Annotated in this window: 203 protein-coding genes, 4 tRNA genes and 2 pseudogenes (1 of these 209 running past the window's edge); 55 read left to right on the top strand and 154 right to left on the bottom strand. The window is 50.5% G+C overall.

Going from position 1 to position 230,686, the window contains the following annotated elements; genetic code table 11:
• Nucleotides 1-326: 326 nt before the first annotated feature.
• Nucleotides 327-1,643, top strand: coding sequence for an O-acetylhomoserine/O-acetylserine sulfhydrylase (locus tag CFREI_RS02355; protein WP_027012790.1), 1,317 nt, complete (start codon nucleotides 327-329; stop codon nucleotides 1,641-1,643).
• 136 nt (nucleotides 1,644-1,779) lie between these two features.
• Here CFREI_RS02355 and CFREI_RS02350 read toward each other — a convergent pair whose 3' ends face one another.
• The 5 genes from CFREI_RS02350 to CFREI_RS02330 form a co-directional block, all read right to left on the bottom strand.
• Complete coding sequence (locus CFREI_RS02350) at nucleotides 1,780-2,892, bottom strand: HtaA domain-containing protein (RefSeq protein ID WP_027012789.1); 1,113 nt, start codon at nucleotides 2,890-2,892, stop codon at nucleotides 1,780-1,782.
• Nucleotides 2,893-3,005: 113 nt separating this feature from the next.
• On the bottom strand, nucleotides 3,006-3,833 hold the full coding sequence (locus CFREI_RS02345; RefSeq protein WP_027012788.1) for a heme ABC transporter ATP-binding protein: 828 nt from the start codon (nucleotides 3,831-3,833) through the stop codon (nucleotides 3,006-3,008).
• Nucleotides 3,830-4,852 (bottom strand): FecCD family ABC transporter permease, encoded by a 1,023-nt coding sequence (locus CFREI_RS02340; protein WP_027012787.1) that lies wholly within the window; start codon nucleotides 4,850-4,852, stop codon nucleotides 3,830-3,832. The genes CFREI_RS02345 and CFREI_RS02340 overlap by 4 nt, the downstream gene beginning before the upstream one ends.
• A 59-nt stretch (nucleotides 4,853-4,911) precedes the next feature.
• Nucleotides 4,912-5,973, bottom strand: a complete 1,062-nt coding sequence (locus CFREI_RS02335) for a heme/hemin ABC transporter substrate-binding protein (protein WP_027012786.1) — start codon at nucleotides 5,971-5,973, stop codon at nucleotides 4,912-4,914.
• Nucleotides 5,974-6,060: 87 nt separating this feature from the next.
• Complete coding sequence (locus CFREI_RS02330) at nucleotides 6,061-8,037, bottom strand: HtaA domain-containing protein (RefSeq protein WP_027012785.1); 1,977 nt, start codon at nucleotides 8,035-8,037, stop codon at nucleotides 6,061-6,063.
• 186 nt (nucleotides 8,038-8,223) lie between these two features.
• Between CFREI_RS02330 and CFREI_RS02325 the strand changes: the two genes are divergently transcribed.
• Complete coding sequence (locus CFREI_RS02325; protein WP_027012784.1) at nucleotides 8,224-8,691, top strand: hypothetical protein; 468 nt, start codon at nucleotides 8,224-8,226, stop codon at nucleotides 8,689-8,691.
• A 785-nt stretch (nucleotides 8,692-9,476) separates the two neighbouring features.
• Nucleotides 9,477-10,559: a homoserine O-acetyltransferase MetX gene (gene metX / locus CFREI_RS02320; protein ID WP_051255953.1), complete on the top strand. Its 1,083-nt coding sequence runs from the start codon at nucleotides 9,477-9,479 to the stop codon at nucleotides 10,557-10,559.
• Here the strand turns inward: metX and CFREI_RS02315 are convergent.
• Genes CFREI_RS02315 through CFREI_RS02305 form a run of 3 tightly spaced genes read right to left on the bottom strand, consistent with a single transcriptional unit; the run spans nucleotide 10,556 to nucleotide 13,365 of the window.
• Complete coding sequence (locus tag CFREI_RS02315; RefSeq protein ID WP_027012782.1) at nucleotides 10,556-10,867, bottom strand: DUF3017 domain-containing protein; 312 nt, start codon at nucleotides 10,865-10,867, stop codon at nucleotides 10,556-10,558. The genes metX and CFREI_RS02315 overlap by 4 nt on opposite strands.
• Complete coding sequence (locus CFREI_RS02310) at nucleotides 10,864-11,718, bottom strand: bifunctional methylenetetrahydrofolate dehydrogenase/methenyltetrahydrofolate cyclohydrolase (RefSeq protein WP_027012781.1); 855 nt, start codon at nucleotides 11,716-11,718, stop codon at nucleotides 10,864-10,866. Before CFREI_RS02310 ends, CFREI_RS02315 begins: the two co-directional genes overlap by 4 nt.
• A gap of 45 nt (nucleotides 11,719-11,763) precedes the next feature.
• Nucleotides 11,764-13,365, bottom strand: coding sequence for a cation:proton antiporter family protein (locus CFREI_RS02305; protein WP_051255952.1), 1,602 nt, complete (start codon nucleotides 13,363-13,365; stop codon nucleotides 11,764-11,766).
• Nucleotides 13,366-13,458: 93 nt separating this feature from the next.
• Between CFREI_RS02305 and CFREI_RS02300 the strand changes: the two genes are divergently transcribed.
• The gene (locus tag CFREI_RS02300; protein WP_027012780.1) at nucleotides 13,459-13,947 is read left to right on the top strand and encodes a tRNA (cytidine(34)-2'-O)-methyltransferase; all 489 of its coding nucleotides are present in this window, start codon (nucleotides 13,459-13,461) and stop codon (nucleotides 13,945-13,947) included.
• Nucleotides 13,948-13,959: 12 nt separating this feature from the next.
• On the opposite strand, the gene CFREI_RS02295 is transcribed toward CFREI_RS02300, so the two are convergent.
• From CFREI_RS02295 to CFREI_RS02260, 8 genes are all read right to left on the bottom strand, one after another.
• The gene (locus CFREI_RS02295; RefSeq protein WP_051255951.1) at nucleotides 13,960-14,628 is read right to left on the bottom strand and encodes a metal-dependent transcriptional regulator; all 669 of its coding nucleotides are present in this window, start codon (nucleotides 14,626-14,628) and stop codon (nucleotides 13,960-13,962) included.
• Nucleotides 14,552-15,469, bottom strand: a complete 918-nt coding sequence (locus CFREI_RS02290) for a metal ABC transporter permease (RefSeq protein WP_084170745.1) — start codon at nucleotides 15,467-15,469, stop codon at nucleotides 14,552-14,554. Before CFREI_RS02290 ends, CFREI_RS02295 begins: the two co-directional genes overlap by 77 nt.
• Nucleotides 15,466-16,296, bottom strand: a complete 831-nt coding sequence (locus CFREI_RS02285; RefSeq protein WP_027012778.1) for a metal ABC transporter permease — start codon at nucleotides 16,294-16,296, stop codon at nucleotides 15,466-15,468. The genes CFREI_RS02290 and CFREI_RS02285 overlap by 4 nt, the downstream gene beginning before the upstream one ends.
• Nucleotides 16,297-16,321: 25 nt before the next feature.
• Nucleotides 16,322-17,005, bottom strand: coding sequence for a metal ABC transporter ATP-binding protein (locus tag CFREI_RS02280; RefSeq protein WP_027012777.1), 684 nt, complete (start codon nucleotides 17,003-17,005; stop codon nucleotides 16,322-16,324).
• Entirely contained in the window at nucleotides 17,002-18,141 is a 1,140-nt protein-coding gene (locus CFREI_RS02275) for a metal ABC transporter substrate-binding protein (RefSeq protein WP_051255950.1), read from the bottom strand. The genes CFREI_RS02280 and CFREI_RS02275 overlap by 4 nt, the downstream gene beginning before the upstream one ends.
• Nucleotides 18,142-18,232: 91 nt before the next feature.
• A complete protein-coding gene (locus CFREI_RS02270) occupies nucleotides 18,233-19,072 on the bottom strand; it encodes a CPBP family intramembrane glutamic endopeptidase (RefSeq protein WP_084170744.1) in 840 nt (279 codons plus the stop codon).
• Nucleotides 19,073-19,105: 33 nt separating this feature from the next.
• Nucleotides 19,106-20,461, bottom strand: coding sequence for a PH domain-containing protein (locus CFREI_RS02265; protein ID WP_027012774.1), 1,356 nt, complete (start codon nucleotides 20,459-20,461; stop codon nucleotides 19,106-19,108).
• Complete coding sequence (locus CFREI_RS02260) at nucleotides 20,458-20,919, bottom strand: PH domain-containing protein (RefSeq protein WP_027012773.1); 462 nt, start codon at nucleotides 20,917-20,919, stop codon at nucleotides 20,458-20,460. Before CFREI_RS02260 ends, CFREI_RS02265 begins: the two co-directional genes overlap by 4 nt.
• A 318-nt stretch (nucleotides 20,920-21,237) precedes the next feature.
• Here CFREI_RS02260 and CFREI_RS02255 point away from each other — a divergent pair, with 318 nt between their 5' ends.
• Both CFREI_RS02255 and CFREI_RS02250 read left to right on the top strand, forming a co-directional pair.
• Nucleotides 21,238-22,164: an ABC transporter ATP-binding protein gene (locus CFREI_RS02255; protein WP_027012772.1), complete on the top strand. Its 927-nt coding sequence runs from the start codon at nucleotides 21,238-21,240 to the stop codon at nucleotides 22,162-22,164.
• Nucleotides 22,161-22,838: an ABC transporter permease gene (locus CFREI_RS02250; RefSeq protein ID WP_027012771.1), complete on the top strand. Its 678-nt coding sequence runs from the start codon at nucleotides 22,161-22,163 to the stop codon at nucleotides 22,836-22,838. Before CFREI_RS02255 ends, CFREI_RS02250 begins: the two co-directional genes overlap by 4 nt.
• 4 nt (nucleotides 22,839-22,842) lie before the next feature.
• On the opposite strand, the gene CFREI_RS02245 is transcribed toward CFREI_RS02250, so the two are convergent.
• Nucleotides 22,843-25,944, bottom strand: a complete 3,102-nt coding sequence (locus CFREI_RS02245) for an error-prone DNA polymerase (protein ID WP_027012770.1) — start codon at nucleotides 25,942-25,944, stop codon at nucleotides 22,843-22,845.
• An 18-nt stretch (nucleotides 25,945-25,962) separates the two neighbouring features.
• The gene (locus tag CFREI_RS02240; RefSeq protein WP_027012769.1) at nucleotides 25,963-26,277 is read right to left on the bottom strand and encodes a hypothetical protein; all 315 of its coding nucleotides are present in this window, start codon (nucleotides 26,275-26,277) and stop codon (nucleotides 25,963-25,965) included.
• A 418-nt stretch (nucleotides 26,278-26,695) separates the two neighbouring features.
• Between CFREI_RS02240 and CFREI_RS02235 the strand changes: the two genes are divergently transcribed.
• The gene (locus tag CFREI_RS02235) at nucleotides 26,696-26,926 is read left to right on the top strand and encodes a hypothetical protein (RefSeq protein WP_027012768.1); all 231 of its coding nucleotides are present in this window, start codon (nucleotides 26,696-26,698) and stop codon (nucleotides 26,924-26,926) included.
• Here the strand turns inward: CFREI_RS02235 and CFREI_RS02230 are convergent.
• Nucleotides 26,923-28,425, bottom strand: coding sequence for an ABC transporter substrate-binding protein (locus CFREI_RS02230; RefSeq protein ID WP_027012767.1), 1,503 nt, complete (start codon nucleotides 28,423-28,425; stop codon nucleotides 26,923-26,925). The genes CFREI_RS02235 and CFREI_RS02230 overlap by 4 nt on opposite strands.
• Nucleotides 28,426-29,363: 938 nt before the next feature.
• Between CFREI_RS02230 and CFREI_RS02225 the strand changes: the two genes are divergently transcribed.
• The 3 genes from CFREI_RS02225 to CFREI_RS02215 all read left to right on the top strand — a co-directional run bounded on the left by CFREI_RS02225 (nucleotide 29,364) and on the right by CFREI_RS02215 (nucleotide 32,033).
• Entirely contained in the window at nucleotides 29,364-30,227 is an 864-nt protein-coding gene (locus tag CFREI_RS02225; protein ID WP_027012765.1) for a MetQ/NlpA family ABC transporter substrate-binding protein, read from the top strand.
• 82 nt (nucleotides 30,228-30,309) lie between these two features.
• Complete coding sequence (locus CFREI_RS02220; RefSeq protein ID WP_027012764.1) at nucleotides 30,310-31,341, top strand: methionine ABC transporter ATP-binding protein; 1,032 nt, start codon at nucleotides 30,310-30,312, stop codon at nucleotides 31,339-31,341.
• Complete coding sequence (locus CFREI_RS02215; RefSeq protein ID WP_027012763.1) at nucleotides 31,338-32,033, top strand: methionine ABC transporter permease; 696 nt, start codon at nucleotides 31,338-31,340, stop codon at nucleotides 32,031-32,033. Before CFREI_RS02220 ends, CFREI_RS02215 begins: the two co-directional genes overlap by 4 nt.
• Nucleotides 32,034-32,170: 137 nt before the next feature.
• Here the strand turns inward: CFREI_RS02215 and CFREI_RS02210 are convergent, their stop codons facing one another.
• Entirely contained in the window at nucleotides 32,171-32,335 is a 165-nt protein-coding gene (locus CFREI_RS02210) for a hypothetical protein (protein ID WP_156907758.1), read from the bottom strand.
• A gap of 220 nt (nucleotides 32,336-32,555) precedes the next feature.
• On the opposite strand from CFREI_RS02210, the gene CFREI_RS02205 reads away from it, so the two are divergent.
• The 3 genes from CFREI_RS02205 to CFREI_RS02195 all read left to right on the top strand — a co-directional run bounded on the left by CFREI_RS02205 (nucleotide 32,556) and on the right by CFREI_RS02195 (nucleotide 35,431).
• A complete protein-coding gene (locus CFREI_RS02205; RefSeq protein ID WP_027012761.1) occupies nucleotides 32,556-33,209 on the top strand; it encodes a hypothetical protein in 654 nt (217 codons plus the stop codon).
• On the top strand, nucleotides 33,206-34,066 hold the full coding sequence (locus CFREI_RS02200; protein ID WP_051255949.1) for a PrsW family intramembrane metalloprotease: 861 nt from the start codon (nucleotides 33,206-33,208) through the stop codon (nucleotides 34,064-34,066). Before CFREI_RS02205 ends, CFREI_RS02200 begins: the two co-directional genes overlap by 4 nt.
• A gap of 90 nt (nucleotides 34,067-34,156) precedes the next feature.
• Nucleotides 34,157-35,431: a methyltransferase domain-containing protein gene (locus CFREI_RS02195; RefSeq protein ID WP_084170743.1), complete on the top strand. Its 1,275-nt coding sequence runs from the start codon at nucleotides 34,157-34,159 to the stop codon at nucleotides 35,429-35,431.
• Here the strand turns inward: CFREI_RS02195 and CFREI_RS02190 are convergent.
• Nucleotides 35,417-36,295: a ferredoxin family protein gene (locus CFREI_RS02190; RefSeq protein WP_027012760.1), complete on the bottom strand. Its 879-nt coding sequence runs from the start codon at nucleotides 36,293-36,295 to the stop codon at nucleotides 35,417-35,419. The two genes, CFREI_RS02195 and CFREI_RS02190, sit on opposite strands and share 15 nt — an antisense overlap.
• Nucleotides 36,296-36,391: 96 nt before the next feature.
• On the opposite strand from CFREI_RS02190, the gene CFREI_RS02185 reads away from it, so the two are divergent.
• Nucleotides 36,392-37,051, top strand: coding sequence for an AMIN-like domain-containing (lipo)protein (locus CFREI_RS02185; protein ID WP_205618461.1), 660 nt, complete (start codon nucleotides 36,392-36,394; stop codon nucleotides 37,049-37,051).
• 53 nt (nucleotides 37,052-37,104) lie between these two features.
• Here the strand turns inward: CFREI_RS02185 and CFREI_RS02180 are convergent, their stop codons facing one another.
• Both CFREI_RS02180 and imuA' read right to left on the bottom strand, forming a co-directional pair.
• A complete protein-coding gene (locus tag CFREI_RS02180) occupies nucleotides 37,105-38,583 on the bottom strand; it encodes a DNA polymerase Y family protein (RefSeq protein ID WP_027012758.1) in 1,479 nt (492 codons plus the stop codon).
• Nucleotides 38,584-38,597: 14 nt separating this feature from the next.
• Entirely contained in the window at nucleotides 38,598-39,317 is a 720-nt protein-coding gene (imuA', locus tag CFREI_RS02175; protein WP_027012757.1) for a DnaE2-dependent mutagenesis accessory factor ImuA', read from the bottom strand.
• An 871-nt stretch (nucleotides 39,318-40,188) separates the two neighbouring features.
• Between imuA' and CFREI_RS02170 the strand changes: the two genes are divergently transcribed.
• On the top strand, nucleotides 40,189-40,419 hold the full coding sequence (locus tag CFREI_RS02170; RefSeq protein WP_035112043.1) for a hypothetical protein: 231 nt from the start codon (nucleotides 40,189-40,191) through the stop codon (nucleotides 40,417-40,419).
• A 31-nt stretch (nucleotides 40,420-40,450) separates the two neighbouring features.
• Here CFREI_RS02170 and CFREI_RS02165 read toward each other — a convergent pair whose 3' ends face one another.
• Together CFREI_RS02165 and CFREI_RS02160 are read right to left on the bottom strand one after the other, a co-directional pair.
• Complete coding sequence (locus tag CFREI_RS02165) at nucleotides 40,451-41,140, bottom strand: LuxR C-terminal-related transcriptional regulator (RefSeq protein ID WP_027012756.1); 690 nt, start codon at nucleotides 41,138-41,140, stop codon at nucleotides 40,451-40,453.
• Between the two features lie 9 nt (nucleotides 41,141-41,149).
• Nucleotides 41,150-42,370: a PspC domain-containing protein gene (locus tag CFREI_RS02160; RefSeq protein WP_084170742.1), complete on the bottom strand. Its 1,221-nt coding sequence runs from the start codon at nucleotides 42,368-42,370 to the stop codon at nucleotides 41,150-41,152.
• Nucleotides 42,371-42,624: 254 nt separating this feature from the next.
• Here CFREI_RS02160 and CFREI_RS02155 point away from each other — a divergent pair, with 254 nt between their 5' ends.
• Nucleotides 42,625-43,980 (top strand): Na+/H+ antiporter family protein, encoded by a 1,356-nt coding sequence (locus CFREI_RS02155; RefSeq protein ID WP_027012755.1) that lies wholly within the window; start codon nucleotides 42,625-42,627, stop codon nucleotides 43,978-43,980.
• Nucleotides 43,981-44,007: 27 nt separating this feature from the next.
• Here the strand turns inward: CFREI_RS02155 and guaA are convergent, their stop codons facing one another.
• The 3 genes from guaA to CFREI_RS02140 form a co-directional block, all read right to left on the bottom strand.
• Nucleotides 44,008-45,576 (bottom strand): glutamine-hydrolyzing GMP synthase, encoded by a 1,569-nt coding sequence (guaA, locus tag CFREI_RS02150; protein ID WP_035112040.1) that lies wholly within the window; start codon nucleotides 45,574-45,576, stop codon nucleotides 44,008-44,010.
• A gap of 26 nt (nucleotides 45,577-45,602) precedes the next feature.
• The gene (locus tag CFREI_RS02145) at nucleotides 45,603-46,202 is read right to left on the bottom strand and encodes a hypothetical protein (RefSeq protein ID WP_156907757.1); all 600 of its coding nucleotides are present in this window, start codon (nucleotides 46,200-46,202) and stop codon (nucleotides 45,603-45,605) included.
• Between the two features lie 267 nt (nucleotides 46,203-46,469).
• Nucleotides 46,470-46,994, bottom strand: a complete 525-nt coding sequence (locus tag CFREI_RS02140) for a hypothetical protein (RefSeq protein WP_027012751.1) — start codon at nucleotides 46,992-46,994, stop codon at nucleotides 46,470-46,472.
• Between the two features lie 317 nt (nucleotides 46,995-47,311).
• Here CFREI_RS02140 and CFREI_RS02135 point away from each other — a divergent pair, with 317 nt between their 5' ends.
• Nucleotides 47,312-48,370 carry an SgcJ/EcaC family oxidoreductase gene (locus CFREI_RS02135; protein ID WP_205618460.1) on the top strand — a complete coding sequence of 353 codons (1,059 nt, stop codon included), beginning with the start codon at nucleotides 47,312-47,314 and terminating at the stop codon, nucleotides 48,368-48,370.
• Nucleotides 48,371-48,828: 458 nt separating this feature from the next.
• On the opposite strand, the gene CFREI_RS02130 is transcribed toward CFREI_RS02135, so the two are convergent.
• Both CFREI_RS02130 and guaB read right to left on the bottom strand, forming a co-directional pair.
• The gene (locus CFREI_RS02130) at nucleotides 48,829-49,989 is read right to left on the bottom strand and encodes a GuaB3 family IMP dehydrogenase-related protein (protein ID WP_027012749.1); all 1,161 of its coding nucleotides are present in this window, start codon (nucleotides 49,987-49,989) and stop codon (nucleotides 48,829-48,831) included.
• Between the two features lie 11 nt (nucleotides 49,990-50,000).
• Nucleotides 50,001-51,527, bottom strand: a complete 1,527-nt coding sequence (guaB, locus tag CFREI_RS02125) for an IMP dehydrogenase (RefSeq protein ID WP_027012748.1) — start codon at nucleotides 51,525-51,527, stop codon at nucleotides 50,001-50,003.
• 216 nt (nucleotides 51,528-51,743) lie between these two features.
• Between guaB and CFREI_RS02120 the strand changes: the two genes are divergently transcribed.
• On the top strand, nucleotides 51,744-52,127 hold the full coding sequence (locus tag CFREI_RS02120; protein ID WP_027012747.1) for a DUF5319 domain-containing protein: 384 nt from the start codon (nucleotides 51,744-51,746) through the stop codon (nucleotides 52,125-52,127).
• A 52-nt stretch (nucleotides 52,128-52,179) separates the two neighbouring features.
• Here CFREI_RS02120 and CFREI_RS02115 read toward each other — a convergent pair whose 3' ends face one another.
• The 4 genes from CFREI_RS02115 to groES form a co-directional block, all read right to left on the bottom strand.
• Entirely contained in the window at nucleotides 52,180-53,082 is a 903-nt protein-coding gene (locus CFREI_RS02115) for a hypothetical protein (protein WP_051255948.1), read from the bottom strand.
• Complete coding sequence (locus CFREI_RS02110; RefSeq protein ID WP_027012746.1) at nucleotides 53,079-53,648, bottom strand: sigma-70 family RNA polymerase sigma factor; 570 nt, start codon at nucleotides 53,646-53,648, stop codon at nucleotides 53,079-53,081. The genes CFREI_RS02115 and CFREI_RS02110 overlap by 4 nt, the downstream gene beginning before the upstream one ends.
• A gap of 250 nt (nucleotides 53,649-53,898) precedes the next feature.
• On the bottom strand, nucleotides 53,899-55,518 hold the full coding sequence (groL, locus tag CFREI_RS02105) for a chaperonin GroEL (RefSeq protein WP_027012745.1): 1,620 nt from the start codon (nucleotides 55,516-55,518) through the stop codon (nucleotides 53,899-53,901).
• Nucleotides 55,519-55,520: 2 nt separating this feature from the next.
• On the bottom strand, nucleotides 55,521-55,820 hold the full coding sequence (gene groES, locus CFREI_RS02100) for a co-chaperone GroES (protein ID WP_027012744.1): 300 nt from the start codon (nucleotides 55,818-55,820) through the stop codon (nucleotides 55,521-55,523).
• A 670-nt stretch (nucleotides 55,821-56,490) separates the two neighbouring features.
• Here groES and CFREI_RS02095 point away from each other — a divergent pair.
• The 3 genes from CFREI_RS02095 (at nucleotide 56,491) to CFREI_RS02085 (ending at nucleotide 58,979) form a co-directional block, all read left to right on the top strand.
• Nucleotides 56,491-57,237 carry a DUF1963 domain-containing protein gene (locus tag CFREI_RS02095; RefSeq protein WP_169719153.1) on the top strand — a complete coding sequence of 249 codons (747 nt, stop codon included), beginning with the start codon at nucleotides 56,491-56,493 and terminating at the stop codon, nucleotides 57,235-57,237.
• 90 nt (nucleotides 57,238-57,327) lie between these two features.
• On the top strand, nucleotides 57,328-58,134 hold the full coding sequence (locus CFREI_RS02090; RefSeq protein WP_027012742.1) for a YwqG family protein: 807 nt from the start codon (nucleotides 57,328-57,330) through the stop codon (nucleotides 58,132-58,134).
• Nucleotides 58,119-58,979: a YwqG family protein gene (locus tag CFREI_RS02085; RefSeq protein ID WP_156907756.1), complete on the top strand. Its 861-nt coding sequence runs from the start codon at nucleotides 58,119-58,121 to the stop codon at nucleotides 58,977-58,979. Before CFREI_RS02090 ends, CFREI_RS02085 begins: the two co-directional genes overlap by 16 nt.
• Nucleotides 58,980-59,094: 115 nt before the next feature.
• On the opposite strand, the gene CFREI_RS02080 is transcribed toward CFREI_RS02085, so the two are convergent.
• Entirely contained in the window at nucleotides 59,095-59,679 is a 585-nt protein-coding gene (locus CFREI_RS02080; protein WP_156907755.1) for a type IV toxin-antitoxin system AbiEi family antitoxin domain-containing protein, read from the bottom strand.
• Nucleotides 59,680-59,798: 119 nt separating this feature from the next.
• Here CFREI_RS02080 and CFREI_RS02075 point away from each other — a divergent pair, with 119 nt between their 5' ends.
• The gene (locus CFREI_RS02075) at nucleotides 59,799-60,599 is read left to right on the top strand and encodes a YwqG family protein (protein WP_051255945.1); all 801 of its coding nucleotides are present in this window, start codon (nucleotides 59,799-59,801) and stop codon (nucleotides 60,597-60,599) included.
• Nucleotides 60,600-60,858: 259 nt separating this feature from the next.
• On the opposite strand, the gene tsaD is transcribed toward CFREI_RS02075, so the two are convergent.
• From tsaD to CFREI_RS02045, 6 genes are all read right to left on the bottom strand, one after another.
• Nucleotides 60,859-61,908 (bottom strand): tRNA (adenosine(37)-N6)-threonylcarbamoyltransferase complex transferase subunit TsaD, encoded by a 1,050-nt coding sequence (gene tsaD, locus CFREI_RS02070; RefSeq protein WP_027012740.1) that lies wholly within the window; start codon nucleotides 61,906-61,908, stop codon nucleotides 60,859-60,861.
• The gene (gene rimI, locus CFREI_RS02065) at nucleotides 61,901-62,356 is read right to left on the bottom strand and encodes a ribosomal protein S18-alanine N-acetyltransferase (protein ID WP_027012739.1); all 456 of its coding nucleotides are present in this window, start codon (nucleotides 62,354-62,356) and stop codon (nucleotides 61,901-61,903) included. Before rimI ends, tsaD begins: the two co-directional genes overlap by 8 nt.
• Nucleotides 62,356-63,003: a tRNA (adenosine(37)-N6)-threonylcarbamoyltransferase complex dimerization subunit type 1 TsaB gene (gene tsaB / locus CFREI_RS02060; RefSeq protein WP_027012738.1), complete on the bottom strand. Its 648-nt coding sequence runs from the start codon at nucleotides 63,001-63,003 to the stop codon at nucleotides 62,356-62,358. Before tsaB ends, rimI begins: the two co-directional genes overlap by 1 nt.
• 52 nt (nucleotides 63,004-63,055) lie before the next feature.
• Entirely contained in the window at nucleotides 63,056-63,535 is a 480-nt protein-coding gene (tsaE, locus tag CFREI_RS02055) for a tRNA (adenosine(37)-N6)-threonylcarbamoyltransferase complex ATPase subunit type 1 TsaE (protein ID WP_027012737.1), read from the bottom strand.
• Nucleotides 63,532-64,629, bottom strand: a complete 1,098-nt coding sequence (gene alr / locus CFREI_RS02050; RefSeq protein WP_027012736.1) for an alanine racemase — start codon at nucleotides 64,627-64,629, stop codon at nucleotides 63,532-63,534. Before alr ends, tsaE begins: the two co-directional genes overlap by 4 nt.
• A gap of 220 nt (nucleotides 64,630-64,849) precedes the next feature.
• On the bottom strand, nucleotides 64,850-66,271 hold the full coding sequence (locus tag CFREI_RS02045) for a bifunctional ADP-dependent NAD(P)H-hydrate dehydratase/NAD(P)H-hydrate epimerase (RefSeq protein WP_051255944.1): 1,422 nt from the start codon (nucleotides 66,269-66,271) through the stop codon (nucleotides 64,850-64,852).
• Between the two features lie 120 nt (nucleotides 66,272-66,391).
• On the opposite strand from CFREI_RS02045, the gene CFREI_RS02040 reads away from it, so the two are divergent.
• The 5 genes from CFREI_RS02040 (at nucleotide 66,392) to CFREI_RS02020 (ending at nucleotide 72,134) form a co-directional block, all read left to right on the top strand.
• A complete protein-coding gene (locus CFREI_RS02040) occupies nucleotides 66,392-67,243 on the top strand; it encodes an ABC transporter ATP-binding protein (protein ID WP_051255943.1) in 852 nt (283 codons plus the stop codon).
• Nucleotides 67,240-68,865: an ABC transporter permease gene (locus tag CFREI_RS02035; protein ID WP_027012734.1), complete on the top strand. Its 1,626-nt coding sequence runs from the start codon at nucleotides 67,240-67,242 to the stop codon at nucleotides 68,863-68,865. Before CFREI_RS02040 ends, CFREI_RS02035 begins: the two co-directional genes overlap by 4 nt.
• Before the next feature lie 43 nt (nucleotides 68,866-68,908).
• A complete protein-coding gene (locus tag CFREI_RS02030; RefSeq protein WP_027012733.1) occupies nucleotides 68,909-69,679 on the top strand; it encodes a MerR family transcriptional regulator in 771 nt (256 codons plus the stop codon).
• A gap of 33 nt (nucleotides 69,680-69,712) precedes the next feature.
• Nucleotides 69,713-71,260, top strand: a complete 1,548-nt coding sequence (locus tag CFREI_RS02025; protein ID WP_027012732.1) for an efflux permease Rv1217c-related protein — start codon at nucleotides 69,713-69,715, stop codon at nucleotides 71,258-71,260.
• 64 nt (nucleotides 71,261-71,324) lie between these two features.
• Entirely contained in the window at nucleotides 71,325-72,134 is an 810-nt protein-coding gene (locus CFREI_RS02020) for a MerR family transcriptional regulator (protein ID WP_051255942.1), read from the top strand.
• A 20-nt stretch (nucleotides 72,135-72,154) separates the two neighbouring features.
• On the opposite strand, the gene CFREI_RS02015 is transcribed toward CFREI_RS02020, so the two are convergent.
• Both CFREI_RS02015 and CFREI_RS02010 read right to left on the bottom strand, forming a co-directional pair.
• Nucleotides 72,155-72,655, bottom strand: coding sequence for a hypothetical protein (locus tag CFREI_RS02015; RefSeq protein ID WP_156907754.1), 501 nt, complete (start codon nucleotides 72,653-72,655; stop codon nucleotides 72,155-72,157).
• A 183-nt stretch (nucleotides 72,656-72,838) separates the two neighbouring features.
• Nucleotides 72,839-74,098, bottom strand: a complete 1,260-nt coding sequence (locus CFREI_RS02010; RefSeq protein ID WP_027012730.1) for a hypothetical protein — start codon at nucleotides 74,096-74,098, stop codon at nucleotides 72,839-72,841.
• 418 nt (nucleotides 74,099-74,516) lie between these two features.
• Here CFREI_RS02010 and CFREI_RS02005 point away from each other — a divergent pair, with 418 nt between their 5' ends.
• Complete coding sequence (locus CFREI_RS02005) at nucleotides 74,517-75,104, top strand: DUF4274 domain-containing protein (protein WP_027012729.1); 588 nt, start codon at nucleotides 74,517-74,519, stop codon at nucleotides 75,102-75,104.
• Between the two features lie 925 nt (nucleotides 75,105-76,029).
• On the opposite strand, the gene CFREI_RS02000 is transcribed toward CFREI_RS02005, so the two are convergent.
• From CFREI_RS02000 to glmS, 3 genes are all read right to left on the bottom strand, one after another.
• Entirely contained in the window at nucleotides 76,030-76,692 is a 663-nt protein-coding gene (locus CFREI_RS02000) for an NUDIX hydrolase (RefSeq protein WP_240483207.1), read from the bottom strand.
• A 62-nt stretch (nucleotides 76,693-76,754) separates the two neighbouring features.
• Nucleotides 76,755-77,528 (bottom strand): DUF4261 domain-containing protein, encoded by a 774-nt coding sequence (locus CFREI_RS01995; protein WP_027012726.1) that lies wholly within the window; start codon nucleotides 77,526-77,528, stop codon nucleotides 76,755-76,757.
• Between the two features lie 378 nt (nucleotides 77,529-77,906).
• Complete coding sequence (gene glmS / locus CFREI_RS01990; protein ID WP_027012725.1) at nucleotides 77,907-79,772, bottom strand: glutamine--fructose-6-phosphate transaminase (isomerizing); 1,866 nt, start codon at nucleotides 79,770-79,772, stop codon at nucleotides 77,907-77,909.
• Between the two features lie 145 nt (nucleotides 79,773-79,917).
• Between glmS and CFREI_RS01985 the strand changes: the two genes are divergently transcribed.
• Complete coding sequence (locus tag CFREI_RS01985) at nucleotides 79,918-80,751, top strand: poly(ethylene terephthalate) hydrolase family protein (protein ID WP_027012724.1); 834 nt, start codon at nucleotides 79,918-79,920, stop codon at nucleotides 80,749-80,751.
• Between the two features lie 204 nt (nucleotides 80,752-80,955).
• Here CFREI_RS01985 and CFREI_RS01980 read toward each other — a convergent pair whose 3' ends face one another.
• The 14 genes from CFREI_RS01980 to eccCa form a co-directional block, all read right to left on the bottom strand.
• On the bottom strand, nucleotides 80,956-81,813 hold the full coding sequence (locus CFREI_RS01980; RefSeq protein WP_027012722.1) for an SPOR domain-containing protein: 858 nt from the start codon (nucleotides 81,811-81,813) through the stop codon (nucleotides 80,956-80,958).
• Entirely contained in the window at nucleotides 81,810-82,109 is a 300-nt protein-coding gene (locus tag CFREI_RS01975; RefSeq protein WP_035112035.1) for a hypothetical protein, read from the bottom strand. Before CFREI_RS01975 ends, CFREI_RS01980 begins: the two co-directional genes overlap by 4 nt.
• 729 nt (nucleotides 82,110-82,838) lie before the next feature.
• Nucleotides 82,839-84,182: a phosphoglucosamine mutase gene (gene glmM, locus CFREI_RS01970; RefSeq protein ID WP_027012721.1), complete on the bottom strand. Its 1,344-nt coding sequence runs from the start codon at nucleotides 84,180-84,182 to the stop codon at nucleotides 82,839-82,841.
• Nucleotides 84,183-84,305: 123 nt separating this feature from the next.
• Nucleotides 84,306-88,151 (bottom strand): DUF5979 domain-containing protein, encoded by a 3,846-nt coding sequence (locus tag CFREI_RS01965; protein WP_156907753.1) that lies wholly within the window; start codon nucleotides 88,149-88,151, stop codon nucleotides 84,306-84,308.
• Nucleotides 88,152-88,712: 561 nt separating this feature from the next.
• The gene (locus CFREI_RS01960) at nucleotides 88,713-91,070 is read right to left on the bottom strand and encodes an acyltransferase family protein (protein ID WP_051255941.1); all 2,358 of its coding nucleotides are present in this window, start codon (nucleotides 91,068-91,070) and stop codon (nucleotides 88,713-88,715) included.
• 518 nt (nucleotides 91,071-91,588) lie between these two features.
• Nucleotides 91,589-92,566, bottom strand: a complete 978-nt coding sequence (locus CFREI_RS01955; RefSeq protein ID WP_290246112.1) for a putative glycoside hydrolase — start codon at nucleotides 92,564-92,566, stop codon at nucleotides 91,589-91,591.
• A 43-nt stretch (nucleotides 92,567-92,609) separates the two neighbouring features.
• Nucleotides 92,610-94,307 carry a GT4 family glycosyltransferase PelF gene (pelF, locus tag CFREI_RS01950; protein WP_051255939.1) on the bottom strand — a complete coding sequence of 566 codons (1,698 nt, stop codon included), beginning with the start codon at nucleotides 94,305-94,307 and terminating at the stop codon, nucleotides 92,610-92,612.
• Nucleotides 94,304-95,437 (bottom strand): hypothetical protein, encoded by a 1,134-nt coding sequence (locus tag CFREI_RS01945; protein ID WP_156907752.1) that lies wholly within the window; start codon nucleotides 95,435-95,437, stop codon nucleotides 94,304-94,306. Before CFREI_RS01945 ends, pelF begins: the two co-directional genes overlap by 4 nt.
• A 1,549-nt stretch (nucleotides 95,438-96,986) precedes the next feature.
• Nucleotides 96,987-97,523 carry a 30S ribosomal protein S9 gene (gene rpsI / locus CFREI_RS01940; RefSeq protein ID WP_027012718.1) on the bottom strand — a complete coding sequence of 179 codons (537 nt, stop codon included), beginning with the start codon at nucleotides 97,521-97,523 and terminating at the stop codon, nucleotides 96,987-96,989.
• A complete protein-coding gene (gene rplM, locus CFREI_RS01935) occupies nucleotides 97,520-97,963 on the bottom strand; it encodes a 50S ribosomal protein L13 (RefSeq protein WP_027012717.1) in 444 nt (147 codons plus the stop codon). Before rplM ends, rpsI begins: the two co-directional genes overlap by 4 nt.
• A gap of 306 nt (nucleotides 97,964-98,269) precedes the next feature.
• The gene (locus CFREI_RS01930) at nucleotides 98,270-98,566 is read right to left on the bottom strand and encodes a WXG100 family type VII secretion target (protein ID WP_027012716.1); all 297 of its coding nucleotides are present in this window, start codon (nucleotides 98,564-98,566) and stop codon (nucleotides 98,270-98,272) included.
• A gap of 19 nt (nucleotides 98,567-98,585) precedes the next feature.
• Nucleotides 98,586-98,903 carry a WXG100 family type VII secretion target gene (locus tag CFREI_RS01925; RefSeq protein ID WP_027012715.1) on the bottom strand — a complete coding sequence of 106 codons (318 nt, stop codon included), beginning with the start codon at nucleotides 98,901-98,903 and terminating at the stop codon, nucleotides 98,586-98,588.
• 44 nt (nucleotides 98,904-98,947) lie between these two features.
• Nucleotides 98,948-99,907, bottom strand: coding sequence for a type VII secretion-associated protein (locus CFREI_RS01920; RefSeq protein ID WP_027012714.1), 960 nt, complete (start codon nucleotides 99,905-99,907; stop codon nucleotides 98,948-98,950).
• Complete coding sequence (eccCa, locus tag CFREI_RS01915) at nucleotides 99,904-103,500, bottom strand: type VII secretion protein EccCa (RefSeq protein WP_051255967.1); 3,597 nt, start codon at nucleotides 103,498-103,500, stop codon at nucleotides 99,904-99,906. The genes CFREI_RS01920 and eccCa overlap by 4 nt, the downstream gene beginning before the upstream one ends.
• Before the next feature lie 1,319 nt (nucleotides 103,501-104,819).
• Between eccCa and eccD the strand changes: the two genes are divergently transcribed.
• Together eccD and mycP are read left to right on the top strand one after the other, a co-directional pair.
• A complete protein-coding gene (gene eccD / locus CFREI_RS01910) occupies nucleotides 104,820-106,154 on the top strand; it encodes a type VII secretion integral membrane protein EccD (protein ID WP_027012711.1) in 1,335 nt (444 codons plus the stop codon).
• On the top strand, nucleotides 106,151-107,341 hold the full coding sequence (mycP, locus tag CFREI_RS01905; protein WP_051255938.1) for a type VII secretion-associated serine protease mycosin: 1,191 nt from the start codon (nucleotides 106,151-106,153) through the stop codon (nucleotides 107,339-107,341). The genes eccD and mycP overlap by 4 nt, the downstream gene beginning before the upstream one ends.
• A gap of 12 nt (nucleotides 107,342-107,353) precedes the next feature.
• On the opposite strand, the gene eccB is transcribed toward mycP, so the two are convergent.
• From eccB to CFREI_RS01715, 38 genes are all read right to left on the bottom strand, one after another.
• Complete coding sequence (gene eccB, locus CFREI_RS01900) at nucleotides 107,354-108,595, bottom strand: type VII secretion protein EccB (RefSeq protein WP_027012710.1); 1,242 nt, start codon at nucleotides 108,593-108,595, stop codon at nucleotides 107,354-107,356.
• 537 nt (nucleotides 108,596-109,132) lie between these two features.
• Complete coding sequence (locus tag CFREI_RS01895) at nucleotides 109,133-111,412, bottom strand: DUF6541 family protein (RefSeq protein WP_051255936.1); 2,280 nt, start codon at nucleotides 111,410-111,412, stop codon at nucleotides 109,133-109,135.
• A 63-nt stretch (nucleotides 111,413-111,475) separates the two neighbouring features.
• Nucleotides 111,476-112,330 carry a tRNA pseudouridine synthase A gene (locus tag CFREI_RS01890; RefSeq protein WP_084170757.1) on the bottom strand — a complete coding sequence of 285 codons (855 nt, stop codon included), beginning with the start codon at nucleotides 112,328-112,330 and terminating at the stop codon, nucleotides 111,476-111,478.
• A 544-nt stretch (nucleotides 112,331-112,874) separates the two neighbouring features.
• The gene (gene rplQ / locus CFREI_RS01885) at nucleotides 112,875-113,357 is read right to left on the bottom strand and encodes a 50S ribosomal protein L17 (RefSeq protein ID WP_027012708.1); all 483 of its coding nucleotides are present in this window, start codon (nucleotides 113,355-113,357) and stop codon (nucleotides 112,875-112,877) included.
• Between the two features lie 65 nt (nucleotides 113,358-113,422).
• On the bottom strand, nucleotides 113,423-114,439 hold the full coding sequence (locus CFREI_RS01880; protein ID WP_027012707.1) for a DNA-directed RNA polymerase subunit alpha: 1,017 nt from the start codon (nucleotides 114,437-114,439) through the stop codon (nucleotides 113,423-113,425).
• Between the two features lie 87 nt (nucleotides 114,440-114,526).
• Entirely contained in the window at nucleotides 114,527-115,132 is a 606-nt protein-coding gene (gene rpsD, locus CFREI_RS01875; RefSeq protein ID WP_027012706.1) for a 30S ribosomal protein S4, read from the bottom strand.
• 24 nt (nucleotides 115,133-115,156) lie between these two features.
• Complete coding sequence (gene rpsK / locus CFREI_RS01870) at nucleotides 115,157-115,561, bottom strand: 30S ribosomal protein S11 (RefSeq protein WP_027012705.1); 405 nt, start codon at nucleotides 115,559-115,561, stop codon at nucleotides 115,157-115,159.
• A 3-nt stretch (nucleotides 115,562-115,564) separates the two neighbouring features.
• A complete protein-coding gene (gene rpsM, locus CFREI_RS01865; RefSeq protein WP_027012704.1) occupies nucleotides 115,565-115,933 on the bottom strand; it encodes a 30S ribosomal protein S13 in 369 nt (122 codons plus the stop codon).
• A gap of 190 nt (nucleotides 115,934-116,123) precedes the next feature.
• Complete coding sequence (gene infA / locus CFREI_RS01860; protein ID WP_027012703.1) at nucleotides 116,124-116,345, bottom strand: translation initiation factor IF-1; 222 nt, start codon at nucleotides 116,343-116,345, stop codon at nucleotides 116,124-116,126.
• 258 nt (nucleotides 116,346-116,603) lie between these two features.
• Nucleotides 116,604-117,389, bottom strand: coding sequence for a hypothetical protein (locus tag CFREI_RS01855; RefSeq protein WP_027012702.1), 786 nt, complete (start codon nucleotides 117,387-117,389; stop codon nucleotides 116,604-116,606).
• Nucleotides 117,390-117,601: 212 nt separating this feature from the next.
• Nucleotides 117,602-118,303 carry a L,D-transpeptidase gene (locus CFREI_RS01850; protein WP_027012701.1) on the bottom strand — a complete coding sequence of 234 codons (702 nt, stop codon included), beginning with the start codon at nucleotides 118,301-118,303 and terminating at the stop codon, nucleotides 117,602-117,604.
• Between the two features lie 62 nt (nucleotides 118,304-118,365).
• The gene (gene map / locus CFREI_RS01845; RefSeq protein WP_027012700.1) at nucleotides 118,366-119,160 is read right to left on the bottom strand and encodes a type I methionyl aminopeptidase; all 795 of its coding nucleotides are present in this window, start codon (nucleotides 119,158-119,160) and stop codon (nucleotides 118,366-118,368) included.
• A 106-nt stretch (nucleotides 119,161-119,266) separates the two neighbouring features.
• On the bottom strand, nucleotides 119,267-119,812 hold the full coding sequence (locus CFREI_RS01840) for an adenylate kinase (protein ID WP_027012699.1): 546 nt from the start codon (nucleotides 119,810-119,812) through the stop codon (nucleotides 119,267-119,269).
• Nucleotides 119,809-121,131: a preprotein translocase subunit SecY gene (secY, locus tag CFREI_RS01835; RefSeq protein ID WP_027012698.1), complete on the bottom strand. Its 1,323-nt coding sequence runs from the start codon at nucleotides 121,129-121,131 to the stop codon at nucleotides 119,809-119,811. Before secY ends, CFREI_RS01840 begins: the two co-directional genes overlap by 4 nt.
• An 885-nt stretch (nucleotides 121,132-122,016) precedes the next feature.
• Nucleotides 122,017-122,463 (bottom strand): 50S ribosomal protein L15, encoded by a 447-nt coding sequence (gene rplO / locus CFREI_RS01830; protein ID WP_027012697.1) that lies wholly within the window; start codon nucleotides 122,461-122,463, stop codon nucleotides 122,017-122,019.
• 7 nt (nucleotides 122,464-122,470) lie between these two features.
• Complete coding sequence (rpmD, locus tag CFREI_RS01825; protein WP_027012696.1) at nucleotides 122,471-122,656, bottom strand: 50S ribosomal protein L30; 186 nt, start codon at nucleotides 122,654-122,656, stop codon at nucleotides 122,471-122,473.
• Nucleotides 122,657-122,659: 3 nt separating this feature from the next.
• Entirely contained in the window at nucleotides 122,660-123,289 is a 630-nt protein-coding gene (gene rpsE, locus CFREI_RS01820; RefSeq protein WP_027012695.1) for a 30S ribosomal protein S5, read from the bottom strand.
• A 37-nt stretch (nucleotides 123,290-123,326) separates the two neighbouring features.
• On the bottom strand, nucleotides 123,327-123,728 hold the full coding sequence (rplR, locus tag CFREI_RS01815; protein ID WP_027012694.1) for a 50S ribosomal protein L18: 402 nt from the start codon (nucleotides 123,726-123,728) through the stop codon (nucleotides 123,327-123,329).
• The gene (gene rplF / locus CFREI_RS01810; RefSeq protein WP_027012693.1) at nucleotides 123,728-124,264 is read right to left on the bottom strand and encodes a 50S ribosomal protein L6; all 537 of its coding nucleotides are present in this window, start codon (nucleotides 124,262-124,264) and stop codon (nucleotides 123,728-123,730) included. The genes rplR and rplF overlap by 1 nt, the downstream gene beginning before the upstream one ends.
• Nucleotides 124,265-124,281: 17 nt before the next feature.
• On the bottom strand, nucleotides 124,282-124,680 hold the full coding sequence (gene rpsH / locus CFREI_RS01805) for a 30S ribosomal protein S8 (RefSeq protein ID WP_027012692.1): 399 nt from the start codon (nucleotides 124,678-124,680) through the stop codon (nucleotides 124,282-124,284).
• 247 nt (nucleotides 124,681-124,927) lie between these two features.
• Nucleotides 124,928-126,469, bottom strand: coding sequence for a PTS ascorbate transporter subunit IIC (gene ulaA, locus CFREI_RS01800; protein ID WP_027012691.1), 1,542 nt, complete (start codon nucleotides 126,467-126,469; stop codon nucleotides 124,928-124,930).
• Between the two features lie 9 nt (nucleotides 126,470-126,478).
• Entirely contained in the window at nucleotides 126,479-127,267 is a 789-nt protein-coding gene (locus CFREI_RS01795) for a PTS sugar transporter subunit IIAB (RefSeq protein ID WP_027012690.1), read from the bottom strand.
• Between the two features lie 94 nt (nucleotides 127,268-127,361).
• The gene (locus CFREI_RS01790) at nucleotides 127,362-128,129 is read right to left on the bottom strand and encodes an ATP-binding cassette domain-containing protein (protein ID WP_027012689.1); all 768 of its coding nucleotides are present in this window, start codon (nucleotides 128,127-128,129) and stop codon (nucleotides 127,362-127,364) included.
• Nucleotides 128,126-129,151 carry an ABC transporter permease gene (locus CFREI_RS01785; protein ID WP_027012688.1) on the bottom strand — a complete coding sequence of 342 codons (1,026 nt, stop codon included), beginning with the start codon at nucleotides 129,149-129,151 and terminating at the stop codon, nucleotides 128,126-128,128. Before CFREI_RS01785 ends, CFREI_RS01790 begins: the two co-directional genes overlap by 4 nt.
• A complete protein-coding gene (locus tag CFREI_RS01780; protein ID WP_051255934.1) occupies nucleotides 129,148-130,164 on the bottom strand; it encodes a substrate-binding domain-containing protein in 1,017 nt (338 codons plus the stop codon). Before CFREI_RS01780 ends, CFREI_RS01785 begins: the two co-directional genes overlap by 4 nt.
• Nucleotides 130,165-130,315: 151 nt before the next feature.
• Entirely contained in the window at nucleotides 130,316-130,675 is a 360-nt protein-coding gene (locus CFREI_RS01775; protein WP_051255933.1) for a DCC1-like thiol-disulfide oxidoreductase family protein, read from the bottom strand.
• 18 nt (nucleotides 130,676-130,693) lie between these two features.
• Nucleotides 130,694-131,167 carry a GyrI-like domain-containing protein gene (locus tag CFREI_RS01770; protein ID WP_051255932.1) on the bottom strand — a complete coding sequence of 158 codons (474 nt, stop codon included), beginning with the start codon at nucleotides 131,165-131,167 and terminating at the stop codon, nucleotides 130,694-130,696.
• An 85-nt stretch (nucleotides 131,168-131,252) separates the two neighbouring features.
• The gene (gene rplE, locus CFREI_RS01765; RefSeq protein ID WP_027012686.1) at nucleotides 131,253-131,828 is read right to left on the bottom strand and encodes a 50S ribosomal protein L5; all 576 of its coding nucleotides are present in this window, start codon (nucleotides 131,826-131,828) and stop codon (nucleotides 131,253-131,255) included.
• Between the two features lies 1 nt (nucleotide 131,829).
• Entirely contained in the window at nucleotides 131,830-132,144 is a 315-nt protein-coding gene (gene rplX / locus CFREI_RS01760) for a 50S ribosomal protein L24 (RefSeq protein WP_027012685.1), read from the bottom strand.
• Entirely contained in the window at nucleotides 132,145-132,513 is a 369-nt protein-coding gene (gene rplN, locus CFREI_RS01755; RefSeq protein WP_027012684.1) for a 50S ribosomal protein L14, read from the bottom strand.
• Between the two features lie 539 nt (nucleotides 132,514-133,052).
• Entirely contained in the window at nucleotides 133,053-133,892 is an 840-nt protein-coding gene (locus tag CFREI_RS01750) for an RCC1 domain-containing protein (protein WP_027012683.1), read from the bottom strand.
• Between the two features lie 116 nt (nucleotides 133,893-134,008).
• Nucleotides 134,009-134,236 (bottom strand): hypothetical protein, encoded by a 228-nt coding sequence (locus CFREI_RS01745; protein WP_156907751.1) that lies wholly within the window; start codon nucleotides 134,234-134,236, stop codon nucleotides 134,009-134,011.
• Nucleotides 134,237-134,349: 113 nt separating this feature from the next.
• Nucleotides 134,350-135,366, bottom strand: coding sequence for a DUF3039 domain-containing protein (locus CFREI_RS01740; protein ID WP_051255931.1), 1,017 nt, complete (start codon nucleotides 135,364-135,366; stop codon nucleotides 134,350-134,352).
• A 10-nt stretch (nucleotides 135,367-135,376) separates the two neighbouring features.
• A complete protein-coding gene (locus tag CFREI_RS01735) occupies nucleotides 135,377-135,775 on the bottom strand; it encodes a helix-turn-helix domain-containing protein (protein WP_027012681.1) in 399 nt (132 codons plus the stop codon).
• 463 nt (nucleotides 135,776-136,238) lie between these two features.
• Nucleotides 136,239-138,149, bottom strand: a complete 1,911-nt coding sequence (locus CFREI_RS01730) for a vWA domain-containing protein (protein WP_027012680.1) — start codon at nucleotides 138,147-138,149, stop codon at nucleotides 136,239-136,241.
• A gap of 167 nt (nucleotides 138,150-138,316) precedes the next feature.
• A complete protein-coding gene (locus CFREI_RS01725; RefSeq protein WP_027012679.1) occupies nucleotides 138,317-139,300 on the bottom strand; it encodes an AAA family ATPase in 984 nt (327 codons plus the stop codon).
• A complete protein-coding gene (pnuC, locus tag CFREI_RS01720; protein ID WP_035112028.1) occupies nucleotides 139,288-139,983 on the bottom strand; it encodes a nicotinamide riboside transporter PnuC in 696 nt (231 codons plus the stop codon). Before pnuC ends, CFREI_RS01725 begins: the two co-directional genes overlap by 13 nt.
• 115 nt (nucleotides 139,984-140,098) lie before the next feature.
• Nucleotides 140,099-141,118 carry an NlpC/P60 family protein gene (locus tag CFREI_RS01715; RefSeq protein WP_156907750.1) on the bottom strand — a complete coding sequence of 340 codons (1,020 nt, stop codon included), beginning with the start codon at nucleotides 141,116-141,118 and terminating at the stop codon, nucleotides 140,099-140,101.
• Nucleotides 141,119-142,146: 1,028 nt separating this feature from the next.
• On the opposite strand from CFREI_RS01715, the gene CFREI_RS01710 reads away from it, so the two are divergent.
• Nucleotides 142,147-143,010, top strand: coding sequence for an EamA family transporter (locus tag CFREI_RS01710; protein WP_035112024.1), 864 nt, complete (start codon nucleotides 142,147-142,149; stop codon nucleotides 143,008-143,010).
• A 35-nt stretch (nucleotides 143,011-143,045) separates the two neighbouring features.
• Complete coding sequence (locus tag CFREI_RS01705) at nucleotides 143,046-143,891, top strand: SDR family oxidoreductase (protein WP_027012677.1); 846 nt, start codon at nucleotides 143,046-143,048, stop codon at nucleotides 143,889-143,891.
• 57 nt (nucleotides 143,892-143,948) lie between these two features.
• On the opposite strand, the gene CFREI_RS01700 is transcribed toward CFREI_RS01705, so the two are convergent.
• Complete coding sequence (locus tag CFREI_RS01700) at nucleotides 143,949-145,646, bottom strand: amino acid ABC transporter ATP-binding/permease protein (RefSeq protein WP_051255929.1); 1,698 nt, start codon at nucleotides 145,644-145,646, stop codon at nucleotides 143,949-143,951.
• The gene (locus CFREI_RS01695) at nucleotides 145,643-147,346 is read right to left on the bottom strand and encodes an ABC transporter ATP-binding protein/permease (RefSeq protein ID WP_240483206.1); all 1,704 of its coding nucleotides are present in this window, start codon (nucleotides 147,344-147,346) and stop codon (nucleotides 145,643-145,645) included. The genes CFREI_RS01700 and CFREI_RS01695 overlap by 4 nt, the downstream gene beginning before the upstream one ends.
• Before the next feature lie 572 nt (nucleotides 147,347-147,918).
• On the opposite strand from CFREI_RS01695, the gene CFREI_RS01690 reads away from it, so the two are divergent.
• From CFREI_RS01690 to CFREI_RS01670, 5 genes are all read left to right on the top strand, one after another.
• Entirely contained in the window at nucleotides 147,919-148,272 is a 354-nt protein-coding gene (locus CFREI_RS01690; RefSeq protein WP_290246110.1) for an ArsR/SmtB family transcription factor, read from the top strand.
• Nucleotides 148,265-148,699 (top strand): SRPBCC family protein, encoded by a 435-nt coding sequence (locus CFREI_RS01685; RefSeq protein WP_027012674.1) that lies wholly within the window; start codon nucleotides 148,265-148,267, stop codon nucleotides 148,697-148,699. The genes CFREI_RS01690 and CFREI_RS01685 overlap by 8 nt, the downstream gene beginning before the upstream one ends.
• Nucleotides 148,700-148,733: 34 nt before the next feature.
• Nucleotides 148,734-149,093, top strand: a complete 360-nt coding sequence (locus tag CFREI_RS01680; RefSeq protein WP_027012673.1) for a nuclear transport factor 2 family protein — start codon at nucleotides 148,734-148,736, stop codon at nucleotides 149,091-149,093.
• A 1,131-nt stretch (nucleotides 149,094-150,224) separates the two neighbouring features.
• A complete protein-coding gene (locus tag CFREI_RS01675) occupies nucleotides 150,225-150,662 on the top strand; it encodes a hypothetical protein (protein WP_027012671.1) in 438 nt (145 codons plus the stop codon).
• A gap of 10 nt (nucleotides 150,663-150,672) precedes the next feature.
• Complete coding sequence (locus CFREI_RS01670; protein ID WP_205618459.1) at nucleotides 150,673-151,002, top strand: winged helix-turn-helix domain-containing protein; 330 nt, start codon at nucleotides 150,673-150,675, stop codon at nucleotides 151,000-151,002.
• 19 nt (nucleotides 151,003-151,021) lie between these two features.
• On the opposite strand, the gene CFREI_RS01665 is transcribed toward CFREI_RS01670, so the two are convergent.
• Genes CFREI_RS01665 through rpsJ form a run of 13 tightly spaced genes read right to left on the bottom strand, consistent with a single transcriptional unit; the run spans nucleotide 151,022 to nucleotide 158,031 of the window.
• Nucleotides 151,022-151,804, bottom strand: coding sequence for a phosphotransferase (locus tag CFREI_RS01665; protein WP_035112022.1), 783 nt, complete (start codon nucleotides 151,802-151,804; stop codon nucleotides 151,022-151,024).
• Between the two features lie 27 nt (nucleotides 151,805-151,831).
• Nucleotides 151,832-152,872 carry a flagellar basal body-associated FliL family protein gene (locus CFREI_RS01660; RefSeq protein WP_035112021.1) on the bottom strand — a complete coding sequence of 347 codons (1,041 nt, stop codon included), beginning with the start codon at nucleotides 152,870-152,872 and terminating at the stop codon, nucleotides 151,832-151,834.
• 1 nt (nucleotide 152,873) lies between these two features.
• A complete protein-coding gene (rpsQ, locus tag CFREI_RS01655) occupies nucleotides 152,874-153,152 on the bottom strand; it encodes a 30S ribosomal protein S17 (protein WP_027012667.1) in 279 nt (92 codons plus the stop codon).
• Between the two features lie 2 nt (nucleotides 153,153-153,154).
• Nucleotides 153,155-153,385, bottom strand: a complete 231-nt coding sequence (gene rpmC / locus CFREI_RS01650) for a 50S ribosomal protein L29 (protein ID WP_027012666.1) — start codon at nucleotides 153,383-153,385, stop codon at nucleotides 153,155-153,157.
• A complete protein-coding gene (gene rplP / locus CFREI_RS01645) occupies nucleotides 153,385-153,801 on the bottom strand; it encodes a 50S ribosomal protein L16 (RefSeq protein ID WP_027012665.1) in 417 nt (138 codons plus the stop codon). The genes rpmC and rplP overlap by 1 nt, the downstream gene beginning before the upstream one ends.
• A gap of 5 nt (nucleotides 153,802-153,806) precedes the next feature.
• Nucleotides 153,807-154,556: a 30S ribosomal protein S3 gene (gene rpsC / locus CFREI_RS01640; protein WP_027012664.1), complete on the bottom strand. Its 750-nt coding sequence runs from the start codon at nucleotides 154,554-154,556 to the stop codon at nucleotides 153,807-153,809.
• Nucleotides 154,556-154,918, bottom strand: coding sequence for a 50S ribosomal protein L22 (gene rplV / locus CFREI_RS01635; protein WP_027012663.1), 363 nt, complete (start codon nucleotides 154,916-154,918; stop codon nucleotides 154,556-154,558). The genes rpsC and rplV overlap by 1 nt, the downstream gene beginning before the upstream one ends.
• A gap of 3 nt (nucleotides 154,919-154,921) precedes the next feature.
• A complete protein-coding gene (rpsS, locus tag CFREI_RS01630; RefSeq protein WP_027012662.1) occupies nucleotides 154,922-155,200 on the bottom strand; it encodes a 30S ribosomal protein S19 in 279 nt (92 codons plus the stop codon).
• A gap of 16 nt (nucleotides 155,201-155,216) precedes the next feature.
• On the bottom strand, nucleotides 155,217-156,059 hold the full coding sequence (gene rplB / locus CFREI_RS01625) for a 50S ribosomal protein L2 (protein WP_027012661.1): 843 nt from the start codon (nucleotides 156,057-156,059) through the stop codon (nucleotides 155,217-155,219).
• A gap of 30 nt (nucleotides 156,060-156,089) precedes the next feature.
• Nucleotides 156,090-156,389: a 50S ribosomal protein L23 gene (gene rplW, locus CFREI_RS01620; protein WP_027012660.1), complete on the bottom strand. Its 300-nt coding sequence runs from the start codon at nucleotides 156,387-156,389 to the stop codon at nucleotides 156,090-156,092.
• Nucleotides 156,389-157,042, bottom strand: coding sequence for a 50S ribosomal protein L4 (gene rplD / locus CFREI_RS01615; RefSeq protein WP_027012659.1), 654 nt, complete (start codon nucleotides 157,040-157,042; stop codon nucleotides 156,389-156,391). The genes rplW and rplD overlap by 1 nt, the downstream gene beginning before the upstream one ends.
• Entirely contained in the window at nucleotides 157,039-157,695 is a 657-nt protein-coding gene (gene rplC / locus CFREI_RS01610; RefSeq protein WP_027012658.1) for a 50S ribosomal protein L3, read from the bottom strand. The genes rplD and rplC overlap by 4 nt, the downstream gene beginning before the upstream one ends.
• Before the next feature lie 30 nt (nucleotides 157,696-157,725).
• On the bottom strand, nucleotides 157,726-158,031 hold the full coding sequence (gene rpsJ / locus CFREI_RS01605; RefSeq protein ID WP_027012657.1) for a 30S ribosomal protein S10: 306 nt from the start codon (nucleotides 158,029-158,031) through the stop codon (nucleotides 157,726-157,728).
• Between the two features lie 1,269 nt (nucleotides 158,032-159,300).
• Here rpsJ and CFREI_RS01600 point away from each other — a divergent pair.
• Nucleotides 159,301-159,489 (top strand): hypothetical protein, encoded by a 189-nt coding sequence (locus tag CFREI_RS01600; RefSeq protein ID WP_027012655.1) that lies wholly within the window; start codon nucleotides 159,301-159,303, stop codon nucleotides 159,487-159,489.
• 108 nt (nucleotides 159,490-159,597) lie between these two features.
• Nucleotides 159,598-160,104, top strand: a complete 507-nt coding sequence (locus tag CFREI_RS01595; protein WP_027012654.1) for a gluconokinase — start codon at nucleotides 159,598-159,600, stop codon at nucleotides 160,102-160,104.
• Here the strand turns inward: CFREI_RS01595 and CFREI_RS01590 are convergent.
• The 14 genes and pseudogenes from CFREI_RS01590 to CFREI_RS01525 form a co-directional block, all read right to left on the bottom strand.
• Entirely contained in the window at nucleotides 160,101-161,501 is a 1,401-nt protein-coding gene (locus CFREI_RS01590; protein WP_027012653.1) for a GntP family permease, read from the bottom strand. The genes CFREI_RS01595 and CFREI_RS01590 overlap by 4 nt on opposite strands.
• A 486-nt stretch (nucleotides 161,502-161,987) precedes the next feature.
• Nucleotides 161,988-162,068, bottom strand: a pseudogene (locus tag CFREI_RS01585) (EF-Tu C-terminal domain-related protein); the annotation flags it as partial.
• Nucleotides 162,069-162,376: 308 nt separating this feature from the next.
• Nucleotides 162,377-163,330, bottom strand: coding sequence for an Abi family protein (locus CFREI_RS01580; RefSeq protein WP_035112018.1), 954 nt, complete (start codon nucleotides 163,328-163,330; stop codon nucleotides 162,377-162,379).
• Nucleotides 163,331-163,636: 306 nt separating this feature from the next.
• Nucleotides 163,637-164,827 carry an elongation factor Tu gene (gene tuf / locus CFREI_RS01575; protein WP_027012651.1) on the bottom strand — a complete coding sequence of 397 codons (1,191 nt, stop codon included), beginning with the start codon at nucleotides 164,825-164,827 and terminating at the stop codon, nucleotides 163,637-163,639.
• Nucleotides 164,828-165,160: 333 nt separating this feature from the next.
• Complete coding sequence (gene fusA / locus CFREI_RS01570) at nucleotides 165,161-167,287, bottom strand: elongation factor G (protein WP_027012650.1); 2,127 nt, start codon at nucleotides 167,285-167,287, stop codon at nucleotides 165,161-165,163.
• Nucleotides 167,288-167,426: 139 nt separating this feature from the next.
• Nucleotides 167,427-167,894 carry a 30S ribosomal protein S7 gene (gene rpsG / locus CFREI_RS01565; RefSeq protein WP_027012649.1) on the bottom strand — a complete coding sequence of 156 codons (468 nt, stop codon included), beginning with the start codon at nucleotides 167,892-167,894 and terminating at the stop codon, nucleotides 167,427-167,429.
• 3 nt (nucleotides 167,895-167,897) lie between these two features.
• The gene (gene rpsL / locus CFREI_RS01560; RefSeq protein ID WP_027012648.1) at nucleotides 167,898-168,269 is read right to left on the bottom strand and encodes a 30S ribosomal protein S12; all 372 of its coding nucleotides are present in this window, start codon (nucleotides 168,267-168,269) and stop codon (nucleotides 167,898-167,900) included.
• A 281-nt stretch (nucleotides 168,270-168,550) separates the two neighbouring features.
• Nucleotides 168,551-170,032, bottom strand: coding sequence for a PAS domain-containing protein (locus CFREI_RS01555; protein ID WP_051255928.1), 1,482 nt, complete (start codon nucleotides 170,030-170,032; stop codon nucleotides 168,551-168,553).
• Nucleotides 170,033-171,770: 1,738 nt separating this feature from the next.
• Nucleotides 171,771-175,775 carry a DNA-directed RNA polymerase subunit beta' gene (locus CFREI_RS01550; RefSeq protein WP_027012646.1) on the bottom strand — a complete coding sequence of 1,335 codons (4,005 nt, stop codon included), beginning with the start codon at nucleotides 175,773-175,775 and terminating at the stop codon, nucleotides 171,771-171,773.
• A 132-nt stretch (nucleotides 175,776-175,907) separates the two neighbouring features.
• A complete protein-coding gene (gene rpoB, locus CFREI_RS01545; protein WP_051255927.1) occupies nucleotides 175,908-179,408 on the bottom strand; it encodes a DNA-directed RNA polymerase subunit beta in 3,501 nt (1,166 codons plus the stop codon).
• 259 nt (nucleotides 179,409-179,667) lie between these two features.
• Complete coding sequence (gene pgfA, locus CFREI_RS01540) at nucleotides 179,668-180,630, bottom strand: cell envelope lipid trafficking protein PgfA (RefSeq protein ID WP_169719151.1); 963 nt, start codon at nucleotides 180,628-180,630, stop codon at nucleotides 179,668-179,670.
• A gap of 573 nt (nucleotides 180,631-181,203) precedes the next feature.
• On the bottom strand, nucleotides 181,204-181,587 hold the full coding sequence (gene rplL / locus CFREI_RS01535; RefSeq protein WP_027012644.1) for a 50S ribosomal protein L7/L12: 384 nt from the start codon (nucleotides 181,585-181,587) through the stop codon (nucleotides 181,204-181,206).
• A 109-nt stretch (nucleotides 181,588-181,696) separates the two neighbouring features.
• Nucleotides 181,697-182,215, bottom strand: a complete 519-nt coding sequence (gene rplJ / locus CFREI_RS01530) for a 50S ribosomal protein L10 (protein WP_027012643.1) — start codon at nucleotides 182,213-182,215, stop codon at nucleotides 181,697-181,699.
• Nucleotides 182,215-182,403, bottom strand: coding sequence for a hypothetical protein (locus CFREI_RS01525; RefSeq protein WP_027012642.1), 189 nt, complete (start codon nucleotides 182,401-182,403; stop codon nucleotides 182,215-182,217). Before CFREI_RS01525 ends, rplJ begins: the two co-directional genes overlap by 1 nt.
• 180 nt (nucleotides 182,404-182,583) lie before the next feature.
• Between CFREI_RS01525 and CFREI_RS01520 the strand changes: the two genes are divergently transcribed.
• The gene (locus CFREI_RS01520; protein WP_027012641.1) at nucleotides 182,584-185,250 is read left to right on the top strand and encodes a GNAT family N-acetyltransferase; all 2,667 of its coding nucleotides are present in this window, start codon (nucleotides 182,584-182,586) and stop codon (nucleotides 185,248-185,250) included.
• Nucleotides 185,247-186,389 carry an acetoin utilization protein AcuC gene (locus CFREI_RS01515; protein ID WP_027012640.1) on the top strand — a complete coding sequence of 381 codons (1,143 nt, stop codon included), beginning with the start codon at nucleotides 185,247-185,249 and terminating at the stop codon, nucleotides 186,387-186,389. Before CFREI_RS01520 ends, CFREI_RS01515 begins: the two co-directional genes overlap by 4 nt.
• Here CFREI_RS01515 and CFREI_RS01510 read toward each other — a convergent pair.
• Nucleotides 186,386-187,138 carry an SDR family NAD(P)-dependent oxidoreductase gene (locus tag CFREI_RS01510; RefSeq protein WP_027012639.1) on the bottom strand — a complete coding sequence of 251 codons (753 nt, stop codon included), beginning with the start codon at nucleotides 187,136-187,138 and terminating at the stop codon, nucleotides 186,386-186,388. The two genes, CFREI_RS01515 and CFREI_RS01510, sit on opposite strands and share 4 nt — an antisense overlap.
• 9 nt (nucleotides 187,139-187,147) lie before the next feature.
• A complete protein-coding gene (locus CFREI_RS01505) occupies nucleotides 187,148-188,341 on the bottom strand; it encodes an acyl-CoA dehydrogenase family protein (RefSeq protein WP_027012638.1) in 1,194 nt (397 codons plus the stop codon).
• Between the two features lie 148 nt (nucleotides 188,342-188,489).
• Between CFREI_RS01505 and CFREI_RS01500 the strand changes: the two genes are divergently transcribed.
• Nucleotides 188,490-189,056, top strand: coding sequence for a TetR/AcrR family transcriptional regulator (locus CFREI_RS01500; protein WP_027012637.1), 567 nt, complete (start codon nucleotides 188,490-188,492; stop codon nucleotides 189,054-189,056).
• 862 nt (nucleotides 189,057-189,918) lie between these two features.
• Nucleotides 189,919-191,658 (top strand): AMP-binding protein, encoded by a 1,740-nt coding sequence (locus CFREI_RS01495; protein WP_027012635.1) that lies wholly within the window; start codon nucleotides 189,919-189,921, stop codon nucleotides 191,656-191,658.
• A gap of 74 nt (nucleotides 191,659-191,732) precedes the next feature.
• On the opposite strand, the gene CFREI_RS01490 is transcribed toward CFREI_RS01495, so the two are convergent.
• From CFREI_RS01490 to CFREI_RS01440, 11 genes are all read right to left on the bottom strand, one after another.
• Complete coding sequence (locus CFREI_RS01490) at nucleotides 191,733-192,506, bottom strand: enoyl-CoA hydratase (RefSeq protein ID WP_027012634.1); 774 nt, start codon at nucleotides 192,504-192,506, stop codon at nucleotides 191,733-191,735.
• Between the two features lie 8 nt (nucleotides 192,507-192,514).
• On the bottom strand, nucleotides 192,515-193,687 hold the full coding sequence (locus CFREI_RS01485) for an acetyl-CoA C-acyltransferase (protein WP_035112118.1): 1,173 nt from the start codon (nucleotides 193,685-193,687) through the stop codon (nucleotides 192,515-192,517).
• A gap of 499 nt (nucleotides 193,688-194,186) precedes the next feature.
• Nucleotides 194,187-200,723, bottom strand: a complete 6,537-nt coding sequence (locus CFREI_RS01480) for a DUF5979 domain-containing protein (protein WP_156907749.1) — start codon at nucleotides 200,721-200,723, stop codon at nucleotides 194,187-194,189.
• 421 nt (nucleotides 200,724-201,144) lie between these two features.
• A complete protein-coding gene (locus tag CFREI_RS01475) occupies nucleotides 201,145-205,437 on the bottom strand; it encodes a DUF5979 domain-containing protein (protein ID WP_027012631.1) in 4,293 nt (1,430 codons plus the stop codon).
• Nucleotides 205,438-205,900: 463 nt separating this feature from the next.
• Nucleotides 205,901-206,605, bottom strand: coding sequence for a 50S ribosomal protein L1 (gene rplA / locus CFREI_RS01470; RefSeq protein ID WP_027012630.1), 705 nt, complete (start codon nucleotides 206,603-206,605; stop codon nucleotides 205,901-205,903).
• A gap of 65 nt (nucleotides 206,606-206,670) precedes the next feature.
• Complete coding sequence (rplK, locus tag CFREI_RS01465; RefSeq protein ID WP_027012629.1) at nucleotides 206,671-207,102, bottom strand: 50S ribosomal protein L11; 432 nt, start codon at nucleotides 207,100-207,102, stop codon at nucleotides 206,671-206,673.
• A 511-nt stretch (nucleotides 207,103-207,613) separates the two neighbouring features.
• Entirely contained in the window at nucleotides 207,614-208,423 is an 810-nt protein-coding gene (gene nusG / locus CFREI_RS01460) for a transcription termination/antitermination protein NusG (RefSeq protein ID WP_027012628.1), read from the bottom strand.
• Between the two features lie 155 nt (nucleotides 208,424-208,578).
• The gene (gene secE / locus CFREI_RS01455) at nucleotides 208,579-208,908 is read right to left on the bottom strand and encodes a preprotein translocase subunit SecE (protein WP_027012627.1); all 330 of its coding nucleotides are present in this window, start codon (nucleotides 208,906-208,908) and stop codon (nucleotides 208,579-208,581) included.
• A 33-nt stretch (nucleotides 208,909-208,941) separates the two neighbouring features.
• Nucleotides 208,942-209,014 (bottom strand) — tRNA-Trp (locus CFREI_RS01450).
• Nucleotides 209,015-209,125: 111 nt separating this feature from the next.
• Nucleotides 209,126-209,197 (bottom strand) — tRNA-Met (locus CFREI_RS01445).
• A gap of 43 nt (nucleotides 209,198-209,240) precedes the next feature.
• A tRNA-Thr gene (locus CFREI_RS01440) sits at nucleotides 209,241-209,313 on the bottom strand.
• A 201-nt stretch (nucleotides 209,314-209,514) separates the two neighbouring features.
• Here CFREI_RS01440 and CFREI_RS01435 point away from each other — a divergent pair.
• The gene (locus CFREI_RS01435) at nucleotides 209,515-210,399 is read left to right on the top strand and encodes a hypothetical protein (RefSeq protein ID WP_051255925.1); all 885 of its coding nucleotides are present in this window, start codon (nucleotides 209,515-209,517) and stop codon (nucleotides 210,397-210,399) included.
• A 34-nt stretch (nucleotides 210,400-210,433) separates the two neighbouring features.
• Here CFREI_RS01435 and CFREI_RS01430 read toward each other — a convergent pair whose 3' ends face one another.
• The 3 genes from CFREI_RS01430 to CFREI_RS01420 all read right to left on the bottom strand — a co-directional run bounded on the left by CFREI_RS01430 (nucleotide 210,434) and on the right by CFREI_RS01420 (nucleotide 212,481).
• Entirely contained in the window at nucleotides 210,434-211,156 is a 723-nt protein-coding gene (locus tag CFREI_RS01430; RefSeq protein WP_051255924.1) for a CDP-alcohol phosphatidyltransferase family protein, read from the bottom strand.
• A 106-nt stretch (nucleotides 211,157-211,262) separates the two neighbouring features.
• Nucleotides 211,263-211,345: transfer RNA gene (locus CFREI_RS01425), tRNA-Tyr, on the bottom strand.
• A gap of 98 nt (nucleotides 211,346-211,443) precedes the next feature.
• Nucleotides 211,444-212,481, bottom strand: coding sequence for a polyprenyl synthetase family protein (locus tag CFREI_RS01420; protein ID WP_027012625.1), 1,038 nt, complete (start codon nucleotides 212,479-212,481; stop codon nucleotides 211,444-211,446).
• Between the two features lie 155 nt (nucleotides 212,482-212,636).
• Here CFREI_RS01420 and CFREI_RS01415 point away from each other — a divergent pair, with 155 nt between their 5' ends.
• Nucleotides 212,637-213,863: a geranylgeranyl reductase family protein gene (locus CFREI_RS01415; RefSeq protein WP_027012624.1), complete on the top strand. Its 1,227-nt coding sequence runs from the start codon at nucleotides 212,637-212,639 to the stop codon at nucleotides 213,861-213,863.
• A 386-nt stretch (nucleotides 213,864-214,249) separates the two neighbouring features.
• Here CFREI_RS01415 and CFREI_RS01410 read toward each other — a convergent pair whose 3' ends face one another.
• The 4 genes from CFREI_RS01410 to menD are packed head-to-tail and all read right to left on the bottom strand — an operon-like array spanning nucleotide 214,250 to nucleotide 218,072.
• Nucleotides 214,250-214,942 (bottom strand): demethylmenaquinone methyltransferase, encoded by a 693-nt coding sequence (locus tag CFREI_RS01410; protein WP_027012623.1) that lies wholly within the window; start codon nucleotides 214,940-214,942, stop codon nucleotides 214,250-214,252.
• A gap of 33 nt (nucleotides 214,943-214,975) precedes the next feature.
• On the bottom strand, nucleotides 214,976-216,079 hold the full coding sequence (locus tag CFREI_RS01405; protein ID WP_035112111.1) for a glycosyltransferase family 4 protein: 1,104 nt from the start codon (nucleotides 216,077-216,079) through the stop codon (nucleotides 214,976-214,978).
• Nucleotides 216,076-216,492, bottom strand: a complete 417-nt coding sequence (locus CFREI_RS01400; protein WP_027012622.1) for a DUF3592 domain-containing protein — start codon at nucleotides 216,490-216,492, stop codon at nucleotides 216,076-216,078. Before CFREI_RS01400 ends, CFREI_RS01405 begins: the two co-directional genes overlap by 4 nt.
• Nucleotides 216,489-218,072: a 2-succinyl-5-enolpyruvyl-6-hydroxy-3-cyclohexene-1-carboxylic-acid synthase gene (menD, locus tag CFREI_RS01395; protein WP_027012621.1), complete on the bottom strand. Its 1,584-nt coding sequence runs from the start codon at nucleotides 218,070-218,072 to the stop codon at nucleotides 216,489-216,491. The genes CFREI_RS01400 and menD overlap by 4 nt, the downstream gene beginning before the upstream one ends.
• Nucleotides 218,073-218,833: 761 nt before the next feature.
• Here menD and CFREI_RS01390 point away from each other — a divergent pair.
• Both CFREI_RS01390 and CFREI_RS01385 read left to right on the top strand, forming a co-directional pair.
• Nucleotides 218,834-219,064, top strand: coding sequence for a hypothetical protein (locus tag CFREI_RS01390; protein ID WP_027012619.1), 231 nt, complete (start codon nucleotides 218,834-218,836; stop codon nucleotides 219,062-219,064).
• A gap of 303 nt (nucleotides 219,065-219,367) precedes the next feature.
• Entirely contained in the window at nucleotides 219,368-220,225 is an 858-nt protein-coding gene (locus CFREI_RS01385; protein ID WP_156907748.1) for a trypsin-like serine protease, read from the top strand.
• Between the two features lie 55 nt (nucleotides 220,226-220,280).
• On the opposite strand, the gene CFREI_RS01380 is transcribed toward CFREI_RS01385, so the two are convergent.
• The 3 genes from CFREI_RS01380 to CFREI_RS01370 form a co-directional block, all read right to left on the bottom strand.
• Nucleotides 220,281-221,345, bottom strand: coding sequence for an alpha/beta fold hydrolase (locus CFREI_RS01380; RefSeq protein ID WP_051255922.1), 1,065 nt, complete (start codon nucleotides 221,343-221,345; stop codon nucleotides 220,281-220,283).
• Complete coding sequence (locus CFREI_RS01375; protein WP_035112008.1) at nucleotides 221,329-221,556, bottom strand: AbrB/MazE/SpoVT family DNA-binding domain-containing protein; 228 nt, start codon at nucleotides 221,554-221,556, stop codon at nucleotides 221,329-221,331. The genes CFREI_RS01380 and CFREI_RS01375 overlap by 17 nt, the downstream gene beginning before the upstream one ends.
• A 69-nt stretch (nucleotides 221,557-221,625) precedes the next feature.
• Entirely contained in the window at nucleotides 221,626-222,525 is a 900-nt protein-coding gene (locus CFREI_RS01370; RefSeq protein ID WP_027012618.1) for an AEC family transporter, read from the bottom strand.
• Between the two features lie 113 nt (nucleotides 222,526-222,638).
• On the opposite strand from CFREI_RS01370, the pseudogene CFREI_RS01365 reads away from it, so the two are divergent.
• Nucleotides 222,639-223,217 (top strand): annotated as a pseudogene (locus CFREI_RS01365) (transposase).
• On the opposite strand, the gene CFREI_RS01360 reads toward CFREI_RS01365, so the two are convergent.
• Nucleotides 223,106-223,375 (bottom strand): AEC family transporter, encoded by a 270-nt coding sequence (locus tag CFREI_RS01360; protein WP_169719146.1) that lies wholly within the window; start codon nucleotides 223,373-223,375, stop codon nucleotides 223,106-223,108. The pseudogene CFREI_RS01365 and the gene CFREI_RS01360 overlap by 112 nt on opposite strands.
• A 338-nt stretch (nucleotides 223,376-223,713) precedes the next feature.
• On the opposite strand from CFREI_RS01360, the gene CFREI_RS01355 reads away from it, so the two are divergent.
• The gene (locus CFREI_RS01355) at nucleotides 223,714-224,289 is read left to right on the top strand and encodes a hypothetical protein (RefSeq protein ID WP_205618458.1); all 576 of its coding nucleotides are present in this window, start codon (nucleotides 223,714-223,716) and stop codon (nucleotides 224,287-224,289) included.
• 388 nt (nucleotides 224,290-224,677) lie between these two features.
• Nucleotides 224,678-225,139 (top strand): hypothetical protein, encoded by a 462-nt coding sequence (locus CFREI_RS01350; RefSeq protein WP_027012615.1) that lies wholly within the window; start codon nucleotides 224,678-224,680, stop codon nucleotides 225,137-225,139.
• 247 nt (nucleotides 225,140-225,386) lie between these two features.
• Here the strand turns inward: CFREI_RS01350 and CFREI_RS01345 are convergent, their stop codons facing one another.
• Complete coding sequence (locus tag CFREI_RS01345) at nucleotides 225,387-226,313, bottom strand: o-succinylbenzoate synthase (RefSeq protein ID WP_035112005.1); 927 nt, start codon at nucleotides 226,311-226,313, stop codon at nucleotides 225,387-225,389.
• Nucleotides 226,314-226,331: 18 nt separating this feature from the next.
• Between CFREI_RS01345 and CFREI_RS01340 the strand changes: the two genes are divergently transcribed.
• The 3 genes from CFREI_RS01340 to CFREI_RS01330 all read left to right on the top strand — a co-directional run bounded on the left by CFREI_RS01340 (nucleotide 226,332) and on the right by CFREI_RS01330 (nucleotide 228,749).
• Complete coding sequence (locus CFREI_RS01340) at nucleotides 226,332-227,252, top strand: 1,4-dihydroxy-2-naphthoyl-CoA synthase (protein WP_035112002.1); 921 nt, start codon at nucleotides 226,332-226,334, stop codon at nucleotides 227,250-227,252.
• A gap of 11 nt (nucleotides 227,253-227,263) precedes the next feature.
• Nucleotides 227,264-228,391: an o-succinylbenzoate--CoA ligase gene (gene menE, locus CFREI_RS01335; RefSeq protein WP_035112000.1), complete on the top strand. Its 1,128-nt coding sequence runs from the start codon at nucleotides 227,264-227,266 to the stop codon at nucleotides 228,389-228,391.
• A 103-nt stretch (nucleotides 228,392-228,494) separates the two neighbouring features.
• Nucleotides 228,495-228,749 (top strand): hypothetical protein, encoded by a 255-nt coding sequence (locus tag CFREI_RS01330; RefSeq protein ID WP_027012611.1) that lies wholly within the window; start codon nucleotides 228,495-228,497, stop codon nucleotides 228,747-228,749.
• A 106-nt stretch (nucleotides 228,750-228,855) separates the two neighbouring features.
• On the opposite strand, the gene CFREI_RS01325 is transcribed toward CFREI_RS01330, so the two are convergent.
• Complete coding sequence (locus CFREI_RS01325) at nucleotides 228,856-229,707, bottom strand: hypothetical protein (RefSeq protein ID WP_027012610.1); 852 nt, start codon at nucleotides 229,705-229,707, stop codon at nucleotides 228,856-228,858.
• Nucleotides 229,708-229,769: 62 nt separating this feature from the next.
• On the opposite strand from CFREI_RS01325, the gene CFREI_RS01320 reads away from it, so the two are divergent.
• Nucleotides 229,770-230,627 (top strand): 1,4-dihydroxy-2-naphthoate polyprenyltransferase, encoded by an 858-nt coding sequence (locus CFREI_RS01320; RefSeq protein ID WP_240483205.1) that lies wholly within the window; start codon nucleotides 229,770-229,772, stop codon nucleotides 230,625-230,627.
• Here the strand turns inward: CFREI_RS01320 and CFREI_RS01315 are convergent.
• On the bottom strand, nucleotides 230,613-230,686 hold the final stretch of the coding sequence (locus CFREI_RS01315) for a DUF4229 domain-containing protein (RefSeq protein ID WP_027012608.1). It continues 235 nt past the right edge of the window; 74 of the gene's 309 nt are visible here — the last part of the coding sequence; its start codon lies off the right edge, out of view; it ends in the stop codon at nucleotides 230,613-230,615. The genes CFREI_RS01320 and CFREI_RS01315 overlap by 15 nt on opposite strands.

Below are 230,686 nucleotides of genomic sequence, written 5' to 3'. Positions count from 1 at the left end.
ACCTAGATTCTTCTTATTGAATCTGTAGGCCGTATTGGCCCCAATTGACTAGGATAGCGAACTAGAAAATCCTTGGTACCTGCAAAAATACATGGCACACGATATATTTTCATATTGCTTTCATCTGGTGAGGTCATGCGCAATTCTTGTGATACTTCATTAGTAACCACACTCCCCCGAGGGGGTAGCAGATTTCTAATTTACACCCCCATAAGCTATCCCGCCCAAAGGCAAGACTAAGCAGTCTACCCCCGCAGCACCCATCACTAATTGATCTAGACCAAGCTGTCCATTATCTTGGTTCAAAACCATTGAAAGGACGTGCCATGGCCAAATATGACAATAGCGATACAAGCTCCTGGAAATTCGAAACAAAGGCAATCCACGCAGGACAACCGGTAGATAGCGATAATGGGGCCCGAAATCTCCCTATCTACCTCACTTCTTCGTATGTTTTTAATTCTGCTGAACATGCCAAACAACGTTTCGCTCTTGAAGATGCAGGCCCCGTCTACACTCGCCTCACAAACCCAACGGTCGCGGCCGTCGAAAATCGCCTTGCCGACCTAGAAGGCGGTGTCCATGCTGTACTCTTTGCTTCCGGCCAAGCTGCCGAAACCGCCGCCATCCTCAACCTTGCGCGCGCAGGTTCACATATAGTGGCATCCTCCCGGCTCTACGGTGGCACCACCACGCTCTTTGAAGTAACGCTCAAACGCCTAGGCATTGACACAACATTTATCGACGCCCCGGACGACCCCTCAGCATGGCAGGCCGCCGTCCAAGACAACACCGTCGCATTCTTCGGCGAAACCTTTGCAAACCCACAAGCAGATATCCTAGACATTCCTACAATCGCCGAAGTAGCGCACAACAATAATGTCCCGCTTATTGTGGATAACACTGCCGCAACCGCAGCTCTGGTTCGCCCCCTCGAACTTGGTGCAGATATCGTTGTAGCCTCCCTTACCAAATTCTATACCGGCAATGGGTCCGCACTCGGCGGCGTACTTATCGACGGCGGAACCTTCGACTGGACCGTCGAACGCAATGGACAGCCAATCTTTCCAGACTTTATAACCCCAGACCCCGCCTACCACGGCCTAAAATACGTAGACCTTGGTGCAGCCGCATTCGGACTCAAAGCCCGCGTAGGCTTACTCCGCGACACCGGTGCAGCGATATCCCCCATCAACGCCTGGATCACTGCCCAAGGACTGGACACCCTCTCATTGCGTATTCAACGCCACAATGAAAACGCCTACCAAGTGGCTACCTACCTGGCACAACACCCAAAGGTGGCTAATGTAAACTACGCCGGACTAGAAAGCTCCCCCTGGTACAAACTAAAAGAAAAACTCAACCTCACTCATACCGGTTCCGTCCTATCCTTCGATATTATTGGCGGCCAAGAACAAGCTTGGGCATTTATCGACGCCCTGAAACTCCACTCTAATGTGGCAAATATCGGCGACGTACGATCATTGGTTGTGCATCCCGCCACTACCACACACTCCCAATCCACAACAGAATCCCAAGCTCGAGCCGGCGTAACCCCCACAACTATTCGACTTTCTGTGGGCATTGAAAACATCGAAGACATTCTTGCTGACCTCGAACAAGGATTTGCGGCAATCCCGTAACCGAATCCGAAACCTATACCTAAACACAAAACCGCGCCCCTACACTCGAACTTTTGAAATAACAGTTCTTGTGTCAGAAGGGCGCGGGATTAGAACCCAAGTAATTCCTTGCGAAGAATCACCTCTGGTTGGTTGATTACCGCTTAAACAGGTTCAAAAGGTTAGGACCAATACCTGTAAGGATAGCAATCAAACCGCCAATAGAAACAAGGCTCAGGATCGCGGCTACAGGATTACCCTTGAACTCATTCAACAGCTCACGCAGATTCTTAAAACCTGGCTGACGCGGAGGAAGCGGATGCTCAGGCTTTGGATCAGCGGTAGGTGCAGTGGTAGGCACGGTGTGTGCTGGTGGCTTTGGATCTGCGGTAGGTGCAGTGGTAGGCACGGTGTGTGCTGGTGGCTTCGGCTCCGCCGTTGGAGCAGTAGTTGGCACTACGTGTGCTGGTGGCTTTGGATCAGCGGTAGGCGCAGTCGTTGGAGCGCTGGTCTTTGGCTCTTCTGGCTTCGGGTTCTTTGGCTCTTCTGGCTTCGGGTTCTTTGGCTCTTCTGGCTTAGGAGCAGGGGCCTGAGGCTTCGGCTCTACGAATGCCGTGCAACGCAATGCGCCAGAAACCGGATCCATTGGGGTTCCTACATCATACTGCTCAAGGAAAAGCTTATGAGCACCTTCAGCTACCGCTGGCGTTCCAGAAAGATCAAGAGCACCAGCAGTGAAGTTAGCTGGGGCAGCAAGAGTGTACTTGCCGAGCTCTGCATTCGCACGTGTGACAGTATTTTTTGGTGCGTTTTTGTCGAACTCTGCAACTTCATTGGTGGTGTAGTTCGCAATGATCTTTACTTCTTTGCCATCGATATCGAGACGGATATCCTCGATTAGCATGTTCAAAACGTCATGGTGACCAGTGAAGCGAATTTCACCTTTTAGCGGGATTATAGCGGAATCCTGATCGATAACTCCTGGAGCATCAGGTGTGAATTTAAAAGCAAATTTGGGATCACTGGCATCTGCACCAGTAGCACCTGTGGTGTAAGTTACTTTACCTTGGGCAATTTTGCCGGTGACATACTTGCGGAATCGCGCTAACACACCCCAGTCATAGGTGCCTTCATAGGACTTGCAGTAGCGTGGCTCATTTGCTGCGCCAGGCGCCTCTTGCGCAGCTGCTACAGCTGGCACAAAAGACGTAATCAGGGTGGCCGCTAGGGCCGCACTCGTGAGACGTGCGCTATTGGAGATGTTCTTCACATTAGCTCCTGTGTTTGATTTACAACAGAACGCCTCACTGATCATGGGTCCGTAAGGCACCCCTAACCCTAAAGTTTCGCCAAGCCTTCGTCAATCTTTTTCTTAGGGTTCACTTAGATAAACGTTGGTGTGAGAATTTTTAGAGCGCTGACCTGGTTTGACCTTGCCGCCCCCGATTGTGGCACCACCCGAATTGCACCCCCATCTGGGGATGGCACCACTTGTATGGGCCACTCGTACACCGATGAGAGCAAATGATCGATATAGACTTCTTTAACGGAACCACTAGCAGCAACTTTGCCACCCGCCAAGCAGATTATTCGATCACAATACTGCGCCGCGGCATTAAGATCATGTAGCACTACCACCACAGCAGCCCCACCCCGCGCCATGCCTCGAATAAGCCCCAAAGCCTGTTCTTGGTGCCCAATATCCAGCGCGGCTGTTGGCTCATCCAGTAGAACCACGGGGGTCTGCTGGGCCAGAACACGCGAAAGCGCCACTCTCGAACGCTCACCGCCTGAGAGGGTCATAATATCTCTCTCAGACAAATGTGATACTTCAGTCGCTTGAAGGGCGGCTTCAATAATTGCTTCTTCATCGCCAATATATTTGGTACGCGACCACGGCCTACGCCCCATTGCCACCACATCATGAACCAGAAATGCAAAGGAGACGGAAACATCTTGCAGCATAACGGAGCGGCGCCGAGCCAAATCCAATGCAGATGCATGTTGAGGATCCAAGCCACAAATACTTACACTGCCTGAGGCTGGCACCAGGTCACCACTGAGCACAGAGAGCAGAGTTGATTTTCCAGCACCGTTGGGCCCGATAAGCCCCAGTACCTCTCCTGCATGTGCTTCCATTGAGACATCGTCAAGCAGCTTCCGCCCGCCAATTGAAACTGTGATATTGCGGGCTTGCAGCAATGAGTTCATCGACGTTGTCCCTTCATCAACATACGACGTAAGAGAATAAAGAAGGTTGGTCCACCAACTAAGGCGGTGAAAATGCCTATTGGTAAATCAGCGAATGGAATAATCGTCCTTGCTGCAATATCTGCAAGCCCAATGAGCACCGCACCTGTCAATGCTGAAGCCGGAAGTAGCACTTTATTCGCTGGCCCCGTAATCGTGCGTAATAAATGAGGAACGATCAGCCCCACAAATCCAATGAGTCCGGCGTAAGCAACCGCACCCGCAGTTAATAATGTGGATGCACCGATCGCAATAATCCGTAATCTCGATACATTAATACCGATATGGCCGGCTGCTTTATCCCCTAGTGCCAGAATGTCAAGCTGTGCACCCAATGTCATTGAAATTGCTATGCCGATAATCACAACAAACAGTACAACGGACACATGTTTCCACTGAGCACCATTGAGCGAGCCCATTTGCCAGAAAATAATCTGCTCTCGGTTTGTTGTGGGCGCAAGGTACACCATGATCGAAATAATTGCGCCAGCTACTGCATTGATTGCAATGCCAGTCAAAATCAGATTGATCACGTGCACTTTTCCATCATGACGGGCAAGTTGATAGACAATAAGTGTGGTCAGCACGGCAGTTATAAATGCTGCCAGCGGAACTGTTGAAGCCCCAAAGAGGGTGATATTAAAAACAATTGCCACTGCGGCACCGACACCAGCGCCCGCCGTAACCCCAATAACACTTGGTTCGGCGAGGGGGTTAGCAAATACTGCTTGCATCAACGCACCACTCACACCGAGTGCTGCACCGACAAGAAGTCCTAATACTAGACGCGGTAGGCGGATTCGCCACACCACAGATTCAGTTAAATCTGCGCTCTGGGGCCCTGCTGCAAGGATGCTAGGAATATCACGCAAAGGCACATTAAACTGACCTACGGCAATACTTACCATCACCGTGGCAAACAGCAGGAAGGTTAAGCACACAAATAGTGCTATACGACGCCGCGTCCGCGCGGCAATAATTGAACCAGCTTCAGCAGAGTGTTCAGTTACTGAAGCTGGTTTCGTTACAGCAGGTGCACTCACTGATTTTGCTCCGGGTTATACAAAGCCTGCGCAGTGCGCAAAAGCACCTCGCCAGTTTGTGGGCCAAAGGAAAGTGAAGACCCATCAGGTACCGTAACCACGCGTTTGTTTTGGCCAGCTTTTGTTTGGGCTACACCTGGTCGCTCCAAAAGGCCTTCAATTCCACCTGTAGATTCCAGCCCCTCTTCCATCATAATAAAAACATCAGGATCGATTTTTGCCAGTGCTTCAGCATTCGCGGGAGAAGTTTCAGCTAATCCGTTTTCTACGGCCACATCAATGCCTCCGACCCCCTCAATAAGGTCTTTTGCACCACTACCATCACCGAGAATAAAGAACACTCCACCATTCCCACGTGCATATAAGAATGCCATTCGTAGCGGTTCTTTTGGCACCATTTTCTTAATTGCCTCGCGGTCTTGGTTGGCATCTTCAACACTGCGTTCAGCTAGTTTTTTAGCTTCATCTGAAAGACCTACTACCCCACCAAGATCAATAATATCCTGGCCAATCGAGTCGATGGTTCGCGCTGGGTCCATCACCACAGTAGTCACACCGGCGTCTCGGATTTGGTCAATTGCTTCACGAGGACCAATCGAGTGATCCACAATAAGCAGCGTAGTACGTAATTCTAGGACAGCTTCAACGTTAATATTGTGGCCGCCTTGAGTGACCACAGGAAGGTCCTTCAAACGCTCCTCTGTTGAAGAAACAGTACGTCCAACAATATTGTCAGCTAACCCAAGCCCAGTCAGTGTTTTGGTGGAGGTGCCGTAAAGATCGAGCGCCAAAATCCGTGAAACATCATCAACAACAACGTCATAGCCATCAGCATCAGTGAGCTCTACCGGTAGATTTGGTTCTACTTTTTCTGCTACCGGTACCACGTCGCCCAGTGCCCCGACCGCACTAACGCCGGTAAATGATCGAGGATCTTTCAGCGAACCTGCGTCTGGCAGCGAATCACGAAGGTTACTCGACTCACTTTGTGGCGCTTCATCCCATGATGCACAACCCGAAAGAGTCAGCGCTAGGGCAGTTCCTACTGCTGCGAAAATTTGTCCGAAACGGTACTTCCGTTTCGTTAGTTGTGGGTAAGTCAAAGCACACCTTTCGATTGATACGGGTTCATCCACTCAGGGGAATTACCGTGAAGCCGGATGGCGAAGAACTAACTGCGACAAACTACCGCCAGCTACCACAAAAGCTGCAAGAATCAGCAGTACAGAGGTGGTAAACGATGGTTTTTCAAAGCCAGAATCGTTCGCATTCTTTATTTTGAAACTACCGTTATTAGCGTAGCCTTCGCTATCCCCTTCGCCACCTTCGCCCGCCAATCGGGCTGCAACTCCTGGTCCGGAAGTCTTTTTCTCCGCATTGCCCTTTTTCGCATTTTCGGCTTTCTTTGCTGCAGCGCCCGCTGCCCCCGCACCGCCACCGGAGGCAGCGCCTGCTGCGCCTCCTGATGCACCCGCACCTTGACCCGCTACGCATGTTGCGGAGCCGCCCAACGTTGCAGTGAAGCTCACTGGATCGAGTTCAGTTCCCTCTGGGTAGAAGTCTGCAAACGCTTTAGAACCAGCCTGAGTCAAAAATGCAGATGCAGTTCCACTAGCGGAAGATTCGCTTGCGTTCACGGCACCAAAGTCCAGACTAGCCAAAGCTACTCGGCCGTAATCGCTGTGATTACCTTCCATATCGCTGGAACTGACCTGTGCAATAAGTGAACCTGAGCCACCGTTCCATTGAATTTCAAGTTCAGAAATCTTCAAGTTTAAGAGGCCATCGTGTCCAGTAAAGTGCATCGATCCAGGAAAATACACGGTACCCGTACCTTTACCTGGGTCAACAGCGCCTGAATTACCAGCGAAATGAAATTGTCCATTTCCATGATCAACGCCACTAAGTGTCCAAGAGCCCTTAGCGATAGATCCAGTGATGTAGGACTGGAACGACTGCTTTACACCCCACTGTGCTTGGGCATCAACCACGCCGACTGATCCATCCGATGTACACACATCCGATCCCCCAGCCCCAGCCGCGGTCGCAGCACCACCGGCTGCTGGGGCCCCACCAGCTGCTGCCGGGCCGCCAGCGCCACCACCTGTGCCGCCTCCACCCCCACCGGCACCTCGGGTTGTTCCACCAGTTCCACCCCCACCTCCGGTTCCTCCACCGGTGCCTCCGCCCCCACCAGTTCCGCCTCCTGAAGGCTTGCTGTTACCTGTTACGCGATCAGTTAGTTTCTCGGAGTTCGTAATAAGCTTATCTGCATTTGTGAGCAGTTCGTTCATGGCTTTGAAGTAATCATTTGCTTCTTTGATTACACCCAAAGCACCGCCATTGTTATTACTTTTCGATCCTCCCGAGCTGCTAGACCCGCCAGAACTGGAACCTTCAGCAGCAAAGGCGTTACTGAAACCGCTCGTTACATTCGTTCTACCACCAGACGCACCACAGCCAATCTCTCCCGAGACTGCGTCCATGTTCGTGCCAGATTCGTACTGACCCAAAAATAGCTTTACCCCACCGGGAGTTATCCCAACATCGCTAGTATCCAGCGAAACCTTACTAGCCCCAAAATTGAAATCTTCTGCCAGTTGAAATTCTGCAATAACTACGTTTTCACGTGTCACGTGATTCGCAGGTGCTCCGGCAACAAACTCGTCAACCTCATTTGTTTCATAATCAACAACAATCTGAGCCCTGCTTCCTTCGATTTCTAACCTGAAGTGAAACAGTGACATGTCAAGCACATTATGATGTCCGGTAAAGTGAACCCGCCCTACGAATGGAATCACTCCATGGTTAGCGCTTTTTAAGTTTATTTGATCCACTACTGGGTCAAATTTAATTGTAAAATTCGGGTCCGAGGGTTCACCATCACTTTCTACTTCATTGGAAACTTCAATATTTCCCTTCGCTATTTTGCCGGTTACGTATTTGCGAAATCTTGCGATAGTCCCCCAGTTAAATGTCCCTCCAAAGTCCTGGCATACCGCCACCTGAGCACTTGCAACAGGTGTGCTAATTGCTGGCGGAACAACCGTTAAACAGGCCGCTGCAGCAACGGCAGCAGCTGAGAAAGTGCGCCGCGCAATGTGTGGAGAGCGGTTGGTCATAGCTGCGTAAACTCCTCAAACATTGCTAGAAGCTGAGAGCATCCTTTTCATTTAGACGGTTGCCTTAGCCTAGCCTTATAATTAATCTTCGAACTAGAATAACCTAACCTAAGAACGCTCCTTCGAAAACCCCCTAGGAAAAGGCACCTCCATTTGAGGTATGACCTTTGAATAAAACTCAAACCTATGAATGAACACCTTTCACTTCTCTACCCCGATATAGATCCGCAACGCCCAGTCCCGCCCACATATAGCGAACGGTTTGCACTAGTGCTCGCGGCGTCGATACTCGCCTTCGGTGCAGCTGCCGGTGACCTTATTGTGATGGCGGCAGGTTTATTACTTACGCTATTGGCGGCAATAGCACCGAATTTAAAAACACCACGCCGGATTCGCAATGAAGCTCGATCACGCTTTCCATACGCAAACTGGGCAGAAGACAGGCCACCACTCATCCCCCTAGCAGTCTCATACCCAATTACGTGGATGTTTATTATTGCCGTCGTTGGTGGTGCATTGTGGTTTGTGCCGGAGAAATATACCCTTTGGGGCGCGGCAGGCGCGGCTGCAATTACAGCGATTGTAGTGTGGTTTATGCCTGGGCTGTCCCCCATTTGGTCTCGGCCCCCAGAGCAACCCACCGACAAAATCTAAAATTTGCCTGGCGAGAGTTGACCCGAAGACTAGGTGGCACAAAATCCGCCCAGCAAACAGGTCTTTTAAGCCACCAAAAAGCACTGGTTGTAGCCACCTTGCTTAACCACTTCCGGGGGTGCCGGCAACCAGGCTTCCTAGGCTCTTTAATAGGCGCAAGCTATTGGGCTCGCTATGTTTTTGTATGTTGCGTTACAAAATCTATTACTTAAGGTGTGGGAAAACTAGATCCGTAACAGACGCCAGGTCAAGGGCCATTTTCGGCCTATTTTATGGTCACAAAACACTGGAAAATCAGGGGTGAAAATCAGGGTGGAAAATGGGTTCTGTGACAACGCAATCATATTAGCCACAATAACCCCACCAGCCCCAAGAAATGGAAACTCAAACCAACCCGCAAAACCCTGATGTCGCCAAAAACACCATCTTGTGTGCAATTGGTGTAAAAAGCGTCACCGAACGCCCTCTGGGACCATAATTTTGTCGCCAAACACACCAATTGTGCACAAGATGGTGTATTAAACGACAAACCCCAGGTAACCAATCGCCCACAACCTAAAGCGTGTAGCCCACAGCCCACAGCCCACAGCCCACAACCTAAACCCACCAGACAAGGGACTCCCGACCCACCACTCAGCGAAGTGCGGTGAGTCAAGTTCGGAATTGTTGCGGTTGTCAGGCAGTTTCGGCAACATGAAATGCGTCAGCCAAGCACGCAATGGACTAGACAGAGCTGTACGTCTACAATCAAGGAAATCGTTTTCCTTAGTGGAAGGTAGAGCACGATGGAGTTTCCTGTTCCTGCTGGTGAAGTGGCTTTTCAACCCATTGGTGATTACTATACCGAGGCCGGTGCCACCATTCGCGATATTACTGTTGCATACCAACGCTGGGGAGAACCTACCGCCGATGGCAGCAATATCATTCTTATCGAACACGCCCTTACCGGTGATTCAAACGCCGCCGAATGGTGGTCTGGGGTTATTGGCCCAGGAAAAGCACTGGATACTCAACGTTTTTGCGTTTTATGCGCCAATGTTATCGGTGGTTGTCAAGGCACCACGGGCCCGTCATCCCCGCACCCAGACGGAGGTTTTTGGGGGTCAAGGTTCCCGGCGGTTTCCATCCGAGACCAGGTCACTGTAGAAAAAATGCTTCTCGACGCCCTGTCCATCCCTAAGGTATTCGCAGTAATCGGCGGTTCCATGGGTGGTGCTCGAGCTCTGGAATGGACACTTATGTATCCAGATATCGTGCAATCCGCGCTAGTGCTCGCAGTTTCTGCGCGGGCAAGTGCATGGCAGATTGGTATTCAAGCCGCCCAGATTTCCAGTATTGAAAACGATCCAGCCTGGCAAAATGGTGACTTCCATGGCACTGGTCAAAGCCCTTACGATGGGATGGCAACGGCCCGAAGGATCGCACACCTCACTTATCGAGGTGAATTAGAAATAGATGAAAGATTCGCCGCCGATGCACAACAAGGCGAAAATCCTCGCGGACCATTCCGTGACCCATCACAGCGTTTTGCCGTGGTAAGTTACCTTGATTACCAGGCAAAGCGGCTTGAGGAGCGTTTCTGCCCAGGCTCCTATGTAACACTAACGGAAGCGTTAAATAGGCACGATATTGGTAGGGGCCGCGGCGGACTCAATAAAGCACTGGCTTCTTCAACGGTTCCGACCATGATTGTGGGAGTGGATACAGATATTTTGTATCCTTACCACCAACAAGAGCATCTTTCCCGAAACCTCGGCAATCTCCTTGGTATGGCTAAGATTGCCTCCCCGGTAGGCCACGATGCGTTTTTAACAGAAACACGCCAGCTCGATCACATTATGCGGCGATTTATTTCTTTGGCATCCTAGCTTCCAAGCGAATCAACGGTACCAGCCAAAAACATCATTGCCCCACCTATTGCGGAGCAGAAAACGGCATCGAAGCGTTGGGAGCGTACTGCAAGGACACCCAACGTTTCGCTATCACATGAAAGCCGTAAACCGGCCAGCCATAGTAAACAACAACCCAGCGTAAATGTGGAACGCCGCCAGTGTTCGGTGGCTAGAAAACCGCATGCTGCAATCAGCCCTGCCACGAAAATAGCCAACCCCACACGTTGAAACCTTAGGGGCAATGAGGAAGGCTGATTCCCCGAATCATGCGGGTTTACGCTCACAGTCCGGCCAACTTCTCCGCGCGTTCAACTACGTTCTGCACAAGGAAAGCCCTGGTCAATGGGCCAACACCACCCGGGTTAGGGGAAACGTATCCGGCAATATTCCAAACATCTGGGTGGACATCACCCAATAATTTGCCGTTGTGGCGCGAAACCCCAACGTCAAGTACTGCTGCACCGGGCTTCACCATATCTGCAGTCAATATATGCGGCTGGCCAGCGGCCGCGATAATAATGTCCGCATTTCGGGTTTCCGCAGCAAGATCTTTTGTGCCTGTGTGGCATAAGGTTACGGTGGCGTTTTCACTGCGGCGCGTCAACATTAAACCAATCGGTCGCCCAACTGTCACACCACGACCAATCACTACAACTTTTGTGCCCTGAAGTTCTACTTGGAAGCGTCTCAGTAAATGGATTGCACCATTTGGGGTACATGGGAGGGGAGCTGGTTCATTTAATACCAATTTGCCGAGGTTTACTGGGTGCAAACCGTCAGCATCTTTTTGTGGATCGATGCGCTCTAAGACTTTGTTTTCATCAAGGTGTTTTGGCAGTGGCAATTGCACAATATAACCAGTGCATTCTGGGTCGGCATTGAGCTCATCAATGACGCGATGGAGTTCTTCCTGAGAAATATCTGCAGGTAAATCTTTACGAATCGAACGGATTCCAATCTGCTCACAATCGCGATGCTTCATTTTTACATACGAATGGCTTGCTGGATCATCCCCAACGAGAACGGTGGCTAGTCCTGGGATTATGCCACGATCCCGTAATGTAGAAACGCGAGAAGCAAGATCCGCAAAGATCTCATCACGGTACAGGTTTCCATCCAAAGTTTTTGCAGTCACGCCCGTCATTATTCCAGAAGCGCACAGCAAACAACATGTTACTTATCAGCTTTCTGTACTGACCCCTTTACCATGCTCACTAAACGCCCTGAACGCGACGTCGGCAAGCTCAACACCAGCGCCATCATAAAGATTCAATGTGGCATTTGCCCCGTGCAACAATAATTCCTCCGCGGCGGAACCGTACTTGCCAATCGCCACAATAACCAACGGCACATCCAATTGTTCCAGCACTCGTAATGCATCAACATTGGCACTATGCTCAGGCATTGCTAAAACAATTAATTCGGGGTGACGCTCCCGTGCTCGAATCCGAAGCCATAATTCTGGATCTGTAGCATCCCCTTGGAACACCAAAAACCCGCGGTCCCGCAATGATTCAATACGATCTTGGCTAAACTCCACCCCGGCGACATTCATCCCATATTTTTGCGAAAGCCGGGTATACGCACCAGCGCCTACCCTGCCCATACCTAGTACTAATGCGTCAAGCCCTTCAACATCAATTGGGCCTTCACCTGCGGCAAGGCGGTCGCTAGGAAGTTCCGGCACCCAAGGAACAATACGTTCCATAAGCCAAGCAACTCGCAATCGCGCCAGCGAACAAATAACGAAACTTCCGGCCACGGCCAACGCCATAATCTGCAACCAAGAACCTGGCAATAAATGCGCTTGCACCGCAATTGCTGTAACAATGAGTCCGAATTCCGAATAGTTACTTAAAACCCCAGCCGATAATGTGGAAGTCCGGTGCGACATTCCCATGCGGTACAACATGCCCACAAACACCAATGACTTTAAAGGCAGCAGTAGCAGCAATAAACCAGCGGCTAAAAATCCCTGAGCTGCTGGCACACCACCCAAACCAATATCGATAAAGAAACCTACGAGTAGCAATTCCCGAACACTGGTCAATGCCTCGAACATACGGTCAGAGATCGGGTGCCCAGATATAATTAAGCCTGCTAACAAAGAGCCTAAGGAGCCACTCAACCCAGCTAATTCAAAGAGCGCATAGGATGCAACTGCTAAAGTCACGCCAGCAAGCACCAATAAATCTGTGCGATAAATATGGTCTGGGAATTTTCGAATAAGCGGCCGTAATAACGGTAAAAGCAAAAATGCCAACGCCCACGGTTCCGGCATCCGGCCAGAAGCACCTACCAAAAAAGCCACTGCAATAATGTCTTGAAGTACTAACACCCCAATTGCAATAATGCCCACTACAGAACGAGTCCGGCCCGTTTCATCCAGCACAGCCATAACGAACACTGTTGAAGAAAACGAACACGCCAAACCCAATAGAAAAAATGATCCCCACCCGGTATCAGCAATTATTGAAACCTGCGCTGCCACGGCAAGAGCACACGCAAAGGCGATAGTAGTAAACGCAGCATGACCTATCGTTGTCCCAATAATCCGAACACGAGCAATCATTTTCGGGTCTAGGTGTAAGCCGATAGTGAACAACAACACTGTCACACCAAGGTCCGCAACATGATTGATACCTGGAAGCTCAGTAACACCCACCGCATGTAATGCAAACCCAGCGGCTAAAAATCCTACAAGTGGTGGCAATCGTAATGCAGAAGCCCCCAACCCACCGACAATGGCAAATATTGAAGCGACAAGTAACTCTGGCGGCATGACTTCAGATTTTACGTGGTTTCGTGCCCAATGAATATAGATTACAAAGGCCTAAACTCTAGCGGCATTTCGGACTTTGAGAAGATAATCACTATGCGCGAACATTTGCAAGGCTGCCCCGTCCACATTATCTTTGACCAGCCATGCATTCCTCCAAATACTGGCAATGCAATTCGCATGTGTGCAGGCACCGGGGCGCACCTGCACCTTGCAGGTCCAATGGGTTTTAACCTGGAAGAAAAGAACCTACGCCGAGCCGGCCTTGACTACCACGACCTCGCTACCGTCACTGTGCATAAGAATCTGCAGGCTTGTCTCGATTCGCTTCCCGACGCCCGGGTCTTTGCGTTTACTACGAAAGCTTCCGCATTTCATACCGAGATTCAATGGCAACCGGGCGATGCTCTACTCTTTGGCGCCGAACCCACAGGTTTGGACCAAACTGCACTATCTCACCCTCGGATTACTCAGCAAGTTCGAATCCCTATGCTGCCTGCTCGCCGTTCTTTGAATCTTTCCAATGCAGCGGCTATCGCTACTTTTGAAGCGTGGCGACAACTCGGTTTTACCGACGCACAATAATACAAAGCGTGGTTATGATTCCTCCACCACATTGACAACCCATAAGCTCGATTCCGCGAGCGGTACTTCTTTATCCCCGACCTGAAATAATCGAATTCCTGGGTAGGGCGTATCTGCCCCAGTAATACGTACACCGGGCCGAATATTATGCTCGGCCAAATAACGTAGTAATTGGGGATATCGATCGTGAATTCGGTCAACAATCGCGGATTCACCAACCGCCAAATGGCCAATATGACGCAACCCCATAACCTCCACAACACCATCTCCATCAGGAATAGGATCACCATGAGGGTCCCGTGTTGGATGCCCCAATAACGCATCAATGCGGCTTACAAAAGTATCCGAAACTGCGTGTTCAAGTTTATCGGCTTCATCATGTACTTCATCCCAGCTATAGCCCAGTGTGGAATGCAAAAAAGTTTCAATAAGCCGATGGCGACGAACCATAATCATTGCCACGGCACGCCCTTTTTCCGTAAGCACAATATCACCGTATTTAGGATGGTCCAATAGACCGCGTTCGGTTAAGCGTTTAATCGCCTCAGAGGCAGTGGGAGGTTTCTGCCCCATTTGTTCAGCAATTTCCCCTAGCGTGGCCGCCTTACCCGTGCGTTCGCACAGGTCCCATACTGTTTTGAGGTAATCCTGAGTTTTCTCCGGAAGCTGGCTGACATCCATGCGTTTTAGTGTAATGCAAACCTACGCCTAATGATTGCGCACTTAGACAAATAATATAAAATACGCCGGCGACAATTGCGATCATTCCTCCCGCTGAAAGATCAAACGTTACGGCTAGAAAAAGCCCCACCACACTTATTATTGACCCTGAAATTACTGCAGCAATAAGGAAATTCCATGTCCGCGAAAACCAGGGCTTCATTGCAGCGGCAGGAGCGGCTATTAATGCAATAGAAACTATTGTGCCTACCGCAGGAATAACAACCACAATACATGCCACAATCAACGTCAGTATCAGGGTTTCTGCTATAGCAAGGGAATGCCCGGCAGCGCGAAAACCAGCGTGATCAAAACACACAAATACTAGACGATCACCATATAACACCACCACCGCAATGGCTATTGCAAGTACACCGGCAGCCGCCCAAATATCAGCGGCGCGAACAGTGAGGATTGATCCAGTAAGAAAGCCCTCGATTTTTATAGGTAGAGGCGCAAACCATTTGGCTAAAAAATAACCTAATGCAAAACCAAGAGTAATAATGATTCCCGCCGCCGCCTGCGAAGATTGCCCCGGTACACGCGCCAATGCGTACATGAGTACGGCTAGTGGAACACATAGTAGGGCGGCGCCAAGAAATAATGCTGCGGAAAGATTCCAACCAAACGCCCCGGCAATTACCACGCCCAGTACCGCACCTGGAAACGCCCCATGCGTCACGGCTTCCGCAAAAAACACTCGATGCCGAAGCACCGCCAACGCACCTACAAGTCCGCATAGTGCACCAATAATTATGGCTTCTAACAGTGGCAATCGTACGATTTCCCATAATGACGTCATTGTGACATCACCCCCACTCCTCGCAAAGCTTGGCGGAGAACAAGCGCTAAACCATACAAAACGCACATTGCGAGTGCAACGGTTGCTTGTGGCGAAATCGGGCCAGGAATATGCAATGCCAGCAGCCCTATATATCCTGCAGTAACCCCAAAAAACATCGCCAACGGAACCATAGTTCGAATATTTGTGGCAAGTAGGCGTGCGGCTGCTCCGGGAACCACAAGATAACCAATCACCAACAGCACACCAATCGCTGACGACGCCGCAACCACTACCGCAGCAATGGCCGCGTTCATCCACACATCCATCGCAAACACATTCACTCCGGCTGCTCGGGCCCCGTGATGATCAAATGCTAAAAACACTTGGCGCTTCCACGTTAATGCCAATGTCACTAACGCAATACAGCAAACAAGGACCGCGTCCCTAAGGCGCGGTTCCGTAACTTCCAATAGCCGACCAAACATCAAGGCTTCTAATTGCCCGGATCGGTCGCCAAAACGCAGTGACAGCACCACACCCAAAGCAAAAAAGGTCGCTAAAACAATCGCGGTTCCTGCTTCGGATGCCGCCCGCACTCCCACTAATGCAAACGTTACGAATACTGCCGCTAGCGCGGCACCAGGAATAATCCAATCCACACCACCAAAAACTGCACCTGCCACTACTCCCGGAAACACGGAGTGCACCATTGCTTCCGCAGAAAATTCCAGGCAACGCAGATTGACCAATACGCCAACAATTCCTGCCGTAATACCCAAGATCAGCAAAAGAACAAATGGCCGAAACACAAACGTGGCATCGGAAACTGGAGCGAGAAATGGGATAGAGAGGCAAAGTTGACGTAGTGTCTCAAGCACGCCACCCACCCCCGTATGCTCGTTCAATATTTACATCCGATAGCACTTCTTCTAGAGGTCCAAAAGCAATTTGCTCACCTGCAAGCAATGCGACTTTTTCACAAGTTTCCTCGGCTAACCGGAGATCGTGCGTAGAGGCAACCACCGCCACCCCCTGCTGCTTTGCATGCTCAATAGTTTCCAGCAGCGCTACCCGATTAGGCTCATCCAACCCATTCATCGGTTCATCCAACAAAATAAGATTGGGTTCGCATACAAGCGCCCTGGCAAGCAAAACTCGTTGACGCTGGCCACCAGAGAGATCCCCAAAGCGTTTCGACGCCGCAGCCAGTAAGCCAACGCGGTCAAGGGCGGCGTCGACACGCACGCGCCGTTGTGAACGGCGCACTCCAAGTAGCCCCAGCTCTACAACTTGCCGCACTGAAATTGGAAACGTTAAGTCTAAATCTGCAGATTGTGGGACATATCCTAATCGACCAGGCGTCCGATGCATCGTACCGTCGATCAGGCGGACTTCACCGAGGATCCCCCGCAATAATGTTGTCTTTCCCGCGCCATTCGGCCCAATGAGCGCCAACGCCTCACCTGGGAACACACGGCCGGTGACGCCGAAAAGCACGGGAGTTTTCGCATACGCAAAAGACGCATGTTGAAACTCCAATGTTGGCTGGCTCATGAAAGTTCTTTCGGAAGCTCCGCAGGTTTACCGTCCCAAGCTTTCACTAATGTGTTCACATTATGCACGATCGAACCAATATAGGTTTCGCCATCGGAATCTGCTGGCCCGAGAGAGTCACCATAGAGGGCATCGTCACCAATAACAGCTTTAACTCCAGCGGCTTTTGCGATCGCTTCAATAGACTTGGAATTATTTGAATTCTCCGCAAATAATGCCACAGCACCCGATTGTTTTACCTGTTCAGAGGCTTTACGGATATGCTCTGCAGTTGCGTCTTGTTGCTCATTAAAATCGGAAAGCGCGGCACCAACAAACTCAATGTCATAGGCGTTGGAAAGGTATCCAAAGGCATCATGAGAAGTAAATAGCACGCGGTGCTTTTGATCTACAGATTGGAAGGATTCCTTGGACCAAGTATCCAGCGCGGCAAGTTTCGCTTGGTAATCTTTGACCTGCTTTTCAAAGATCTTTTCAGCATCTGGGGCGGTATTTGAAAGTACATGTCCAATATTGGCTACCTGGATGGAAGCAAACTTTGGATTAGTCCAAACGTGTGGATCATAACGGAATTCCGCTTCTTCGCCTGGCTCCGGAGCGAATGGCCACTCCTCAACGGCGACTTGCTGCTCACCGCGATTCACGGTGTATGGCAAATCTTTTTCTTTCTCCTCCTGAGCAGCCAAATCATCTTTATCGGCAGCGGAAAGCACACCCGTGGTCACCCCAAGAGTTCCATGAAAGCCCGATGATGAGATTGCATCATCTAGGAAATGTTCAAGGTCCACACCATTGACAAACAACACATCGGCATCAGCCAATGCACTCATTTGTTCACGGGTCATTTCATGATCATGAGCGGATGCGTTCGGCGCCAATAAGCACGTCAATTTCAATTGCTGAGGCGCAGATTCGTTCTCTTTTGTGGTCTTACCTGCTGCGTCAGTTTTGGTAAAACCAAGTTCACCTCCCGAAGCAATCTGGGTTACGTAATCACAAATCTGGGTGGTTGAGGCAACGACCTTGACCGCATTTCCGGAATCCCCAGCCACTGGTTCCGCAACTTCAGCGGTTCCACAAGAAGCGAGTAGTAATGACGCTATTGGCAGTGACAGAAGTAAATGTTTCCTGTTCATCTGGGCATGACCTCACGAAAGACAAACGTTCAAATAATGCAAACTGATAAGTTCAACTCGAGTCTAGCCAAGTCTGCCACGGATTGAAAATTTATTTTTCAATGGGTTGAACTTTATGGTTCAACGGTTCTTGGGCATCAAGACGTGGACCACGAAACACCGCCACCAGCAGGGCTAATAGAACTAATGCCAATGCCGCAGGCCATAAATTCGCAGGCTCACCTACGGTCATCAATCCCCAATTCACCCCATTGTGCGCAATGATCGCAGTTAGAATATTGCCCTGTTCGCGATTAGCCAGCCAGCAAAGCACTACGGAAAGCGCCACCACCAAAACAAAATATGATGCCAAGTGCGAGATTCCCAACCCGTCTGAATCCCAATCTTCAACAAAAAACAATGGAGTGTGCCAGAAGCAATGCACAATGCCCAGAAAGAACGCCGCAGTGAGTGGATGCCAACGTTGCTGCATTAGAGGTAACGCGACGCCTCGCCAACCAGGCTCCTCTTGAAGCGGTCCACCAATAAAAAACAAAACATATAGCGGAACGAAAACAATAAAAGGCCCCGCTAAAACATCTATTCCAGAAGTGAAAATATATGCACAAATAATCGCCACAGGGACACCAATAAGTGCCGTCAAATATGACAGTGGATACGCTTTCCAATGAAAAGTTTGCCGCCAAAGTTCGCGGACTCCTTGCCTACCTTGAAGCCAAAACCGCACTAGAAATCCTGCTAAAAAAGGGCCGGCGAAAAGACCGGCCTGATTCCACAATGCAATTTCACCAAAGGTGAGTTTAAAGGACAAAACCCCCAAACCGTTTTCAGATAGCCACATCGGGCTCCACATCACCCAAGATCCAATGTATGTAATAGCGATAAACACGACCAAGGGATGCGAAAAGCACCAGCTACGAATTCTAGTCATGTCACACAGTTTAGTGAACGTGTTCACCTAAAATCATCGCATAATCGGCAGCTTTCGGCCTCGGAGTTCACGCATAAGCAACTCGGAATCCGCTGGGTCTAAATCATGAGCAGTCATTCGAACCGGGCCACTCACAAGATCGAGCCGCACTGAATCAAGCTGGAGTAGTCGTTGAATGGGACCCCGCACGCGGCTTAACTCTTGAATATGGGATGGGTGAATTATCTTTACACAACGGCTCAACCGCCCTTGGTGAAGTATTACCGCATGCCCCAACAGTGTTACTGCTTGTCGGGAAAAATCAATCGGGGAAATCCAACGTGCCCGTACAGGACTTAGGAAATCAGGTTTACAAAAGCCTTCTGGTGCCGCATACTCTTCCAATTCCGCATAATCAAGCGGGGAAATGATTGAAACTAGTTCAAGCGCCTGGGCTTTCGTCCCAACCGGAAGCAATCTAGTGGTCCCAGCGCGCTTATCTTTCACTGCATAGCCCGCAATAGAAACATCAACACGCCACCACCCGCACAAACGCCATAATAGTGGTTGGCGTATTTGCACAGCATGAATTCTACCGAGCGGAATAGATTGCTTGCGTTTATCTGCTAGCCCATAACTTACGTGTAAAACATCATCATCCAGGGTGGCAGTGAAATTCCAGCTGCGATCAATAACGTCCCAAAGCTGCTGCACTAGGGCGACTAATGCCGGAAGAAGAATCGCGGGGCCACCAACCACACCGGCCGTCACTGCGATAATGGTAGTGGGCCCAGTGAGTAATACTGCGGCAGCAATACTTCGTTGGATTGGAATTGGGGCAATAATCTCTTGGCTTTCCGTATAGCGTGATTCGTCCCCATTGCCTGTATTGTTGTCGGGTTTTTGCATATATTCTTTTTGATGCTCACCTCGGCGGGCCTGTAAGATTTCATCCCGCACATCCCGAGCAACCTGTGCATTTAAATACGCAATTTTAATAACAGAATCATTACCGCCCGCCGTTTCCACTCGAATAGCGGCAACTCTAAAAATGCGAGAAATAACGTTTTCAACAACATCAACCGCTTGGATTCTGTCATACCGAGCAGTGCGCAGTTTCGTATTCAACACACCACTTTTTACCGATATTTCTTCACCGTCCAGCGAATACCCATATGCTCTCCACCAAATATAGGAAACCCCCCACACAAGCGCACAGATTAGCAGGAAGGCAACAATACTTACGGCGATAGCACCCCAGGAAAACCCACTTACATTGTGAATATATAGCCAAATCTCGCGCAACGTTTGCCCATTAAGGTTCACAACCACTATCGCAATTGCCGCGAGAATAATCTGCCAAAACATTAAAAGTGGTGTGAGTTTATGCACCTTCCGGTATGTTTTCACAGCCCACGCATCCTCTCCCGAGCCTGGACGGCTAAGCGGTCGCGCAGGGCGTCGGCAATGTCCGCCTCAAGCCCAACAATCTCTGAATCTGAGCTTGATGACGCCGTGTGCAGCTCCACCGTTTTCAATCCAAAAAGTTTTGCTATTGGCCCCGCCGTAACATCCACAAACTGAATACGTCCATATGGCACGACCGTATAGGTGTGCCAAAATTTCCCCTTAGTAATAAGCAATTCATCGGGGGTTTCCAGCCATCCCATATTTCGAACCTGTACAGGAATGAGCCATACCAGCCAGATCAGCCACGTCACAAAGAATCCAACTGCAATGTACAACCAGGGAGTCAACCACCATGCGCCTATAAGTGCTGCAATAACGAACACCATGACCCACGGCAGACGCGAAAGGTACCTTGCTTTAACTAGCGAGGACGAAACCGGATTCATCGACTCATTCATACCCAAAGTATGCCATCAATAATCTCCAAAGCTTTTGCAGATATTGCCCAGAAATCACGGAACGCTTGGTAGATAATGAACTATAAAGTAGCATATAGTCTACTATTTTGGTCGGGGTCCCTCATAAGTTCTAGCTCCTTTTGGTTGGAGTGTAAACATTCCACCCAAAAGGCTTATTCTCTATGCAATGGTTTTCGATTCAAACATCGAAGCGATGCTTCTACCAATAAGAAATCCGCAGGATGCGACTTGCTAGTGCCCCCGTCATTCACCCTCACCTGTCTGCACCCTTCATAATTGCTATGGAAAGGAATCTCGATGCCGATAGTTCTCTGCAAGAATGTCACGCGCCAATTTGGTGACACGCTGGCATTACAGAACGTTTCCTTCCAAATCGAGGAAGGTGAAATACTCGGCATTCTTGGACCTATCGGGGCAGGTAAAACCACTCTTTTGCGCTGCATTATTGGCTTGGATAGTCCGACAAAAGGAACAATCGAAGTCTTTGGAAAACACCCCATTGCAGATCATCATTCCATCGCTCCGCGCATTGGAATACAGACTCAAACACCTGCTTTAATTCCACGCCTTACCGTGGCAGAACATATGAGGTTTTTCTCCACCCTATATAACAGGGTAGTTCCTTGGAATGATCTTCTAACCTCACTGAATTTAGACACCGTAAAACGAACACCCGTTCACCGACTTACGGCACCAGAACAACAAAAACTCTCTATTGGACTTTCGTTTTTGCACCAGCCGGAACTTTTAGTACTCGACGAACTCACGCACTCCCTATCCACCGAAGAGCACGAAGACATCTGGGAAGCCATTAACCTTATGTGCGATTATGGCACCTCCGTTTTGCTTGCCACCCGCGATCTTGACGAGGCAGAACATCGGTGCGATCGAGTGGGCATTATTGACCATGGAAAATGCCTTGCGTTTGGGTCGGCTCCTAGCCTTATTCGTGGTTGCGTAGGTGAATCAGCTGCGTTCCTCTCTCTAGATCAGCCACTTGGTCAGGGGCCAAACATTCAAGAACTGGCTGGCGTTACCAGAATTGTTCAAGAAGGACTTTCACTGACAGTGTACGGCCAAGGTGGTTTTGTACACCGAATATTAGCGCACCTCGCCGCCTATGGCATTCAGGTAACAGATTTAGAAATCACAGAACCTAAATTCTCCGACGTTTTTTATAATCTGACTGGCCGCCGCATTCATGAGGAACAAAAAGCCTCATGACCTATCTACGTGTAATCTCTATTTTCCTTCGATGCCGGCTCCGCCACCCGGCAAGTATATTCGCATTATTGTTTACACCTTGTTTATTTGCAGTAATGAGCCATTTCTTTCCGGAGCAAACTGTATTTTACGCCTACCCCGCTATCGCATTGTCCATATGGGGCACCTTCTTAATTCCTCAAAATATTATTGCATTGCGGGAAGACGGGGTATTTGATCGACTACGAATCACTACATTACGCTCCCGCACTATTATTTCCGCATTACTTATTGTCGATCTACTAGTTCTTCTTTGCAGTATAGTAGGCACATTGGCACTTGGATGGTTTGTATTTAATGCACCTCCACAAGGAGCATTGCCACCAATTATTGGCGGTGTACTACTAGCATTACTCGCTTTTCAATCGCTAGGAATATTGCTTTCATCGATCTTCCCAAATAACAAAACCGCAAATATTGCTGGCAATCTATTAATGATCGTATTGATGCTTACCTCTGGGGTTATTACACTTCCAAAACAATATGCGCAGTACTCGCCCACTTGGCAAACAACTTCAATGTTGACTGGATTATGGGAAGGCGCCGCCCTTCAAGAAGTAGCAGTATCGTTTTATATCCTTCTTGCCATTGCAATCACCGCAGCTGCCTTGGCTTTTAAAAAATTCCGGTGGTAATAAACTAGCGGAAATCACGAGATCCTCGGTGAAGGAATTCTGCAGGTTCAAGTGCCTCGAGTTTATCCGCAATAATTGTTGCCGCCCCTGAGGCATTTTGCACAATTCCTCGAACTATCAGGGCTTTTGAGGTGCGCGCAAGTCTTCGTTGGCGGTGCCAAAGTCCGGGGCTAATCATAATATTTATCAGCCCCGTTTCGTCTTCCATTCCTAAAAATGTGACATTGCCTGCGGTTTGTGGCCGCTGCCTATGTGTAACCACACCGGCAACTGTAATGCGGCGGCCATCTTCAATCTGCAACAACTCGCTGGCGCGTCGGATGCCTTGGGCGTCGAGACATTCTCGCAATAGAGAGATTGGTTGAGCGTGTGGTGTAATCCCTGTAGCTGCAATATCTGCCGCCATGAGTTCGAATGCAGACATCCCCGGTAAAGCTGGAGGTGTTATTTGCGAAAGCCCTGGAAGCATTCCCTCATGCTCGGTGGCGGCAATGCCCGCAGCCCATTGCGCCTGTCTGCGCGAAATGCCAAAACAGTCGAGGGCACCAGCACGTGCTAATGCTTCAACTTCACTAACTTTAAGTTTGGCACGCCTGGCCAGGTCCGCAATATCGGAAAACGGAGCAGCTTGCACGATACGTTCGGCGTCACCTAGGCCTGCAATTGAATTTAGCCCTAAACGGATGCGCCCATTATTGCAACTTGCTTCGACGCCGGAATGTTGGATACAAACAGGGTCAATGCCCACGCCGTGTCTGCGGGCGTCGGCAATTAAAGATTGTGGTGAATAGAATCCCATTGGTTGGGCCCGTAATAGTCCCACACAAAATTCTGCCGGATAATAGCGTTTAAACCAGGCAGAAAAGTACACTAAAGCTGCAAATGATTGTGAATGTGACTCGGGGAAACCATATGCGGCAAATGCCAGCATTTTATTCCATAAGTTTTCTGCAATTTCGCCATCAATGCGGTGAGTTTCCAGTAGCCCCTGTAAAAACCGTGCCTTTAATGCCGACATTTTGTCCGGGGATCGTTTAGATCCCATTGCTCGCCGTAAACTATCTGCTTCCGCCCCAGTAAAGCCTGCCGCATCACGGGCGATCTGCATTAGTTGTTCTTGAAAAAGTGGTATACCCAGTGTTTTTGCAAGTGCGGGTTTTAGGCATGGGTGGTCAAATGTAACGGGTTCATGACCATTTCGCCGCCGAATATATGGGTGTACCGAGCCACCTTGAATTGGGCCGGGTCGTATCAGGGCCACCTCCACCACAAGGTCAAAGAATTCTTTTGGCTGTACACGTGGCAGAGTGGCTAGTTGGGCGCGGGATTCCACCTGAAATACGCCAACGGCGTCACCACGCGAAAGCATGGCATAGATTTCCGGATCTGCAAGATCGAGTTCCCAGAGGTTTATTGTTTTCCCATGTTGTTCAAACACCAGGTCAATCATGTGGTGGAGTGCTTCAAGCATGCCTAATCCGAGTAGATCGAATTTTACTAGCCCAGCGGCGGCACAATCATCTTTATCCCATTGCACTACCGAACGATCTTTCATACGCGCCCACTCCACCGGGACCACGCTTGCTATTGGCCGATCACAAATAACCATCCCGCCGGAGTGTATTCCCAGGTGGCGCGGCTGACCAAGGAATTTCTGCGCCAATTGGGTTACGCGATCCGGCGGCGTATCGACGCCGCGCGACCAACCATCAATGGTTCCTTGAGGATACCCACACGCCCTGGCAGCATCCCGAAGTGCACCTTTCCAGCGGTAGCTTATTACATTGGCCACTTGTGCTGCATTATCCCGACCATACTTTTGATACACATATTGAATTACTTCTTCCCGTCTCCCAGATTCAATATCAATATCAATATCGGGCGGCCCGTCTCGCTCCGGGGAAAGAAAACGTTCAAAAAGTAACCCGGCTTGAATAGGTTCAACATTTGTTATGCCAAGTGCAAAACACACTGCTGAATTTGCGGAGGATCCGCGCCCCTGTGCAAGGATTCCTTGTGCATTACAAAAGTCCATAATGTCACTAACAATCAGGAAATATCCCGGGAAGGTAAGCTCGGCAATTACTTCTAATTCATAGTCAATTTGTTGTTCAGCTCGGACACGAATATCTTCAGGGCGGGTCGCGTACCGTTTTTTAGCGCGGTCTCGGGTAAGTTCCGCCAGCCATGTCGCCTCGGTATAGGATTCCGGGATTGGGTGTGGCGGCAAATTTGGGGCCACAAGAGCCAAGGGAAATGCGCATTCATGAGCTATTGCAAGCGTGGTCTCAAGATGGGTTCGCATTGTTGGGCAAGCACGTGCAAGTGTGTCACCATTGCGTAACCACATGCCGCCAGTGGGGTGAAGTTCATGCCGTTTGCCACCGCGTAATACGTGTTTTGCTGCGGCAAGCGGGGCGTCGGCACGCGTTGCGGCGACAGGATTACCAGTAATAATGCGGCGTAAATCTGGAATTGCATCCAATATTTCATAGTGATCGGCGTCGATTGGGGTGCCGGTGACTTGGTATTCCAATGCGACTTGGTCTGCACCAAAGTGCTCTACCAGATGGTGAATATTCGGTGCCCATGTATGGTCTGCGAGTATTTGCCAGTGCTTCCCAGCGCGAGCAGCAAGCTCTGCAAGCGGTGGGTATTGCATACTATCTTTATCCCCACCCAGCATTTTAGCTTCCGTAATCACTTGCGAAAGTCGCCGATATCCTTCAGGTCCACGAACCAATACTGCCAATACTCCTTCTGGCAATGAAAGTTCCGCCCCGAATACTGTAGGTAGATCATATTGAGCTGCTGCTTCCGCAAACTTCACCGCTCCATATAGTCCGTCACGGTCAATAAGTGCTAATGCCGCTAACCCTAGTTCTACAGCGGAAGCAACCATCATTTCTGGGTTACTAGCGCCTCGCAGAAAGTTATAGCTACTATTTGCATGAAGTTCGGCAAACGCAATGGTGCTTTTGCCACGCTCTACCGGTCGCGCATCCACGCTTAGATGATTAACGGGCGTGAGTGAACCCACAGGCTTTCCGGAAAGAATGCGCTCTAATTTTGACCAGCTCAGCGGCCGCGCATTCATCCACTCCATGCGAACAAATGTACGCTTTTAGACCGGTATCACAAAGTGACTTCCCGCCTCCAAAGTATATTCATCACTATCAACAAGCTGGAAAACTTCTTCCGCCGCCTTCTTGCTAATGCGACCAGCTTCATTTACGGAATCAAGTTCGATATCAAAAATAATGTAAAGTCGCCCCGCTCGGCGAGCACCTGCCACCTCTGCTTTAAGGAATTGATGCTCACCTTCAGCTTGCTGCATCTCTTCGATCGCACTTTGCAATGCTTGCATGGCCGCCTCCCCATATTCCGCCGGTGAAACGGTAACGAGCATCCGAGAACGGACCAGCATTTGGCGCCTCATAAAAAGACCCCTTCCTGTACATAGGCTTAAAATTAGCTAAACGCTGACAACTGTAGCAGCGCGCAAACCTGCTATAACGCTACTAAATTTCGCACTTTAGTGACACGACAACACCCCCGGTTAACCCCGCTCAGATAGGGTAGAATACCCTCTACAACCTCGCCGAATCGCACAAAAATGATCCATTGTGGACAAAGATTTTTCCGATTGCACACCATCCACTAACTAAGAAAAATAATGAGAAGTGCGACTCCAATCACACAGGTTTGCTTTCCCCGACTTGTCGATAGGGCACGAATCAACATCAATCCAATATCGAATGATCCCCGCCTCTTTACTTTAGTTTTGCGCTCAACTTTGATGAAGGATAGGGGCCTTGTATCCCCGTTTCTTATTACTTCAAATTCAAGGATGAACCATGCTCAAAAATCTTTCATCACTGGAAGCCACCGAACTCGACGCCTGGCTTGCGATTGTGATCATGATCGCCACCCTTACAGCAATTCCACTCATCGATGGCGACCCCTTCGCCTCCTGGATGCTAATACCCCTAGTGATCTGCACTTTCGCAGCCGCAAGGATTATCTATGCCCGGCGCGGCAAGAAGAGCCCGCCTATCGACTGGGGTGACGAAAAACTCGTCACCTAAGAAACCGCATTCACGATAGGTATTCCCAAGTGCATATGCACATTGGGGATACCTTTTGCGCGTGCATGGTGGGACTTTCTCACCCCCCAAAGTACAAATGCTCCCTTATCCGCGAAGGTGCTTGCAAGCTGCTCAATCATATCTTCACGCTCGATATCAGTATCATTGCTGGCGAATTCCGCAAGTTCCGTCGGCCAATCCCCCTCTTGCCCCCAGCCAGAAAGATTGAACATACTTTCGGGTCCACCATAGAGCGCAATTGCAGTTTCTAATTTCAAATTCGGCAAACTTGCGGCAAGGACTTGCTGGGTTTGCTTCGGACCAAAATCACTGAGATACGTGCTTACATCGTGCTCCTCTACCGTAAGTTCTACGCCAACTTCCTGAAACTGGTCCACTAGAAGAAACGCCGCATCATTCATTCCTGGACACAATTCCGCAGTGGTAATTGTGAGTTTCTGTACGGACGCGGCGTCGAAAATCTTCTTTGCCTCATCCTTATCGCGCTTCTTGCGCAACCCCCGCGGAAAACCTTGCAATTCCTGCCCCGGAAGATCATTGCCAGGTTTGCCATAGCCATCAAAAATCACCCCAGCGAGTTTCTCCCGATCAATGGCGAGTTTAAAAGCTTCTCGCGCATCCTGGGAATCAAACGGACTAGAAGCCGTGTGCAAAAAGAACCCCAGGTTACGAGTATCATGCGCCCCAGCATTCCAAATTTCCGCATCCCCCATTAATAGTTGCTCCGCATTTGCGGATACATCAATCGCAAGATCAATATCGCCGGCATTTAATGCACGGATTCGTTTATCCGCATCATTGATCGTATGGATTTCCAGCCCATTTGAAAGCCGCCAAGCGGGTGGGTAATGCTGGTTCGCTTTAAATTTCCAACCAGATTCCGCGTTGCCACCATCCAATACATACGGACCCGAGCCCACCTGGGAAGTTGGATCACCGTTTTTAAACACCGGACTAATTACAGCTAGTACGGTCTCAATAAAATCAAAACGCGGTTCATGCAGCCGCAATACTGCTGTGGTTTCATCAAAGGATTTGCTCTTTGCCAAATCTAGGCATTCCAACAACCCGGCAAATGGTGCTTTTCCTGCAAGATATTTATACGACCGAATAACATCTAAAGCACTTACAGCACTACCATCCGAATATGTAGCTTGATCCCGCAGGTAGATAGTCCAAAGCGTAGCGTCTTCATTGTGCTCAATGCGTTTTGCCAATTGGAACACTGGGCCATCCGGACCAGTAATCACCAGGGATTCAAAAATCGCATAGATTGCGGCCCAGGTGGCGGGACCGCTTGCGGTTGCAGGATCGATTGTGTCTTTTAAGTTCCCCAGTGCTCCAATCCGCAACTGACCAGCTTTTGAAGGAGCCGGCGCTGTAAACGCCTCATAGCTCGCTATTTCCATTCCGCAGCCTGCGAGGACGCTTCCAGCTGCCCCAAGTGTTGCTGATTTCAGAAACTGCCGACGATCCATAACTCAACTCTTCCTCACTGTGGGTCACCACGAGGCTAGCCCAAGCATGCAGGAGGTTCGTGGCAACACCCCCGGAAAACTGAGCCTACCCCCAAAAGTTGGACTGGCTTATTGTCCTATGGTGTTTAGGGGTGCGTCGGGAGCTCTGAGGTTTGGGCTGTGAGTTAGGGCTGTGAGTTTGGGAGGCCCGGGACTGATGTGGAAGGGTCTGGGCAGGCAGATTTGTGTTGTGGGCTCTTGGTTTGAGGGTGGGGGGTGTCAGATCTGCCTGATTTTCGGGGCGGGTTGGCTGGTTTTCCAGTGGTTTGGCTGGCTTTCCGAGCCTTCGAGCCGCTTTCCCGGGTGTTTAATAGGCACACCCTATCAAACTAGTGATGTTTTCATTCCTACTGTCGCAGATTCCATAAAATCGCCTGAAAAAATGGAATCTGTGACAGCAACCAACATTGCACACAATCGTTGACCTGGGGTTTGTCGCAGATTCCATAAAAACAGCGAAAAAAATGGAATCTGTGACAGGTTCCCTACCTATCGTGTCGCAGATTCCATAAAAACAGCCGAAAAAATGGAATCTGTGACAACACACCCAACCAGCCTCAAAAAGACCGACCAGCACTAAGCAAATCCCAGGTCACCGGACGCACACAACCAAACCACCGGCCAAAAACCAAACCACAACCCCTACCGGCCACCTGCCAAAACCACCCCATAAACAAGCCAAAACCAGCCCCTCGCCAGACCAACCGAGCGAAATACGTGGCGTTAAAGCCCCACGGCCCACCCTGCACAAAAGTTAGTCAAAGAATTCAACAAATGGGAAGTAGTCCAAAACCCGCCGCAACCACCAAAAATAGACCGAGCTGTACAGATTGACTCCCACCTGTTAGAGTACTCAGGCAAACCAGAAAGCTCTGTCTATTTTTAAAGGACCTAAGAAAATGTCGTTTCGTCGTTTTACTTCTCTAGCGGCAGCTGCCATTATTGCCGCTTCTAGCCTCGTAGCCTGTGGAAGTGGTTCAGGCTCTGATGAGGTTGTGCGTATTGGTACCACCGATGGCAGCAAAAAAGCTTGGCAAGTATTTGAAAAGAAAGCCAATGATGCCGGGATTCAACTGGAGATCGTAAATTTTGGCGATTACAACACTCCAAACCGCGCACTCAGCGAAGACCAACTTGATGTAAACCTTTTCCAGCATTTACTTTTCCTCGCGGAATATAACGTTGGTTCCAATGATGATCTCACCCCCGTTGGGGCGACTGAAGTTGTGCCACTAGCACTGTTTTGGAAAGACCACGACAGTTTAGATGGTATCGAAGGCCAAAGCATTTCTATCCCTAAAGATTCTTCCAACCAGGGCCGTGCCATTAATGTGCTTGCAGACGCCGGGTTGCTAACCCTTAAGCAAGAAGGAATTATCACGCCTTCCCCTGCTGATATTGACGAAGGCAAATCAAAAGTCAAGGTCACGCCTGTCGACGCCGCCCAAACCACCACTGCATATGGTGAAGGCACCCCCGCCATTATTAATAACTCCTTCCTCGACCGCGCTGGTATCGACCCCAATTCCGCTATCTACCAAGATGATCCATCCTCCCCTTCGGCGGAACCGTTTATCAATGTTTTCGTTACCAAAGCCAAGGATAAAGACGATCCTAAGGTCGCTAAACTCGCTGAATTGTGGCACGATCAAGAAGTTCTCGATGCTGTAGCAGAAGATTCCGGCGGCACTTCCGTTCCAGTCAAGCGTTCCCCAGAAGAACTGCAGAAAATCCTGGACCGCATTGAGGAATCACTCAAATAATGCTGTTGCTTTTCGACGCCCCGCGCGCCACCTGCCCGGGGCGTCGAAACGTTTACACCACCAAAGGAAATGAGGAAGAAACGTGTCCGAGCCCCGAGGCACCCGCATTGAATTCCGAAATCTCAATAAAACCTTCCGGAATTCCAAACAAGAAACCAAAGCCCTTGACGACGTAACCTTCACCGTTGAACCCGGAGAAATTCTCGGCGTCATTGGTTATTCCGGAGCTGGCAAATCAACACTTGTCCGAATGATTAATAGGTTGGACACCCCAACCTCGGGGCAGATCCTGCTTGATGGAGTGGATATTGTTTCCCTGCCTGAACGCGAAGTGCGAAAACTCCGCAGCAAAATCGGCATGATCTTTCAACAATTCAATCTATTCTCCTCAAGGACAGCCGCCGGAAACGTTGCCTACCCTCTGAAACTTGCGGGCGTCGAAAAGTCCCAACGTGAAAGCCGCGTCGCCGAACTCCTTGCCTTTGTTGGACTCGCCGACAAAGGCAATAACTACCCCGAACAACTCTCCGGCGGCCAAAAACAACGCGTAGGCATCGCCCGTGCCCTGGCCAATAACCCCTCACTTCTCCTTGCCGACGAAGCCACCTCCGCCCTCGACCCTGAAACCACACACGAAGTACTCAAACTACTCCGAAAAGTAAACAAAGAACTCGGAATCACCATCGTGGTAATCACCCACGAAATGGACGTAGTACGCTCCATTGCTGACCGTGTAGCCGTTATGGAAAATGGCCGCGTTGTTGAACACGGCACTGTCTACGAAGTGTTCTCCAATCCACAAACCGCCGTAGCCCAACGATTCGTCTCCACCTCCCTGCGAAACACCCCTGACCAGGTAGAATCCGACGATCTCCTTGCCCACCAGGGCAGACTCTTTACCATCACCCTCACCGAAGAGTCCGGATTCTTTGCGGCCAGCGCCAAAGCTACCCAAGCCGGGGTTGGAGTCAGCATCGTCCACGGCGGCATGACCACCCTACAAAAACACTCCTTTGGCAAAGTCACCGTCCGACTCACCGGACCCGAAGAAGCCGTCGAAGAGTTTTACCAATCAGTATCCGCCACCACCGAAGTCCAGGAGATCCAACGATGAACACCGTCACACTCGCAGCTGACGTGACACTCGCTGCCGACTGGTCACGCCTCAGCGACCGCTTCCAAGACGCTATCTGGACCACACTTTATATGGTGAGCATCACCATGGTGGCAGGCGGCATTATCGGTCTAGCCCTTGGAATCCTCCTCTATACCACCCGGCCCCAAGGCGTATTAAGCAATAAACCGATCTTCACGGTGCTCAATATCCTAGTGAACCTAGTTCGCCCAATCCCCTTTATTATCCTGGTCACCGCCATTGGCCCTGTAACCCGCGCTTTCGTTGGCACGACCATTGGCACCGATGCAGCAGTCTTTGTTATGTCTATTGCCGCATCCTTCGGCGTCGCCCGCATCGTAGAACAAAACCTTGTGGCCATCGACCCAGGAGTTATTGAAGCAGCACGCGCAATGGGAGCCTCACCCTGGAAAATCATTACCAGCGTAATTATCCCCGAAGCACTCGGCCCATTAATCCTTGGCTACACCTTTATCTTTATCGCAGTAGTAGATATGTCTGCAATGGCTGGATATATCGGTGGCGGCGGCCTCGGCGACTTCGCCATCACCTACGGCTACCAAGCCTTCGACTGGGAAGTCACCCTAGTAGCCACAATCGTCATTATTATCATCGTGCAAATTGCCCAATTCCTGGGCAACTGGGTCAGCGCAAAAATCATGCGCCGATAAAAGGGCATTTGATATCGGGGGGTGGGCTCCTTTCTTGGTGTTACTGCGCCAACCCTTTGATGTCACTGCTCCAAAGCTATTGGACTAGCTGTGTTTTTATCTTCGTTGTTGCAAGATCTGCCGGTTCGTCCGATAGCCTATGTAACAGGTTGAGCTCCCTTAACCTCAGCAGCCCCGTCAGCCACAACGTCAGCCATAACGTCAGCCATAAGAGATCTGCGCGCATTCCCCATTCCAACCTGGAGATCTAGGGGTGTCGCCAAATACACCATATTGTGTCCAATTGGTGTAAAAAGCGTCACCGAACAGCCTCTAGAGCCATGGTTTTGTCGCCAAACACACCAATTGTGCACAACATGGTGTATTAAACGACAACCCCCAGGTAACCGGCAGTCCACAACCGAAGCGATCCACATCATCGCTGCGGTCTGGATCCTCGCCAAATTTTCATACTGATTATCTCCACCCAGCATAAAAGCCTTCAGCTAACCAAGTCTTTTAGCTCTCGGCTAAGCTTGCTGCATGGATTATCGTCTCAAACCTGATGCAAAGGGTAAGCAAGTCGCAGTAATTTCTTTGGTATTTGTGCTCCTTGCTGCTTTGCCTGGCATTTTGAATTTGATAATCCCAGAGCCTGAATCTTCTGTCCGGCTTTCAAAGATTGAGCTCTCAGGCCCTTTGTTGGATTGGAAAGTCCCTATTCATAATGGCGATGATTCAGAAATTCTGTGTGAAACTGTGATCGACAGTCCATTTGCACTTACATGGGATTGTAGTGGCACAGTTGTAACTTCTTTTGTTGTGGAATCAGACGAAAATATGGAGAAGTTAACCCGCCGTATGTTACGGCAATCAACATTTAGTAATTCTGGCCTTGAAGCTCAAGTAATTGAGAAATCTAATGTCTACCGGGCCGGAATCCATAATAAAATCATCCAGGCAAGTGTTATTACCATGGAAGGATCCGGCGACTATAAAAACCAAGTCTTAGTTGCTGTGGTTCAAGGCAACAACTACGAGATTATGGCTGATTTAATTTGGAAGCGCCTCTCTAATAGTGATGAGTTACCACAGTTCCGGCCTGATCCTTCTGGAAATAATGCTGATACTCCACCTCGTTTACCTCCCCTTCCTATTTCCCCACACGGCGCTGAAGAACTCGGAGATGCGGCATGAGTAAGTTTATTAAAAGTCTCCTTAGTGTTTTATTGCTCCTCTCCGTTCCACTTTCCTTTTTAATTTCATTGTCGGTGTTAATTGTAGATCTCACCGCAACCGGGGCGAATTTGCTTTTTATGATAATTCACACCGCATTAGTGTTGATGGTTTTGCGGTTCACGCCCTTTTGGCCAAAGAATTGTCATTTCCTTTGGGCGCCCGCCTGTTTAGCATGGGGCGCATTCGGATCTATTGGTTTGGCCACTTTCATTGCGCCACCCATCGTGGACTTGGTCGCCAAACTTTCTTTGGATGATTTTTTGGCTTCATTCGCAGGTGGTTATCCCGAAGAAATTGCTAAAGCCATTGGGATTCTTCTTATTCTGTATAGTTTCCGTGGATTGAATCGACCTTGGCATGGCCTGGCCACCGGCATGCTGGTGGGAACAGGTTTTGATGTTTATGAGAATTTTAGTTATGCATCAGAAGGTGCCTTATTAAATCCAAGTTCTGATTTACTTGGGGTTACATTAATGTGGATCGGCCGGACCATTTTTGGGCCTGGACTTCATCTTATGTTTGCTGGTTTTACCGGATTTGGCATTGGGTTAGCATTATTTGCTTTGGGGCGTTCCACCCTATGGCGCGTGTCCGTGGCATCATTCTGGTTCCTCTTTGCATTTGCGGTTCATTTCCTTTGGAATTATGTAGTTACTACACCAGTTTACGTGCTTGTAATTACTGGGATTTTGATTTACTCAGCACTCATTGCAGTAGTTATTTGGAACTTTATCCAGGCTGCAAAGGATTCCGGTTATCTTACGGTTGAGTTGTCTAAAGCAATGGAAAGTAAGGCTTTGCTGCCTGCTCGCTAACCCCATACACAAAACATGCATTTCTCATGCATGTTTTCCGGGTACAATTAGAATCATTGTTTATTCCCTCCCACTACCAGGATGTTTACAATGACCACACCGGACAACACACCCCAAGACAACACGCCTGACTCCAACACACCCCAAGACAACACGCCTGACTCCAACACACCCCAAGACAACACGCCTGACTCCAACACACCCCAAGACAACACTTCCGCTCGTCCGGATCAGCACGATCATAAGAATGAGGCAAAGTCCGGCGCAAAGCATTTGCAGGGCCATTGGGTTCTTGCTCGTTTGGGTAAGCGGGTTTTACGGCCTGGTGGCCGCAAACTGACTTCATGGATGGTAGATACTGCGAATCCGACTGGAAAACGGGTTGTAGAGTTGGCTCCTGGTTTGGGGTTGACTGCGGGTGAGATTTTTGAGCGTCGGCCCGCTTCCTATGTGGGTGTTGATGCAGATGCTCAGGCGGTTGCGGCGACTGAGTTGGCTATTGCCCACCAGGGAAAGGTTGTTCAGGCTCCTGCGGATAGCACTGGGTTGGACGCGAATTCCGCTGATCTTGTGATTGGCGAGGCCATGTTGACTATGCAGGGTGAGCGGGGTAAGGCTGCGATTATTTCAGAGGCCTGGCGGATTTTGGAGCCGGGTGGTTTGTATGCCATTCATGAGTTGGCTTTGGTGCCAGATGATTTTCCCAAGGAGGCTGCGGATGATCTGCGGAAGGCTTTGGCCCGGAGTATTAAGGTGAATGCGAGGCCTTTGACGGTAGCGGAGTGGTCTGAGCTATTGGAGGCTCAGGGGTTCCGTGTGGTTGCGGCGCGAACGGCTCCCATGGGGTTATTGGATCCAAAGCAGATGATTGCGGATGAGGGCCCGCGGGTGGGCAAGATTATGTTGAATCTGCTGCGGGATGCGGAGGCTAGGGCTCGGGTGCTGGAGATGAGGCGCACGTTTACGCAGCATAAAGAGCATTTGGCCGCGGTGTCATTGGTGTGCGAAAAGGTTGATATTCATATGGGTGCGCCCGCGGATCAACGTGCTGCTGAGGCCAATGTATTTAATGTGCTTATCGACGCCCCATCCGCCACCGATGGTGATTCCCCTGCGGTGCAACGGTTGCTTAGCGCGGAGGGTGTCAATTTGATTGCCATGAGGTTTAAGGCCGGGCAGTCACTGGAAGATCATCGAAGTGCACATCCGATTACGGTGCAGTGTTTAGAAGGTGAAGTGGTCTTTAGCATTGGAGAGCGCCAAGAGGTTTTGACCCCCGGAAAGATTCTGCATTTACCTGCGCAGGTAACGCATCGTGTTGACGCAAAGCAAGATAGCGTGTTCTTGCTCTCAATGTTGACGTAGTTGCTCGATACCAACTGCCACCCAGGATGACCCGGGTTTCGGGTCATCTCCGCATGAGGCAATGATTTCTTCGATGTGCTGTTTTTCTAGCATCACTCGCCATTTGCGGCCATCGGGGTGTCCGACGATTCGTGCGAACTCCCCATCCGCAACAACCATAAGCGTGCCTGGGGACAGAGGCTCCGAGGCGTCGAGAAGCAATTTGGCTACGGCAAGCTCCGCAACTTGGCCGGGGGCATCGAATACGCCTCGCCCACGATTGCCTGGGAGAAACATTTCACCGAGCGTGGCGTGCTTAAGCATATCAATGGCGGCTGGCGCATTAAGACGACCATATGAATATCCCCAGGGGAACAGTAACATTGACGGGGCAAAACGATGCCCCTTGGTATGAGAAGATTCCCAGATTTCATTACCGAAAAAACATGTTTGCATTGCGGCAGCCACTGGTCTGCCTTTTAATGCACAACACATATCTCGTTTTCCATGAGTACATACCAATGCAATTGGGTGTTCGACTAGCTCAGCGCGATTACGTCCAGGGCCAGTAAGATCAAGCCGTAAAATTGCCGCTGGGCTTTCTACAAGCAATGTTTCAATAACCCCTAATTCGCAAAACACTATATACAAGCGTCTATGCAGTTGATGGCCCGCAGATCTCCCCGGTTTCCGAATTAACTGAAGCTGCGAATCCGTTTTCTTTAAATGCGCTTTAATATCTGCCGTAAGGTCTGAACCAAAAGCATCACCGTCTAAAACATCCCTCCCCCAACCGTGCAAGTGTTCTAGCAGCACAAATACCCCACCGGTCTTCGCTGTACCCGGAAGCGATTCATGAGTAGTTGCTGAACAACGAGTATTGATGCTCATAAGTCACTACAATAGCGAGGTTTTACAACAATTCGTTTACAATCGGCCCGGCAAGCTAGATTGTTCGCAATTTGTAGATACGCTAACAATATGTCTGCTCGATCCCCCCTCGGCGTGCCCCGAGGTTTTCTTGCTTGTACGTTCAGTGCCTGCATTATGGCCGGGCTACTTGGAGCCTGCGCCCCAGAAATACCAACAAATACCAATAATTCCACCAGCTTTTCCAGCACCACAGAAAATACCAATTCAACCAGCCATTCGAGCAACCCTTCCACCACGGCAACCAGTCATGCCGGACTATCCCCACTTGGAGAAGCCTCCCTCGAACCGCGCACCCATGCACCAGAAGCACCAGGCAATATAGTTATTACTTCAGTTCGAGCGGCAAGTCATAATGGCTTCGACCGAATCGTCTTTGAAGCCACCGGCTCCGGGACCCCGGGATGGATAGTGGATTACTCGGATAAACCTACCCAACACACCACCGGAGACCCCATTGACGTCCCCGGCGAAACCGCACTAGAAGTCCATATCACCGGTACTACCTACCCCTTTGAACTTGGTATCCCAAACCCAGAAATCGGCCGAGTAGAACTCAATACCACTATGGTCACCGATATTGTGGACGCTGGAACCTTTGAAGGGCAATCACAATTTATTGTGGGAATTAAAGGCAAACGCCAACCATACTCAGTGCAAATACTGGAAAACCCCACGCGAGTGGTTGTAGATATCCTGCATAACTCATAGCTGAAAACCCCGAAACCGTACCCAGTGGCCTCAAAAACTATGGTAGCCACCTACTAGGTGTAACTAGCCTCAAGATGCCACTGGCCATCCTGTTCCCAACGCAATACATACGCATAAGAATCCGCCACAACCTGCATGCGTGCACAGCTCCCCGCTAACCACGGCCCAGCCCAAGCCGTAATATGCAGATTTATTGCCGCAAATCGAAGACTAGCCGGGGGCGCACTCAATAAAGATTCTTTATCCAAATAAATAGCATTCCCAGCCTCATCAAAAAGATACGCAATCCCAGTGACTAAACACCCCGGATGGGGAGACAATAATGCCCCATTCCACACAGGTTGTTCCACTGTAGGCTCGCCATAACTCACAAACTTCACGCACTGTGTCAACCCCAATCCACCCGCGTAATACGGTTGTAAAACCTTATCCGATCCCAAAGTAGACTGCACCCGCTCAATCACTCGTTGCACATGCTCATCAGTGCAATCATCTCCCCACAAAGCACGATGCTCAGGCAGTGAAACTTCCACAGGATCAAGCGTTAACGCCACAATGCCACCTTCTTCAGCGGCCACATTTAACGCACGGTTGGTCAGCCAACCATCCAATTGCCATCTCACCCGATCTGCCATACCGGATTCCGAAAGAGCTTTCCGAGTACGCCAAGTACGCTCCACAATATCTCCATTAGCAAACTCAGCTTGAATACATAGCCGCTGGCACACCACACCATAATGTTGCAACTTCATATGAAGTTCACTGGCTAATTGCCTGGCAACAAAAGCAGCAGTATCCACACGAACAATAGGATCATCGGGAATATATGTGGTATGGAATGTTACTTCCTCCAACTTCGGAGCTATACAACGTTGTGTATCCGCTACCGCAATTTGAAAAATATGCATACCGTGCGCACCAAATCGAGCAGCTATATCACGCGCCCCAAGGTGTGCAATATCCCCCAATGTGCGGATACCAAGATTTTGTAATACCTGCACAGTAGCAATATCAACGCCCAATGCTTCTTCAGCAAGAAGAACACTGACTGGCTGTTGAGATAGAAATTCTTGGGAATACTGAATAGGCACAATCGCAGATACCCGAGACGCAATAACAGCAGTGGTGATCTCATCGGCAGCCCCCACAAAACAATCAACGCCGCACATTGCCGCGGCGTCGATAAGCAACTCTATGAGGGAATCCTCAGCGCCGTAATATCGTGCAGCCCCCAAAATATCGACCACTACCAATCCGGGGCGCATAACCTCTACACCAGCAACGACCGCATCCAAACTATGAACTACCTGCTCAAATACCTGCGCATCCCGAGAAATATCCTCCGAAACCACTTGCAATTGTGGACAAAGCGCTTGAGCCTGCCGCACCCTCATCCCACGCCGAACCTCAAACCCACGCGCAGCGTGACTACACACGCGAATTTCCCCAGCCCGTTCGATTGCCACCAAAGCCCCAGGTTTCCCTAAAGCCTGCACCGGCCAATCAGGAAACCATAATGCTGCAAAACGCATTTTCCCATACTCCCCTACACTGCCCGCAATATTGGTTGCGGATCCACCGCAAGAGGCGCCCCGATATACACTGCGGTGCTACGCATTGGTGCCCCTTTGGAATACACATCTACCTTTATTTTTATAGTTCGAATACGACCCGTTCCTTGGCCAACACCATAAAAACCCGCCAACGTAGCATGCACTCTAGCCGCAGGTGATATACATTCTGCCCCCAGAAGAACAACAGCGGCTTTCCCATGGCGCAACTTTGCCAATAATGGACGCGCACGCGAAGGCGTGACCTCTACATTAGGTAAATAACAGAACACTAGATCTAATCCCTCCGCCAATGTTGCAGCAATGGCGAGCGGCTCCAAACCCGGATCTGGCACTAGAACCAACCTGGAAAATGCATCCCGATATTCGCTCACATGAGCGAAACAAAGGTTGGGCCAGCCAATAACCCCTACATGCCCACCATGAGAAGTAACATCCCCAATAATCTCTAACACCAACATTGGGCACGTTGCCATAATAGTAATTGCGCGCCTTGCCAACCCACCCCCAGGCATAATTTCTCCCAGTTCAGAATGCAATTTTACGGCATTATCACCATGCTTGGAAACCGTGTCTACATGCTCCACATTTAATGCTGGTGCACTTATGGCCTCCATGCAGGCACGCAAGGCATGAATACGCTCAGCTTGAGATATTCCCGAAAGGTCATCTAATCGAACATTTGTTCCCAACATATAGCTTAGTATCCTTTGTCGAACGGATGTACGCAAGGATGAAGGGTAGGACATCCGCCTAACAGAACTACCCCCACAGGGGTTTTGGGGGTTTGCGCTGGCCTTGGTGTTGGGGTTTGTGGGTTGCTTTTGATTAGGCCTGGTTGGGCGCTGGCCGGCCCTTCTTGGGCGCTGGTTGGGCGCTAGTTGGTCCTTCCCGGGGCGCTGGTTGGGCATGTTGTCACAGATTCCATTTTTTCGGCGGATTTTATGGAATCTGCGACACGATAGGTAGGGAACCTGTCACAGATTCCATTTTTTTCGCTGTTTTGATGGAATCTGCGACAAACCCCAGGTCAACAGTTGTGTGCAATGTTGGTTGCTGTCACAAATTCCATTTTTAAAGGCGATTTTATGGAATCTGCGACACTCGACATGAAAACGTCACTAGTTTGATAGGGTGCGTCTATCAAACACCCAGGAAAGCGGCCCGAAGGCTCGGAAAGCCAGCCAAACCACTGGAAAACCAGCCAACCCGCCCCGAAATCAGGCAGATCTGACACCCCACCACCCCGAAATCAGGCAGATTTCACATCACCCACAACCCACCACCGCATTTCCCCAGCTCACACCCCCAAACCGAAAGCCCACAACACAAATCTGCCTTTCCCAGGCCTGGCTAGGCCTTCCCAGACACATTCCAGACTTTCCCGAGCAAGTTCACAGCTACTCCAAAAGGCCTAATATTCCACCGATTACCACTCCGACTAGGTTTGGTAACACTTCAAACAAAATTACAAATGCCTATAGCAACTCCGCTGTTCAGCGGTATATTATCGCACCTGTAAGTGATCACCGCCTGCAAATTTTAGCAGGAAAAGGAGTTTACCTTATGAGGTTTCTCAGACGAATACTTCATGTATTCTTTGGCGCGATCCTTGCCTCCATAGGTTTACTATGGTTCCTCCAGGGCATGCACCTAATAGAAACACAACCATTACTATGCATTGACACCTGTCAAAAAGTGGCCAGTTCATCGCTGGTTTGGACCATTATTGGTGCTTTTACACTAGCGTTAGGGTGCGGTTTTCTTTCCTCAGCAATTCCACAACAACCAAATTAACACACCCAACTATATTTACATCACGTTTCCATTAATCCAACGAATGTGATTGCGCCCAACGTGTTAACGCATGCCGGTTTGATTGCTGCGTCTTTCGCAGTACATTCGAAGCGTGCGTCTCCACAGTTTTCACAGAGATAAATAATTGCTTGCCTATTTCTTTATATGTGTAGCCACGGGCTAGAAGCCGCAGCACTTCTAATTCCCGTCGGGTCAGGGCGTCGATTACGGGATCGGCATTATTACTCTTCTGCCCGCTTTCGGTTGCTTGATCTGTTTCAGGAGCATCAACCACCCCTGTACCAGCATCTCGGTCGGGCGCACAGAATGCATCAAGCACAAAGCCCGCAAGCCGAGGCGAAAATACTGCGTCACCAGCATGGACTCTATGTACAGCGTCAATCAGTTGCGGTCCAGAAATTGTTTTTGTTACATAACCACGTGCTCCAGCACGTATTACAGAAATCACATCTTCAGCGGCATCAGAAACACTAAGCGCTAAAAATTTAGCTTGCGTATCTACACCCCGAATCACGGCTTGACCACCGCCTTCAGGCATATGAACATCAAGGAGCACTACATCTGGTTTTGTATTCGCAATGCCAGTTATAGCTTGCTCTACCGTGCCTGCTTCTCCAACAATATCTAACTCTCCCGAAATTTCGGCACGCACGCCAGAGCGGAAAACTGAGTGATCATCAACCAGAAAAACTGTGCACATACAGCAATATTACGATACTAAGCCTTCATTGCGACCGTGTGTGAATGATCCTGCGGGAAAATTCAGTACCGTTGATTCAGTTTTTTCTTCCCCTTTAGGCACATGAATATGCACTTCAGTGCCCTCATTATTTGAGTGAATAACCACTTCACCCCCTACTCGCTGCACTCTACCAATAATCGAATCCCTTACCCCATGTCGATCCTGAGGAATCTCTTCCATTACAAACCCTGGGCCCCGATCTCGAATATAAATATCTACCTCATCAAAACATTCTGCATACACATCTACGGAGTTCACATTCGCATGCTTTGCTGCATTGACCATAGATTCCCGTGCCGCCAATACTGCCGATCGAGTCTCATCTGTTAATGGCACATCTGTCCCTACAGTCACCGGGACAATACGTAATCCAAATAAATCTTCAACTTCAGCACAGGCCCTTCCCAATGCAGTAAATGTTGTTTTGGGTTCAGTGTTTTCTGAGCCAAAAAGCCACTGCCGCAATTGACGCTCTTGGGAACGCGCTAACCGAATAACCTTCTGCGGATCATCAGCTTGTTTTTGGATCAGCGCCAATGTTTGCAGTACAGAATCATGCAAGCGTGAGGCAATCTCGGCACGTTCGGCTTCGGCTCGGGCTTCTGCCCGGGATTCCAAAAGCGCATCCCATAGCCGTAGCCAAATTGGTATTCCGAGGACCAGTACCCCTGCTAGCGTAAGTACTACGGACACGATTGATGCCATAAATACAGCAGAACTATCCCAGTTTAAAAGCGCTAGCACCACACCTGAGCCCAAGAGCAACACTCCGGCCAAAATAGTCAGCACACCGCGTGAAGAACCGAAAGCTTCTACACCTTGGTCCATTGCTTGCCAGGCCAGCACAGCCCCTAAGCCCAACGCAATAAATGCTAAAAGAATGCTGCCTTGAAGCCCTGTGAACAGTGAAAATGACCCAATTGCCCCTAAGGCGCCTACAAATAGAAGTACAACAGATCCAAATCTCCGTTGGCCTCCTTGGAAGCTTGTTGGTGCATCTTCAAGTTTTGTGGAAATCCATACAAGCGCATAAAACAATGCGCCGATTCCGCCAAAAAGCATTGTGAAAATCAAAACCAAACGCACCGCGAGTATATCTACGTTGAGGTGGCCAGCAAGACCATTCGCCACACCAGCGACGACTCGCCCCTGACGATAGCGCGTAAACGTAGGATATGGAGATTGCATAATTCCGATCGTTCCACGCAAAGAAAAACCCAACAACCCCAAAGCAAGACTTCCAGGGTTTTCTCAGGGAAAACCCTGAAGGATAATGGCACTTAATTTCTCAAGGTATCTTTGCCAGTAATACGTTTTGCACTACCCGGACTACAGCCAAAATACATAGCCCCCAAAGGAAAAATTCACACTCAACCGAATAATATACCCCCTCACCCCCTTGAAATTATGAGGTGAGGCGGTTTACACATAAGTTAATATGCATGAATGCTGTATTGCTCGCCGTAATTGTCATGCTTGCACTTGCGCTTGCGCGTGTGCATGTTGTGTTGGCGCTTTTTATTGGCGCACTCGTTGGTGGCCTGGTCGGTGGCCTAGGACTCGATGGCACAATGGTGGCGTTCCAGGAAGGCTTGTCTGGCGGCGCAATGATCGCATTGAGTTATGCACTTTTAGGTGCTTTTGCCATGGCCGTGGCGGCTTCCGGGCTACCAAACCTGCTTGCTGATTGGCTTATTGCCAAAATTGGTTCCACAAATGAAAGCCTCAATGCCAAAGCACACGCCGCCACGAAATGGGGGCTCGTCTTAGGCATTATGGCAATGGCCATTATGAGCCAAAACTTGATCCCCGTCCATATTGCATTTATTCCTTTGTTAATTCCACCGCTGCTTACCGTATTTAATAAGCTTCAATTGGATCGTCGAGCGGTCGCATGCGTTATGACCTTTGGTCTTGTGACCACATATATGTTCTTGCCGCTCGGCTTCGGTAGCATCTTCCTTAACGATATTTTGCTGGGCAATATTGCTGATGCTGGCATGGATGTTTCAAATATCAATGTTATGACTGCAATGGGAATCCCCGCATTCGGCATGATTATCGGTGTGCTGCTCGCCGTTTTTGTTACGTATCGACGCCCCCGCACCTATGAAGACATTCCAATTACGGCTGGAAGTGCTACTGCACCGAATGAAATTTCAAAATACAAAATCCTCGTAGCATTATTTGCCATTGTTGCTACATTTACCATCCAGGTTGTTATGCAATCTATGGATCTTCAAGCGAATTCTCTTCTGGTTGGCGCGCTTGTAGGTCTCAGTATCTTTATGGTTACGGGTGCTGTAAATTGGCGCGAGGCTGACGATGTATTCACCTCCGGCATGAAAATGATGGCACTCATCGGCTTTATTATGATCTCCGCACAGGGTTTTGCTTCCGTTATGAATGCCACCGGAGAAATCACTCCGCTTGTAGATGCCTCCGCATCACTGTTCGCAGGTAGTAAAGCCGCAGCAGCAATGGCAATGCTTATTGTGGGGTTAATTGTCACGATGGGAATCGGATCCTCGTTTTCCACCCTTCCAATTATTGCCGCAATTTACGTGCCGCTATGCACTTCACTGGGGTTTTCACCGCTCGCGACCGTCGCTATTATTGGTACCGCTGGCGCCCTTGGAGATGCTGGATCCCCAGCATCCGATTCCACCCTCGGCCCCACCGCAGGCCTGAATGCCGACGGCCAACACGACCATATTACGGGGTCCGTTATCCCAACCTTCCTCCACTTTAATATTCCCCTACTGATCGCAGGTTGGACCGCCGCAATGGTGCTATAACAGCACCATTACTGAGGTACGTTCAGCTTATTCCCACTCAATAGTTCCTGGAGGTTTGGATGTGCAATCGAGTACCACTCGGTTCACATCTGGAACTTCATTTGTAATGCGGGTAGAGATTTTTTCCAGTACATCATAAGGCAGCCGCGTCCAGTCTGCAGTCATTGCATCCTCGGAGGACACCGGCCGCAATACAATCGGGTGTCCATATGTACGGCCATCGCCCTGAACCCCTACAGAGCGAATATCTGCAAGAAGAACCACCGGGCATTGCCAAATTTCGGCATCGAGCCCAGCATTCGTGAGTTCGGTCCGGGCAATCAGGTCCGCAGCACGCAAGGTCTCCAGACGCTGCTCGGTAACTTCACCAATAATACGAATACCTAGCCCCGGCCCAGGGAATGGCTGCCGGTTTACTATTTCTTCTGGCAACCCAAGTTCCTTGCCGACGGCGCGCACCTCATCTTTAAAGAGCAGGCGCAATGGCTCCACAAGTTGGAACTCTACGTCATCTGGCAAACCACCAACATTGTGGTGGCTTTTAATATTTGCGGTTCCTGAGCCACCACCAGATTCAACAACATCAGGGTACAAAGTACCCTGAACGAGGAAGTCCACACTGGAGCCTTCCGGGGCGTCGGCAAGCACTCCGGCAACCGCACGCTCAAACGAGCGAATGAATTCCGCCCCAATAGCCTTTCGCTTTGCCTCCGGATCTGTCACGCCCGCAAGCTTTGCCAAAAAAGCCTCACGCTCATCAACTGTAACAAGTTTCGCCCCTGTGGCAGCCACAAAATCCTGCTGCACTTGCTCCCGCTCACCAGCTCGCAACAAACCATGATCCACAAACACGCATGTGAGCCGGTCACCAATTGCGCGCTGCACCAATGCCGCCGCAACAGCAGAATCAACACCACCAGACAAACCACAAATAGCCCGGCCATGCTCCCCTACCTTTTCGCGCACTGCCTCAATAAGCTCTTCGGCAATATTTGCGGGTGTCCAATCCTGTTTTAAACCTGCAACTTCTGTAAGGAACCGAACCAAAACTTCCTGGCCATGAGGTGAATGCAATACTTCGGGATGATATTGCACACCAGCCATTCGTCGCTCTTGACATTCGAATGCAGCAACAGGAGCACCCTCCGATTGCGCGGTTACAACAAACCCGTCTGGCGCTACAGACACCGCATCACCATGACTCATCCAAACCTTGTGAGTCTGCTCAAACCCCTTATGCAGCACACCCCCAGATACATAAAGATCTGTTCGACCATACTCTCGGTTACCAGTATGCGAGACAGTTCCCCCTAAAGCATGAGTCATCGCCTGGAACCCATAACAGATACCAAATACCGGCAACCCTAGATTTAGAATTTCTGGATCTAGAGCTGGCGCCCCTTCCGCATATACAGAAGAAGGACCGCCCGAAAGTACAAGCGCAACCGGATTCTTCGCTTGTATTTCCGAAACAGTCGCAGTGTGAGGGATCACCTCAGAATACATGCGCGCCTCACGCACACGACGGGCAATAAGCTGGGCGTATTGAGCCCCGAAATCTACAACAAGCACAGGGCGATGGATCTGCTGAGTCACGCTAATGTATTCTACTGCATTGCATACTACTGATTAACTCCGATTGCACCCTGATGCGTCTCGATATTCAGCGTTAATGTCCCACCAGTGGCACCAGGATTATAAGTTTCGGGGCTACACTCCGCAGTGCCATTACCTGCATTGCATACCACACGTACCGGAACAATAGATGGAAGCGCAACCTTTACATCGCCTTCATGCACAAAGATATTTACCGTCCGGTCTTCCGCAAGCGGCTGTAAGCCACTGAGATCAAATTCAGCAGCACCACCTGTCGATGCATAGTTTTCTTCTAACTGATCGATGCTGTGGGCAGTGACTTTATAGGCGCCACCGTAGATTTTTCCGGTTCCCAGCGGATCAAAACCCTCAGGTGATTGAATCTCAGCACCAAAACCTTCAAATGCTTTGGCAGCTTCACCAACAGCAGCTGTAGCTTCATTGGCTACTGACGAAGCCTCCGACATCATGGAATTAGCCTGCGATTCAGCACTTGACATTACGCTCGATTGGGCGCTAGAAGCCGAAGACAAGGCAGACTCCACCTCACTTGCAGTATTGCTGCACGCTACCAATAAAGCTGCAGCAGCAATAATCGAGCCTGTAGTTGAAGTCTTCTTTAGCATTCAGATCCCTTTCCCTGCGCAAGCGCTATAGAAGTATCGCCTTCCTCAAGCTACAGAAATTCCACTACATGCCCGCAAGTTTCTTCAGATACCCTTAGGTTGAGTCCCACTATTTGGGGGCAGACTCACAGAATTACTCATAAAACCGCAGTTCAAAATGCCCCAGCCCTCGTTCACGCTAAGCAAAAAATGACAAATATCCAATAACGAACTTGCAACGATTTAGGCAGTGTGCCATAAATCCATTTTGAATCCTTTTCGACGCCCCTAATGCTGCAGCTCCGCCACCTCCACAGGCCCATCCTTAGAATCGAGCACCAAAGTCAATGTCTTACCCTCGCCCCCTTCATGAAAACTTTGATCTTTGCAGCCGTGCTCTCCACTCGCCTCTGCGCACTGAATCTTCACCGGAACACCATTTGGCACAATCACACTAACCCCTCCCTGCTGGACAAACACATCCACCTTAAGATCATCCTCGAGCGGCTGTAAATCACCCAAATCAAAGTACGCAGTCCCTTTTATAGATGCATACTGTGGACGCAAATCACTGCCTTGAGCCGCGGTCACTGAGTAGCTCCCCTCATATACTTTCCCAGTCCCTAAAGGATCAAAACCTTCAGGAGCATCTACTTCTTCCCCAGTGCCAATAAAGCTACGGTCAGGATTAGACGCGGCTACCGAACTTTCTTCCACAGTGGATTGGGATCCCGAAGTCTCTTGTACGCTACTGCAGGCTGTAGCCCCAAAAGAAACAAGAAGTAAACCGATAATCAGCGCCTTTTTGCACATATATATCCCCAAAGTGTGTGATACAAAACTTTTTCAATATTGCTGCTACAAAGCTACAGAACAACCCCAGGCGTGGCACACCACTCCCTCCATCGAGGGCGGAGCATAGTTGCGCCCTCGCGCAATCAAACGAATTTCACTGAAATCGAACAAATTATTGAATTTTTCTTTAGGGCTCCCACGATTTCAGCGCATTTTCATCATAAGCTTAAGTTTCTAAAACAAACATTGTATACGATAAACGTGCACCACAAAAGATTTGAGAGACCTATCACGTTTACAACCTTTTGCCACAGAAAATGAAAGCATAGTACGTAATGGGTTTTCGACAACCCGAGTTTAGTCGAATTTTTATTCGATATTTTGTGGCTATTTCACGGAAAGGAAAGTGGCACAGTCATGAGGAAATCACTCGCTTTGGGAGGCATCACCCTTACAGCACTATTGCTGGCATCCTGCAGCAGCGACACTTCCACCACTCCCAATGCGCAAGACACTTCCGCGCAAAAACCACAGTGACTGCTGAGGCTTCATCCGACGACACCTGTAAAAGCACTACCGAAACTGAAATCAGCGCGCTTTTTGACCGTTGGAACGATGACCTCAAGAGTGGAGACCCCGCCAAGGTCGCAGAAAACTATGCTTCCGATTCAGTCCTACTCCCCACAGTCTCAAACAAAGTTCGGTTAACCGATGCTGAAAAACAAGATTATTTCGAGCATTGGCTCGAGAAAAAGCCTGACGGCCAAGTAAACGAACGCTGGATTGAACTGGACTGTAATCGAGCAATCGACGCAGGTACCTACACCTTCACCTACGCAGATGGGTCCAAGGTTGCCGCACGATACACATTCGTCTACGAACTTGAAAACGATGAATGGAAGATCAAGAGCCACCACTCCTCGGCCATGCCCGAGGCTGACGCAAATACCGAACTACCTGCTGCAACGGGAACAACCGGTTCACCAGAAGCAATCATAGATATGAAGATGTGCGCAGCAAATGAATCCGATGAGGAGATCGCCGCCCCCTTTGACCGCTGGAACGAATCATTAGCAACCGGAGACCCAGCAAAAGTAGTGGAAAACTATGCCCCAGACTCCGTATTGCTCCCCACAGTATCCAATAAAGTTCGATTCTCCCCCGCAGAAAAGGAAGATTATTTTGCCCACTTCCTTGAAAAGAAGCCCGTGGGCACAATCGACGATCGCTGGATCGAAGCGGATTGCAATACGGCGACGGATTCAGGCCTCTACACCTTTAAATACGAAGACGGCACAGAGACCAAAGCTCGCTATACATTCACCTACCGTTGGGATGGCACGCAATGGTTGATTACCAGCCATCACTCCTCGGCTATGCCCGAAAAGGTCTAAAACATCGAGGAGTTGTAATTGCCAAGGATCTGCCTTCGAAAGCACAGCGGAGGCAGACCCTTAACCCATTGACCAGATCCAGAACGCACGATCTGGAGGTAGAAGCACTGGACTTCTCGAACAAAACTAATGCTTCTATATTGCACAGTGTTTTCAAGGAGTCTTGGCTGTCAGAGTGCCCCGGACCACAAGTGATACAAAAAGGGCAACTTTTTTAAAAACCCCTCTATTTTGTACCAGTCGCTATTTTCTGACCTGGGGTTTTGCAGAGGTCAATGACACAAAAAGGGCAACTTTTTAAAAAACCCCTCCATTTTGTATCACCTGCTCCTGCGACCAGCAGAAACAACGCACCGCACACAAGCGGGGCACCCAATGTAATCCAGAATATGGGCCTTCAATGCCCCGCTCACACCGCGACTTTTAAAGGAGGCACGACTCTTAAAGGAGGCGCGCCTCTAAAAGGAGTAGATAACATTAAGTTCCACTTTTTGGAAGTTCTTAATGTTCGTGTAACCGCTTTTTGCCATGGCACGGCGTAATCCGCCAACGATATCTTGCAGTCCGAACGGGTCGGTAGAGGGACCTTTTAAGATTTTAGCCAAAGGGATTGGCGTGGCTTTGTCATCGTAGTTGTACGCCGACCATTCGATGGTTCCTCTAGGGAATCGTGGGTGTGCCGCTGTTGAAGGCCAGTACATACCTCCACCTGTGGCTTCGGTCGCTGCTGAAAGCGGCGCACCGAGCATAACGGCGTCGGCACCACAAGCAATGGCTTTGGCAACATCACCGGACGTGGTAATTTCCCCGTCGGCGATGATGTGTACATATCGGCCTTCAGTTTCGTCAAGATAGTCTCGGCGAGCAGCCGCAGCATCTGCTAGTGCGGTTGCCATTGGTAGGTCCATGCCGAGGGTTTCGGAGTTGGTATTCGTTCCGCCGCCAACGATTACACCGACCGCCCCGGAGCGCATAAGGTGGAGTGCGGTGTTGTAGTCAACAACCCCGCCGACAATTACAGGAATGTCTAGGGTGCCTATAAATTCTTTGAGGTTGAGCGGTTCCCCGCCTTCGGCGACATGTTCAGCGGAGATTAATGTGCCTTGGATTATTAGGATTTCGGCACCAGCTTTGATTACCACTGGGGCGATTTCGCGTGCACGCTGGGGGGATACTCGTACGGCTACAGTAACGCCCGCATCCCTGATTTGCGCGATGCGCTCGGTAAGAAGGGCTTCATTAATAGGTGCCGCATACAGTTCTTGGAGTTTCTCCGTGGCAGAGGTCGCACCGTAGGTGTGGTGTCCATCCTCGTCGATAGCGGCTTCATGAGCTTGTGCGAAGGCGGCCTCGGTGTCGGCGTATCGTCCCCATAGCCCTTCGGCGTTCAATACGCCAAGTCCTCCGAGCTGCCCCATTTCGATCACAAATTCCGGGGATGAGAGCACGTCGGCCGGGTGCGAGATTACCGGGAATTCAAATGAGTATGCGTCAATATTCCAGGTTGTGTCTACGTCTTTTGAAGAACGTGTTCGCCGGTTCGGCACGATTGAAATGTCGTTGAGCCGGAAGCTCACGCGTGCTTCCCGGCCTTTGCCGATTTCAACGGTATTTCGCATTGAGGTGGTCCTTAGCGCTGGTAGTAGTTCGGGGCTTCGACGGTCATTTGGATATCATGCGGATGGGATTCACGCAGCCCAGCAGCCGTAATTTGAACGAACTTTGCACGGTGCAGGTCGCTTACGGTTGCCGATCCTGTATAACCCATGGCGGCGCGTAGGCCACCTACGAGCTGGTGTGTAATGGCGTCGATAGACCCGCGGAATGGGACGCGCCCCTCGATACCTTCTGGCACGAGTTTTTCTTCGCTTCGCACATCTGATTGGAAATAGCGGTCCTTAGAGAAGGAGCGTTTTTCCCCAGAGAGACCACGACCTTGCATGGCGCCTAGCGAGCCCATACCACGGTACATCTTATATTGCTTTCCATTAACAGTAACTGTGTCTCCGGGCGCCTCGGCGGTGCCTGCCAGAAGCGATCCCAACATAACTGTCGACGCCCCCGCCGCCAAGGCTTTTGCAATATCGCCAGAAAATTGCATACCGCCATCGGCAATAATCGGGATTCCTGCGGCGTGAGCTGCCACTGCGGCTTCCATAATCGCGGTGATCTGCGGTGCACCAACACCTGCTACTACCCGGGTTGTGCAAATCGAACCTGGCCCAATACCAACCTTAATGGCGTCGGCCCCAGCTTCGATCATGGCTTTAGCTGCACTACGGGTGGCTAGGTTACCTCCAATAACGTCGATTCGGTCACCGAATTCCTTCTTTACCCGAGACACCATTTCCAGAACACCACGCGAGTGCGCGTGAGCCGAGTCCACCACCAGGACGTCGACGCCCGCATCAACAAGGGCCCCAGCACGCTGCCAGGATTCCTCGCCGGTGCCAATACCCGCACCAACCAACAGCCTACCTGCGGCATCCTTGGAAGCATTCGGATACTGCTCAGTTTTTACAAAGTCCTTCACCGTAATAAGGCCTACGAGTTTGCCCTCGTTATCAACAATCGGCAGCTTTTCCACCTTATTGGCACTCAGCAAATTCAAGGCATCTTCCTTAGACACGCCTTGCTTAGCTACAACCAACGGCATTGGGGTCATAACTTCCGCAACTTTGCGCTGGAAGTCTGCCTCAAAACGCATATCACGGTTGGTACAAATGCCAACTAGTTTGCCTTGATCATCAACGACCGGGAGGCCCGAAATCCGATACCGCGCACACAATGCATCTACCTCACCAATGGTCATATTTGGCGAACACACAACAGGGTCAGAAACCATGCCAGATTCCGAACGCTTAACCAGCTCTACCTGTTCAGCTTGATCCTCTACCGAAAGGTTACGGTGTAAAACACCCATACCACCTTGCCGGGACATGGCAATCGCCATTCGGGCCTCAGTGACCGTATCCATTGCAGCGGAAATCAAAGGAATATTAAGTCGAATATTCCTGGTAAGTTGACTGGAAGTATCTACCTCACTGGGGATTACATCTGATGCGTCTGGCAAAAGCAATACATCATCAAATGTCAGTCCTACTAGAGCAACCTTGTTTGGGTCGTCACCGCCGGTAGATACCCGCACTTCAGTCATTGAAACCGTCCTCCTAGATGCAATGAAAAATCATGACTTCACCTGTGCTTTTTATCAGACAGCAGGCAAGTTAAGTTGCATCAAGCCTAGTCCTTTTCGGCCCCAGAAGGTAACTTTTCAAATCAAAGACATAAAAGCCCATTAACCTCGGGGTTTTCTGGGGTTACACGGGCCCGATAGTTGCCGGAGAAATGTCTTGACCAATAGTGTGGCAGTGTGGACTTTAATGACCGTATGCCCCCAGACCCATTCGCCAACGACCCAAACGACCCTGCCTCTTTTTTAGATAATGAAGAAGAATTCCCGCCCCTTACCCCGGAAGAACAATTGCAGGTTGAATTAGATCTGCATCTGCTCTACAAATTCCGCCAAGCACTTGAACCCCGCGGAATCAAAGGCATCTTATTTTTCTGTGAAGAATGTGAAGAAAACCACTACTACGATTGGGATATTATGGCCGCAAATATGCAGGCCATTTTAAATAATGAACTAGCCGCGGTACACGAGCCAAGCGCCGAACCAAGTGTTTTATGGTATGTACCTTGGGACTATTGCATTGGCTATCTGGATGGCCTAGCTGCCAGTACTTCAGACTCCTAACTACACTTTAGACACATCGAGGGGAATACCACACTGCGGGGCAGCGAATAAATTACCCCCCTGAATTGTCACCTGGAGGGGCTGGATCGACTGGGGAAGGTTGAGCAGGTTCAACTGGGCTGGGGTTTGGGTTATCAGATCCAGTTGGCTGCGAGGGTTGCGGCTGCGGGGATGACGGCGCAGGCTGCGGCACGATTGTTACAGTAGTCGTCACAGTAACCGGAGGTGGGGCTGGTGCGGGGGCTGGCTCTTCCGGCATCTCCGTCGAAGTTGAGTGGGTAGATGTCGGTTGCTGAGTCACGGTCACAGTTGTGGCAGCTGATGCATTCTCACTATTACGCTTTGCCTGCATATCAGCGGCCATCGTGCGTGCTTCGTCCAATAATTCGAGTGCGCGTTCAACCTCACCACGGGCACGTAGATCATCTGCTTGTTCGAGTGTGGATGCAAGTTCAACTACTGCAGCATGATCATTAAATAGTGCGACGTGAGCTGGCCAGAGGGGCGATTCTGGACCCGCATTGTAAATAACAATGCCAGAACCAGCAATTGCAAGTGTTGCTGCAGCAGCCCCCAAAACCCCATGTATAAAGGCTTGCCTAAAGCTACGCTTTTTACGCCGTGAAGAAAGATCAATAACTTCCGCTACTTCCTCAGAGTTTTCAGAGTCTTCAAACTCTAGTTCGGTAGTCGGTGCAGGCGGATTTTCGCGATCTAAAACCACATCCCTTAATGGTGGCATCATTGTTGTAGGCGCATCGGAAAGTACCGGTGCAGGCGGCATTGGCGCGTCTACCTCGGCCTTTAAACCCAGGAGAAGCCCTGCCAGCTCATCACTGCCGTCTGACGGGTCCAATCCACGAGCCAAGTCATCCAAGAACGCGTCATCTGCGAGCACCAGTTCGTCTTGATACTCTTCCGCGCCTGAGTCTTCGACACCGCGAAGATTGTTCATCTACGCTCTCCCACGTTTTCCAATTGCTTTCGGAGCGAAGCGAGCGCACGATGTTGTGCAACACGAACCGCACCAGGGGTACTTCCAACAATATCTGCAGTTTCTTCTGCAGATAATCCGACAAATACACGCAAAATAATAATGTCGCGAGACTTGTCACTTAAATCATCGAGAAGTTGCCGTACTCTGTTACTTCCATCGCTGACCATTGCATATTCTTCAGGTGTGTCGTGCTCAACTGATTGCTCAGGGAGCTCTTCAGTCGGGTTAGACAAATCCCTATGAAAACTTCGGTGTGCATCGGCAACTTTATTGGAAGCGATCCCATAGACAAAGGCCATAAAAGGTCGACCACGATCTACGTAGGAACCCACAGAAGTGGACACCGCAAGACATATCTCTTGTGCTACATCCTCCGGGGTAGGATGACGACCGCCGCCTAAGCGTGCGCGAGCGTATCGGAGCACCTGAGGGTGGATAATTTGCATAATGCGTTGCAGGGCCCTCCGGTCACCCTCAGCAGCAAGTGGCACAAGCTCAGCAAGCTCAGCCTCAGACTCACTCACCGGCGAACCCCTTCCTTCAGGTATGCGACGTTTTAAAACATGACAAGGCCCAATCGTACCGCGAAATGAAACCCGCGGTGTCTCAGGTTCCCTTTAAGTGTAAAGCCCCTGCATCTAAAGTATAAGTAGTGCACAACCCCATTTTCTGACGTCATCGCAATAGTGCTACAAAGTGCAAAAACTCGCTACTTTGGTACACCTCATTAAAGTGAGGTTTGCAAAAGTAGCGAGCTTTCGGAGTGAAAATCAATTAGTGATGGTGATGTCCATGTCCCCCAGTTGCGGGTGCTGGTTCCTCTGGCTTGTCCACAATGGAAGCTTCGGTTGTCAGTACCATGCGGGCCACAGAGGTCGCATTTACAACTGCTGAGTGAGTCACCTTTACGGGGTCGATAATGCCCTGTTCAATAAGATTGCCGTATTCCAGGTTTGCGGCATTAAAGCCTTCACCATTGGGCAATTCAGCGGTCCGTGCGACTACTACGGCGCCATCGATGCCAGCATTATCAGCAATCCAGTAGCAAGGCTTTGCTAATGCGCGGGCAAGAGCAAGTACACCAATACGCTCATCTCCATCGAACCGATCAGCGAACTTAGTGATCTCTTGGGCGATTTGAACCAAGGCCGAACCGCCGCCAGCAATCACACCTTCCTGGGCAGCAGCCTTTGCGGCATTAATAGCATCCTCCACACGGAGTTTGCGCTCCCCAACTTCGGTTTCTGTAGCAGCGCCCACTTTAATTACGGCAATGCCACCCGAAAGTTTTGCCAGGCGTTCTTCGGCCTTTTCCTTATCCCAGGAAGAGTCCGTCTTTTCAATTTCACGCCGGATTTGGTTACGCCTATGCTCAAGTGCTTCAGCGGTGCCAGCGCCGTCGACAATCACAGTACGGTCTTTGGTCACCGTAATACGGCGAGCCGCGCCAAACGCATCCATGCCGACCTCATGAAGATTGACGCCAACCTCAGGGTCAACAACGGTAGCTGCGGTAACCACAGCAAGGTCATCCATAAATGCTTTACGACGATCCCCGAAGTAAGGCGACTTTACCGCCACAACTTTCAGCGTCTTACGGATCGAATTAACCACCAGCATTTGCAGCGGTTCACCCTCGATATCTTCCGCAATAATCAGCACTTGCTTGCCGGATTCCACAATTTTCTCAAGCACCGGCAAAAAGTCTGGCAATGAAGAAATCTTATTACGGACAAGCAGGACGAGGGCGTCGTCAAGCACTGCCTTTTGAGCATCAATATCAGTAATAAAATACGGCGACAAGAAACCCTTATCAAAGGAAACACCCTCGGTAATATCAAGGGTAGTCTCCAGCGACTGCGACTCCTCAACCGTAACGACGCCGTCCTTGCCAACCTTCTCCATAGCTGCTGCGACCATATCGCCGATCTCCGGATCGCGTGACGACACAGTAGCCACATTGGCAATATCACGAGCACTAGAAACCTCAGTCGCCCGCTCTAACAGCAGCTCAACTGTGCGCTCAGCACCCGCCTCAATTCCCTTATTCAGCGCCACCGGATTCGCACCAGCAGCAACATTGCGCAGCCCCTCATGAATCAAAGCCTGCGCAAGTAGCGTCGCGGTAGTGGTGCCATCGCCAGCAATATCATTGGTCTTTACGGCAACAGACTTCACCAACTGCGCGCCAAGGTTCTCAAAAGGATCCTCAACATCAATATCGCGGGCGATAGTGACACCATCATTTGTGACAGTAGGACCCCCAAACGGCTTGTCCAACACAACATAACGACCTCGAGGGCCAAGCGTCACCTTCACTGCATCAGCCAGCGTATCCACACCAGCCTGAATGCCCTTCCGGGCTTCCTCATTAAAAGCAATAAGTTTTGCCATAGTTACTTCTCAATAACAGCAAGCACGTCACGCTGAGAAAGAATCAAGTACTCCTCACCCTCGTACTTAATCTCGGTGCCACCGTACTTGGAGAAAATAACAACGTCCCCTTCTTTAACATCCATAGGGACCCGGTCGCCATCTTCGTCAAAACGACCAGCACCCACGGCAATAACAGTCGCTTCCTGCGGCTTCTCCTTCGCAGAATCCGGAAGATGCAGACCAGACGCAGTAACCGTCTCAGCCTCGATAATCTGGACGAGGATCTTATCCTCAAGCGGCTTAATGTTGACTTTCGCCACGATGAATTCCTCCATTGTGAAAGCAGTTGAATATGTGCCGGTTGCAACTCCCAGCACAGCCGTCGTCGCGGGTGAACAACTGTGTGTCAGACAACCTCACTGGCACTCTACCCTCGAGAGTGCCAGCCTTCAAGGTACGCAGCATAAACGCCGCCGATTGCTAGGCCGCCCACTAGGTCGCGTGGCTTGATTTATGGTCGGGCGGGCGCGTGGGTGGTCCGGGCAGCTGGGGCAGGTGGGACGGATGGGGCGGGCGGGACGGGCGAAAAGGCAGATTTACATTTCGAGCTTTGGTTCCGGGGGTGTGAGCTGGGAAAACAGGGCTGCAGATTGTAGGCGACGCGAAATCTGCCTTATCGGCTGCTGGGGCGTGTAAAATCTGCCTGAATTTCGAGGGATTTGGAAGCACAAGTTCTGCCGATCTAAACCACCAAAGACACTTTTCAAAGTCACGCCGAAACAAAGTATATATAGTTTCATATCGACCATGTGGGCGAAACAGCTACAAAGACAGAACGACACCCTGGGGGTAAAACATCCACAACAAAACCCTGCCCTAAGTACCGTAGTCCACATGAAAGCACACCCCCTACTGAGCACACCCCTTACAGATAGCATGGCAAAGCACCGAAGCTTTCTAAAAAACTACATATTGCGACCAGTTGGACTCATGACCCGTGGTGTACCGATCCACATGCTGAACCATATTCCACGGCAAATTACAGCAAATCCAACGGGTAGCCGGATTGGAGGAGCAGCATTCATTACCCCCGAGAACCCTTGGCCTCGTGACCGGCATGGGAAAAGAATGCAATTTGTTGCACAGATAAATCTTTCGGAAATACCACCACGCCCCTATTACAAAAAGGACGGACTGCTCCAGTTTTTTATCGCAGACCACGGCTATTACGGAATCGATGACGATGACTTTCTACCGCCAACTAACTATGCGAACCCCCACAACCGGGAAGTTCGGTACATTCCGGCCAGCGAATACGAGAATGGAAGACTTGAAGGTGGTTTACGAACCCAGGCAAAAAGCATTCAGAATGGTTACTTTCGAGTCGCCCCTGTTATCTACGAACAATACCCAAGTCCATCCGACATAACGTTCTATAATGACTTAGTCCAACACGGCCTGTTGTTTGAAGACGCACTTACTTCCGATTTAGACGAGCGTGTCCACGCTGGCCCAAAGGCAATTTTCGGCGGCGGATGGGCAAAGTTTGCCCAAGAAGATCAAGCTCAGCTGAGTTTTTATAACCACACCTTACTCACGTTGCTACCCATTCGAGAACGCACTACTAATGTGAAGATGGCATGGGGCGATTCCGGAATTGCGAACTTCCTGATGCCACTCGAAGACCTGCAAGCCTGGAATTTTAAAAATGTTCTGTATTACTGGGATTCTTATTAATGTCCAACAGAGTCGAGCAAATAAAGAAGATAGTAAACATGTTCTAAACTGCCAGAGTGTGATTAAAGCTCTGGCTGTAACATGCACGGCATGACGTTTACTTCAACTTTTCAAGCGGAAATCCCGCAAAAGTTCGAACCGTACCGCGCTTTTCTTGAATCAAATACACGCAGGACTACACTGCTGCATCTTTCTCCTGTGGTGGTTGACGATAGAGACTCAGTTCCTACCAAAGCAAAGGCTAATCCGACTGGTTCACGCATCGGTGGGCCAGCAGTCGTAACGGATAACCATCCTTGGCCGCTGGACACAAGAGACAAAGCTATGATGCATTTGGCGCAGATTAATCTCGCTGAAATGCCCATTCGGGAAGGTTATCCGACAGACGGATTATTGCAGTTTTTCCACGCTGACGATGAAGCTTTTGGCATTGACCACGGCGGGAATCTGGTCCGCTATCTCCCAGCAACTGAATTAGAAAACAGTCGATTAGAAGGCACCCTAGAAAATCAAAGTGATGCGATTTATGGGGATGGATACTTTGAAGTAGAAGGGCAACTTTTTGATCAGTTCCCACTGCCGTCAGATTATCAATTTCCGGAAAAAGGTTTCCCGGAAGATAGCCAAAGCTTGGAGTACGGTATCTGGGACTTAAATCAACCAAATAATATTTTTGGTGGTGGTTGGGCATATTTCACACAGGAAGACCCCAGATATGACAGCAATCTAGCGAAATCTGGGTTGGAATTGCTCTTGCAAATTGACTCGACTCTCGAAGCTGATCAACCAATTGAAATTATGTTTGGCGACGCAGGAGTCGCGAATTTCTTTATCCACCCGAATGACCTTGCAAAACTTGATTTTTCCCAGGTGTTTTACACTTGGGATTGCTGTTAAATCCTGAACAGAAAAGCGAATCCATGACAGAAATACTGAAATTCCCGCTGCCAGAGAGCATTACAAAGTACCAAGATTTTTTGGAGACTCATATACGGCAGACCACCGCACTGATATTAACGCCAGTCGAAGTAAAGCCGGGGTCAAAAATTTCCGCTTCGCCCAGTGGTTCACGTATCGGAGGCCCAGCTTTTGTAAGTGATAGCTGGCCCTGGCCAATCGCGCCTAACGGAAAACCCTTCCTGCATCTGGCTCAAATAAATCTCGCAGAAGTTCCCGAACGAGAAGGCTACCCAACAGAGGGATTACTACAGTTCTTTATTGCAAATGATGGTGATTACGGAATGAACTGGGATGACTATCCAGAGAACCTGGATTCACCAAAACATCGTAAGGTTCGATACATTCCTGCGACCGACCTTCAAGCATTGGACTCGAATGTCCGTGCTGAAGGTGGGATAGAAACACAAGCCGATTGTATTGATGGCGGGTATTTTGAAGTCAATGCAAAACGCTTTGACCAATACATGACGATTGTGGACGCTGAAGCCGAAAAAATTGCGGAACAACACGGCGTCGATTTTTTCGATGATATTTGGGAAGAATACGAAGAGCTCGAAGTGCCCAAACATATTTTTGGTAAAGGCTGGGCATTCTTTACGCAAAACGACTTACGAAAAGACCCCGCAAAGTATGAACTCTTGCTTCAGATAGACAGCACTTATTCCAGCGATTCGGTTTCAATCATGTGGGGAGATATGGGGGTAGCTAACTTTTTTATTACCGCCGATGACCTCGCAGAATTAAATTTTGAGAACGTGCTATATACCTGGGATTGCTACTAACCCGGCGACAGGCTGAGGCAAAACACTTCGCTCAAGGTTGCGGACGTGGGCGTCGTAAATCTTATTTTTGTTAGTGAATGCACCCAACTTAGTCTCCCTAAGCTCAGAATGGCGGCTATATAGATTCTATTTCTGAAATCGCCGGTATTAGCTTCCATTCCACGCCGGGGAGATGCTGAGCTAGCGTGCGCAACTCATCCAGGGAATTATCCCTTTCCTCCGACCAAGCGCGAAGTGCCTGCATGGCGGTCTCTTCGCCCAGAATATGCAATAGGCGGAAGCAATCGAGAAGCGTACGCTGCGGATCATATACCGCGAATTGCAAATCACCTTCAGCACTATGCATTTCGCGCCCAAAATCATAGGTGGAACGATCAAAACTATGCCAATCCACAGTTTGAAAACCAGCAGGAAAACGCATCCCGCGCGGGACGGAAATATGATGCCGTTCAGGGGTTTTATCCAATAAACCGTGAAATGCTAAGGCACTTTGCAAACATAAAGTTGCCTCCGGGCGAACCAAACTTACCCCTATTGGAATTGAGGTTTCACTAGGTAAAACCCCATCTTGCTCGTAAACTCCACGCCCAATACGATGAATAACGCCCATGGACACGAGTTCATAAACCTCATCTTTACGTAATCCGGAAGTACGGGCATCTTCCAGCGTAAATACATACGGCACTTGCAATCTAGCCAACACCAACTCCTAAATGTTCACACGGTAACTTTAGCAGCAAGTTTGCGTGGTGTTTCTAGTCCCCACACGATTGCACCCAATACGAGAGCACACTAGAGCTTAAGGGAATAAAATTAAAAATGCACCCTCAACCGCTACGAGATAAAATCCCGAAACACTTACAACACCACGCATCGTTTTTTAAAACTCAATTTCGATTAACCACGGCACTTCAGCTTACGCCGCGGATAGCTATGCCGGAAAAGATGTGCCAAGCAGTAAAAACTACCCCGCAAAATTCGAGATTAGGTGGGGCTGCGTTAATATCAAAAAATTTTCCATGGCCAACGGACCAATGCGAACGACCGCTGATTCATCTTGCGCAACTAAATCTTGCCCAACTACCCGAACGAACAAACTTTCCAAATTCTGGCTTACTGCAATTTTTCGTTGGCGACGACAGTGTCTTTGGACTTGACACAAGCGCCAATCAGAAATCCAAAGGCTCAGTAGTTCGGTTGATGCCTGAGCAGGAATATGCGAATGCCAAACTTGCCTACCACCATGCAGAAATCGCCACCCCTATCCGAAATGGCTATTTCGAAGTAACCGGAAAACCATACGAACAGCTTCCCTCAGTTAATGATGAGCAGTTTATATTGGCCGCCGAAAAAGCAGGGATTTCAGAAGCTGAAATTTGGGACAGCATGACCCATGAAGGGCGTCACATTTACGCAGGAGGCTGGCCTCTCTTTATACAGGATGATCCGCGAAACGACCCATCATTAGAGCTCCTGCTACAAATTGATAGCGAAGATACCCCCGATTCCCAGGTAAAAATCAGTTGGGGCGACGCTGGTGTTGGGCACTTCTTTATTTCATCACCGGATTTGGAGCGAAAGGATTTTAGTCACGTGTTTTATTCCTGGCAATGTTTTTAGTAGGTTGCCCTAGGCCAAAGGCTTAAATAAAAGTTTTGCATTGTGTACATTTGTTACAAAATATACAACTTTTTTAAAAACCCCTCCATTTTGTACCATTCGCTATTTTCTGACCTGGGGTTTTACAGAGGTCAATGATACAAAAAGGGCAACTTTTTAAAAAAGATGGCAATTTTATATCACCCACCACCCCAAACCCGAGGTTGATAGGCTGATCAGCCCTCAACACCTAAGGGGCTCAGTTTAAGAAACTGACTGTTCAAGCATTAATTTGTTGGGTTTCTACTTCAAGGGAAGGGTCGCAACCGATGGTAAGGGGTGATGGCTTTGCTCCACTAGCTAGGAGTTGGGCACCGAAAGTTGCGATCATTACCCCATTGTCAGTGCAAAGTTTTGGTGATGGGACCCTCAGCTCGATGTTTTCCTTGGCGCAGCGTTCTGCGGCAAGTTCACGGAGTCGGGAGTTTGCAGCGACACCGCCACCAAGGAGCAAGACTTTGGCACCAGTGTCTTTGCAAGCGCGGATTGCTTTGAACGTAAGTACGTCGCAGACGGCTTCTTGGAAGGAAGCGCACACGTCTTCTACGGAGATTACTTCGCCTTTGCGTTCGGCGGCTTCGATGTAGCGGGCTACTGCTGTTTTTACGCCAGAGAATGAGAAGTCATAACGGGAGTCGGTTTTTTTGGCTAGGCCGCGCGGGAAATCGATTGTTGGGTTACCGCGATGGGCAAGCGTATCCACGATCGGCCCGCCTGGATATCCTAAACGCAGCAAACGTGCCACTTTGTCGTAGGCCTCGCCCGCGGCGTCGTCAAGCGTGGAGCCAAGCTCTCGCATGTCAGTGCCATTTAATTCAAGCAATTGGGTGTGCCCACCGGAGACTAATAACGCAATAGCGTGAGGCAATGGTTCACCTTCAAGATTCGCCACAGCAACGTGTCCGCCTAAATGGTTGATTCCGTAAAAAGGTACATTCCAGGCAGCAGCGTATCCTTTGGCAGCGCTCGCACCTACGAGTAACGCGCCAGCGAGACCCGGGCCAACAGTTGCAGCAACAACATCGGGTTTCTCTACGCCAGCTTCAGCGAGTGCTGCGCGCATTACGGGGACAATTTGCTCAAGATGGGCTCGTGAGGCGATTTCAGGGATAACACCACCAAAACGAGCATGTTGATCCATGGAGCTAGCCACCACATCAGCCAGGATTTCAAACGTGGGGTCGGAAGTATCATCCCAGCTCACACGTACGATCCCCACGCCTGTTTCATCGCAGGAAGATTCCACGCCAAGGACGATTGCGCTATTCATTACGGCCTTCTCGTTTCATGCTAAATGCATCTGCCCCGGAGGGCTGATAGTAGTGTTTTCGGGTGCCAGTAATGGTAAACCCATAGCTTTTATATAAGCCAATAGCGGGTTCATTATCTGTTCGGACTTCCAAGTAAATCGGGCCACCATAGTTATCGGCTGCGGCGATTAATTGGTCCATAAGAAGTCTTCCCAAGCCTTCGCCTTGACGTTCTGGGGTTACTCCAATGGTATGAATTTCAAATTCAGGATTACTTGAAGGACCTAGCATTGCAAGCCCCGCATAGCCTATGAGTTCGGGGTCAAATAATCCGATATAAAAATTGAACGGACTGCGGAACTCTGCTTCGAAAGCGTTGGCGGGCCAGGGGGAATCTTCGGGGAAAAGAATTAGTTCTAGGTCGCCGCAAGCAGGTGCATCATGTGCGGCTAAACGGCGCATCTCCATTAGCGTAGCTCCACATCAGGAACCGCAGGGCTCTTGGGTTTTGGCTTGGGTTCTTTCACATCGGGGCGACGAAGATATAAAGCCTTTAAAGGCTCCGCTGGAGATTGGAAATCCGCACATGCAATAAGCGCCGCAGGTGTGGGGTGAAGATATGTTCGGCGTCCTTGCGCTGGGATTAAATCGGAAAGGTGTTCGGGCACATTCACTACGTCTGCATTTTCAGTAAGGCTTTGTGGTGCTGCAACTTCGGGACCTTGGGTACGAGTCCCTTCGGTATATCGAGCCCAAAACACCTCGCGGCGCCTGGCGTCTATGGTGACCAGGGCTGTCGGGGCGTCGATACGCTGGGCAATGGCGTCGAGGGAACAAACACCGTGTACGGGAATATGGAGGGCATCCCCCAGAGCGGCGGCAGTAGCCATGCCAACGCGTAAGCCAGTAAACAAGCCGGGGCCACACCCAACAACAACCGCATCAAGATCAGCGAACGTAAGGTTTGCCTCCTGCAATACTTCCTGAATGCGCGGGATAAGTTCCTCATTGTGCAGACCAGAATCCACAAGGATCCGCTCTGCAAGTGTAGAACCATCGCGCACTACACCAGTAACAATGGTTGAAGTGGATGTATCAATTGCAAGAACTAGCACGAGATACAGCCTAACCCCCCAACGTAGCCACTCCCAAGAGATCAAGCCGGACCTAAGACAACCACTCCCAAGAAATCAGGCGTGCTTCCGAATTGGGGTCTTCCAGTACGGCAGTTTCTCGGTCGAACGACACTTTTAAGCAACGTGCGGCGATCTGTTCGACAATCCCACCACCCCATTCCGCCACTACTACTGCATGTGTGAGATCAGTATCTAAATCTAAGGAATCTAATGCGCCTAAGGGGTCTGTGGTGCCGGTTGCGTCTTCGTCGAGGAGTCGGTAAAGGTCTACGTGAATAAGTGTTGGGCCGCCTACCAGGGACCGGTGCTCTCGGGCAATCACAAATGTTGGGGAGGTTACTCGGCCTTTTACTTGTAGGCCCCGCGCGAGTCCTTGTGTAAAGGTGGTTTTTCCGGCACCAAGAGGGCCATCGAGAATAACCAGGTCGCCCGCAGTTAAAGTGCGGCCGATTTCCTCGCCTAATGCTTGGGTATCAGCGGCGGTTTCCAGGCGCCGAGTTATTGCGTTCATAAGGCACCTCCAATATAGGTTCGATTTGTTCGCCCGCGGGGGCTGCAAACTACCTCGTAGTTAATTGTGCCCAATGCGGTGGCAATGGTATCTGCGGTCATTTCTCCGTTATGCCCAGGGCCGAATAGTATGGCTTGCGCTCCTTGTGGAACAGTATCCTTATCCAACCACACAACGATTTGGTCCATACATACCCTGCCTACCTGAGGGTATGGGCGCCCATTGATTACTACTGTGATTTTCTCTTGTAATGCCCTGGGCAAACCATCGGCATAACCGCAGGGGACAATCGCCACAAAACCGTCTTCGGGGGCATGCCAGGAAAGACCGTAACTTACGCCCTCACCAGCGCGGAGCTTTTTGACCACTGTCACTCGCGCTATCCAGGACATTGCTGGCCGAAGATCAAATTGTTGGCCAGCAATGGGACTTAATCCATAAAGGGCGATCCCGGGACGCACCAATTGGAAATGGGAATCAGGATGCATAAGTAGCCCAGCGGAATTCGCCATATGGTTTATCGGGACTTCCAGGCCGAACTCACGGGCACGCCGAATCGCCTTACGGAAGCGTTCGATTTGTAGGTTATTGTGGGGGTTTTCCACTTCGTCGGCGCACGCAAAGTGCGTAAATAAGCCGGTGAGGGTAAGGTTTGGGGCGTCGCGAAGCAATGTGAAGGCTTTGCCCCAATCATCCTCAACTAAACCTGAACGGCCCAACCCCGTATCTAATTTCAGGGATACTCGCGCAGGCCGCCCTAGTGCGCATACCCGTTCAACATGGGCAATACTGGGAAGGCCTAATTCAATGCCGGCATCGAGCACAGGGTTGAGGTCTGCAGCTGCATCCCAAATCCACGCCAAAATCGGCTTATCGACGCCCCCACCGCGCAACGCCAATGCCTCCCCCAATGTAGCCACTCCAAACTGATCAGCCCCGGCACCAGCCATAACTCGTGCTACTTCGAGTGCGCCGTGATTATACCCATCTGCTTTTAATACACCCATAAGCTGCGCACTACCAGCATGCCGTTTTAGCAGGCGAGTATTGTGCGCGATGGCATCAAGATCAATAACCGAGGTGAGCAAATCCATATCTACGTATTCTGCCACGAGCATGAGCACACGCCATGCTTAGTAACCCCCGATTGCGGCAACACAATGCTAGTCAAAAACTCCTGCAAGCACGTATGATGGAGGTGTCATCAAACTCGAAACGGGGTGAGAGTAATGTTAAAGATCGGCGTAGCAGAACTACTAGCATTTGCACAAATACTCTTCTTTTGCACATTCTTAGGGTTTGCGGCCTTCGCCTTTATCCAGCGAAACCACATACCCGAGCAGTAGCCGGGCGAATCGCATCCAAAATCAAGGATGCTGACGTCGGCGCATACCCATATGCAGTGCGGGCCGCCATCTCTGCGGCCTGCCCATGAATCATTGCCGCAAGCGTAATCAACTTAACCGACCCAAATTCAGCAAGATACGGCGTAGCCAACCACGCCCCCGCCAGCCCAGACAACACATCCCCAGATCCTGGCGTTGCCGCCCATGAACTCCCCAAATCAACAATATTCGTGGGATCTTGTGCATTTGTAATCACAGTGCGCCGCCCCTTTAATAGCACTGTCGTCCCCGTATGTGCAGCAAGCTGCTCCGCCGAAACCACCCAATTTTCCAGATTTACCGGCAACTTAAACCCTTCCACCAACTGCACAAATTCCCCCACATGAGGAGTAAGCACTGTAGCAGCCTGACGCTGCTTTAACTGCTCCCGCAACTCTGGGTTTTTGGCAAGCACAGTCAAACCTGTGGCATCGATTAATAATGGTTCTGGGCGCCCCAATAGCTCCGCCAATTCATCAGCATCTCCCCGTCCTGGACCATACACCCAAGCCTGCACCCGGCCAGCCTCCCAAACCGAGGGGTGCGGCACAATCTCCGGCATTGGAACAGAGGTTCCAATGAATCGAACCATGCTTGGAGTGGCATGCACAGCAGCCGAAGCACACAATACACCAGCACCAGGATATTGCTCACTACCAGCACAAATGCCAACGACTCCACCGCTATACTTATCATCTGATTCCCGGGGCTCCAGCTGCAGCGGAATACTATCTTGCAGCGCGTTCCATAAAAACGCCTTCGCTGGCGGAAAATCCAAACCAATATCCGCTACTTGCACCTCCCCGCACGCAGACGAAAACGCATGCGCATAGCGCAAACCACTAAAGGTAATAGTGCGCTGCGCCCGCACATGAGCACCATGCGTAGCGCCAGTATCAGCATCCACACCAGAAGGAATGTCAACCGATAAAATCGGCGCATCCACCTCAGCCAAAATTCCGGCTGCCCAATCACGCAATGCCCCAGTGCCCCCAATCCCCGTAATACCATCAATCACCAGGGAATACTCCCCTAGCGGCTTTTCCACAACGACTCCACCGGCTGCTTCAAAAGCGGCTAATGCAGGCTGATGCACACGACCCCCCATCAATACAGCCTCCAATGAAGCTACCTTTAACTCCGTAGCTGCATAGAGTGCATCGCCACCATTACCCCCAGAACCAGCCAATACTAAAATCCGGCCAAACGTACCACCAAGCATCTGCCGCGCAGCAAGCGCAACCTGATGGGCGGCTTTACGCATCAGCTCGTCTGGAGTTTCCTGAGCCGCCAGTAACGGAGCTTCAGCTTCACGAACCTGTTGGACTGTATAAAGCGGGCGCATACTCATAAGGTTAGGCGCACACCCTAGCGAAGTGACTACGACTTGCTGCAAACAAGCAAGATTTATTGTGCACAATTGAAAGAGCCTCTTGACTAGGACGTAACGTCACAGGTTTCAATCAAAACTATGAACACTCAACCGATTGAAATCGTGGGACTAACCAAGCGATACGGTACGGTCGCGGCCGTCGATACACTTAATTTAGAAGTGAGAACAGGAACCGTGCATGGATTTCTAGGCCCCAATGGTGCCGGAAAATCCACAACAATTCGAGCACTGCTTGGATTAATACGGCCAGATGCTGGGTCGATCAAATTACTGGGGCAAGATCCTGTACGCAATCCAGCCGTGGCAACGCGTCGTGTCGCGTATATACCCGGCGATGTCGCATTATGGCCACATCTGACTGGCGGGCAGGCACTCACAACACTGGCACGGTTACGGGATCGGACCCATGGAGATAACCCAAAACGACGGGCTGAACTAATTGAGCGGTTCGCTTTCGACCCCACCAAACGAATACGCGCATATTCCAAAGGCAACCGGCAAAAAATCATGATTATTGCGGCACTCGCGGCGGACGTGGATGTGCTTGTACTCGACGAACCAACCTCTGGGCTTGACCCCCTTATGGAACGTGAATTTGCAAGCTGTATTCGCGAACGCGTGAACGAGGGAGCATCCGTACTGCTATCTAGCCATATCCTCTCCGAAGTCCAAGAACTGGCAGATGACATCACAATTATCCGAAATGGCAAGGTGGTAGAAACCGGGCAACTCCAACAACTAACCCACCTACACGGATCCCGAATCACCGCAACACTTCCCAATGGGTCACACTATGATGCCATTCATAGTGGAGACGATATTCCCACCCAACTCCAAACATTGCTTCATGCCCAGGCAACACATATCACCTGCACCCCAGCTGGCCTTGAAGATATTTTTATGGATTACTACCACAAGGCAACGTCATGAATACACTTATTCGAGTTAACCTTCGTACCCGAATTGGGTTTCTGCTGGCCTGGATTATTCCCCTGGCAGCATTGCTTGGAGCTTCCCCGATTTCCTATAAAGAAACCTATCCCAACCTGGATGAACTCACACTCCTAGCGGACACCCTTAGATCAAACCTAGGCACACGAGTACTGTATGGTGTAACGCCGGACCCACTTAATTACGCCACTTGGACTATGTGGGAACTATGGACCTGGCTTGTCATTCTAGGTGGCGTAATGGCAATCCTCCTGGTTGTACGACTCACCCGCGCAGCAGAAGAAGATGGAATCACAGAACTCATTCGAGTCACCGGTATAAGCCAGCGCACCCCGCTATGTGCCGCCCTATATACATTAGGGATTACATGCCTTGCATTCGGTATCGTATGCACACTGGTTTTATATGCACAATCAGCGTTTTTAGAAGGTTTTGACTGGCTACCAAGCCTGCTTTCGGGGTGCAGTTTCGCGCTGGCCATTGGCGCTTTTGGCACATTCGCACTGATCGCCGCCCAAATAGCACCAACGGCACGTGGTGCACGTGGTATGAGTTTGGCATTTTTAGGCATTATGTTTGTGATTCGAATAATTGCTGATGTATTCGATCTAGGTTGGCTGCGCTGGGCAACTCCTTTCGGATGGAAAGACATTATCCAGCCGTTTATAGAAAACAATATTTGGCCGTTATTTGTATTTGCGGCAATTATTTTTGCCTTTATTGCACCACTGCTTATAAAACAACGAGACATCCAGGAACACTGGAATATCCCGTTATTCCACAAGTTTTTCCAAAAAATACCAAAACCAAATCCGCGCGGTATGAGTTTAGTGCAATTGCGCCTATATAATCAACGTTCCCCAATAGTGTGGTGGATTATCGCTATTACCTCAACCGGTACCTTATTTCTCTCAATTCTCGGAGAAATGAATAAGCTCTTAGAGGTATCCCCTGAAACCGCAATAATGTTAGAGCAAATGCTGGGTTCCACAGACATCAGCACAATATATATTCAAATGATGAGCACAATCATAGCTATCTTGCTTTGTTGTGCTGTCATTCAACTGTGTTGCGCTACATCCCGGGATGAACACAAAGGTTTTCTCAATACAGTATTTACTACCGGAAAATCACACTATGTGGTCCCAGTAATCGACTGGCTTATCGCATGTGCTGCTGGCTGTTGCGCTGTTGCAATTTCGGCCCCATTGGGCGCTTGGGCCGCCTATTGGAGTGTGAAATCCGTTGGGAATGCGGCTTCTGCATCACCCCAAGACGTATTTGATTCTGCTTTATGGTCCACTGTTGATCAGATTCCGCCAATGATTGCACTCGCTGGTTTCGCCATTCTTTGTATTGGTATCTCTAGTAGGTTGACATGGCTGTCATGGATACCGCTAGCGTATTCGGGTGTAATCACATACTTTGGGGAACTCTTTCAAGCTCCGGATTGGATGATGGACACTTCCCTATTCGCCTGGGCAGCACATAAAAACATTCAGCAGCCAGATTGGGATGGCGCCTTGATATTGTGCGCTGGTGGTGTAATTGCCTTGGTCATCGGAGCTTACTTATTTCAACGCCGGGACCTTCGATGTTAGCGAGGCTTGACTCGAACGTTACGTAACACTTCACAATAAAGGTATGAGGATTTCGGATCTCGCGGAGATTGCAGGCGTCTCGGTCCGCACAATCCGCCACTATCATAATGTCGGCATACTTCCTCTCCCGGCGCGGCGGGGAGCTTGGCGGAACTATGGGATCGACGATTTAGAACGCCTCCTAGTTATTCGAACATTGGCTGAGGCTGGCGTTCCATTATCGGAGATCCCCCACGATACCCACGAAAGCACCGCTATTGAGCAGGCAATTTCGCATGTCGACGCCCAGATCGCAACGCTTTTAGAGCACCGCCACCGCTTGGAATCCATCCGCAGGTACTCAAATACAACATCCAATTCCCTTATGAGCGCAGAAATGCTCAGCTTCTATGAGCGTGCCGAATCGGCAATACGAGCTACTGGCTCACGGGAAGCGCTACGCTTTTTGTATCTAAAGAAACGCCTGGTGGAATTGGGTATTCGCCTGGGATTTTTCCACCCCGACTTCGCATTGTTTTTTAGGCAAATCGACCAGCAAGAAATCTCCGACCTTTATCTTAGCTTCGCACAGCTTGGAACTGACTCATGGACCGAGGAACAGTGCTATGCACTTGCGGAGCGTGCCGTAGACATTGTTCGTCGTTGCGGTCCTCCGCCGGCTGCTGCCATTCCGACACTACGAAGAATCTGGCGCAGCCGCACATCTCGATTACTTGTTCGCGCAGCCTACCCAGCGCCAGGGCATCAGCGTTACTCCGAGATTGTTTTTTCCATGATTAATGACTACCTCAAGGAACTCGAAACGAAGCCTTGACTGCTACGCCACGTCACACCAGACAATGAGCCCATGTGGACATTACTTCGGACAAACCTCCAGGCCAAACTTGGTTTTCTAACCGCATGGCTGATCCCACTCATAGCGCTCTGCATAGCGGTTCCTCATGCGTATCGTAAAACCTACCCAAATGCATTTGAGCTTGATCGACTCGCGGAATCGATGCGTCCGAATTTAGGCCTTCGAGTACTGTATGGGCACATTCCAGATCCGCTCACAATACCGGCGTTTACTATATGGGAAGTTGGAATGTGGGTGATCTTGCTTGGTAGCGTCATGGCTATTCTCCTGGGTGTTTCACTCACTAGAGGCATTGAAGAAGACGGCATTACCGAACTTGTGCTTGCACAAGGAATAGATCGCCGATCCCCGATACTTGCGGCACTATGTACGACGTTAATAAGCACATGCGTTCTAGGACTTGGCGTGGCAGCAGCCTTAATGCTACAACCCGAATCCACTGTGTATCAGTGCATTATTGCAGGTAAATGCATTACCCTCAGCACGATGGCAAGCGGCATCATCGGCATACTTTGTGGAAACTTTTGCGGAACGGCCCGCAACGCACGAATCGCCGCATTTCATTGCCTGGCCATTATGGTTATAGCGCGAGTGTGTTCGGACATTTGGGATATCGCATGGCTGCGATGGTGGACCCCAATTGCTTGGCGCGACCTCGTACAGCCGTTTGAATCGAATATAGTATGGCCACTATGGATATTCGTCGGCGTTCTCGCAATCGCTATCACGATAAGCCTTAGCATTCGACGCGATCTTGATCAAACATGGTTTCAATTACCACAATTACATAGGACAACGATCAGCACACCATTTAACCCAATTACACTCCGGGTCCGACATTGTTCTCAATTATATTTTGCTTGGTCAACAGCCCTCACGGTAATCACAATATGCTTTTTTGGAGTCACTGGTGAAATGAACTCCCTGCTAGAGAAATCCCCAAATACCGCCAATTTGGTCCATGCTCTCACCGGAGAAACTGCTCAAGCGGAAATATATGCAAAGTTTATTGCTATTGTAATTGGCATTCTCTTGAGCTGTGCTGCGGTTTTAGCCTCATTAAGCTATGCGCGAAATGAAACAAACGGAACACTAGTTCCAGAAATAACTACTGGGCAATCCCGCATCCAACCATTGCTAATTGATTGGTGTCTATCCACCGTTTTTGCGGTATTCGCGACTTTCGGATGCGCGTTTATTGCCGCCATGACTGCCGAAATAAGCGGTGGTAAAGATCTTTTCCAACCTACGTTTCTGGCGATTATTGATTATCTGCCTGGCATTTTTCTTCTGAGTTGTTTTGCAATCGCTTGCACCGGATTTGGGACCCCTTCCATTGCCTGGATACCTGTAGCTACCTCAGGTTTTATGGAGTTTTTTGGCACATTACTAGAGCTCCCAACTTGGCTTCTAAACGTTTCCGTATTCGCCTGGCCAGCTCACGAACATTTAACCGAAAACTTTATTATGCTCGTAATTGGTATTTGCACTGCAATACTTGGGCTTATTGTTTTAAAAAGCCGCGACCTGCACTGCTAAAACAATCTCAGTTTCCGCGTATAACGCTTGACTGTGACCTTAGGTAACACTGGAAAATGGGAATATGAGGGTATCTGATATTGCTGAAATAGCTGGTGTTTCGGTGCGTACAGTGCGTTACTATCATGCAATTGGATTATTGCCGGTTCCACCTCAACACGGCGCATGGCGCGATTATGGGTTCGAACATGTAGCTAGGCTCGTGCGGATTCGAGTATTGGCAAATGCGGGTATTCCGTTGGCAGAAATCCCCCGCCACCTTGGTGATTCTCAAGACCATTTACCAGCAGAACTAGAGGATTCTGCTCCACCTCATTTGGTTACGCGGAGTGTGGCAGCAATCGATGAAGCCATCGATTCTTTAAGCAAGAGGATCACTGAACTGGAGGCACAACGCCATCGGCTTTTAGCGTTGCGCAGACAAGCGGAAGGCAAGTCAGACACTGCCTTACCTAAGGATTTGGCAGACACCTATGATGCTATCGAATCACTGATTGCGCAATCAGACTGCCGCTTGGCATTGGCGTTATTTCAGCGAGAGCGAACGCTCATCGAACTTGCGGCCCAATTGGGTTTTATTAATAAAGACATTTCGGTGTTTTTGAGTATGGCAAATCCGAACGAAATCGCGGATTTTTATGTTTCCTTTGCGAAACTCCCCCAAATATCCGAAGAAATGTGTGAAGAACTAGTAGATAAAGCATTTAAGATTTTGGAAGGTTATGGGGAGCTGCCCCCTTCAGCAATTGACTTAATTCGCCGTTTTGCCCATAACCGCGCCGCCCAATTATTGTGCTTATCGGCGGCGCCTACCGCCGTACATCGGCGGTTTGTTAACCTTTCGTTTCAACGATTGCGAGACTATTTAGAATGATTTTCGACGCCCCGCCGTAGTTAGGCTGCATCGCCGGTATAACGTAATTGTCGGGGAATAGTTTCCTCCTCTCGAAGTAGCCGGGTTGCTTCTCGCGCTTCAGTAGTGCAACGTTGATAGAACTTTTTATAGTGGCGTGCATTCCTATTAGATTCAGACTTTCCACCCCACTGGTTGGAGCAATAGAGAAAAACTACAAGGGCAAGAAAGCCAAGGAGCCAGAGTTCAGGGCGTTGAATGCCCCAAATGAAATACACGGGGAGCCCGAAGACCAGTCCGATAATGCCACCGAACATTACTGCATAAAGAACTGCGGCAATAAAATTAGAAAACCTGCCACAGTGCTTTTTACGTTCGATATTGCTGAAATCTTCGGGAGGTAGTAGTTGGGGTATTTTACCTTGATCCACCGCTGCAACAAGCTCAGCATCGGTGGATTTTTCATATTGAACCATCATTGACCAGGACTCTTTATACCAAGCGCGAACGCTTCGAGATGAGCCATTTAAGGCCTCATGCATACAGCTAACCCTCATCTTTAGGACCAAGATTGATAGAATTTCCAAAGGCTGCAAATAGCACCCACCTCGCCTAGTTTTAGGAGGCAAGATGGGCGCTTCTCAGATGCTACACCGAAAAAGTGGCGAAATCACCAAATGTGACCAAACGGACCCCTGAACAAGTTTGGGATATACAAAACACCGCTATAGCTTTTCGACGACCCGGCTTCCCGCAACAAAACGCCAAGGCTCACCCACCGCCGCAACGGCCTCTGCCCAAGCCTGAACAGCAACAACGGGATTTTCATTTACCGCCAAGAGTCCAAGTAATACGTCCCGAGCACCTGGGCCAAGGACACGTTGTAATTCTGTATCAACAACAATGGTTTGGTCGGCACTGCGAATCGTGGTGATAGGGCCGGGAAATACCTGGAAATCTTGGCTTAAGATTCGTTCACCACGCCCATCCCACCATGGAGTCCCACTACGTTTTACCTCCGCGACTTGCGCAGCGCTCGCGCCGTCGACAATCACCCAACAATCAGGGCTGGGCCCACGAACTTGCTCTAATGAGCCAACTACCGAAGCCTCGGGAAGCTCTGCGGGCGACTGGTCCAAGCGCCCCACAATACTTACTTCCACCCCGGCATACCGTTGGGCTGCTAACGCCGGTAATACATGAGTCGCAGTACGACTCACCGTGCCACCTAAAATCCCCACCCGCGCCGGAACCACAGAAACCCGGCCACCATATGGAGAACGATGGCGTGGCTCCCGCAGCTCCTTAACCCCCTCAATACCTAGATACGAAGCATCACGACGAGCAACTCGCACCCCATAGGTTTCCGAAGGCCCTGGACTTTCCACTGGAACCCGAGCAATAAACACCCGACCACCGAATTGCATATGCTCAACGGTTGCCCAGCCAATAGCAATAGAACAATCCGCTTTCCACTGCGCCGTAGGCACACCGATAGCAACCGTAGGCAACGACAAGACAGTGTGATATTCGAATTCATCACCTAAATCAAGGGCATTGACCGCAAGATCAAATTCCGCCCCAATCGAATTCGAATTAAAAACTTCCAACCAATTAAAAACCTTGCCACCAGCGCTAATATAACGCTGGAACTCTAAACTACGAAGCTGCTTTGCACCCCCAGCCGCAAAAAATACCTCCACAGCAATACCACGACCAAGCAATTCAACCGCACTTATAAGCCCCACACTGCCCCGCCACCCCGAACCAGCTACCAAAAGCACCCGACGTGGATACAACACATGACGGCCACCACTCATTGCAGCCACCACAACATCAGCAATCCTACGTTCAATAGGAATAAGCTGACCCATATCCTTTGCAACCACCTGAGACTGAGCATGATCAATAACCCCAGCCCCATTTTGGGCAAAACTTTCCTTTAAAAGCGGGTCTACCAGTTCGGCAGGAAACAAAGGCTCCATAGAAACACATCTTAGTTTCCAAGCACGCAAAGTAGGGGTACATTTAGATCTTCGGCGTGGCAAAATTCAGCGATTCTAATTGCTAAATTCACAGGGATTAAACATGAAATAAAAGACGCCTTTTCTGCAGTTCAAAGCATGTATAGCACACCTTACCTTGTAAGTATCGCAGATTCCCTACATGTAAATCTCACTGTTAATGAATCCTTTTTACAGGACTTATCAATTTTTTTATTGAGCTTCATATAGGAGAGTTTCAGCAAAATACAATGCATGTAAATAACGCAATGTACCAAAATATAAATTCGAGAATCGCGCGCAATACTCCTATTATCCCCAGGATAAACAATGACCTCACTAACACCACGAATTACAATAAACTCACAAGACTTCCTACCTCCGCTACAAAAGGACCCATATGATCACCGCAGCAAGGAGTTACGAGCTCGATCTCCTACAGATCCGCGGCACTATCGCGGGAGACAGCTACTACACCCAGCTGGACGAGCAAGACTTCACAGAAGAAATGGAAGATTGCGATATCACCCCAATAAGCAAAACCCCGGAAGGACGCCTGCTCTATCAAGAACATCTGCGGCAACGAACCCTTGGATTTCAGGAATACCAAACAGAAATAAGCAATGAATACCAGGCAGTTGCCAAGCCAGAAGAACTTCACTACCTGGCCAAAGACTATAATTTCGATGATGGATACTGGCCGCTTGAGCAGATCATCAAAAACCCAAATTGCGATATCAGAACGGCTCGAATGATTTTCTGGCATTGCACGCCTTCATACTTTGCCATTACCCATGGACACCCAAGTGATATTCCCAAAGACAGCATTCATGCAGACAATGCCCGCCTACTACTGCTAATAGACACCAAAGCCCGCGATAATGGGTTTGCCAACCAACTTCCTAATGCCTACGAAGATCCAGAAATAGCAGACATGGCAAAAGAAGGTCCCGTATGGGAAATCCCTGACACCCTCTGGCCACAGTAGAACCAGCAGCCACCCTAAATACGCTGATACCTGCTTGTTGGGCTGGCTTTCGTTTGTGGGTTTTGGGGTTTGTGACTTGGTTTTTGGCCGGTGGTTTGGTTTTGCGCTTGTGGTTTGGTTTTGCGCTTGTGGTTTGGTTTTGCGCGTCCGGTGACCTGCGATTTGGTTGGGGTGCATATGGGTTGGGTGGGAGGTGCTTAATCTTTTCGGGCTGCTGGCCAGGATGTGCTCAGTCTTTTTGGGCGCTGGCCGGACTTTTTGGGTGCTGGTTGGGCGTGTTGTCACAGATTCCATTTTTTCGGCGGATTTTATGGAATCTGCGACACGATAGGTAGAGAACCTGTCACAGATTCCATTTTTTTCGCTGTTTTTATGGAATCTGCGACAAACCCCAGGTCAATAGTTGTGTACAACATGGGTTGCTGTCACAAATTCCATTTTTTCAGCCGATTTTATGGAATCTGCGACAGTAGGAATGAAAACATCACTAGTTCAATAGGGTGCGCCTATTAAACTGCAGGTAAAGCGGCTCAAAGGCTCGGGAAACCAGCCCGCCCTCCAGGAAGCCAACTCAAACACCCGGGAAACCCTGGAATTTTCAGCCAACCCGCCCCGAAAACCAGGCAGATCTGACACCCGATCACCCGAAATCAGGCAGATTTCACATCACCCGCAATCCATCACAACATTTCCCCAGCTCACACCCCCAAACCGAAAGCCCACAACACAAATCTGCCTGCCCGAGCCTTTCCCAGGCCCTGACTAGGCCTATCTAGGCCCAGCCCAGGCCCGCCCAAAACACTCCCAAGGTCCTGCCCACAGCCCTCCCACCCCGCCATCCCCAAACCCACAGCCCTCCCAAACCACCCCAAGCACCATAGAACAAAAACCCACTCCACTTTCCCAGGCGAGTTCACATTGCACCTTAGAATGGCGCTGCGAATTCTTCGAATTCTGGGTTTTGGAATCGGTAGAGTTTCGCGGGCCTATGGGCACCTTCGCGCCATTGATTTCCGGTTTCTTCAATGGCATGAAGGCTCAGGATTTTCTTGCGGAAATTTCGTTTATCTATGTTGCGCCCAAGTACAGCTTGGTAAGCCGCTTGCAATTGGGACAATGTGAATTCTTGCGGCAAGAGTCCGCTAATGGCATTGCTGTAGGTTATTTTGTTTTTCAGCCGCTGGTGCGCATAATGCACAATTTCATTGTGATCAAACGCTAATTGCGGTAGTGCACTTACTGGGTAAAAAGCGCCCTTATGGCTTCCTTCGGTGAGGTGGATATTCGCCCCGCAGCCGAGATAGACCACAGATACGGCATGCCCCCGAGGATCTCTAGCTACAGTATCAAACGTGTATAACTGTTCGAAAAATCCGAGTTCGGTGTGGATATTTAGGCCGATTTTATCTTGGGCTATTCGGGCAAGGGCATTTTGAGTGGCTTCACCTTTCCAGTTGTAGCCTCCTGGAAGTGCAAGTTCTCCTTGAAAAGGTGCTGCCACCCGCCGTAGTAGAAGCACGGTCAGTTCGTTGTTTTCAAGCTGAAAGGCTACAAGGTCTACGGTCAATGTGGGTGGCTGGTAATTCATTTCTTTATGCATAGCTAGGGACTAGGAAAAGGTTGACACCACTCAAGCCTAGTAGCTGTGAACTATGCAGATTCGATATGGAGTTGAATGACAGTTTTGTCTTGCGGAATCATTGACGGACCATACACTACATTGATCTTCGTGTTTTCCGAACCAGTAATGACTATGCCGTTATCTATTGGGATTCGATTTTCCATTTGATAGGCGGCTGTGCGCATAAGGATTTCGAGGGTTTCGCGTCCTGGCTTTTGTGCGTCTGGGATTTCTACGTCCATAAGGCCAAGACGGTCGAGCCCTACTGTAAGTGCCGCGAGTTTTCCGGTGGGACCCGGACCAATATTGTAGGAAACCCAGATTGCAGGCAGTGGTTGCGGCAGTTCTTTCAGCGCGAGTTCGCGCACAAATCCGGGATATGCCAAATGCTGTGCACCTTCCCAAAACACTGCGAATCCTTGAGACGATATGGCGATCAATGATGCAATAACTTGTGTGAGCAGCGCGGAAACTTCCATTTCATCGTTTGGGCCAAGCCCCGCCACACTAACGATAGTGTGCGCTTGGTAGTCGGTATCAAAGGCTACTTCATCTGGCCAGAGTCTACTCGCCGCGCATAGTTCGTTTATATGGGTAAGTTCCAGCATGGGTTGTTGTATTTGCGCTAGCGTGATCACGTAGTTCCCGTATGTAAAGGAGAGGACTCCTTCGTCAGCTTCGGATCGTGTGAGGCTTGCGGAGTCGAAATCTCGCCAGTCTTCCATTAATTGGGTTCGTAATGCTTCTTCGGTGACTTCCGGATCGGATTGATGTTGAAGCAGCATTGCCATTGCCACAGCCACTGAGGTGTCCTTCCAATAGGCAAAAGGGTTACCACACCACCCATATCAAATTTGTTTCGCTCCGGGATTCTCAAGTACCCCCACAACTTTGGACAACATAATGAATGTATAAAACAAGGTTCGACAGCACCAAAGATTCGCGCTTGTGTTTGGCATAGAAGTCATTGTGCACGCCTTTACACCCGGGCAAACCACTACCCCCATGATTGCGTATCGACGCCCAGACCTGCAGGTTTACTGATAGAGCCAGGGTTCGTAACCCACAATACAAATTAATAGTAAAAACTCGGTAAAACTGCAGGAGATCAATAAGTTATTGCTACAAAACCCCGACTACTTATTCACATAGTCGGGGTTTGTGTATGTCGAAATGAAAAACTATTCGACTGTCACAGACTTTGCCAAATTCCGTGGTTTATCAATATCGTCATTGCCGCATTCTCTCGCAATAAACGCCGCCAGGAATTGCAATGGGACGGTAGCCAAAAGTGGCTGCATAATGGTGGAAGACTCTGGAATTCGAATCAGCCAATTAGCATATGGCTCTACTGCGGTATCCCCTTCTTCCGCAATCACAATTGTTTTCGCACCACGAGCCCGAATCTCCTGAATATTCGACACGATCTTCGAGTGTAAAACTTTCACGCCTCGGGGACTAGGAACAACCACAACCACCGGGAGATCATCTTCAATTAGTGCGATCGGACCATGCTTTAATTCCCCAGCTGGGAATCCTTCCGCATGAATATACGCCAATTCCTTGAGTTTTAATGCTCCCTCCAACGCCACTGGGAACCCGACCCCACGCCCTAGGAACAACATTGTGGGAATTGGACCAAGTGTTTCCGCAATTTGCTGCGCCTCTTCCTCACAGGAAAGCAGTGATTCAATCTTCGCTGGAATGCTTTCCAAATCCCGCCAAATATCCACTATTTCATCAGGATATTTCGTACCTTTCGCCTGGGCCAATGCCAAACCAACGATGTAGTTTGCTGCGACCTGCGCTAAAAATGCCTTGGTAGACGCAACGCCGATTTCTGGGCCGGCATGCGTATAGAGCACGGCGTCAGACTCCCGAGGGATTTGAGCACCATTGGTATTACACACAGCCAGCACTTTGGCTCCTTGCGCCTTCGCATGGCGCACCGCCTCCAGAGTGTCTGCGGTTTCCCCTGATTGCGATACAGCGACCACTAATGTTCGGGAATCCAGCACTGGGTCGCGATAACGGAATTCCGATGCCACTTCAATCTCCACCGGAATCCTCACCCAGTGTTCGATAGCGTATTTGGCAAGCAGGCCGGAGTGATAAGCAGAACCACAAGCTACTACGAAAATCTTATTTACAGCCTTAAGGTCGGCATTTGTAAGATTCTGTTCATCCAGAATGATCCGCCCATCTCGTAGATGGCCGAATAGCGTATCGCGGACTGCGGCTGGCTGCTCGTGGATTTCCTTCATCATAAAGGAGTCAAATCCTGCTTTTTCAGCAGCAGCTAAATCCCAGTTAATGGTAAAGGGTTTGCCTGCTACAGCGTTACCATCAAAATCCAGGATCTGATAGCCACCTTTGGTTAGGATCACAACATTATCTTGTTCAAGTTCAACGGCTTCACGAGTATAGGCAATAAACGCTGCCACGTCGGAGCCCAGAAACATTTCCTCTTCGCCGACGCCGATGATAAGCGGCGTCGATCTCCGCGCGGCAATAATCATATCTGGGTGATCGACGTGCAAAAACAATAATGTAAACGCGCCTTCAAGTCGGTTTAACACCGCGAGTGCACTTGCCTGAAAATCGCCCGCAGTTTCCCCTTCGTTATATGCACGGGCAAGAAGATGAGCAGCTACTTCAGAATCCGTTTCACTGACTAATTCAATCCCTTCACGTTCTAGCTCTTGCCGTAATTGTGAGAAGTTCTCAATAATCCCATTGTGAACAATGGCTACTTTGCCATCGAATGAAAGATGCGGGTGCGCATTTATATCAGTTGGACGGCCATGAGTCGCCCAACGAGTATGACCAATCGCAGTATGGCCTTGAAAGCTACTCTCCCCTAATTCCGCAATGCGATCATCTAGATTTGCTATTTTCCCAGCCCGTTTTACTGTTTCTAAACCCCCGTGGCCGTCTGCAATAGCAATACCTGAGGAATCATATCCGCGGTATTCCATACGCCGTAATGCATCCAGCGCAACTTGCAGGCCTTCACGGCCACCGATATATCCTACGATTCCACACATGCAGCAAAGAATAATGCAAAGTTGCTGAGATTGAAGGAAAACGCAACTCACGCCCTTAGAAATACAAGTTTTCTAGGCAAGGAATTCGGTATTAGGCGCGCGTATCCCCGGCAATAGTATCTAAGTTGAACTATCCTTAAGCATTGTGGCTGAGAATTTAAAAAAGCAATTATCCAAATTGAGCAAACGAGGGCCGCATCGTGTCCTTGCTGGTGATTTAGAATTCGCTGGTTTACCAGGAAAAATCTATGCCCCTGCCGAAGGGAATGGTCTTCCTGCCCTGGCTTTTGGCCATGATTGGATGACGGATATTGGGCGCTATCACAATACCCTCAAACATTTTGCCAGCTGGGGTTTTGTGGTGGCCGCCCCGAATACTGAGCAAGGGATCGCCCCAAATCATCGTGGTTTTGCGGCCGATTTAGAATCGGCATTGCAGATTGCCGCCGGAGTAAAATTAGGAAATGGAAACATCACGGTTTCTCCTGGAAAACTTGGTTTAATTGGCCATGGAATGGGCGGTGGTTGCGCAGTTTTGGCGGCTGCTGGTCGGCCGAAAACACGGGCGGTCGTGGCTATTTATCCAGCAACTACCAGTCCTTCCGCTGAGTCTGCGGCGAATAATGTAGACATTCCTGGCCTGATTTTAGACGCAGGCAAGGATTCAATTTTCCATTCTGGCGATCCGGTGGAACTTGCCCGCAATTGGAAAGGCCCCGTGGCCTACCGGAAAATTACCAATGCTTCTGCAAGCGGTTTTTCCGAGTCAATTATGTTAAAAACCGCCATGGGTCTTGGTTGGCCGGAGTTTTCCGCTCAAGAAACCGCCCGCGGGCTCGCTACCGGATTTTTATTGCACCGCGTTACTGGGGATAAAAAATACGCCCCATTCTCTGCCCTTGAGGTAACTGCAAAACGAGTAGCAAACTTGTCCGAATCCGAACCTGAAAGCCCACTCGCTGGCTTCCTCTCCCGTTAAGTTACAAGCGCCTTTTTCTCAGCACACTTTGCACCGGACCTGGTGCTGGCCTTGACCCGTACGGCGCCGCCTCTTCCCGGGGCATTTGCATTGCCCGCATACTCGCCGCGCGGGTCTTCTCCATCTCAGCCTCAAATTCACTGAGTCTCCTCGCCGCGCGCACCCGAAATTGTTCGATAAAGTCTGAAAACTCATTTGTAGTTGTCACCAGGCACCAGCCTTCCTTGCCCCACCGCGTTTCGACGCCCCACCAACCGGCTCTTCACTGGCAGGCTCCTGCTGTGCTGGAGCCTCCGGCGCAGGTGTATCCGATGGCAAAGGTTCAGGAATGGGGACTTTTGTTGCTGGCACATCTGGGACTGGTGCCTCTGGTTTACTGCTCTCCGCATGAACCACCGGAATAGGCTTTGCAGGAGGTTCTTCCACCAAATTCACTAGTGGATTCCCCGGCACAGCAATCGGCTCTCCCATTCCCAAAAGCTGGTCATAACACAACCCCAACGCCTCATCACGATCCTCACATACACCTAAAATAAACGTGCCCGCACGATCAATAAGCTCCCCCGCCGCGTCAATACACCCCCGAAACGCTGCCGAATGCTCCGCAGGATCCAATGTATGCAACTGCGCGCACAACACTCCGATCATTCCTTGCAACTCCTCACACAACGCTCGAAGCACTTCCCCCGAATCTTGAGCAATCGTATTAATCGCCGCAGCGCACTCAGCCGTTTGCTGCTCAATAAACCGCACCGCCTCCCTATGCGAACCCCAATCCGCAGACAACACCTCCAAACAATCACCCAGCAAACCATCTCCGAAATCCCCTAACTCATGAAATACCCCAGATACCGACTCCTGGGTACCAACAAAATCCTCACTATCCCCCACAGCCAAATGTGTACACTCCAGAAGCGCCGAAGGGTCAGTACCATCCACAGCGGACGCGGCGTCGGAAAGCAAATCCGGGTTTAACGCAGGCCCCAACCACAAACCCCGCGACGCACAACGCAAATCCTCAACAGCCGACGAATACCCAACCACCAACTCCCCCGCACTCACCACAACCCCCTTAACTCCGAACCCAAAACCCCATCCGAATCACACACCCCCAACACCGAATCCCGCGCAAATCTGCATCCCTCAACCAGCCTCCCAGTACGCACCTCCCCAGCAGCATGAATCCCGTTCAACATCGCCGCAATACGCCGACCATAATCAGCAAACCCCCTACCAGCAGCTTCCACAGGAAAGCTTGGCCCACCGTCAGCGAACGACCTGTGCCTGCCATCAAAATCCGCAATCAGCCGGTCCAACCGCTCATGGACCACGACCGGATCAAACTCAAAACCCGACACTTCCAAACCTCCCCACGACCAGTGAAGCAACCCAATCGCCTAGTTAGACGCAACAACCACAAACTCAGGTTCCCTGCTAGTAGAAAACTATGGGATCTTCTTCTGGGGCTATAGGTTTATTGGGGATTTTGGGGCTTGTGTGCCTATGTGTTTCTGTTCAGTTTGTGGCTTGGTTTGCGACTTGGTTTGCGACTTGGTTTGTGGCTTGGTTTGTGGCGCTCGTGGCCCGTGACCTGGGTTTGGGTGGGGCTGGTCGACCTTTTAGAGGGCCGGTTGCGAGGTGGTTGGCTTTTGGGGCTACCGATCGTGTAGTGGTCGGGGTACTGGTCGAGCTGCTATTCGGGGGCTGTCTCAGATTCCATTTTTTCGGCCGATTTTATGGAATCTGCGACAATCGGGATAAAAACATCACTAGTTTAATAGGGTACGCCTATGAAACACCGGGTCAAGCGGTCCAGAGGCTCGGGAAACCAGCCCGCCGCCCCGAAAATCAGGCAGATCTGACACTCCCCACCACCCAACAAGGCAGATTTCACATCACCCACAACCCACCACAACATTTCCCCAGCTTACACCCCCGAACCAGGAGCCCACAACGCAAATCTGCCTTTCCCAAACCCCAAACCCCAAACCCAAACCCCACCCCCAAAGGAATCTAGCTGGAAACCAAACTCAACAGTAACCAGCTAGGAGCCAAACTATAGGAAGAGCAGTACTTTTTTAGTGGGTTTATACATCGGCTACTACTGCGGCGAGTCGGCCAGCAACTTTGCGGGCGGTTTCTTCGGTGGGTGCTTCTACCATGACTCGGAAAAGCTCTTCTGTTCCAGAGGCACGCAGGAGCACTCGTCCGGTGTCACCGAGTTCAGCTTCGGCTGCCTCGATAGCGGAACATACATTTGGATGGGTCGCAATCACTGACTTATCGGCCACTGGCACATTGATTAATACTTGTGGGAGTACCGTCATTGCGGTGGCAAGGTCTTTTAGGGTGCGTTTGGTTTCTGCCATGCGGGCCATGAGTGCTAGACCGGTCAGAACACCGTCGCCAGTGGTGCCATAATCAGGCATAACGATGTGTCCGGATTGTTCACCCCCTAAGCTAAAGCCGCCAGCATTGAGGTCTGCGAGGACATAGCGGTCGCCTACGGCGGTGGTGCGAAGCGTGATTCCAGCTGCTTCCATGGCGAGTTTGAGTCCAAGGTTGGACATAACGGTAGCTACGAGCGTATTTTTGCGCAGTTCGCCGTTTTCTTTCATGGCGAGCGCCAGGATAGACATGATTTGGTCGCCATCTACGACGGTGCCTTCGGCATCTACGGCGAGGCAGCGGTCGGCATCGCCATCATGGGCTAGACCGAGATCAGCTCCGTGTTCGATAACTGCTTTTTGGATTTGTTCGATATGGGTGGAGCCGCAGTTATCGTTAATATTGTAGGCGTTTGGGGTGTTATGGATTGCTATTACTTCGGCCCCTGCGGTGCCGTATGCGAGGGGGGCAACTTCAGAAGCTGCGCCGTTTGCACAGTCGACTACTACTTTGATGCCTTGGAGTTTGTGAGGGATAGATTGGGAAAGGTGCTGGAGGTAGCGCTCCATTGCGTCTGTTGATTCCTCGATAACACGTCCGATTCCATGCCCCGTGGGGCCTTCTTCGGGGAGTTTATCCATGGCTGCTTCGATTTCGTCTTCAACTTCATCGGCAAGTTTATGTCCACCAGCTGCAAAGAATTTAATGCCATTATCTGGCATGGGGTTGTGGCTGGCAGAGATCATAACACCCATATCTGCACCATAGTCATCTGTTAGGAAGGCCACAGCGGGGGTTGGGAGAACGCCTACGCGCAGGACGTCGACACCTTGGCTAGCCATGCCTGCAGCAAGTGCGGCTGCAAGCATTTCCCCGGATACGCGTGGGTCCCGCCCAACGATAGCCACAGGGCGCCGCTTGGAGGTTCGATTTTCGCTTGTCAGCACATGTGCCGCCGCAGCACCTAAACGCAGGGCCAATGAGGCAGTCAGCCGCTGATTTGCCAGACCACGCACACCATCAGTTCCAAAAAGTCGACTCATGGGGTCTATTATGCACCTCTGAGCGTATCTTTCTGGACATATCCCCCAAGTGTGAGTACTGAATTTTTCCTAAGAAAAAGGTCGAGCGCCTTTTTAACACTCGACCTTTACTATGAGGTGGGTTTAGGAGTTTTTACGGCTCCTGCGCACCAGGAATACACCCGCAGCTACTGCAATTCCAGCAACCGCAACAATACCGAGCACCGATGCACCGGTTTGCGCAAGGAGGCGTTGGCTCGCAGCTTGTGCTGGCTGCTGTTGCTTTTCGACGCCCTGAGCACTCGGCGCCGCAGCATTACCTTGGGCCGGCGGGGTTGGGGTGCCGGAAGAACCAGCGTTACCTGAAGCAAGTGGGACGAGTGGCACTAAGAGCCACCACCATGGCGGGTTTGCAGTGTTCGTAATAGTAACCAGTTCGGGATTCGCGAACGTATTCGGCTGAATAGTGAGCACCGCGGTGCCATCGCGATAGTCTTCAACTGCACCTGGAGTCTCGGAGCGATAGCCTGGGGTAACCCAGTGGGCAATTGCATTATCACGAGGGCGAGTCTCTTGGAGGCGTACCTTGGTACCGATCGGCAATGCCGGGAAATCTTCTACAACCTGGTTTGCCTTAATGGTGAAGATCTTTGATTCTTCTTTCCCATTAAGTGTCCACAGTGCTTCGATCTCAAAGTCGCGGTCCTTACCAGCCAATTCACCTGTCAGCCCCGCAAGAGTCTTGGTGACCTTAAACTTGCCAAGCTCCGAATACACGTTCCGAATTTGAACGTCCGAAGTTCCACCGTTAACCGTGATTTTTGGCGCCTCTACTTCAACAGTGGAAAGCTCAGGGATAAATTGAACTCCCTCGACATTGGTCTTTTTAAGATTCTCAACCAAAGTACATGTGGAATTAGCGAGTACGCCCTCAATCTTGGTGGTCTCACCTGCCTTGAGCTTAATAGTGCCTTCGTGTACTTTGTCGCCCTTCACGCACTTGTAGGAAGCTTCAAACTCATGCTTCTTTAGTGCTTCAAAGTCCTGTGCAGCGCCTGAAAGCACCTTGGCAACCTGAATGGTGCCCTTCCAACCAGCGTACTTATTCTCCACATGGACACTATTTTCTTGTTCTGGCTTAAGTTCAACACCACAGTTCAAGCCCGAAGTGGAAAGATCAGCGTCCGGTACACTAGCGTCCCGCTCAGTGATCTTGCAGCGGTAACCAGCAGGAATCTTTTCGGAAGTCACCTTTTGACCAGCAGAAACCGGACCAATGGTACCAGTAATCGGCTGCTCACCTTCACGGCCTGCAGGTGGCGTACACACGTAGTCAAACCAGAATTCCTTACCTGCAGCGACGCCATCGGGATCGGTGACGTTCTTGGTCAGCGTAAAGTCAGCCAGTTTCTTGGTGTACAGGTTAGAAACGATCACTTCAGCTACCGAATTCTGCTGAATAACAGCAGCGGAACCCAAATCCTTGGCCATCGAAGTATGCGGAACTTCAATATCGCCGAATTCCTCGACAACTCGACAGCTATATCCAACTGGAATTGACTCCGCAGCTTCCTTTGATTGACCAGCCTTTACCCCCGTGATTTCACCCGAAATAACAGGCAGGGTTGGGTGCTTACACTCATAACGGAAATCAAAGGTCTTTTGTTCTGCAGCCGGCACGCCATCGTGCTTGACTGTCTTAGTCACTTTGAATTTGCCGGTCTTTTGAGCATAGGTATTTTCAAACGCTACTTCGAAGGCGTCTTGCTCCTGTTCCGGTATACGGAAACGCTGTTCAAGGTTTGCGGTAGTGAGATCATAATCCTTGATTTGTGCAGAAGCCCGATCCTCAGTAATCGTGCATTCTGTGCCAATCGGGAAAGCCTTGCCTGGTTCAACAGCTACTCCATCACTCCTTACATGGAGAACACCCCTAACATTGCCGCAGGTGTAATTAAAGGTAAAGATTTTATCCTTAGCCAACTCTTGAACGATTGGGTCATGAATAACTTTTCGCAGTGAGAACGTCGACGTTTTATGTGAGTACATATTGCGGAATTTCGCAATATTCTTGTTGGTTTCACCTACAGTGATTTCCTGCTCGCCATTTTTCTCATCGTTTGGCTCAATAACCAGATTTTGGCGGACATCGTTTGCTGCATCGCGGTCTTCAGTAATCACGCACTTGGTGCCCACCGGGAAACGTTCCCCAGCCATGACTACCTTGCCATCACCTGCAACGTTTTCGATAACACCGGTTTTCTGGGCGTCGCCAACTGTACAGGTGTAGTTGAACCGGAACTTACGGTTCGCATCAGCATGGTTCGAGGTTTTTGCTACACCGAATTCACCATCGGATACAGATGCGGAGTTAGTAAGGACCAATTCAATATTGGAGTTTTCAATTGTGGTGGCAATGGCCTCCTTGCCTCCAGCTAGGATTTCCACATTTGGATCACCAGGAGTTTTTGGAGCAAACACTGGGTCACCGAACTTCACACCTGGCACGTCTGGAAGGTTCACTTCGCTGAGCTTGACCTTGGTTCCGCGAGGAAGGTGGTTTTGGCCAGCAACTGGAGCACCATTTGCTTCAAGAACCAAGTCCTCGGAAACCTTTTGGCCCTTCAGCTCATACTCGGCTTTCACAGTGAACTTTGTGTCTGCCGGAACCGGTGCGGAATTATCGGTGAGTTTCTTTTCCACCTGAACCGAAGCACGATCAACACCACGTACTGTTCCGGAGCCATGAGAATTACGGCTCACATAGGTATCGTCTTCGGATATTGTGCCCTTGACATCTACATATGCATGGTTTTCAGTACGCGCATCCAATGGTGCGAGCTTGTCAGCGTCGGTGTCATAGAAAACAATGTAGTGCTTGCTTCCGTCCCAACCACCTTGTGGGGCTTTCAATGTAATAGTGACCGATTTATCTTTAATTTCTTTTTCAAGTTCGAGCAAAGGAGCATCTTCATCGCGCGTGGTTCGCACCCGAGCTTTACCACCGCGACCATTGTCACTTTCTTCTACTTCAAAGATTTTTGCCCGGAAGGAATTTTCAACATAAGAGTGTGGGTGGCCCTTTAGCGAATCGCGGATAACAATCGGCGAATCCCCAGCATCCTTAACAATCGAACCACCAATGTGAATCAACCATTGGGCACGCGTCGGTTCAGCAGTATGAACGTACCAACCCCACTTTTCAACCCTGTCTGGTGCATGGCGTACCTCAGGGTAAATACCGTGAGTACCCTTATCGGGAACGGTAGCATCGATTTCACCAACCCCCTCAAAGTTAAACTTTAAGATCTTTGATTCAGTTGCCGTTTGGGCTTGGGCCTCAATCTTAATAGTGCCGCTCACCTCAAATTTTTCCTCAAAACCGTCGTCGAGCGTACAAGTGAGTTTCCGCTCATTAAACGAAACGTGACAGTCTCCGCCCTTGTTCTTTGCATCATCTTCCAGGATAAAGTCTTCATCTTCAAAAAAACGAAGTTCGGGCGGAAGCCCAATGGTAAAAGTTTTGCCCTCTTTGCCGGGTCGAATATTGCCATCCGGAACCGACCAATCAATATTGACCAAAACCCTTTCCCAACGAATAATCATCGCATCGGGATATTGCTTTGAATGAACGTGAATTTTATCAATTTGGATTGGCATGCCTGCGGCAGCTGGCACCAATGGCACGTTCTGGTCTTGTCCGGTAATGGGCATTGACTCGGAGCCTTCACTTGGTGGGCTCTGGTTTTCACCTCCAGCTTCGCCAGGTGATCCTGCGCTTTCCGTATCGCCAGCGGATTCCGAATCGGCGCCTGACTCGGCACCTACATCTTGTGTCGTGTCGGCCGCATTTTCGACGCCCTCATCTTGGGCTGCTGCTGGCGCCGGGGTGAGTCCGACCAAAAGCAAGATGGCTGCGGCAAAAGCAATGACATATCGCAGCAGCCATACCCAACCGGATGACAATCCGGCACGCGGGTGTTTTCTCAATTTGCTTCCTTCTCCCGAAAGCGTACCTTCAGGTTTTCCCAGCTTTTCTGAAACCACGTCTTACATGCAGTTTCTTCTTTGCTGGGTAGTACTTCATCAGGTACTCAACAACAAGTTACAGAACGAGTCTAAGTGTAATACAAGAAAATTACAGTAGTATCACCCCCGCTTCTAAGTTGCTTCCTATGTAAATAACCACAATTCTTTTGAAAACATGCAGGTCAGAAGGCGTAAATTCACCTTAAAAGTGCCAAAGACCACAAACCCATTGGGGAGTGCCTTTATTATCACATTCGAATTACAGAAATATAACGGGCGATCTTTAAGGTTTGCCCGCTTCCCTTTTAGGGGACTTTAAATATGCAGCTCAAAGGCACATTTGCAGTAAAATGTAACGCTTTATCAAAGACAAGCGAAAGATAACGGCAAAACCTGAGAGGAAAAGTGAGTTTCTCAGCATTCTGGGAGCTAACAACTTGGCATGCCATTCGGCACGCAAAAACACCGCGCAATCAACCAGCATTCGAATGCTTGCGCGGTGTTAGCGAGATGGGTGAGCTACTAAACGCCACACTCCCCAATTGGAATTTTCCGGTGGTTAGCCCACTGGTCTAGACCATACTTAATAGATTCCACATAGGCGTTTGCGCCTTCTTCTGTTGGGTGAATTAGGTCGCTACGCAGCAGAGCATGGTCAGCCCTGGCGCGCTGGCACCAGTCAGCAACATAGAGGTTGTCATATTTTTCTTCCGCAATCTTCACTTCTTCATGGGAGTGCGGAATCCATGAGCGGTCACCGTAGGGCATTGTTAAAATAACAACTCGCTCCGGGCCGACAATCTCCATGACTTGGGCAAGGTGTTCTTGGCTTAAGTGGGCATTGGTACCAAAGCCTAGGACCACAAATGGGTCAAGCGCACCTGCTTTTTCAAGCTCTGTAAGGATCTCAGGTGCTGCCCGAATAGTTCGGGATACTGCCGCATCAACATGAATCTCTGGAAATTGTTCATTGAGTGCGGGCAGACTTGCCAGCATTACAGAGTCACCGACTGCGGTAATGCGGTCACCTGTAGGGATCAGCTGTGGTCCAGGAATTGGCTTAGTAACGTCCGCCGTATCTGCCGCCGGTACCAGAGCTGCGGCGGCTTTGGAAGCAGCTTCCTGTTGTTCCGCCAATGCAACAAGATCACGTTCCAATTCGGTTTCTCGCGGTGAACTTGCAATCGCCATTCCTGCGACAAGCAACACTGCTGCAGATACGAGCGTTGTGACACCACGGAGAAACAGCGGTTGTGCAATCAAGCCATCCCACAGAATTGCTTTATAGCCACGGCGTCGTATGGGGGTTTCTATCCACAGGTAAGACCAGTGACATACCAGCAAGCTAATAATAAATGATGCTAGGCCTACTGCCCATGATGGCACAGTAAGACCAAGGTTATGCACAAGCTGTTCAAGCAGGATAATAATCGGCCAGTGCCATAGATAAAGGCTAAAAGAACGTTCACCAAGCCAGCGCATAAAGCGCCAGTTCATAATTGTATGTACCGGTCCGGCTTCCCGAACCACAGTGGTCAATACCACCGCGGTAAGGAAGGACGCCAGGAGTAAACCGCCGTTATATGTAAATGGGTGCGTGTCATGAACAAAAAACACCATGAGCAGCAGACCGATAAGAGCGATCGCTCCGATCACGCCTGCTCCACGCCGTAGTGGTACACGATCCGCTGGCCAGCTATCGGCATCCGGGGATCCAACCGTAGTTGTAGCAGTCAACGCTAGGAGTACGCCCAAAAGCAAACCAAAGGAATGAGTGTCCGTGCCGTAGTACACACGCGTTGGATCTTGGCCAGGATCATAAAGGAAGAGCATCCAGGCGAAAGATGCCAAAATCATTCCGCCAATTACCCAACGGATATGCCTGCGCACACCTCCGGAAGCTGTGAGGAACACAAAGAGTAATGGCCAAATCACATAGAATTGTTCTTCGACTGCAAGGGACCAGTAGTGGGCAAAGATTTGCACGCCTGAATCGGCAAAATAGCTGGCAGATTCCGCAATCTGCACCCAGTTATTTACAAAAAGTAGGGTGCCAAAGAACTGTGCTACCAAACCGACAGCTGGATCACCACCAACAAGGCCTGCCAGCGCGGTCACTATGACCAAAACCGCAATAGCTGCGGGCAGGATGCGTCTAACGCGGCGTCGCCAAAAATCTTTTAAGTCAATTTTTCCGGTCACCGCTCGTTCTCGCACCAATAACGAGGTAATTAAGAACCCAGAAAGCACAAAGAACATATCAACGCCAAGGAATCCGCCTGGCATAATATCGCCAAAGAAGTGGTAGATCACCACAACAAGCACTGCGAGACCACGTAGTCCATCAATGCCGGTAACACGTCGAATCCGGATTCGAGGACGTGCGCTCTTTTGCGGAGTTGGGGGTGCAGGTGGTGCCGGTGGCGGGGTAAGAGTTTCTTCGGGCGCTAATAAAGGAGGCGCGACGGCCACCGCTGTTGCTGCACCAAACGCCTGGGTAGGTGCAAAAGCACTACCGGGATGCGGCGGGGTATCAACAGGAGGTTGCGGCGAATCGACCGTGGTAGCCGGCGAGGTGTCCACCGGGTGCGGCGACGCATGAAATGACTCTGTGGGAGCAAAGGCACTTCCGGGTGGCGGTGGAACAATAGGAGGCTGGGTCACTGGTGGTACGGCTGGTGCGGCGTTGGATGCACCAGCAAGGGCGGATGCCCTAGAGGTTCTAAAGTCATGTTGTGATGGCTCACTAGGAGGGGTTATTTTCACCTCCTCAAAAGGATGCGTTGGAGCTTCTTCGGCGACTGGCACTTCAGCTAGCGCAATTTCTGGGATATCCGTTTCCTCGACAAGTTCCTCAACATAGTCCGGTTCACCGAACATTGGGGTTGTTGAATCGAACCGATTCGGGGATAATCGTCGAGCCCGAGCTTCTAGGGTTTTATTCCTCCGAACCCGCGGCTTGGGTTGAACTCGTGGAATTCGCCTGGGAGACCGTTTCTTGGCCACTCGTGTCCTACCTCTGCCCTTTCGTTACTCAGGCTCGCCAGAATCCGGCGAACACTCTCCTACCTAGTAAATAACCCCCTGTGCTTAAGCGTGTTACACAGTGAGCACATATGCCCGTTGAACGTTACACTCCAATCCTGAAAGAATTCTAAAGTGTGGTTTATTCAACGGAGCCTCCTCAATGAAATCAAAACCACGAATGATTTTAAAACCCAATGTAATCCTTTGCCCTCCGCACAAAAACTATCTGAGATCCATTGTCTAGCGTGGGGTTTTCGGAGAAGAATCACATAGCGCGCAATATTAAAATCATTGGGAAATTTTCTTGCTCTTGTCCGTTATTTTCGCCCCCATAAAGTGTGGCGGGGCGTCGAAAAGCACTACAAACAGCACTACAAACCTTGGTGCTGATGGAAAATCCGCCCGCTGTGCGCTGGGAGCGTTACTAAGGTTCCCTGATAGCCAAAGGTTGCTTCGTGCCCACCTAGGTTTACTACTGCCATACCGTATTCAAACCGGCGAGAAAATACACCAACAGCATGCCAAGAACTCACATCTCCTTGAGGTTCGCCGAGATCATAATCGGCGAGTTCTAAGAGTGGCATTTCCCCATACCCATCATGAGCGGTAGCGGTAACCGCAATATCGCGGTGCGGCAAAAATACCCACGCAGCCGCCAAAGCAAATTCAAGATATGGGTCATTTGCAGCGCCTGTTCCAGGGACGCGGGCAATAATAAGGCCATCATGATCCATTTCCGCAACCTGCGCCAAGCAATCATCAACGCTTAGCCAACCATCATCCGCAGTGCCCCAGCCAAGCCAACATTCCTCATAGCCGCCACCAAACCTAGCGTGACGCGCCCAACGCCCTGGTTGCATACGGGATTCTGCGATGTTCGGCACCAACATAAGCCCATGTTCGCGTAACGACGCCCCGGCGCGGCTTATCATTTCATCCAAACCACCACGCACTTGTTCCATATCTAGGCCATGGCCGTAATAATCATCAAAAACATCATTATCAGCCATCACACCATCAAACTTTGAAGCCTGAAGTTCGGAAGTAACAGTTTCAACCCAGGCATCTTGATATTGCTTATCCCAAACCTTCTGTTGAATATGCCCCGGATAACCAGACCACTCAGGAACATCCACCGAAGAATCCAAATACTCGGCTTGGCTCGGCGCAATACCGGAAGAAAACACGGGTCCCTGTTCATAGGTGCGAACCGAGGAAAGACATTTATATGCCAGAACAGTAATATTCGGATCAGCATCACGGAAACGCTGTGCTTGATCCGATTCCCATGGCTGTAAAATCACGGCACGAAACCGGCCCGCTGCTTGCTCAATTTCTTGATCAGTCAACGGACCGGCGTAACGGATCCACCCAAGCCTGGGACGAATTCGATTAGCGCGCAAAATAACGGCGTACACCTCCAACCGCAAAGTTCATTAATGCACTTTGGCGAGGCCGGCGTTCCCAACCTCCAACCGCAATGTCTTCTTCACCACGGCCCAAATCCGCAGTACGTGTTGTGGCCAAATCAGTCCCAGCACCCAAACGACGATAGATCGCGTTATAGCGCACCATGACTTGTTCCATAAGAAAAATGGTGTGCGGGCGAGCCAGAGAATTATGGTGCCAACGCATATAAAGATCCTTATCAAAAGCAATGCGCTGTACGATATCTGCCAAACCAGTAATATCTCCCGGTTCTGCAAGATCACCACAAGGGCCAACAACATTTTCGTTTTGGTCTAAGAGTGGATCAATCACCATTTGGTCCATACCGCCCACACGAGTACCAATCACCGGTAATCCACCAACCATAGCTTCCAACACCACAATCGGCTGGCCCTCATTAAAGCTCGCCAAAATCAATGCATCATAATCATGCAGCACATCACGGACTTTCATAGAGCCACGCAGAATCACTTTGTCTTGTAATCCAAGGCGTTCAATATGCGCCAAGCATTTTTCATAGTATTCCGGCAGGTGGTTTGTTGGCCCCAGAACATCAACCACAACATTGTCGACGCCGCGACGGCGCAGCTCATCGATGGTGTCAATGAGTTCAATAATGCCTTTAATGGGAACCACTCGGGCGATACTGACCAGGCGCCACACCTTCTTTTCAGGAAGATTATCAATCACCTCCTGGCGGCGGCGACGCGTGTACTCAAAGTCATCCCAAACGATGCCATTTGGAAGAATCTCTGATTTATCCGGGTCTCCTCCCAAATCCTTCGCCTCATCAATAGCACGCGGATATAGATAGGTAATATGATCCGTCATTGGGTATAACAATGCGCCAAGCCGAATCCACCAATTCACCCAAAACCATTCAAACGTGGTACTACACAAATCTCGTGGTGAATCCAACGTCACCGGAAGATTCATACTGCGCTCAAGCAATGTATTAATAGTGTCCTGGACATATAGGTTATGTTCCGTAAGTAAGAACTTACCGTTGTTTTGGAGCGCAGCGGCAGCAGAAACCAAGCTTGCATAACCGGTGGTATGAGCGTGATACACACGAGCTGGCGGATGGACGCGATCAAGTAGCGCATACATAAGGGAGAAAAAGTCCCGGATCATCCAAAAAAGTTCATCTAACTTAATATCGTCAGCTTGGCCGGCCGCATCAAGTACCGCTTCCATTAAGTCACGTTGTGGTAGTAGTGACCATAGACGCCACGACCGGGTTTGCGGATTCACGGCGTCAATATAAAGCTTTCGGAGCGACGCAGGGTCCCCGCGCGTTCCATCCTGCAAGGCACGGACCAATTCACTAGCATGACGCGCACCGGAAATATCATTGACAGCCTTTTGGAATCCCTCGCGGTTTTCCTCCAATGAAAGATACAGAACATCAACCCAAGCCACATTTGAAGGAACCCCATACAGATCCTTTGAAGGTGCATTGGAATCCCACGCAATATGGATAATTCCAAAGGTTAGATCGGGGTTATGGGTCACAATATCGTGAACAACTGCGGAAACACCGCCCGTTAAGTAGGGGTACGTTGACTCCATAACAATGGCAACATCAACGACTTCAAGCGGAGTATTATCACCTGGGAACCGATACTTGGTCTTACTCACCAATTCACTGCTTTCTGCCAGAACATCTCAAATGGCGCATCTTTCATGCGATTCGACGCACTTCGAATAGCCACAACCGAACCAATCACCGCTACTAGTGCGGCCGTCAATAAGCCAGCCACAGCACCAATAAACAAAAACGCGACCAAAACAATAACTAAAAACACACCCGAGTACAGTGCCGCCAGCCCATGCATATAGAACTGGGTCAACTGAAACACCGACAAGTGGAACGCCAATAACGGAATCGGCACAATAAACAGCAATAAACTCAAAAAATCATGCTCGATATTCAAACTTGCACTCACCAGCAACACACCCAATGCAGATACCGAAGCAACACTTAATGTAAGCGCAAAGCATCGAGCAACATTATTTCGAGCCAAATCCACCGAGCGCCGCAATCCAGACAACGGAATCTGGTGAATTCCCAACATCAATGAATCCACATTCTTCCGAATCAACGGATACTGGGAACTAAAAAACACTGCCATCCCCACAACTACCGGAATTAATCCGACATACACCGTGACCACGTCAACCTCGCGGGAATACAGCGCAATCAAGAAGAATTTGTCAGACCACAAAATGCTGCCAAAAAGCAAACCTAAGCCAAGATCCCAAAAAATAGTATCTTTACCCGGATGAGCTGGATCCAGAACTCCCTGCAATCCCCCACCGATCAAGGCCAAGTGCGGAACGATTCCAGCGAGCGGTGCAAAAAACCAAAAATGCGGAAACAACAACAAAAAGAATGCGTAACAAGCCCAACCAGCAAAAATAAAATTCGGTTTGCGTAATTCTTGGGCGGGAATCATGGCCAGTGCAAACAATAGGTTCGTAAACAAACCAAGCAAATACACACCGACCTCAAAAAACCACCAAGTATTAATAGTGGCCATCACCACGCCAAAGCCCAGCAATGGAATCAAGGAATACGCAAGGATCGCTGGACAAAGCCTCATAAACTGAAAATTAAATTCCAACTCATTTTCTCGGCTTACTTCCTGCAATGGACGGTAAAAAGGCAAAGTTACCGCGTGAGAGATCCACGGTACCGTCACCGACACCATTAAAACCAGCGCAATTACGCCCCGAATTTCATCGACGATAAAAGGAAACACGGTCATTAACAACGCTGTAGGCGACAATTGCACCAGTGCATGCCAAACTCTGCCCAACAATACGACTGAAACCAAGGCAATCAGGCAAAAAAATATTCCCATAAAGGTTGGAAACATTGGGTCCGGCCCGACTTTAGTCAACCAAACCCAAGCACAGACAGTTCCCAAAAAAGCAACAAACGCTACGCCTAAAAGAGCAACTACAGGGACTTGCCTGAATTGGTTTATTTGAAGAGCCAAGGCTCAATCCTTTCTCCGACTTATTGCAGGCTCAACCAGAAGGTAGCACCATACCTATGGAGCACTTTACAGCAGCAATTTGGACACAATTAACCCAGATTGACCAAAGAAAGACATGAAATACTGCAAAGAACTTAACGATAAAGATCCGACAATTCGCAGGCTGGAGGCATATATGGGTAGGTAACGTGTTACCTGAGTGCGGCTTAAAAATGAAAAATAAATTAAAATTTTTACAAAACCGTAGATGTCGCCAATTTTAGCCACTTTAGTAGATCGATTTGCCACAAAGTGAATTTAAATATACGCAGGTAGAAGACATTACTTTAAGATTTTTTCAGCTTTTACACAGCGAATACCGGGCTAAATTTCTTAGCGGATCCAACTCCCCCAAATGTGGTCAATCCTTTAGCCGCAGCCCTGACCACATCACCGATTTACAGCATAGAAGATACCGGCAAATGCGTGAACTGTACGACCGTAAAATATACAAAATCCCTGCACAACAAGATTGCAGACTTTACACCTGATACCGTTCGCACAAATACACTATTTCCACAGTTGGAGATTTAAATACCTAGCCATTAAAAGCAGATTAGCCATCTATAAAGTGCCAAATAAAAATCGGTTTTGCAGTACAGAAGCAGTATAATTTCTTGCAGTTTTTTATTCAAGAAAGAATATTAGCGAAGAAACGTTCGTAAAATATTTTTACCGGATGAAAGTTCGTATTTCAGGCTTTAATATGGTGTAATTCAGAACCGGTTCTTCAAATTATTCTTATTCCTGATCGCCCATACCACGTTTAGGTAGCTTATGCATAGGTTCATTCCACAAAGCATAAAGCGCAAAGTGTCTCATTAGTTCTTATCTAAAGGGGTTCAGTGACCAAAAACTACCACATTTAGCAACATTTTAATAAAATTTTTTGCAAATTATACGGACACAGTTAGCCTGCGCTTGGTTTTTCTCAGCCTTTTTTGCTCTAAGCTGAGAGCCCAGCGAATACAAGAAATAATACTTTTGAGCCTTACATAGTATATGTCTGTAAATTCTGTTTTAGCGTTACAACGTCTCTCATTTTTCTTTCCAGGGTGCGCTCAAAAGCCCTGTATAAACACATTCATACGCGCTAACCAATGGGAGCGAATTACTTCATCTGATGGATCCGCATTAATGAGATATTGAAACACGCTAATCCCAGAAGTCACTGTTTTTCTACAAGTCTAGTTTTGTCGCGTTCTAGAAATTCTCCAGATACGGCAAAACCGCCACACTCAACAGCGTGGCGGTTTCAGTTCGAAAATGCGGAATCTTAGCGCTTCGAGTACTGAGGTGCACGACGAGCTTTGTGCAAACCAGCCTTCTTGCGTTCCACGGCGCGAGCGTCGCGAGTAAGGAAGCCTGCTTTCTTTAAAGCTGGGCGGTCAGCTGGATTGTAGGCATTCAACGCACGAGCGATAGCAAGGCGGAAAGCACCTGCCTGTCCAGTAGGTCCACCACCGTGGAGGTTTGCCTGAATATCAAACTGGCCTTCACGGTCGATTAGTACGAGCGGGGCCTTAATAAGCTGCTGGTGAAGCTTATTCGGGAAGTAGTCCTCCAAGCTGCGACCATTACAGGTGAATTGGCCAGTGCCTGCGACCATACGTACACGCACGATTGCGCGCTTACGGCGACCTACAGTCTGGATTGGATGATCGAGTTCTGCAGGAGCAACTGGTGCTTCTTCAACCTCATCCACTGCAATTGCATCACCAATAGTGGTGGTGAATTCTTCGGTGGCGGCCTGTGCAGCTGCGATATCGGCGGCGTCGGCAGCTAGGTTTTCGGTGTTGTTCTGATCGGTCACTGTGCCACCTGCTTGATCTCGTAGGTTTCGGGCTTTTGAGCAGCGTATGGGTGTTCGGAACCTGCGAATACTCGCAGCTTCTTAACGGATGCACGGGTGAGTTTATTGTGTGGCATCATGCCCTGAATTGCTTCAAAAACTACACGTTCTGGGTGCAGCTCCATGGAGCGACCCAAGGAGAGAGTCTTCAGACCACCCGGGTAACCGGAGTGGCGGTAACGGAATTCACGATCCCGCTTATTGGAGGAAATGTGTACTTTATCAGCGTTGATAATAATGACGTAGTCACCACAGTCAACGTTAGGGGCAAATTGTGGCTTGCCTTTTCCGCGGAGCAGGTCAGCTGCATGGCATGCGAGGCGACCTAGCACCACATCGGTAGCGTCAATGACATACCACTTACGGGTAATGTCACCGCTCTTCGGGTGGTAAGTAGACAAAAGGACTCCTTTAAAGTCTGTCTAGAACTGCCAGCCAGAAAGTGTATTCGGAAGGTCTTTGCATTACGGCGGCCGGTGGAGACCCATAATGACCTGGCTGCCCTATTTTCTACTAGGGCCCTCTACACAGAGCATCAACTTTAGTTCAGCCAGGTTATAAATACAAAAAATAGGCGCACTCCGGCATCCTCGGCCCTACACGCAAGGAAATCGCCTCGGGTTGCTTTACACAGTCGGGGGAAACCATGCAAAGATGATCGAACATCTTGCGCGCAGGGGCGACAATGCCACAGTGTCGCCTTTTGTTTATTGCCAGGTGGCTGCCGCCCTCCGATTCACATCACTCATACGATCATTACCTTCACTTACGGCGGTACCAATCGTTCCAAGAATACTATTGAGTTCCGCTGCAGCAGTATCCCATTGCTGTTGTGCCGCTATATAGGCTTCGGCAGAATCGCCTTCCCATGTAGAGACCATTGGTTCTAGTTGTCGTTTTAACTCTTCTAATAAGGAATTGATCCGCGCTGAAGTATTTTTAATATCATCTGCCGCTTCTTGGATCGCGCCGAAAGAGTATTTGATGGTGTTATTGTTTGTCACGTTTTATTCCTTTTCGGCGTTATAGCGGAAGCCCTTGGCCACCGATTGTTCGGAGTGAATCCGCATTTTCCATGTCCATGCCCTCAAACGAGTGCGCATTGTGACGGATATTTTCCGCAATGCTTGTTAAAGCATCACGAAGATTCTGCGCCGCAACAGTCCAACGCTCCATAAGCGAATCAAAATTGGTTTGAGCAACTCCTTTCCAATTTCCTTGCACACTATCTACCACACCCCGCAACCGGTGAAGTTCACTCTGCACCTGGTTATTCGTAGTGTCCACGTGACCAGCGGTGGCCACCATTACATCGGCTTCGGTACTAAATGTTCCCGTCATACTGTGTTCGCCCCTCCTCGAATCATCTCGCTGTTTTCATTTCTTTAGACACCTGGATTTACTTCATTGGTTCCACCACGTTCTTGGCTCCCCCTATCCAGGTGCAGGTGAATAGTTGCGGCCGCCATGCGACACACCGCTAGCTGCGGAATTGTTGCTTCAGTGCGGGTATGGCAACCCACCGAAAATTGATGATCTGCCTCAACCCAAGTCACCCAGCTCACTTGAGACCCATCCCCAGGTTCCTCTTTATAGTCAATCGTGCGTACTGCGTGTTCACGAAATTGTTCGCCACTGTGTGGCGATAATGTGTCGTCGTTGGCAATCATGATTTCTACTTCGTGGTACACCGCATCCGAGTTGACTCCATATACCGGATCTACTGCAAGTAGCACGCGTAATTCTGCATCCGGGCCAGTGGCGGTCAGTGCACCATCGTCACGTTGCTCAAGTTTAAATCCTTCAGGTAGCCGCACTCGGATAGCTCCATGTGAAAGCTCTGTCCCAGGTAATGAATGTGGAGGCGGAGTTTCCGCGATTGCTTGGATGCTTGGTTGAGGGCTGGTGGGTAATACACCGCTGCTGTGTATAGCGGCCCCACTTGGGCGTTCGCTTTGCATACCCCACCAACACGTTCCGGCTACGCAACAAGCAATTGCTATGACTGCGGGGACAAACCAAGTGGGGCGTTCCATTTCATTAGGGCTTGGAATATTAAGCTTTTTGGGCGTTTTAGGTGCTGGTGGTATCGGCTTTTCGACGTCCTCCCGCACCAGCACCCCAGCACCAGCAAATGCCGCAGTAAGCACAGCAAGGGCATCGGACGGGGCGTCGATACGCACGCATTCGGTAGTCCATCGATCCCCCAGAATTTCTCGTGCTTGTTCAACTACGGCTTTTGCAGCGTCTCCGCCTGAGGCGATATTCGAAGTTGTGAGATCGTATCGATATACCGTTTCCTCATCCTCGAATACGGTCGCTGTCTCTAATACCTCAATATTCACCTCGACGCCTTTTCCTCGCACTGCGCTACGTGACCCACCCCTATGACGTTGCCACGCACCAGCCAGGTTCCCCGACCGGGCGGTTGTGCTACCGGCCGAATCCCAAAAAGCACTCCTTCTTCTCGGTCAATATCAAGCAAAAATACTCCAGGCGCTTGGTCTTTCAGTGCCGCAATAAACGCGTCGAATAACGCTCTGCCCGCCCCACCTGATTTTCGAGCAATAATGACATGAAGCCCAATATCCCGTGCATGAGGCACTAACTCCACAAGTCGTTGGAACACACCCGATGGAAGCACATCGAAATCATCGATAATTAGGAAGATGTCCGGGCCACTCCACCACGATCTTTGCTGAAGCTCAAGCGGCGTAATATCTGCATCCGGCAGTCTGCCTTGTAGGGTCACATAGGTTTGCTCCACGGTTTTTATTACCGCGTCGGTTGTCGCACAATACGCCGCAAGCATATCTTCTGGAACAGTACCTAAATGCCTTCGGCGAGGATCAATAAGCACAATCCGCTGACGTGCCGAATTGGTCATTCCAGCCATAAGCGTTTCAATAAAAGTGGATTTACCTGAACCTTGTGAACCAAAACAAATCACATGTGGGCTTTGTTCATAATCCCAGGTAAGTGTGCTTAATCGTGGACCTCCAATAGCGAAAGGTATACCAGGTTCCGATGTCGGCTCCAATGCTGACAGTGCTATGCGTATTGGCAATACTTTTAGCCTTGGCACTGGCTGGTGGTCTTTGAGTTGTTGACGCACAAAATGCACATCTTGATTGCCACTTAATGCTAATAGCATAGGTTCCCCATCCGGCGTAAGGCCTCGACCCGGCAGATTTGGCAATCGCATTTGCGCTTTACGATCAATAAGTGAATCCAGAGCTTCACCTAGGTGCAGTTCGATTCGGTGATCTATTAGATCTCGAATTGCTGGCCGAATCGCCGTCCACCTGACCGTCGTGGCAATAAAGTGCACTCTGGCGGCTAAACCATCTGCAACGATGTGGGTGATTGGGTCTATAAGGTCTTCAAATTCTGACGTAATCACGTGCCAAGCATTAAGAATAAGGAATGTATGCCAGCGTTCCGGCTCCGCAATAAAACCTGCAACTTCATCGATAATTCGGCGAACCCGTTCGGGATTCTTTTTAGTAGCCACCCCGGCAACATGAGGCAAATGTTCCAGGCCCGCAAGCCCCTCCGCACTGCCGAGATCAATAATGTAAAACCGCAGTATATCGGTGCCATGCGTCACTGACAGTGATAACACCAATGATCGCAGTGCCGTTGTTTTCCCGGTTTGAGGACTTCCACAAACCGCGGCATGACCTCCAGTACCAGAAAGATCCACAATAAACGGGTCTTGGCGCTGTTGAAATGGGCGATCGATTATTCCTAATACGCATGCAAGGTTTCCAACTTTAGAAACCACGGTGGCAAGTGGGATTTCTTTGGGTAATGGTGGTAACCAAATTTGGTGTGCTCGCCGTTCCCCAGCCGCCCGTTGTGTTGCGGCAACAACTACATCAAGAAGTTGTTTATTGGAATGATATTCTGTTTTGCGGGGTGCATCATCAATTTCAGGAAGAATCCACTGGTGAAATACTCGCACCGGAGGGTGTGCATTTTGCTGGGATAATGGTCCAGCGAGCGGCAAAGCACCTGAAACATATGCAGCTTGAAAGCAGACAAGGGATTCTGCATCGGTTCGTAGATAACCTGCCCCAGGTTGTGAAGGAAGATAATACGCATCTGCAACGCCTAGTACTTGGCGTGATTCCCCTGCCGAAAACGTTTTCAAACCGATTCGGTATGACAGATGCGAGTCCAATCCTCGAAGCCTACCTTCTTCGAGGCGTTGGCTAGCAAGCAAAAGGTGCATATGAAGCGATCGACCTAACCGTCCTACTGCGACGAAAAGGTCTGCAAAATCTGGATGCTGACCTAAAAGTTCCGAAAACTCATCAACCACTATAAGCAACGATGGCAAGGGTGCTAAATCCGACCGTCCCGCCGAACGCGCCGCATTGTAATCAGTAACATTGGCAAAATTCCCTGCACTGCGTAGGACTTCTTGGCGACGATTCATTTCACCACTAATAGCGTCATGCATTCGCTCTACCAGGGCTTGTTCGTCCGCTAAATTGGTGATTACAGCGCTTGTGTGAGGTAGTGCATCAAGTCCAAGAAATGTCGCACCACCTTTAAAATCCACAAGTACGAAGTTGAGATCTTCGGGAGGATGTGTGGCAGCAAGCGCTAATACAAGTGTTTTTAGTAATTCAGACTTTCCGGATCCAGTAGCCCCAATGCATAAACCATGTGGACCTACCCCACCTAATGCAGATTCTTTAAGGTCAAGGAGCACTGGTAAGCGTGTACCCTCGGCTATGCCAATTGGTACGTTAAGGTGACCAAAATGCGAGCAGTGTTGCCACAGGTTTTCGGAATGTTCTAGAACACTAGAGTGTAAACCCACCAACCCCAGGAAATCCTGCGGCAGGTTCGTAGAATCTTGAGTGTCAGGACGTCGACAAGCAGCCAAAGCACGCGCAAGCACCAATGCTTCCGCAATGCTTAATGCGTCCGGAACGCCAATGTCTTCCCCGCCATTTTCGGTTTCTACCTGTAGGGTTTCACCACACCGAAACACCACACCCTCCGCCCGAGCACGCGCACCTAGCAAGCTTTTTGCGCGGGAACCGATATCAATAATGGTGGTCCAGCGAGGATCCTCCACGCATTCCTCCGCACCATCAGCAGTGACATCATCTACTACCAAAATACGATAAGTAGCTGCCTCAGTATCTCGAGTGTGCGGCAGCCATTTCAACCATTCCCAACCCGCGCCTAATGCAGTCACCGAAACCAGCTCTGGCCCATGATGAAACACCAATTGCGACACCAACGCACGAACCACCCCAGCAGCCCCCGGGCCAGAAAACGCAAGAAACCGAAACGCCCCGAGTTGCACAAGCACCGGCACAGAAGGAACCGAACCAATGTCATGCACAGCCCTGCGCAATGACACCGCACACACCGGATCTAAATCTTCCGCAGCACCCAAATCAGGTAATTCCACAGGAGTACACAAGGCAGCAGGACCCAACCCAATACGAACTTGCATAATATCCGCATCCCCCGCAGCCCGCTCCCATAACCGCCGCGAAGCCACCATGGCTACTAAATGTGCTGGGTGCGGCGCCCTAAACAATTCATACTCGCGCTGAGCATGTGCATTTTCCGCCGCTTGCGCACGCAATTCCCCCAAATGACGCAGATACACACGGCGCTGTTCATCAACATCCTCCCCAGGCTGCGGCAAAAACATTGCAAGCATCCCCATACCCATCATTATTGGAAACATAAGCATTCCAGGATGCAGCCCCGCGCCCGATCGCAACCTACCAGAAACTACAAGCAACACCACCATCCCAACCACAGCCGCCACCATCACCAATGGCATAACAACCCGCACAAATGGCTGACGTTCCGGTTTCATTGCCTGCGGCACAGGTTCCGGAATCAATACACCCTGCGGCAATGGTGGTGCCGGCTGGCGATCCTTAAGCGTAATCGGCATAATAACTCGTTCCCGAACCACACTTTGTGACACTGCTCTCCCCCTCACTTATGCTTTCCCCGTTATGTTTCTAGGCTAAGAACCCAACCTTTATAACCTAAATTCTAAGTGTATACACCCTGGGCGCGACGCGCTATCGAACATATTAATTGCAACTGCATTTTTTCGTCGCCCCTCCACTCATGACAGTGTCAAACTACTAGCCAAGGAGCCGAACTACCCGGAAAATCCAAGAACGAGTCGCCCGTTAGAGTTTTTAGTTCCTCAAGGAAACGGGGCATGGCTGGGCAGGGCGGGACAGGGTGGTACATGGTAGGGCAGGTGGCCGGTCTTTTTGGCCGGTGGTTTGGTTGTGTGCTTGTGGTTTGGTTGTGTGCTTGTGGTGAGCTGGGATTTGGTCGGGGCTGGGTGGGCTCTGGCCGGGAGGTGCTTGGTCTTTTGGGCGCTGGTTGGGCGCTGGTTGGGCGCTGGTTGGGCGCAGGTTGATCTTTTGGGCGTGTTGTCACAGATTCCATTTTTTCGGCGGATTTTATGGAATCTGCGACACGATAGGTAGGGAACCTGTCACAGATTCCATTTTTTTCGTTGTTTTTATGGAATCTGCGACACACCCCAGGTCAACGATTGTGCGCAATGCTGGTTGCTGTCACAAATTCCATTTTTAAAGGCGATTTTATGGAATCTGCGACACTCAGTATGAAAACATCACCAGTTCGATAGGGTATACCTATCAAACCGCAGGGAAAGCGGCTTAAACCCCCGGGAAACCTTGGTTTTCCAGCCCACCAGCCCAAAATATCAGGCAGATCTGACACCCCACCACCCCGAAATCAGGCAGATTTCACATCACCCACAACCCATCACAACATTTCCCCAGCTCACACCCCCAAACCGAAAGCCCACAACACAAATCTGCCTGCACTAGGGTCTACCCAGGGCCTACCCCAGGCATAACCCAGGCCCGCCCAAAGCTCTCCCAAGGTCCCGCCCAAAGCCCTCCCACCCCGCCATCCCCAAACCCACAGCCCTCCCAAACCACCCCAAGCACCATAGAACAAAAACCCACCTAGCTTTCGGGAACAAGTTCAGGAACCACCAACAAGCTGCAGGAATAGATAGCCCACCACGGAAAACACCCTCTATTTGACAGCGGCTCCAAAAGCCAAAGCAGCAGGTCATTCATACTTGCTGCTTTTGGATAGTGTTTCCGAACACCCCCGCGTGAAATCCTTGCTAAGGCAATACAGGTAGAACATCACCTAGAAACCCGGCCATATGATTCTCCAGATTTAATACTTTTTGCATGCAAGGGGGCATTGATGTCTTTGAACACCATCCTCCACGTCACCATACGGTTAGACGCCCCCGGGCATCCACATGCACAAATAGACTTAGCCGTGCCAGCGCAATCAAGCATTTCGGACATTTTGGACGAAGTGCTATCACTGGCCAAGGCCCCCGCGATTAACCGCCCTTGGCAACCAACAACTGCGGCGGGCACCATGCTTTCTGCGACAACGCCACTTGCAGCATTACCGCTATCGCACGGCAATATTATTGTGCTTCGCCCTTATCAGGAGACTCCCCCACCATTGGTCAAAGATGCCGCCGAAGCGCTTATCGATGCCCCCCAGCCCGACCAAGCAAAACACCTTCACGTGGCCACAATATTGACTGGGATCCTTGGAATAACCTGGTGGGGCTACATTCTGCCAGAGAGATCATGGCTGGCACTCGCTGCTATTTCATTTGCCAGTATCATTCTCCTCGCCGCAGCAACCCACCTACGTACTACCTCCGAAGCCACCAGGCTGGCATTGGCTTTTACCACCCCAGTACCCGCTGGTCTTTCGGCTTGGACATATGTAACCGACGGTGAATTGACCCGCGGATCGGTATTGGCTGGTGGCATTAGCACGCTTATTACCATTGCGATTGCTTGCACTGCAGTACAAATCATCGCTTATTGCCCTGCAATAATCTCAACGATCTGGGCGATGATGGGTGTAATGGCAAGTTGCGCCCTTGGCACACTCGCTTTAGTGCCCACACAGCTCCAGGTGATTGGCCCATGTGCAGCGACCACTGCCCTAGCGTTATTAGCACTTCTTTTTGCACCATCACTTGCGGTACAGCTAGCGGGGTTACGGGCACCGAAACTCCCGTCAGCCGGTCAGAGTTTTAGTGTTTCCGACCGCACTATGACACCTGAAGACACCCAATCCGCGGCGCAACAAGCAATAGAGCTTCATAATGGCATGGTTATCGGGTTAAGCATTTCCGGGGCTATTGGCATCACATTGTTATGTGCATATCACACTACAGATAGTGCGCCATATTGCGCCGCCCTGTGTGCGGCAACGGCTGCAGCCATTGTTCTTCACGCAATCCGCCATCGCTCCCCTTATGCCACCTGGGCGTTATGGTGCTGGGCGCTTCTATGTCTGCTCAATAGTATCCAGACCAATCCGGTTGTTGGCTTTTTACTAGTTGCGTTATGTCTAAGCAGTATTGTTTGGGCTCACCGCATTCCCGATTTACAACCAACAACAATTTGCTGGTTGGAACGCTTTGAAGCTTTTGCAATAGCTGTAGTGCTTCCCCTCGCGGCCCATATTGCAGGTCTTTTTATGGCTATTCGGGGGCTCGGATGAGTTTACGAATCAAAGCGAGTATTGCGGCTATTTTCGCACTGATATTAGTTGGTTATCTGGTAAGTCCTTCTATCGCCGCCACTCAAGATAACCCTTCGGAGGCAGACCACAGACACCAGGCACTACCAGTACCTACTTGCCCCAGCGCAGCACCAGCCGAAGCACTACCAATGCGCACGAATAATCCTTGGTCTCGGGCGCATAGTTTTGCCACGGGAGCTGGCGTAAAAGTGGCAGTTATTGACACGGGAATCCACCCGCACCCCTATCTGCCTGAGATTCACCCAATAGCGGACCTTGTCAATGGAGACGAACAAGGTGCCCTGCATGATTGCGACGGCCACGGCACCATTGTGGCAGGTGTGCTTTCTGGCCGCGGCCCTCTCCAGGGAGTAGCACCAGACATAGAACTTTTAAGTATTAAGCAAACCTCAAATTTCGCCCCTGATGCTTCCGCAGCAGGTACGCTTGATTCCCTGGCCGAAGCTATTGAACTCGCTATAGATAAAGGCGCCCAAGTGATTAATATTTCCGTAGTTTCTTGTGTGCCAGGCCGTGGGCAACCAATGGAAACCGTATTGGATGCTTCCTTGGCCAGGGCTGAGGCGGAAAATGTGGTTATTGTTGCTGCAGCAGGCAACCTCACAGAAGATTGCAAGTCAGATTCGGCCGTGCTACCTGCACACTCACCAACCGTACTCGCAGTCAGCGCAAGTGATAATGCCCATTCCCTTGCACCATACAGCATTCCCGTGCTGGAAAATAACCCACGGGTTTCTGCCTCCGGGTTAGTGAAATTTGCAGCCAGCCCGAGGGATGAAACGTTTACCAGCGGCATGGTGGGGGCGGAAGGAAACATTCGCCCATTTGAAGGAACCAGCTTTGCCGCGCCCGTAGTGTCTGGCACTGCTGCATTACTAAAACAGCGCTTTCCGGAAGCCAGTGCCGCGGAAATACGATCTCGAATCACCGAAAGTGCAGCACACGGCACCGGAAACGTAGATCCCTATGCCGCATTGACCTGGCTACCAACCAATTTTAAGCAAGTGGCAAATACTCCTGTGGAAGCAAAGCAAGGCTTGACAACTGCCTCACCGTTTAATGATCGAGCAACACAGGTGAGCATAATGCTACTGCTTGGAGCGACACTTTCAACGATGCTTATCCCACACAAAGAAGCGGAATAGTCAGGCGGAGCGCTACTGGGACTCACCAAATAGCGGCTCTAATGCAAGCTCGCGATTAAGCGAAGGCCCTTCTGGCAGTAGCCGAACCACTGGCCAAGGTGCATGTATTGGTTTTTCTGAGCTTAACGCTCGTAGTGTTTCTTCGTCTGGTATCCCATAGCGGCGACCGTGATCACTCACAATGATCCAGCCATGACCAGTATCTATAGGAATTGATACACCCGGCCCGCGATACCGTAACCCTTCTTGGATATCGACGCCGCCGGGTTTGGGTTCCACAATGGCAATTGTTGCTTCATCACCAGTGGTGCACACAAATTGCCCTTTTGGCTCCACCCAAGTTTTTGGTGCATGTGCGGGAAGTTCAAGTAATGGCGTTGCATCTTCAATATTGTTCAGGCTGCTGCGATTGACCTCTTCAACACTAAAACCAAGGTCAAGCAGCATATCTCGTTGCATATCAGTGAGTTGAATAATGGCATCGTCGTGCAAAAGGTACGACTCTTTCGCATCGGTAGTCCAGATTTGCCCTCGCGCCGGAATAGCTACTGGCGGCAATTCCAATATGGTATTCAGCATTTCAGGAGCTAATCGCCATACCGGTGTTTGATTAGTGATTCCGAGTCTGCGGCGAACCACGCGCCCTTCAGGAGTATCCCCGCTTGGCAAAAGTTGCCTACCTGAGGAAGTCACAAAAAACGTATTACCCATAGTTTCGACCAAAAGTGCTGTTCCACCTGGCATCGAAACGAAGGATTCTTGTTGTGCCCATACTTCAATAGCAATATCGTTCGCACATGCCGACCAGTGCAAATCGGTGGCGATACTGGAATCGATAACACCCGGGGCGTCGATAAGCCCTATTGGAATACCCCTTGGAATATCAGCAAGAATTTCATTAGATACCTGAGCTGGTCGTTCTGGGGCGCCGGTGATCAATTGCGCAGAAGTCAGATTAGCAACGGGGTGGAGGCGGTCATCAATGCGCACAAATAATGCCCCGGACTCCGCAACCACAATTGGCGCCTGGCCTGGATCAATACGTGGCGCAAATAAAGCCAGTGCACCCGCGCCGATACACAACAACACACACGCCACCAACCCAAATACGGCTGCCCGAGCACGACGCCCCAAAGGATCATGAATCATGCGAATATCTCCAAGCACCACGCCATGCTCAATCCGCCGCATAAGAAACCTATGACCAGAAACCTGCGCTTGAGTTGTAGGCAATATTATTGGCTGTTGAGACACTAAAACCTCCCCGAAAAACAGACCCCAAATTTCCTTTAGGTTACCTAATTATCAGGCTGTGTACTGCAGGTTTAAAGAAAATTTCCAAAATAATCAGCACAAGAACTGCCGTGTATAGGAGAATTTTCATCACACTTCCCCCGAAATGGGGCAATTCTTAAGGTATGGCATGACGTTTTTCTTGGCAATATAAAAAGCATATCCCCTACTCACCCCAAGGAATTACGTACAGTAGGCGTGATTGTACCGAAGCAGAAATGATACTTCCAGACCCTTGAACCAACCTAACAAGGGGGAGACAATAGGCACAGCCTTCACAAAAATGAAGGCATACATTGAAAGAAAGGGAACTACATTATGCTCGCTTGGCTTGACTCCGCTTTTTATAACCTGTCTTGGAACCTCGGTTCCTTCGGATGGGGCCCATGCTGGTGGGGCGACGACTGCCTATAGAAACCAACCCCACAACCCCTTGCTTTAAGGCTTAGCTTGTTTATACACAACAACCAATAAGCCACTAGCAAGGGGTTGTGGTTTTTATTCTTGCCAGTGGTCGTTAATCTCATTAAGATTCAGCGGCGCTGATGGTGCCTTTGTAGGCCGATGGAAATATGGCTGATCATATTCATCCGGATTTTTGGCCTTATCTTTTTGACCCTTTGTAGGTAAGTCTGGGAGTCGCTCAGGGGAATTACCCGGCTCCCGCATTTTCAAAAGCTGCGCATCCGTAAAGCGGTCATTTATCGCAAAAATAACCACATGCCGATCCTTATACACCGGTGTTACACCAGGTGTAGACCACAAACCTTGCTCCATTGGCAACAATGGCTCCTGGAAAGCCCAGAAACTTGGCGGAGAAACAATAATGTAATTGATGTTTAACCGGCGCGCTGCAATATCCGCAACATTCAATTCATCTGGATCGTCGTTTGCTCCAACACCAAACTTATCGGGATGCCAATACACCATATTAGTGGCCGAATGGATACCCGTGGCCGGCCATAAATAGTGCGGGAACAGCATCGGTAGATTGTTATATGGGTAAGCCCAACCAGAACCTTCTGCTGGATTGGACAAAATCAGGCCATCATAAGCAAATGGTTGGCGTGCCAGCCATCGATACGCCTTAAGGTCGATCTCGCCCACCATTCGCGCGTCCCGAGCCGCAGTCATTGCCCACTCAGAGCCTTCCTGCATTTCGGAGGTCACACGGTTCATTAAATATAAGCCCGAAACAAGGGCAAGTACGGTAGAAACCACCACCGAAGCAGTGCGGAAACGGGCAATTGGCCCAAGGCAAATAAGCCGTATTGCTACCGCAATTGCTACACCAATATAGGCAAACGTGATCATGGCTACAGGCATAATCAGGCGATGCGCTGTGTTGTAATGCAGTGCGCCAATAGTTTCTAACCACTCACCCCAACCATCTCCGAAAGGACGCAAGGAGTTTACAGTAATCCAAACACTTATTGCATAGCAGACTGGAAGCCAAATATTTCGACGCCATAGCAATGCCACGATTGCGCCGGCGCCTGCCACCCAAAGTACCCAAGGAGAATTTGGCGCAGCATCGGTATGGCGAGTCATCATTTCAATAGCCATCCACCACGATTCATGCCGTGAAACATTCTCCGTGGCAGTAAACGATTTCACTTCCTCGCTTTGCCCCGCACCAGCCAATAACTGTGGCAAAAAGATTGCAACCGCGCCACCCCCAGTAGCGGCAAGCACGCCGATATCGGCAAGCCGATATGTCCACTGCTGCTTTTGAGTTTCCGGCCGCCGCGAGGGAACCCATACGAGCCAAAACAGCCACCAGCAGACCAATCCCAGCACCACAATCGTCGCCGCCGAAGGATGCGTTTGCACCATTCCAATAAACGATGCGGCCGCCGCAAATGCCCTAATCTTTACCGCGGGTACAGACATAAACAATGCCCAAACAATTCCCGCCATGCTTACCGCAGCCACATAGGGCCAGGCACCTACATAGTGACCGATCCAATACAGCACAGGGCTGGCATATACGGCAATGGCAGAAAGACCGGCAGCAATTTGAGCAGTTAAGCCACGATTACTTACAATCCGCCACGAAAGCAAACCAACCGATAACGGCAGAACCAATGCTGGAATCACAATGGCAGTAATATTCGTTGCCGCAATCGGGGAAATTTCGGCACGCTCTGCAACAAGAAACGCCCCCGCATGCCACGCGGAAGGATAGTACAGCTGCGCTTTACTCTCTAAATTCTGCAATTCCCCCATTCGTGTTGGATCAGCAACACCCGTTTCTAAAATAAAACGGATTACACTTGCATGCCAGTGGACATCCCAGCCCTGATAGATATTCTCCATGCCGTAGCGAGTATTGTTCAATAACTCCAACGAACGGGACATAAACATCCATGCCCCAACCAACGCGCCGACTCCGGGAAGCACCCACCGAGGGTCGATTACACTGCCCTCGCGCCACCCCTCGCCAAATCTTGGCTTGGGAGCAACAACCATCGGCTTTGTAGGATCCGGAACCTCTGGCACGACCTTGTTGCGGGCGCGGCGTCGATACGCAATTGCACCAAACCTCCACAAGCCAGCAACCGCCAAAGCTACCAAAAACAATAACGACACCGACACGCTATTAAACGCGAATCGCGTCATTCCATAAAACCAGGCAGCAAAGCCAAAAACCCCAAAACTTACTGGTACTGATGCGGCAGCTGCCCACGGAGCCTTCAATCCCGAAACCCACGACAGCAAAAAACCGGGGACAGTAAACACCGCCACCGCCACCATTGCTGCACCATAGATTTCCATCTGGGCCTACCAACTCCTAAATAAACAACACCTTAAAAACTTAGTGAGAAATGCACATTGTGGTCAATCTTCCAACGTACGCATATTACGCGTCTTCATAGCGCGGGATGCCAAAAGCTCAGGTGAAGGATAATCAACTCCAACCAAACTCAGCCCCTTTGCAGGCGCAACAGGCACCAACGAACTACGACTACGCTCACCAAGCAAGCCTAATGCAAAGCCCGCTTCACGACGCCCCTCACCAACCACCAAACACGCGCCCACAAGTGAGCGCACCATCGACCAACAAAACGCATCTGCCGTCACACGAGCCTCATACAACTCAGGCTCTATATCTGTAGAAATATCGAGCCAACGAAACGCCTGCAAATCCCGTACAGTCGAGGCGCCAGGACGCGGACGACAAAATGCGGCAAAATCATGTAGCCCCAATAAATCACTCGCAGAATCCTGCATTAATTGAATATCCACTGGCTTTGGCCACACAGCCGTATCCCGCGCACGAGTAGGCAACGCACCACGAGGCGATGTAGTTACCCGATACACATAATTCCTCCGCAATGCCGAAAACCTTGCATCAAAACCCTCTGGGGCAAACGAAACGCCATGCACGCGCACATCCTCCGGCAATAAACGCGCAAGACGACGCACCAATTTTGAAGGATCACCACCAATACTTCGTTGCTCCAACGAAGACAACGGAACATCACAATGCGCCACCTGCCACGCCGCATGCACACCCGCATCAGTTCGGCCGGCCACAATCAAACGCACGGCACAACGCAGCACTAATGAAAGAACCCGCTCCAGCGTCCCCTGCACCGTCCGAAGCGACTCCTCCTCACCTGGCCTCACTTGCGAAGCCCATCCATGAAAATCTGTGCCGTCATAAGAAAGATCCAAACGCAAGCGAACAATAGCAGTCACAAAACCCAATTCTACTGAGGAACAAAACAACACTAAGAAAACGCAACGAAAGAAATGTGGAAATGATGGGTTGTGGGAGGTTGGTTGTTTGGGGAGTTGGTTGTTTGGGGGTGTCGTTTTTTACACCAATTTGTGCACAAGCCGCGAAGATGGTGTTTTTGGCGAGAATCCCCAGCTCGGCAATTGTGCACGATTTATAGCCTTGTATAGCCTACCTGCGCGGCAGCCCTAAAACGCATGGATAGCGGGTGACTTGAAGTAATAAAACGTAATTCACGGCTGCCAGGTATTGCTATTCTTATAACGGGTGTCGTTTTTTACACCAAGTTGTGCACAATTGGTGTTTTTGGCGACAAAATTTCGGTTCTAGAGGGTGTCCGGTGACGCTTTTTACACCGATTGCACACAAGATTGTGCATTTAACGACAACTCCCAGGAAAACAAGTATGCGCAACCTATTGTAGCGATAAAGAAACCCGTAACGAGATACAATAAGACCACGTTACGGGTTATCTCCAAAGAAGTTTGTGAAGATTTAGTTTTCTTCAGCAGTTTCCTTGGTTTCCGCTGGTGCTTCTTCAGCAGCAGGCTTTTCAGCTGCCTTCTCTGCTTGCTTAGAAGCGGCTGCGCGTGTAGCACGGGTAGCCTCGGTGCTTACGGTTGGCTCGGTAACGAGCGAAACCTGAGACATCGGAGCGTTGTCACCCTTACGGTTTTCGAGCTTGATAATGCGGGTGTAGCCGCCTTCACGCCCTTCAAATTTTGGTGCGAGTTCATTAAACAAGTAGGTTACGACCGGCTTGTTTGGAACAAGCTTAAGAACATTGCGGCGATCCGCAAGTGAACCAGACTTTGCCTTGGTGATAAGCTTCTCTACATAAGGACGCAGTAGCTTCGCCTTGGTGTCAGTGGTCTTGATTGCGCCGTGCTCGATAAGCTGTGCAGCCAAGTTAGACAGAATGTGCTTCTGGTGGCTAGCAGAACCGCCGAGACGGGCGCCCTTCTTTGGTTTGGGCATTGTGGGTACTCCTCGTGTACGAATATGTGAGCGCAACGGGCACAAGGCCCGTCTTGATGTGCTTCCTACTCGGAATCTTCTGCGTCGAGGTCAATGAAGTCGCCAGTTTCGGCATCGTACCCCTCAAGGGTTGTGGGGTCGAAATCTTCAGGAGCGTCTTTGAGCGTGAGACCCAAGCTAGCGAGCTTGATTTTCACTTCATCAATAGACTTCTGGCCGAAGTTTCGGATATCCAACAGATCGGATTCATTGCATTCTGCAAGTTCGCCAACCGTATGGATCTCTTGACGCTTCAGACAATTGTAGGAACGAACTGAGAAGTTCAGATCTTCAATCGGAGTGCTGTAGGCGGCAATGTGTTCGCTTTCCTGTGGGGAAGGACCAATTTCAATACCTTCAGCAGCTGTATTGAGCTCGCGGGCGAGGCCAAATAGCTCGACAAGAGTTTTGCCAGCAGATGCGATTGCGTCACGGGCGGAGATGGAGTTTTTGGTCTCAACATCAATAATGAGCTTGTCAAAGTCGGTACGCTGCTCAACACGAGTAGCTTCAACTTTGTAGCTGACTTTCAGTACCGGGGAATAAATCTGGTCGACAGGAATGCGACCGATTTCACCGGAACCACCATACATTGTTGCAGGAACGTAGCCACGGCCCCGTTCAACAATCATTTCGATATTGAGGCTGCCTTGCTCATTGAGCGTGGCGATATGCATTTCTGGGTTGTGGATTTCCACATCCGCAGGTAATTCGATATCACCGGCGGTGATAATGCCTGCACCTTCTTGGCGGAGGTATATCACAACTGGTTCATCAGAGGTTGAGGAAAGAACGATGCCTTTGATATTCAGGATGATATCGGAGACATCTTCTTTAACACCGTTAATGGTGGTGAACTCGTGAAGCACACCATCGATTTTTACGCTGGTAACAGCTGCTCCAGGGATGGAAGACAGCAAGGTACGGCGCAACGAATTACCCAGGGTGTATCCGAAACCAGGTTCGAGTGGTTCGATAATAAACCGGGAACGTGATGGGGATACGTATTCCTCAGAAATCTCAGGACGCTGGGAAATGAGCATGGAATTCAATCTCCTTCAATGACGACCGCTATATGACGTCTATTGGCAATGGATGAAAAGAAGATTCCTGGTGTATAGCAACCAGAATTACTTCGAGTAGAACTCGACGATAAGCTGCTCTTGCAGTGGAACGTCGATTTGAGCGCGCTCGGGCAGCTGGTGCACGAGGATGCGCAGGGTAGATGGAACGACCTGCAGCCAGGCCGGAACAATGGCATCAACGAGGTTTTCCTGTGCCTCTTCAAACCATTGCATCTTACGGGACTTCTCACGAACATCAATGATGTCGTATTGCGAAACCTGGAAAGAAGGAACGTTAACCTTCTTATTGTTCACGGTAAAGTGACCGTGAGAAACAAGCTGGCGTGCTTGGCGGCGAGTCCGTGCCAAACCAGCACGATAGATCACATTATCCAGGCGGGATTCGAGCAGCACCACGAGGTTTTCACCGGTCTTGCCGGGGCGTCGATTAGCCTCAGCATAGTAGCGGCGGAATTGCTTTTCCATCACACCGTAGGTAAAGCGTGCTTTTTGCTTCTCCTGAAGCTGCAGCAAGTACTCAGATTCCTTGATGCGTGCGCGCCCTGCTTGCCCTGGTGGGTATGGGCGGCGTTCAAAAGCCATGTCTCCGCCGACAAGGTCGACACGGAGACGACGGGACTTACGGGTTGCGGGGCCGGTATAACGAGCCATAATGAGTAACCTTTCCTTTCCCTACTAGACGCGGCGACGCTTCGGAGGACGGCAACCATTGTGTGGCTGCGGAGTCACATCGTGAATCGTGCCAACCTCAAGACCAGCGGCCGAGAGGGAACGGATAGCGGTCTCGCGGCCCGAACCTGGGCCCTTGACGTACACGTCAACCTTCTTCATGCCGTGCTCCATTGCCTTACGAGCAGCATTTTCTGCTGCCATTTGAGCAGCAAATGGAGTGGACTTACGGGAACCCTTAAAGCCAACATGGCCGGAGGATGCCCAAGAAATCACAGCACCTTGTGGGTCAGTAATAGACACAATGGTGTTGTTAAATGTGGACTTAATATAAGCGGCGCCATGCGCCACATTCTTTTTTACGACGCGACGGCCAGTGCGGCGTGCGCCAGAGCGTGCTTTAGGAGGCATTCTTTACTTCTTCTTTCCGGCAATCGTCTTCTTCGGACCCTTGCGCGTACGAGCATTGGTCTTGGTGCGCTGACCACGAACAGGCAGGCCACGACGGTGACGCAAACCTTGGTAGCAGCCGATTTCGATCTTGCGACGAATATCAGCCTGGACCTGACGGCGCAGGTCGCCTTCTACTTTCCAAGTGGCTTCAATAACGTCACGTAATGCAGCGATCTGCTCATCGGTGAGGTTATCGGTACGCAGGTCAGGAGAGATTCCGGTCTGCTCCAGCAGCTGGGCGGCACGGGCAGGGCCGATGCCATAGATGTATGTAAGAGCAACCTCCATACGCTTATTGCGCGGAAGGTCAACTCCAGCAAGGCGTGCCATAAGGCATTATCCTTTCCGGTTTTTACGGTGGTTTTCTCCTTATTCGTCCCCACCAGACGACGCTTTGCCCGGGCGGATGCCGGACGGTGGGTCGAGATTACATGGGGCTCCGGCCACCGTTGCCGAAGGTAAAGAAAGCAGATGGACGCTTCTAATAGCTGGTCTGCCTGGAATAAGGAGGCTTAATGATTTACTTGTAGCGATAAACGATGCGACCACGAGTCAAGTCGTACGGAGACAGCTCCACAACGACGCGATCCTCGGGGAGGATACGGATGTAGTGCTGGCGCATCTTGCCACTAATGTGTGCAAGAACCTTGTGCCCGTTATCAAGTTCGACACGGAACATTGCGTTTGGCAAGGGCTCAATAATTCGTCCCTCAACCTCGATTGCGCCTTCCTTTTTAGCCATATCCTCTGCTTTTCCCCGGCACAAACTGCCGGATGGGTGTCATTATGCTACATAGTGCAAACACATGGTTCACACCACTTAGATACCCTACACCCCACCTGCACGTTTCCCAAATAATTGGAGCGTGAGCTGCCACACTTTTCTAATGTGCTTACAAGAAAGGTTTGGCAAGCGCCAGCGGAAGCTCCAATTAGTGGACTCGTAGAAGCTCCAATTAGTGGACCCGCGGAAGCTCGCCGATCCTGCCGGCGGAAACCCTTACACCTGGACTGCACCGAGAGGTTCAAAATTTAGTCCATAGTGGCGCATAAGAGATTCCACTGCCTCACGGCTTTGAAAACCCCGCAAGGTCAGCGTTGGAAATTTTAAGGCACCGCGTTCCCCATTAATACCACGGGAGCGATCAATGATTTGGATTGAAGAAAGGTGCGTGCGGCGCGCATCCCATTGACCAGGAAACGGGGTGTCATCCTCGGTACAAGGTTCCTCAAGAACAATGACCAGATCACCGGTATCCCGGTAAAGACGGTCTATGGTTTCCACACATTCTTCTGAATCGTAAGCGATACTTTCTGGCTCACTGGAATAAAAGAATGAAATTTCCGCTTGGGGGCCGTTACCCAATGGTGGAAGACCCTTTGATTCCATAAGAGTATTGATAGCGTCATAACGCCCGGTGCAATTGATATTGAAGAATTCTGGCTTACTGCTTTCAGTTTTCGTACAGGTTTCGAATGCTGCAAAAAGCTCAGATGGATCAAACGGTTGAAAGTAGTCCTTTACATGGTCACGCAGATGAGCACCCGGTGGCAGTAATGGCGGCGTAGGCCCTACCTTCGGCGGATGAATGCCAACCGCTAATTCCGCAGCAGATATCGGATTTATGCTCGTAGATACTGGGGTTGCAGCCGCTTCGCTGGTGGCTGCTTGCGTTTGAGTGGACAGTACCCCACTACCGATAACCGAATTCAGCATAAGCAGGACGCTCAGGATCATAACAAGGGGCACCGCGACTATAGCGAGCCGCCAAGGCCGAAATGTCATACATTCAAGATACTTAAAGATTATGCAAAGTGTTTAATTGGCTGATTATCAGGTATTTCCTAGTGGTATCAAACACGCGTCTACATAGCAGATTATCGACGCCCAGCAACCTCAGATTCCCCCCTACGCAACGATATGCAAATACCTTAGAAAAATAACAACGCCCCACAATGCACAAATTTACACGATGGGGCGCGCTATGTTAGCAAGAATTAGTACACGTATACCATGTCTCCAACTTGCAGATCATTAAAGTATGTAACTGCATCATTGTGGTTGAGATGGATACAACCGTGCGACATCAGATTTACATCACCCTGATGGAATGCAATGCCATTGTGAGTAAAGTACACCGAAAACGGCATGGGTGCATTATTAAATTCACGGCTAATTTCGTTTTGCACCTTGCGGGTCACATGATGCGTACCCCGCGGTGTTTCCCAGCCCTGCGCGCCAGAAGAAATCGGCACTGCACCATACACAACCTGACCGTCACGTTGTAGCCAAGAACGCTGACCCGCGAGATCAATACATGCACGAGCAGCCGGAGGACATGATCCTGTATCAAAGCCAGGATTGGCTGGTGCGGCTACTGGGGCCGGTGCCGTGCGTTCCTGAATTAATCCCGGAAACGCTCCATTGACCGCATTATCGACGGCCCCACGCGCGGCGTTTGCAATCTCTGGCGGCAAACCAGCCACCCCGTGATGCACTGCATTCCGAGTATCCCACGCAGCTTGTCGAGCACCCTGGTTAACTGCATCGCTCGAACCAGCAATTGGAGCCGACAGCGGATTTGCCGCAGCCACGGCCGGATTCGAAAACAGTCCAACCATCGCAACCCCAGACGAGGCACAGGCAGCAGTCCGGATCTTGGCCGCAGAAGGCTTTGCATGACGTGGTTTATAGAACATAGTTAGACAGCTTATATCAAAACCTGCCAAACTTTAAGTATTATGTGGGAAATTCACAGGAACTACTTACGGGGTGTAAGAATTCGGGGGCCCTGACTCGTGGCCGCTACAGTGTGCTCCCAATGCGATGACCATGAACCGTCCAGGGTCACTACAGTCCAATCATCTTCCAATACCGCAGAATCAACAGCCCCAAGCGTAAGCATCGGTTCGATTGCCAGCACACTTCCCTCTTGAATAAGCGGTCCTCGACCTGGGCGTCCTTCATTTGCTAAAAAAGGATCCTCATGCATTCGCCGACCAATTCCGTGTCCACCATAACCATCGACGATTCCTAGTTTCACCCCAAACTTTTGCTCAGCCAAACGAGTTGCAGACTCCAGTGCATATGAGACATCCGTGAGTCTATTTCCCGGGATCATTGCTTTCATACCCTCGTTGAGCACCCATTCGGTTGCCTGATTTAATGCCTGCACGTCAGGGGCTAACTCTCCAATGCCAAAGGTCCAGGCAGAATCCCCAACCCAACCTTCAAAAATGGTGCCGCAGTCTATGGAAATAAGATCACCGGGTTCCAGCACAACATCCCTACTTGGAATACCATGCACAATCACCTCATTAACCGAAGCACAGATTGATCCCGGAAAGCCTTCATATCCCAAAAACGCAGGTACCGCGCCCGCATCTCTAATAAGCTGTTCAGCAACGGCATCCAGTTCCAATGTGGAAACTCCCGGCTTTGCCGCCGCTCGAACCGCCTGCAGAGCCTTGCCAACAATCTCACCTGCTGCCTGCATTGCATCAAGCTCACCAGCCGATTTAGCAGCTATTTTCTTCCTTTTTGACCGCAGTCCCATAGATTCAATGTTATCTGCACGCAAAAACGTCCCGAACATCTGGTAGGTCATACCAGGCCCGGGACGCAAGAGATAAAAACCTAAAAGCTATTCACTATCAGAGTGTTTACACGCCAAGCGCTGCAAGCGTCCGAGCGTGAATATCCTCGACAGTACCTTCCGCCTTAATAGTAATGATTTGATCTCCATAATGACCGATAAGAGGCGCGGTTTCATCGCGGTACACACCAAGACGCGTACGAATGGTTTCCTCATTATCATCTGCCCGACCTCGGGCTAACATACGCTCAACAACAACATCTTCAGAAACTCGAAACTCTACAACACCATCGAGTTTGTGACCGCGTTTTGCCAGAATCGCTTCCAATAATTCCGCTTGCTCCACTGTGCGCGGGAATCCATCGAGCAGGAAACCTTTCGCGGCGTCGGCATCCTCTAAACGAGACTCAACCATACGCGCAGTTACATCCGTAGGCACTAGCTTCCCAGCATCAATGTACTCCTTTGCTTCAATGCCGAGTGGAGTACCCTCTCCAATGTTTGCACGGAATAAATCCCCAGTGGAAATATGTGGGACACCAAGCTTTTCCGAAAGGATAGCGGCTTGGGTGCCTTTACCAGCACCGGGCGGTCCAAGAAGCACGAGTCTCATTTAAGGAACCCTTCATAGTTACTTTGTAGGAGCTGACTCTCAATCTGCTTAACCGTGGTTAATGCAACTGATACGAGAATCAGAATTGCAGTACCGCCGAACGGTGTCGAACCGGCATTTGTAGTACCAACACCAAGATCCAACATGATGTTTGGAAGTACCGCGATAATTCCAAGGTACAGGGCCCCAACAAATAACAGGCGATTCATTACATAACCCAAATACTGAGCGGTTGGGCGACCCGGCCGAATACCGGGAATAAAACCACCATACTTCTTCATGTTTTCTGCCTGTTCAGCAGGGTCATACTGGACCGAGACATAGAAATAGGAGAAGAAAATAATCAATACAAAATACAATAAAATGTACTGCCACGAAGAGGGGGTCTGGAGGTACTGAATCACATTTCGCTGCCACCAGTTGTCAGAAACCTGCGCCTGCCCAGACTGCACAATTTGTGTAATCAGGACCGGCACATAAATCAATGACGAAGCAAAGATTACCGGGATCACACCCGCCTGATTCACCTTCAGCGGCAAATACGTCGACGTTCCACCATACTGACGACGCCCCACCATACGTTTAGCGTATTGCACGGGAATGCGGCGCTGGCCCTGCTCGATAAATACAACGCCGACAACCAAAATAATGACTGCTACAAGCACCATTGCGAAAATACCGCCACCCGAGCTTGCTAAAATACCAGCACCGTCCGAAGGCAACCGAGTAGCAATACCAGCAAAAATCAGCAAAGACATACCGTTACCAATGCCACGTTCGGTCATAAGCTCACCGATCCACATTACGAGGATCGCCCCCGCTGTCATTGTGAGCACAAGTACCACAAGATCAAAAATCCCGCGATCAGCCTTGAGAACCTCTACACCAGTGCCCAATAACTGCCCACGGTCAGCAAGCGCCACAATGCCCGCCGACTGCAACAATGCCAAAGCAACCGTCAGATAACGCGTATATTGCATCATCTTCGACTGCCCCGCCTGGCCTTCCTTTTTCAGCTCTTCAAAGTGCGGAATCACAACAGTAAGCAGCTGCACAATAATTGAAGCCGTAATATACGGCATAATCCCGATAGCAAAAATAGAAAGCTGCAAAAGCGCGCCACCAGAGAACAAGTTAATCAGCGAATACACACTCGACTGATCTTGTGTAAGTTCTCGGAGACGACCACTAATAGACGCGTAATCCACGCCCGGGGACGGGATCTGCGCACCAATGCGATAGAGCACGATCATCGCGATCGTAAACAAGATCTTCTTGCGCAGATCAGCGTCCTTAAATGCCGATACTAAGGCGGACACATATCCTCCTGGCCACCCACTCAGTAACCACAAAAGTAAAGAGCAGGTAGATTCTGTGAATAGTTAGGTTTCATGCGCACCCATCCAGGCGCACTTGTATATAGACTGCCCAATCCTAGCAGCAACAAGAATGACATGCCTACCTTGGACCCCCTCAGCGGTTCCTTATGTAGGGCAACCTCACTTTTTAGCTTGTGCCCTAGCCATATGGATTTCCCTACCTTGCTACCCATAACAGTTTCTCATCGCTAGCCCAGAGGCCAAAATACACCCAAGAAATCTTAGGATAAGTGGACTGCAAAAACTACAATGCCCGCCTAAGCAAAAGAGAGAGCATAACAGTTATTTATTAATATCAATATCGTAGATTCCGGCGGAAGGGGCCAGCTTTGTGGGGTTTAGTTAGTCTTTTTGAGGCGCTGGTTGGGCGTGTTGTCACAGATTCCATTTTTTCGGCCGATTTTATGGAATCTGCGACACGATAGGTAGGGAACCTGTCACAGATTCCATTTTTTTCACTGTTTTTATGGAATCTGCGACAAACCCCAGGTCAACGATTGTGTGCAATGTTGGTTGCTGTCACAAATTCCATTTTTTCAGGCGATTTTATGGAATCTGCGACACTCAGTATGAAAACATCACCAGTTTGATAGGGTTGGCCTATCAAATTGCGGGTAAAGCGGCTCGAAGGCTCGGGAAACCAGCCAACCTGCCCAGGAAACCAGCTCAAACCCCGGGAAACCCTGGATTTTCAGCCCACCAGCCCAAAATATCAGGCAGATTTCGCATCCCCACAACCCAACCAAAGTGAGAAGCCGATAAATAAATGTCCGCCACCCTACATCGCAGGATGACGGACATTTACTTCAAAAAGCAGGAAGTGGCTTAGGCTTCGGTAATGCTGCCGCCTGCTGCTTCGATCTTCTCTTTGGCTGAGCCAGAGAATTTGGTGGCTGTGACATTCAGTTTTACGCTGAGTTCACCGTTGCCGAGGATCTTTACCGGCTGGCGCTTGCGAGCAAGGCCGGCTGCTACGATATCGGCAATGGTGACGTCGCCACCGTTCGGGAAGGCTTTCTCCAGGTCAGCAACATTGACTACCTGGAATACAACCTTGTTGGGGTTTTTAAAGCCCTTGAGCTTTGGTAGCCGCATATGTAGTGGCATTTGGCCACCTTCGAATGCTGCGGATACTTGCTTGCGGGCTTTGGTGCCTTTGGTACCGCGGCCTGCGGTTTTACCTTTGGAAGCTTCACCGCGGCCTACGCGAGTCTTAGCTTTTTTAGCACCTGGCGCTGGGCGCAGGTCGTGAAGCTTGATGGGTTCGCTCATGTTTTACCTACTCCCCCGCTACTTCTTCGACGACGACCATGTGACGTACCACATTGATCATGCCACGTACCTGAGGGGTATCTGGGCGGATCACTGATTGGCGAATGCGTCGCAGGCCGAGGCTGCGCAGCGAGTCCTTCTGGTTCTGCTTTGCACCAACGGTGCCCTTGAGTTGGGTGATCTTCAGGGCCATGGTTTAAGCCTCCTGACCTGCGCGTGCGCGCAGCATACGTGCCGGTGCAACCTCTTCAAGAGTCTTGCCGCGGCGGGCTGCGACCTCTTCTGGACGAACCAGTTGCTTCAGGCCGTCCACGGTTGCGTGGACAACGTTAATGGCATTGTCGGAGCCGAGAGACTTGCACAGGATATCTTGGACACCAGCACATTCAAGTACTGGGCGAGCTGCACCACCGGCAATAACACCTGTACCTGGGGCTGCAGGGCGCATCATTACGATGCCAGCTGCTGCTTCACCCTGAACTGGGTGGGTAATAGTGCCTGCGACCATTGGGACACGGAAGAAGTTTTTGCGAGCTTCTTCAGCGCCTTTTTGGATTGCTGCTGGTACTTCTTTTGCTTTTCCGTAGCCAACGCCAACCATGCCTTGGCCATCACCGACGATTACGAGTGCGGTGAAGCTAAAGCGACGGCCACCTTTTACAACCTTGGATACACGGTTGATCGTGACCACACGCTCGATGTATTGCGAGCGCTCGTCTTGTTGTTGGTTACGACGCTCGTCGCGGTTGCGGCTGCGACGCTCGTTGCGGTTTTCATTGTTGTTGTCGGCGGAGCGTCCGCCGTCACGCCGTTCACGTCCCGGCATTACGCGTTCCTTCCGTAGTTTTTAATGTTGGCGGCCATTAGAACTTCAGACCACCTTCACGTGCAGCATCGGCAAGTGCAGCGACGCGGCCGTGGTACTTGTACCCTGCACGGTCAAAGACGATGGTTTCAATGCCGGCTGCTTTGGCACGCTCTGCAATGAGCTGTCCAACTTTAGCGGCGCGAGCTTTTTTATCGCCTTCCATTGCACGGACGTCGGCTTCCATGGTGGAAGCTGCTGCCAGGGTGTGGCCAGCGAGGTCGTCGATAACCTGAACGTGCATATGGCGGGAAGTGCGGTGCACAACGAGACGAGGTGCCTCGGCGGTACCACGCAGGTTCTTGCGAATACGGAGGTGACGGCGGGCACGTGCCACACGACGACGGGTGGAAATGTCCTTGCCGATAGGGAGACGCTTGTTCTCTGCAGTGTTGCTCATTACTTACCCGTCTTTCCGACCTTGCGGCGGATCTGCTCACCCTCGTAGCGGATGCCCTTACCCTTATAGGGATCGTCTTTCCGCAGACGACGAATGATAGCGGCGATCTGGCCGACCTTCTGCTTGTCGATACCCGAGATGGAGAACTTGGTGTTGCCGTCAACCGCGAAGGTGACGCCTTCCGGAGCCTCAATCAATACGGGGTGGCTGTAGCCAAGGGAGAACTCAAGGTTCTTTCCTTTAGCCTGTACACGGTAACCAACACCAAAGATTTCCATCTTGATGGTGTAGCCTTCGGTCACGCCAACGACCATGTTATTGATCAGTGAGCGGGACAGACCGTGAAGAGCGCGGCTCTTGCGGTTGTCATCTGGGCGGGTAACGACAATTTCGCTACCTTCTTGTTTTACAGAAATTGGGGCTGGAACCTCGAAGGACAAGGCACCCTTTGGGCCCTTAACGTCAACGAGTTGGCCATTAATTTTTGCTTCAACACCAGCAGGAATAACAACCGGGTTTTTACCGATACGCGACATGTGTAGTCAATCCTCCCTTACCAGACGTAGGCGAGGACTTCTCCGCCCACGCGCTTCTCGTTGGCCTGGCGATCAGTCAGCAAGCCCTGGGAAGTGGAGATAATCGCCACGCCCAGGCCGCCAAGGACCTTCGGCAGGTTGGTGGACTTTGCATACACACGCAGACCTGGCTTGGACACGCGGCGAACACCAGCAATGGAGCGCTCACGGGTCGGGCCGTACTTCAGGGTGATATTGAGGGTTTTGCCAACTTTGGCATCCTCAACACTGTAGTCAGCGATGTAGCCCTCTTGCTTTAAGATTTCGGCAATATTTGCCTTGAGCTTTGAGGAGGGCATGGACACACTATCGTGATACGCATTGTTTGCGTTGCGCACACGTGAAAGCATGTCAGCAATTGGATCAGTGATGGTCATATGGTGACCTTGCTGCCTTTCTCGTTGCGGTTCCTTCCCCACCCGGCGTTATCACCTATCACTGGCCACTCGTCGCCATCAGCACTCAGTAGTACTGACAGCTCGCTGCCTTTTCACAGATGGACGCCGTAGGGCGAGGGGCCTACAACAAAGTAGGGTGTTTAATAAGTACTTGGACCTACTCAGAGGTCCAAGGTGCAACCCTACATCAGAACTGGCGAGCGCACAAGATAATTCTGTGTGCAGGCTAATCCAATTTCAGTGCAGGAGGGGGTTTTGGAGCACCCGCCGGTGGCGCAATCTTAGCGTGAGTCGCTGTTGCCGTAGGGGTTTGCGGAGTGCGGGAGCTTTGCGACGTCGATAAGCGTTGCGGTGGGTCCTGAACAAGTTTGCGTTGCACGACCCAAGCCAGCGCCAAAATAGCAACGCCGACCAGTGCGATGAGTATAAAGCCGCCAATACCTCCCATACGGGCAGCCGAACCCACGAGAATGCCAAACCAACCAAAATCGGCGTCTCCGAATGTGGTGTTTTCGGAACCGAAATCGCCAAGGACCCCAAGCAGGAATGCCGGGAGGAAGGTAATCAGCAAACCATTTACAAATGCCCCGACTATTGCACCACGCCGTCCACCGGTGGCGTTTCCGAACACACCTGCGGCACCACCCGTAAAGAAATGTGGCACCAAACCGGGCAAAATAAGGGCTATTCCATATGCAGGATTTAATACGGACGAAAGCACAGCAAGGCCAATAAGCCCACCAATAAACGAAGAAACAAACCCAATAAGCACCGCATTTTGTGCATATGGGAATACAATCGGGCAATCCAACGCTGGAATCGCACCTGGCACCACCTTTGCGGCAATACCTTGGAATGCTGGCACTAATTCACCCAAAATTGTGCGCACCCCAAAGAGGATCACCGCAACTGCAACACCAAACTGAAGGCCCTGCGTAATGGATTGCATAATGTAGTTGCCTATGCCGGAAGCACCGTCTTCAAAAGCTGTAAACGCTTCTTTCTTCCCGGCACGAAGCAAAAACGCCACCGCTAAAATGACATACATCAAGGCCATTGAAAGGGCCGTTGCCACCATAGAATCCCGCAGGAATCGCAAACCCTCAGGCAATACTAATTCTTCGGTAGAGCGGCTTTTCCGCTTCCCTTTACCCCCAACGAGAGAACCCACTGCACCAGCAGCAATATAACCAGCACTGCCAAAATGACCGATTGCAATCGAATCATCACCAGTGATCTTGCGTGTCCACGGATGCGCCAAAGCAGGCATTGCGACCATAAGTACACCAAGCAACACGCCACCACCTAGTACAACAACCCAATCGTTGTACCCAGCTGAAGCCAAAATAATGGTGAGCATTGTGGCCATAAACAACACATGATGCCCAGTTAAAAATACATATCGCAATGGCGTAAAACGTGCGAGCAGCAAGCTAAACGCAAATCCCAAAATCATAAGCCAAGCGACCTGCGCACCATATTTTTCTTGCGCAATTCCAGCAATCGCCTCATTGGTGGGCACCACACCCTGGGCACCAGTGGCGCCTTGAATCATGACCCCAAGCGGCTCTAAGGATGCGACCACCAACGTGGCTCCTGCACCAATAAGTAAAAAACCAAGAGTTGCCTTGAGCGCACCGCCAATAATCTGACCACGAGGTTTCCGTAAAGCAGCCAAGCCAACTGCCGTAATAATGCCAATAAGAAAAGCGGGAACCGCCAAAATCTCATTAACTAAAAATTCGGAAACAGTGATAATCGCATCCACGATATGCTCCTAGACGTCGTAGAGATCACGCAGTGCCGCGTCAACCTCTAAAGGATCAGTGAAGTTATTAATGCTGTGAATTGGGATTCCAACATCACCTAGTGTTCGGGCAATCTCATTGGACGTAAGAATAAGATCTGCCTCCTGCGCCTTTCCGCGGGCAGAAATCGTATCCGTAGCCTCCACGGTGACATAGGGTGCCCAACCCCACCTACTCAGCACATCCTCCAATGTGTTTTTTAAAAACAACGAAGTTCCGAGCCCATTTCCGCAAACCGTAAGAATCTTGTGACGAGAAGCGATCTCTGGAACTGGGGCGAGCTCCTCTTCTGTAAGCACTCGGGCAGGTGGATCCCCACCAAGAACTTCCAATAAATCTTGACCACTCATGGCGTGATCAAGCTTTGCTCGGATCTCCTTATTGCTCAGTAACCGCGCTAGTTGAGCCATCGCTTTGGTGTGCTCGGTCGTATCTTTTGCCGCCAAAGCAACTACCAATGTCACTGGATCATTTTTTGGGTGCCCAAATTCAACCGGTTCTGCCAGACGCACCCATGACATTGCCGTATTGTGCACTGCCCGTGAAGGCCGTGCATGGGCAAAGGCAAAACCAGGAGCAACAACGATATATGGACCATTGTCTTTTACGACGTCAAGCATGGCATCCGTGTACTCAGGTTCAACTGCACCTGTAGATTCGAGAAGCTGTCCGGCAAGACGAATTGCCGCTTCCCAATGAGAAACTTGAACATCTAAAGCGATCGCGTCAGTGGCCAAAAGCGCAGATAATGAGGTCATATAAAAGAATGCTATTAGAGAAAACCGTTACTATCTAGCGCAATACTTGGTCTGTTGATCACAACTTAATAAACTTTGCGTTTTTAGTATTGATTTACTTGTTGCGTCCAAGTTCGTGTTGCAATGTGTCCAACTCACCGCCGCCCGCCATTTGTAAAGCTAATTCATCCACCGAAATTTCGGATTTCGTAGCATATAAGACCTGTTTACCAAGGTTTAATACGGTAAATCGGTCACCAACTAAATGCGCATGATGCGGATTATGGGTAATCAAAATAACGGCGGTCCCCTGGTCTCTTGCCTTCGCGATAAAGCGCAAAACCATTCCCGATTGCTTTACCCCCAAAGCGGCGGTAGGTTCATCCAAAATAACCACGCGCGCGCCAAAGAAAATCGCTCTCGCAATTGCAACAACCTGACGCTGTCCACCAGAAAGACTTGCAATTGGAACCTCAACATCCGGAATATCGATCCCCATTGAGGACAATTGTTCTTGAGTAATTCGGCGCATTTCCGCCCTACGTAATATTCCGAAGCGACCCACCCGCTCTTGGCCGAGAAAGAAATTGCGCCATACAGACATTTGCCCAACTACTGCTAAATCTTGATATACGGTGGCAATGCCCGCTTCCAATGCGTCCGCTGGAGAAGCCAACTGCGCTGGTTTGGAATCAATATAAATCGTCCCTGATGTTGGCTGATGCAAACCCGCAAGAATCTTAATAAGTGTAGATTTACCTGCGCCATTATCACCTAAAACGCAAACGACTTCGCCGGAATCGACTTCCAAAGACACATCCGTGAGTGCTGCAAACGCGCCATAGGTCTTAGATACATTCTCTAAAGAAACAAGCGCCATTATCGCACCTCGGTATATTTGGAAACAGAAAGATTGGTTAGTACCGCAAATAGCAGCATGCCGCCCAAAAAGAACTTAAACCAGTCGGGATTCCAACCGGCATATACAATGCCTTGATTCGTCATACCGAAAATCAAGGCACCGATTGCCGTACCTATGGCCGTGCCTTTGCCACCCGTGAGGGCGCAACCACCGATAACTGCAGCGATAATAAACAGAAATTCATTGCCTACGCCCTGACCGGCTTGGATCGAATCAAATGCAAACAATGTATGCATACCAACGAACCAAGCAGCAAAACCCACAAACATAAATAAAATAATTTTTACACGCTGCACTGGAACCCCCACCGCATATGCAGCTTGGGCATCACCCCCAACAGCAAAAATCCAGTTTCCAAACCGAGTTCGGTGCAACATAATCGATGCGAGAATTACAAAGAATAGCCACCAAAAAACCGTGATCCGAACCTGAACTCCAAATACATTAACGTTTGACGCAAAAAACATATTCGCCGAATAGAAGCCTTCCATATCAGCGATCGTAGGAGTTGCCACCGCCTGGGTTACCAATTTGGTTATAGCCAGATTCAGGCCCTGAAGCATTAAGAAAGCACTCAATGTAATCAAAAATGATGGAATGCCAGTGCGGGTTACCAGCCAACCATTCAATGCCCCAATTGCCAAAGCCATAAATAAGGAAATTCCTGCCCCGACCCAAGAATTAAGATGCAGATTATAGTTCAGCATTGTTGCGGCGAGCGCCGCCGTAGTGACCGCAACCCCTGAGGATAGGTCGAACTCAGAGCCGATCATAAGGATGCCTACTGCGAGTGCGACAATGCCCATTGTAGAGGATGCATATAGCACTGTTGCAAAAGCTTCCCACGAGCGAAAAGCAGGTGCGACTACCATAAACAGGGCAAAAATAACGATCGCACCAAGCGAACTGGCTAATTCAGGGCGGCGAATAAGGCGATCAAACAATGTTCGCTCCCGAAGCCGGGTATCACCTGTAGCGCTCATCGTAGCCCTGCCTTTGCGGCTTCGGCAATTTGGTCCACATTTTCTTTATCTACAAAGGAAGGGCCGGTATACACCGGTTCACCACCGCCCAAAGTGGAGCCATTTCGGATATCTAGCCATAACGAATCGACCGCTAGATACCCCTGTGCATAGGGCTGTTGATCCACCGCCCATTCGATCGAACCTGAACGGATAGCATCCACGAGTTCGCCATTAGTATCGAATGTTGCGATCTTTGTTTCCTTTCCTACTGCTTCAACTGCTTTCACACTGGTAAGCGCAACTGGGGCTACCAAACCCATGATCCAGTCAATATTGGAATCTTGAGCAAGTTTTGCCTGAACGGTAGCCTGCACACTCGTAAGATCCTGACCATTGACATAGAGGATTTCCACCTCTTTACCTAGGCCTTCCTTAATGCCCGCACAACGAGCCTCTTGGGAAGAATTTCCCTGCTCATGAATGATACAGAGAACTTTCGAGGCTCCTTCCTCGGCAAGGCGCTTACCTGCCATTTCTCCAGCAACAGTCTCATCCTGGCCAAAAAAGCCCTGCAAATTATATGTCTTATATTCCGTCATCCCGGCATTTAATCCAACGACTGGAATTCCTGCATCCACTGCTTTTTTCGCTACCGGACCAATAGCTTGTGCATTCGGTAGCGTCACAGCAATACCATCAACCTGGGCGTCGATAGCCGATTGCACGAGATTCGCTTGGTTTGGCGCCTGTGGATCCGACGAATAGCGCAATTCGATATTACTTTTGCGCGCAGCATCCTCAGCGCCCTTGCGCACCAAATCCCAAAAAGTATCACCAGGAGCACCGTGGCTTACCATCGCCACTACTTTCCGAGGCGTATCGACGCCCCCGCCCCCGGCACCCGAATCAGAACCACCGTTGGTTGCGCGTGGTGCACCACCGGTTGATGAACAACCCGCAAGCACTAATGCGAAAATTGAAACTACCGCTACACAACATACAGTGTGAAAAGAACGGAAAAAGGTATACACGACCTTCGATTCAACGCATACGAAACACCTCTGTCAAACCGAATGACCTGCATATTTAACGATTCAGAGCGATTAAGCAGGGTTTTCACGACCGTAGCACCATTAGCTTGCACCATAGCCATTCTGCACTCTTGTTCCCACAAGGTCACGTTCAAATACCACAAGTTCGAGCACCGACCAATGGGCCCAACCAATGTCGATACCGAGCGACCAAGCGGTAGCCCAGGGGCCAAAGCGGACATGGCAATAACAAGGAACGTCCAATAATCCGCCATACAATCCTATTTCCGTACCGGTGGAGTGCCTCCCCGATGGCGCGGTGTCCGAAAGCGACAGAACTGCCCTGAATAAATACCGCAGCAAAGGAAATAGTTTGCTGAACAATTGGCGGCTTATCAGAATCTGTAGAACGTGCACCGACTATGGATATATCAGCGATTCCATTAAGTTTTTCCGCAGCCCAGGTACAAAAACCACAATCAATATCAAAGTAAAACACGGGCTCAGACACGAAACCAACCGCCTGGCATCAACTCAGTGGTATGCACACACGTGTTAATAATTCGGATTCATCTACTTCATCAGGAGTGTTGCAATACAAGGTAAAACATTTCGCCGCTATTGTGTCATCGGTTCGAGGTGACAGATTATTCGCAGCGAGATATTCGCCAAGCTGTTCATGGGCAGCCGTAATTTGGGAATAGGGCCCACGAATATCCGCAACTAGGCATTCACGTGCCGGGAAATGGTATAGCTCAAGAGGCGAATCAACCTGAGTACCTTCTGCCACAGGCAAGAACACGGAAATCTCAGGGTTACGTGCTACAAATTCCGCATCATGCTCAATCACACCACTAGCAAATGGACCGACCAATGGTATCTCAGAGACCAATGGGAACATTTTTTCCCAAAGGTGGAATTCCTCGGCATACGTAGGTACAACACCAGTAAGGGCAACAATGTTCATAGGTTCCACAGTGGCTTGTGAAATTACAATCGACATGGCTCTCCTTGAAATAACTGTAAAGCCCCAGTATACGAAAACGCCCCGCACTCCACATGCGGGAGGCGGGGCGTCGAAAAGCAGATTAGACCTGCATCTTGCCGTCCGGGCCCTTGAATGGGAAGCCCAATGCACGGAGAAGCGCACGGCCTTCTTCATCATTTGTGGCGGTGGTCACGATGGTGATATCCATACCACGAGGACGATCAACCTTGTCTACATCAATTTCGTAGAACATAGTTTGCTCGTTCAAACCGAAGGTGTAGTTACCGTGGCCGTCGAACTGCTTATCGGAGAGTCCGCGGAAGTCACGGATACGTGGGAGCGCAACGGTAAGCAGGCGGTCAAGGAATTCCCACATACGGTCACCACGCATAGTCACGCGAGCACCAATCGGCATGCCTTCACGCAACTTAAAGTTAGCGATGGACTTCTTAGCACGACGCAACTCAGGCTTCTGACCAGTAATTGCAGCTAGATCCTCAAGCGCACCATTGATGAGCTTAGAGTCCCGAGCAGCAGCGCCAACGCCCATGTTTACAACAACCTTGGTCACACCAGGGATCTGCATAACGTTTTCATACTTAAAATCGTCTTGCAGCTTAGTGCGAATTTCCTCGCGGTAGCGGGTCTTTAAACGCGGAGTGTAGTTCTCGCTCATGTTAGATGTCCTTCCCGTTCCGGCGGGAGATACGAACCTTCTTGCCATTTTCATCAAAACGGTAACCAACGCGGGTTGGGTTGCCGTCCGAATCAAGGATCATGACGTTCGAAACATGAATAGGAGCTTCCTGGGTAACAATCCCACCAGACGAAGCACCACGCTCAGGAGCGGAGTTAGCAACATGCTTCTTAATGCGATTTACACCCTCAACCAGCACCTTAGACTTCTTAGGGTACGCGGCAATAACCTTGCCCTTTGCACCTTTGTCTGGACCAGAGATAACGATAACCATATCGCCCTTATGAATCTTCATTTAGATTACCTCCGGAGCCAGCGAAACGATCTTCATAAACTTCTTTTCACGAAGCTCACGAGCAACTGGGCCGAAAATACGGGTACCACGTGGCTCATTATCGTTCTTAATAATTACAGCGGCATTTTCATCGAAAGCAATATAGGAACCGTCCGGACGACGAGTTTCCTTCTTAGCGCGAACGATAACAGCCTTGACAATCTCGCCAGCCTTTACGTTACCGCCCGGAGTTGCTTCCTTAACAGTGGCAACAATAACGTCACCAATGCCGGCAAAGCGTCGAGTAGAGCCACCAAGAACACGAATGCACAAAATTTCACGTGCACCAGTGTTATCAGCGACCTTCAGACGCGATTCCTGCTGAATCACTATGGGTCTCCTGACCTGGAATAATGCGAGCCAGATTTCCGTCCTGACACGCGCGGTCTTTGTCTTACACTGCCACGCAGTCCCCTACATATTGTGGGCGCCGAACCTCTCTACTTGCCTAAACATATATAGAGTGTCGGAGGGTCTCGGATCACGCTCGGAAACGCACGGTGAACCGACCTACTACAGGCAACTCGGATATCTAACCACACTCAATACCCCCGAGGCAAATGCCTGTACAGTACAAACACAGCAGCCAAACTCAGCGAGTTTTGCACCAACAGTAAGGTTTGCACCCTCTATGCAATCAAGTTTTCTTTTGTGAGTTCTGCCCCACTGCTTCTATCTCTTTTACGTAGGTTCGCCCCCCTTTTGAAAAAGACATCTTTTAACAGTGGCCGCTTGGGAAATTAAACAAGGATGAACACTAGCTAATTTGCGACACCACCTCACCCAATACCGAAAGCTCAGCACCGTTCACATTCCTATTGCAGCTGGAACGGTTTTATGCCAATCCCAATGCTTACCCAACCAGCCAGTTATTTCCTCGACCATTCCTGCACGTCACATTGCCCGTGCGAATTGTTTCCGACGGCAACAAATGACCCATTCGCGTGAACTCCTATCGTATGTTCAGCTCCAGCTGCGATGGCGACAATGTCAACCCAATCACCAACATCACATTGCCCGTGCAAATTATTCCCTGCCGCTACAACGTTCCCATTTGCGGTTAAACCAACAATATGGTCACTACCAGAAGCAATTCTGATAATGTTATGCCATTCCATACAAGCTTTAGATCCGAATATTTGTCCAGCTAATATAACTTGACCATTTGCTTGCAAACCAGCGGTGTGCAAATAACCCGCAGATACTTCGATAATGTCTCGCCAGGCACCGACATCGCATTGCCGGTATCGATTATTTCCGACGGCGCGCACTGACCCGTCGTAACACAGTCCCACCGTGTGCCAATCACCCCCACAAATGGAAACTATATTCGCCCAATCTTTAACTTCACATGCGCCTTCAGCGGCGCGCCCTGCGGCGAGGACGCTTCCATCTACGCATAGTCCCAGAGAGCGTCGCCAAGCAGCAGATATTCGCACAATGTCCCGCCATTCATGCACATCGCATTGTCCATCAGTGTTCCACCCAGTCGACAACACTGTGCCATCTTGTCGCAGTCCAAGAGTATGGGAGCGACCCGTATTCCTAGCCGAATGCACATTCCCGGCAGCCAACGCGACTACACCTTCCCACGCGCCGGTTTCGCACTCCCCTGACGCATTGCTGCCCGCCGCGAGAACACGGCCGTCGTAAGTCACCATTACGGAGTGACGACGCCCCGCCGCCACAATATTTCTACGCTGGTTCACTATGCGCGTTTACCCCTGCCTATCATCCCAAATCTTTTCAAGTTACTCCCTATCATTACTGGTGAGGGCACTTTATCATCTGGGAACAACCCGCGCTCAATGCCTGCGAGCCGGATTCAGACTGGTCCGGTATAAAGACCTGACGTAATTAACTCTTTACGTAGCCTGATGATGCCCCCTTCGGTTTGTTCACCGTAAATCCGATGCGGATTCTTTGGCACACTACTCCGCGGCATCAATGCATCATTCAGATTTGCCGCGTACCTCGCACGGATCGTATAAAACGACGCCGCGAGATGTTTAATTTTCGACAGAACTCCGAGACCGACATGTTCGAATGCCACGGATCGAACTCAATAATCTTACAACGCACAGCTGGGAAATAATCTTGGGCATTCTTCATTCTAAACCGGCGATGATGCCTCAATGTTGTAAAAACCCGCATCGTGTTACCGAATTAAACAGGTAACTGATTGTAGATCCTTTGACATTCGGGACACGGTTCTATTGCGTCAGCATTACGTGTACTAACAACATATACTCCGCATAGTGCCCGCTGGGCGGTTCCATTAATAGATGATTCCACAATATCTGCTTTGTGCAAGTAATGACTATTAGGGTCTTTAACGGTAGGTTGCAGGACCTTCTTTTCGACCGCCGTTTTCAGCGCCTGCAGGCGTTCCTGCCAAACTTTTTCCTCATCTAATGTAAAAAACCGACAATCATTAATGAGGTCCCAACGGTGGAGTGGAGGCAAAATTGAATTCAGCACCTGGATTTTCAAAACCTCGAAGATACCAGAATTCCTCCATTTCAAGTTCGGCTCAAAAAGAACCTCAAGCTCGAATATGCCCGAATCATCTGCCTCAAATTGAATGGTTACTTTACTCAGTATCCTTTCGCTCTCCACCCTTGTCGTCGCCAATTCAGGAGGAAACACGATGTCAAAGGACGCGGTACTGCAGCTCATGGACTCTTCAACACAGTTTTTCGTCGCCTCCTGGACCGTCAATTTCCATTTATGCAAACGCCTAACCACGTTTTCGGCTTTTAAAATCGCATAATCCTCGTCTCGAGGTTTAAGCAAGTCCGCCGTTTTCTCATTTTTGTGAGCTCGCGCAATTTTTTTGTAAATATCGTTGTAATCTTCGTGCTCCCCTTTTGCCAAACCCGCAATAATTAGCCAATTAACCCCTTCTGCGTCTTTCCAAACGCCCCCACGCCATTGTGATTCACGAAGTTTGTATACGGTGTAACGAGTGGCGCCTTTAACAATTCCAGTTTTCATGTCACAAGTAGGATCGTCACCAAAACACTGGCCAGCTTTTCTGATGATTGGATGATCGATATCGCAGATAGATTGGGACGCGGACGGGTTACATCGTAATTGTTCAACTAACGAACTAAAACGCCCATCCACATTGAGATCCTCATCAAGAACCCGCAGAGTAGGACGAGCGCGCAAATTTGTCATAAGCTCAAAGCTACATCAAATCCATAAGCTCCCGCACTGCTTTTTCATGCAGCTCCCTCTCGTTCACAATAGACTCAGCAAATGATTTCCGAGCTTTTTCACGTTGCTCCACAAAAGCTTCAAAGGCATCAAACGGAATGCGTTTATGGTTACCAACCATATAGAACGGCAATTCGGAGTCCCTAAGTAGTTTGTTTATAAAAGTACGACTCACACCGAGTAGACCAGCAGCTTCATTTGGTGTGAGATCTTTTGGGAGTTCACGTATTGTGAGAATCTCTTCGGACTTCGCACTGGAAATTTGAAGCAATAGCTCTTTGACCTCGGGGTTCGAACTCTGCTCAGCGATTTCACGCAGTTCGTTTTTGCTTGAATCATTCAACCGACTACGACTCAACGTAGCACTCATAGTTTCTCCTGAACATCACGGATAAGCAACTGATTTATCTGCTTTAAGTGATTTATCTGCCTTGGGATGTAGTTAGTTTATTTGAAGTGGAATGATTCTGCAACACATTCACCCCAGAGTGCCACCACCGATTACTCCACTAATCACTCGTGCTTATTGGATCATGTTCCGTGCTGCAGCTTCCGCCACGCATAGCTGCTTCTTCTCAGCCATAGCCAGTCCCAAATGTTTCTTCGAGCCACCAGGACCACGCAAACTAAGTTAAAAACCGTCCGGATCAGTCCCAACGAGCTAATCTGAGAACCCAGCACTTCAAACGCTATCGTCTCCACGCTCAGCAGGGTATGCACCGCATATATCGCGCAGACCTTCCATAGTTAGCGTTTGTCATACACTAACTCTAAGTCTGCGCCCTCAAGGTCAGACACGCAGCGTATCGACGCCGCGAGTCCCACCTTTTGCGCTACCGTTTACGCAGCATTGCCACAATGGCGAAGATGACGACAAGTATTGCAAGAATGGTCATGCCAGCAAGAGCATACACAAGGGTACGATTCGTTCCTGCCGATTCAGCTTGAGGTGCTTCGGATGTTTTCGAAGAAGTAGCCTCGGTCTTGCTGGTGCTAGCAGCTTGGTTAAACTTCGGGCCTTGGACTTTTTTACCCGAAGGCTTCATGGTGAGGCGATATTTGATTGGCGCAATTTCGGTATTGGCGTTTGTTGGACCATCGTCGCGGTGAGTACTTATAAAACTGACCTGTACAAAATGCTTCCCAGCCAGCCACGCGGCGTCTTCTTTGGCATTCGCATAGGAAATTGGATATTTGGTACCCACCGTGTGTTTCTTGCCGAGTTCCTCAATCAGTAGGTTCGAATCTTCCCATACGGTTTCTTCTAATTGGCCCAGCTGATTTTGAATATGCATTTCAAGGCGGCGCGCAGCTTTTTCAAAGTTACCAGCCTCATTTGCGCGTGGATCCTCAATTACCTCAATAGTCGCATCTAAAGCTTGACCCCACTCCACTGGTGTGGCGAAGTACTGGGTTTCGCCCTCGATAATCTCAGCTTCAACCGTTCCGGTGACCTCAGGAGCATCCGGATCTGGCTGGCTTAATGCCTGGTAGGCGGTAACCTGGCCAGAATCTTCACCTTTGCCTAGATCAGCAGCTTCGCGGGGCTCGGGCACCTTTTTATTAAAGTCATCTCCAAGATCCGTAGGCTCCGGAACGAGTGCCAAAGTTAGATCCACATCCTCCGGAGTCTCCCACATGTGATCAAAATATAGGTAGTAGAAATCACTGTCACAAAAATCGTCCTTGCCCTGCACTCCACTAATCAAGGAACCGGACATAGGCCTACCACCTTCACTGTCCCCAGCCGGGAGACGGGAAGCCTCACAGGACAGATCCTCAGGGGATTGTAGGTTCGGTGTGTATTGGAAACGACCTTCAGCAACACGTTGCGTACCAATCGGCGGAACCCCCGTTAACCCGACCGCAAGCCGATGACCTTCAGGGATTTGCACCTTAGCATAGGTTTTCTGGTCGTTAGTTGTTGGGATTTTCGCCGTCACCCGCTTCGGATTCTTCAAAGTCCCGGCCTCCAACATGGGGGCATCTTCCTTTTTTGCACTGAACTTCACTTGCTCACTAGGAAGCTGATAGCCCACAGCTTTCCGCTTTGTAGCCTGCTTTAATGTAGCCGCCAGAGATTCCGCACTAGATGCGTCTGCATAGGTACCACCAGTAGCCTGAGCCACGCACTCCAGCTCGGCGCGCGCGGCGTCGTCAACCATAAAACCGATTGTGTGCACAACTAAATCCGTACCCTGATCTTTGAGCTGTTGAGCCACCTCGCACACCGGAGGGGGCGCACACGTATCTATGCCATCAGACACCAATACAATCGAGCGGGCGCCCTCTTGAGGCAATAACTCATTAGCCTTGAGCAGGGAATTCCCAATTGGCGTATATCCACGAGGCTGCAGACCATCCACATCACCAGTTAAATCCTTAGGCTGACGCTCCCCTGGTTTTGCCAAGACACTAATATCCCGACAACCAGCTTCTTTTTCTTCCTCCGAGCTCCCTGTGCCCGTGCCGTACGTCACCAAACCAAGTTGAGCATCAGCTGGTGTCTGATTAAGAAAGTCCTTGGTGGCTTGCTTCGCAGCATCCATACGCGTCTGACCACCAATATCAGCCTCTGTCATTGAACCAGAAGCATCTAGAACCACTACCGTTGGCGCCAATGAATCTGGAGCAGCGGAGGCGACTGGCGCAGCGGAAGCCATTGGAACAACAGAAGCGATTGGAGTGGCGAAAATCGAAAGCGCAATCGTGCCAATAATCGAAGCAGCAGACCTACCGAACATGGAAATCCTCATTCTGTGGTGGACAAAATAGCCACCTCACACGATAAAGCCGCACTGCAGATTATTTCAAGAAATTAATAAATTTTTTATGCAATATACTATAAATGGCTCCTTTATTTTCTGCCTATTATCCGCCTGGATGTTTATGTGAATGCTCGGGAATTGGATTAACAAGCTGGATTAACAAGCGTTCGGCGTTGCTTAATTATTTCTTCCGCTTTGCGTTTTGCCACCGTTAAACGTTCCTGTACAGAACCCCGAACTACTACATATGGCACACCACATGTACTGATGTACTCAACAAACCATTGGTGCATTGTATGGCGTATATGTTCGCCATCACGGATACCATCTTGTACAAACGGTATTTCATCGCCGGTAATAATATAGAGATCCGCTATATCGTCTGCAGCGATCTCTTTCATGCGGTTTGTTGTTTCTCCCATATAACGGCGCTGCCATAATTGCGTGGCTACAGCATTGGTATCACAGACAATAACACCGTTGGAGCGTGCGGCGATGGCTTGTTCATAGTGTTGCTGGAGTCTTCCAATTCGGTGAAAATCCTCATGGCTCCACTCACCGCCATCGGTCATGATCGATTCCGTATAAAAGCGCCCAATTTCCGGAACCCAAGGCACACGTAAAGCTCCGGCAAGCGCACGGGCCAAGGTGGTGGTGCCTGTAGATTCCGCACCAACCACAACTACACGCGACGCCAGCCCTGCCCGCGCACGCTCCCCCAACCACTGCCAATGCGCAAATACGTCCGAACGTACCTTTGTGCCGCTTATCGGTACGCTAGCACGTTCGAAGTCAACCATGGTGTGTTGCGCCCCCATGTATTTTGCCCAGTGCGGACCATAGGTTTCACTGCTAAACACAATATCGGGCGCATACCCCAAGAACTGCATAGTGTGTGCTGCCCAAGCGACGCTATCATCATCTTTTCCAATATCCGAAATAATGTGTACGTGAGCAGCTGGGTGCTCAGCTTGTATCCAGCGTCGGCGGCGCTCAGCGGGAATTTGATAGCTTTTATTATCGACGACCAACACATCAACGTGATCACACCGCTGAAGCGCCGCGCGGATAAGGAAATCATGGCCTTTATGGGGTGGATAAAATTTACCCGCAACTACGCCGCGCATACCTGCTCCTTGGCAATTTGATTCGGAAAATTATTTGTATTGGCACGCCAAGACCACCAGCCATAGCATGCATTAACGAGGAACAACACATATAGCAGCGCAACAAACGGCACACCCTTGTACCAGTACAAACCAATGGCAATAATGTCCACCAGAATCCACAGGTACCAGCATTCTAGTTTCCTACGCATCATTAGGAATTGCGCGGCAAAAGCCATGGTTGTGGTAGCCGCATCTAGATAGGGCAGATCCGCTGGCTCCGGGAAAAATGCGGTTGCCCAGATATGCAAATTTGCCGTTACCCAGCCTAAAACAATAGACACGGCTACAATGCCAAAAACCCACAATAGATTTACCGTGTACGTATTCGTGGTGATCTGAACTTTATTTTGTTTACCCTTGGATCGCCCGACCCGCGCCCAAAGATACCAACCCACAACACCCGTGACCAGGTAATACACCTGCTCAAGGAAATCTGCATACAGATTGATTTGATAGAACAATATTCCAAACAGGACGACCCCAATTAAACCAATCGGCCAATTCCAAATATTTCTTCGCGCCGCCAAGATTACACAAACAAAATTAAAAACCGTGCCAACGAGCTCGAGCCAGCTAATCTGGTATCCCAGCACCTCAAATGCGATATTTTCTACACTTAATAACGCGTAGATAGCTTCCATCGCGCCCCACCTTCTCTTATTAGTGTTTATTTTACACTAACTGTAGGACTGGGAAGCCTTGCAAAGCAAATCCCACCCCAATATCTTGCCGGGGTGGGTACAAATTGAGCTGATTTTAGTTTGAAAGCTGACCCTCTTGTTGGGGTTCTACTTTGGTTTCCTTCCCTGCATTGCCGTTACCATTGTCATTCCGGGATTCTTTGGTATCGGATTTTGCGGGCGCACTCTTTCCCGCACTACCAGCCCTTTGCCAATCAGGGCGCGCAACAAATGCAGTGCCCTCACGCAAGAATTCATCCATTTCTTGTTCAACCACACCACCATCAGTGTCTGGTGCATACGAATGAATTACCTTATTATCGCCAATATACATTGCCACATGGTAGATATTTCCAAAGTATTCACCCGTATTCGCATCGCTGCCTTCAGGCTTTTGCTTTGCCAAAAACAACAGATCGCCCCGTTCATACTTTTGCTCACCATTATTGAGCCATAGATCGCCATGCGTGTAGAACCAGCGTGCAAGTTTATTGGACTGCCACATATCATCTTGTACATCGGTAATGTTGGCCGCTTCCCCAAGGTCAACTGATGTACCGACGCTTGTATTTGCATCCGCTACATAAGTTGTGTGCTCATAATCCCAACCTTTGAGCACCATTCCAACAAGTGACGAGCAGTAAATCGGGTAAGGCTTATTGGACTTTTCATGGACAACCCCGCTGGTGTGTAGTGGAGTTAATCCATGAGAATCCCAACGAAGATCACGACCAGCAGCAACAAAAGTCCTGGCGCGAGCAATTGCATCATCTACCGCAGCATTATCTACCGGCTTATCCGGCCCGGTGGGTAAATTCTCAGGCACTGCCCATTTCCCATCAGCGAGTGGAACAGCCACATTCCCCAAAACACCTTCCGGCTGTTTCGATTCTATTGAAAATGCCATACCAGCTTGATCATCTGCCTGGATATGCCCCTTTGTTTCGACACTGCCAGAGACACCGCTCATCTTTTTCAAATCAACAATAGTGTCAACCTCTTGGGCACTGGAGTTTCCCCCAACGGTAGCGCCATCTTTGGTAACTACGTCCGGGGTTGCAAATGCGGGCGATGCGCCCATAACAGAAGTGGACAAAAGAAAAACTGTATATAGACCAACGACACGAGAAAAAATCTTCACAGTACGTGTTCCTTAACAATAGGTTTCCAACAAATTTCAACCGTTTTCCCATGGCTTATGTAAGCCTTCCCCCACGAAATCTGATTTTTATTATCAGACTCGCCCCCAGACGGTATCAGAAGTGACACCACCCCGCTAGGCGCATAGCTTAAAATCTCCTTCACCAAGTGCACCGAGCTCTCGGGTTTTCTTCACCACATCTCATCGCACAATACGAATGTTTCCACTGCGCACAGCGCATCAAACTCAAGCCTGCCGGCTAATGAAAACCAGGTAACACCGAAAAAAGTCATAGCAGCCACAAGACCACACCAAAATGTGGGTGATTCACAAGTTTTTAGCCCCACTAACGGCGATACCACATTTCCTACAAGCACAGGAAAACGCTTACCGACACCAAAGGTATCGACCCTATAAAAATGTTTTGTTATTTAAAACGCCTTAGCTCTTGACCAACACGACCCACCGAAACAAAACAACTTGCGGCGAAGTGACCAGAAGTAAAGCTACACAAAACACGAGAAGGTATTTGTTTACAACCTTATAACCACCGTCGTTTTTTTACACCATGTTGTGCCCAATTGGTGTATTTGGCGACAAAACTACCCCCCCAGACCCGCCTCGCAGACGCTTTTTACACCAATTGCACGCAAGATGGTGTATTAAACGACAACCCCCAGCTCGGCGGTTGTGTGTAACTTATTACTTTTTGCGGCGCGCATGCGTGGACCACACGAAATACCTGGAGGATGGGGGGTTAACACAATAAGATATAAGCAACAAATATTATTTATTGTTGATTCCATAACCACCGTCGTTTTTTACACCAAGTTGTGCACAATTGGTGTATTTGGCGACAAAACTACGGCTTCAAAGCCAGTCTGGTGACGCTTTTTACACCAATTGCACACAAGATGGTGTATTAAACGACAACCCTCAGGTAACCCATTGCACACAACCCACCCGCTGTTAGGCTGCCACCTATGAACAGAGCAGGATGGATCCTACTTACCGCGATTGCACCGATCGTCTGGGGCACTACTTATATTGTGACCACGCATTTGCTCCCAGACGGCCACCCGGTGTTTGCGTCGTTGATGCGCACGCTTCCTCCGGGCCTAATCGCACTGGCATTCACTCGAACTTTGCCAAGTGGCAGCTGGTGGTGGAAAAGCTTCGTATTAGGTGCACTTACTATGGCCGCATTCTTTCCCCTGCTCTTTATTAGTGCTCAAGAACTTCCTGGCGGGGTCGCAGCCACTATTGGTGCTGTGCAACCCATTGTGATTGCCCTGCTTGCCATCGTTATTTTGCACGAACGCTTCTCCGCGTGGCGAATACTGTGGGGTATTGTTGGCGTTATTGGCGTGGGGCTTATGGTGCTCGGCCCGAATGCAGCGCTCAGCTCACTAGGTGTTCTCGCGGCACTTGGCGGCGCGGTCTCTATGGCCATCGGCGTAGTGCTCGCCAAACGCTGGGGCAAGCCCGATCATATTAGCGCTATGGGCTTTGCGGGCTGGCAACTTTCCGCTGGCGGTTTACTCCTCCTTATCCCTGCACTAATTATCGACGGCGTGCCACCCAATGTTGATATGCGTGCGTTGGCGGGATATACGTGGCTGGGGCTTATTGGCGCTCTTCTTGCCTATACGGTGTGGTTCGCCGGAATCCGGAAGCTCCCTGTCACTCCGACCGCATTACTAGGTCTGCTCTCCCCGCTCACGGCAACATTATTAGGAGCAAGTATCGCAGGTGAATCACTCACAATCGTGCAACTAATCGGGTTTGCCGCTGCGCTTATGGCAATGGTCGCCGGGCAACTTTCACCGGCTCGAAAGGTCGTCTAATAGCACACACCCACCTCATTTGATGTACTAGGCACATGACTAACAAACCGGAATCCCAGCTCACCCGAGACCCTTTTCCCCTGCGTGGAAAGAATGTTCTTATTACCGGTGTAAGCCGCCGCGCGGGCATTGGGTACGCCACCGCTTGCAGACTCGCCGCCTATGGCGCAAACGTGTTTTGCCACCACTTTGCTCCCCATGACGCCGAACAGCCGTGGGGCGCCGACGACATCGGCGTCGTTATGCAAGGTGTTCGATTGCACCTTAGCGACGGCGCGCGCATCGCCGATATGCACGCAGACCTCGCCGACCCCACAGCCCCCGAACATCTTGTCGCCGCAGCCGCGCAGGAATTCGGTCACCTTGACGCGCTTATTTGCAACCAGGCACTCTCCGGCTCGGATGGCGCGCTCGGCGAACTTACGGCCGAAGATCTTGATCGTCACTGGCGTATCGACGCCCGCGCCTCCCTCTTATTAGCGCAAGCGTTCGCCGTCCGGCACACGCACGGCCACCCAGCTTCCATAATTTTCCTCACATCCGGCCAGGACCTCGGGCCAATGCCAGGAGAAGTGGCGTACGCAGCAGCGAAAGCGGCAATCGCCGGCGTCACGGTGACCATTGCGGATCAACTCGCGGACATTGGAATCCGGGTAAATACCGTCAACCCCGGCCCGGTTGACACCGGATACCTCACCGAAGAAATGTACGAATACGTGAAACCGATGTTTCCTTTCGGGCGTTATGGTCAACCCGATGATCCAGCCCGCCTCATCGCATGGCTAACCACCGAAGAAGCCTCCTGGATCACCGGGCAAATCATCAATACCGAAGGCGGTTTCGGCAGGTGGCGCCCACGCGGGAATACGCAACCCTTGTAACCTCACGGAATTAGATTGCATCCAACCTGTATGAGGCTGGCGGCGTCGAAACGCTAACTATGAACCCCTTTGCAGCAAATAATGCAATACCCCCTGCTGGGCCCGCAGTTGTTCGGGTTTGCCCTGCTCCACTATTTCGCCTTGATCCATAACAGCGACCCAGCTAGCAGCATCAATATTGTCCAAGTCGTGGGCGATCTCAATAACTGTGGTTGAAGGGAATGCCTGCTGGAGCCGAGCCCGAACCTGTGCAACCAATGCTGGATTTAGGTGAGCAGTAAATTCATCCAAAACCAGTACCCTTCCACCACGCAATAAAGCTTGGGCGAGGGACAGCCGTTGGCGTTGACCACCGGAAAGCGAGGCACCACCCTCACCTACGAAATCCGAAAGCTCCACTTCCCCATCCAGACAAGCCAGATACAACGCATGTGCTAATTCCGTATCGGTGGCATTCGACGCAGCAAGGCGCAAGTTTTCCGCGACGGTGGCATTCATCGGCCGAATATCTTGGGTGACTATCGCCACCGCAGAACGCAGAGCATTAATATTGTAATCGCGAATATCCTTGCCGTCCAGCAGCACAACGCCAGAATCTACATCCCAGTAGCGCAGCAATAATTTCCCAATAGTAGATTTGCCCGAACCAGTAGAACCAACCACCGTGGTCCAGGAACCCGGCGCAACCTCCAGATTTATATTTCGCACCACTGGTTGAGGCGCACCATCGTATGTAAAACTCACGTCGCGCCAGTGCACGCTCACGCCAGGGCCATGAGCTTCAATGTGTAAACCACCATCAGGTAATGCCAAACCTGCATGCGAAAGGCCCCACACCCTGCGCGCAGCCGCAAGTGATTGCGAAAAATGATTGCCCAAATCGGTGACTTCCTGAACCATGTCCCAACAACGCAGCACCGCAAACATGGCAACCACACTTAGCGCAAGGTTATCGGTAGCAGGCAGGAGCATAAGCACTACGGACATCCGGGCGGCAGCAACCAAACCACCGCGAACCCCAACGACGCCACTGCGCCGAACTATGCTTCCTACCAGAGGTTTTTCTAAATTTGCTAAGTCATTATGCCGACGCTCAGCGGCACCATAACCGGTAACCTCGGCCACACCACCAATGGAATCCGTAACATGCTGGGCAATCACACCACGCGTATCCGTCACCCCCAAAGCGAACCTATATGTGCTGGTATCCACACTCACAAGGGCTGCTAGCAATAAAATACCTGCGGCAATAAGTCCCTGCCATGGCGACCACACGGTCACCACAGCAACCACCGCAGTAGGCACCACCAAGGCAGAAATCACGGGTGCGGTGGTATGGGCAAAAAACACCTCAATCTGGGCAATATCGCGAGTCAGGCGGGTTAATATATCACCGCTGCCCACGGCATTGCTGCCAGTACGTGACATAATGGCCGGCGCCTGAGGGTATATATCCCGAAACACTCGAACGCGAATCAGTTCGAGCGCCTTAAACGCCACCAGGTGGCCGAAAAAATGTTCTAGATAGCGCAGGAAAGCCTTGGCCAGCGCCATAATAACCATGGAAACCACAACGGTAGTGATGCTCATATTTTGCGCAATCAATGCATATACCGGCACCACATACAACAAGATATTCAGCACTTGATTGGCAATCCGGCACAATGTGGAAACACCCAGTGGCGCCAAGACCGGCCGAGTCATGCTAAGAAGCCAGATGACGAGTTGCCGCACAGTTGGATTGGTTGCACTCATGATTCTTCCTTAATTTCCCCGCCGGATACACGCAGAACGCGATCCATATGCTGCAGCGATGAGGTGCGATGCGTGACCAAAATAAGGGTGTACTCCGGCCCAAGGGCATTAATAGCGGCCAGGATTTCCCGCTCGGACGCCAAATCTACGTGCGAGGTTGGCTCATCCAGAAGGATCACCCGCCGCCCGGAAATAATCGCACGTGCAAGCGAAATTCGCTGCGCTTGACCCCCAGAAATACCCAAGCCCTGCTCCCCCAATTCAGTTGCGAGCCCACGTGGGAACCGCCGAATTTCTTCCGCCACATGCGCGCGGTCCAACGCCTCCCACATTTGCTCCTCCGTGGCCTCCGGGCATGCAATGCGCAAGTTATCTGCAATGGTTCCGCTAAACAACCAGGTAGTCTGCGCCACGCTTGCCGACGCCGCGCACAGTCCATCCCCAGATTCACCCGCCACCGAAACACTTCCAGACTGCGGAAGCAAATCCCCTTTCAGCAAAGACAATAGTGTCGACTTCCCCTGACCAGACGGCCCAATAATAGCCACCCTTTCTCCCCGCCGGATCGTAAGGTTGGCACCATGAAAAATCGGTTGATCATAGCCAAAATGCATATTTGAAACAACAACCGCAACATCCGTTTCAGCAGGTTGTGCGGTTATTCCCGGTTTCGTTGGTTTCGTGGATTTCGTGGCGCGAGCCCGCAAGAAACCAAAAATCCCGCGCTGAGCGCCAAGCCCACTCATCCCCACATAGAAAAATGCCCCAATTTGATCCATCGGCTCAAGAAGCAAAATACTTAGCGCAATGAGACAAATCGCCTGACCTTGCGAATAATCCCCAAGCAACGCCATAGCCGCCGCAGTAGTCACCAACGCTAGGCTGCACGCGGCGTCGATAACCAATAAAATCAACTGATTCACCTTCAGCAGCTGCATGACCGCCACACGATTACGCTCGCCAGTTTCCGCCAACTGATCCGAAACCCGACCAGCGGCGCCCAAAAGCTGCAAAGTACTTAACGACTTCAACGCATCCATATACGCAGCAGCCAAAGCCTTCCGCGCATCCTGCGAACCCGAAGACGCCCGCGACACCAGCTTCCGAAAACCCGCAACCACAACTGGAACCACCAACAACATAAGAAATAACACCAGCGCAGGAAACGGAGCAATATACACCGCAACAACCCCAACAACCAGAAACGGGGCAGAAAACGAACCAATAACCTGAGCAACAAACCCCACCCGCATGAGCATCATTTTCTCAGTAAGCTCCGTAGCAAGCGCCACCGTCGAACCAGTACTCGTAGTTGCAGACCGCGCCGGACCAGCAGAAAACACCGCATCAAGAATCCGATGCCGAATGCGATTTTCCTCCAGAATCTGCCCCCGCGCCACCAATACCGTGCGTGCCACAATGGCTATAAAAATTAAAACCAAGCCGACGAAAATAGGAGTGAAAGAAGGGCGGGCTGGATAAGCATCGATAATATTGCCTGCCCCAACTAAAGCTAGGCACATCCCCAAAACCGACAACCAAGTTAACAAAACGCTGCCCGAAATTGTGTACACTGCCTGTTTGCTCAAGCGATACGGGACTAGCTGTTGAGATTTCTTACCGGCTTTACTGGCGTTGGCCTGGTCGTGGGCGCTGGCTTGACTAAGGTTGCCGGCGCCTTTGGTTTGCCTAACTTTCATGGGTTTATGATAAATGAGCACACCAATTCGAATGACACCCTTACAGACCTTCAATCGACCACAAAGTAAAACTATTGGTGGTGGGTTGGATTGTGGGCAGCTGTTTACCTGGGGGTTGTCGTTTAATACACCAATTGCACGCAAGATGGTGTATTTGGCGACAAGGATCCGCGTTTTCTTAGGGTGTTTTGTCGCCAAAAACACCATGTTGTGCCCAATTGGTGTTTTTGGCGACATCATAAGCCCTTCGGGGCTGGTACAGGCATTAATCCTTCAGGAGCATTGTCACCAACAGGACCGTTTTAAGCACGGAGATGCGGCCCACACCGAAAAGCATAAAACTATCACAATCCCGTCAAGCTACGAGCTCAGCCCTCGAATCATTAACCAAACGAACGGCGCCCCGCCAAAGCATTTTTGCTTTTAACAGCACCGTAAAACGCCCTTCACTTATCCAACAGCCCCAAAATGAAAGCGGGACCACTTGATGTGTCCGCCAATCTATAGGCCAAAATAATTGTTCAAATGAACTTGAGTACAAATGTTTATTTGTGCTATTGTGATGCTGTTCAATGTTTTGGAGGTTACCCTTGGAAGCAGCAGAATCTATCAGTATTGACTTAGCGCTTCGCGCGCTGGCTGACGCAAACCGACGAACCATCCTGCATGCAATCCGTTTGAATCCGAAATCAGTAGGCTTGGTCGCGAATGAACTGGGGCTTTCTCAACAAACGACGTCGCACCATCTACGAGTCCTACAAAAAGCCGGACTAGCCACCGTTACATCAGATAGGACACGTCACTTATATGCAATCAATACCGACGGTCTTGCAGCGGTGCGTTCCTACCTGGATGATTTCTGGCCAAAACGACTAGCAGATCTCAAGTCGGCAATAGAGCAACGGGAAGGCAACGGAGATGGCTGAATTCCAAGATTCCATCGAAATAGCTGCACCTCCGCAGGTAGTTTTCAAATACCTCACGACAAACGAGGGAATGACTGCATGGATGGGCGAATATGCGGATCTTGATCCGACCCCCGGTGGCCATTTTGCTGTCGATATTGCAGGCTATCCCGTACGCGGCAAGTATCTCAAAGTGGAGCCATACCACCGCATCGTAGTTTCATGGGGATTCTTGGGCAGCAGCGAATTACCTGCGGGTGCGTCCACCGTGGAATTCTTACTGGCGCCGATTCCAATGGGAACACGCGTAACACTACGCCACATCGATCTTCCAGACGAGGCGATAGCTGGACATAGATACGGCTGGGCCAATTTCCTACCCCGCCTAAGGATGGTTGGCGGCGGAAAAGACCCTGGCCCAGACCACTGGCAACCACTAAACAAATAATTCTTACCCCGAAACCGAAAGAGCACAACACACCATGTACACATCGAGCCCCCGCGACGTCGTAATGAAATACCACAATGCCTGGACCTCGGGTGACCTCCAAACCGCCATGAGCTACGTAGCCGACACAATCCACTGCCAAGCACCCGGAATTGAGCTCAATGGCAAGGAGATGTACAAGGAATACATTGGCCGATTCGCCCCTAATCTGATCGGGATCGAAAATATTGCTGAATTCAGTAACGGACAGCAAGTGGCGTTGTTTTACTACCCACAAACTGCCGTCACAACGACCGCCCCAGCAGCAGAGTGCTTCACAGTGCAGGACGGTGAAATCATCGCGAGCGTCTTGATCTTCGACCGACTCTCCTTTTCTCCACCAAATCCGAACTAAACTATGGACAGCCAGCACAAACACCGCCATCTCCTACAGCCGGAAAAACACCAAATCTTTTTAGTCGACAAATAGGGCAAATAGAACATGTTTGCAGTGAGTTCAAATTTCGATGAGCGCATTGGTAGATGAACTCTCAGAGAAGTTTGAGCACCTGGGAATATTCTGACCAATCCGCGACCTCCGGTCTACCAACCGTAAATCTCCATGCAAACTTTCGGCTGGCGCCGCCCTGCACCATATAAGTACCTCCTGGCGTTTGCCACCATGCGTATAACATTCCAATAGCTTCAGTTTTTTGAGCAGCGATAGATGATGGAAGTATCGGTGGAGAATGCAGCACCTCACCATGGATGTACACATAGCAAAACCCGCGCAAACATGATTTAACAGGCATATTTTTGCGCCAACACCAAGCTAACGGATACGCAGGAAACGGCGACGTCGATACCCCATCCTTTGGGACAAAATAAGCTTACGCATATATGAACCTTGTAATCGCACAACCCACAAATAAATTTTTACATTTATATATAAGATGTTTATGCCCTCTGCCCGCTAAGGAATCATCGTAAGTATCATCCTGATCCTGCTTGTTGGATTGGCGGCAACCGTCATTGCAGTAGATTTACCCTTCAAAAGCAGCGTGGCCGGCGATGATGGAGCATAAGCCGAATACCGCACTAGTTGTCGAACATATTTAGATCACTAAAAAGGAAACGAACAAATGAAGCGCTATATTTGTCTGCAACGTTTTTAAATAAGCTCCCATGAATGAAAAACACTGCTCTAGGCACCTCTGCAGCAAGTCAAATATAAGAGATGCTACTGCGTAAGAGCATTTGCGGTAATCATCAACACATGCAATCAGGCAGGCTGCCCAAAAGTATTGCCAGCAAATTCGACCCTCAATGGGATATTTATTAATGCAACGCGCACAACCATAGTGTTATCCTCGCCCCTGACCAGCTCCGACATGGCATTTCTTACCCATCCAGCTTGATCAAAACTCCTATTCAAGTGCACTCAAGTAAACACTATGAATACCCTCCCCCAAAAATTTTTACGGAAAGTACTTGCCAAACTGGAAAGTACTTTCCTATAATCGTAGGTGAAAGGAGTTAAACACAAATGACTACCCCAACCCCCGAACAAGCCAACCAACAACTCCAGCAAGCAGCAACACTCACACAAAATGCGGCGAAGTTTAGCCCCATCTGGCTCCACTTCATTGCAATCTGCGCAGCTGGTTCACTGTATTCCACATGCACCTACTTTGCAGCAGCGAGCGGGCACTCAGTCATACCTGTACTGATCGTTACCTTCACTTGGATTTTGATTGGCGTTACCACAATCCCGGTTACAGCCCGCCTCAACCCAATCCGACATGGATTCGGAAAACGCTGGGGCATCATGATGGGAATTTGGACTGCACTTTGGATCATCACGGCATTGAGTCAGGGAGTGTTTGACACAGGACTCACAACTGCTGTCACATTAAGCATCTGCTTCGCAGTAGTCGCAACCATTGGCCCCGCTATTGAAATCGCATCACTGAGAAAACGCTAGGATTTCCGCGATGAACGTTGCACACCCCCGTAATCAACTCGACTCGTTGCTTGGGAATCCCCTGCGATTCTCACTGCTCGCAGCGCTCGCGGGAGTTGAAGATATGACGTTCACCCAGTTGCGGGACTTCCTGATGACCACGGACTCCACGTTATCCAAACATGCTTCCACGCTCGAGGAACGAGGCTACATCACCATTAAAAAAATGTTTGTAGGGAAAAAACCTCGAACAATTCTTCGGATTTCGCCGACAGGAAGGAAGCAATGGAATTCACACCTCGCAGCACTCCAAGCAATCGCTAACACGGCCGACCCGAAAGAAACCAACAACCCGCATTAATCAGGGTTACGTAAATGTGTCATGTAAAAATCGGCGATATCTCGGATTCAATATAAGCAATATCATCGTGGTACAACTTCACATGCCCCTCCCTGATATGGCGTTGAAAATTCACGTCACCAGCTGTAGCAGAACCTTCAATAAAGTCCACCAAATCATATAACCGCGGCACCACACTCCGGATACTATCGGCACGTAACTTCACCGAGGCACCATACGCCTCAAAGAATAGGTTTGCCCGCCTCACTTGCTCTAACGAAGTGCCAAAAGCATCCGGATTTGTTGAAGCAGCAAATGGCGCGAACCGATATATCGCATAGGCTAGATCCCAAGCAAGCGGAGCCGGGCGCGCTGCATCAAAATCAATAATCCCCACAACCCGCTCGCCATCGAACACACAATTGTATGGCGCAAAATCACTGTGGCAGACTACTTCAACAGGCTCCAGCGGTGGTAATTGCCATTTCGCACCGGCAGGGATCTGAAATCCAGCAGCTGCATCATGATAAGCCCGCAATATGTGGGCCGCGGAGCGTAACGCGGCGTCGGTACGCAAACGTACTGGTAGAGGGTAGTTTCCGCATTCGCCGTATAGAAACGAAAGGACCTCACGGCCGCGCGAATCCACTCCCAACACCCGCGGCGCGTGCGTAAAACCCACCGCCTCCAAATGGCGTAGTAAGGCATGAATGCTGGGAGTCCAGGGGCGCGTTTCTCGGCGTACCATATCCCCGATTCGAACTAGTGATCCGTTACTTCCTCCGGGCAGAAGCTTTTCGACGTCGCGCCCGTCACCGTTCATATTCTGCCCCTGTTTTGTACGTCAGCACTAGCAGCGTTCATATCGGCTAATGAGTTCCCAATAGCGGTAGTGTTCGTTGGCTTTTTCGTTGCGGCAGCCGCCGTAACTTATCGTCGTAGCGTCATCAAATTCGAATTCGAAAGTACCGTCGTTTGGGAGCTCGGGGTGGGCCGCGATGAATTCAGGCAACCAAATGTTTGGATTATTAGCTGATACTTTAACTCTGTATACGCCTCCAAGAAATATCACGCCTTGAAAATCTTGTCCTTGGTGAATAAGGTCGCGCACGTTTTGAAAGTGTGGGTCGTCTTTGCGGCTATAGGGCATCCGGAAGTACCACAGGCCGTGTTGCTGTTCAGAGAGTCTTAGCATCCAGCCATTGCCGGACCCTGATTTCAGTCCAGCGTCGTAGTAAGCGGAGAATCTTTCAAATTGTTCACCAATGGGCAGGGTTGGGCCTTGGAGGTTTAGTTCTGGGCCATCGCCTAGGATTTTGTCGTTATAGCTGGTTACCTCTGCAATGCTCCAGTAGGTTTCACCTTCGAGAACCCCACGAGCTTGGAGTATGTCACGGGTGCCGCTATCGAGGCTCTCGCGGTATCGCAAAACACCCTGGTGAAGTGGTTCAGTGATGTAGAGGAATACGTGATGGTTGTATTCGGTGGAGCGGTCGTTAATTTCGCGGGCGGTATCGAATATTTCATTAAGTTTTTGTTCGGATGGCGGGTTATGCCACTCGATATGAATGGCTGCGTGCCATTCTCCCCGCCGAAGTGTGGGTTCACCTGCGTGTTCAGGGTTCCAGTCCCACCCGTGTTGACTTGTTGAATGGGTGACAGGATACGAGCTTATATTGGCGTCTGCGCCTACCTTTGTTGTGAAGATACGGTGATATTCTTCCCTACCGGATTCCGCGGCAGCGTCACGGCTCCCAAAAGAAATGTACCAATACCCAAATCCTCCAACGAGCGCCAAGACCAGACAGAGGACAATGATCCAAAGTGCGGAAAACCCCGCCAACCCGCGCTTCCTTGTGGAGGCTGCAGGTGGCGGGGCGTCGATAAGCAATCTATTTTGCCTTTTCGATGATCTCTACTAGGCGGTGGTGCTTATCTTTGCTCAATGGGCGGCATTCGGCGATGCGTACGAGGTCGCCTACACCAGCGGTCTCGTTTTCATCATGAACCTTCACCTTTGAGTTGGTGCGGATGGTCTTACCGTACAAAGCGTGCTGCTTGCGGTCTTCGAGCTCCACAACAATGGTTTTCTGCATTTTGTCAGAAACCACATATCCGGTGCGTACTTTGCGTGCGCCTTTTTCTTTCTTGTTCACGTTTGCCTCACTCATGTTTAAGCCTCAGCTCCCGGAACTACGGACAGGCCCAGCTCGCGCTCGCGGATAACGGTATAGATGCGGGCGATGTCGCGCTTGACCGTGCGCAGGCGACGGTTATTGGTAAGTTGGCCGGTGGCCATTTGGAAACGCAGGTTAAAGAGCTCTTCCTTGGCCTCGCGGAGGCGCTTGGTGAGTTCTTCAGCGTCGAGCTCACGGAGCTCAAATGCGGGGGTACCGGAAGCCATTAGAACTGGTCCTCCTTCTTGATGATACGGACCTTGCAGGGGAGCTTCTGGCCAGCGCGGCGAAGTGCCTCGAGGGCCATCTCCTCGTTCGGGTAGCTCATTTCAAAGAGGATGCGGCCTGGCTTAACATTGGCAATCCACTTTTCGACGCCGCCCTTACCGGAACCCATACGTACGCCCAGCGGTTTTTGGGTCAGAGGACGATCCGGGAAGATATTGATCCATACCTTACCGCCACGCTTAACATGGCGGTTAATGGCAATACGAGCGGATTCGATCTGACGGTTGGTGATATAGGCGGGCTCCAGGGCCTGGATTCCATAATCACCGAAGGTAATGCGGTTTCCACCTTTAGATACGCCGGAACGATGCGGGCGATGCTGGCGGCGGAATTTTACGCGCTTAGGAATAAGCATAGGTTTTAGCCCTCCTGCTTCTGTTCTGCGCGCTGGCGACGCTGCCCACCGCGGCGAGGACGCTCACGACGGTCACCGCGGCCACGGCGATCTGCTGCTGGTGCATTGATTTCGCTTTCGCGACGGCCACCAACAACGTCACCCTTGTAGATCCACACCTTTACGCCAATGCGGCCAAAGGTGGTGTGGGCTTCATAGGTGCCGTAGTCGATTTCGGCGCGAAGGGTGTGCAGTGGAACGCGACCTTCATGGTAGCGCTCGGTACGGGACATTTCGGCACCGCCGAGACGACCTGCACACACAACCTTAATGCCCTTGACCTGCGGCTGGCGCATTGCAGACTGAATAGCCTTACGCATAGCGCGGCGGAATGCCACACGGTTGGACAGCTGCTCTGCAATGGACTGTGCCACAAGCTGAGCATTAGCGTCGATATTCTTGACCTCGAGGATATTCAGGGCAACCTGCTTGCCGGTGAGCTTTTCCAGCTCGCCGCGAATACGGTCAGCCTCAGAACCGCGGCGACCAATAACAATGCCTGGGCGAGCGGTATGAATATCAACACGAACACGGTCGCGAGTACGTTCGATTACAACGTCAGCGACACCGGCGCGATCCAGGCCCTTAGCCAGGAATCGGCGAATCTTAATGTCTTCTGCGAGGTAATCAGCATATTGCTTGTCGGCGTACCAGTGGGATTTCCAATCGGAGGTAATACCCAGCCGGAGGCCGTGGGGATGGATTTTCTGGCCCACTACTGAGCACTTCCCTTCTGGCTCTCGACAACCACGGTGATGTGGCTGGTGCGCTTACGGACGTGGAATGCACGGCCTTGTGCGCGCGGACGGAAACGACGCATAGTCGGCCCCTCGTCTGCCCAAGCCTGGGAAATGACGAGGCTGTCGCGATCAAGACCGAAATTGTTTTCAGCGTTGGCAGCTGCGGACGCAACGACCTTTGCCACTGGTTCGGAAGCAGCCTGTGGAGCGTACTTCAAAATAGCCATGGCTTCAGCAACGGACTTACCGCGAACAAGGTCCACTACGCGGCGGGCCTTCATCGGGGTTACCCGGACGAAGCGCGCAGTTGCGCGGGCGGTGGTGATTTCTTCACTCATCGCTTATCGACGTCCCTTCTTGTCGTCCTTGACGTGACCCTTAAAGGTCTTGGTTGGAGCAAACTCTCCGAGCTTGTGACCGACCATGGATTCATCCACATATACCGGAACATGCTTGCGACCATCATGGACAGCAAAGGTATGGCCGATAAAATCGGGAAGAATTGTTGAACGGCGGGACCAGGTCTTAATGACCTGCTTGGTGCCCTTTTCGTTTTGAGCGTCCACCTTATTCAGGAGGTGTTCGTCTACGAAGGGGCCCTTCTTGAGACTACGGGGCATTCTCTGTTACCTCCTCTTAGCGCTTCTTGTTCTTATTGGAGCGACGACGGCGAACGATCAAACGATCGCTCGGGCGGTTCGGCTTACGGGTGCGGCCTTCTGGCTTACCCCATGGGGAAACCGGGTGACGACCACCGGAAGTCTTACCTTCACCACCACCATGTGGGTGGTCAACAGGGTTCATAACCACACCACGAACGGTTGGGCGAACACCCTTCCAACGCATACGACCAGCTTTACCCCAGCGGATATTGATCTGGTCTGCATTGCCGACCTCACCAACGGTGGCGCGGCAACGGATATCTACGCGACGGATTTCAGAAGAAGGCATACGCAGTACGGCGTACTTGCCTTCCTTACCCAGCAACTGGATAGATGCGCCTGCGGAACGGGCCATCTTTGCACCGCCACCTGGACGCAATTCCACGCAGTGAATGGTTGCACCGGCAGGGATATTACGCAGTGGCAGGTTATTGCCAGGCTTAATATCGGCATTTGGACCGGACTCGAGGATGGCGCCTTGCTTAAGGCCCTTTGGGGCAATAATGTAGCGCTTTTCGCCATCGCGGTAGTGCAGCAATGCGATATTTGCGGTACGGTTCGGGTCATACTCGATGTGAGCGACCTTTGCCGTTACGCCGTCTTTGTCATTACGACGGAAGTCGATAACGCGGTAGCGGCGTTTGTGTCCACCACCCTTATGGCGGGTGGTGATGTGACCGTGCTGGTTACGGCCACCAGTCTTGTGCAACGGGCGCAGCAGAGACTTTTCCGGGGTGGAACGAGTAATCTCGTCAAATCCGGATACGGAGCTCTGGCGGCGACCCGGCGTAGTCGGCTTGTACTTACGAATAGCCATGTTGTACGTCCTTACTTGTCGACTCGCGGGTTACGCGGCCGAACCGCCGAAGATGTCGATGGAACCTTCGCGAAGAGTCACAAAGGCGCGCTTGGTGGACTTACGTTGACCGTAGCCAGCACGGGTACGCTTACGCTTACCCTCGCGGTTCGCGGTATTTACGGAGTCAACCTTGACACCAAAGATCTGCTCGATAGCAATCTTGATTTGGGTCTTGGTGGCGCTTGGGGCAACAAAGAACGTATATACGTTCTGCTCCATTAGGCCATAGGACTTCTCAGAAACCACTGGTGCCAAAATAATGTCACGGGGATCTGCGATAGTAGCCATTAGTTCTCCTCCTTGTCCGCGCCTTGCACGCGGGATACGAAGGCGTTGAGTGCCTCAACGGAGAACACGACGTCGTCAGAATTGAGTACGTCATATGTGTTCAGCTGATCAGCAACCAGTACGTGGACGCCTGGCAGGTTATTCACGCTCCTGCGGGAAGTAAGATCCTCACGCCCAAGAACTACCAATACTGACTTGCGGTCGGTAAGGCGCTCCAGGAAGGCACGAGCGGATTTGGTGGAAGGAGTCTGGCCTTCTACCAGCTCAGTTACCACGTGAATACGATCGTGGCGAGCACGATCGGTAAGCGCACCAAACAAGGCAGCTGCCTTCATTTTCTTTGGGGTGCGCTGCGAGTAATCGCGTGGGACTGGGCCATGGGCTACACCGCCACCGGTAAAGTGCGGGGCGCGAATAGAACCTTGGCGGGCACGACCGGTGCCCTTTTGACGGAATGGCTTCTTACCACCACCGGATACCTGGCCACGAGTCTTCGTAGCGTGGGTACCCTGACGCTTTGCGGCGAGCTGCGCGACAACAACCTGGTGCATCAGCGCAATGCTGGCTTCCCGGTCGAAAATCTCAGCAGGAAGCTCAACCTGGCCGTCAGTGCCGCCGGAAGCGGTGTGGACGTCAAGCTTCAGATTGGTCATGCGTGTGCACCGCCCTTCACTGCGGTCTTAACGGTTACGAGGCCACCGCGAACACCAGGGATTGCGCCCTTGATGATAAGCAGGTTGGCGTCGGCGTCAATCTTTTGAACCTTAAGATTCTGGGTGGTGACGCGCTCATTACCCATGCGACCAGCCATACGGGTGCCCTTAAAGACGCGGCCCGGGGTAGCGCAGGCACCAATACCACCAACACGGCGGTGTGCAGCCTGATTACCGTGGGATGCACCCTGGCCGGAAAAGCCGTGGCGCTTCATGCCGCCGGCGTAGCCTTTACCCTTGGATGTGCCGGTAACGTCGACGAACTTTACACCGTCAAAAATGTCAACGGTAACATCCTGTCCAATCTCATAACCGGAAACATCATCCATACGGATCTCGGCTACGTGACGGCGGGGGGTAACGCCAGCTTTTTTGAAGTGACCAGCTTGTGGCTTCTTTGCCTTACGCGGGTCGATTTCGCCAAAGGCGATTTGGACGGCATTGTAGCCGTCGGTTTCAACAGTACGAATCTGGGTGACAACACACGGCCCAGCTTCAACGACGGTTACCGGAATGACACGGTTATCTTCGTCGAAGATCTGAGTCATGCCGAGCTTTTTGCCCAGAATGCCCTTGATCTCAGTTTCACTCATTAGTTATTCTCCGCTGCCAAATTCCGTCGATCACTGAATATTCACATCGACGCTGGCCGGAAGGTCGATACGCATCAAAGCGTCAACCGTCTTCGGCGTCGGGTCGAGAATGTCGATCAGGCGCTTGTGGGTGCGCATCTCGAAGTGCTCGCGAGAATCCTTGTACTTGTGTGGAGAACGAATAACGGCGTATACGTTCTTTTCGGTTGGCAACGGCACTGGGCCGACTACACGGGCACCAGTACGGGTGACCGTATCCACGATTTTGCGTGCAGATGCGTCAATCGCTTCGTGGTCGTAGGCCTTGAGCCTGATGCGGATCTTTTGTCCCGCCACGCTTGTCCTCTTCCTCGCTGTCCCACATCACCAAGGTGATTGGTGGGAATCGCTGATGATTTCTCTATAACGTTGTCCGGTTTAGGGGTCCGGGCGCAACGCCAGTCTTGTTCACTTGGGTCTACCGGAGGGCTGCTCATAAACAACGCTCCGCAGCTTTCGCTAGCCAAGTGTGGGATTCGGACCGCACGTGACTCCCCCTGGAAACCCAGAGATCCGCGTACATACATAAGGCCCTACAACCTACTGCCGCTGTTTACTTGCCATGCCCCTTCTCCGGTACCCGCAGTCGGGCGTGTCGGACGACCAAACCACGGACACCATCTTTTTCAAGAAGGTGGTTCATGTTTGCTTTACCATCATCATTTTCTTACCAACCCCAGCAGTTCCCATTTGGGCTTGCTAAGTTATGGCTCACACAATGTGTTAAAGCAACCCCGTTATCTAATCACGTCAGCACGCCGTACGCAACTCAAACCGAAGATTTTTTAAGCTTAGACGTAATCGCCCCCATTTTCGACGTCCCGCGAAGCTACCCCGAAAGCAAAATTAATTTTTATTTTATTACGTTTAGAGTGGTGGGGCTGGTTTTGGGTGCGACGGACACTTTTCTAGGGTATTGGCTAGTTCTCCTGGGTGCTTGAGCTGGTTTCCCGCGTGTTTAAGCAGCTTTCCTGGGTGTTTGATAGGCGCACCCTATCAAACTGGTGATGTTTCTATCCTTACTGTCGCAGATTCCATAAAATCCGCCGAAAAAATGGAATCTGTGACAGCAACCAACATTGCACACAATCGTTGACCTGGGGTTTGTCGCAGATTCCATAAAAACAGCGAAAAAAATGGAATCTGTGACAGGTTCCCTACCTATCGTGTCGCAGATTCCATAAAATCGGCCGAAAAAATGGAATCTGTGACAACACGCCCAACCAGCGCCCAAAAAGAACACCCAGCGCCCAAAAAGAACACCCAGCCCTAAGCAAATCCCAGGTAGCCAGTTGTACACAACCAAACCACCGGCAAAAAATAGCTCACAAACGCCACCAGCCCCAACGGTCCACCAAAGCCAGCCCAACCAACCGGGAGCAGATTGCCACCCCTCCCTTACGCCCACCCCAGCTACCCCCCAATAAAAGCCCGAAACGTTACGCATATCCTGCATCTATATAATAAATTCGAGAATTTGTTGCCGAGTTGTAACACTCTGCTCGGCCATACCGACATACGGGTTGAATGTCACTACAAGCACTCGCACCAAGGATTGTTTAGCCAATGGATTGCACCACGCTCTGCACTGTATTCGCTCAAGAAGCCGCCAACGTTACCGATCTTGCTGCCGCACGCGCCGAAGGATCTGCCATGTGGGGTGCCGCCGCAGCTGGCTCCCTTATGGTTGCTGCTGGTGCGCTATGGGCCGACTGGATGCAACAACGTAGGCAGCGCGTCGAGGCAGACCGTTAAAGCCAAATCAACACCAGACAGTTCAACTCACCGCTAGCCCCCGCACCGCCGGGGCTTTTGTTTTGCCATGCCAAATGCAAACAATTTGGTTTCGCTAGACTTATCACTATGAGTATTCCAGTCGGCGGGTGCCATATTGTCCTTATGGGTGTCTCTGGCTGTGGCAAAACATCTGTTGGTCAATTGCTAGCGCCGCTTTTGCAGCTTCCTTACCGTGATGGCGATGATCTACACCCGCAAACCAATATTGAGAAAATGGCAGCTGGTATCCCGTTAACCGACGAGGATCGCTGGCCTTGGTTGCGCGATATTGGCACGTGGCTTGCCTCTCAGCCTAATGGAGCAATCGTTGGTTGTAGCGCATTACGACGCCCCTACCGTGACCTGATTCGCTCATTGTGTCCAGGTGTTGCATTCATTCACCTGCATGGTGATTTCGACTTACTTTTGGAACGCATAAATTCCCGTAAAGACCACTTTATGCCTGCTTCCCTTTTGCAATCGCAATTTGACACCCTTGAACCACTGGGCAGTGACGAGTACGGCGTGGTCTTTGGTGTTGAAGATCCCCCCGAAATCCTTGCCCAACGTATTAGCGAATGGTTAACCGGTTAGCCGACACCTACCAGGGTGGAAGCACCAAACAATATAACAACCAGGGCAAAGCCAATAACGCTGACTAGTAATTGATTCATAGTCCAAGTGCGCAATGTGGTTGCCACATCCATGCCCATAAGGCGTCCTACCAGCCAGAAACCGGAGTCATTTACGTGGCTTGCAAAAACCGAACCGGCTGCTGTTGCTAATACGATTAATGCTAGTTGCACCGAGCTGTATCCACCGGCTTCAACGGCTGGGGCCATAAGCGCCGCAGCAGTTGTAAGGGCCACCGTGGCGGAGCCTTGGGCTAGACGTAGTGCCACGGAAATCAGATAACACGCCAGGATCACCGGGATGCCGAGTGTAGACATTGATTCGGCGAGGGCGTCGCCAATGCCACTGGTGCGCAGTACCTGGCCAAACATGCCACCAGCACCAGTAATCAACACAACAGAACAAATCGGACCAAGCGCACCATCAAGAAGTTTTTCCAGTTCGGCTTTATCCACTCCGCGGCGTAGCCCCAACACCACAATCGCAATCACGGTAGTGATAAGCAGGGCGATGGAGGTCTGACCAAGGAAAACCAGCACCTGCACCCAACCCGCACTCTTATCGACGACCCCGGCCGAGGCGAGCGTCGATAAGCCGGTGTTTCCAAAAATCAACACCATCGGAATGGCCATAATAGCCACCACAACGCCTGGCGATACTGGGCTTTTTACCTGAGCCTCATCCTGCACCGGGCCAAGCAGCACATCAGAAACCTTAAAATCGTATTTCTTACCCAAATAAATGCCCCAACGATAACCGGACAAGTACCACGTGGGAAGCCCAACAATCAGGCCAAACAGCAAGATCAACCCGATATCCGCACCAAAAAACTCACTAGCCGCCACCGGACCAGGATGCGGTGGCAAATACACATGCATTACCGAAAACGCACCCGCAACTGGAATCCCATACGCAAGCAATGGGCCTTTCAACCTCCGGGCAACCGCAAACACCACAGGAAGCATTACAATCAAACCCGCATCAAAGAAAATTGGGAAGCCCATAATCAAAGACGCCACACCCAATGCAAACGGCGCCTTGTCCTCACCAAACTTGCTAATTAACGCCTCCGCTAAAGACTTTGCCCCGCCGGAATATTCCACAAGCCGACCAATCATCGCCCCAAGCCCAACAAGCAATGCAACCGAAGCAAGCGTCGTACCAAAACCCTTAGTCAATGTCGCAGGCACACCAGCCAGCGGAATGCCCGCAGCCAGGGCCGTAAACACCGAAACAATCACCAGAGTAAGAAAAGCGTGGAGCCGGAAATAAATAACCAGCAATAAGATCACCGCCACCGCTGTCGCCGCGATGGCTATCAACGGGCCCGCCGAAAGCGTCGGCTCCCAAGTATCCATATCCATTTTTAGCTCCTATAAGGTGCGTATCGCGTTGAAGTTACCCAGCGCAGAAAGATTGTTTCCTATTTAAATTTACACTGGGGGTGTGCTGATTAAGGCGAAAGCAATATTTCTCGGGCTTTTGGGGGGCGTTTGGAGGGCGTTTGAGGTTTGCGTTTCTGCTGGTCGTCCGGAACTGGCTATGTTTGTTGACCCAACATCGCCAGTTAGCTACTTTGCTACCGTAAAACCCCAGGTGACCAAAACACAAAAGTAGGAAACTGGCTGGGTTTGAAAATAAACGCAGCCAGTTCCGGACAACCAGGGCTTTTACACCAGCCAACACAAAAACTTTGCACAACTGATTACCTGCAGTTTGTAGCGAAACCCCCACCCCGCCCGCAATCCAAGAGATCAGCAAACAGAAATCCCTTAAAAACAAAAACCACCCGCCCCTGCAAGAAGAGAAGAGTGGTTAAAGTTAGATCGTTAGGTAATCAGTGATTACTTGGTGATCTTGGTTACACGACCAGCGCCAACGGTGCGACCACCTTCGCGGATAGCGAAGCGAAGGCCTTCGTCCATGAAAAAGACTTACACAGGATTGGCGCATAACCACAACACCGAACGCACCACACCATTATGCTTGTATAAACCTTGAATCGACGTGAGAGAAATGCATAAGATCAAAGCCCCAGGTTATGCGTATTCAGTTCAAATCTAAATTAACGAACTTGTTCCTGGCAGCTACGTCCGCTTGTTGACCACAGTTGCCGTGCCAGCCCTGCCACACGGTCATCAGAAATTACTGGCTAACTAATCGCTCGCAACCCAGCGCGAGGACCATTCACAAAAAATCATTTTGCTTCCCACCCTGAAAGTTTCCGCGAATTTTATAGTACGAGCTTTTGCCGATCCCAGTTTGCGGGCACCCCGAGACTTGAGTTATTAGCTAAAGCATTTACGAGAAAATCATCAGTAATTAACTTTACGACTTTTTCCGGCCAGGTTGTACCGGGAGAAACAGTAGATAGAAGATGTGCCATAACAACTAGAGTCCCGAAGACTCGTTCGCTTTGATTTTCAGGTAGGAATGCAAATCTTTGATCAGTGCGAAGAGCAGCGGTCGGCGCGGGCGCAAACGACTTATTCCATAATCGCCCATGGTGAGCAGCAGTATTACGAACTACCGTAAGTTGCTCTAACCAACCCGCTAACGGATGATTTTTGCGAACTTTTTCTTTTTGACTCTTCGACAACTTATTTACACATATTTTAATGCCCAAATTCTCTGCAATTTTACGTTGCTCAGTTGTTTTTAGACCCGCGTAAAGTCGGGAGATATCTGAGAAATCAGCTACTTCTGCCACAACCCAGAAAGGATACTGGCCGTTGTATTTTTCCCTGTGATGCTGGACCGCAGCGCTGTTGCTCTGGCGCGCTAAACGAATATATATAGTGGATAACCACTTTAAATGGTTAAAGGTTGGGCGAAACCTTGAAGATTCAAGATATGCCAACGAGCTTCCTGAACTATGACAACACAGCCGTTCGATAAGCTGCGTACGCATAGCGATTTCTATGCGTTCCATTCCATCATGTACCAACGTACGCAATTTACGATCAGCTTCATAAAGTGCGACAGCGTCATGAAATTTGGTGCCGGACTTGAAGTAGTCAGCTCTTTGCCCCGAAGCGTCAAAACATCGTGCCGGATACCAGTAAGCACTCAGACGATAATAGCTGACGTTAGAAAGCCACTGACGGGCCAGCGAATCATCTACCTCCATTCCTCTTTCGCGCAAAAGCCGAATGTGCTCGTCGACTGTTTTAGGAGGTTTTAACATGCTAGCAGTCAATCTCGGGTACTTTCAACGCATATAGAGATCCAGCCCACTCCCATCGTGGATGATGGGGCGGGCTGAACGATTAGCCTTATCCTACCGGCAGAACATCATTACTGACAATAGATTCACCCCAATCATTACCCCCATCCATGATCACCAGAGATTCAGCCAAATGCTTTACAATTTTGTGTGCTACCACAGTAGCATCTCCAGGCTAAAAACCAACCTTAACTAGGAAATACAAAAACCACCCGCCCTTCCAAGAAGGGACGAGTGGCTAAAGTTAGATCGTTAGGTAATCAGTGATTACTTGGTGATCTTGGTTACACGACCAGCGCCTACGGTGCGGCCACCTTCGCGGATAGCGAAGCGAAGGCCTTCATCCATAGCAACAGGCTGGATCAGGGTAACGGACATGTCTACGTTGTCGCCAGGCATGACCATGTCGGTGCCCTCAGGAAGCTTCACAACACCGGTAACGTCGGTGGTACGGAAGTAGAACTGAGGACGGTAGTTGTCGAAGAATGGGGTGTGACGGCCACCTTCATCCTTGGAAAGGATGTAGACAGAGCCTTCGAACTCGGTGTGAGGGGTGTAAGCACCAGGCTTTGCAACAATCTGGCCACGCTCAACATCTTCGCGCTTGATACCGCGGAGAAGCAGACCACAGTTGTCGCCAGCTTCGGTGTAGTCCAGCAGCTTGCGGAACATTTCGATACCGGTAACGGTGGTGGTGGTGGACTTCTCACGAATGCCGAGGATCTCGACCTCTTCGTTTACATTGAGCTTGCCGCGCTCAACACGACCGGTAACCACGGTGCCGCGGCCGGTAATGGTGAAGATGTCCTCGATAGGCATGAGGAATGGCTTATCAGTCTCACGCTCTGGATCTGGGATGGATTCGTCACAAGCCTGCATAAGCTCAACGATCTTGGCGGTCCACTCTGGGTCACCCTCAAGAGCCTTCAGAGCGGAGATGTGGATGATTGGAGCATCCTCATCGTAATCCTGCTCAGCGAGAAGCTCACGAACTTCCATCTCAACGAGCTCGATGATTTCCTCATCATCAACCATGTCGCACTTGTTTAGAGCAACGAGGATGTAAGGAACACCAACCTGGCGAGCAAGAAGAACGTGCTCACGGGTCTGAGGCATCGGGCCGTCGGTAGCAGCAACAACGAGGATTGCGCCGTCCATCTGAGCAGCGCCGGTAATCATGTTCTTGATGTAGTCGGCGTGACCCGGGGCGTCTACGTGTGCGTAGTGACGCTTCTCGGTCTGATACTCAACGTGGGAGATGTTAATGGTAATACCACGCTCTTTCTCCTCCGGTGCCTTGTCAATGGCGTCGAAGGCGAAAGCCTGGTTGAGCTCAGGGTAAGCATCAGCCAGAACCTTGGTGATGGCAGCGGTGGTGGTGGTCTTACCGTGGTCGACGTGACCAATGGTACCAATGTTGACGTGCGGCTTTGTACGCTCGAACTTCGCCTTTGCCACTGTATGTCCTCCTGGACTTCGCGGTGGCTACGACTCTCGCAGCCACATGGGTTAATTGCCTTTCCTTACGCCCCGAAATGCTCAGGATTACAGGTCCGGCGGGTCAATTGTGCCAGTTACATGATACTAGGGTGCTAAGAGCGGAATTTCAAACCCTTATACGCCAAAAGTATCAGCAGTTGTGGTAACGGCCAGCTGAATGCTCTGTAGAACTCATTTTCAAAGCAAGCAGCAGGCAGTTACCAGCAACAGGGGTGCACCGTTTTCTCAACGGAGCATATGGTGAGGCACTGGACTTTCACAGCCTCGCCATAGGCCTCACAAACCTAGAATCTAGGCGGTGCCGTTGCGCTCGGCAATGATATCGGCTGCCACGTTCGTTGGAACTTCAGCGTAGGAGTCGAAAATCATGGAGTAGTTGGCGCGGCCCTGAGTCTTGGAACGCAGGTCACCAACGTAGCCGAACATCTGGGAAAGTGGAACCTTTGCCTTTACCAGTTTGGCGCCAGCGCGGTCTTCCATAGCCTGAACTTGGCCACGGCGGGAGTTAATATCGCCGATAACTTCACCCATATACTCTTCGGGGGTAGTGACCTCAACGGCCATTACTGGCTCGAGGAGCACTGGCTTTGCCTTGGCAACAGCTTCCTTCAGGGCTTGGGAACCCGCAACCTTGAAGGCCATTTCTGAGGAGTCAACCTCGTGGTAGGCACCGTCGATCAGGGTTGCCTTAATGTTTACCAGCGGGAAGCCAGCGAGGTAACCATATTGCATGGCGTCTTGGATACCAGCGTCAACGGAAGGAATGTATTCCTTTGGAACACGGCCACCGGTAACAATGTTTTCGAACTTGTATACAGCGGACTCGCCTTCTTCAAGCTCTTCCGCAGCAGGAGCATAAGGCTCGATGCCAATGATCACACGTGCGAACTGGCCAGAACCACCGGTCTGCTTCTTGTGGGTGTATTCGAGCTTTTCAACAGCCTTGCGAATAGTCTCACGGTAAGCAACCTGAGGTGCACCAACATTAGCTTCGACCTTGAATTCGCGCTTCATGCGGTCAACCAGGACGTCGAGGTGGAGCTCACCCATACCACCGATAACGGTTTGGCCGGTCTCATCATCCAGCTTCACGGTAAAGGTTGGGTCCTCTTCCGCAAGCTTTTGGATAGCGGTGCCTAGCTTCTCCTGGTCGGACTTGGTCTTAGGCTCAATAGCAACCTCAATCACTGGATCAGGGAAGTCCATGGATTCCAGGATGATGGGGTTATTGGCGTCGCAGAGGGTGTCACCAGTGGTGGTGTCCTTCAGACCAATAAAGGCATAGATATTGCCGGCGCGTGCCTCGTCAACAGGGTTTTCCTTATTGGCGTGCATTTGGAAGAGCTTGCCAATGCGCTCTTTCTTGCCCTTGGTGGAGTTGGAAACCTGCGCACCTGGCTCGACGATACCGGAGTACACACGAACGAAGGTGAGCTTGCCAAAGAATGGGTGCACGGCAATCTTAAATGCCAGAGCAGCGAAAGGCTCGTCAACGGAAGGCTTACGAGTGATCTTTTCAGCCTCGTCACCAACCTTATGGCCCTCAACTTCACCAATGTCGAGCGGGTTAGGCAGGTAGTCAACGACGGCGTCGAGAAGCGGCTGAACGCCCTTATTGCGGTATGCGGTACCGCAGAGCACTGGGTATACCTCGGAGGCAACGGTGAGCTTGCGGATAGCAGCCTTGATTTCGGCTACAGTGAGCTCCTCGCCACCGAAGTACTTCTCCATAAGCTCTTCATCGGATTCAGCAACGGTTTCCAGGAGCTTTTCGCGCCACTCTTCTACCTTGTCGGCGAGGTCGGCTGGGACTTCCTCAATGGTTGGCTCCGCACCGGTTTCTACCTTGCCACGCCAGGTAATGGCCTTCATTTCAACCAGGTCAACAACGCCGTCGAAGTCGTCTTCAGCGCCGATAGGCAGCTGGAGTACCAATGGTTTTGCGCCGAGGCGGTCGATAATGGTTTGCACGGTGAAGTAGAAGTCAGCACCGAGCTTGTCCATTTTGTTTACAAAGCAGATACGAGGGACATCGTACTTTGCAGCCTGACGCCATACCTGCTCGGATTGTGGTTCAACACCTTCTTTGCCGTCAAATACGGCAACAGCACCATCAAGAACACGCAGGGAGCGCTCTACCTCAACGGTAAAGTCTACGTGACCTGGGGTGTCAATGATATTGATCTGGTTACCCTTCCAGAAACAGGTCACAGCGGCAGAGGTAATGGTAATGCCGCGCTCTTTTTCCTGTTCCATCCAGTCGGTGGTGGATGCACCGTCGTGGGTTTCGCCAACCTTGCGGTTGATACCGGTGTAGAAGAGGATACGTTCGGTAGTCGTGGTCTTACCAGCATCGATGTGGGCCATGATGCCGATATTGCGGACCTTGTTCAGGTCGGTAAGCACTTCTTGTGCCACAGTTGTTCCCTAACTTATATTGTGTCGTTTATTCGAAGCCTATATATAGGCAACTGGCCCCTGACGCCGCAAGGTATGGCCACATGGAAGCGGCGCGTGACGTTCAGGGCGAAAGGGGCCGTCGAAAAGCATTTGGGGACTACCAGCGGTAATGAGCAAAGGCGCGGTTAGCCTCGGCCATCTTGTGGGTGTCCTCGCGACGCTTCACAGAAGCGCCCAAGCCATTGGCAGCGTCCAGAATCTCATTAGCAAGACGCTCGGTCATGGTGTTCTCACGGCGCTGGCGAGTGAAGTTTACCAACCAACGAAGCGCAAGTGTATTAGCGCGGCCCGGGCGAACTTCAACTGGAACCTGGTAGGTTGCACCACCAACGCGGCGGGAGCGAACCTCAAGGTCTGGCTTGATATTGCCCAGAGCCTTCTCCAAGGTCAGCACTGGATCAGTGCCGGTCTTTTCGCGGCAAATCTCAAGTGCGTTATATACGATGCGCTCTGCAACGGACTTTTTACCGTCAAGCAGCACCTTATTGACCAGCTGGGAAACAACCTCAGAACCATAGACTGGATCTTTAACGATCGGACGCTTAGGAGCCTGACCCTTACGCATGAATTACTTCTCCTTCTTTGCGCCGTAACGAGAACGGGCCTGCTTACGGTCCTTCACACCCTGGGTGTCCAAAGAACCACGAATGATCTTGTAGCGAACACCCGGGAGGTCCCTTACACGGCCACCACGCACAAGCACCATGGAGTGCTCCTGCAGGTTATGGCCCTCACCTGGAATGTAAGCAGAAACCTCGATACCGGAGGTCAAACGAACACGAGCAACTTTACGGAGCGCTGAGTTCGGCTTCTTAGGGGTGGTGGTGTACACACGGGTGCACACGCCACGACGCTGAGGGGAACCCTTCAGAGCCGCGGTCTTCACCTTGGCAGTCTTATCATGGCGGCCCTTGCGGACCAGCTGCTGAATTGTGGGCATGAACCGTCTTTCTTGTGTGGTCGGTCATCCGGCCGGGGATTTACCGACCGCAATTGCTATCAACGCCCGAGACGCAAACTACATTCAGAACGCGCGAAACCCAGTCAGCCGCTCTCGCTGGCCTACCGGGGAAATTCGGGCTCCCACCATGGAGACGTGGGACTAGCTAACTACAGTACACATACATGTGTGTGAAGCAAAAATCTTCCCCCAAACCCCCAGGAAAACCATAGCAATCATGTGCCGCACCTTGTACAAGTACGACACATGATTAGTGGAGATTAGGCCGTGCGTTCCCCTGGCTCATCGGCCTCTTCGTCTGCCGAGGGTGCATCCTCGGAAGGCACATCCTTATCGACGCCCTCCTCCACTGCGCCCTCCGCAGCCTCGACCTCATCTGTGGGTTCCAATGCGCCATCCAAATCAGCGAGTTCACGAACCTGTTCGATGTAGTTCATAAGGTCGTCGGTGCTCACAGTCTTTACTTCTTTCACCTGCTCTGAAAGCGAAATAAGTTCTTTAATGGCTGCTTCAGCACCGAGGGTAGAGCTATTCACTGATTGCACAAGTTCTTTGAGGTCATCAGATTGATGATGATCAGCCATGCTCTCACGCCATCCAACCATGATTTCCAATGGGCTTTGCAGCTGAGACACCAAAGTTTCAATATCGGAGTTTACGGTGGCGGCGAGGATCGTAAGCTTTTCCGCCGTCTCCCACATGGTGAGAATATCTACATCAAGCGCATCTGCAAGCAAACGGATACCACGTTGAGCGGCACCATCAAGCTCGTCTTTTTCCGAAAGCTCATCAATAAACTGCACGACCATCGTCGTGTGGAGGCGCGCCAATGCGATAGTAAACCGTGATTGCTCAATTTGGCCGTCAAAGTCTTCAAGTTGGTCTTGCAGGTGTTCCACGCGCTCGTTAATGTCGTTACGCATTTCTGCCCACTGGCGCAGCGGTTCCAGCACCTCTTCATAATCGTCGCCGAGTTCTTCGCGCAGCTTCTCAATGTAGCCGACTATCGACGCCGTCATTTCAACGTCCCTACCAAGCCTGCGGCGCGCGCGGCGCAACATAAGTGAAAGTCGTTCTAATGGTTCCAGACCCCGCATCCACTCATCGAGTTCTCGGAACACACCATGCACATTTTCTTGCAGGTCACCAAGTTTGCCATTAGCGGTACGCCCCATTTCAATATCCGGGGTTTCCGCCTCTCGAGTAAGAACCTCCATCGGCAGGATCGCGTTCTGAAATTCCGAATAACTAGCAAAACCGGCTTCATTCACTAGCGATAGCAAATGCTCCGCGCCAGCCGCAGCCACCTCGCGTCGTGCAGTGATCGTTTCCCGAAGCTCTTCTTCATGCTTCAAGGTATTTTCGTAGATTTCAAAAACCACATCACGTACATCGATACACATAGGCCTCGAGCGCACTGATAAGTAACCACCGTTCGGCAAAGGGGTTACAGTCGCATACACGTCATATCGACTTCCATCCTTCGCCCGGTTACGGACGTACGCGCCGAACGGCTGCCCCGACTGCAACGTGGACCACATTGCGTGGAACGTGCCACCCGGCATAGCGGGATGGCGGATCACGTTGTGCGGAGCGCCCATGAGCTCCTCACTACCGTAGCGAGAAAGATCAACGAAAACCTGGTTGGCTTCCTGAATCACTCCCTTACCATCGGTCACGGAGAAGAACAGTTGATCCGCTCCAAACTCATGGAATGGCTCAGCTGCGTTCACGTTATTCATAGGTACCCTATCTCGATAATCTACACACGACTGCCGCTTTCTACTGAACAATAAATTCGTTGACTACAACTGATTTTATTAAAACGTAGCAAAGCCGACCGTCAAGATAATTCGCAATACTACATATGCTAACACAGCACATGTAGAACAAAAAGGTTGACATAACCACTTAGCTATCAACAATGCCCTTGTTCATCAAAATAATCGATAAAGAAGCGAATACGAAGCAAGTTACTTTTCCAATAAATCAACGATCAAAGATGCCCATTCTGCATTAATTAATTGGGGGGAAATAGTTAAGTATCAAATCAGCCAGAGTCGCTATAGCGTTTCTTACCTGGCAATTACCCAGGTCAACACCCCCAAGGGCAAAATGCAGCACATTCGCCAGGATATGCGGTGGCTTCACTGAAGACATCCCCCTCACCAGCACCCCCGCCCAACTCAACAATACGGCTAAAAGTTGACCTACATCACTTTCCACACAGCGAGAAAAGTTACCCCCTTTCACCCCCCTCACCTCGCCTAAAACATCCGAAATTGGGCCCAACATCGGCAATAAAAACGAGGTTTTTCCTAGTAAATCGATGGACACATAGTGACGCACACCAAAGCGTAAAGCGCAGGCTTTTGCCTAGTTTGAGAAATCTTCATCACTGGTCTTTCGTCAAGTAGGTAGTCCAGGGACGATAGCCGGAGCCTCCCCTACCATGCCGGAAGATTGCTACCTATCCAACCTCGCACTTCACTCACCTATTGCGCACTATCCGCAGGTCATTACGGCATAAATTCCATAAATCGCTTCCATATCCCAGCGATAACACTGAAGCACCAGAGCTTCCCCAGGTCAACCAAAACCAAAGGTCATGCCTCTAACATTTTGAAATAAAGTATTTCAAACATTACACGAGTCATATTACGCTTATTTAAAAGTGAATAACTCTTTGCACTCAAGATATATTTCCACCATTAGAGATACAAGTCCGCAAAAGTAAATGGCAAAATTGTGCAATAATAGCTTTCGCACATTTAAAGAATGTGACACAAATACAAAGCAAAAATATCGACCGAATTATTTCTCAAAATTTACGCCGAAGAGGATTTATATAACAAACATAAGACCCTGTCAAGGGCCTCCTATAGTATTTCTATATTTTACAATCACACTTTATGTGTTACCCAACTAAAGCATAAAGCTAAATTGCGCACATATCTAAGTAATCGCAGGTAGAAAGCATATTTTCAACCGACGGACAGCCCTTCAGGGCACACCAGTTAACTTTTTGAAGCCTTTTTAAAACCCAGGCTCTTACTGAGAATCTCTCAAGTTGTGGCCGATCTATCTTAAGGAAAGTTCCTGCCTTGGCAATCGAAGGGGGCTAAAAAGCCACTAAACTCCCAAAGAAATACTTTAGGCCCCTTGAATGAACTGGTGTTTTTCAAACTTTCAAAGGATTTCTAGTTACACATTTTAAACTAGTGTAACGCAAAGGGCATAACTTCGAACGACTTCACATATTCCCTTGTGTAAAACAGACGGATGGTTTTTCCATGTACGTTTCCCCTCCCAGACACGCTCTTATAGCGCCATACGGTCAGATACTGCCCACCCCTGGAGACATGCTGTGCTCAATCGCTGCTGAGCGTCAAGAGCAAAAAACGGCCCTTGCAAGTCTTCCCACCCACTGGGAAGGGGCTTGCAAGGGCCGTTTGTGGTTGTTGCAGACCTATTGGAAGGTTAGAAGGTTTCTTCCAATGGTACGGATGCTCCTGTGAAGTCGCCGAACGTGTCGTCGCCGTAGATGGAATCTCCATAGGTGCTTATAGAGTAAGCGGCATTCCGTGCAGTTTCCGTTGGTTTGACGGAAATATTGCGATAACGGGCAATACCCGTACCAGCAGGAATCAACTTACCGATAATCACGTTTTCTTTCAGGCCGATAAGCTTATCGGAGCGCTTGTTAATGGCGGCGTCGGTAAGCACACGGGTGGTTTCCTGGAAGGAAGCAGCAGACAGCCACGATTCGGTCGCCAGCGATGCCTTGGTAATACCCATGATTTCACTGCGAAGCTCGGCAGGTTGACCACCTGCACGAATTGCTTCGGAGTTCGCCATTTTTGCCTCCGACAAATCCACAAGCGTTCCTGGAAGAAACTCGGTGGTGCCGGATTCGATCACGGTTCCGCGACGAAGCATCTGTCGAATAATAATTTCGATGTGCTTGTCGTGGATAGCTACACCCTGGGCACGATAGACGGCCTGAACCTCATCAATCAGATGCTGTTCGACGCCGCGACGGCCCAACACTTCAAGAACATCGTGAGGGTCTGCAGGACCGCGAAGCAAACGTTCACCAACAGTTACGTGGTCGCCTTCCTGAATGGTGCGCTCAATGAAGTTACCTGGATTGGACTCCATTTCCACCTTGATCATGGCAAGGCCCTGACGCTTGGACAGCTTCTCATAGATGACATCATCCGAACCATCGTCCGGGGTGATAGTCATGGTGTAGAAGTTGCCTTCATCCTCAAGGTGAACGGTACCTGCAACAGAAGCGATCGGTGCTTTATTCTTAGGCACGCGAGCTTCGAAAAGCTCCTGAACACGCGGCAAACCACCAGTAATGTCACCGCCAACACCACCCTGGTGGAAGGTACGCATGGTCAGCTGGGTGCCAGGCTCACCGATGGACTGGGCGGCAACAATACCGACGGCTTCGCCGATATCAACCTGCTTACCAGAAGCCATAGACTTGCCGTAGCACTTTGCACACACACCCGTTGGGGTTTGGCAAGTAAGTACAGAACGCACCTTGATTTGAGTAATACCCGCATCCACCAGGGCGTCGATCTCTAATTCGCCGAGGTCAGTACCGGCAGCGAGCACGGTTTCGCCTTGTGCATCCTTAGCATCGGCAGCGAGCACACGACCAGTTACAGAGGTTTCTACCAGTCCGTGGCGAGCGTATCCAGTAACAGCACCAGTGGCGTCCTTTACCTCAACAGCTACAGGGACCTTAACACCTTGACGTGTGCCGCAGTCTTCTTCACGGACAATAACGTCTTGTGCGACGTCGACAAGACGACGGGTCAAGTAACCAGAGTCAGCGGTACGTAGCGCCGTATCGGCCAAGCCCTTACGGGAACCGTGGGAGTTATTGAAGTACTCGAGCACAGATAGGCCTTCACGGAAGGAAGTCTTAATTGGGCGGGTAATGTACTCGCCCTTGGAGTTCACAACCATGCCCTTCATACCGGCCAAGGTCCAGATCTGGCGCATATTACCTGCGGCACCAGACTTCACGATCATTGGGATCGGATTGTCATCTGGGTACAGTTCCTCAACGGCTTTACCCACGGTGTCGGTGGCATCTTTCCACAGCTCAACCAAACGGTCATAGCGTTCACGTGGTGTCAATGCACCCATAATCCAGTACTTGCGTTCGATTTCACGCGCTTCTGCTTCGTAGCGGTCAAGGATCTCTTCCTTGTTTGGCAAGACGATAACGTCGGACATAGTAATGGTCACACCAGAACGCGTTGCCCAGTAGAAGCCAGCGTCCTTCATCTTGTCCATGGTTTGCGCCACTGTGATCATTGGGTAGCGTGCCGAAAGGTCGGTAATCACATCACCAAGCATGATCTTGTCAGAGCCACCGCCCTTACGCACCATTACACCTTCAAGGTATGGATAGCTCCAAGGCAGCAATTCATTAAACATAATGCGGCCAAGCGTGGTGTCTGCAACCCAGGTATCACCCTTATTCCAACCGTCTGGGAATTGCTCAGCTTCAATTTCCACAGTTGGTCGCAGGTGAGAAATGCGCACCTTAATTGGTGCTTGCAAGCCCAATACGCCACGGTCATAGGCCATGATTGCCTCTGCAAAGGACGAGTACATACCCTTAGCCGGACCGTGCTCATCAGCAGGTTTATAGGCACCTTGGCCACCGAACTCATCCGGACCCTTTTCCAGGGTTAGGAAGTACAAACCGGTAACCATGTCCAAACGTGGCATAGCAAGTGGCTTGCCGGACGCTGGAGACAAAATGTTATTGGAAGCGAGCATAAGAATACGCGCTTCTGCCTGAGCCTCCGCAGACAGCGGAAGGTGAACAGCCATCTGGTCACCGTCGAAGTCAGCGTTAAACGCTTCACAGGCAAGCGGATGCAGCTGGATTGCTTTACCTTCGACCAACACTGGTTCGAATGCTTGAATACCCAAGCGGTGCAGCGTAGGTGCACGGTTCAGCATCACTGGGTGCTCTGCAATGGCTTCTTCCAATACGTCCCAAACTTCTGGGCGTTGGCGTTCCACCATGCGCTTTGCAGACTTAATGTTCTGCGCATATTCGTTTTCCACAAGGCGTTTCATTACAAATGGCTTAAATAGCTCCAAAGCCATAAGCTTTGGCAAACCACATTCATGAAGACGCAACTGCGGACCAACAATAATTACGGAACGGCCAGAGTAATCGACACGCTTACCCAGCAAGTTTTGACGGAAACGGCCCTGCTTACCCTTAAGCAGATCGCTCAAAGACTTCAGCGGACGGTTGCCCGGACCAGTAACAGGGCGGCCGCGACGTCCATTATCAAAGAGAGCGTCAACGGATTCCTGCAACATGCGCTTTTCATTGTTCACAATGATCTCAGGCGCGCCGAGCTCGATCATGCGCTTTAAGCGGTTATTGCGGTTAATTACGCGACGGTACAGGTCATTTAGATCCGAAGTAGCAAAGCGGCCACCGTCAAGCTGGACCATTGGGCGAAGTTCTGGTGGAATGACCGGAATGCAGTCCAGGACCATACCCGCTGGATCATTGCCAGAGCGTTGGAAAGCCGCAACGACCTTTAAGCGCTTGAGGGCACGCATCTTCTTTTGGCCCTTGCCCTCATTAATAATGCTGCGAAGCTCTTCTGCTTCAGCATCGAGGTCAAAATTGCGGATCAGGGTTTGGATGGCTTCCGCCCCCATGCCGCCAGTGAAATAATCCTCGTAGCGATCTACTAGCTCGGAGTAGATGGTCTCATCGACGATCATTTGCTTCGGCGCAAGCTTGACAAACGTGTTCCAAATTTCGTCCAAGCGATCGATTTCGCGTTGGGCGCGTTCACGAATGTGCTGCATTTCTTTATCGGCAGCATTTTGCACCTTACGGCGAGCATCGGCCTTTGCGCCGGCTGCTTCCAGCTCGGCAAGATCTTCTTCCAGCTTTTGGGCACGGTCGGCGAGCTCGGATTCGGCGTCGGCTTCAACATCTTTTTTCTCTAGGAGCATTTCTGCTTCCAGAGTGGTTAGGTCATTATGCCGGGCCTCTTCATCAACGCCGGTAATAATGTTTGCGGCGAAGTAAATAATGCGCTCAAGGTCCTTTGGCGCAAGGTCCAGAAGGTATCCCAAACGGGAGGGCACGCCCTTGAAGTACCAAATATGGGTGACCGGTGCAGCCAATTCAATATGGCCCATGCGTTCACGACGAACCTTGGACTTAGTGACTTCCACGCCACAGCGTTCACAAATAATGCCCTTATAGCGGACACGCTTGTATTTACCACAAGCACATTCCCAGTCCCGAGTGGGGCCGAAAATACGCTCACAGAACAAGCCGTCCTTTTCTGGCTTGAGTGTGCGGTAATTAATTGTCTCCGGCTTTTTTACCTCGCCTTTAGACCAACGACGGATATCGTCAGCGGTGGCTAGGCCAATACGGAGCTCGTCAAAGTAGTTGACGTCGAGCACGATTTTCCCTTATTTGTTGAAGGTTTTTAAGAACTATGTGTGTATATTCGCCCGGCTTTTCGACGCCCACCCCAGCCGCAGCTTAGTGCAACTTGGGGTGGCGTGGCGTCGAAAAGCGCAGACCTTGAGCTCTTAAGCGATATCGGCGTCAGAGCGCTCGTCGCGGGACAGGTTGATGCCCAGCGAGGCCCCAGCCTGATCGAACTCGTCATCGTCGGAAGTGCCCAATTCCATTGGGGTGCCATCAGCAGAAAGAACTTCAACATTCAAGCACAATGACTGAAGCTCCTTAAGCAGCACCTTAAAGGACTCAGGAATACCCGGATCCGGAATATTTTCACCCTTCACAATGGCTTCATACACCTTGACACGACCAACCACGTCATCGGATTTAATGGTCAGCAATTCCTGCAGTGTGTAGGCCGCACCATACGCCTGCATAGCCCACACTTCCATTTCACCGAAACGCTGACCACCGAACTGCGCCTTACCACCAAGCGGCTGCTGCGTAATCATGGAGTACGGACCAGTAGAACGAGCGTGAATCTTCTCATCCACCAAGTGGTGCAGCTTCAAGATGTACATATAACCAATGGACACTGGGTATGGGAATGGTTCACCAGAACGACCATCGATCAGTTTGGCCTTACCATCGCCATCTACCAGCACATCTCCGTCCCGGTTTGGACGTGAATTAGCAAGCAGACCAGCAAGTTCTTCATTGGTAGCACCGTCGAAGACCGGAGTTGCGGTCAATGAACCAGCTGGGACGTCGTACAGCTCCTCCGGAAGCATGTCCATAAGGCCCTGCATCTCCGGATTTTCAGTATCAATCTTCCAACCCGCTGCAGCCAACCAGCCAAGGTGAACTTCCAATACCTGACCAATATTCATACGACGCGGCACACCGTGCGTATTTAAAATAATGTCCACTGGGGTGCCATCTGGCAGGAATGGCATATCCTCCTGCGGCAGAATCTTGCCTACAACGCCCTTATTACCGTGACGACCAGCGAGCTTATCGCCGTCCTGGATCTTGCGCTTTTGCGCAACATAGACGCGAATCATTTCATTAACGCCAGGGGGCAGATCATCTTCCTCATCGCGTGAGAAACGACGAACGCCAATCACCTTACCGGTTTCACCGTGAGGAACCTTCATAGAAGTGTCACGCACTTCACGGGCCTTTTCACCAAAGATTGCGCGAAGTAGACGCTCCTCAGGGGTCAATTCAGTTTCACCCTTTGGTGTGACCTTACCGACCAGAATGTCACCATCACGAACATCCGCACCAATGCGAACAATACCGCGATCATCCAGATCCTTAAGGACTTCCTCAGAGACATTCGGAATTTCCCGAGTGATCTCTTCCGCACCAAGCTTGGTTTCGCGGGCGTCAATCTCATGCTCCTCGATATGAATCGAGGTGAGAATGTCCTCTTCCACAAGGCGCTGATTCAGAATAATCGCGTCCTCGTAGTTATGGCCTTCCCACGGCATAAACGCAACCAAAAGGTTACGGCCAAGTGCCATTTCACCATTAGCGGTACCTGGACCATCAGCAATAACCTGGCCCGCTTCAACGCGATCTCCCACATCAACCAGTGGTTTTTGGTTATAGCACGTACCTTGGTTGGTGCGTTGGAATTTCCGCAGCATATAGGTGTCACGGATGCCATCATCACCCATAATGGTAATGAAATCAGCACATACGTTTTCTACAGCACCAGTCTTCTTGGCGATCACCAAATCACCGGCATCGTAGGCGGCACGCAATTCCATACCCGTACCAACATAAGGAGCTTCGGAGCGCACCAGTGGTACCGCCTGACGCTGCATGTTCGCACCCATAAGGGCACGGTTTGCGTCGTCATGCTCAAGGAACGGAATCATGGCAGTTGCCACAGACACCATTTGGCGAGGCGAAATATCCATGTACTCAATGCGAGAAGAATCAACGACCTCAATGTCGCCGCCCTTCATACGCACTACAACACGTTCTTCGGTGATATTGCCGTCTTTGTCATACGGCGTATTCGCCTGGGCCACTACATAGCGATCTTCCTCATCAGCTGTGAGGTAATCGATCTGATCAGTGAGCTTGCCGTTTTCAACCTTACGGTATGGGGTTTCAATAAAACCGAACGGATTTACCCGAGCATAGGAAGAAAGCGAACCAATCAGACCAATGTTCGGTCCTTCCGGTGTTTCAATCGGGCACATACGGCCATAGTGGGATGGGTGAACGTCACGAACCTCAATGCCAGCGCGCTCACGGGAAAGACCACCAGGACCCAACGCGGAAAGACGGCGCTTGTGGGTCAGGCCAGACAGTGAGTTATTTTGGTCCATAAACTGCGATAATTGCGAGGTACCAAAGAACTCACGGATCGCGGCAGATACTGGGCGAACGTTAATCAGCGAGGTGGGAGTGATCGACTCCGCATCCTGCGTGGTCATGCGTTCGCGAACCACACGCTCCATGCGAGAAAGCCCGACACGAACCTGGTTTTGAATTAGTTCGCCAACGGTGCGTAGACGACGATTACCAAAGTGGTCAATATCATCAACTTCTACTGGAATGGTATCGCCGGTAGGCGACGTCATCGTGGTTTCACCAGCGTGCAAGCGAACGAGATACTCGATGGAAGTGGCAATGTCTTCCTCAGTGAGCACCATAAGGCCCTCACGGTCACCACCGAGACCAAGTTTCCTATTGATCTTATAACGACCAACCTTCGCCAGGTCATAGCGCTTCGCGCGGAAGAAACTATTATCCAGCAATGATTGCGCAAGGTCGCGGGTAGGTTGTTCGCCGGGCCGCTGCTTGCGATAAATCTCTAATAGTGCTTCATCTGTATTTGCCACGCCATCAGCTTCAAGCGTGGACATCATAATTTCAGAGAAGCCAAAACGCTTGACAATATCTTCAGTTGTCCAGCCAAGCGCCTTGAGCAGCACAGTAACAGGCTGACGGCGCTTCCGGTCGATACGCACACCAACGGTGTCACGCTTATCGACGTCGAACTCCAGCCAGGCACCACGGGAAGGGATGACCTTAACTGAATGCAGCGGCCGCTCGGTGGACTTATCAATAGCTTGATCGAAGTACACACCAGGTGAGCGAACCAGCTGAGAAACAACAACACGTTCCGTGCCATTGACAATAAATGTGCCCTTATCCGTCATCATTGGGAAATCGCCAATGAAGACAGTCTGGGACTTAATTTCACCCGTTTCGTTATTGATAAACTCCGCAGTCACATAAAGCGGAGCTGAGTAGTTGATGTCCTTTTCTTTGCACTCATCAATAGAGTTCTTTACGTCTTCGAAGCGAGGCTCCGAAAGCGAAAGGGACATATTTCCGGAATAGTCTTGAATCGGGGACAGTTCCTCAAGGATATCCTCAAGGCCACTAGTAACCCGCGTACCCTCGGCCGCTTCGGCCTTCATACGCTCACGCCATTCAGGCGTGCCGATAAGCCATGCAAAAGACTCCAGTTGTAGGTCGAGTAAACCCGGAACCTCGATCGGCTCCGTAATCTTAGCGAATGAGTATCGCTGCGGAGCTCCGGGGATTTCGGCCACTGACTTGGTCTGGCGGGAGACTGCCAAGATGCGTCCTTCCAGCACCTCACGCGGACAAAACGACAACCCTAAAAGTGGGTAAGGTCACCGTTCGACCGCTGATTTGTTGAGCATTCGGTCTGCTTTAGGAACCCACGTGCCTCAGATAGCGCTAAAGGACCTTGTCAAGTCGGTTTTTTATACCCCTCTGATCAAGGTCTAATACACAAACGTGGACACAGATTCCAGCGCAACAAATCAGCCTATACCAAACCACAGTAGATGTAAAGGTAACGGGGTGGGAGGAACTTAGCAGACCGTCAGGTTACGAATGCAACTTCCGCCGCATTTTCTTAGGTTTTGAACCTCTTGTATCCCACAAACCGAACACACCTACAGCGCCAAAGAGCAGCAACACTCCCCCAAGGGCCGTGGCTACATACAGTGCTATTCGCCAACCAAAACCATTCGAGACATTCCCAACCGCCATAGCCAATGCCTGTACCGAATCCTCAGTACCAGCCCCATTGAACACCATGACCGGCTGGCGCTCTTCACCTTCCTCCGTGCCATAAAAATCATTAATGCTTTCGTGCACATCCAACACGACTCCGGTCGCTTGGTCAACCATGTATTTTCGCTCGGCTTTATGGTAGAGGAACATCGGAGTAAGAGAACCATCCTCTTCTGCGAACTCAAATTCGGGATCGCTACCAACCTTTGTAGCGGGCACTTTCTGCACAAACACATCAGCCTCCCGGCCGAACACATCTACGGATTCAGTCTTTTGGGCAGGGAAGGCCTTTCGCAAGGTCGCATCAAAAACTTTTACCTCCTCGGAGGTAGGAAACTTCACCCACACCCCCTCAAGCGGCACATTAGTTACCGGCTCCGCAGGCGAAAAAGCAACCGCCGCATCCCCGATTGCTTCTCCCGAATCCCGATCCATCCGATAACTCCATACCTCCGCCCCAATCAAACGCTCCACATCAGGCTTCTTATTCTCGCGCAAAGTTGTGGTTCCCACCCGAACAGTCACCGAAGTATCATCTGAAGGCTCCATAAGCTCAACGTGAATCTGCTTTGTCACCGCCGTCTCCAAAGCACCCTCCTCCTCAGGGTGAGGCACCGTTGCTTTGGCATCACGCAACGTCAATGTTGTAGCAGGAAAATCCAACGGCAGCCGACCATCTGGCGCCAACCAACGGGGAGCCCCCAAGCCAACAATAAGCAGAGCAACACCGAGGCCTACAAGAAGCGCTGAGACAATTCTGGATTTGGGCAGCATGGGGGACATTTTAGCCGGAAGCCCAAACGATCGTGGCTATTAGTCTGATGACCAGCTCCAAAAAGTGCTGATGATCTCTAAATTCCCCTGGCGCTGGATAAAAATAAACTAAAGCAATAGTTAAGATCTAATAATATATGAACTTGCCCCTGGAAGGTTGGGCTGGTTTTCAGAATTTTGGGGGTGGGCTTTCGAGAGGTCCCGGACCGGGCAACCGGTTTCCGGGGTTTTGATAGGGCCACCCTATCAAACTAGTAATGTTTTTATCCCTACTGTCGCAGATTCCATAAAATCGCCTGAAAAAATGGAATTTGTGACAGCAACCCATGTTGTACACAACTGTTGACCTGGGGTTTGTCGCAGATTCCATAAAAACAGCGAAAAAAATGGAATTTGTGACAGGTTCCCTACCTATCGTGTCGCAGATTCCATAAAATCCGCCGAAAAAATGGAATCTGTGACAACACGCCCAACCAGGCTAAAAAAGACCAAGCACCTCCCACCCAGCCCCAAAACCAAAACCCCCGCCTGCTAGAGCAAACGGGGGAAAATACGCATTGATTGCGCAATGTTTTACTTGAGGGAAACCTTAGCGCCAGCTTCTTCGAGCTTGGTCTTGGCGGCTTCAGCATCGTCCTTGGAAGCACCTTCGATGATGGCCTTAGGAGCGGACTCAACGAGCTCCTTGGCTTCCTTCAGGCCGAGACCGGAAACGATCTCACGTACGACCTTAATAACGCCAATCTTCTTAGCGCCTGCATCTTCGAGAACAACGTCGAATTCGTCCTTCTCTTCAGCTGCAGGAGCGTCGCCTACTGCACCTGGAGCAGCAACAGCTACTGGAGCAGCAGCGGTTACGTCGAAGGTCTCTTCGAAGAGCTTGCGGAACTCGGAAGCCTCGATAAGGGTCATTTCCTTGAAAGCTTCAATGAGCTCTTCAGGGGTTAGCTTAGCCATGGTGGCAATCCTTTCAGTTTTTCTGGGATATACATCCAGCTGGTACCAATTGGTTTGGCCAGTTGGGTGGTTCCCAAAGTTTGGGGTTTAGCAAGAGTTGCAGGTGGGGTTATTCGCCCTGCAGTTTTTCTTCATAAGCAGCGAATAGTCGAGCCAGCTGGGAAGCGTGGGCGTCGAACAGACCTGCAGTGTTTGCCAAGCTGCCATTAATGGCACCAGCAATCTTCGCGAACGTGGTTTCGCGGTTGTCCATCTCAGCGATGGCTTCAACCTGCTCAGCGGTCAGGAAGTTGCCGTCCATGTAGCCACCCTTGACCACAAAAGCCTTGTTATCCTGGCCGAATTTCTTCATGGCCTTAGCAGCATCAACTGCTTCGCCGCGAATAAATGCAATAGCGGTTGGGCCATTCAGGATAGGATCAAGACCTTCAATGCCGGCTTGCTCTGCAGCCAGCTTGATCATGGTGTTCTTGGCGACGGAGTAGGTGACATCACCACCGAGGGCCCGACGTAGCTCAGTGGTTTGAGCTACAGAAAGACCACGGTATTCGGTCAGCACAACAGCGTCAGTGGCCTCAAATTGTTCTTTGAGTTCTGCCACAGCAGCAATGTTCTTTGCGTTTGCCATTACTTCGCCTCCTTCCTCATAAACGTATCGTGTTGATCCGCCGAGGCAATTGCTTGAATGCTTGTAGCATGCAAAACAAATGCCCCGTGCAAGAGCACAGGGCGCAACACATACATATATGGGTTTGCTCCAAGTCCTCCTGCGTGGGCTGCTTCCGTCTTAGCGCGGATTCCTTCGGCCTTGCACATCTACAAGGCAACCGACGGTCTTCGGTGAAACTTGATATTGGCACGTGGCCGTTCAAACTTCGATGAGTGAACCTACCGTATTGTTTGCCCGAAACACAAATCAGCCCTCGTCAAAAGTAATCTAAATCACTATACTAGGCGCTTACTCAGTGCTATCACATTGCGGAGTTTGGAGGCTGTATGGCGGTACCACAGGTGCATTACGGTTCGGACTGGGATGCGGATGTAGTTATGGCGGATGGAAGCATTGCGGTATTGCGGCCAGCTCGACCTTCGGACCGCCAGGGGTTTATTGATTTTTATTCTCGAGTATCAGATCAGTCAAAATACTTGCGCTTTTTCTCCGCGCACCCAACACTAAGTGACGAAGATTTAAATTCGTGGTTGGATATTGATTATTTTGACCAGGTAACTCTTGTGCTGTGTTTGCATGAGGATATTGTGGCCACCGCGCATTATCGGGTACTTGATGCGTTTTTGCCGGACCGCGTCGCTGATGTTTCGTTCCTTGTGCAGGATAGCTTTCAAGGCAAGGGTGCTGCGAATATTCTTTTGGAGCATCTTGCGGAGGTTGGGCGGGAAAACAAGGTGTCACGATTTTTCGCAGAGATGCTTACCCAGAATCGGGCAATGGTTCAGGTATTTGTGCGCGCAGGGTACGAGGTAAAACCACAGCTTGAAGACGGTTTTATTAGCGTAGACTTCGCCATTAGTCCAACCGAACGCTCATTTGACGTGATGCAGCAGCGGGAACGTAAGTCGGAGGCGGCGTCGATACGCAGATTATTACACCCCCAATCTGTCGCAATTGTTGGCGATCTTGCACGGTTACGCACTATTGTTCCGCAGCTTGTCGACGCCCCATTCCAAGGCAGTCTACATATTGTTGCCGCGCCCCAGTCAGAACCGCACCGCGCCGCTGAAGACCTGAAATCTATTCCCGGAACCATTGATTTGGTCATTGTTCAATATGACGCAAATAAACTTTCCAGTTTGCTCGCCGCAGCAGCAGAAAAGAATGCGCATGGGATATTAGTTCTTGCTCGTGGGCAGAATCCCTCACTATCCCATAAGGAGCAGATGGATTTTGTTTCTGAAGCCCGCACCCACGGTTTGCGTGCCTTAGGGCCTGCCGCGCTAGGGCTAATTAATACACAAAATTCTGTTCGATTAAACGCTTCTCCTGCCCAGTGCCCTTTAGCCGGGCATACCGGAGTTTTTACGCAGTCGGCGGGTGTGGCAACACTTGTACTTTCTCGAGCAATCGAACGCGGTTGTGGAATTAGTTCTTTTATTGCAACGGGGGCGTTCGCAGATGTCACCGCTAATGATGTAATCCAATATTGGATCGATGATAAAAACACGTCGATTTGCTTGCTTTCCCTCGACGCTATAGGAAACCCTCGAAAATTCTTCCGAGTGTTACGGCGTCTTGCATTAGAAAAGCATGTTGTGGTGTTTACCCCCTCCCGGGCATTGCATTCCGCCCATCAGACACCTGGCGAATCTATAGATCCACGCCCAGCAGCCCCTTCAGTAGCGCTTGATAAGGTTATCAACCACACTGGCGCAATTGTGGTTTCCCGTCGTGACACCATGTATGACATTGCACAAATCCTCGCGCGTCAACCCAGCCCACAAGGCGACCGAGTTGCGGTAATTTCCAATTCCGCCGGTTTAAGCGAGCAAATGTCTCAAGCTGCGATTCGCTTTGGACTGACCCCAACCCCTATAACAGTTCACGAAGACCCCGTACCAGCCATTCTGCAAGCAACTCAAAGGTGCATCGAAGACCCAAATATTGATGCCGTAGTCACCGCAGCCGTAGAAATCGGCGATCCAATACTTCAACCCACATACGCTGGTTTAAGCCAATTAGCCGCCGACAATACATCCACTACGCTTCTTGGAGTATTTGTAGGCTTTCAGCCAATACATCCAAATACTGGCTCAGAAACTCAAGGGCAACTTCCAGTTTTTGATGCCTATGCAGATGCACTCGAAGCTCTTTCCTTGATAGTGCACAACCAAAATACTTGTGGTGCCCCTGAAGCCGCTGATATCCCTGATGAGCAACCCCCTAGCGGCAATACAAAAGCCGTACAAACCATTATTGACCACATACTGGTACAAGCCCCAGAAGGCCGATGGGCCGACGACTCGGAAACCGGCGAAATCCTTGCGGCCTATGGCATTTCTCTTATCCCTTGGCAGCCAGCAACCACTCTGGAAGAAGCTTTAGCCTCCGCAGAGAAATTCGGCTGGAATATTGTGTTAAAAGCAACCGCCGATCCGGTTCGCGGCCGCCCGGAACTTTCCACCGTATATCGAAATATTTCTACCCCACAAGAATTGGAAAACGCCTGGCACCGCCTTGGTGAAACCGCCGTGGAACTCGGACTGGCAAGCACCCCAGACCCCCAGGTACTGCTGCCTGTAGTGCAGCCAACGGTTGCATCGGGGGTGTCGTTAAGCATTCAGGCTCTGGAAGATGCGGTCTTAGGCCCCATGATTTCAGTAGGCGTATCCGGTGTAAGTTCGGACCTTCTTTCAGATCGTTCGTGGCGTGCAGCACCAGTTGCACGCGTGGAAGCCCAGGGCATGTTAGCTGAACTCCGTGCCGCGCCACTATTTCATGGGTACCGTGGTACCCGCCCGGCGCGCCTTGATTCAGTTGAAACACTAATTATGCAAATAGCCCGGCTCAAAGATGACATTCCCCAAATTGTAGAAGTGGAATTAACTCCAGTTATTGCTGCGGCAAGCGCCACATATATTGTGGGCGCACGACTGAGAATTGCCCCTTTGCCACAGTACAGGGACCCGTTAGCTAGGTCAGTTTCATGAAGCCGCTACTGATTCATCATGAAGATTTAGAGCACTATAGTTTTGGCGCACGACACCCTATGGGTCCTGATCGTGTGCGTTTTACCATGCACTTAGCACAGTATTTTGGGGTTCTTGATAGTTTTGAAATTGTTGAACCGCCACCGGCAAGCGATGCACTGCTCCGACTCATTCATACGCCTGAATATATTGCGGCACTGCATAGTGGAAAACCCGCACCTGAGTTCGGGATTGGTACCGCCGATAATCCCCTGGTTCCATCACTGCCTTATATTGCATCACGGATTGTGGCGGGAACCGTAGCAGCGGCACAAGCAGTATGGTCCGGGCGAGTAAAGCGCGCAGTAAATATTGCTGGTGGTCTCCACCATGCGCAGTCGAATAATCTTTCTGGTTTTTGCATGTTTAATGATGCTGCGGTTGCTATTCAATGGTTGCTTAACCACGGCGCGCGTCGTATAGCGTATATCGACCTTGATGCCCACCACGGCGACGGCGTAGAACAAATGTTCTGGAATGACCCTAGGGTAGTAACATTATCTGTACATGAATCTGGGCTGTATTTATTTCCGGGCACCGGCCATGCAGGGGATATTGGCGGCCCCGAAGCATTAGGTACCGCCATCAATGTGGCTTTAGAAACACAGGTCACAGATATTGAGTGGTTGCGGGCAGTGCACAGTATTATTCCGGCGATCCTGCAGCGATTCCGGCCTGAAATTATTATTAGCCAGCACGGTGCCGACCCCCACTACGCGGATCCTCTTACCCACTTGCGGATTTCATCCGACGCACTTGCAATTGCGTATCGTTCCCTGGCCAAGTGGGCTGATCGTTTTGCATTTGGGCGTTGGATTGCCCTTGGAGGCGGCGGCTATCAGCGGGATTCTGTAGCCCGAATTTGGACGCAAGTACTTGCGGCTGTAGCAGGAGTTGAAGTAAGCCCGCAGGCATTACTCCCTACCAATTGGGAACGCTTGGTTGGTTGCCGTGCATCCAAAACTCTTGGCGATACCGACGCCGCGCACCGCCTTGCCGCATTCGACCCCGGCCATGTTATGACACATGATGCGGACCCATCGATGGTCGCAACATCCAAAGCAGTATTCCCCTATTGGGGCTTAGTGCCCTTCCGCTAGCGAGGCCCCATTCGGAGCGCCCCATCCAAGCGTATTGTTTCGCCATTGAGATAGTCGTTTTCAATAATCGACTGCGCTAGTTTCCCATACTCTTCTGGATAAGCCATACGCTGCGGAAACAGCACCCGTTGCTCAAGTTCTTGACGCACATGATCAGGCATAGCCGCCATCATTGGAGTATTCACTACACCTGGGGCAATTGCGCATACCCGAATCCCCTGAGCCGCTAAATCCCGCGCTGCCGTTAATGTCAGGGCATGCACGCCACCTTTCGAAGACGAATATGCTGCCTGCCCAATTTGCCCTTCGAACGCAGCAACGGAAGCCGTCAGAATAACGACGCCCCGCTGACCGTCATTATCTACCGGGTCCAACGCCGCCATAGCTTCCGCAGCATACGTGAGAACGTGGAAAGTTCCAATAAGATTAATTCCGATCACCTTTGCGAAAAACTCTGGATCGTGTGTCCCCTTTCGGCCAATAATTCGCATGCTTGGCGCAATACCAGCGCACGCGATCGCATACCGCAATTCCCCAAGGTTCGAGGCTTGTGCAATAGCACTCTTGACCTGCGCAGGATCCGTAACATCAGTACGTATATAGTGCACGCCTTCGATTGTTTCCTCGGGAACTTGCAAATCCGCACCCACAACGGAAATCCCTTGGCTTACTAATTGCCGAGCGGTTTGTGCCCCAAGGCCAGATGCCGCACCACTAATAAATGCCACGTGATTACTTTGAAGTTTCATTGCAATTCCTTATACAAATGCGGACATTCCAGTAATGGCCCGACCAACAATCAATGAGTTCACCTCATACGTGCCCTCATAGGTGTAGAGAATTTCTGTATCTGCTAGGAGCTTAGAAAGTTCATGCTCTGTAAGAATCCCATTGCCACCACCAATATTGCGGCCAACCTGCGCAGATTCACGCGCCAAACGAGTCCCGGTCGCCTTCACTAACGCCGCATGTGGCATATCAAAATCTCCGCGTTCCTGCAGGTAAGCGATCTGCACCATCATGCCCAAAGTGGCGGTAGCATTGCCTAAAATCCGGGAAAGTTGCTCTTGTACAAGCTGAAATTTGGCGATCGGACGCCCAAATTGCTCTCGGCTAATGGCATAGGCACGGGCCCGATCAAAAATAGCTAATTGCACACCAGCGGCCTGCCACCCCACCCAAGCCCGAGAATTCCGCAACATTACATTTGTGGCGGCGAACGACGCCGCGCCAGGAATAAGGTTTTCTGCGGGTATTTGCACATGATCAAACACCAAATCCGCATTCTGCATAATACGCAAACCCATTTTTCGGGCGATCTTTGTTTTAGTGACGCCAGGGCGATCCAATTCCACAATAAAGCCCTTAATCTGCTGGTCCGCAATGTCCCGAGCAAAAACAATTGCGAAATCAGCAAATGTGCCGCCACCGATCCACCGCTTAGCCCCATGAATCACCCACCCTTGCTCACCACGTTCTGCAGTGGTCGCCAAACCACCGGCAATATCCGAACCGTGATCTGGTTCTGTCAGGGCAAAACACCCAATGTTTTGGAATTGCCGTAACCCCGGCAACCACTTTTCTTTCTGCTGCTCAGAACCAAGCTGGTCAAGCAAATCCACAACCAACTCATTGTGAATCCCCACCAATGCTGAAAGCGAAACATCCGCCCTGGTGACCTCGGCATAGGCTAGGCCTTTAAACAACCGGCTCGCGCCAGAAAATTCCAATTCGCCTAGCCCATATTCGGCGAGTCGCGGTAGGAGTTCATGCGGGAATTCTTCTTTATCCCAATATTCCCCAACCACAGGGCGAATTTCGGTTTGCAGGAACGAATGCAGTGAGGCCAATCTGGATTGCTCTTGATCACTCAGTAGGTGTGCCGCATGAAGAATATCTGCGTCTGGAAATTTCACCTCGGATAGGAGTTGTGGATCGGTGGGGCTTAGCATATGGTTCTCACTTCCTTCCCAAAAGTGACCTAGACCACACAGTACGGTTCTTTACCACATAGTACAGTCTCACCCATTTCTATGGAAGACTTATAGGCAAACCATCAAAAGAAATCCACCCACACAGCACCCCCCACAAAGGAGTAGCGTGCACACACCCCTAACCAGCCGGCAACAGGAACTCCTCCAAGCCTTACGGGCAAAATTTCTGGAAACAGGGTTCGCCGATTTCACAATCGATTCCGCCTGTAAAACCTTCCACTGTTCGAAATCAACAATCTATGCCCTGGGCAAATCCCGCGATGAAATCATCCAAAAGATCGTTAAAGACTTTTTTCGGGAAATCGCCACACATACCGAAGCATCGCTCGCCGGACACCACACTGCACAAGCCGGCCTAGAGGCATATTTCCACGCCATTTCAGAATCGCTTCAATCCGCATCGCCACAGTTCATGACAGATCTTGCCAATGAGCAAGTCTCTAGCGAAATCTACGCAACCAATACTCACGCTGCCATAAAGCGAATGCTGGAACTGCTACAACACGGGGTTGATAATGGCGAATTTAGGCCATTACCCGCCGAATTCCTGGCCAGCCTCATTGAAACCACAATGAGCCAAATTCAACAAGGACACTATGCACATGCACTACCCGTAGCAGACACCTATAAAGAGCTCGGCGAGCTGGTAATTTACGGCATCCACAAACGCTAAATGTGAACCACTCTCCGTTTGCCGAACGCTTTGATAGGCCTGCGGGATATTGGGCTGATTTTGGTAGCTTGGCTGCGATTTGGCCTTAAGGGGCCCGTGTGACTGGCTCAAGGAGCCAGCGTGACTGGCCGGGTTTGGTTGTGTACAACTGGCGACCTGGGATTTGGTTGGGGTTTGTGGGGGGCGCTTGGTCTTTTCGGGCGCTGGTTGGGTGCTGGTTGGGCGTGTTGTCACAGATTCCATTTTTTCGGCCGATTTTATGGAATCTGCGACACGATAGGTAGGGAACCTGTCACAGATTCCATTATTTTTCGTTGTTTTTCGTTGTTTTTATGGAATCTGCGACAAACCCCAGGTCAACGATTGCGCGCAACATGGGTTGCTGTCACAAATTCCATTTTTTCGGCGGATTTTATGGAATCTGCGACACTCAGTATGAAAACATATCTAGTTTAATAGGGTGGACCTATCAAACCTCCGGGTAGCCAACTCACCCCCCCCGGGAAAGCCTAGCCCACACCCCAGGAAACCAGCCAACCTGCCCGGAAATCCTGGACAATTAGTCCGCACCCACAGCAATCAGCCATCCCAAACACACCCGAACCAACATCCCCGCCAAACCTGAATAATCTGGAGCAAAAACCAGCCCACCCCCTCCTGGGACAGGTTTATAAAGTACCCACTTTTAGGGGTGCCCTATTCCCCAAATGAACATTTGCATATAGTTTCGTGCCCACTAGGTTCTTCACTGCGACCCACATCACAATTTCTTAAAAGTATGCTGTGGCGCATAGTCCTAGCTGTTAATCCATGCACGCACCCGCTGGTCCCGCAAGCGCGCACCGGTTTGAAAAGGAGCACTATGAGCAACCCCAATCCCACCACCGCCGCCTTCTTAGCTGCCCGAGACCAGCTACTTGAGTTCCGGGAAGACTACGCCACTGCAGTAGATTCTTTCGAATGGCCAAGATTCGAATATTTTAACTTCGCGCTCGATTGGTTTGATTATCTAGGCAATCACCCAGACTCGCGGGACCGCGAAGCTTTGGTGATTTCCGAAATGGATGGTAGTGACACCCGGCGCACCTTCCATCAGCTTTCCCGACGATCAAATCAATTAGCGAACTGGCTTATCGAACAGGGCGTACAACGCGGCGACCGCATTATGCTCATGCTTAATAACCAAGTGGAGCTGTGGGAGACCATGCTCGCCTGCATTAAAGCAGGTTTTGTTATTAATCCAGCCACCGCAATGCTCGGCTCCGCAGACCTGAACGATCGCACCCAACGTGCCCAGGTTTCGTGGGTAGTTGCTGGAGCCGATGACGCAGAAAAATTCCAACAAGTCGAAGGTACATTCACGGTAATCCAGGTTGGCGATGAGCCTTTTACCCAAGATGCACACCCAAACCTGCGCTATTCTGATTCCCTACAGGCCCCTGAAGAGTTTGTGCCAACCCAACCAACGCGCGCAGATGAAACCCTACTTCTCTACTTCACTTCCGGTACTACGTCCAAAGCAAAGCTAGTAGAACATACACACACTTCATATCCTGTTGGACATCTCTCCACTATGTATTGGATCGGACTTACACCCGGTGACGTCCACTTGAACGTAGCCGCTCCTGGATGGGCAAAACACGCCTGGTCAAACTTTTTCGCACCTTGGATTGCAGGAGCTACGGTGTTTCTCTACAACTACGCGCGTTTTGACGCCGTGGCCCTTATGGAAAAAATGTCCAGTGAAGGAGTTACCAGTTTTTGCGCACCGCCGACAGTATGGCGCATGCTGGCTCAAGCAGATCTAAACCGACTGAAAAACCCGCCTACCAAAGTGGTAGCTGCCGGGGAACCACTTAATCCTGAACTTATTTCCACAGTGGAACGTGCTTGGAACACCACTATTCGTGACGGTTTTGGCCAAACTGAATCCACCGTTCAAACCGCTAACACTCCTGGCCAAAAGGTAAAACCGGGTTCGATGGGACGCCCACTACCCGGCTATGATGTAGTGCTTATTGATCCAGCCACTGATGAAATTGGCGACACGGGTGAGATATGCCTTCGTTTAGACCCCCGACCAGTCGGTCTCACCCCTGGCTACTACGGCGACCCGGAGAAAAACTCCGAAATCTTCCGTGATGGTTTCTACCACACCGGCGATATTGCCGAACGGGACGAAGACGGGTACCTCACCTATATCGGCAGATCTGACGATGTTTTTAAGGCTTCCGATTACCGCTTATCCCCTTTCGAGCTGGAATCCGCAGTGATCGAGCACCCAGCCGTGGCTGAAGTAGCAGTGGTGCCCTCTCCAGATCCGATTCGCCTCGCTGTCCCAAAGGCGTATATTGCTCTGGCCCCTGGCTGGGACCCCACAGCAGAAACCGCAGAGGCAATCCTTAAACACTGCCGCGACACCCTAGCTCCCTATAAACGTATCCGCCGCCTGGAGTTTTTTGAACTCCCGAAAACAGTTTCCGGTAAAATTCGCCGGGTCGATTTAAGGAAACGCGAAACGGAAATTCACAACGTTGATCAAGGCGCCACCACAGCTGGCACCGAATACGCCGACACCGACTTCGCCACGCTCAAAGGCTAATATTTACTCTTATCAGCCAAAACGAAACCCCGAATTTGAAGGAATTCCAGACTCGGGGTTTTGTTTCGTGTTTTTTATTCGTTCGTAAACTTCGGCTCTCGCTTTTCCACAAAAGCCGCCATACCCTCTTTTTGATCATGGGTAGCAAATACCGAATGAAACACTCGTCGCTCAAACACAATGCCTTGGCTCAAGGTGGTTTCATATGCCGCATTAATGGTCTCTTTCACCATTTGAGCTGCGATATTTGGCTTAGCAGCAATGATCTCAGCTACGTGGAATACTTCCTGTTCAAAAGTTTCGGTGGGTATTACACGGGCGACCAGCCCGGATTGCAATGCTTCCGTTGCATCCATCATGCGCCCGGTAAGGCACATCTCCATGGCTTTCGATTTCCCGATCGCGCGGGTAAGGCGCTGCGAGCCACCCATACCTGGCAATACTCCCAAATTAATTTCTGGTTGCCCGAACTTTGCGGTCTCCGACGCCAAAATAAAATCACACATCATTGCGAGTTCACAACCACCGCCTAAGGCATACCCCGACACCGCAGCGATTATGGGTTTCCGCACACGTGTCAATTCATCCCATGTGGAAAACCAATTCGATCGATACATATCACTCATGGAACTATCGGCCATTTCTTTAATGTCTGCACCAGCGGCAAAGGCCTTTTCAGAGCCGATAATCACAATGCATCCAATATCAAGATTCTGATCGAATGCTTTTGCACATGACGTGACTTCCATCATCGTTACGAAGTTCAGAGCATTGAGTGCCTTTGGACGATTGAGCCGAATAATCCCAACACGCCCTTCAACGCTGCTCACAATGTTTTCATAGCTCATATTTCCTCCTAGTCATCTGTAATTTTCGCAAGCAATAATGCCTCACCCTGGCCGCCACCGCCACACAAGGCAACCCCAGCGCGACGTCCACAAACTGCGGAAAGTTGATGCGCCATATGAACAACAAGGCGCGCGCCCGAAGCTCCGATCGGGTGCCCAAGCGCAATCGCTCCCCCATGCGAATTCACATCTTCCGGACGGATACCCAATGCCTGAGCTGAATGCACAACGACTGCCACAAAAGCTTCATTGATTTCTACAAAATCCAGCTCAGCAGCGCTCCATCCTTCGCGCTTAAGAGCGACAACCAAGGCGTCGGCCGGCTGCTGCTGCAATGAGGCATCTGGGCCCGCCGTTTGCCCAACCGAGCACAGGGTAGCCATCTCACGCCAACCAAACTGCTTTGCGACGCCCCGGGTAGTCAACACCACCGCCGCTGCACCATCAGTAATTGGCGAAGAATTCCCAGCGGTAATTGTCCCGTCTTGGGCAAACACCGGGCGAAGTTTCGAAAGAGTCTCTAGGGTGGAATCGGGTCGAATCCCTTCATCTGACACAATGTCACCCACAGGGACAACTTCATCGCGGAATACACCATTCGCCCACGCCTCCGCAGCACGCTGGTGCGACCGAGCGGCACATTCGTCCTGTGCAGTACGCGTTACCGGATAGCGATCAGCAAACTTTTCCGTCAATTCCCCCATAGAAATCCGCAGATCAGCAGCCATCAATCCATCATGAGCCATATGATCCACAGCGCTAATATCACCGAACTTACAAACCCGACGCACATCCGAAAGCAAATGCGGTGCATTACTCATAGATTCCATCCCCCCAGCCACCACGACCTGAGCCTCACCACTACGAAGGAGGCGTGCGGCGTCGATAATCGCAGTAAGCCCAGAAAGACAAACCTTATTTACCGTAGATGTGTGTGCACGGGGAGAAATACCAGCACCAAGCGCCGCCTGCTTTGCTGGATTCTGCCCAGCCCCGGCCTGCAACACCTGGCCAAGAATTACAGCATCGACAAAGTGCGGATCAATATCACCAAGTGCACCGCGAATAGCCACCGCCCCCAAATCAACAGCAGAATAACCAGCAAGCTGCCCTAGCAATCTTCCATGAGGCGTCCGCGCGGCACCAACAATCACAATATCCAAATCCGATGGAGCACGAATATTCACAACACCTCCCAGTGAGTACACTTTTACCAGCTATCGTACTGGATAAGATCAGACCGCCGCCACAAAAGTCCCAAAGAACACATCGACCTCAATGGAGAAGCAGGCTTATTTATTTAGAAAACCACCACTGTGGCAGTTGCCAAACGCACGGACGCGCGGACGGCCCAAAATACCTGAATATCGGATCGCTAGACGCAATAAAAAGAGCAACAGATGCTTAGTATTACTGTTACTTCCATAACTAGTGTCGTTTTTTACTCCATATTGTGCACAATTGGTGTTTTTTGCGACAAAACTTTAGCCCCAGGGGCCGTTCGCAGACGCTTTTTACACCAATTGCACACAAGATGGTGTATTAAACGACAACCCCCAGGTAACCGGCAGCCCACAACTCAATCCCGCCGGCAGCCCACACACAAACCCCCAAAACTAAAGCGCCGACCCACATTTCGCAGGTCGGCGCTTTAGTTCATTATCGGGTAAGCACTACCACTTACTCTTTACGGTTTCTCCGTACAAGGACAAGTGCCAATCCTCCAACTACAAGCACTAGTGAGATGCCTGTCATTGGAATAATCAAGTTACTTACACCTGTCTTGGCCAGCTGCTGGCCTTGCCGTACGATTCGCGCAACAACATTTCCATTATCCGCTGACGGGGTTGGTTTTGCTGGCACCACTGGGTTGAGTGGTGGAATCAGTGGGATCAGTGGAATTCCTGGTGGGGTGTTCGGCGGGGTGTAGTGGTTTACTGCCGAAAGCACCACTTTCTGTCCTTTTTGTTTGATTTTGAATTCCATATCTGAAACGGGACGAAGAGTGAGTCCTGGTTGTTGGGCTCGGTCTACGTCCTCCCAGACTCGGCATATTGCACCCACCTGGATTTGCGCATTTGATGCGGCTGCTTTCCCGTTTCCTTTTACTTCCAGGGTTCCTTTGGTTCCATCTGTGCATTCGTAATGGAACGCGAAGGTGTGGTCTTGGAGGTGGTTTACGCCTTCAACGAGTTTTGCCATTTCGAATGTGCCACGGTGATGGGTGTATACGTTTTTGGCGGTTACTCGATGGATGGCTTCGCCTTCGCCAATAGTAAAGGTTTCAGGTTTTGCGGTTTGAACGTCGTAGTTTGGTTCGGCAGCGGACGCAGCATCTTCTTCTACGGTGCATTTGCTTCCCACTGGGATCGGTGGGGAGGCAATGGGTTTGCCATCTGCACGTACGTTGAGGGTGCCTATTTGTTTCTCTAACCCCTGGAATGGTGGTTCGCAGGTGTAATTGAATGTGAATACCTTGCGGGCCGCCAGCTCGTCCTTTGCCACATCTGCTTCGATTTCTTTCAAGATTTCGAATGGCTTGCGGTGCACCGTGTATGTGTTTACGGCATGGACAGTTACGGTGGTGTCTTTTGTCACGTCTACTGTGACTTGGGCACCTGGGGTTGGCTCTTTACCGTTTACGCTGATCACTACGGAATGATCGCTATTTTTTGCCGAGGCGCCCTGTTCAATAAAGGTGCATGTGCCCGTTGGCAGGTCAGTGATTTCAGTGATCTTTCCTGGGGTTACCTTGGCTTGGCGTTTTTCGCCTGCGGGTAATCCAGTGCAGGTGTATTCGAAGTTGAATTCCTTTGGCGCGATGGTAGTAGCGTCGCCCTTTACTTCCTTTGTCAGCGTTACTCCACCTTTATGGCGTTTGTATTCATTAGATACTTCCACCTTGGTTACGGAGTCTTTGCCGGTCACAGTAAATGTTGAGGGGGTTACCTTGGCAGCTACTGTGTGGTTTTCCTGCTGTGCAGAGGCGAGGTCTTCGGTGATTTCGCACTGTGTGCCTACCGGGATTTGTGGTCCCGGTACCGTGGTGCCATTTCCGGGAACCTCAAGTACACCGCGAGCATCTCCACATACATAGTTCACCTTAAAGGTGGTATTGCGGTTGGTTTCGGCATTGTCACCAGTAACTTTTTTAGTCACGCTAAAGGTGCCGTGGTCACGGGTGTATTCATTGGTTACGGCAACTTTGACTTCAGTGTCTTTTGCTTCCACGGTAAATTTGGCTGGCTGAATTTCGCCCTTGGTGTGAGTGAAGTTCAGGCGTTGTGCGGAATCTTTGTTTTCTGTCAGTGTGCATTCCCAGCCCGTTGGGATTTCTGGTGCTACAACTGGCCCTCCAGCAACGCTGACTGGTAATGCTCCGGTTTTGGTTTCGCCTTTACCTTGCGGATCTACACACTTGTATTCGATGAGGAATTTCTTTTCCGCAATGGCGTCTGGTTCATCACCAATAATGTGCTTGGTAATGCTAAAGCTACCGTGATCTCGGGTATAGGTGTTGGTCGCTACCAAGGTAACACCGGGCTCAGCCACCTGGACTGTTTCACCAAGATTAATGCCAAGGGTGTAGCCCTGACGTTGTATTTCCGCTTCATGTTCACCGGTAAGTTGGCATTCTGTGCCTACAGGGAAATCACCGATCTTGGTTTCGCTACCGCCTGTTACTTGAACGGTGCCTTCGGCTGGAACTTCATTGTCTCCATTGCGTCCAGGTGCGGTACACCGGTAGTCAACTTTGAAGTCATTGCTACCCTCAAAGCCATTGGCCACAACCACCTTGGATACCTTTACTGGTATGCGCGGGATTTCAAAGGTGTTGGTTGCAGTAATGGTGATTTGCGCCAGTTCGTTCGGATTCGCTGGGTCGATTAGCGCACCGGTATTAAAGTCCTTGTGATCAATCACGGTTTGGATTGCACCAGCGGACTCGGTTTCGGTGGCAAAACAGCGAGCACCCTTGGGGAGTTTAGCTGGTTGGCCGTCTTCACCAAGAACATCGACGGTGTTTTCGCCTGTAATGGTGACGCCTTGAATATGTAGCACTGGCGGCTGGTTGGCTTCCATTTGGCAGATAACATCAAAACGGAACTCTTTGGTGCGGGCGGCTTCCTTTGCGCGGTCTTCACCTTCAAGGCGCTTTGCTATTCGGATAGCACCTGCGGAGTAGTTATTGGTCAGTGCAATTGCTACTTGGTTGCCTTTGCCGGTTTCTGGATTCCAAGTGATTTTAATGTCATTGGTTTCCTGCTGCCCTTGGTCTGCGCGGCCGGCGTTGGTTTCGGTGACCTTACACACTGCCTCGGCGGGGATATTATTAATTGGCTCGGCTGTGATTTCTGTTTGTCCCTTTTCAGCGACCATGGTGATGGTTTTATTCACCACTTCTTTATCGCCGAGTGTACAGGTGACTTTGAATTCATAGCGGTCACCTGGGGCATACTTTTCGACGCCCTGTCCCTTCAGCAATTTTGTAAAGACCAGGCTGCCTTCCGTAACAAAACCAGCGTCGATCGAATAGTTGGAGGTATTGGCATGCAGCACAACAGGCTCAGATGCGCCTGTTTGTTGGTCAGCATTGGAATCGCGTTCAGTATCCACGCCTTTGGCGTTCTTTTGGGTCAGTGAACCTTTACCACGGAAGGTAACGGTATAACCATCACCATTGGAGGCGCGGAGTTTATTAAACAGGTAACGTCCAGAGGCATTTGTGGTGGTTTGCAATGCAACTTGGTTTCCAAGATCATCGACACCTTCTAGGCGAACTTCAACGTTTTCGGCCAGAGGTTCGGGCTCACCGTTGAAATTATCTTGTTCGCCGTTGCGGTTGATGTCCCACCAGGTAAAGTCGCCAATTTCGGATTCAATAACTCGCTCAGCATTAGCGATTGGCCCTACAGGATATTGCAAGCCTTCGGCAGCTGCGAATACGCGGTTCACATAGACGTTATCTCGGGCATTACCAATACCCTTCATGGCCAGTTCGATTGCGATTGTATCGCCACTATCAAATAATCCAGGACGTTGGATGCGCAATGCCGTAACTTCACTAGGATTCTGGGGGCAGGAGGCGTCGTTACTTTCGGCTGATTCACACCAGGTCACATTGGCATTATTGCGCTGGTCGAGGTCAACATTCGCGTCCTTCGTGTAAAGGATGCGCACATTCGAATCACCAGTAAGCACCTTTGCAGAAACAAATTCAAATGTCCCCTGGAACTGTGAACCGGCTACACCGTTTTTTGGCAGGACATCGATAATATCGGGGTTTTGCACGGCAGAAGTGCCACCCTTTGGCAAAGTATTCGCCAGGGTAACCCGCCATTTATTAAGCTCGTGGTGCTGTTGGCCTTCACGGTTCACTTGAACTTCTGGGGTTAGGGCCAGCTTCTCCAACTTAATGCCAGCAATATTATTAATCTGCACCTGGGCATTGTCCTTGCGCTGTTTTACTGATGAAGCATCATCTTCAGCCCACACCTGAACCACATTGTTGTACACGCCAGGTTTTGCAATTGGCGAAACTTCCGTAGTTAAAATAATCGGTTCGATTGGCCTGTTTACCTCATGCTTTGGATAGACCCAACGAATATAAGTTTCATCAGAATCGCACTTATTGCGCTTAGCGTCACTTGGTGTAAAGCCAGGAAATACTTCTACCGGTGGACGTGAAGCCTGAATAAATACTTGAGATGAAGGCAAGCAGTCCTCAACCCACACATCCTTGAGAATGCCAGGGGTAAGTACACCCGAGGTCAGTGAAGGAGAAATCAGGTATTGCACAGTATCGGCAGGAATTAACTGTCCGGTGGCGCTATCGCGCACGCCGCCTCCGCTGACGCGAGGAGGTGTATCAGTAAATTCACCTTCGGTGCCGCGGCGAACTTTCTTGTCAACGCGTACTTGGGCTAATCCCAAAATAAGACGGTCACCAGGACTACCTGTGTGTCCTTCCGGGTTATAGTCGGAACGACTCCATCCAGTGTTAGCCGCTAAGGTTTCCTCCATATTCAGGGCACTACCTGCGACCACTTTCATAGCTGCCCAGTTAGGGATGATATCTCCAGTAGGACGGCCAGAATCTGCGATTCGTTGATTAATGGAAATACCCATTCGCACGCCATTGCCCAGTGTTGAGCTATTAGATACGGGTGCTGGAAGGATGCTATGAACCCGCACACGGGCAACGCCGGTGTAAATGCCTTGTTGGGCTTGCGCGGCGTCGTTACCCGGAACGTCGGCTGGGTTATCAAACCATGGCCCTTGTGCATCGCCGCACTCGGAGGCGTCCCTACTTCCACCAGCCGTAGGCGAATATTGCACCTTTATTGCTGGCACCTCATTTGGGGCCTGTGCATTGCGCACACCGCCTTTGCCATCTCGGACATTGTTATATCCAGAAACCCACACGGGTGCACCTTGAGAAGGCACCGATTGGAAGGTTATTTTATCATAGGTGCTAGCAGGCACATCTCGGGATTGAAGATGCAAACGTGAATTATCCCAAGAATCGCACAAGACAATACTTATATCCCCTGGGTAATCCGGATTCGAGCCTGAAACTTCCAATTGAGAAAGCACATTTTGGGTAGGCGCTACTGTAATACCACCGCTCCGTAAGGTGGCGCCTCCGGGAGGCCCTTCACCGCGGGCGGCATATCCTGGCGAGAAGAATTCAGGAACCATATTGCCGGGTTCGCCTGGAACACCGGTAAATACTTTATTAAAGCGAGCACCAAAGGAAATATTTGGAGTGGTATCACGGTGATCATTCCAAGTTGGTTGGTCATCGCTACGCTGAATATCTGCACCTGTAAAACCACGAATCTCTAGGTTTTTCAGCCAGTTCTTTGTCTCCAGCGTCCATGTAGTCCCTTTTTGAATACCAAATTCCCGAATAGTATCCACAGGGGTATACACACTAAAGAAATGCGAAACCGCATATGCTTGATTGCCTGGAATTGCATTACCCTGCGGCCGTGTTACCTGCTGGGGATACGTGCGTAGCGACATATCTGGTGCAACCACACGGAACGGTACTGCTTGGCCGGCTAGTGATTTATCAAAAAGCAGCTTGCCGGAATTCCGCACAGAATTCACTTCGGTGTGTGTGATGTTGTTATACCGTGTGCCGATCTCATTACCAGGCGCGCTATAGTAGGTGCCTTCTGGGTATGCTCGGCTACCGTATTTTTCCCGCTCAGCTTCCAACTTGGCGTACTGCTCGGGTTGTAACGTTGGGTAGAGGCTGCGGAAGGATAAATCCTCATCAAAAGTGATATCGCCGATTGCTGGCATCGCGCCCTTACCACCGGCCGGCGCGGAAATAAGCACAGTATGGCCGGTGCGTTTACAAATCCGGTTTTTATCCCAGGGGCAAGGTTCCGTTGATGGCCCATAGACGTACCCTCGGTTTTCTTCAAGCGCAATAGAGTTTAAGGAAATATCCCACTTTAAGCGTGCCGACGCCCTGAGCTCAGGGAGATCCGATTCCGGCACTGAAATTGCCGGGGCATTATCCACCTGGAAACCTGCCCGCACTGGCTTTAAGGTCTGCCCATTATGCACATAGTTCAATACTTTGGCGGTGACCTCAACAAATTGGGTTTCTGTGCTTAATGAACCAACATTACATTCCAATGTCTGAGCAGCAAGTTCATCAATCGAATCGGCCGATAATGGCAAACTCGGAACGCCAACACTTTCAGGAGTAAGCGAACTTCCCGCCAAACAGAAACTTGGCAGTGAATCAAACTCCATACCTTTTGGCAAAGCTAATGTAAACCTGGCGTTTTCGCCTACACCCTCATTGACTGAATACTGCAACTTATACGTCACAGTGTCATTCACACGAACAATGCCATTGTTTGCACTGGAATCATTGCCAGCTTGATCATCACTATCAAAATCCGGTGTGCCATCCGACTTTATAGTCACCGAATACTCTAATCGCGGCCCACCCGTAAGTTCGGGGCCTACTGGTACATCTACACCACGAGGTGATGCAGTCGGTGCAGGTGTCTCATTCTCCACTGGAGGTGCAAGAGGTTCAGCCTCTCCAGTATCTTCCGATGCTTCCTCGGTTGCACCCCCTTCCTGTGCAGGTGAAGATTCCACGGTACTGGTTTCTTGGGCTTGCGCCACAGTGACTGGCGCGCTCATCCAGACAAGCCCAAATGCAGCCACGACTGCGACAGGCACCTGCCAGAGTCTTCGCAACTTTTTCAATTTCAGACTTTCTCTTGTGGTCAATACGCTATCTCTACAGTTGGCCACATAAGAAAATACTAAGCAAGACGCTTATGTGATACTTAATTAATTTTCGAATCTACAGTGGCGACTCTTCCGGAATTAGCAGTTAAAGTAGATTATATTTACACTTGATTTATATATAATAATTACACCCTGATTGAGCTAAAATCTAGGCCCAGAACCCCATATTCCAAAGACTGTCTTATTTACTTCACAGGTTTTCGCAGTACTGCCGCCTTCCCGAGCCGACACTTTTCGGGTGAATATGTAGGAAAGCATGTACAAATCACTTTATCGCCACGTATGTGCGCTCCTGTATAGAAAAAGCCTCAGCACATAGTGCTGAGGCTTTAAAACTAGCTCTTACAAACTAGCTTTTGCTTTTACGTCCGCGGACCGCCAGGAAAATACCAACGGAGGTCACTACGAGGGCCAGGAGACCAATACCAATTACAGATGCACCGGTATTTGCCAGCACGCTCTTTTGAGCAGCAGGGCTCGCAGTGTTGTTTGTTCCATTTGTGGTGTTATTGGTTCCAGCAACCGTATTGGAATTTGTGCCATTTGGAGCGTCGGAGCTTCCAGCATTACCAAACAAGAATGGAATGAACGGGAGGAATCCGAGAATACCTGGGTTTGGAGGGGTATTCTTTGGCGGATTCTTTGGATCCGGATCTCCAGGCATCGGAACGGAAGGTTCTGGCTTGTATTCGTTTGTAAAGGACAGTTCTTTTTTCTCGTCCTTGTTCTCAAATCGAATGTTTTGGTTCTCAGGAAGCTTGACAGTAAAGCCCTTTACCTTGGCAGAAGCAGCGTTTTCAGTCACAGTACAGTCTGTGCCTACAGGAATCTTTACACCTGCATCCACAGCTACACCGTCGCCCTTGACCTTGATCTCACCCTTTTGCCCGCCAGAGCAAGAGTAGTTAAAGAGGAATTCTTTATCCTTCGCTTCTTCAGCAGGCAGGCCCTTAACGGTCTTGGCTACGGAGAATGTACCAACGTGCTTGGTGTATTCGTTCTTGAACGTTGCAGCTACAACCTCATCGCGCTTTGCAATGGTAACTTCCTGCTTTTCTGGAGCTTTCAGGTCGAATCCAGCCCGTTGAGCCTTATCAGTTTGCTCTGAAACCTCACACTTGGTACCTACAGGGATCCGAAGGCCAGAGTCCACTGGAGTCCCGTTGCCAAGTACCTCAAGAACCTTAGACTGACCATCTTGACACTTAATGTCGAAGATAAATGGCTGGTCCTTCATCATTTCTACTGAATCACCTTCAACGATCTTGGTCACGCTGAGGCTACCAACATGATCGGTGTATTCATTTACCACTAGGACTTTATGGGTCGTGTCTTTGCCAATAGTGAAGGTGCCCTTATTACCCGCGACCACGCCTTCACCCACTACTACAGGTGCATCTTGCTTTTCTGGCTTTTCAGGAGAAATAACAGCGGGAGCATCACCGGCTGGAACATTTTCGGCAGGAGTTACTGCGATATCTGGCTGTACAGGTGCAGGTGCAGGTGTAGGTGCAGGCGCAGGTTGAACGGCGTCACCTTCAGCTGGATTCTCGTTCGCTGCTTCTCCAGCATCTTCAAGTGGATCTGCAACTGGTACAGCAACTACTGGCTGAGGTGCTGCTGCATTGTCGGCTGGAGCATTCTCAGCAGGAGCAACTGCATTCTCAGGAGCTTCAGCTGCTGGCGCACCGTTGTTTGCTGGTACATCAGGGGAAGCTGGCTTTTCAGCTACTGGAGCTGCTGGCTCGCCATCTTCAAGCTCAACGTTTACAACGGTCTTCAGGTCAGCGTTTTGTACTTCACCATCGAGTTCTTCAACTACGCATGTTGCCAGTTCAGGAACATCGGTGATGCGCTTTACTTCACCAGCCTTAACTTTAAGCTGCTTTTCTTCCTTAACTACGTCACCTTGAGGATCGGTGCACTTGTAGCTAAAGGTGAATTCCTTATCCTTGGCACGATATTGGCCAGTACCTGCAAGGCTCTTGGAGATGGTGAAACCACCCTTGTTCTGAGCATAGGTATTGGTAACAGTAACTTCGGCCACCTTGGTCTTATCGATTTTCACCGTTGAGTGATCAATCTTAATAGCCTCGGTGAAACCAGCACGCTTAGCGCCTGCTTGGTCTTCGGAAATTTCACACACAGTACCAGTTGGAAGGTTTTCTACAACAGTCCATTCCTCGTTGCCCTTAAGGTTAAGAGTTACAGGCTCGGCTGCACCACAACGGTATTGAACATCAAAGGAATCATTGGTGAAGTTTCCATCGCCCTTAACGCTCTTGCGGATCTTGAAGGATCCCAGGTCGCGGGTGTAGTTGTTTACAAATTCCGCCTTAACAAGAGGTGCGCCTGGGGCACCAATGGTTACCTCAACTGGCTTATGAGGAGCCACAGTGTAACCTTCGACCTTTGCTGCTTCCAAGCTTTCGGTCACAGTACATGTGGTACCGGTTGGGAAGGTTGCAGGAGCTGGAACTGCCGGCCCGCCAGGAATGACGTTTTCAATACGACCCTTTTCAGGACCACAAACATAGTCGAAGCTGTAGGTCTTGCCTTGTAGGGCTGCCTCTTCAACGCCCTCTACACGTTTAGCTACCTCGAAGGTACCCCGTGATTTGTACGCATTGACAAAGGTCAAGGTTTGCTCATCAGCAGCGATTTGCACTTGCTGAGGCGCAGGCTTCACCAAATCATGGTTCTCAATCGGTTCGATAGCATCGGCCTCTTGGACGTCACAGGTAGTGCCAATCGGGAATTGCTTATCGACGGCCACTGCCTCACCGTTTCCAGGAACGTCGACCTCACCAGATTGGTTGTCAGAACAGGTGTAGGTGAACTTAAAGGACTTGCCGTTACCAGCTTCGCCTACAACACCTTGAACAGTCTTCTTTACCTTGAAGGTACCATTACGGTTTTCTACCTCGTTGTGCAGGTAAACCTTCGTCTCAACCTTTTCGTTCGTTGCCTTTTGAATAGTGAAAGACACAGGACCAGCCTTAGCCTGATCCTTGGCTTCCTTATCCACAGCATACCGAGGCTCGCCCCAGTAGAACTCTCCAGCCTTCGCCTGTGCATGCTGGAACGGAGCATTCGTGTCGATCTGTTCTTGCAAGGTGATCTTCGTGCCAGTTGGGAATGGGATATTCACCAATGGTTGCCCCTCTTTAGCCATCGAAGGGAAGCCCTGTTTAAATGCTCCCACTTTAAATGTGGCCGTACCACCATGCTCAGTCACATTTGTAGACATAGCCTTGAGAGGTTCCAGATCTTTCCAGTCCGTAAATGTTCTGCCTTCCGGAAACTCATATTTGAACTCAACATCAAACGAAGTTTTCTCTGGATCGATCGCAAGAATGTCGCCATCGACGCGCTTCTCTACTACGAAAAAGCCACGCTCTTGATCGTACTCAACCTTAGCCTTACGCTTATCAACATGTACAGCGGTACGAACGTACTTATCGTTAACGTCCTTTGTTGTACCGTCAGGAGCTTGGTACACAATCTTGGCTGTGTTCTTGTATTTAATGCCCGAATTAATTTTGCCATGGACCGTGGTGTTTAAGCCATTAATACTGTAGGTATCGTCCGGGGAAAACGGTCCGGTAATAATAATATCAATTTTCTTAGGATCGTTCGGATCAATCTTATATTCAATAGTTGATCCATCGAAAGGCTTCGATACGTTACCACACACAGAACCACGCTGGTTTGGAGTTTCCGCCTCCTCCACGGTGCAAGTCCTTGTAAATTCTTGCTTCCGAATACTTAATCCTTTGAGCTTATCGGCCTCGAAATACAATGGGGACTCAGCAACATCCTTCAGAATAATGGTAAATGGAGTACGTCCATCCATTGTCTGTGTAATGTTTTTTGCCTTAAATTGGTCTTGCAAGTATTTACCAGTGATCTTGAAATACCAATGTAAAGTATCGGCCCCTGGATTAACTGAACCAACAGATTTGTACCATGGGGTGCCTTCACCTGGGTGAGCTTGATCTTTAATCACGCCACCAGGCAACGTAATATCCAGATTCTGTCCGTTCACAACGAAAGGCAGAGTGCTGCCTTTACCTTCAGTCGGGACGGTCATCTCAACCCAACTGGAGAATGTTCCCCTGAAATTACGAGCACCTTCCTCAGACCAGAGTTTTTCTGCACGCCCATCGAAGGCGCAAACCGCCCGGCGCATCTCGAAAGTACACTCGCCAACGACCTTGCCACTATCGTGTTTCATGGGAATTGGCTTAATGTCCACCCCACGCTGAGCAAACACCAGTTCCTTAGGAAGCTCAACAGTGAAGCTTTTACCCGCAACAGGACGCTCTTCCAGACTCCCAGGAAACGTATTCGACCAATCCAGGGCAAGAGTACCTGCTGTATCATTCACAACCAAGGGCAACTCGCCGGTACTATCCCCGTGGCGACGAAGCGTTATATTCGAGATGTAAAGGTTCTTCTTATCCTGGTTCTGAGGAGTAACAGGCTCATTAACAATCTTATCCTGAGCTTTCGCAGGATGACCCACCACAATCTGAGTACCAAAGACAATCAAGGCGCTCACAATGAAGAAGGTCACCACTGAACGCAGGATACGCCAACCGCTCAATGCGGTTGCTGCGCGCAGCGATTGATTTAACATTTCTTTTCTTCTCAATTCATGTATCTAACAGTGAAGTGAGGACCTCAAACTTGGGCAAAAGCCTTGGGTTGAGTTGGTGGTATTGAAACGGGTCGGTCCTTACCGCAACTAAATACCGCGGCACCCATTTTGTTTACACCTCACAGAGATCCTTAAGTGAGCAGCGTAGTACCGTATAAAAATTTAAGCAAGATCTTAAGTAATACTAACTAAAGCTAATCAATATAATTACGGATAGCAATTAATCTGCGGCGCTGAACTGGGATTATATATAAAAAACCGAAGCCTATTAATAAAAAAGGTTACACCCGTGAGAAAAGTGTAAAGGTATGACCTTTGCGTGAGCATAAGTAGAAACAAGGAAAAATAAAAGGATTTATAAAACGAGCCAACAAATTGACCACACAACATCCGGGCATAAAAAAATCCCGTAGCCAAAAGCTACGGGATAGGCTTACGGAATTTAGCCAGCGAAATTCTTAACCACAGTGGTATCTACGGGAATACCCGGACCATTAGTGGAAGCAATTGTGACCTTCTTAAGGTATGTGCCCTTGGCGGAGGTAGGCTTGAGACGAAGAAGCTCTTCAATAAGAGCACCATAGTTCTCAGCAAGCTTCTCAGCATCGAAGGAAGCCTTACCAAGCACGGCATGAAGGTTAGCGGCCTTATCGACGCGGAAGGAAATCTTACCGCCCTTGATTTCGGTCACTGCCTTGGCAACATCGGTAGTCACAGTGCCAGTCTTAGGGTTAGGCATCAAACCACGAGGACCAAGCACACGGGCCACACGGCCAACCTTAGCCATCTGATCAGGGGTGGCGATCGCGGCGTCGAAATCCGTCCAACCGCCCTGGATCTTTTCGATCAGATCTTCAGAGCCAACAACGTCAGCGCCTGCAGCCTCAGCCTCAGTAGCCTTCTCACCAGCGGCAAACACAATAACGCGAACGTTCTTACCGGTACCGTGTGGGAGAGAAACGGTGCCACGAACAAGCTGATCTGCTTTACGAGGATCAACGCCGAGACGGATAGCAACATCAACAGTTGCATCAAAGTTCTTGGAGGAGGTCTCCTTGGCGAGCTTCGCAGCTTCCAATGGAGAGTAGATACGGCCGGCGTCGATAAGCTCGGCGGCGGCGCGGTAAGCCTTAGACTTCTTGCTCATAATAAAAATCCTTTACAAAGAATGTGTGGTGTTCGGGCCGGAGCTGGCCCTGCCACAGAGGAAAATTAATCCTCAACCTCAATACCCATAGAGCGGGCGGTACCAGCGATGATCTTCGCCGCGGCGTCGATATCGTTAGCGTTCAAATCTTCCTTCTTGGTCTCTGCAATCTCGCGCACCTGAGCCATAGTGACCTTACCCACCTTCTGGGTATGCGGAACGCCAGAACCCTTCTGCAAACCAGCAGCCTTAAGCAGCAATTTCGCAGCAGGAGGAGTCTTCAGTTTAAAGGTGAAGGAACGATCTTCATAAACAGTGATCTCAACCGGAATCACATTGCCACGCTGAGACTCAGTAGCAGCATTATAAGCCTTACAGAACTCCATGATATTCACACCATGGGCACCAAGCGCCGGACCAACTGGAGGAGCCGGATTAGCAGCACCAGCTTGAATCTGCAGCTTAATAAGGCCAGAGACCTTCTTCTTAGGGGGCATCTTTCGACCTACTTCCTATGATAACGAGGCACACACAACCACTGGAAACGATGACCCAAACCAGCAGCCAAACCCCGTCCGGATGCCCGGCAATCCAACAACAGAATTACCAAAGCCACCGGGGAACAAAACAACAACGCATGCGAAAACACACGCGAAGTGAAATTGTACCGTACGCTATGGAGCTTGGCTAATTGGGGAAATGCTGGAAAAGTCGGCTCTGCAACCAAAATATATGCACAGGTTAGTTTGGATGAGCTGAAGTGAGTAGTATCGGTTAACTTTGTTGGGCTCCGTGATACAAAAAGCGGTAGTTTTTTGGGGCGGATAAGGCAGATTTCCGTCGGGCACAATGTCAAATCTGCCTGAGTGGCTAAATCTGCCTGTGTAAATCTGCCTGATCACAAGGCCCACAAGCCCAAGGCTCGACTACAAGCCACAAGGCCTCAAGACAACACAAACGCCCGCACGTATTAGGCGCGCGGGCGTTTGGCGTCGAGAAACAAGTTGCCTAGGTGATCTTTTCCACTTGGTCGAATGTTAGATCTACAGGAGTTTCGCGACCGAAAATAGAAACGAGTGCCTGCAGCTTGCCATTCTCAGCGTCTATCGAAGAAATCGTCGCAGATACGGAGGCAAGCGCACCAGTAAGAATGGTCACGGCTTCACCCACCTGGTAGTCCACTTCAATAGGCTTCGCAGTTTGCGCCTTGGGCTGGGCAACAACCTTCTCGCCTTCTGCGGCTGCGGTCTTTTCTTCGGTTTCGCTTTCGGCGCTTGCAGGTGGCAGAAGGAACTTGGCAACATCGCGGATCTTCACGGGTGTTGCGTTGCCTTCATTGCCAACAAAGGAGGTCACACCTGGGGTATCACGAACCACAGACCAAGAACGATCGTTGATTTCCATGCGGACCAGAACATATCCTGGCAATAATTTGCGCTTTACAAGCTTGCGCTTGCCATCACGGATTTCAACAACTTCTTCGATCGGGACAACTGTGTCGAAGATATAATCTTCTACCTCAAGGGTCTGGGCACGCATATCAAGGTTCGTCTTGACCTTATTTTCATACCCTGAATAGCACTGAATAATGTACCAAGACCCCGGAAGTTTCTTGAGCTCGCGAATATAGGCTCGCAGCCGAGCCTTATATTCAGAGAGCGCTGCATCCTCCTGATTATCCGTATCACCCAATGCAGCCGCAGCATGAGCGACATCAGCACCATCCTCAGCAGCCTGCGTATCCACTGCATTCGCCGCAGCTTCCTCCTCTGCAGGGGCAGAACCGGCGTCGAAAATATTTGTGCTGTTATCACTCATGAGGTGTACTCCAATGTTTTCTCTCAAGCAAAGCCAAAAATAATGGGTATTGCGCTTGCCATCGTACCTTGTACTTACGTACTACGTACTCGACAAAATTTTATCCCGCCGGATAAGACTCCGACGGGATATTTTTACTTTAATTGCATACTACCCTATGGCGATAAGATCTTCTCAACACCAAGGCCTGCAAGAAAATCAACGCCTGATACCAAGGCAGTCAGCACAATAAGAAACGCAAACACAATCAGCGTATATACGACCATTTGGCGAGCCGTGGGCCAAATAACCTTTTTCATTTCCTGCACAACCTCAGGCAAGAAACTTGCAACGCCACCGCCTGGGGATTCATCCCCACTCGAATTTGCCTTAGCGACCCGACGAGCCGCATATTCAGCAGAAGAAGTAGCCGCTTTTGAAACCTGACGCTTGCCCGCTGGGCGGGACACCCCGACCAGGTTCTCCGGCTGTTTATCGTCAGTCACGGTGCTCCTTGAAAACCTATAGAGACAACTTTGCAGGGGTGACAGGACTTGAACCTGCAACCTGCGGTTTTGGAGACCGCTGCTCTGCCAATTGAGCTACACCCCTTTGACCACACAACATGTGTGCAGTACGCGACCACATTAACAGAACTTCGACGATTAGCCAAAATTTCATTATGTGGTTGGACCAGGATACGCCCCAAAAGGGGCACCCTCGTAGCGATGGCGAGAATTGAACTCGCGACCTAACGATTATGAGTCGTTCGCTCTACCACTGAGCTACACCGCCAAACCGCCCTCTAACTAGGACTACACCCTAAGTAAAGGAACAGAGCCCCCTGACAGAATCGAACTGTCGACCTTTTCCTTACCATGGAAACGCTCTGCCGACTGAGCTAAGGGGGCTTAACTTCTTCAAAGCAGTTACCAGATTAGTCTGGCTTGCTCCGCTGAAGCCTCACAAAGATTAACCTGTTTCGGGGCCACAACACAAATCACCAGGATAAAGCACACTTTCGAGGCACCAACACGAAGCCACTGCAAATTCTTTGCAGAAAATGGACCTCAATTAACGACGCCCACCACGCATTGTTCTACAGTAATCCCATGATGTGGCTCTTTGATATCGCATTCGGAAAAGACCTGAGCTTGGAGCCGGATGCAGTCCGCTCCACAGCCGGCATTGATCGTTTGAGCGACCTGCGGGACAAAGATGTCCGAACACTGCCTCCCATGCCTGCGCTTGAACACAGCGATTTCCGCGAAATCTTTATAGCTACTTTGCGTGACAGTATCTCACGCCGCGAAAAACTTTGGTTTATTCCAATGAGCGAGACCACCCGAAAAACCTGGGAAGAATGGCTCCCTGAGGGGCTAGTAGTCCCCATGGGGCCGCCACAAGATTACTTTGGTACCCATATAACGCCCGTTGGTATTTCACCAATGCAATTGGTGAACGCGCTTCTTGATCGTTTCACAGATGAAGATCGGATTATCCTTTGGAGTGCCCTCACCCACATCGATGGCCTCCACTTAAATTCTGAGACCTACGAGAAAACTATAGAGCGCGGCATTCCGATCATCCCTCGAACGCGACTCAGCAGGCTATTAAATTCCCCTAAATTTATCGCCTACATCGTAGTACTCACCTACTCCGCACTCCGCGCACTACCCGTAACGTTTGTCAAAGAATTCCATGGCTCATTGCTTATCCTCTGGACTATTGATCTAGTCACGGCACTCCCCTACACCTGGGGAATTCTTACGATGGTCACCGCCCGAAGATTCTGGAAACGCCTTGTGGGAATGATCACAACCATTATCTCGTTTATGGCGCCGTACATTTATTTTGGTTTCCACGGAAAACACTATCCACCTGAGGTAGTAGCTATTATCTTCGCCTTGATTTTTGGCACCTTTGCCCTTGAAACCTACAAGATGTGGGGTGACCGCCAGGTAGCCAAACAACTCCTTGGCCGATTACCTAACTAGCGGCCGCACAGGGACAATTCTGGTCATATGAATGTCACATATCGGGCTTATCGCGCCATGTCCGAATGACAGAGACAATAAATAGCCAGGCCCCACTAATAATCCAGGGGATAAGTAGCCAAATAGGCATTATTGGGTAGTACCAGACCATAAGGCCAGTGGCCAGGACCCAAACAGCTGCAGCAGATCCATTGAAGATTCGGTATTGGCGGACTCGGAAAGGGTGAACCCATTTCCACGGCACCAAAGCAAGGACAGCGAATACTAGAATGGCAATCCAGTTTCCTATGGCGCCAGGCTCAAACAACCATAAAATTACAATCACAATGTTCCATGCAGCGGGGAATCCTACGAAGTACCAGTCAGATGACTTCATCAACGTATTCGCATAGCAGAACATCGAGGACATTAACACTAGTGTGGCGGCCACCAAAGGCAATGGATCAGGACCCAGAGGCAATGTAATTGCCAAAAAGATTGCTGGCAAGAATGTCCATGTAAGGTAGTCGACAACGTTGTCGAGCATCACACCAGAAAACCAGGGGACTACTTCTGTGACGCGGGCTGCGCGGGCGAGGGGGCCATCCGCGGCGTCGACAATAAGAGCGACGCCGAGCCACATCCACATACGCTTAGCATCACCATCAATAAGCGCCTGGGCTGCAAGAAGAACCCACAATAAGCCTGACATAGTAAATGCGTGTACGGCCCAAGCTGCGATTTGATTGCGCAATGGCCAAGAGGCTTCAGTGGTCACAGGAACTCCGATTCAGCGTTTTTAAGTACAAACCTATCTCAGCATACAGACTTCTCACTGGGCCAAAATAGCAAAAACCCGCCGCATTCTTAGCGACGGGTCAAAGTGCCAGGTGAAGGATTCGAACCTACGAAGGTAAAAACCGGCGGATTTACAATCCGCTCCCTTTGGCCGCTCGGGCAACCTGGCGGGCATCTCGCTTGCGCGGTGCTGTTATGACTTTACTATACGCACATCGATTATTAACAAATCGCCAGGTAAAACCATTAAAACACAGCGATGTACAATTACCCCACGCGACTCACAGTCACGGAGGCAAGGGCGCGAAGGGCTGTTGTGACCTCATTATCTGGGAGTCGGGAAAGTTCGGATTGAGCTTCTGCAAGGTAGGCATGAACGTCTTCTAGAGCGCGGGCACGGCCAGTCGAGCGCTCCAGAAGTGCAAGGGCCTTTGCTACTTCCTCATCTGAGGCTAGAGGGCCGGTAAGTAGTCCTCGGAGTTCCTCACCTACAGGGGTGTCTTCCGAAAGTGCATACAGCACTGGGAGTGTGAACACACCTTCGCGGAGGTCGGTTCCAGGGGTTTTTCCTGATTGACTACTATCCGAGAAGATATCGATAATGTCATCAACGATTTGAAACACCATGCCGATGGCGTAGCCGAAGCGCCGTAATGCATCTGTATGCTCGGGCGACGCACCTGAATGCAGACCACCGAGATAACCCGCCGAGGCAATAAGAACGCCGGTTTTTTCCCGGATTACATCCATATAGTGCTGCACAGGATCACTATCGCCGGGACCAATAGTTTCGCGCATTTGTCCGGTCACTAGTTCCCCGAAAGTTTCAGCGAAATGGGCAACGGTTTCCATGCCGAGTTGGGCCATAAGCCGAGATACATGGGCAAGAAGATAATCGCCGGACAGGATTGCTACTGAATTATTCCAGCGGAAGTTGGCGCTGGGCACACCGCGGCGTCGTTCAGCCTCATCCATAACGTCATCGTGGTAGAGAGTGGCCAAGTGTGTCATTTCCACAACGGCTGCTGCACGGATAACTTCATCGCTACCTGGACGTTCGCCATATTGGGAGGCGAGTAGCGCAAACATAGGGCGGAAACGTTTCCCTCCGGCAGCCACCAAGTGGAGGACCTTCTCCGAAACAAAATCCTCACCTTTGGCGAGTTCCTCTTGCAAAACCTGTTCGACGGCTACCATTCCATCGGCGAGCATCTGCTCTAATTCAGGGTTGCCCAAATCTATGGCAAAACCGCTGGTATTGTCCGCCTGTGCTCCCAGGTCGCGGGCACCAATGCCGTTGCTCATCCGTCGAAGCCCTCATATTTCGTAGAAAGGTTACAGTGGCCTTGTACGGGGTGGTCCTGTACGGGCCGAATTGTACATAGCTAACCTTTAACCGTAGTCGAATAGGTACCCTTCCCACATCCCGAGACACCACACACCAAACCCCGCATGCAACAATGGTGCCCGTGACTAGTGTTGACGTACTCGTGGTTGGCGCAGGACCCGCCGGAGCCGCTGCCGCATACCATGCTGCCCGACGCGGATTTGAAACCCTCCTTGTAGATTCCGCTACGTTTCCCAGAGACAAAACCTGCGGCGATGGTCTTACCCCACGGGCTATTCACCAGCTACATAACATGGGTATAGACGCCACTTTGCACTATGCCTCCCACGGACTCAAACTTCATGGATTCGGCGGCTCAGTCACCGCCCCCTGGCCCGACACCCCTTTTGGTACCGTCGGCTCTGCAATGCCACGCACGCAACTAGACGCCATGATTGTCGACCATGCACGTACCGCTGGCGCTACCGTATGGGAAGATTCACCCGCCTCCGATCCTATATTTACCAACGGCAGGATCACTTCAGTTCAAGCTGGCACAAATCGCGTAACCTGCAATAACGTCATCGTTGCCGACGGTGTCCGCTCCACTTTTGGCAAGCTTCTCGGACGCACTTGGCATAAAGAACAGGTGTATGGGATTGCCGCCCGCTCATACTGCACCACCCCACGAAGCAAAGAGCCTTGGATCCACTCACACCTGGAACTTCGTGATGAACTCGGCGTAGTCCAACCTGGTTACGGCTGGATTTTCCCGCTTGGCGACGGCCGCGCAAACGTCGGATGCGGCGCCCTCTCCACTACCCGGCGCCCGGCAAAGATAAACACTAAAAAACTACTCCAAACATATGCCTCACAACAGCATGACTGGGACTTTTCACCCCCGGAACAAATAGCCAGCGCCCTCCTACCCATGGGAGGCGCAGTTTCCGGAGTCGCCGGAAAAAACTGGATGCTCATTGGCGACGCAGCAGCATGCGTAAACCCCCTCAATGGCGAAGGCATCGACTATGGACTCGAAACAGCTGAACTTTCCGTAAACCTTCTCGGTGCAGGAAATTACACCGCCCTCTGGCCCGAGCAATTACGAACCCACTACGGCCAAGCATTCCTCCTAGCCAGAACGCTAGCCCGAGTCCTTACCTACCCCAAATTCCTACCCTTAGCTGGACCTTTTGCCTTTCGTGGCCCGTTCGCGGAGGTGGTAATGAACCACGCCGCTCGACTCATGGGAAACCTAATTACAGAAGAAGACAGCGACCTAGTCTCTCGCATCTGGCGTGCCGCCGGACACACCACAAGGCTCCATACCAACAACCAACTCTGGGGCGAACTTAAATAATGTTTTCTAGCTTGCGGAAAAGCTGATCTGGGTATGTATTTATTATTGTTTTAGGTCCGCGGGCTTTTTGATGCGCACACACCTCCAGGCGACGTTAGGTTGCGCACACACCTCCAGGCGGCGTTAGGTTGCGCGCAATTGCCGAGCTGGGAGTTGTCGTTTTTTACACCATCTTGTGTGCAATTGGTGTAAAAAGCGTCTGCGAACGGCCTCTGGGAGCCTAATTTTGTCGCCAAAAACACCAATTGGGCACAAGATGGTGTAAAAAACGACACTACTTATACATCAATTACCATCCCGGACCTACGGTACCTGCCTCTTCGCCCCTTGAACTCACTTCACCCAGTATTTCAATGCTTCCAGCGTGCACACCTATAGCCAACAACCTATTGTTTAGCTTTTTTGGCAGCGTGAAGTGCGGTGATACCGAGGGTGAGGTTTTGCCATCCACAGTCGGACCAGCCATTGGCATTGATTTCTTTGGCAAGTGTTTCTTGGTCTGGCCAGGCACGGATGGAATCGGCAAGGTATTCATATGCCTCCGGGTTGGAGGAAACAACCCGGGCGATTTTTGGGAGTAGCCGCATCAGATATTCTTTGTAGATTCGTCCGAAAATGGGGACTATTGGGGTGGAAAACTCAGCAACTACAAGGCGCCCACCTGGTTTGGTGACCCTGGATAATTCTTGCAGGCCCGCACGAAAGTCATGGATATTGCGCAGGCCAAAACTAATCGTCACGGCGTCGAAACTATTGTCGGCAAAGGGTAGGTGCATACCATCTCCGACTACTTTGGGTACATTGCGTCCACGACCAGCTGCCAGCATTCCGGGAGAGAAATCACAAGCAACAACCCAGGCGCCAGATTTGGCTAGCTCCACCGTGGATACTGCGGTTCCAGCGGCAAGATCGAGTACTCGTTCCCCTGGCTGCAGGGCTAAACGTGCTCGGGTTCGTTGGCGCCATAGGCGATCTTGGCCGAGGGATAGGATCGAGTTAGTGAGATCGTATTTTTCGCCGACATCATCAAACATTCGTGCCACGTCGCGCGGGTTTTTGTCCAGGTTTGCTTTAGCCACGTGCTTAACGCTACCCGATGGATGTTGGCGGGCTTAGCGGGTGGCTTCATAAATTACAGCCTCATAGTGGCGAAGAAGCTGGGCACACAAACTACTCCAGGTTTTATCGCGCACACCTTCGCGTGCAGCAATCCCCATCTCGGGCGTGGAATCAAATACTTTTTCGAGTAGCTGGTCGGCGAAGTGCTCCGGTGGGATTAAGTATCCGTTAATGCCATTTTGAATGAGATCAATGGGGCCGCCAGCACGGGGAGCGATCGCGGGAATACCGGAGGCAAGGGCCTCTTGAATAGCTTGGCAAAAAGTTTCATGTTCGCCTGGGTGTACGAATACATCGAGGCTGGCATACGCTTCAGCGAGTGCCTCACCGGAGAGTTCCCCCATAAAGATCGCATTTGGTAGTTCTTCTTCGAGCGTTGGGCGTTCGGGACCGTCGCCAATGATTACGAGTTGGACGGGGGCGTCGGAAAGCACAGAAAGACGGTGAACACCTTTCTCTGCCGCCAGCCTTCCTACAAAACCTACGATCGGTAAACCTTGGGGTGACCATTGGACACGGAGGGCGTCGTTACGTTTGGAGGGGCAGAATGTTTGCGTATCTACGCCCCTTCCCCAGTGATATACGCGTTCTATTCCGTGCTCATGAAGGTCGGCGATCGCTGCGGAAGAAGGTGCGAGTGTGCGCGCACACATATTGTGAAGTGTTTTTGTCCATTCCCAACTAGCCGCCGCTAATGGGGAGAGGTGGTAGCGGCTAGCGAACCCAGCAACATCGGTTTGATAGACGGCAACCGCGGGAATTTGTAGCATCCTGGCAGCAAATGCCCCTGCCCCGCCGAGCACGAACGGAGATGCTAAATGGATAACGTCGGGGAGGAAGTCACGTATGGCTTGGGTGACCAGAGGGCGAGGCACACCGATCGGAAGGGAATCGATTAGCGGAACCATAATCGTGGGCACACGGATAATCGGAAACCCAAGGTATTCATGGATTTCTTCTTCAAAATCGCGGGCACCTGGCGCAATCACAATTGCATCATGCCCGTGTTCGCGTAAGTATTCTAAGACGCGCAAAACGGAATTGGTTACACCATTAATATTGGGCAGAAAAGACTCCGCAACCACGGCTACCTTCACTGCTTCCTCCGCTCACGCCAATGCCCAATGCCCGAAACTAAACCCCAAAGCACCGCAGCAATAATGCTGCCGACCGCCGCAATGCTTAAAGCTGGCACCACCGATAGATGCCACGTTCGATGTTCCACTTTCACTAAGTCTGGATTGGTCTTTGCGTAGGTTACCCACACGCGTTGGCCTTCTCCCAATCCAGTGGGATACAGCAACCCGGCTTGCGGGGAATGAAATATTCCTTCTTCATCCTGGTAGTCCACTGTAGTGCGGAAACCAACAGCGGTAACACGAGCTAGTGCCCGGCCCGGGTCAGCAGCAATTGTGCGGTCATTGTGATATGCCCCGGCAACCATCCCTACGGCACCAAGCAAGCATGCCACCCAAAGCAACAATACAAGTTGGTGAAACCTACGGGTCATAGTTTTAGTTCCAAATGCATTTCACGACGGTTATCTCGACGGGTTGTAGCTTCAATAACACGGATACCTGGCGCAATATCTATTGTGTCAAGCAACGCATGAGTAAGCTCGCCCACCGAGGATACTGCAACATGCGAAATTCCGTAGCCTGCACACAATGCCGCTATATCAACATTATGAGGCGTTCCAAACACCCGCTCGAAATCATCTCGGAGGTCTTTTGCGCCCACCTCCAGGAGTTCGAAAATACCGCCACCATTGTCATTGGCCACAACTATGGTGAGGTTTTCCGACCGCGCCTCCAACGGTCCGATCTGCAATGACCCAATATCGTGCAGGAATGTAAGGTCTCCCATAAGAGCAACCACTCTGGGTGGACGCAAAGTATCCAAATGTTCTGTTTGTTTTGCAAGTGCAATGCCGATTGATTGTGCGATCATGCCATCAATGCCGGCAACGCCGCGCTGAGCATAGGTTTCCACACCATCAAAGGGCAGTCCCACAAGACTCGCATCTCGGACCGGGTTGCTCGCCCCTAAAACCAATACGTCACCCACGGCCAGTGTGTCCGCAACGGCCGCTGCGGCATGCAAACCAGTAAATGAATGCTTCTCCAAGGTTTCACGCACGGTAGTTCCCGCAAGTTCCGACGCCGCCGAGCACATCTTCAACCAGCCGGAATCCTGTTTTCCCTTCACACGGACCCGCGAACCGATATATTGCGCTTTACGCGCTGGGTCGGTTGGAGTGGTACGTGTGAGCACTATCAGATCAATCTCCGGATCACTCATCAGTTTGAGTACTCCCCTGTGCAGTGTTGGGTGCCCCACAACCACAACCTGCTCTGGCTTTGTCTCCACCACATAGCCTTCCGCACTCACCTGCGTACGCGCCAAAATACCTGCCGCTAATGGATGCACCGGGGCAAAAGGTGCAGGAGCACTGGGCTCAGCGATAGTTGGAACATCAGCCAATTCTTCAATTGACCAAGCGCCATCACCAGCAATAACCAAGGTTCGACGTGACAGATCTAATTCAACTTCACCGTAATCGCGTATCGACGCCCCCGCCCTGCGCCGCTCCACTGCCACAGGTTCGGCAACCTCAGCTAATGGCGTATCCAAGGCCACATTAAGATGCGCCGGAGCTGCCTCGATCGCTTTTCCAGTTATCCCATTTTCCGCGAATTCAATATGAAATGTTTCTGCGAACTTTCCAAAAAGTTCTTGTTGATCAATAGTTTGGCTGGCACCGGTACCCACAAGGCGCGATGGACGATCTGCACTGACCACAATCAATGGAATGTTTGAATGATGTGCCTCAATCATTGCGGGCAAACAATGTGCCACAGCGGTACCCGAGGTCATAACAACAGCCACTGGACGCTTTTGCGCACGAGCCAAACCGAGCGCAAGGAACGCCGCAGAACGCTCATCAATGCGAACATGAATACGGATGTCACTTCGGCGGCGAAGAGCAAGCAATAACGGCGCATTCCGCGATCCTGGACACACAACAATATCCGAAGAAACAGCAGCAAGTTCTGCGACAACATCAGCCGCAATCGAGGCACTACTCATAACGAATATAATAAGACGCCTTCCATACCCAACGCGAAAAGACCTTTGAATTCAGGCTGGAATAACTCATGTGGAAACGCCAATCCAATGCGTAATTAAAATAAGATATTATGAGTTGACGAAAATCTATTCGGCGATATACCCGATTCGTTCCATACACTAACTTTACACACCCCCAAGATTAAAATAACAAATGCTGCATACAGCGTTTTTAAAGTTAATATCACCCCCAGATAAAACACAGGGAACGAAAGTTCCTAGACGGAAACAGGGCACATTATTAATCTCACAAAATGTAAGTGGATATAAGAAACCTTATTCACTTGCTGGGCCCAATCCGCAAACAAGTTCACCCTTAAGAAAAATTAGAGCAAATATAATGAATCATTTTAATCGAAGTGAGGAATTATGGCTAGGAAAGTTCGGCTCGACTCCTTTATCGCAAAACCCCTTGGATTTCTCACTCTTTGTGCGATAACCATTGCAGCAATAGTGTTTTTCAAAAGCCTCGGAATAGACACAGCGGCGTTAGTCTTGATACTTATCCCAAGTATTTTCGCTATCCCGTTCTCCCTGTTGCTCAACATACAACGCATGCGCGAGCAACGCACCAACTATGTTTCAAGCACGGATAATTAAAGGTTGCTCATGCCAGACACTATCCAACTAACGAAAAATCTCTACAAAACCATTCCACGAAAGTAAAAAACCAATTTAGCAGCTACAAAAATACTGGCTATTTTGATTTTTAACGAGGAATCATGGTTAAAAAATACCGGCTAGACTCCTATATGGCGCGCCCTGCAGGATTTTTCACTCTTTTAGCAATAGCGATTGCAGGCATAGCATTTTTCACGGTTTTGGGTATTGATGATTTGACGCTATCCATACTGCTTTTTCCAAGCGTAGTAATGATTGCGCTTTCCTTGGTGCTTAATGTTCTACGCATACGTGAGCAACATGCGAAAAGCGATATGGATGAAAGCACGTAATGGTGTCGCATGCTCAAGCAGGCAATTTAACTACACCCGCCATCCATAGCAAAATCGCAGCACACAAAATTCTTAGCGGAAATATTACCCCCGATACTAAGTTTTCAGGCTACTAGGTCTAGACGAAATATTTACCTTGTTATTAGCATAAAATTTGCAATATTATCGCGCTTTAAGAGTAATTTTTAAGCGTCAGATTCAAGAGGTAAACAAGATTATGCGTTGAGTTCAGCATGATCTCTAGCATAACCAGTGTTGCCAAACTTGAAACCATACCAACCCACTACCTTAAGTGAAATTAATATGCGCAAATTCCTTTCTTCTATCCTTCTCACTGCTGCCTTATTGCCGGTGGCTATGGCGCCAAATGCGGGGGCCGTCGATAATGAAAATGTAGAAACAACTACGCAACAATCTGGGCCGCTGGACAATCTTCGGTATGGGAAGGACATTGAATATCTTCCTGAGGCAACCAGCACAGTTCCGGTAAATGACACCCGAGTGGCGGCAATGTGGAGCATTGGCCCAGATGGAGCAAAGCCTGTTCGCGATTGCACGGCAAGCCATCTTCAAGGGCCATTTTGGATTACGGCAGAGCACTGTGTTCCCGATGGCGGATCAACCATGCGCGTAATTAAGAATTTCAAAAACCAAGTTGCTGGTGTACAAACTGTCTACACCAAATCCTATGAATATGATGTCGCCCTTATAAAGGTTGGTAGTGGCATTACTGCAGATAGCTTTTCCTTGCCTGGCAAGGCACCAGAAGTAGGCGACTATTTAAATCTTTTGGGCTATGGTGCGAGCAATGAATACTCTTCTTTGGCTGAAGTAAATATCACCAAGTTCCTTGACAGCATCAATATTAATGGGCGAGATACACACGAGGTTATGGAAACTCGGGCGGCTGGTTCATCACGCACATGTGGTGGCGATTCTGGCGCTGCAATTTTCAAGGAAAACACACTATTTGCCATCCATACGGCTGGTCATTACAACCCCTCTTGCCGGGATAAAGAAGATAGCCCAATGATTCACACGAGTGTTTATCCACACCTTGAGTGGATAAACAATACTATTCAGGAAAATACCCGTTCAACACCACAAGAAGTGAACTGGAGTGATGAATCGAAGAGGGCTTTCTCACGCGCTATGCAATAGTTGAACTTGCGTGACGACGTCCAGCAAACGCGACGTCGTCACGCAAGTTTACGCATTACACAAATTGCTGAAGTTGTTGGACGTACCATTCAGGTTTCTCAAAGTGGATGTCGTGCCCACTTTCCACTCGAACTACCCGAATATCCGAGACGAGTTCCTTCACATGTTCGACCTCCCGGTCGGTGAGTGCAGCGAGCAGTATACCCTCATCGCTGTAGTTGGTACTGGCCTTCATAAACAGCGTAGGCACCTTTACCCGGCGCAGCACATCTTCTTGTTCGAACCCCTCGTGCCAAGAGCGACTAATAAAAAACGCGTGTGACCACCACTTGTCGTAGGGATGCGACTGGGATTCCCAGATACGATTAATCGTGATACCCAGCCACGGAATCTCCGGCAACGCATCGGGATTCTGGTGACGCTGCTGCACTATCTGTTGCGCCAATGGCTTCCACGCGTCACCGAACATTCTTCCAATGTACGAACGCGGCAACACATACGCCACATAATCTTTTTCTTCGGTTTGTTCGAGGAACTCCTTAAGCAGTTTATTGTCTTGACCTGCGAATGTACTGGGAACACGATCAGTTTCGGTGGCAAAAAATGGAGCGTCTTCAAGCACGAGTGCCTGAACATCTTGTGGGAATTCCGCCGCCATTTGTGCGGCAATGAGTCCCCCTGATGAATGCCCCGCAACTACGAACTTGCTTTTGAATATATGCCGACCAAGCGATGTTAAGTCCTCCGCAATACGCACGGCCGTATAATCTTCACGGTTCCAGTTTGATTTCCCGTGACCATGTACGTCCACCACAACAACGTGATAATGCTCCGCCAACGCGGGAAGTGAGGGCGCATAATCTTGCCATATTGAGCCCTGACCTGGGATAAGAAGTAGCGGGGTTTTATCGTTGGCATGCTCCGCATAGTTGAGGCTAACGCCATCACGTACCTCGTGCTGATGTTCTATATAGCCAGCTGCTTGGGCTTTATCAACGTAACGCTGAAAATAACCGTGCGTATTCCATGTCACCCAACCGAAAAAGCAGGCGATCCCCAACACAACGGTTGCAACAATGCCAGCGATGATTTTCAGCGCAAGGCTAATTGGCCGAGGCATTGGGCTCTCCCTTCGGCGGCAAGAGTTTATCGATCAGCTCTGCGTATTCCTTCGGATCCACAAGGGCAATGCCGCGTTCTTTATCCGCAAGGATGAGCATCTGATCACCGGGGCCGATGCCAAAGATTTCGCGTACTTCCTTCGGGATCACTACCTGTGATTTCGGCCCTAACTTGGCGAGTCCGATGTATTTTCCCTCTGGTTTAGCCATCTCCGTATCCTTCTTGCCGATCCAGCCACTTGTATAATAAGTATAACATGTTATACGCTGCGTCGAGACTCAAACCCCAAGCAGCAGGCTAATCACCAGCATTGCAGGTAATGCGGCAAACGTGGTCACAAGCACCGCATCACGCGCAATCACTTCACCGACCCGATACGTAGCCGCATAGTTGTACACATTCTGCGCGGTGGGCAGCGCCGCAAGAATCACCGCTGCGTACGTATGTTCAGCGCTCAAGCCGAACAAAGTTGCGAATACCCACGCAATCATAGGCATACCGGCAATTTTTAGCATGGTTGCTGACGTCGTTTCAGCGCGGATTTTCAGCCCCTCACTGGTGTGCAGTGACGCGCCGAAACTTAGCAAGATCATAGGTATGGAGGCGCCACTGAGAATGGTCAAGGGTTCCATTATTAGACTCGGCACACCGACACCGAAAATACTTACTAATAAACCGAGTATTGACCCCAACACAATTGGGCTGGTTAACGCCTTTATTGTCCCCCGCACAACCCCACCGTTGCTCATCGCCGCCAGGATTATCGGCGTAAATACCACTAGCTGCAGCACCAAAATCGGTGGCACATACGCCCCCGTTCCAAGGACATAGATTCCAATTGGCAGGCCAATATTATTCGAATTCACATAGCTTGACGACGCCGCCCCCACCGCCGTTTCTGCAACACTTTTGCGAAACCACAATGTACTGATTGCAATATAAATAGCCGCTGTAGTACTTGCTGAAAGCGCAGCTATCGCGAGAACTGGCGTGAAAATATCCTGAGGCGGCGACTTTGCTAACACAACGAACAAAAGCGCTGGGGTGGCAGCATAGAAGGCGACCTTGTTAAGTACCAATCGTTCTGCCCCTGGACCAATAACACCCGTACGAGCAAGCACATAACCTGCTCCGATCACCGTCAGAATGATTGTGTATCCAAGGAGCACGCCAAACATATTAGAGATCCTGCCACGCCTGACGAAGCCGCTCAAACCAAAAATCTTTGCGTGGCGAGGCCAACACCTCCAAACGATCAGGGTCCGGAGTTTGTTGCAAGCATCAATTAACCGTGGGCTGCAGTCAAAGATGGATATCCATCTCGGCTACGAGCAAACCGAGCCGTGAAGGCAAAGCGGCCGTGGGAACGCATCATTCGCGGAACGGTTCGCACAAGAAAAAGGTCGAATCAAAATACGGTACGTTGGAAATTCAAATTCCACGCGATCGTGATGGTTCGTATGCGCCGCAGATGGTACCGAAAGGTAGTTGGCGTCTTACTGATTTCGTTTGACATGATTGTCACTTTGTGACATCCGGCGGCATGACCGTCCGGGACATCCAGCATCACCTCGCCACGAGCCTGCGGGTGGATATCTCGCCGGATACCATCTCCGCGATCACTGATGCGGTACTTCAGGAAGTCATGGTGTGGCAGCAACGGTGTCTTCATCGTCTGGCTTTGATGGGCTCGACGGCTTTGAACAGACCATTGAAGCGACCGGGCCGAAAAGGGGTTACCAAGCAACTCCGGGAAATCTACAACGCCTCCAGCGTCGATGAAGCCAACACCGCGAGTACAGGAGTAAAAATTTCCTGCGGTTTAGATTTTGCCAGGACAACGAAAAGCTTTACCGGGGTAACCGCATAGAACGCTACTCGGTTTAACACCAAACGCTCCTTACCTGCACCAATCACCTTCTTTCTTGCAAGTAAGTAGCCGGCACTAATGACCGTCAAAATGATCACATATCCAAGCAGCACACCGAACATGTCAGTGAAATTGCCATGCCACTCAGGTTCCCTCAAAATGTATTCCACTATATGAAATAAGGACTTACCATCGAATTAATGCTATCAAACCGCCATTAGATACTATACATTTAGAGCAAACTAATTTGAACATAAATTCGCCTATTTCTGCAACGGTTTTCAATTTTATACAAAGTATATAGTTACCCCTACACGGTAAATATGTTTTCCCTGCATACAAAATTATTAGCTATATACATTACCCCCAATCTTCTCTAACACTTTATAAGTTGGTAGACATTTTGCACGGGATTATTTAGCTTGAGACAAGGAGTTTATCTACTCTTTCTACATATGTTTTTGAGCATTATCATTCCATCTAAAGGGAGAATATTTTGCGCATCTATAAACTACTTACAGTTGCCGTATTAGGTCTTGGATTGGCAGTGCAAACACCAACCGCTTTAGCTTCCAATCACCCTGAACCACCTACCTCAATTTCTGCAGAAGAATCACCCCAAGGAGATACTTGGTTCTATCGCTCATCGGAAGATCTACGCCATTTAGAAATCAAGGTATCTTCTGAATACAAATTTGAAATTCGTGATGATGGCGGCGTTGACGTCATTGACAAAGACAGTGGCAAGATCAAAGAAACGCTGCCAACAACTGCAGTTAACAAGGAAGGTCAGGACATCACTTTCCAATACACAATTGATCCAAATAACGTTCTCCAGGTGGCAGCCGCAAACGAAAACGGGTACATATTGGAAGGCGGAGCTTGGGATAGTTGGGGCAGGTGCGCAGCAGGCACCGTAGGTGGAACTATGACTGGCGGAATTTCAGGTGCCGCTTCAGGAGCCACGATCGGCGCATTAGGAGGACCATGGGGGGTGGGAGCCGGCGCAATCGGTGGCGGTATTGTCGGTGGTATCGGTGGCGGCCTCACTGGAGCTGCCGCCAGCTGCTAATGGGATCTTACGAAGATGAAAAAGCGAATCTCGCCAGATCGGGCTCTCCGTGTAATTCGGCTCTCTGCCATTACAGCACTCATAGGTTGGTTCATCGGAATTTCTACAGGATTCTTCATCTATGAAAGCGATCTTCTCAGAGCTTTAATGTTTCCCCCAGCAATTTTTGCTCTTGTAACTGCGTTTGTTTGCTTTTTGGCATACGGCGTCGCAGCCTACAAGAAACGTCAAAATTGAAAGCACATCACGGAATAACTTCCTTTCTGAATTACATGCCGGTCTTGTAATAACTAGGATCTTATTTCGATTTCACCACCGAATACTCTATACAGATTTTCAGGAAAATTTGTACACGGGAGTATCCGTAATTCAAATAGGAGAAACTACCTTGAACCTTCGAAATCTCATCATTGCCAGCGTGCTCGGTGTTGGTCTGACTCTTCAAATGCCAATGGCATTTGCTGCGGATAACTACGGCACGTATCGCGTCTCAGAAGATTCTCAAAACCTTGAGTTCAAAATTTCGAAGGAGTACAAGTTTGAGAAGCGCGATGATGGTGCTGTTGATGTGATCAATAAATCGAATAGAGGTGTAAAGGAAACCCTTCCCACTGAAATCAAAGGGGAGAACACTGAAAAAGTGAGCTTCGACTATAAAGTGCAGTCGGATAATAAGCTTTTGGTTTCGGTGATTGATAAGGAAAAATACACCCTTGAAATTCTCACTAATCCCCAAATGGACCCTGTGTACAGCCCTGTTCGCTGCGGTATCAAGAGCACTATGACGGATCTTCTGGGTGGCGTTGCTATTCACCCAATTTACGATCCAACAAATCCCTGCTATTTATAGCCACTTGTAGCCAAAGTAGGGACCTCGCCAAAACCCCGTGTTCCGCTCTTTACAGCATCTTTTACGGTTGGGCGTATTACATTTTTGGTGTTTTACTGGATTGTTAATGCTCCACTATTCCTTCTTCAAGTCCTTATTGTTTATGCCAACGTTGTGCGCGATCATTATTATGCTGTGCGGGTTATTTGCATTGGGTGTGGAAAAAAATGGACGAAATAGCACCGAAGATAGTGCGTAAGGCTTTCGCTTACAGATATTCCCAGGCTTGGCGTAATCGTTCGAACCAGTAGTGTTTGCGGGGTGAGGCGAATTCCGCCAACCTGTCTGGGTCGGGGGTTTGGGGGGTTATGTCAAGCATGCCGTTGTGTATTTCGCGTGGTTCGCAGACATCTTCGAGGAAAAGTTGTTGGGTGGCAAGTCCGGCGGGGTTAATGTGTTCTAATGCGGCGACGGCTGCGAGTCCGGCATTCATTCCTACGGCAGTATCTAGAGCGGAGGCAACGGTGATTGTGAGTCCGCGTGAGTGCATAAAGTCAGCGATCTTTAGTACGTTCGAAACGCCACCGAGGGGCGCTACTTTTACTACGGCTACGTCGGCTGCACCTGCGTGGGCTACAGCATAAGGATCTTCAGCACGACGTATCGATTCATCCGCAGCCACGCGGATCCCATGTTTCCGCACTTCCGCCAATTCCGGCACGGTAGCGCACGGCTGTTCCATGTAGTCGAGTTCCCCAAAGGTCTTGGCGGCTGCAACCGCCTCGGATACGGTCCATCCTTGATTGGCATCCACTCGGATGATTGCTTGTGGGTTATAGTCGCGGACGGCTTGGACGCGGGCTGCGTCGTCACCCTCGGCGACTTTGATTTTGATGGTGTCACACCCAGGAAATCGGTCGAGAATTTCGGGCACTTGGCTTGGTTTTACGGCTGGTACGGTGGCGTTGACCGGTACTGAAGTTCGTACGGGTGTTGGAAACCCAATGTAGGCTGCTTCCAGTGCGCCGCGGAGCCAGTGGGCTGCTTCGGCTGGCCCGTATTCCAGAAACGGCGCGAACTCTCCCCAGCCAGCGGGGCCGTCGATAAGCAATGCTTCCCGCGTATCGACGCCGCGGAACCTTACTCTCATCGGGAGGGCTACAACGTGGGCACGCGCGAGGACATCTTCAAGCATGCCCCCTATCCTAAAAGCATGAACCCATTTAAGCCTGAGCTCTGGAAGACTATCGAAGGTTTCGAAGACCTGACCGACATCACCTATCACCGACACACTGGCGAAGGACGCACCAACGGCATTGTGCGTATTGCCTTCAACCGCCCAGAAGTTCGAAATGCTTTTCGCCCCCATACCGTTGATGAATTGTATCGCGCACTTGACCATGCAAGGCGCACACCGGACGTCGGTAGTGTCCTTATTACCGGCAATGGCCCCAGCAAAAAAGACGGTGGCTGGGCATTCTGCTCCGGCGGCGACCAGCGAATACGTGGGCGATCCGGCTACCGTTATGCTAGTGGTGAAACCGCAGATACCGTGGATACCGCGCGCGAAAAAGTCGAAGGCGGAAGGCTACATATCCTGGAGGTTCAGCGCCTTATCCGCACTATGCCAAAGATTGTTATTGCGGTTGTAAATGGTTGGGCGGCTGGCGGCGGTCATTCACTACATGTGGTGTGTGACCTGACGATTGCTTCCGCAGAGCACGCCCGGTTCAAACAAACAGACGCTGATGTTGGGTCTTTTGATGCTGGCTATGGCTCGGCTTACCTGGCAAAAATGGTTGGCCAAAAGTTTGCACGTGAAATATTTTTCCTTGGTCGTACCTACACCGCCGGGGAAATGCACCGCATGGGGGCGGTGAATATTGTCGCGTCACACGCCAGCCTTGAGGATGAAGCGATCCAAATGGCCCGCGAAATTAATGGCAAGTCCCCAACTGCGCAGCGCATGTTGAAATTCGCCTTTAATCTTACCGACGACGGCCTTATGGGACAGCAGGTTTTCGCCGGTGAGGCTACACGTTTGGCATATATGACCGATGAAGCTGTGGAAGGTAAAAATTCCTTCCTGGAAAAGCGTGAGCCTCGCTGGGAGGATTTCCCCTACTACTACTAAACTACGAGGTTATGCGCCTGCTTCGCCCTCTTATTGTCCCCGCGGCGGACCCCACAATCATTTTTCCTTCGCTGGTTGCTGCAATTTCCGGCCAGGAAACTTTCTTGCCCGTCCCAGAGGACCCGGAGCAGGCGCAACTTCTTACCACAGCGTTGCGCGTAGGCCAGCCTATCGACTCTGAAATCGCACTGGTGGTCCCCACTTCTGGCTCAACTGGAACCCCAAAAGGCGCCCTACTCACCCCGCATAATTTAGTCAGCTCTGCCGACGCCACTCACCACGCACTTGGCGGCGAAGGCCAATGGCTATTGGCCCTTCCTGCGCACCATATTGCGGGGATCCAGGTCATGGTCCGTGCTCTTGTGGCCGGTGTGGATCCCCTGGCAATAGATGTGAGCAACGGCTTTGATGTTCGAAAGTTCTCTAGCTTGGCCCATCAACTCGCAGATCTTGGAGATCGAACATATACTTCACTCGTGCCAATGCAGCTTTTAAAAGCAATGGACACTCTTGATGGCATCGAAGCACTCAGACGCTTCGACCGTATCCTTGTCGGCGGAGCTCCCACCACCGAAAAAACCAAACGTCAGTGTAAAGAACTAGGCATCAATATTGTGACCACCTATGGTTCCTCCGAAACTTCCGGCGGTTGCATTTACAACGGCCGCCCCATTCCCTCCGCAAAAGTCCGCGTAACCAATGGCCGTATTTACCTGGGCGGCCCCATGATCGCCCAAGGCTACCGCAACCCCCCGCCCGGTTCCAGCCCCTTTATCGACGGTTGGTTTGCCACCCAAGATTCCGGCGTCCTCGAAAACAACACCCTCCGGGTCACTGGGCGCCTGGATACTGTGATCGATTCTGGCGGCCTGAAACTCCACCCAGAAGTCCTCGAACAAGCAATACTTTCCCTCGATGGTGTTGATACTGCATGTGTTATCGGCATTCCGAATGCACGTTTGGGCCAAGCGATTGCCGTGGCCTATAGCGGACGACTCACTCCCGCGGACCTGGTGACCGGCCTGGAGGATCTCCCCCGCTGGCAACTGCCCAAACATATTCTTCACCTGCCGGAACTTCCGCTTATCGGCCCCGGCAAACCAGACCGGCGCACCATCGGGCGCCTTTTCGGCGCCTAGAACCCCACCGCAGGTTTAGTCTTTATCGGAACTTTTGTGTGAAATCATTGCATTCAGCGAATTAGATACTAAGGAAGGACTTAGCCCCTAAAAGGTAAAAACCATGGAATACAGTTCGTTTATTGTGCTGGCTGGAGTTCCTTTAATTATCTGGATTTTGTTGTTTTTCCAAAAAGAGACGACGAAGAATTGGGTTTTTATTGGAGCTTTTGTAAGCACCGGTTTATCGTTGGCACTTTTGCTTAGAAGTTATTTTGAATGGAATTGGGAGTTCCTTGATCTCATATCCATTTCTATTGCATTTTTAAATGTAGTGGTACTGCTGGCAATTGGTCGAAACGGCCGTAGTAGTAAATAACATGCAGAAATTTTCTACGAAAAACTTTGGCGCTTAGCGCGTGGCCGGTCGCACCGCCATCCCCCACGCGCATCAATGGCGACTCTCTTAATGCTTAATGAATGTTCTAGTCTTCAGCTGCGCTGGCGGATTGCAGCTTTGCAATATCTTCCGGGCCGTATACTCGTTCGATTTGTTCGTCATTTCCCCCGAGGAAAGCATTGCGCATAACAAGGGCGCCCTGGAAGGTGAAGGGTACGATGGCAAAGTGGCGGGGCTGGGCGTGCACCTGCCGGATGGGATATCCAGCACGGAGGGCGCAGGCGTGGAGCCACACGTCATCGGCACGGGGGCAGACATCCATAAAGACTGTTCCCTGTTCGACCACATAGTCGATAAACCCTTTGGGATATAGAACTCCGGACACACCGGTGGCAAAGTGCAGAAAGGATGCTTGGGAGGTGTCGACCGCTGTCCACTTGGCATATGGAAGCAATTTGCCATTGCGGAGCTCGATGCGGTGTGCGCGATAAGCCACCACGGTGTCGTTACGTAAATCCCCAATAAATAACAAGCGTTCGAGAAACCATGTGGGGTAGATAATGTCGTCGTCAATCGTGACCACGCGTCCGCGTGCGCGCTGAAACTCTCCCCAATATTTGGTGTGCGGACCGAAATCTCCTTCACTACATTCTACTTGCAGACCCCGCCTCACAAGCCGCCGCAAGGTTGCGGGCCATTCGCTTTCGTATTCGGATCGGTCGAGCCATAGCACGATGGGGACGCCGGAACGCGCCACGGATTCGATGCTATAGTGCACCTTTGCTAATCGACGCCCATGCGTGGTGAGCGAGATAGTCACCTCACCCTCGGCTGGGATAGGGGTGTTGCTCAGCCGGTTTCGGATTGCCAGTGGCACCATTCGGGCAAGCGTAAAAAAGATATTGCAGGCTTGCTGAATCACAGTGCGGATGAACATTCCTTCTACTGTAGTGCCACCTGGTGCATGGGTACATGAATGTGATGGGGGAAGATGTATCTATGTCTGCTTCCCTTCATCAGTGGTTTCAAGGTGCTCGTCCACACACATGGGCTAATGCGTTTGCCCCTGTTGTGGCTGGCACTGGGGCCGCTGCCTCTTCTGGGCATGCCAATTGGTGGCGTGCTTTGCTTGCGTGTTGTGTTGCCTGGGCATTAATCGTGGGTGTCAATTACGCAAATGATTATTCGGATGGAATTCGAGGCACAGATGATGCCCGCTCCGGGCCGGTGCGTCTCACAGCCTCCGGCTTGGCCACACCACAAAAGGTTCGACTCGCCGCATTTCTAGCATTTGGTGTGGCATGTATTGCAGGCACCATTTTGGCCTGGTTGAGTTCCTGGTGGCTAATCCTTGTAGGGGCAATATGTATTTTGGCCGCCTGGTTTTACACCGGTGGCAAGAACCCCTACGGATATCGAGGTTTAGGCGAAGTCTCGGTACTAATCTTCTTCGGCTTTGTAGCGGTATGCGGCACAGAATTCACCCAAACTGGATCGATTTCACCAACGGGAATAGGCTGTGCGATTGCGATCGGCTGCTTCTCATCAGCAGTCAACCTGGCCAATAACCTGCGCGATATACCTACCGACGCCGCGACCGGAAAACTCACCCTAGCAGTACGGCTCGGCGATCAACGAACACGAACACTGTGGATGATTCTCATCCTCACCCCCTATGTCGTATCCATCTGCCTCGGATGGAAACCCATGCTGGCATTTATCACACTGCCACTGACCTTCTATGCAGCACGACCAATCCTCCGTGGCGCCCGAGGCGCGGAACTTATCCCAGTACTGGGTTACACAGGTAGGGCAATGCTGCTGTGGTCTGTTGTGACCGCGTTAACGCTCAGCTAATTCTTTTTTGACCCACTCTTTGTGGGCTTTGCGTTGAGCATCCCATTCGGAAATACCTT

Origin of the sequence: Corynebacterium freiburgense, assembly GCF_030408815.1 — a bacterium.
Classification (GTDB): Bacteria; Actinomycetota; Actinomycetes; order Mycobacteriales; family Mycobacteriaceae; genus Corynebacterium; species Corynebacterium freiburgense.
The sequence above is the reverse complement of the archived record's forward strand: the minus strand, read 5'-3'. Positions and strand labels throughout refer to the sequence as shown.

Excerpts from the sequence above, each read along its gene's own strand:
- rpsM (WP_027012704.1), bottom strand. The coding sequence starts at position 115,933 with ATGGCACGCCTTGCTGGAGTTGACCTTCCGCGCAATAAGCGTATGGAG.
- rpsL (WP_027012648.1), bottom strand. The coding sequence starts at position 168,269 with ATGCCCACAATTCAGCAGCTGGTCCGCAAGGGCCGCCATGATAAGACT.
- rplV (WP_027012663.1), bottom strand. The coding sequence starts at position 154,918 with ATGAGTGAAGAAATCACCACCGCCCGCGCAACTGCGCGCTTCGTCCGG.
- CFREI_RS01685 (WP_027012674.1), top strand. The coding sequence starts at position 148,265 with ATGGCTGAATTCCAAGATTCCATCGAAATAGCTGCACCTCCGCAGGTA.
- imuA' (WP_027012757.1), bottom strand. The coding sequence starts at position 39,317 with ATGTTGGGAACAAATGTTCGATTAGATGACCTTTCGGGAATATCTCAA.
- CFREI_RS02260 (WP_027012773.1), bottom strand. The coding sequence starts at position 20,919 with ATGAATGAGTCGATGAATCCGGTTTCGTCCTCGCTAGTTAAAGCAAGG.
- CFREI_RS01735 (WP_027012681.1), bottom strand. The coding sequence starts at position 135,775 with ATGAGTGCTACGTTGAGTCGTAGTCGGTTGAATGATTCAAGCAAAAAC.
- mycP (WP_051255938.1), top strand. The coding sequence starts at position 106,151 with ATGAGTTTACGAATCAAAGCGAGTATTGCGGCTATTTTCGCACTGATA.
- rpsK (WP_027012705.1), bottom strand. The coding sequence starts at position 115,561 with ATGCCTCCTAAAGCACGCTCTGGCGCACGCCGCACTGGCCGTCGCGTC.
- rplX (WP_027012685.1), bottom strand. The coding sequence starts at position 132,144 with ATGAAGATTCATAAGGGCGATATGGTTATCGTTATCTCTGGTCCAGAC.
- CFREI_RS02200 (WP_051255949.1), top strand. The coding sequence starts at position 33,206 with ATGAGTAAGTTTATTAAAAGTCTCCTTAGTGTTTTATTGCTCCTCTCC.
- CFREI_RS01675 (WP_027012671.1), top strand. The coding sequence starts at position 150,225 with ATGACTACCCCAACCCCCGAACAAGCCAACCAACAACTCCAGCAAGCA.
- CFREI_RS01525 (WP_027012642.1), bottom strand. The coding sequence starts at position 182,403 with ATGTGCAAGGCCGAAGGAATCCGCGCTAAGACGGAAGCAGCCCACGCA.
- menD (WP_027012621.1), bottom strand. The coding sequence starts at position 218,072 with ATGAGTAGTGCCTCGATTGCGGCTGATGTTGTCGCAGAACTTGCTGCT.
- eccD (WP_027012711.1), top strand. The coding sequence starts at position 104,820 with ATGTCTTTGAACACCATCCTCCACGTCACCATACGGTTAGACGCCCCC.
- CFREI_RS02025 (WP_027012732.1), top strand. The coding sequence starts at position 69,713 with ATGTGGACATTACTTCGGACAAACCTCCAGGCCAAACTTGGTTTTCTA.
- CFREI_RS02045 (WP_051255944.1), bottom strand. The coding sequence starts at position 66,271 with ATGAGTATGCGCCCGCTTTATACAGTCCAACAGGTTCGTGAAGCTGAA.
- rplR (WP_027012694.1), bottom strand. The coding sequence starts at position 123,728 with ATGAGCAACACTGCAGAGAACAAGCGTCTCCCTATCGGCAAGGACATT.
- CFREI_RS01690 (WP_290246110.1), top strand. The coding sequence starts at position 147,919 with ATGTTTTGGAGGTTACCCTTGGAAGCAGCAGAATCTATCAGTATTGAC.
- CFREI_RS02090 (WP_027012742.1), top strand. The coding sequence starts at position 57,328 with ATGACGTTTACTTCAACTTTTCAAGCGGAAATCCCGCAAAAGTTCGAA.
- CFREI_RS02295 (WP_051255951.1), bottom strand. The coding sequence starts at position 14,628 with ATGGATGTCAGCCAGCTTCCGGAGAAAACTCAGGATTACCTCAAAACA.
- rpsH (WP_027012692.1), bottom strand. The coding sequence starts at position 124,680 with ATGACCATCACTGATCCAATTGCTGACATGCTTTCACGTGTGCGCAAC.
- CFREI_RS02255 (WP_027012772.1), top strand. The coding sequence starts at position 21,238 with ATGCCGATAGTTCTCTGCAAGAATGTCACGCGCCAATTTGGTGACACG.
- rplJ (WP_027012643.1), bottom strand. The coding sequence starts at position 182,215 with ATGGCAAACGCAAAGAACATTGCTGCTGTGGCAGAACTCAAAGAACAA.
- CFREI_RS01595 (WP_027012654.1), top strand. The coding sequence starts at position 159,598 with ATGAGTATTCCAGTCGGCGGGTGCCATATTGTCCTTATGGGTGTCTCT.
- CFREI_RS01510 (WP_027012639.1), bottom strand. The coding sequence starts at position 187,138 with ATGAAACTTCAAAGTAATCACGTGGCATTTATTAGTGGTGCGGCATCT.
- CFREI_RS02130 (WP_027012749.1), bottom strand. The coding sequence starts at position 49,989 with ATGCGAAATACCGTTGAAATCGGCAAAGGCCGGGAAGCACGCGTGAGC.
- CFREI_RS01880 (WP_027012707.1), bottom strand. The coding sequence starts at position 114,439 with ATGCTCATTTCCCAGCGTCCTGAGATTTCTGAGGAATACGTATCCCCA.
- CFREI_RS01680 (WP_027012673.1), top strand. The coding sequence starts at position 148,734 with ATGTACACATCGAGCCCCCGCGACGTCGTAATGAAATACCACAATGCC.
- CFREI_RS01600 (WP_027012655.1), top strand. The coding sequence starts at position 159,301 with ATGGATTGCACCACGCTCTGCACTGTATTCGCTCAAGAAGCCGCCAAC.
- CFREI_RS02145 (WP_156907757.1), bottom strand. The coding sequence starts at position 46,202 with ATGCTAAAGAAGACTTCAACTACAGGCTCGATTATTGCTGCTGCAGCT.
- CFREI_RS01695 (WP_240483206.1), bottom strand. The coding sequence starts at position 147,346 with ATGAAAGTTAGGCAAACCAAAGGCGCCGGCAACCTTAGTCAAGCCAGC.
- CFREI_RS01475 (WP_027012631.1), bottom strand. The coding sequence starts at position 205,437 with ATGTTAAATCAATCGCTGCGCGCAGCAACCGCATTGAGCGGTTGGCGT.
- CFREI_RS02235 (WP_027012768.1), top strand. The coding sequence starts at position 26,696 with ATGCTCAAAAATCTTTCATCACTGGAAGCCACCGAACTCGACGCCTGG.
- infA (WP_027012703.1), bottom strand. The coding sequence starts at position 116,345 with ATGGCTAAAAAGGAAGGCGCAATCGAGGTTGAGGGACGAATTATTGAG.
- CFREI_RS01770 (WP_051255932.1), bottom strand. The coding sequence starts at position 131,167 with ATGTCGATTGTAATTTCACAAGCCACTGTGGAACCTATGAACATTGTT.
- CFREI_RS02250 (WP_027012771.1), top strand. The coding sequence starts at position 22,161 with ATGACCTATCTACGTGTAATCTCTATTTTCCTTCGATGCCGGCTCCGC.
- rplE (WP_027012686.1), bottom strand. The coding sequence starts at position 131,828 with ATGAGCGAGAACTACACTCCGCGTTTAAAGACCCGCTACCGCGAGGAA.
- CFREI_RS01370 (WP_027012618.1), bottom strand. The coding sequence starts at position 222,525 with ATGTTTGGCGTGCTCCTTGGATACACAATCATTCTGACGGTGATCGGA.
- CFREI_RS02225 (WP_027012765.1), top strand. The coding sequence starts at position 29,364 with ATGTCGTTTCGTCGTTTTACTTCTCTAGCGGCAGCTGCCATTATTGCC.
- CFREI_RS01375 (WP_035112008.1), bottom strand. The coding sequence starts at position 221,556 with ATGGCTAAACCAGAGGGAAAATACATCGGACTCGCCAAGTTAGGGCCG.
- rpmC (WP_027012666.1), bottom strand. The coding sequence starts at position 153,385 with ATGGCTTCCGGTACCCCCGCATTTGAGCTCCGTGAGCTCGACGCTGAA.
- CFREI_RS01325 (WP_027012610.1), bottom strand. The coding sequence starts at position 229,707 with ATGTTCATCCGCACTGTGATTCAGCAAGCCTGCAATATCTTTTTTACG.
- CFREI_RS02170 (WP_035112043.1), top strand. The coding sequence starts at position 40,189 with ATGAGGTTTCTCAGACGAATACTTCATGTATTCTTTGGCGCGATCCTT.
- CFREI_RS02075 (WP_051255945.1), top strand. The coding sequence starts at position 59,799 with ATGCACCCTCAACCGCTACGAGATAAAATCCCGAAACACTTACAACAC.
- CFREI_RS02185 (WP_205618461.1), top strand. The coding sequence starts at position 36,392 with ATGTCTGCTCGATCCCCCCTCGGCGTGCCCCGAGGTTTTCTTGCTTGT.
- CFREI_RS02275 (WP_051255950.1), bottom strand. The coding sequence starts at position 18,141 with ATGAACAGGAAACATTTACTTCTGTCACTGCCAATAGCGTCATTACTA.
- CFREI_RS01710 (WP_035112024.1), top strand. The coding sequence starts at position 142,147 with ATGAACAGAGCAGGATGGATCCTACTTACCGCGATTGCACCGATCGTC.
- pnuC (WP_035112028.1), bottom strand. The coding sequence starts at position 139,983 with ATGGAAGCTATCTACGCGTTATTAAGTGTAGAAAATATCGCATTTGAG.
- CFREI_RS02030 (WP_027012733.1), top strand. The coding sequence starts at position 68,909 with ATGAGGATTTCGGATCTCGCGGAGATTGCAGGCGTCTCGGTCCGCACA.
- metX (WP_051255953.1), top strand. The coding sequence starts at position 9,477 with ATGGAGTTTCCTGTTCCTGCTGGTGAAGTGGCTTTTCAACCCATTGGT.
- CFREI_RS01960 (WP_051255941.1), bottom strand. The coding sequence starts at position 91,070 with ATGTTCGGTGAACCGGACTATGTTGAGGAACTTGTCGAGGAAACGGAT.
- CFREI_RS01665 (WP_035112022.1), bottom strand. The coding sequence starts at position 151,804 with ATGAACGGTGACGGGCGCGACGTCGAAAAGCTTCTGCCCGGAGGAAGT.
- CFREI_RS01320 (WP_240483205.1), top strand. The coding sequence starts at position 229,770 with ATGTCTGCTTCCCTTCATCAGTGGTTTCAAGGTGCTCGTCCACACACA.
- CFREI_RS02230 (WP_027012767.1), bottom strand. The coding sequence starts at position 28,425 with ATGGATCGTCGGCAGTTTCTGAAATCAGCAACACTTGGGGCAGCTGGA.
- CFREI_RS02270 (WP_084170744.1), bottom strand. The coding sequence starts at position 19,072 with ATGACTAGAATTCGTAGCTGGTGCTTTTCGCATCCCTTGGTCGTGTTT.
- CFREI_RS02240 (WP_027012769.1), bottom strand. The coding sequence starts at position 26,277 with ATGAGGCGCCAAATGCTGGTCCGTTCTCGGATGCTCGTTACCGTTTCA.
- CFREI_RS01390 (WP_027012619.1), top strand. The coding sequence starts at position 218,834 with ATGGTTAAAAAATACCGGCTAGACTCCTATATGGCGCGCCCTGCAGGA.
- rplF (WP_027012693.1), bottom strand. The coding sequence starts at position 124,264 with ATGTCGCGTATCGGTAAAAACCCGGTTGTTATTCCTGCTGGTGTTGAA.
- CFREI_RS02355 (WP_027012790.1), top strand. The coding sequence starts at position 327 with ATGGCCAAATATGACAATAGCGATACAAGCTCCTGGAAATTCGAAACA.
- CFREI_RS02215 (WP_027012763.1), top strand. The coding sequence starts at position 31,338 with ATGAACACCGTCACACTCGCAGCTGACGTGACACTCGCTGCCGACTGG.
- CFREI_RS01555 (WP_051255928.1), bottom strand. The coding sequence starts at position 170,032 with ATGAATAACGTGAACGCAGCTGAGCCATTCCATGAGTTTGGAGCGGAT.
- alr (WP_027012736.1), bottom strand. The coding sequence starts at position 64,629 with ATGGATTTGCTCACCTCGGTTATTGATCTTGATGCCATCGCGCACAAT.
- CFREI_RS02290 (WP_084170745.1), bottom strand. The coding sequence starts at position 15,469 with ATGACGTCATTATGGGAAATCGTACGATTGCCACTGTTAGAAGCCATA.
- CFREI_RS02020 (WP_051255942.1), top strand. The coding sequence starts at position 71,325 with ATGAGGGTATCTGATATTGCTGAAATAGCTGGTGTTTCGGTGCGTACA.
- CFREI_RS01730 (WP_027012680.1), bottom strand. The coding sequence starts at position 138,149 with ATGTTCGGTAGGTCTGCTGCTTCGATTATTGGCACGATTGCGCTTTCG.
- pgfA (WP_169719151.1), bottom strand. The coding sequence starts at position 180,630 with ATGCTGCCCAAATCCAGAATTGTCTCAGCGCTTCTTGTAGGCCTCGGT.
- rplP (WP_027012665.1), bottom strand. The coding sequence starts at position 153,801 with ATGCTTATTCCTAAGCGCGTAAAATTCCGCCGCCAGCATCGCCCGCAT.
- CFREI_RS02115 (WP_051255948.1), bottom strand. The coding sequence starts at position 53,082 with ATGAACAATCTTCGCGGTGTCGAAGACTCAGGCGCGGAAGAGTATCAA.
- CFREI_RS02165 (WP_027012756.1), bottom strand. The coding sequence starts at position 41,140 with ATGTGCACAGTTTTTCTGGTTGATGATCACTCAGTTTTCCGCTCTGGC.
- CFREI_RS02000 (WP_240483207.1), bottom strand. The coding sequence starts at position 76,692 with ATGAATTACCAGCCACCCACATTGACCGTAGACCTTGTAGCCTTTCAG.
- rpsG (WP_027012649.1), bottom strand. The coding sequence starts at position 167,894 with ATGCGTAAGGGTCAGGCTCCTAAGCGTCCGATCGTTAAAGATCCAGTC.
- CFREI_RS02005 (WP_027012729.1), top strand. The coding sequence starts at position 74,517 with ATGATCACCGCAGCAAGGAGTTACGAGCTCGATCTCCTACAGATCCGC.
- CFREI_RS01340 (WP_035112002.1), top strand. The coding sequence starts at position 226,332 with ATGAACCCATTTAAGCCTGAGCTCTGGAAGACTATCGAAGGTTTCGAA.
- CFREI_RS01795 (WP_027012690.1), bottom strand. The coding sequence starts at position 127,267 with ATGACCTCATTATCTGCGCTTTTGGCCACTGACGCGATCGCTTTAGAT.
- rplD (WP_027012659.1), bottom strand. The coding sequence starts at position 157,042 with ATGACCAATCTGAAGCTTGACGTCCACACCGCTTCCGGCGGCACTGAC.
- rpmD (WP_027012696.1), bottom strand. The coding sequence starts at position 122,656 with ATGGCCCTGAAGATCACCCAACTCAAGGGCACCGTTGGTGCAAAGCAG.
- CFREI_RS02155 (WP_027012755.1), top strand. The coding sequence starts at position 42,625 with ATGAATGCTGTATTGCTCGCCGTAATTGTCATGCTTGCACTTGCGCTT.
- CFREI_RS02330 (WP_027012785.1), bottom strand. The coding sequence starts at position 8,037 with ATGACCAACCGCTCTCCACACATTGCGCGGCGCACTTTCTCAGCTGCT.
- CFREI_RS02245 (WP_027012770.1), bottom strand. The coding sequence starts at position 25,944 with ATGGAGTGGATGAATGCGCGGCCGCTGAGCTGGTCAAAATTAGAGCGC.
- rplA (WP_027012630.1), bottom strand. The coding sequence starts at position 206,605 with ATGAGCAAGAAGTCTAAGGCTTACCGCGCCGCCGCCGAGCTTATCGAC.
- rplW (WP_027012660.1), bottom strand. The coding sequence starts at position 156,389 with ATGGCTACTATCGCAGATCCCCGTGACATTATTTTGGCACCAGTGGTT.
- CFREI_RS01345 (WP_035112005.1), bottom strand. The coding sequence starts at position 226,313 with ATGCTTGAAGATGTCCTCGCGCGTGCCCACGTTGTAGCCCTCCCGATG.
- CFREI_RS01420 (WP_027012625.1), bottom strand. The coding sequence starts at position 212,481 with ATGAGCAACGGCATTGGTGCCCGCGACCTGGGAGCACAGGCGGACAAT.
- CFREI_RS02300 (WP_027012780.1), top strand. The coding sequence starts at position 13,459 with ATGCGCGAACATTTGCAAGGCTGCCCCGTCCACATTATCTTTGACCAG.
- CFREI_RS01385 (WP_156907748.1), top strand. The coding sequence starts at position 219,368 with ATGCGCAAATTCCTTTCTTCTATCCTTCTCACTGCTGCCTTATTGCCG.
- CFREI_RS01785 (WP_027012688.1), bottom strand. The coding sequence starts at position 129,151 with ATGAGCGCTACAGGTGATACCCGGCTTCGGGAGCGAACATTGTTTGAT.
- CFREI_RS01925 (WP_027012715.1), bottom strand. The coding sequence starts at position 98,903 with ATGACGGGAACATTTAGTACCGAAGCCGATGTAATGGTGGCCACCGCT.
- CFREI_RS02195 (WP_084170743.1), top strand. The coding sequence starts at position 34,157 with ATGACCACACCGGACAACACACCCCAAGACAACACGCCTGACTCCAAC.
- map (WP_027012700.1), bottom strand. The coding sequence starts at position 119,160 with ATGGGACTGCGGTCAAAAAGGAAGAAAATAGCTGCTAAATCGGCTGGT.
- CFREI_RS01895 (WP_051255936.1), bottom strand. The coding sequence starts at position 111,412 with ATGGAAATCTATGGTGCAGCAATGGTGGCGGTGGCGGTGTTTACTGTC.
- CFREI_RS02305 (WP_051255952.1), bottom strand. The coding sequence starts at position 13,365 with ATGCCGCCAGAGTTACTTGTCGCTTCAATATTTGCCATTGTCGGTGGG.
- CFREI_RS01670 (WP_205618459.1), top strand. The coding sequence starts at position 150,673 with ATGAACGTTGCACACCCCCGTAATCAACTCGACTCGTTGCTTGGGAAT.
- rpsE (WP_027012695.1), bottom strand. The coding sequence starts at position 123,289 with ATGCCGGGACGTGAACGGCGTGACGGCGGACGCTCCGCCGACAACAAC.
- CFREI_RS01945 (WP_156907752.1), bottom strand. The coding sequence starts at position 95,437 with ATGACCGTGTTTCCTTTTATCGTCGATGAAATTCGGGGCGTAATTGCG.
- CFREI_RS01740 (WP_051255931.1), bottom strand. The coding sequence starts at position 135,366 with ATGACAAATTTGCGCGCTCGTCCTACTCTGCGGGTTCTTGATGAGGAT.
- CFREI_RS02280 (WP_027012777.1), bottom strand. The coding sequence starts at position 17,005 with ATGAGCCAGCCAACATTGGAGTTTCAACATGCGTCTTTTGCGTATGCG.
- CFREI_RS01520 (WP_027012641.1), top strand. The coding sequence starts at position 182,584 with ATGGCGGTACCACAGGTGCATTACGGTTCGGACTGGGATGCGGATGTA.
- CFREI_RS01400 (WP_027012622.1), bottom strand. The coding sequence starts at position 216,492 with ATGACCCGTAGGTTTCACCAACTTGTATTGTTGCTTTGGGTGGCATGC.
- CFREI_RS02015 (WP_156907754.1), bottom strand. The coding sequence starts at position 72,655 with ATGCATGAGGCCTTAAATGGCTCATCTCGAAGCGTTCGCGCTTGGTAT.
- glmS (WP_027012725.1), bottom strand. The coding sequence starts at position 79,772 with ATGTGTGGAATCGTAGGATATATCGGTGGCCGTGAAGGCCTGCAAGTT.
- CFREI_RS01705 (WP_027012677.1), top strand. The coding sequence starts at position 143,046 with ATGACTAACAAACCGGAATCCCAGCTCACCCGAGACCCTTTTCCCCTG.
- CFREI_RS02180 (WP_027012758.1), bottom strand. The coding sequence starts at position 38,583 with ATGCGTTTTGCAGCATTATGGTTTCCTGATTGGCCGGTGCAGGCTTTA.
- CFREI_RS02140 (WP_027012751.1), bottom strand. The coding sequence starts at position 46,994 with ATGTGCAAAAAGGCGCTGATTATCGGTTTACTTCTTGTTTCTTTTGGG.
- tsaE (WP_027012737.1), bottom strand. The coding sequence starts at position 63,535 with ATGAACGCAATAACTCGGCGCCTGGAAACCGCCGCTGATACCCAAGCA.
- rplK (WP_027012629.1), bottom strand. The coding sequence starts at position 207,102 with ATGCCCCCTAAGAAGAAGGTCTCTGGCCTTATTAAGCTGCAGATTCAA.
- CFREI_RS01505 (WP_027012638.1), bottom strand. The coding sequence starts at position 188,341 with ATGCTAAGCCCCACCGATCCACAACTCCTATCCGAGGTGAAATTTCCA.
- rpsD (WP_027012706.1), bottom strand. The coding sequence starts at position 115,132 with ATGGCTCGTTATACCGGCCCCGCAACCCGTAAGTCCCGTCGTCTCCGT.
- menE (WP_035112000.1), top strand. The coding sequence starts at position 227,264 with ATGCGCCTGCTTCGCCCTCTTATTGTCCCCGCGGCGGACCCCACAATC.
- rpsS (WP_027012662.1), bottom strand. The coding sequence starts at position 155,200 with ATGCCCCGTAGTCTCAAGAAGGGCCCCTTCGTAGACGAACACCTCCTG.
- eccCa (WP_051255967.1), bottom strand. The coding sequence starts at position 103,500 with ATGCCGATTACGCTTAAGGATCGCCAGCCGGCACCACCATTGCCGCAG.
- CFREI_RS01590 (WP_027012653.1), bottom strand. The coding sequence starts at position 161,501 with ATGGATACTTGGGAGCCGACGCTTTCGGCGGGCCCGTTGATAGCCATC.
- CFREI_RS01840 (WP_027012699.1), bottom strand. The coding sequence starts at position 119,812 with ATGAGACTCGTGCTTCTTGGACCGCCCGGTGCTGGTAAAGGCACCCAA.
- CFREI_RS01490 (WP_027012634.1), bottom strand. The coding sequence starts at position 192,506 with ATGAGCTATGAAAACATTGTGAGCAGCGTTGAAGGGCGTGTTGGGATT.
- CFREI_RS02205 (WP_027012761.1), top strand. The coding sequence starts at position 32,556 with ATGGATTATCGTCTCAAACCTGATGCAAAGGGTAAGCAAGTCGCAGTA.
- CFREI_RS02135 (WP_205618460.1), top strand. The coding sequence starts at position 47,312 with ATGGGTTTTCGACAACCCGAGTTTAGTCGAATTTTTATTCGATATTTT.
- groL (WP_027012745.1), bottom strand. The coding sequence starts at position 55,518 with ATGGCAAAACTTATTGCTTTTAATGAGGAAGCCCGGAAGGGCATTCAG.
- CFREI_RS01330 (WP_027012611.1), top strand. The coding sequence starts at position 228,495 with ATGGAATACAGTTCGTTTATTGTGCTGGCTGGAGTTCCTTTAATTATC.
- rimI (WP_027012739.1), bottom strand. The coding sequence starts at position 62,356 with ATGGAGATGCGCCGTTTAGCCGCACATGATGCACCTGCTTGCGGCGAC.
- CFREI_RS01850 (WP_027012701.1), bottom strand. The coding sequence starts at position 118,303 with ATGTTCTATAAACCACGTCATGCAAAGCCTTCTGCGGCCAAGATCCGG.
- CFREI_RS02040 (WP_051255943.1), top strand. The coding sequence starts at position 66,392 with ATGAACACTCAACCGATTGAAATCGTGGGACTAACCAAGCGATACGGT.
- CFREI_RS01435 (WP_051255925.1), top strand. The coding sequence starts at position 209,515 with ATGATGTGGCTCTTTGATATCGCATTCGGAAAAGACCTGAGCTTGGAG.
- CFREI_RS01580 (WP_035112018.1), bottom strand. The coding sequence starts at position 163,330 with ATGTTAAAACCTCCTAAAACAGTCGACGAGCACATTCGGCTTTTGCGC.
- CFREI_RS01700 (WP_051255929.1), bottom strand. The coding sequence starts at position 145,646 with ATGAGTGCAACCAATCCAACTGTGCGGCAACTCGTCATCTGGCTTCTT.
- rplC (WP_027012658.1), bottom strand. The coding sequence starts at position 157,695 with ATGAGTGAAACTGAGATCAAGGGCATTCTGGGCAAAAAGCTCGGCATG.
- CFREI_RS02095 (WP_169719153.1), top strand. The coding sequence starts at position 56,491 with ATGACCCGTGGTGTACCGATCCACATGCTGAACCATATTCCACGGCAA.
- rplQ (WP_027012708.1), bottom strand. The coding sequence starts at position 113,357 with ATGCCCAAACCAAAGAAGGGCGCCCGTCTCGGCGGTTCTGCTAGCCAC.
- CFREI_RS02160 (WP_084170742.1), bottom strand. The coding sequence starts at position 42,370 with ATGCAATCTCCATATCCTACGTTTACGCGCTATCGTCAGGGGCGAGTC.
- CFREI_RS01380 (WP_051255922.1), bottom strand. The coding sequence starts at position 221,345 with ATGCCTCGGCCAATTAGCCTTGCGCTGAAAATCATCGCTGGCATTGTT.
- guaB (WP_027012748.1), bottom strand. The coding sequence starts at position 51,527 with ATGACTGAAGTGCGGGTATCTACCGGCGGTGACGACCCAAACAAGGTT.
- CFREI_RS02035 (WP_027012734.1), top strand. The coding sequence starts at position 67,240 with ATGAATACACTTATTCGAGTTAACCTTCGTACCCGAATTGGGTTTCTG.
- CFREI_RS02345 (WP_027012788.1), bottom strand. The coding sequence starts at position 3,833 with ATGAACTCATTGCTGCAAGCCCGCAATATCACAGTTTCAATTGGCGGG.
- rpsQ (WP_027012667.1), bottom strand. The coding sequence starts at position 153,152 with ATGAGTGAGGCAAACGTGAACAAGAAAGAAAAAGGCGCACGCAAAGTA.
- glmM (WP_027012721.1), bottom strand. The coding sequence starts at position 84,182 with ATGAGTCGACTTTTTGGAACTGATGGTGTGCGTGGTCTGGCAAATCAG.
- CFREI_RS01515 (WP_027012640.1), top strand. The coding sequence starts at position 185,247 with ATGAAGCCGCTACTGATTCATCATGAAGATTTAGAGCACTATAGTTTT.
- tsaD (WP_027012740.1), bottom strand. The coding sequence starts at position 61,908 with ATGAATAGCGCAATCGTCCTTGGCGTGGAATCTTCCTGCGATGAAACA.
- CFREI_RS01855 (WP_027012702.1), bottom strand. The coding sequence starts at position 117,389 with ATGACATTTCGGCCTTGGCGGCTCGCTATAGTCGCGGTGCCCCTTGTT.
- CFREI_RS01495 (WP_027012635.1), top strand. The coding sequence starts at position 189,919 with ATGAGCAACCCCAATCCCACCACCGCCGCCTTCTTAGCTGCCCGAGAC.
- CFREI_RS01415 (WP_027012624.1), top strand. The coding sequence starts at position 212,637 with ATGGTGCCCGTGACTAGTGTTGACGTACTCGTGGTTGGCGCAGGACCC.
- CFREI_RS01725 (WP_027012679.1), bottom strand. The coding sequence starts at position 139,300 with ATGCGCGGCGTAGTTGCGGGTAAATTTTATCCACCCCATAAAGGCCAT.
- CFREI_RS02325 (WP_027012784.1), top strand. The coding sequence starts at position 8,224 with ATGAATGAACACCTTTCACTTCTCTACCCCGATATAGATCCGCAACGC.
- rplB (WP_027012661.1), bottom strand. The coding sequence starts at position 156,059 with ATGGCTATTCGTAAGTACAAGCCGACTACGCCGGGTCGCCGCCAGAGC.
- CFREI_RS02010 (WP_027012730.1), bottom strand. The coding sequence starts at position 74,098 with ATGGAGCCTTTGTTTCCTGCCGAACTGGTAGACCCGCTTTTAAAGGAA.
- nusG (WP_027012628.1), bottom strand. The coding sequence starts at position 208,423 with ATGAGTGATAACAGCACAAATATTTTCGACGCCGGTTCTGCCCCTGCA.
- rplO (WP_027012697.1), bottom strand. The coding sequence starts at position 122,463 with ATGAGCGAACCCATCAAGCTTCACGACCTGCGCCCAGCGCCAGGTGCT.
- rplL (WP_027012644.1), bottom strand. The coding sequence starts at position 181,587 with ATGGCTAAGCTAACCCCTGAAGAGCTCATTGAAGCTTTCAAGGAAATG.